The sequence below is a fragment of the Nonomuraea bangladeshensis genome, from assembly GCF_039529455.1.
Taxonomy (GTDB): domain Bacteria; phylum Actinomycetota; class Actinomycetes; order Streptosporangiales; family Streptosporangiaceae; genus Nonomuraea; species Nonomuraea bangladeshensis.
The window spans coordinates 165,129-389,490 of sequence record NZ_BAAAMV010000009.1; the positions used below are offsets into that span (position 1 = coordinate 165,129).

The 224,362-nt window shown below is 72.5% G+C and carries 214 protein-coding genes and 1 pseudogene (2 of these 215 only partly in view); 94 read left to right on the plus strand and 121 right to left on the minus strand.

Features of this window, described 5'->3' with window-relative positions; genetic code table 11:
* Together ABD292_RS30055 and ABD292_RS30060 are read right to left on the minus strand one after the other, a co-directional pair.
* Positions 1-883, minus strand: the 5' portion of a protein-coding gene (locus ABD292_RS30055; protein ID WP_344213152.1) for a hypothetical protein. 17 nt of this gene lie to the left of the window's left edge; only the first 883 of its 900 coding nucleotides appear in the window; the start codon lies at positions 881-883; the stop codon falls past the left edge of the window.
* The gene (locus ABD292_RS30060; protein WP_344213154.1) at positions 874-1,197 is read right to left on the minus strand and encodes a hypothetical protein; all 324 of its coding nucleotides are present in this window, start codon (positions 1,195-1,197) and stop codon (positions 874-876) included. Before ABD292_RS30060 ends, ABD292_RS30055 begins: the two co-directional genes overlap by 10 nt.
* Before the next feature lie 107 nt (positions 1,198-1,304).
* Here ABD292_RS30060 and ABD292_RS30065 point away from each other — a divergent pair, with 107 nt between their 5' ends.
* On the plus strand, positions 1,305-1,712 hold the full coding sequence (locus ABD292_RS30065; RefSeq protein WP_344213156.1) for a YbaB/EbfC family nucleoid-associated protein: 408 nt from the start codon (positions 1,305-1,307) through the stop codon (positions 1,710-1,712).
* A gap of 48 nt (positions 1,713-1,760) precedes the next feature.
* On the plus strand, positions 1,761-2,162 hold the full coding sequence (locus ABD292_RS30070; protein WP_344213158.1) for a YbaB/EbfC family nucleoid-associated protein: 402 nt from the start codon (positions 1,761-1,763) through the stop codon (positions 2,160-2,162).
* A gap of 27 nt (positions 2,163-2,189) precedes the next feature.
* Here the strand turns inward: ABD292_RS30070 and ABD292_RS30075 are convergent, their stop codons facing one another.
* Positions 2,190-2,888: a trimeric intracellular cation channel family protein gene (locus ABD292_RS30075; protein ID WP_344213160.1), complete on the minus strand. Its 699-nt coding sequence runs from the start codon at positions 2,886-2,888 to the stop codon at positions 2,190-2,192.
* Between the two features lie 135 nt (positions 2,889-3,023).
* Between ABD292_RS30075 and ABD292_RS30080 the strand changes: the two genes are divergently transcribed.
* Positions 3,024-4,271: an amidohydrolase gene (locus ABD292_RS30080; RefSeq protein ID WP_344213162.1), complete on the plus strand. Its 1,248-nt coding sequence runs from the start codon at positions 3,024-3,026 to the stop codon at positions 4,269-4,271.
* A 6-nt stretch (positions 4,272-4,277) separates the two neighbouring features.
* Here ABD292_RS30080 and ABD292_RS30085 read toward each other — a convergent pair whose 3' ends face one another.
* Positions 4,278-4,685: an SHOCT domain-containing protein gene (locus ABD292_RS30085; protein ID WP_344213164.1), complete on the minus strand. Its 408-nt coding sequence runs from the start codon at positions 4,683-4,685 to the stop codon at positions 4,278-4,280.
* Between the two features lie 154 nt (positions 4,686-4,839).
* On the opposite strand from ABD292_RS30085, the gene ABD292_RS30090 reads away from it, so the two are divergent.
* Complete coding sequence (locus ABD292_RS30090) at positions 4,840-5,964, plus strand: AI-2E family transporter (RefSeq protein ID WP_344213166.1); 1,125 nt, start codon at positions 4,840-4,842, stop codon at positions 5,962-5,964.
* A 27-nt stretch (positions 5,965-5,991) separates the two neighbouring features.
* Here the strand turns inward: ABD292_RS30090 and ABD292_RS30095 are convergent, their stop codons facing one another.
* A complete protein-coding gene (locus ABD292_RS30095) occupies positions 5,992-6,516 on the minus strand; it encodes a DUF7144 family membrane protein (RefSeq protein ID WP_344213168.1) in 525 nt (174 codons plus the stop codon).
* Positions 6,517-6,722: 206 nt separating this feature from the next.
* On the opposite strand from ABD292_RS30095, the gene ABD292_RS30100 reads away from it, so the two are divergent.
* Entirely contained in the window at positions 6,723-8,138 is a 1,416-nt protein-coding gene (locus tag ABD292_RS30100; RefSeq protein WP_344213170.1) for an MFS transporter, read from the plus strand.
* Here the strand turns inward: ABD292_RS30100 and ABD292_RS30105 are convergent.
* The 5 genes and pseudogenes from ABD292_RS30105 to ABD292_RS30125 all read right to left on the minus strand — a co-directional run bounded on the left by ABD292_RS30105 (position 8,077) and on the right by ABD292_RS30125 (position 14,373).
* Positions 8,077-9,915, minus strand: coding sequence for a glycoside hydrolase family 15 protein (locus ABD292_RS30105; protein ID WP_344213172.1), 1,839 nt, complete (start codon positions 9,913-9,915; stop codon positions 8,077-8,079). The two genes, ABD292_RS30100 and ABD292_RS30105, sit on opposite strands and share 62 nt — an antisense overlap.
* 130 nt (positions 9,916-10,045) lie before the next feature.
* Positions 10,046-11,053 (minus strand): annotated as a pseudogene (locus ABD292_RS30110) (PP2C family protein-serine/threonine phosphatase); the annotation flags it as partial.
* Between the two features lie 172 nt (positions 11,054-11,225).
* A complete protein-coding gene (locus tag ABD292_RS30115) occupies positions 11,226-11,585 on the minus strand; it encodes a hypothetical protein (protein ID WP_344213174.1) in 360 nt (119 codons plus the stop codon).
* 94 nt (positions 11,586-11,679) lie between these two features.
* Complete coding sequence (locus ABD292_RS30120; protein WP_344213176.1) at positions 11,680-13,785, minus strand: NACHT domain-containing protein; 2,106 nt, start codon at positions 13,783-13,785, stop codon at positions 11,680-11,682.
* Between the two features lie 39 nt (positions 13,786-13,824).
* Positions 13,825-14,373: a hypothetical protein gene (locus tag ABD292_RS30125; RefSeq protein ID WP_344213178.1), complete on the minus strand. Its 549-nt coding sequence runs from the start codon at positions 14,371-14,373 to the stop codon at positions 13,825-13,827.
* Positions 14,374-14,482: 109 nt separating this feature from the next.
* On the opposite strand from ABD292_RS30125, the gene ABD292_RS30130 reads away from it, so the two are divergent.
* A complete protein-coding gene (locus ABD292_RS30130) occupies positions 14,483-15,058 on the plus strand; it encodes a TetR/AcrR family transcriptional regulator (RefSeq protein ID WP_344213180.1) in 576 nt (191 codons plus the stop codon).
* Here ABD292_RS30130 and ABD292_RS30135 read toward each other — a convergent pair.
* From ABD292_RS30135 to ABD292_RS30160, 6 genes are read right to left on the minus strand one after another with little or no spacing between them, the layout of a single operon-like run.
* Positions 15,046-15,714 carry a response regulator gene (locus tag ABD292_RS30135; RefSeq protein ID WP_344213183.1) on the minus strand — a complete coding sequence of 223 codons (669 nt, stop codon included), beginning with the start codon at positions 15,712-15,714 and terminating at the stop codon, positions 15,046-15,048. The genes ABD292_RS30130 and ABD292_RS30135 overlap by 13 nt on opposite strands.
* On the minus strand, positions 15,711-18,245 hold the full coding sequence (locus ABD292_RS30140; RefSeq protein WP_344213186.1) for a sensor histidine kinase: 2,535 nt from the start codon (positions 18,243-18,245) through the stop codon (positions 15,711-15,713). The genes ABD292_RS30135 and ABD292_RS30140 overlap by 4 nt, the downstream gene beginning before the upstream one ends.
* Position 18,246: 1 nt before the next feature.
* On the minus strand, positions 18,247-19,053 hold the full coding sequence (locus ABD292_RS30145; protein ID WP_344213188.1) for a potassium-transporting ATPase subunit C: 807 nt from the start codon (positions 19,051-19,053) through the stop codon (positions 18,247-18,249).
* On the minus strand, positions 19,054-21,120 hold the full coding sequence (kdpB, locus tag ABD292_RS30150) for a potassium-transporting ATPase subunit KdpB (protein WP_344213190.1): 2,067 nt from the start codon (positions 21,118-21,120) through the stop codon (positions 19,054-19,056).
* 1 nt (position 21,121) lies between these two features.
* Entirely contained in the window at positions 21,122-22,783 is a 1,662-nt protein-coding gene (kdpA, locus tag ABD292_RS30155) for a potassium-transporting ATPase subunit KdpA (RefSeq protein ID WP_344213192.1), read from the minus strand.
* The gene (locus ABD292_RS30160) at positions 22,783-22,872 is read right to left on the minus strand and encodes a potassium-transporting ATPase subunit F (protein WP_344213194.1); all 90 of its coding nucleotides are present in this window, start codon (positions 22,870-22,872) and stop codon (positions 22,783-22,785) included. The genes kdpA and ABD292_RS30160 overlap by 1 nt, the downstream gene beginning before the upstream one ends.
* Before the next feature lie 272 nt (positions 22,873-23,144).
* Between ABD292_RS30160 and ABD292_RS30165 the strand changes: the two genes are divergently transcribed.
* Positions 23,145-23,792 carry a response regulator gene (locus ABD292_RS30165; RefSeq protein ID WP_344213196.1) on the plus strand — a complete coding sequence of 216 codons (648 nt, stop codon included), beginning with the start codon at positions 23,145-23,147 and terminating at the stop codon, positions 23,790-23,792.
* A gap of 3 nt (positions 23,793-23,795) precedes the next feature.
* Here ABD292_RS30165 and ABD292_RS30170 read toward each other — a convergent pair whose 3' ends face one another.
* The 3 genes from ABD292_RS30170 to lgt all read right to left on the minus strand — a co-directional run bounded on the left by ABD292_RS30170 (position 23,796) and on the right by lgt (position 26,871).
* Complete coding sequence (locus ABD292_RS30170) at positions 23,796-25,055, minus strand: sensor histidine kinase (RefSeq protein ID WP_344213198.1); 1,260 nt, start codon at positions 25,053-25,055, stop codon at positions 23,796-23,798.
* Positions 25,056-25,084: 29 nt separating this feature from the next.
* The gene (locus tag ABD292_RS30175; RefSeq protein ID WP_344213200.1) at positions 25,085-25,978 is read right to left on the minus strand and encodes a CPBP family glutamic-type intramembrane protease; all 894 of its coding nucleotides are present in this window, start codon (positions 25,976-25,978) and stop codon (positions 25,085-25,087) included.
* 77 nt (positions 25,979-26,055) lie between these two features.
* Positions 26,056-26,871: a prolipoprotein diacylglyceryl transferase gene (gene lgt, locus ABD292_RS30180; protein ID WP_344213202.1), complete on the minus strand. Its 816-nt coding sequence runs from the start codon at positions 26,869-26,871 to the stop codon at positions 26,056-26,058.
* 112 nt (positions 26,872-26,983) lie between these two features.
* Between lgt and ABD292_RS30185 the strand changes: the two genes are divergently transcribed.
* From ABD292_RS30185 to ABD292_RS30205, 5 genes are all read left to right on the plus strand, one after another.
* Positions 26,984-28,111 (plus strand): sensor histidine kinase, encoded by a 1,128-nt coding sequence (locus ABD292_RS30185; protein WP_344213204.1) that lies wholly within the window; start codon positions 26,984-26,986, stop codon positions 28,109-28,111.
* Positions 28,108-28,743 carry a response regulator gene (locus tag ABD292_RS30190; RefSeq protein ID WP_344213206.1) on the plus strand — a complete coding sequence of 212 codons (636 nt, stop codon included), beginning with the start codon at positions 28,108-28,110 and terminating at the stop codon, positions 28,741-28,743. Before ABD292_RS30185 ends, ABD292_RS30190 begins: the two co-directional genes overlap by 4 nt.
* A 159-nt stretch (positions 28,744-28,902) precedes the next feature.
* Entirely contained in the window at positions 28,903-29,760 is an 858-nt protein-coding gene (locus ABD292_RS30195) for a peptidoglycan-binding domain-containing protein (RefSeq protein WP_344213208.1), read from the plus strand.
* Positions 29,761-29,807: 47 nt separating this feature from the next.
* Positions 29,808-30,701 (plus strand): peptidase inhibitor family I36 protein, encoded by an 894-nt coding sequence (locus ABD292_RS30200; RefSeq protein ID WP_344213210.1) that lies wholly within the window; start codon positions 29,808-29,810, stop codon positions 30,699-30,701.
* Between the two features lie 34 nt (positions 30,702-30,735).
* Positions 30,736-31,686 (plus strand): SpoIID/LytB domain-containing protein, encoded by a 951-nt coding sequence (locus tag ABD292_RS30205; RefSeq protein ID WP_344213212.1) that lies wholly within the window; start codon positions 30,736-30,738, stop codon positions 31,684-31,686.
* Positions 31,687-31,731: 45 nt separating this feature from the next.
* Here ABD292_RS30205 and ABD292_RS30210 read toward each other — a convergent pair whose 3' ends face one another.
* Entirely contained in the window at positions 31,732-32,979 is a 1,248-nt protein-coding gene (locus ABD292_RS30210) for an NBR1-Ig-like domain-containing protein (protein WP_344213214.1), read from the minus strand.
* 118 nt (positions 32,980-33,097) lie between these two features.
* Positions 33,098-33,709: a hypothetical protein gene (locus ABD292_RS30215; RefSeq protein WP_344213216.1), complete on the minus strand. Its 612-nt coding sequence runs from the start codon at positions 33,707-33,709 to the stop codon at positions 33,098-33,100.
* A gap of 205 nt (positions 33,710-33,914) precedes the next feature.
* Between ABD292_RS30215 and ABD292_RS30220 the strand changes: the two genes are divergently transcribed.
* From ABD292_RS30220 to ABD292_RS30230, 3 genes are all read left to right on the plus strand, one after another.
* The gene (locus ABD292_RS30220) at positions 33,915-34,778 is read left to right on the plus strand and encodes a dioxygenase family protein (RefSeq protein WP_344213218.1); all 864 of its coding nucleotides are present in this window, start codon (positions 33,915-33,917) and stop codon (positions 34,776-34,778) included.
* A gap of 15 nt (positions 34,779-34,793) precedes the next feature.
* The gene (locus tag ABD292_RS30225) at positions 34,794-35,213 is read left to right on the plus strand and encodes a WapI family immunity protein (RefSeq protein ID WP_425565208.1); all 420 of its coding nucleotides are present in this window, start codon (positions 34,794-34,796) and stop codon (positions 35,211-35,213) included.
* A 73-nt stretch (positions 35,214-35,286) separates the two neighbouring features.
* Positions 35,287-35,901, plus strand: coding sequence for a helix-turn-helix domain-containing protein (locus tag ABD292_RS30230; protein WP_344213223.1), 615 nt, complete (start codon positions 35,287-35,289; stop codon positions 35,899-35,901).
* On the opposite strand, the gene kynU is transcribed toward ABD292_RS30230, so the two are convergent.
* Positions 35,898-37,151 carry a kynureninase gene (gene kynU, locus ABD292_RS30235; RefSeq protein WP_344213225.1) on the minus strand — a complete coding sequence of 418 codons (1,254 nt, stop codon included), beginning with the start codon at positions 37,149-37,151 and terminating at the stop codon, positions 35,898-35,900. The genes ABD292_RS30230 and kynU overlap by 4 nt on opposite strands.
* Positions 37,152-37,184: 33 nt before the next feature.
* The gene (locus ABD292_RS30240) at positions 37,185-37,997 is read right to left on the minus strand and encodes a tryptophan 2,3-dioxygenase (RefSeq protein WP_344213227.1); all 813 of its coding nucleotides are present in this window, start codon (positions 37,995-37,997) and stop codon (positions 37,185-37,187) included.
* A 144-nt stretch (positions 37,998-38,141) separates the two neighbouring features.
* Between ABD292_RS30240 and ABD292_RS30245 the strand changes: the two genes are divergently transcribed.
* The gene (locus ABD292_RS30245; RefSeq protein WP_344213229.1) at positions 38,142-38,579 is read left to right on the plus strand and encodes an Lrp/AsnC family transcriptional regulator; all 438 of its coding nucleotides are present in this window, start codon (positions 38,142-38,144) and stop codon (positions 38,577-38,579) included.
* On the opposite strand, the gene ABD292_RS30250 is transcribed toward ABD292_RS30245, so the two are convergent.
* The 13 genes from ABD292_RS30250 to ABD292_RS30310 all read right to left on the minus strand — a co-directional run bounded on the left by ABD292_RS30250 (position 38,563) and on the right by ABD292_RS30310 (position 55,060).
* Positions 38,563-39,753, minus strand: coding sequence for an alpha/beta hydrolase (locus ABD292_RS30250; protein WP_344213231.1), 1,191 nt, complete (start codon positions 39,751-39,753; stop codon positions 38,563-38,565). The two genes, ABD292_RS30245 and ABD292_RS30250, sit on opposite strands and share 17 nt — an antisense overlap.
* A complete protein-coding gene (locus ABD292_RS30255; protein WP_344213233.1) occupies positions 39,750-40,769 on the minus strand; it encodes an LLM class flavin-dependent oxidoreductase in 1,020 nt (339 codons plus the stop codon). Before ABD292_RS30255 ends, ABD292_RS30250 begins: the two co-directional genes overlap by 4 nt.
* Positions 40,766-41,098, minus strand: coding sequence for a TIGR04076 family protein (locus tag ABD292_RS30260; protein ID WP_344213235.1), 333 nt, complete (start codon positions 41,096-41,098; stop codon positions 40,766-40,768). The genes ABD292_RS30255 and ABD292_RS30260 overlap by 4 nt, the downstream gene beginning before the upstream one ends.
* The gene (locus ABD292_RS30265) at positions 41,095-41,493 is read right to left on the minus strand and encodes a nuclear transport factor 2 family protein (RefSeq protein ID WP_344213237.1); all 399 of its coding nucleotides are present in this window, start codon (positions 41,491-41,493) and stop codon (positions 41,095-41,097) included. The genes ABD292_RS30260 and ABD292_RS30265 overlap by 4 nt, the downstream gene beginning before the upstream one ends.
* Positions 41,490-42,725, minus strand: coding sequence for an amidohydrolase family protein (locus tag ABD292_RS30270; RefSeq protein WP_344213239.1), 1,236 nt, complete (start codon positions 42,723-42,725; stop codon positions 41,490-41,492). Before ABD292_RS30270 ends, ABD292_RS30265 begins: the two co-directional genes overlap by 4 nt.
* Positions 42,722-44,389, minus strand: a complete 1,668-nt coding sequence (locus ABD292_RS30275; protein WP_344213241.1) for a hydantoinase B/oxoprolinase family protein — start codon at positions 44,387-44,389, stop codon at positions 42,722-42,724. Before ABD292_RS30275 ends, ABD292_RS30270 begins: the two co-directional genes overlap by 4 nt.
* Complete coding sequence (locus ABD292_RS30280) at positions 44,382-46,079, minus strand: hydantoinase B/oxoprolinase family protein (protein ID WP_344213243.1); 1,698 nt, start codon at positions 46,077-46,079, stop codon at positions 44,382-44,384. The genes ABD292_RS30275 and ABD292_RS30280 overlap by 8 nt, the downstream gene beginning before the upstream one ends.
* Positions 46,076-48,139, minus strand: coding sequence for a hydantoinase/oxoprolinase family protein (locus ABD292_RS30285; RefSeq protein WP_344213245.1), 2,064 nt, complete (start codon positions 48,137-48,139; stop codon positions 46,076-46,078). The genes ABD292_RS30280 and ABD292_RS30285 overlap by 4 nt, the downstream gene beginning before the upstream one ends.
* Positions 48,136-49,914: a dipeptide ABC transporter ATP-binding protein gene (locus ABD292_RS30290; protein ID WP_344213247.1), complete on the minus strand. Its 1,779-nt coding sequence runs from the start codon at positions 49,912-49,914 to the stop codon at positions 48,136-48,138. Before ABD292_RS30290 ends, ABD292_RS30285 begins: the two co-directional genes overlap by 4 nt.
* Positions 49,911-50,774, minus strand: a complete 864-nt coding sequence (locus ABD292_RS30295) for an ABC transporter permease (protein ID WP_344213249.1) — start codon at positions 50,772-50,774, stop codon at positions 49,911-49,913. The genes ABD292_RS30290 and ABD292_RS30295 overlap by 4 nt, the downstream gene beginning before the upstream one ends.
* Positions 50,774-51,784, minus strand: coding sequence for an ABC transporter permease (locus ABD292_RS30300; protein WP_329588794.1), 1,011 nt, complete (start codon positions 51,782-51,784; stop codon positions 50,774-50,776). The genes ABD292_RS30295 and ABD292_RS30300 overlap by 1 nt, the downstream gene beginning before the upstream one ends.
* A 3-nt stretch (positions 51,785-51,787) precedes the next feature.
* Complete coding sequence (locus ABD292_RS30305; RefSeq protein ID WP_344213253.1) at positions 51,788-53,452, minus strand: ABC transporter substrate-binding protein; 1,665 nt, start codon at positions 53,450-53,452, stop codon at positions 51,788-51,790.
* A 180-nt stretch (positions 53,453-53,632) separates the two neighbouring features.
* Positions 53,633-55,060, minus strand: coding sequence for a PI-PLC domain-containing protein (locus ABD292_RS30310; protein ID WP_344213255.1), 1,428 nt, complete (start codon positions 55,058-55,060; stop codon positions 53,633-53,635).
* A gap of 184 nt (positions 55,061-55,244) precedes the next feature.
* On the opposite strand from ABD292_RS30310, the gene ABD292_RS30315 reads away from it, so the two are divergent.
* The gene (locus ABD292_RS30315) at positions 55,245-57,113 is read left to right on the plus strand and encodes an adenylyl cyclase (protein WP_344213257.1); all 1,869 of its coding nucleotides are present in this window, start codon (positions 55,245-55,247) and stop codon (positions 57,111-57,113) included.
* A 269-nt stretch (positions 57,114-57,382) separates the two neighbouring features.
* Positions 57,383-58,513, plus strand: coding sequence for a hypothetical protein (locus tag ABD292_RS30320; protein ID WP_344213259.1), 1,131 nt, complete (start codon positions 57,383-57,385; stop codon positions 58,511-58,513).
* 8 nt (positions 58,514-58,521) lie between these two features.
* On the opposite strand, the gene ABD292_RS30325 is transcribed toward ABD292_RS30320, so the two are convergent.
* From ABD292_RS30325 to ABD292_RS30335, 3 genes are all read right to left on the minus strand, one after another.
* Positions 58,522-59,061: a DinB family protein gene (locus tag ABD292_RS30325; RefSeq protein WP_344213261.1), complete on the minus strand. Its 540-nt coding sequence runs from the start codon at positions 59,059-59,061 to the stop codon at positions 58,522-58,524.
* A gap of 10 nt (positions 59,062-59,071) precedes the next feature.
* On the minus strand, positions 59,072-60,316 hold the full coding sequence (locus ABD292_RS30330; protein WP_344213263.1) for an alpha/beta hydrolase: 1,245 nt from the start codon (positions 60,314-60,316) through the stop codon (positions 59,072-59,074).
* A gap of 137 nt (positions 60,317-60,453) precedes the next feature.
* Positions 60,454-61,251, minus strand: a complete 798-nt coding sequence (locus tag ABD292_RS30335; protein ID WP_344213265.1) for a lytic polysaccharide monooxygenase auxiliary activity family 9 protein — start codon at positions 61,249-61,251, stop codon at positions 60,454-60,456.
* 130 nt (positions 61,252-61,381) lie between these two features.
* On the opposite strand from ABD292_RS30335, the gene ABD292_RS30340 reads away from it, so the two are divergent.
* Positions 61,382-62,557, plus strand: a complete 1,176-nt coding sequence (locus tag ABD292_RS30340) for a sensor histidine kinase (RefSeq protein ID WP_344213267.1) — start codon at positions 61,382-61,384, stop codon at positions 62,555-62,557.
* A gap of 146 nt (positions 62,558-62,703) precedes the next feature.
* Complete coding sequence (locus tag ABD292_RS30345) at positions 62,704-63,174, plus strand: hypothetical protein (protein ID WP_344213269.1); 471 nt, start codon at positions 62,704-62,706, stop codon at positions 63,172-63,174.
* Positions 63,175-63,180: 6 nt separating this feature from the next.
* On the opposite strand, the gene ABD292_RS30350 is transcribed toward ABD292_RS30345, so the two are convergent.
* The 4 genes from ABD292_RS30350 to ABD292_RS30365 are packed head-to-tail and all read right to left on the minus strand — an operon-like array spanning position 63,181 to position 66,013.
* A complete protein-coding gene (locus ABD292_RS30350; RefSeq protein WP_344213271.1) occupies positions 63,181-64,407 on the minus strand; it encodes a site-2 protease family protein in 1,227 nt (408 codons plus the stop codon).
* Positions 64,408-64,464: 57 nt separating this feature from the next.
* Positions 64,465-64,974, minus strand: a complete 510-nt coding sequence (locus tag ABD292_RS30355) for a GNAT family N-acetyltransferase (protein WP_344213273.1) — start codon at positions 64,972-64,974, stop codon at positions 64,465-64,467.
* Positions 64,971-65,444 (minus strand): protein-tyrosine phosphatase family protein, encoded by a 474-nt coding sequence (locus ABD292_RS30360; protein WP_344213275.1) that lies wholly within the window; start codon positions 65,442-65,444, stop codon positions 64,971-64,973. Before ABD292_RS30360 ends, ABD292_RS30355 begins: the two co-directional genes overlap by 4 nt.
* The gene (locus tag ABD292_RS30365; RefSeq protein ID WP_344213277.1) at positions 65,444-66,013 is read right to left on the minus strand and encodes a CGNR zinc finger domain-containing protein; all 570 of its coding nucleotides are present in this window, start codon (positions 66,011-66,013) and stop codon (positions 65,444-65,446) included. The genes ABD292_RS30360 and ABD292_RS30365 overlap by 1 nt, the downstream gene beginning before the upstream one ends.
* A gap of 200 nt (positions 66,014-66,213) precedes the next feature.
* Between ABD292_RS30365 and ABD292_RS30370 the strand changes: the two genes are divergently transcribed.
* From ABD292_RS30370 to ABD292_RS30380, 3 genes are all read left to right on the plus strand, one after another.
* Positions 66,214-66,597: an STAS domain-containing protein gene (locus ABD292_RS30370; RefSeq protein WP_344213279.1), complete on the plus strand. Its 384-nt coding sequence runs from the start codon at positions 66,214-66,216 to the stop codon at positions 66,595-66,597.
* Between the two features lie 33 nt (positions 66,598-66,630).
* On the plus strand, positions 66,631-67,356 hold the full coding sequence (locus ABD292_RS30375) for a class I SAM-dependent methyltransferase (RefSeq protein WP_344213281.1): 726 nt from the start codon (positions 66,631-66,633) through the stop codon (positions 67,354-67,356).
* Between the two features lie 166 nt (positions 67,357-67,522).
* The gene (locus tag ABD292_RS30380) at positions 67,523-68,746 is read left to right on the plus strand and encodes a S1C family serine protease (RefSeq protein WP_344213283.1); all 1,224 of its coding nucleotides are present in this window, start codon (positions 67,523-67,525) and stop codon (positions 68,744-68,746) included.
* A 47-nt stretch (positions 68,747-68,793) separates the two neighbouring features.
* Here ABD292_RS30380 and ABD292_RS30385 read toward each other — a convergent pair whose 3' ends face one another.
* From ABD292_RS30385 to ABD292_RS30425, 9 genes are all read right to left on the minus strand, one after another.
* Entirely contained in the window at positions 68,794-69,681 is an 888-nt protein-coding gene (locus ABD292_RS30385; RefSeq protein ID WP_344213285.1) for a geranyl diphosphate 2-C-methyltransferase, read from the minus strand.
* Complete coding sequence (locus ABD292_RS30390) at positions 69,678-70,820, minus strand: family 2 encapsulin nanocompartment cargo protein terpene cyclase (RefSeq protein ID WP_344213287.1); 1,143 nt, start codon at positions 70,818-70,820, stop codon at positions 69,678-69,680. The genes ABD292_RS30385 and ABD292_RS30390 overlap by 4 nt, the downstream gene beginning before the upstream one ends.
* Before the next feature lie 40 nt (positions 70,821-70,860).
* Positions 70,861-72,228: a family 2B encapsulin nanocompartment shell protein gene (locus ABD292_RS30395; RefSeq protein WP_344213289.1), complete on the minus strand. Its 1,368-nt coding sequence runs from the start codon at positions 72,226-72,228 to the stop codon at positions 70,861-70,863.
* 180 nt (positions 72,229-72,408) lie between these two features.
* Complete coding sequence (locus ABD292_RS30400; protein WP_344213291.1) at positions 72,409-72,711, minus strand: EthD family reductase; 303 nt, start codon at positions 72,709-72,711, stop codon at positions 72,409-72,411.
* A 62-nt stretch (positions 72,712-72,773) separates the two neighbouring features.
* Positions 72,774-73,052, minus strand: a complete 279-nt coding sequence (locus tag ABD292_RS30405; protein WP_344213293.1) for a hypothetical protein — start codon at positions 73,050-73,052, stop codon at positions 72,774-72,776.
* Positions 73,053-73,115: 63 nt separating this feature from the next.
* Positions 73,116-73,478: a hypothetical protein gene (locus tag ABD292_RS30410; RefSeq protein WP_344213295.1), complete on the minus strand. Its 363-nt coding sequence runs from the start codon at positions 73,476-73,478 to the stop codon at positions 73,116-73,118.
* A gap of 6 nt (positions 73,479-73,484) precedes the next feature.
* A complete protein-coding gene (locus ABD292_RS30415) occupies positions 73,485-73,754 on the minus strand; it encodes a hypothetical protein (protein WP_344213297.1) in 270 nt (89 codons plus the stop codon).
* A complete protein-coding gene (locus ABD292_RS30420) occupies positions 73,661-74,050 on the minus strand; it encodes a hypothetical protein (RefSeq protein ID WP_344213299.1) in 390 nt (129 codons plus the stop codon). Before ABD292_RS30420 ends, ABD292_RS30415 begins: the two co-directional genes overlap by 94 nt.
* A 15-nt stretch (positions 74,051-74,065) precedes the next feature.
* On the minus strand, positions 74,066-74,527 hold the full coding sequence (locus ABD292_RS30425; RefSeq protein ID WP_344213301.1) for an Hsp20/alpha crystallin family protein: 462 nt from the start codon (positions 74,525-74,527) through the stop codon (positions 74,066-74,068).
* Positions 74,528-74,731: 204 nt separating this feature from the next.
* Between ABD292_RS30425 and ABD292_RS30430 the strand changes: the two genes are divergently transcribed.
* Complete coding sequence (locus ABD292_RS30430) at positions 74,732-76,066, plus strand: hypothetical protein (protein WP_344213303.1); 1,335 nt, start codon at positions 74,732-74,734, stop codon at positions 76,064-76,066.
* 41 nt (positions 76,067-76,107) lie between these two features.
* Here ABD292_RS30430 and ABD292_RS30435 read toward each other — a convergent pair whose 3' ends face one another.
* Positions 76,108-77,508: a PLL family lectin gene (locus ABD292_RS30435; RefSeq protein ID WP_344213305.1), complete on the minus strand. Its 1,401-nt coding sequence runs from the start codon at positions 77,506-77,508 to the stop codon at positions 76,108-76,110.
* Positions 77,509-77,958: 450 nt separating this feature from the next.
* Here ABD292_RS30435 and ABD292_RS30440 point away from each other — a divergent pair, with 450 nt between their 5' ends.
* Entirely contained in the window at positions 77,959-78,438 is a 480-nt protein-coding gene (locus tag ABD292_RS30440; protein WP_344213307.1) for a hypothetical protein, read from the plus strand.
* Positions 78,439-78,468: 30 nt separating this feature from the next.
* Here ABD292_RS30440 and ABD292_RS30445 read toward each other — a convergent pair whose 3' ends face one another.
* Together ABD292_RS30445 and ABD292_RS30450 are read right to left on the minus strand one after the other, a co-directional pair.
* On the minus strand, positions 78,469-78,924 hold the full coding sequence (locus ABD292_RS30445) for a Clp protease N-terminal domain-containing protein (protein ID WP_344213309.1): 456 nt from the start codon (positions 78,922-78,924) through the stop codon (positions 78,469-78,471).
* A 10-nt stretch (positions 78,925-78,934) separates the two neighbouring features.
* On the minus strand, positions 78,935-79,138 hold the full coding sequence (locus ABD292_RS30450) for a helix-turn-helix domain-containing protein (protein ID WP_170223733.1): 204 nt from the start codon (positions 79,136-79,138) through the stop codon (positions 78,935-78,937).
* A 52-nt stretch (positions 79,139-79,190) separates the two neighbouring features.
* Here ABD292_RS30450 and ABD292_RS30455 point away from each other — a divergent pair, with 52 nt between their 5' ends.
* Positions 79,191-80,624 (plus strand): FAD-dependent monooxygenase, encoded by a 1,434-nt coding sequence (locus ABD292_RS30455; RefSeq protein WP_344213311.1) that lies wholly within the window; start codon positions 79,191-79,193, stop codon positions 80,622-80,624.
* A gap of 3 nt (positions 80,625-80,627) precedes the next feature.
* Here ABD292_RS30455 and ABD292_RS30460 read toward each other — a convergent pair whose 3' ends face one another.
* A complete protein-coding gene (locus ABD292_RS30460; RefSeq protein WP_344214068.1) occupies positions 80,628-82,142 on the minus strand; it encodes an FAD-dependent monooxygenase in 1,515 nt (504 codons plus the stop codon).
* 206 nt (positions 82,143-82,348) lie between these two features.
* On the opposite strand from ABD292_RS30460, the gene ABD292_RS30465 reads away from it, so the two are divergent.
* Together ABD292_RS30465 and ABD292_RS30470 are read left to right on the plus strand one after the other, a co-directional pair.
* A complete protein-coding gene (locus ABD292_RS30465; RefSeq protein WP_344213313.1) occupies positions 82,349-83,548 on the plus strand; it encodes a cytochrome P450 in 1,200 nt (399 codons plus the stop codon).
* Positions 83,549-83,571: 23 nt separating this feature from the next.
* The gene (locus ABD292_RS30470; RefSeq protein ID WP_344213315.1) at positions 83,572-84,525 is read left to right on the plus strand and encodes an NAD-dependent epimerase/dehydratase family protein; all 954 of its coding nucleotides are present in this window, start codon (positions 83,572-83,574) and stop codon (positions 84,523-84,525) included.
* Positions 84,526-84,529: 4 nt separating this feature from the next.
* Here ABD292_RS30470 and ABD292_RS30475 read toward each other — a convergent pair whose 3' ends face one another.
* The 5 genes from ABD292_RS30475 to ABD292_RS30495 are packed head-to-tail and all read right to left on the minus strand — an operon-like array spanning position 84,530 to position 89,160.
* Positions 84,530-85,798: an ABC transporter substrate-binding protein gene (locus ABD292_RS30475; RefSeq protein ID WP_344213317.1), complete on the minus strand. Its 1,269-nt coding sequence runs from the start codon at positions 85,796-85,798 to the stop codon at positions 84,530-84,532.
* A 5-nt stretch (positions 85,799-85,803) separates the two neighbouring features.
* Positions 85,804-86,808, minus strand: coding sequence for a branched-chain amino acid ABC transporter permease (locus ABD292_RS30480; protein WP_344213319.1), 1,005 nt, complete (start codon positions 86,806-86,808; stop codon positions 85,804-85,806).
* Positions 86,805-87,686 carry a branched-chain amino acid ABC transporter permease gene (locus tag ABD292_RS30485; protein WP_344213321.1) on the minus strand — a complete coding sequence of 294 codons (882 nt, stop codon included), beginning with the start codon at positions 87,684-87,686 and terminating at the stop codon, positions 86,805-86,807. Before ABD292_RS30485 ends, ABD292_RS30480 begins: the two co-directional genes overlap by 4 nt.
* Before the next feature lie 2 nt (positions 87,687-87,688).
* Positions 87,689-88,405 carry an ABC transporter ATP-binding protein gene (locus tag ABD292_RS30490; protein ID WP_344213323.1) on the minus strand — a complete coding sequence of 239 codons (717 nt, stop codon included), beginning with the start codon at positions 88,403-88,405 and terminating at the stop codon, positions 87,689-87,691.
* On the minus strand, positions 88,402-89,160 hold the full coding sequence (locus tag ABD292_RS30495; RefSeq protein WP_344213325.1) for an ABC transporter ATP-binding protein: 759 nt from the start codon (positions 89,158-89,160) through the stop codon (positions 88,402-88,404). The genes ABD292_RS30490 and ABD292_RS30495 overlap by 4 nt, the downstream gene beginning before the upstream one ends.
* A 179-nt stretch (positions 89,161-89,339) precedes the next feature.
* Between ABD292_RS30495 and ABD292_RS30500 the strand changes: the two genes are divergently transcribed.
* From ABD292_RS30500 to ABD292_RS30515, 4 genes are all read left to right on the plus strand, one after another.
* Entirely contained in the window at positions 89,340-90,716 is a 1,377-nt protein-coding gene (locus ABD292_RS30500; RefSeq protein ID WP_344213327.1) for a PucR family transcriptional regulator, read from the plus strand.
* Positions 90,703-92,205, plus strand: coding sequence for a long-chain-fatty-acid--CoA ligase (locus tag ABD292_RS30505; protein WP_344213329.1), 1,503 nt, complete (start codon positions 90,703-90,705; stop codon positions 92,203-92,205). The genes ABD292_RS30500 and ABD292_RS30505 overlap by 14 nt, the downstream gene beginning before the upstream one ends.
* Positions 92,206-92,246: 41 nt before the next feature.
* Positions 92,247-92,888 carry a response regulator gene (locus ABD292_RS30510; RefSeq protein ID WP_344213331.1) on the plus strand — a complete coding sequence of 214 codons (642 nt, stop codon included), beginning with the start codon at positions 92,247-92,249 and terminating at the stop codon, positions 92,886-92,888.
* Positions 92,889-93,062: 174 nt separating this feature from the next.
* Complete coding sequence (locus tag ABD292_RS30515; protein WP_344213333.1) at positions 93,063-93,482, plus strand: pyridoxamine 5'-phosphate oxidase family protein; 420 nt, start codon at positions 93,063-93,065, stop codon at positions 93,480-93,482.
* On the opposite strand, the gene ABD292_RS30520 is transcribed toward ABD292_RS30515, so the two are convergent.
* Positions 93,460-95,148, minus strand: a complete 1,689-nt coding sequence (locus tag ABD292_RS30520; protein WP_344213335.1) for a GAF domain-containing sensor histidine kinase — start codon at positions 95,146-95,148, stop codon at positions 93,460-93,462. The two genes, ABD292_RS30515 and ABD292_RS30520, sit on opposite strands and share 23 nt — an antisense overlap.
* 201 nt (positions 95,149-95,349) lie before the next feature.
* On the opposite strand from ABD292_RS30520, the gene ABD292_RS30525 reads away from it, so the two are divergent.
* Complete coding sequence (locus ABD292_RS30525; protein ID WP_344213337.1) at positions 95,350-96,915, plus strand: cellulase family glycosylhydrolase; 1,566 nt, start codon at positions 95,350-95,352, stop codon at positions 96,913-96,915.
* Positions 96,916-96,919: 4 nt separating this feature from the next.
* Here the strand turns inward: ABD292_RS30525 and ABD292_RS30530 are convergent, their stop codons facing one another.
* Complete coding sequence (locus ABD292_RS30530; protein WP_344213339.1) at positions 96,920-99,397, minus strand: M28 family peptidase; 2,478 nt, start codon at positions 99,395-99,397, stop codon at positions 96,920-96,922.
* Positions 99,398-99,567: 170 nt separating this feature from the next.
* Here ABD292_RS30530 and ABD292_RS30535 point away from each other — a divergent pair, with 170 nt between their 5' ends.
* The 5 genes from ABD292_RS30535 to ABD292_RS30555 all read left to right on the plus strand — a co-directional run bounded on the left by ABD292_RS30535 (position 99,568) and on the right by ABD292_RS30555 (position 107,248).
* On the plus strand, positions 99,568-101,049 hold the full coding sequence (locus ABD292_RS30535; protein ID WP_344213341.1) for an AAA family ATPase: 1,482 nt from the start codon (positions 99,568-99,570) through the stop codon (positions 101,047-101,049).
* Positions 101,043-102,236 carry a tetratricopeptide repeat protein gene (locus tag ABD292_RS30540; RefSeq protein WP_344213343.1) on the plus strand — a complete coding sequence of 398 codons (1,194 nt, stop codon included), beginning with the start codon at positions 101,043-101,045 and terminating at the stop codon, positions 102,234-102,236. Before ABD292_RS30535 ends, ABD292_RS30540 begins: the two co-directional genes overlap by 7 nt.
* 7 nt (positions 102,237-102,243) lie before the next feature.
* A complete protein-coding gene (locus ABD292_RS30545) occupies positions 102,244-105,429 on the plus strand; it encodes an AfsR/SARP family transcriptional regulator (RefSeq protein WP_344213345.1) in 3,186 nt (1,061 codons plus the stop codon).
* A 67-nt stretch (positions 105,430-105,496) separates the two neighbouring features.
* Positions 105,497-106,639 (plus strand): FAD-dependent monooxygenase, encoded by a 1,143-nt coding sequence (locus ABD292_RS30550; RefSeq protein ID WP_344213347.1) that lies wholly within the window; start codon positions 105,497-105,499, stop codon positions 106,637-106,639.
* A gap of 33 nt (positions 106,640-106,672) precedes the next feature.
* A complete protein-coding gene (locus ABD292_RS30555; protein ID WP_344213349.1) occupies positions 106,673-107,248 on the plus strand; it encodes a hypothetical protein in 576 nt (191 codons plus the stop codon).
* Here ABD292_RS30555 and ABD292_RS30560 read toward each other — a convergent pair.
* Positions 107,238-108,056, minus strand: coding sequence for an SAM-dependent methyltransferase (locus ABD292_RS30560; RefSeq protein ID WP_344213351.1), 819 nt, complete (start codon positions 108,054-108,056; stop codon positions 107,238-107,240). The two genes, ABD292_RS30555 and ABD292_RS30560, sit on opposite strands and share 11 nt — an antisense overlap.
* Positions 108,057-108,260: 204 nt before the next feature.
* Here ABD292_RS30560 and ABD292_RS30565 point away from each other — a divergent pair, with 204 nt between their 5' ends.
* A complete protein-coding gene (locus ABD292_RS30565; protein WP_344213353.1) occupies positions 108,261-108,440 on the plus strand; it encodes a hypothetical protein in 180 nt (59 codons plus the stop codon).
* Positions 108,441-108,448: 8 nt separating this feature from the next.
* On the opposite strand, the gene ABD292_RS30570 is transcribed toward ABD292_RS30565, so the two are convergent.
* Entirely contained in the window at positions 108,449-109,234 is a 786-nt protein-coding gene (locus tag ABD292_RS30570) for an N-acetylmuramoyl-L-alanine amidase (protein WP_344213355.1), read from the minus strand.
* A gap of 89 nt (positions 109,235-109,323) precedes the next feature.
* Here ABD292_RS30570 and ABD292_RS30575 point away from each other — a divergent pair, with 89 nt between their 5' ends.
* Positions 109,324-110,682 (plus strand): N,N-dimethylformamidase beta subunit family domain-containing protein, encoded by a 1,359-nt coding sequence (locus ABD292_RS30575; protein WP_344213357.1) that lies wholly within the window; start codon positions 109,324-109,326, stop codon positions 110,680-110,682.
* On the opposite strand, the gene ABD292_RS30580 is transcribed toward ABD292_RS30575, so the two are convergent.
* Entirely contained in the window at positions 110,683-112,341 is a 1,659-nt protein-coding gene (locus ABD292_RS30580; RefSeq protein WP_344213359.1) for a carbamoyltransferase family protein, read from the minus strand.
* Positions 112,342-112,509: 168 nt separating this feature from the next.
* On the opposite strand from ABD292_RS30580, the gene ABD292_RS30585 reads away from it, so the two are divergent.
* The 12 genes from ABD292_RS30585 (at position 112,510) to ABD292_RS30640 (ending at position 126,282) form a co-directional block, all read left to right on the plus strand.
* Positions 112,510-113,655, plus strand: coding sequence for an alkaline phosphatase PhoX (locus ABD292_RS30585; RefSeq protein ID WP_344213361.1), 1,146 nt, complete (start codon positions 112,510-112,512; stop codon positions 113,653-113,655).
* 122 nt (positions 113,656-113,777) lie between these two features.
* The gene (locus ABD292_RS30590) at positions 113,778-116,306 is read left to right on the plus strand and encodes a glycoside hydrolase family 9 protein (protein WP_344213362.1); all 2,529 of its coding nucleotides are present in this window, start codon (positions 113,778-113,780) and stop codon (positions 116,304-116,306) included.
* A gap of 60 nt (positions 116,307-116,366) precedes the next feature.
* On the plus strand, positions 116,367-116,690 hold the full coding sequence (locus tag ABD292_RS30595; protein WP_091081493.1) for a PadR family transcriptional regulator: 324 nt from the start codon (positions 116,367-116,369) through the stop codon (positions 116,688-116,690).
* Positions 116,687-117,643 carry a hypothetical protein gene (locus tag ABD292_RS30600; RefSeq protein ID WP_344213364.1) on the plus strand — a complete coding sequence of 319 codons (957 nt, stop codon included), beginning with the start codon at positions 116,687-116,689 and terminating at the stop codon, positions 117,641-117,643. The genes ABD292_RS30595 and ABD292_RS30600 overlap by 4 nt, the downstream gene beginning before the upstream one ends.
* 34 nt (positions 117,644-117,677) lie before the next feature.
* Complete coding sequence (locus tag ABD292_RS30605) at positions 117,678-118,583, plus strand: hypothetical protein (RefSeq protein WP_344213366.1); 906 nt, start codon at positions 117,678-117,680, stop codon at positions 118,581-118,583.
* A gap of 9 nt (positions 118,584-118,592) precedes the next feature.
* The gene (locus ABD292_RS30610) at positions 118,593-120,467 is read left to right on the plus strand and encodes a peptidoglycan-binding protein (RefSeq protein WP_344213368.1); all 1,875 of its coding nucleotides are present in this window, start codon (positions 118,593-118,595) and stop codon (positions 120,465-120,467) included.
* The gene (locus ABD292_RS30615) at positions 120,460-121,149 is read left to right on the plus strand and encodes an ABC transporter ATP-binding protein (RefSeq protein WP_344213370.1); all 690 of its coding nucleotides are present in this window, start codon (positions 120,460-120,462) and stop codon (positions 121,147-121,149) included. Before ABD292_RS30610 ends, ABD292_RS30615 begins: the two co-directional genes overlap by 8 nt.
* Positions 121,149-122,330, plus strand: coding sequence for an ABC transporter permease (locus ABD292_RS30620; protein ID WP_344213372.1), 1,182 nt, complete (start codon positions 121,149-121,151; stop codon positions 122,328-122,330). The genes ABD292_RS30615 and ABD292_RS30620 overlap by 1 nt, the downstream gene beginning before the upstream one ends.
* Before the next feature lie 43 nt (positions 122,331-122,373).
* Positions 122,374-122,793 (plus strand): hypothetical protein, encoded by a 420-nt coding sequence (locus tag ABD292_RS30625; protein WP_344213374.1) that lies wholly within the window; start codon positions 122,374-122,376, stop codon positions 122,791-122,793.
* A 56-nt stretch (positions 122,794-122,849) separates the two neighbouring features.
* Entirely contained in the window at positions 122,850-123,479 is a 630-nt protein-coding gene (locus ABD292_RS30630) for a TetR/AcrR family transcriptional regulator (RefSeq protein ID WP_344213376.1), read from the plus strand.
* Entirely contained in the window at positions 123,476-124,861 is a 1,386-nt protein-coding gene (locus ABD292_RS30635; RefSeq protein WP_344213378.1) for an MFS transporter, read from the plus strand. Before ABD292_RS30630 ends, ABD292_RS30635 begins: the two co-directional genes overlap by 4 nt.
* Positions 124,858-126,282 (plus strand): pyridoxal phosphate-dependent decarboxylase family protein, encoded by a 1,425-nt coding sequence (locus ABD292_RS30640; RefSeq protein WP_344213380.1) that lies wholly within the window; start codon positions 124,858-124,860, stop codon positions 126,280-126,282. The genes ABD292_RS30635 and ABD292_RS30640 overlap by 4 nt, the downstream gene beginning before the upstream one ends.
* Positions 126,283-126,286: 4 nt before the next feature.
* Here ABD292_RS30640 and ABD292_RS30645 read toward each other — a convergent pair whose 3' ends face one another.
* The 3 genes from ABD292_RS30645 to ABD292_RS30655 are packed head-to-tail and all read right to left on the minus strand — an operon-like array spanning position 126,287 to position 128,211.
* Positions 126,287-126,955, minus strand: a complete 669-nt coding sequence (locus ABD292_RS30645) for a hypothetical protein (protein WP_344213382.1) — start codon at positions 126,953-126,955, stop codon at positions 126,287-126,289.
* 3 nt (positions 126,956-126,958) lie between these two features.
* Complete coding sequence (locus ABD292_RS30650) at positions 126,959-127,900, minus strand: hypothetical protein (protein WP_344213384.1); 942 nt, start codon at positions 127,898-127,900, stop codon at positions 126,959-126,961.
* Positions 127,891-128,211, minus strand: a complete 321-nt coding sequence (locus ABD292_RS30655; protein WP_344213386.1) for a hypothetical protein — start codon at positions 128,209-128,211, stop codon at positions 127,891-127,893. The genes ABD292_RS30650 and ABD292_RS30655 overlap by 10 nt, the downstream gene beginning before the upstream one ends.
* Before the next feature lie 143 nt (positions 128,212-128,354).
* Between ABD292_RS30655 and ABD292_RS30660 the strand changes: the two genes are divergently transcribed.
* Together ABD292_RS30660 and ABD292_RS30665 are read left to right on the plus strand one after the other, a co-directional pair.
* Complete coding sequence (locus ABD292_RS30660; RefSeq protein ID WP_344213388.1) at positions 128,355-128,741, plus strand: YbaB/EbfC family nucleoid-associated protein; 387 nt, start codon at positions 128,355-128,357, stop codon at positions 128,739-128,741.
* A gap of 11 nt (positions 128,742-128,752) precedes the next feature.
* The gene (locus tag ABD292_RS30665; protein WP_344213390.1) at positions 128,753-129,130 is read left to right on the plus strand and encodes a YbaB/EbfC family nucleoid-associated protein; all 378 of its coding nucleotides are present in this window, start codon (positions 128,753-128,755) and stop codon (positions 129,128-129,130) included.
* Positions 129,131-129,145: 15 nt separating this feature from the next.
* Here the strand turns inward: ABD292_RS30665 and ABD292_RS30670 are convergent, their stop codons facing one another.
* Both ABD292_RS30670 and ABD292_RS30675 read right to left on the minus strand, forming a co-directional pair.
* Positions 129,146-130,234, minus strand: a complete 1,089-nt coding sequence (locus ABD292_RS30670) for a sensor histidine kinase (RefSeq protein ID WP_344213392.1) — start codon at positions 130,232-130,234, stop codon at positions 129,146-129,148.
* Positions 130,235-130,276: 42 nt separating this feature from the next.
* A complete protein-coding gene (locus ABD292_RS30675) occupies positions 130,277-132,223 on the minus strand; it encodes a family 10 glycosylhydrolase (protein WP_344213394.1) in 1,947 nt (648 codons plus the stop codon).
* A gap of 189 nt (positions 132,224-132,412) precedes the next feature.
* On the opposite strand from ABD292_RS30675, the gene ABD292_RS30680 reads away from it, so the two are divergent.
* Entirely contained in the window at positions 132,413-133,939 is a 1,527-nt protein-coding gene (locus ABD292_RS30680; RefSeq protein WP_344213396.1) for a golvesin C-terminal-like domain-containing protein, read from the plus strand.
* A 56-nt stretch (positions 133,940-133,995) separates the two neighbouring features.
* Here the strand turns inward: ABD292_RS30680 and ABD292_RS30685 are convergent, their stop codons facing one another.
* Genes ABD292_RS30685 through ABD292_RS30695 form a run of 3 tightly spaced genes read right to left on the minus strand, consistent with a single transcriptional unit; the run spans position 133,996 to position 135,265 of the window.
* Entirely contained in the window at positions 133,996-134,208 is a 213-nt protein-coding gene (locus ABD292_RS30685) for a DUF397 domain-containing protein (RefSeq protein ID WP_344213398.1), read from the minus strand.
* 51 nt (positions 134,209-134,259) lie between these two features.
* A complete protein-coding gene (locus tag ABD292_RS30690; protein ID WP_329588666.1) occupies positions 134,260-134,484 on the minus strand; it encodes a DUF397 domain-containing protein in 225 nt (74 codons plus the stop codon).
* The gene (locus ABD292_RS30695) at positions 134,471-135,265 is read right to left on the minus strand and encodes a helix-turn-helix domain-containing protein (protein WP_344213401.1); all 795 of its coding nucleotides are present in this window, start codon (positions 135,263-135,265) and stop codon (positions 134,471-134,473) included. Before ABD292_RS30695 ends, ABD292_RS30690 begins: the two co-directional genes overlap by 14 nt.
* 138 nt (positions 135,266-135,403) lie before the next feature.
* Here ABD292_RS30695 and ABD292_RS30700 point away from each other — a divergent pair, with 138 nt between their 5' ends.
* Both ABD292_RS30700 and ABD292_RS30705 read left to right on the plus strand, forming a co-directional pair.
* Entirely contained in the window at positions 135,404-135,820 is a 417-nt protein-coding gene (locus ABD292_RS30700; protein ID WP_344213403.1) for an ATP-binding protein, read from the plus strand.
* Positions 135,817-136,041 carry a hypothetical protein gene (locus ABD292_RS30705; protein ID WP_344213405.1) on the plus strand — a complete coding sequence of 75 codons (225 nt, stop codon included), beginning with the start codon at positions 135,817-135,819 and terminating at the stop codon, positions 136,039-136,041. Before ABD292_RS30700 ends, ABD292_RS30705 begins: the two co-directional genes overlap by 4 nt.
* On the opposite strand, the gene ABD292_RS30710 is transcribed toward ABD292_RS30705, so the two are convergent.
* From ABD292_RS30710 to ABD292_RS30735, 6 genes are read right to left on the minus strand one after another with little or no spacing between them, the layout of a single operon-like run.
* Entirely contained in the window at positions 135,993-136,754 is a 762-nt protein-coding gene (locus ABD292_RS30710) for an SDR family NAD(P)-dependent oxidoreductase (protein ID WP_344213407.1), read from the minus strand. The two genes, ABD292_RS30705 and ABD292_RS30710, sit on opposite strands and share 49 nt — an antisense overlap.
* A 19-nt stretch (positions 136,755-136,773) precedes the next feature.
* Positions 136,774-137,352, minus strand: coding sequence for a TetR/AcrR family transcriptional regulator (locus ABD292_RS30715; protein ID WP_344213409.1), 579 nt, complete (start codon positions 137,350-137,352; stop codon positions 136,774-136,776).
* Between the two features lie 40 nt (positions 137,353-137,392).
* Complete coding sequence (locus tag ABD292_RS30720) at positions 137,393-138,604, minus strand: hypothetical protein (RefSeq protein WP_344213411.1); 1,212 nt, start codon at positions 138,602-138,604, stop codon at positions 137,393-137,395.
* Positions 138,601-139,137: a SigE family RNA polymerase sigma factor gene (locus ABD292_RS30725; RefSeq protein ID WP_344213413.1), complete on the minus strand. Its 537-nt coding sequence runs from the start codon at positions 139,135-139,137 to the stop codon at positions 138,601-138,603. The genes ABD292_RS30720 and ABD292_RS30725 overlap by 4 nt, the downstream gene beginning before the upstream one ends.
* 4 nt (positions 139,138-139,141) lie before the next feature.
* Complete coding sequence (locus ABD292_RS30730) at positions 139,142-140,230, minus strand: glycosyltransferase family 9 protein (protein ID WP_344213415.1); 1,089 nt, start codon at positions 140,228-140,230, stop codon at positions 139,142-139,144.
* Positions 140,230-141,018 (minus strand): glycosyltransferase, encoded by a 789-nt coding sequence (locus ABD292_RS30735; protein ID WP_344213417.1) that lies wholly within the window; start codon positions 141,016-141,018, stop codon positions 140,230-140,232. Before ABD292_RS30735 ends, ABD292_RS30730 begins: the two co-directional genes overlap by 1 nt.
* Before the next feature lie 151 nt (positions 141,019-141,169).
* Between ABD292_RS30735 and rfaE2 the strand changes: the two genes are divergently transcribed.
* On the plus strand, positions 141,170-142,600 hold the full coding sequence (rfaE2, locus tag ABD292_RS30740; RefSeq protein ID WP_344213419.1) for a D-glycero-beta-D-manno-heptose 1-phosphate adenylyltransferase: 1,431 nt from the start codon (positions 141,170-141,172) through the stop codon (positions 142,598-142,600).
* A gap of 5 nt (positions 142,601-142,605) precedes the next feature.
* Here the strand turns inward: rfaE2 and ABD292_RS30745 are convergent, their stop codons facing one another.
* Together ABD292_RS30745 and ABD292_RS30750 are read right to left on the minus strand one after the other, a co-directional pair.
* Positions 142,606-143,436 carry an alpha/beta fold hydrolase gene (locus tag ABD292_RS30745; protein WP_344213421.1) on the minus strand — a complete coding sequence of 277 codons (831 nt, stop codon included), beginning with the start codon at positions 143,434-143,436 and terminating at the stop codon, positions 142,606-142,608.
* A gap of 53 nt (positions 143,437-143,489) precedes the next feature.
* Positions 143,490-145,061, minus strand: coding sequence for an IucA/IucC family protein (locus tag ABD292_RS30750; RefSeq protein ID WP_344213423.1), 1,572 nt, complete (start codon positions 145,059-145,061; stop codon positions 143,490-143,492).
* A 79-nt stretch (positions 145,062-145,140) separates the two neighbouring features.
* Between ABD292_RS30750 and ABD292_RS30755 the strand changes: the two genes are divergently transcribed.
* From ABD292_RS30755 to ABD292_RS30775, 5 genes are all read left to right on the plus strand, one after another.
* Positions 145,141-146,856, plus strand: a complete 1,716-nt coding sequence (locus ABD292_RS30755; RefSeq protein WP_344213425.1) for an IucA/IucC family protein — start codon at positions 145,141-145,143, stop codon at positions 146,854-146,856.
* 102 nt (positions 146,857-146,958) lie between these two features.
* Positions 146,959-147,702 (plus strand): STAS domain-containing protein, encoded by a 744-nt coding sequence (locus ABD292_RS30760; protein ID WP_344214070.1) that lies wholly within the window; start codon positions 146,959-146,961, stop codon positions 147,700-147,702.
* Between the two features lie 53 nt (positions 147,703-147,755).
* The gene (locus tag ABD292_RS30765; RefSeq protein WP_344213427.1) at positions 147,756-147,968 is read left to right on the plus strand and encodes a hypothetical protein; all 213 of its coding nucleotides are present in this window, start codon (positions 147,756-147,758) and stop codon (positions 147,966-147,968) included.
* A gap of 28 nt (positions 147,969-147,996) precedes the next feature.
* Positions 147,997-149,832, plus strand: coding sequence for a CheR family methyltransferase (locus tag ABD292_RS30770; RefSeq protein ID WP_344213429.1), 1,836 nt, complete (start codon positions 147,997-147,999; stop codon positions 149,830-149,832).
* 87 nt (positions 149,833-149,919) lie between these two features.
* Positions 149,920-151,326, plus strand: a complete 1,407-nt coding sequence (locus ABD292_RS30775; protein ID WP_344213431.1) for a dihydrolipoyl dehydrogenase family protein — start codon at positions 149,920-149,922, stop codon at positions 151,324-151,326.
* Here the strand turns inward: ABD292_RS30775 and ABD292_RS30780 are convergent.
* Genes ABD292_RS30780 through ABD292_RS30790 form a run of 3 tightly spaced genes read right to left on the minus strand, consistent with a single transcriptional unit; the run spans position 151,283 to position 153,874 of the window.
* Positions 151,283-151,684 carry an STAS domain-containing protein gene (locus ABD292_RS30780; protein WP_344213433.1) on the minus strand — a complete coding sequence of 134 codons (402 nt, stop codon included), beginning with the start codon at positions 151,682-151,684 and terminating at the stop codon, positions 151,283-151,285. The genes ABD292_RS30775 and ABD292_RS30780 overlap by 44 nt on opposite strands.
* A 55-nt stretch (positions 151,685-151,739) precedes the next feature.
* Positions 151,740-152,762 (minus strand): hypothetical protein, encoded by a 1,023-nt coding sequence (locus tag ABD292_RS30785; RefSeq protein ID WP_344213435.1) that lies wholly within the window; start codon positions 152,760-152,762, stop codon positions 151,740-151,742.
* Positions 152,759-153,874, minus strand: a complete 1,116-nt coding sequence (locus ABD292_RS30790) for a hypothetical protein (protein ID WP_344213437.1) — start codon at positions 153,872-153,874, stop codon at positions 152,759-152,761. Before ABD292_RS30790 ends, ABD292_RS30785 begins: the two co-directional genes overlap by 4 nt.
* Before the next feature lie 363 nt (positions 153,875-154,237).
* Between ABD292_RS30790 and ABD292_RS30795 the strand changes: the two genes are divergently transcribed.
* From ABD292_RS30795 to ABD292_RS30805, 3 genes are all read left to right on the plus strand, one after another.
* Entirely contained in the window at positions 154,238-156,370 is a 2,133-nt protein-coding gene (locus ABD292_RS30795) for a transglycosylase domain-containing protein (RefSeq protein ID WP_344213439.1), read from the plus strand.
* Positions 156,371-156,596: 226 nt separating this feature from the next.
* Positions 156,597-157,568 carry a LacI family DNA-binding transcriptional regulator gene (locus ABD292_RS30800; protein WP_344213441.1) on the plus strand — a complete coding sequence of 324 codons (972 nt, stop codon included), beginning with the start codon at positions 156,597-156,599 and terminating at the stop codon, positions 157,566-157,568.
* The gene (locus ABD292_RS30805) at positions 157,555-158,844 is read left to right on the plus strand and encodes a serine/threonine-protein kinase (RefSeq protein WP_344213443.1); all 1,290 of its coding nucleotides are present in this window, start codon (positions 157,555-157,557) and stop codon (positions 158,842-158,844) included. The genes ABD292_RS30800 and ABD292_RS30805 overlap by 14 nt, the downstream gene beginning before the upstream one ends.
* A 114-nt stretch (positions 158,845-158,958) precedes the next feature.
* Here the strand turns inward: ABD292_RS30805 and ABD292_RS30810 are convergent, their stop codons facing one another.
* Positions 158,959-160,038 (minus strand): glycoside hydrolase family 12 protein, encoded by a 1,080-nt coding sequence (locus ABD292_RS30810; RefSeq protein ID WP_344213445.1) that lies wholly within the window; start codon positions 160,036-160,038, stop codon positions 158,959-158,961.
* A gap of 265 nt (positions 160,039-160,303) precedes the next feature.
* On the opposite strand from ABD292_RS30810, the gene ABD292_RS30815 reads away from it, so the two are divergent.
* A complete protein-coding gene (locus tag ABD292_RS30815) occupies positions 160,304-161,365 on the plus strand; it encodes a lytic polysaccharide monooxygenase (RefSeq protein WP_344213447.1) in 1,062 nt (353 codons plus the stop codon).
* Entirely contained in the window at positions 161,362-161,895 is a 534-nt protein-coding gene (locus ABD292_RS30820; RefSeq protein WP_344213449.1) for a hypothetical protein, read from the plus strand. Before ABD292_RS30815 ends, ABD292_RS30820 begins: the two co-directional genes overlap by 4 nt.
* A 133-nt stretch (positions 161,896-162,028) precedes the next feature.
* On the opposite strand, the gene ABD292_RS30825 is transcribed toward ABD292_RS30820, so the two are convergent.
* A complete protein-coding gene (locus ABD292_RS30825; protein ID WP_425565209.1) occupies positions 162,029-164,611 on the minus strand; it encodes a glycoside hydrolase family 9 protein in 2,583 nt (860 codons plus the stop codon).
* On the minus strand, positions 164,554-167,454 hold the full coding sequence (locus ABD292_RS30830; protein ID WP_344213451.1) for a glycoside hydrolase family 48 protein: 2,901 nt from the start codon (positions 167,452-167,454) through the stop codon (positions 164,554-164,556). The genes ABD292_RS30825 and ABD292_RS30830 overlap by 58 nt, the downstream gene beginning before the upstream one ends.
* Before the next feature lie 317 nt (positions 167,455-167,771).
* Here ABD292_RS30830 and ABD292_RS30835 point away from each other — a divergent pair, with 317 nt between their 5' ends.
* On the plus strand, positions 167,772-170,123 hold the full coding sequence (locus ABD292_RS30835) for a glycoside hydrolase family 6 protein (protein ID WP_344213453.1): 2,352 nt from the start codon (positions 167,772-167,774) through the stop codon (positions 170,121-170,123).
* A 136-nt stretch (positions 170,124-170,259) separates the two neighbouring features.
* Here the strand turns inward: ABD292_RS30835 and ABD292_RS30840 are convergent, their stop codons facing one another.
* The 5 genes from ABD292_RS30840 to ABD292_RS30860 form a co-directional block, all read right to left on the minus strand.
* Complete coding sequence (locus tag ABD292_RS30840; RefSeq protein WP_344213455.1) at positions 170,260-170,661, minus strand: DnaJ family domain-containing protein; 402 nt, start codon at positions 170,659-170,661, stop codon at positions 170,260-170,262.
* A gap of 10 nt (positions 170,662-170,671) precedes the next feature.
* A complete protein-coding gene (gene folP / locus ABD292_RS30845) occupies positions 170,672-171,571 on the minus strand; it encodes a dihydropteroate synthase (RefSeq protein ID WP_344213457.1) in 900 nt (299 codons plus the stop codon).
* A 100-nt stretch (positions 171,572-171,671) separates the two neighbouring features.
* The gene (locus tag ABD292_RS30850) at positions 171,672-172,142 is read right to left on the minus strand and encodes an ATP-binding protein (protein ID WP_344213459.1); all 471 of its coding nucleotides are present in this window, start codon (positions 172,140-172,142) and stop codon (positions 171,672-171,674) included.
* A gap of 243 nt (positions 172,143-172,385) precedes the next feature.
* Entirely contained in the window at positions 172,386-173,435 is a 1,050-nt protein-coding gene (locus tag ABD292_RS30855; protein WP_344213461.1) for an NAD-dependent epimerase/dehydratase family protein, read from the minus strand.
* Positions 173,436-173,475: 40 nt separating this feature from the next.
* On the minus strand, positions 173,476-174,657 hold the full coding sequence (locus ABD292_RS30860; protein WP_344213463.1) for a zinc-dependent alcohol dehydrogenase: 1,182 nt from the start codon (positions 174,655-174,657) through the stop codon (positions 173,476-173,478).
* 154 nt (positions 174,658-174,811) lie between these two features.
* Here ABD292_RS30860 and ABD292_RS30865 point away from each other — a divergent pair, with 154 nt between their 5' ends.
* The 5 genes from ABD292_RS30865 to ABD292_RS30885 are packed head-to-tail and all read left to right on the plus strand — an operon-like array spanning position 174,812 to position 181,866.
* Complete coding sequence (locus tag ABD292_RS30865) at positions 174,812-175,861, plus strand: polyprenyl synthetase family protein (RefSeq protein ID WP_344213465.1); 1,050 nt, start codon at positions 174,812-174,814, stop codon at positions 175,859-175,861.
* A 14-nt stretch (positions 175,862-175,875) separates the two neighbouring features.
* Entirely contained in the window at positions 175,876-176,817 is a 942-nt protein-coding gene (locus ABD292_RS30870; RefSeq protein ID WP_344213467.1) for a 4-hydroxy-3-methylbut-2-enyl diphosphate reductase, read from the plus strand.
* Positions 176,818-176,843: 26 nt separating this feature from the next.
* Complete coding sequence (locus ABD292_RS30875) at positions 176,844-178,253, plus strand: family 2B encapsulin nanocompartment shell protein (protein WP_344213469.1); 1,410 nt, start codon at positions 176,844-176,846, stop codon at positions 178,251-178,253.
* 39 nt (positions 178,254-178,292) lie between these two features.
* Entirely contained in the window at positions 178,293-179,660 is a 1,368-nt protein-coding gene (locus ABD292_RS30880; RefSeq protein ID WP_344213471.1) for a family 2B encapsulin nanocompartment shell protein, read from the plus strand.
* Positions 179,661-179,679: 19 nt separating this feature from the next.
* Positions 179,680-181,866, plus strand: coding sequence for a terpene synthase family protein (locus tag ABD292_RS30885; protein WP_344213473.1), 2,187 nt, complete (start codon positions 179,680-179,682; stop codon positions 181,864-181,866).
* A 9-nt stretch (positions 181,867-181,875) separates the two neighbouring features.
* Here the strand turns inward: ABD292_RS30885 and ABD292_RS30890 are convergent, their stop codons facing one another.
* Positions 181,876-182,220, minus strand: coding sequence for an STAS domain-containing protein (locus ABD292_RS30890; RefSeq protein ID WP_344213476.1), 345 nt, complete (start codon positions 182,218-182,220; stop codon positions 181,876-181,878).
* Between the two features lie 369 nt (positions 182,221-182,589).
* Here ABD292_RS30890 and ABD292_RS30895 point away from each other — a divergent pair, with 369 nt between their 5' ends.
* Positions 182,590-183,120 (plus strand): C40 family peptidase, encoded by a 531-nt coding sequence (locus ABD292_RS30895; protein ID WP_344213478.1) that lies wholly within the window; start codon positions 182,590-182,592, stop codon positions 183,118-183,120.
* A 217-nt stretch (positions 183,121-183,337) separates the two neighbouring features.
* On the opposite strand, the gene ABD292_RS30900 is transcribed toward ABD292_RS30895, so the two are convergent.
* Positions 183,338-183,640 carry a hypothetical protein gene (locus tag ABD292_RS30900; RefSeq protein ID WP_344213480.1) on the minus strand — a complete coding sequence of 101 codons (303 nt, stop codon included), beginning with the start codon at positions 183,638-183,640 and terminating at the stop codon, positions 183,338-183,340.
* Between the two features lie 333 nt (positions 183,641-183,973).
* Here ABD292_RS30900 and ABD292_RS30905 point away from each other — a divergent pair, with 333 nt between their 5' ends.
* Together ABD292_RS30905 and ABD292_RS30910 are read left to right on the plus strand one after the other, a co-directional pair.
* The gene (locus ABD292_RS30905) at positions 183,974-184,552 is read left to right on the plus strand and encodes an O-methyltransferase (RefSeq protein WP_344213482.1); all 579 of its coding nucleotides are present in this window, start codon (positions 183,974-183,976) and stop codon (positions 184,550-184,552) included.
* A gap of 157 nt (positions 184,553-184,709) precedes the next feature.
* Positions 184,710-185,588 carry a helix-turn-helix domain-containing protein gene (locus ABD292_RS30910; RefSeq protein WP_344213484.1) on the plus strand — a complete coding sequence of 293 codons (879 nt, stop codon included), beginning with the start codon at positions 184,710-184,712 and terminating at the stop codon, positions 185,586-185,588.
* 11 nt (positions 185,589-185,599) lie between these two features.
* On the opposite strand, the gene ABD292_RS30915 is transcribed toward ABD292_RS30910, so the two are convergent.
* From ABD292_RS30915 to ABD292_RS30925, 3 genes are all read right to left on the minus strand, one after another.
* Positions 185,600-186,421 carry an SAM-dependent methyltransferase gene (locus ABD292_RS30915; RefSeq protein WP_344213486.1) on the minus strand — a complete coding sequence of 274 codons (822 nt, stop codon included), beginning with the start codon at positions 186,419-186,421 and terminating at the stop codon, positions 185,600-185,602.
* 81 nt (positions 186,422-186,502) lie between these two features.
* Entirely contained in the window at positions 186,503-186,952 is a 450-nt protein-coding gene (locus tag ABD292_RS30920; RefSeq protein WP_344213488.1) for a MarR family winged helix-turn-helix transcriptional regulator, read from the minus strand.
* Positions 186,949-187,566, minus strand: coding sequence for a DJ-1/PfpI family protein (locus ABD292_RS30925; protein WP_344213490.1), 618 nt, complete (start codon positions 187,564-187,566; stop codon positions 186,949-186,951). Before ABD292_RS30925 ends, ABD292_RS30920 begins: the two co-directional genes overlap by 4 nt.
* A gap of 60 nt (positions 187,567-187,626) precedes the next feature.
* Here ABD292_RS30925 and mads6 point away from each other — a divergent pair, with 60 nt between their 5' ends.
* On the plus strand, positions 187,627-188,976 hold the full coding sequence (mads6, locus tag ABD292_RS30930) for a methylation-associated defense system protein kinase MAD6 (RefSeq protein WP_344213492.1): 1,350 nt from the start codon (positions 187,627-187,629) through the stop codon (positions 188,974-188,976).
* 3 nt (positions 188,977-188,979) lie between these two features.
* Here the strand turns inward: mads6 and ABD292_RS30935 are convergent, their stop codons facing one another.
* Positions 188,980-189,819 carry an FKBP-type peptidyl-prolyl cis-trans isomerase gene (locus ABD292_RS30935; RefSeq protein ID WP_344213494.1) on the minus strand — a complete coding sequence of 280 codons (840 nt, stop codon included), beginning with the start codon at positions 189,817-189,819 and terminating at the stop codon, positions 188,980-188,982.
* Between the two features lie 90 nt (positions 189,820-189,909).
* Between ABD292_RS30935 and ABD292_RS30940 the strand changes: the two genes are divergently transcribed.
* Complete coding sequence (locus ABD292_RS30940) at positions 189,910-190,956, plus strand: DUF2293 domain-containing protein (RefSeq protein WP_344213496.1); 1,047 nt, start codon at positions 189,910-189,912, stop codon at positions 190,954-190,956.
* On the opposite strand, the gene ABD292_RS30945 is transcribed toward ABD292_RS30940, so the two are convergent.
* Both ABD292_RS30945 and ABD292_RS30950 read right to left on the minus strand, forming a co-directional pair.
* Entirely contained in the window at positions 190,953-192,575 is a 1,623-nt protein-coding gene (locus tag ABD292_RS30945; protein WP_344213498.1) for an amidohydrolase, read from the minus strand. The two genes, ABD292_RS30940 and ABD292_RS30945, sit on opposite strands and share 4 nt — an antisense overlap.
* 49 nt (positions 192,576-192,624) lie before the next feature.
* A complete protein-coding gene (locus ABD292_RS30950; protein ID WP_344213500.1) occupies positions 192,625-193,890 on the minus strand; it encodes an MFS transporter in 1,266 nt (421 codons plus the stop codon).
* 124 nt (positions 193,891-194,014) lie between these two features.
* Between ABD292_RS30950 and ABD292_RS30955 the strand changes: the two genes are divergently transcribed.
* Both ABD292_RS30955 and ABD292_RS30960 read left to right on the plus strand, forming a co-directional pair.
* On the plus strand, positions 194,015-195,688 hold the full coding sequence (locus ABD292_RS30955) for a PucR family transcriptional regulator (protein ID WP_344213502.1): 1,674 nt from the start codon (positions 194,015-194,017) through the stop codon (positions 195,686-195,688).
* 23 nt (positions 195,689-195,711) lie between these two features.
* A complete protein-coding gene (locus tag ABD292_RS30960) occupies positions 195,712-195,897 on the plus strand; it encodes a hypothetical protein (protein WP_344213504.1) in 186 nt (61 codons plus the stop codon).
* Between the two features lie 4 nt (positions 195,898-195,901).
* Here the strand turns inward: ABD292_RS30960 and ABD292_RS30965 are convergent, their stop codons facing one another.
* From ABD292_RS30965 to ABD292_RS30985, 5 genes are read right to left on the minus strand one after another with little or no spacing between them, the layout of a single operon-like run.
* Positions 195,902-196,873: an amidohydrolase family protein gene (locus ABD292_RS30965; protein WP_344213506.1), complete on the minus strand. Its 972-nt coding sequence runs from the start codon at positions 196,871-196,873 to the stop codon at positions 195,902-195,904.
* A gap of 1 nt (position 196,874) precedes the next feature.
* Positions 196,875-197,390 carry a 3-hydroxyanthranilate 3,4-dioxygenase gene (locus ABD292_RS30970; RefSeq protein WP_344213508.1) on the minus strand — a complete coding sequence of 172 codons (516 nt, stop codon included), beginning with the start codon at positions 197,388-197,390 and terminating at the stop codon, positions 196,875-196,877.
* Entirely contained in the window at positions 197,387-197,809 is a 423-nt protein-coding gene (locus ABD292_RS30975; protein ID WP_020540786.1) for a RidA family protein, read from the minus strand. The genes ABD292_RS30970 and ABD292_RS30975 overlap by 4 nt, the downstream gene beginning before the upstream one ends.
* A 13-nt stretch (positions 197,810-197,822) precedes the next feature.
* Entirely contained in the window at positions 197,823-198,620 is a 798-nt protein-coding gene (locus tag ABD292_RS30980; protein WP_344213510.1) for a 2-keto-4-pentenoate hydratase, read from the minus strand.
* Positions 198,613-200,022, minus strand: coding sequence for an aldehyde dehydrogenase family protein (locus ABD292_RS30985; protein ID WP_344213512.1), 1,410 nt, complete (start codon positions 200,020-200,022; stop codon positions 198,613-198,615). Before ABD292_RS30985 ends, ABD292_RS30980 begins: the two co-directional genes overlap by 8 nt.
* 164 nt (positions 200,023-200,186) lie before the next feature.
* Here ABD292_RS30985 and ABD292_RS30990 point away from each other — a divergent pair, with 164 nt between their 5' ends.
* The 3 genes from ABD292_RS30990 to ABD292_RS31000 all read left to right on the plus strand — a co-directional run bounded on the left by ABD292_RS30990 (position 200,187) and on the right by ABD292_RS31000 (position 202,155).
* On the plus strand, positions 200,187-200,729 hold the full coding sequence (locus ABD292_RS30990) for a VanZ family protein (RefSeq protein ID WP_344213514.1): 543 nt from the start codon (positions 200,187-200,189) through the stop codon (positions 200,727-200,729).
* Positions 200,730-200,881: 152 nt separating this feature from the next.
* Entirely contained in the window at positions 200,882-201,634 is a 753-nt protein-coding gene (locus ABD292_RS30995) for a GntR family transcriptional regulator (RefSeq protein WP_329588567.1), read from the plus strand.
* Positions 201,635-201,747: 113 nt separating this feature from the next.
* On the plus strand, positions 201,748-202,155 hold the full coding sequence (locus tag ABD292_RS31000; RefSeq protein WP_344213517.1) for a hypothetical protein: 408 nt from the start codon (positions 201,748-201,750) through the stop codon (positions 202,153-202,155).
* Between the two features lie 24 nt (positions 202,156-202,179).
* On the opposite strand, the gene ABD292_RS31005 is transcribed toward ABD292_RS31000, so the two are convergent.
* Positions 202,180-203,250, minus strand: coding sequence for a hypothetical protein (locus tag ABD292_RS31005; protein ID WP_344213519.1), 1,071 nt, complete (start codon positions 203,248-203,250; stop codon positions 202,180-202,182).
* Positions 203,251-203,399: 149 nt separating this feature from the next.
* On the opposite strand from ABD292_RS31005, the gene ABD292_RS31010 reads away from it, so the two are divergent.
* On the plus strand, positions 203,400-203,921 hold the full coding sequence (locus tag ABD292_RS31010; RefSeq protein WP_344213521.1) for a gamma carbonic anhydrase family protein: 522 nt from the start codon (positions 203,400-203,402) through the stop codon (positions 203,919-203,921).
* Here ABD292_RS31010 and ABD292_RS31015 read toward each other — a convergent pair.
* On the minus strand, positions 203,893-204,795 hold the full coding sequence (locus ABD292_RS31015; RefSeq protein ID WP_344213523.1) for a DUF1349 domain-containing protein: 903 nt from the start codon (positions 204,793-204,795) through the stop codon (positions 203,893-203,895). The genes ABD292_RS31010 and ABD292_RS31015 overlap by 29 nt on opposite strands.
* Before the next feature lie 53 nt (positions 204,796-204,848).
* On the opposite strand from ABD292_RS31015, the gene ABD292_RS31020 reads away from it, so the two are divergent.
* Together ABD292_RS31020 and ABD292_RS31025 are read left to right on the plus strand one after the other, a co-directional pair.
* Positions 204,849-206,189 carry a hypothetical protein gene (locus ABD292_RS31020; protein WP_344213525.1) on the plus strand — a complete coding sequence of 447 codons (1,341 nt, stop codon included), beginning with the start codon at positions 204,849-204,851 and terminating at the stop codon, positions 206,187-206,189.
* Between the two features lie 215 nt (positions 206,190-206,404).
* Positions 206,405-206,566, plus strand: coding sequence for a hypothetical protein (locus tag ABD292_RS31025; RefSeq protein WP_020540796.1), 162 nt, complete (start codon positions 206,405-206,407; stop codon positions 206,564-206,566).
* Positions 206,567-206,682: 116 nt separating this feature from the next.
* Here the strand turns inward: ABD292_RS31025 and ABD292_RS31030 are convergent, their stop codons facing one another.
* The 7 genes from ABD292_RS31030 to ABD292_RS31060 all read right to left on the minus strand — a co-directional run bounded on the left by ABD292_RS31030 (position 206,683) and on the right by ABD292_RS31060 (position 213,537).
* Positions 206,683-206,964 carry a metal-sensitive transcriptional regulator gene (locus ABD292_RS31030; RefSeq protein WP_026213852.1) on the minus strand — a complete coding sequence of 94 codons (282 nt, stop codon included), beginning with the start codon at positions 206,962-206,964 and terminating at the stop codon, positions 206,683-206,685.
* Between the two features lie 37 nt (positions 206,965-207,001).
* On the minus strand, positions 207,002-208,078 hold the full coding sequence (locus tag ABD292_RS31035) for a glycosyltransferase (protein ID WP_344213528.1): 1,077 nt from the start codon (positions 208,076-208,078) through the stop codon (positions 207,002-207,004).
* Positions 208,075-208,869: a hypothetical protein gene (locus ABD292_RS31040; protein ID WP_344213530.1), complete on the minus strand. Its 795-nt coding sequence runs from the start codon at positions 208,867-208,869 to the stop codon at positions 208,075-208,077. The genes ABD292_RS31035 and ABD292_RS31040 overlap by 4 nt, the downstream gene beginning before the upstream one ends.
* Positions 208,870-209,017: 148 nt before the next feature.
* Entirely contained in the window at positions 209,018-211,123 is a 2,106-nt protein-coding gene (locus ABD292_RS31045; protein WP_344213532.1) for a (Fe-S)-binding protein, read from the minus strand.
* A 149-nt stretch (positions 211,124-211,272) separates the two neighbouring features.
* Positions 211,273-211,851 (minus strand): TetR/AcrR family transcriptional regulator, encoded by a 579-nt coding sequence (locus tag ABD292_RS31050; RefSeq protein ID WP_344213534.1) that lies wholly within the window; start codon positions 211,849-211,851, stop codon positions 211,273-211,275.
* A gap of 109 nt (positions 211,852-211,960) precedes the next feature.
* Positions 211,961-212,731 carry a class I SAM-dependent methyltransferase gene (locus ABD292_RS31055; protein ID WP_344213536.1) on the minus strand — a complete coding sequence of 257 codons (771 nt, stop codon included), beginning with the start codon at positions 212,729-212,731 and terminating at the stop codon, positions 211,961-211,963.
* Positions 212,728-213,537 (minus strand): sugar phosphate isomerase/epimerase family protein, encoded by an 810-nt coding sequence (locus ABD292_RS31060; protein ID WP_344213538.1) that lies wholly within the window; start codon positions 213,535-213,537, stop codon positions 212,728-212,730. The genes ABD292_RS31055 and ABD292_RS31060 overlap by 4 nt, the downstream gene beginning before the upstream one ends.
* Before the next feature lie 57 nt (positions 213,538-213,594).
* Here ABD292_RS31060 and ABD292_RS31065 point away from each other — a divergent pair, with 57 nt between their 5' ends.
* Positions 213,595-214,293: a class I SAM-dependent methyltransferase gene (locus ABD292_RS31065; RefSeq protein WP_344213540.1), complete on the plus strand. Its 699-nt coding sequence runs from the start codon at positions 213,595-213,597 to the stop codon at positions 214,291-214,293.
* 60 nt (positions 214,294-214,353) lie between these two features.
* Here the strand turns inward: ABD292_RS31065 and ABD292_RS31070 are convergent, their stop codons facing one another.
* A complete protein-coding gene (locus ABD292_RS31070; RefSeq protein WP_344213542.1) occupies positions 214,354-215,136 on the minus strand; it encodes a hypothetical protein in 783 nt (260 codons plus the stop codon).
* A gap of 343 nt (positions 215,137-215,479) precedes the next feature.
* Here ABD292_RS31070 and ABD292_RS31075 point away from each other — a divergent pair, with 343 nt between their 5' ends.
* The 4 genes from ABD292_RS31075 (at position 215,480) to disA (ending at position 218,762) form a co-directional block, all read left to right on the plus strand.
* Positions 215,480-215,848, plus strand: coding sequence for a MerR family transcriptional regulator (locus tag ABD292_RS31075; RefSeq protein ID WP_344213544.1), 369 nt, complete (start codon positions 215,480-215,482; stop codon positions 215,846-215,848).
* 4 nt (positions 215,849-215,852) lie between these two features.
* Positions 215,853-216,158: a thioredoxin gene (trxA, locus tag ABD292_RS31080; protein WP_344213546.1), complete on the plus strand. Its 306-nt coding sequence runs from the start codon at positions 215,853-215,855 to the stop codon at positions 216,156-216,158.
* 80 nt (positions 216,159-216,238) lie between these two features.
* The gene (gene radA / locus ABD292_RS31085) at positions 216,239-217,648 is read left to right on the plus strand and encodes a DNA repair protein RadA (RefSeq protein ID WP_344213548.1); all 1,410 of its coding nucleotides are present in this window, start codon (positions 216,239-216,241) and stop codon (positions 217,646-217,648) included.
* 40 nt (positions 217,649-217,688) lie between these two features.
* The gene (gene disA, locus ABD292_RS31090; protein ID WP_344213550.1) at positions 217,689-218,762 is read left to right on the plus strand and encodes a DNA integrity scanning diadenylate cyclase DisA; all 1,074 of its coding nucleotides are present in this window, start codon (positions 217,689-217,691) and stop codon (positions 218,760-218,762) included.
* Between the two features lie 13 nt (positions 218,763-218,775).
* On the opposite strand, the gene ABD292_RS31095 is transcribed toward disA, so the two are convergent.
* Positions 218,776-219,459, minus strand: coding sequence for a hypothetical protein (locus tag ABD292_RS31095; RefSeq protein WP_344213552.1), 684 nt, complete (start codon positions 219,457-219,459; stop codon positions 218,776-218,778).
* 196 nt (positions 219,460-219,655) lie between these two features.
* Between ABD292_RS31095 and ABD292_RS31100 the strand changes: the two genes are divergently transcribed.
* Positions 219,656-220,414, plus strand: coding sequence for an HhH-GPD family protein (locus tag ABD292_RS31100; RefSeq protein WP_371248995.1), 759 nt, complete (start codon positions 219,656-219,658; stop codon positions 220,412-220,414).
* A gap of 9 nt (positions 220,415-220,423) precedes the next feature.
* Here the strand turns inward: ABD292_RS31100 and ABD292_RS31105 are convergent, their stop codons facing one another.
* Together ABD292_RS31105 and ABD292_RS31110 are read right to left on the minus strand one after the other, a co-directional pair.
* Complete coding sequence (locus tag ABD292_RS31105; RefSeq protein ID WP_344213556.1) at positions 220,424-220,840, minus strand: cupin domain-containing protein; 417 nt, start codon at positions 220,838-220,840, stop codon at positions 220,424-220,426.
* A gap of 14 nt (positions 220,841-220,854) precedes the next feature.
* A complete protein-coding gene (locus ABD292_RS31110; RefSeq protein ID WP_344213558.1) occupies positions 220,855-221,232 on the minus strand; it encodes a cupin domain-containing protein in 378 nt (125 codons plus the stop codon).
* Positions 221,233-221,296: 64 nt separating this feature from the next.
* Here ABD292_RS31110 and ABD292_RS31115 point away from each other — a divergent pair, with 64 nt between their 5' ends.
* Positions 221,297-221,767 (plus strand): MarR family winged helix-turn-helix transcriptional regulator, encoded by a 471-nt coding sequence (locus ABD292_RS31115; protein WP_344213560.1) that lies wholly within the window; start codon positions 221,297-221,299, stop codon positions 221,765-221,767.
* 6 nt (positions 221,768-221,773) lie between these two features.
* Here ABD292_RS31115 and ABD292_RS31120 read toward each other — a convergent pair whose 3' ends face one another.
* Both ABD292_RS31120 and ABD292_RS31125 read right to left on the minus strand, forming a co-directional pair.
* On the minus strand, positions 221,774-222,712 hold the full coding sequence (locus ABD292_RS31120; RefSeq protein ID WP_344213562.1) for a sugar phosphate isomerase/epimerase family protein: 939 nt from the start codon (positions 222,710-222,712) through the stop codon (positions 221,774-221,776).
* Positions 222,713-223,187: 475 nt separating this feature from the next.
* A protein-coding gene (locus ABD292_RS31125) for an ATP-dependent Clp protease ATP-binding subunit (RefSeq protein WP_329588530.1) crosses the window boundary here: on the minus strand, positions 223,188-224,362 show its end. The gene runs 1,327 nt beyond the window's last position; 1,175 of the gene's 2,502 nt are visible here — the last part of the coding sequence; the start codon falls outside the window, past its right edge; it ends in the stop codon at positions 223,188-223,190.

Here is a 224,362-nt window from a genome sequence, read left to right on the forward strand (position 1 = left end):
AGTGCCTGGTGTGCATGATCTCACCCTTGTTGTTCAGGTAGTCCACGTGAAAGTGGCCACCTTTGCTGCATTCGGGCCGGAAATGCGCCCTGGGGCCGCCGTCGGCGGCCGCCTGTCGCGCGGCCGCCTCCGCGTCGGTCCTCGGCGGTTTCTTGGACACGCCCCGATGCGTACCCGAGTTCGTCTTGTTGGGCGAGTTCGGCCTTCGCCACTTGGACATCGGGGCGATGGCGGGGCCCTTGGGGCCGTCCACACCGGAGGGTCTTCGGGGAAGGCGGGCAGGCAGGCGGGGGCCGCCGGCCAGGGCGAGCGGAGGGCCGCCTCCCCACGGTCCGCGGGCGTTCCTGAGGATGCCGGCCAGTGGCTCGGTGACTCGCCGGGCGAGGCCGGGTGCCAGCACGCGTGCGCCGCCCTCGCCGGCCTCCTTGAGGATTCTTCCCATGGCGTACCGGGTGCCGAGGACCGTGGCCGTGGCTGTGCCGAGGGCGAGCGGCCCGCCCGCGAGCATGGTGGCCGAGAGCTTGACCGCGCACGACGCCGCGTACGAGATGACCCCTACCTTGGTGGCGGTGATGACGCCGGCCGCCCCGTCGAGGATCAGCGGCGCGTACCTCGCCGCCGTCGCGGCCGCGTCGAGGTGCCCGTCACCGCCTGTCTTCTGCCAGTAACCGGTGAGGGCCGTCGCGGAGTCGCCCTGGTACGCGGCCGGGCTCGTGGTCCGGGCGACGGTGGTGTCCGCGCGGGCGCCGGCCGTCGAGGTGCCGGCGAGCACGGTGCGCCACGCGTCCGCGTCCAGCCGCAGCTCGTCCTCGTCGATGTTCGGGAAGGGGATTCCCACCAGGGCCAGGACACCGTCGGCCCAGGGCGGCAGGGTCACGCCCATGACGTGTCAGGCAGCCCGTCGAGGTTCTGAACGGTGACCTCGTTGACATCCGACACCCGCCGGCTCGACAGCGCAAGCGCGTCTCCCGTGGCCCCTATCAGGTCGCCCATGTGGGTGTAGGCGGCCAGGGCGATCGCGGTGCACTCGCTGTAGGCGGTGACCAGTGGGCGCAGCAGGCCGTCATCGCCCCAGGAAGCGGCGTCGCCGCGCTGCTGTAATCGTCGCAGCGCCGCCGCGTAGTCCGTGCCGTCACCTCTCAGGTGCGCCGAAGCCGTCTCCAGCGACCCGTGGACCAGCCGAAGCTCCGAACTCATGAAGCGTAGGTTAACGATGATCGAAGCCGGTGTGGATCAGAGACCGATTTTCGAGCTGGTATCTTGCCGGGCGTGCCGTCTCCGGCGTCTGGTGAAGGAGTCTTTCGATGCCGTCCTCGGGCCCCTGGAACGACGACCTCGACCACCTGGAACGAGTCCTTCGTGAGACCGAGGAGATCATGCGTGACCTCGGAGCCGCCCGTGCCGAGATCGCCCAGATCACCAGCGTGGGCGAGGCGGGCGGCGGCATGGTGCGCGTCGTGGCGGGGGGCGGCGGGCGGCTCAGGGCGATCAAGCTCGACCCCCGGGTCATGCGGCAACCGGCCGATGAGCTGGCGAGGCAGGTCATGGCGGCGACGCGGGCCGCGCAGGAGGCGGCCGGGCGCCGGTCGCACGAGATCGTCGAGCGGGCCCGGGCACGCGCGGAGAGCCTGCCCGAGCCGCTGGACGAGACCTTCGTACGCCGCCGGATCGAGCAGGTCGCCGACGAGATCGACCGGCCTCCGAGAGGGTGACCGACCGCGGCGTCCACGCCGGGCGAACCTCGTAGGTGAGGAGAAGGAATGCACAAATTCGACGCGGACCCCGCCAACTGGCGCGAGGAGGATCTGGAGCGGGAGGCGGAGAAGGCCGCGAAGATCCTCGCGTGGATGGACGACGGGCAGCGCGAACTGGATGAGATCACCGGCACGGGCGAGGCCGCGAACGGTCAGGTGAAGGCCGTCGCGGCCGTGGACGGCACCGTACGGGACATCGTCATCACGCCGCGCGCCATGCGGTTGGACAGCCGGACGCTGGCCGAGCAGCTGACACTGGCCGTCGGCCGGGCCCAGGATGATGCCGAGCGGCAGAGCCGTCAGCTGATGGCCGACGCGCTGGGCGACCTGCTCCCGGACGGCCGGCTGGATCTGCGCGCCTTCGAGGAGCAGCTCGGCCGGTTGCTGCGCTCCTTCGAACGCCCCTGACGAGGACGAACCACGAAAGGCGCCGGATCAGTCGTCGCCGTCCCTGCGGCGGTCGCGGCGGCGGAGGGGTGGGGGGTGGATGGCCTTGCCGAGGACGTCGCGGGCCTCCCATTCGACGCCGCCGGGCAGCTCCCACCCCCGCCGGTAGGCGACCAGCCGCAGTACGGTGCCCGCGACGACCGCCAGGGGGGTGGCCACCGCGACGGGCACGCCGAGCTCCGAGCAGATCACCTCCAGGGCCGCGACCAGGGCGGCGACCGACGCGTACAGGCCGTTGCCGCCGAAGACGGCCGGGACGCGCTGCACCAGCAGGTCGCGGGTGGCGCCGCCGCCGACCGCGGTGATGGTGCCCAGCAGGATCGCCGGGAGCCAGGCGAGCCCGGCGGCCAGCGTCCGCTGTGCCCCCGCGACCGCCCACACGCTCAGCGCGACCGCGTCGAGGACGTAGAAGAGCCGGGTCCATTCCCGTTCGGTGAACTTCAGCAGGAACGCCACCCCCGCGCCGGCCAGCGCGACCGGGATGTAGAGGGGGTTGGTCAGGGCGAGCGGCGGCCCGTGCCCGAGCAGCACGTCGCGGATCAGCCCGCCGCCCAGGCCGGACACGACGCCGATCACGACGTATCCGAACAGGTCGAGCTCCCTGCGGCGGGCCACCGAGCCGCCGAGCAGGCTGTTGATGAACACCCCGACCAGGTCCAGCACCGTCGTGATCGTCTCGACCCGCACAGGCAGGAGCCTAGGGACGCCTCCGCGGGAACCGGCGGCGGTCCGCCCCCGGATGGCGGAACGTTTGCGCCCGTCTGGACTACTCCAGACCGATATCAGGAAAGCATCCGCGGGTGAGGCTGAGGGGAGCGATCGATGTCCGCCGACACCGTGCTGGCCGGGCTTGACGCCATCAGGCCCGACCTGGAGGCGTACTACCGCGACCTGCACGCCCATCCCGAGCTCGGCCACCAGGAGAGACGCACCTCGGCGCGGGTGGCCGAGCGGCTGCGCGCGTACGGGTACGACGTGACCGACGGCGTCGGCGGCACGGGGGTCGTCGGCGTGCTGGCCAACGGCGACGGGCCGTGCGTGTTGTTCCGTGCGGACATGGACGCCCTGCCGATCGAGGAGCGGACCGGGCTGCCGTACGCGAGCACGGCCGTCGGCGGCGACGGCCAGCCCGTCATGCACGCCTGCGGGCACGACACGCACGTCACCGCCCTGCTGGGCGCGGCCCGGCTGATGGTGCAGGCCAGGGACGCGTGGAAGGGCACGTACGTGGCGCTGTTCCAGCCGGCGGAGGAGCCCGGCGACGGCGCCCGCGGCATGATCGACGACGGGCTGACCGGCCGGATCCCGAAGCCCGACGTGTGCCTGGCGCAGCACGTGCTGCCCTATCCGGCGGGCCAGGTGCTCACCCGGCCGGGGCCGGCGCTGTCGGCCGCCGACAACTACCGGATCACCGTGTACGGCCGCTCGGCCCACGGCTCGGCCCCCGACCGGGGCATCGACCCGGTGGTGATGGCCTCGATGCTCGTGGTGCGCCTGCAGACGATCGTCTCCCGCGAGGTCGGCCCGCTCACCCCGGTCGTGCTCACGGTGGGCAGCATCCACTCCGGGGCCAACCCCAACAACATCCCGGAGACCGCCGAGATCCAGCTCAACGTGCGTACCTACGAGGAGGACGTGCGGCAGCGCGTCAGGGACGCGATCGTCAGGATCGCCCGCGCCGAGTGCGCCGCCTCGGGCGCTCCCCGCGAGCCCGACGTCGAGCATTTCGGCGCCTTCCCCGCCACGGTCAACGACGCGGACACGACGCGCAGGGTCGCCGCGGCCTTCTCCGCCTTCTTCGGCGACCGGGCGAAAGAGCTCGATCTCCAGACGGCCAGCGAGGACTTCAGCGAGATCCCGAAGGCGTTCGGCGCGCCGTTCACGTACTGGGGGTTCGGCGGCACGGACCCCGAGCTGTACGCGCGGGCGGCCGGGAAGGGCACGATCGACACCGACGTCCCCGGCAACCACAACGCCGCCTTCGCCCCGGTCATCCAGCCCACCCTGGACACCGGCGTGCGGGCGGCCGTGGTCTCGGCGCTGGCCTACCTGGGCGTCGACGGCGGCTGACGGGCCTCACACCCCGGCGAGGACCTTGGTCTTGGCGCGCTCGTACTCGTCGTCGGTGAGGTCGCCCCGGCGCTTCAGGTCGGCGAGCCTGGCCAGCTCGTCGCCGGTTCCCGAGCCGGTGCCGCCCGCGCCCGCGGCGCTCTCGCGCACGTACGCGCGGAACGCCTCCTCGTTCGCCTGCAGCCGCGCCATCTCGCGCCGGCCCATGCCCTTGCCGCGGACGATCAGGTAGAGCAGGACGCCCACGAAGGGCAGGACCACCAGCACGACGGTCCAGCCGGTCTTGCCCCATCCGCTGACGTCGTCGTCGCGGAACAGGTCGCCGATGACCCGGAAGAGCAGCATGAACCAGAGGACCCACATGAAGAACACGAGCATGGTCCAGAAGAGGTTGAGAAGAGGATAGTCGCCCATCGCGGCGCTCCTTTCGGCACTAGACCGTTTTGCGCCTTTCACCCTTCATGCCGCTTTCTCGGCCCTGCTAGTCCCAACGTTCGGCCAATCTTCCGCACCCGGCCAGGCGGTGAAGGCCCAGTTCAAGCGGCCCCGGCTTGTACGTTGATGACCGATGGAACCGAGACCCACCGTGCAGGTGCTGCTCGCGCCCGCGAACATCTGGCGGGCCGGGCTCGTCCTGGCGGCCGTCGTCGCCGCGGCGTTCTTCGTCCGCTTCGTGCTCGTCGACGCGGGATCGCTGATCGCCATGCTGGTGATGGCGTGGTTCCTGTCGCTCGCCATGGAGCCCGCCGTACGCCGCCTGTCCAGGCGGGTGCGCCGCGGCACGGCCACGCTGCTGGTGATGACGCTGTTCATCGTCGCGGTAGTGGTCTTCTTCGTGCTGTTCGGCAGCCTGCTCGTCCGGCAGGTCGCGGTGCTGCTGAAGGCCCTGCCCGACGTCATCACCGGCGTCGTCGACCGGGTGAACGCCCGCTTCGGCACCCGCTACGAGATCTCCGCCATCCTCGACTCGCTCAACCTGACCCCGCAGCAGGCGGCCTCGTACGCGCAGGGCGCGCTCAACGGCGTCCTCGGCCTGGTGGGGACGGTGGCGGGGACGGTGTTCAACCTGTTCACCCTGCTGCTGCTGACGTTCTACCTCTCGGCCGACGGACCGGCGCTGCGCCGGTGGATCGCGCAGTTGCTGCCCGGCCGTGTCCAGCAGGTCTTCATCAACGTCTGGGACGTCTCCACGGTCAAGACCGGCGGGTACGTCTCCTCCCGGCTCGTCCTCGCCACGATCAACGGCGTCGCCTCGGCCCTCGTGTTCCTGGCGCTCGGCATGCCGTCCTGGCTCGCGCTCGGGGCGTGGACCGGCCTGGTCGCCCAGCTCGTGCCCACCATCGGCACCTACATCTCCATCGCCCTGCCGGTGGTCGTGGGGCTGGTGTCGCCCCGTCCCTGGATCGGCCTGGCGGCGCTGGGCTGGGGCGTGCTCTACCAGCAGGTGGAGAACCTGACGCTGGAGCCGAAGATCAGCTCGCGGGCCGTGGACATCCATCCAGGGGTGTCCTTCGCGGCCGTGATCCTGGGGGCGTCGCTGTTCGGCGCGATGGGCGCGCTGCTGGCCATCCCCGTGGTGGCCATGCTGCACTCGCTGGTCGACACGTTCGTCACCCGTCAGGAGCTGCAGGAGTCCGTGGCCACCCGGGTGCCCCCGCCGACCGGCGGGAAGAAGCCGCCGCCACCGAAGTGACGCCGGCCTCCTCCGCAGGAATGCCGTCTACGGCATGCCGGCCCTGCTGAACGCCTTCATCTCCTTCCCGTGCACGGCCAGCGCGTAGATGACCAGGACGTCGAAGGCGATGATGATGGCCGACCAGATCGGGTAGGCGGGCAGCCAGGCGAAGTTCACGAACGCCTGGATGGCGGCGAGGGTGATCCCGACCACCCGTCCCCAGGTCTTGCCCGACATGATGGCGAGTCCGGCGAGAAAGACGATCACCCCGATGGCTATGTGGAACCATCCCCAGGCCGTGAAGTTGACCGGGACCGCCAGGTTGTTGGGCGTGATGATGTAGAAGCCCCTGTGAAGGAGCCCCACCAGGCCCATCAGCGCCTGGAAGCAGCCCAGGATGATCATCCCGATGCCGGCGAACATGACCCAGCCGAGCCAGCCGCTGGGCCGGGGCTCCCTCGTCGCGGGGGCCGTCTCCGCCCGCTCCGCCTGACGTTGCTGGGGCACCGCCTCCGAGACGTGCTCCCGGGAGACCTGCTGCTGGGTGCGTCCGTACCGTGGTTCTTCCATGCTCGGCTCCCTCCGCGCGGCGGAGTTTCCGTTCAGCGGTCCGAGCAGCTTCCACGCGCGTGCTCGCGGCCACTCCTTACCCTGCTTCTCTACCCAGGACATCCTCCCCCTTCTTCGCAAATAGCTACAAAAGTGGGCAAATTCCCGTGGAGTCTTTTTGCCTGTTCGCGGCGCTCCCCGGGCAGGGAAGAGGGGATCACGGGAACATGACCCCCGCCGCCCAGGCCCTGGCCGCCGCGCCGCGCCGGCCGCTGGCGCCGCTCGCCCTCGCCCAGTTCATCTGCAGCTTCGCGGGCTCGAACATGAACGTGATGATCAATGACATCGGCGCGGACCTGAACACGACGGTCCGCGGCGTGCAGGGCACGATCACGCTGTTCCTGCTGGTCATGGCGGTGCTCATGATCCCCGCCAGCAAGCTGACCGACCGGTGGGGCCGCAAGCGGTGCTTCCTGGCCGGCCTCGCCCTGTACGGGGCAGGCGCCCTCATCAGCGCCTTCTCCCCCGGGCTCGGCGTGCTGATCCTCGGCAACTCGCTGCTGGAGGGCGTGGGGACGGCGCTGCTGATCCCGCCGGTCTACATCCTCGCGACGATGGCGTACGAGGACCTCCCCTCACGCGCCCGGGCCTTCGGCCTGATCAGCGGGATGGCCAGCGTCGGAGCGGCGGCGGGCCCGCTGATCGGCGGGTTCATCGCCACGGCGATCGACTGGCGGGCCGCGTTCCTCTTCCAGGCGGCCGTCGTCGCGGTGATCGTCCTCCTCAGCCGCCGGCTCGTCGATCCCCTGCCCCCGGACCCGGAGCGCCCCTTCGACTTCGCCGGAGCGGTCCTGTCCGCGACCGGCATGTTCTTCGTGGTGTTCGGGATCCTCCAGGCCGGCGCCGACACCACGCTGCTGGTGGTGTTCCTCGCCGTGGGGGCCGTCCTGCTGACCTGGTTCTTCCTGCACATCCGCGCCCGTGAGCGCGCGGGGCGGGAGCCGCTGCTGTCGACCGGGCTGTTCCGCGACCGTACGTCCGACCTCGGCCTGGTCACCCAGAACATGCAGTGGCTGATCCTCATGGGGACGTCGTTCACCGTCTCCGTCTTCCTCCAGACCGTCCGTGGCTACAACGCGATCCAGACCGGCGTCATCTTCACCGCGGCGACCGTGGGCGCTCTCGTCTCCTCGCTGGCGGCGGAGCGGCTGGCCAGGAGGCACTCGCAGAAGGCGCTGATCGTGGCGGGTTTCGCCATGACCGTGGCCGGGATCGTGGTGCTGCTCGTCCTGGTCGGGGCGGCGTCGAGGGTCATCGCCTTCACGCCTGGGCTGCTGCTGATCGGCCTGGGCGTGGGCGTCATGCTGACCCCGTCGGTCAACGTCGTGCAGTCCAGCTTCCCCGAGGGGCTGCAGGGCGAGATCTCCGGGCTGTCGCGCAGCGTCTCGAACCTCGGCTCGTCGTTCGGGACGGCGATCGTCGGAACGGTGCTCATCGCGAGGGCGGCCGAGGGGAACCGGGCCTACGCGCTCGCCATGGTCGTTCTGGCGATCTTCGCCCTGATCGGCCTCGCCGCCGCCGTCAGCCTCCCCTCCTCTCGGCGAGATCAAGGTGCTCGTCCAGGGCCATCGCCGCGGCGATGAGCGCCAGGTGGGTGAACGCCTGCGGGAAGTTGCCGAGCTGCTCGCCCGACGGGCCGATCTCCTCGGCGAACAGGCCGACGTGGTTGGCGTAGGTGAGCATCTTGTCGAAGGCGTAGCGGGCCTGCTGCAGCCGCCCGGCCCGGGCCAGGGCCTCGACATAGAGGAAGCTGCACAGGTTGAAGGTCCCCTCGCTGCCGCGCAGCCCGTCCGGCGAGGCGTCGGGATCGTAGCGGTAGACGAGGCTGTCGCTGACCAGCTCCCGTCCCATGGCGTCGAGGGTGCTCAGCCAGGCCGGGTCACGGGGGGAGATGAAGCCGGCGCGCGGCATGAGCAGGAGCGAGGCGTCCAGCACGTCGGTGGCGTAGTGCTGGACGAACGCCTGCCGCCGCGGGTTCCAGCCGCGCTCGACGATCTGGCCGAAGACGGCGTCGCGGGCGCCCGTCCAGCGGGCGAGGTCGGCCGGACGCGAGTAGGCGGTGGCCATGCGGATGCCGCGGTCGAAGGCGACCCAGGTCATCAGGCGGCTGTAGGTGAAGTCCTGGCGTCCGCCGCGGGTCTCCCAGATGCCCTCGTCGGGACGGTCCCAGGCGTCGGCCAGCCAGTCCAGCACCCCGGAGAAGGCCCGCCAGCCGTGGATGCCGCCGACCTCCTGGGCCTGCGCCAGCGCGTCGGCGACCTCGCCGTAGATGTCGAGCTGGAGCTGGCCGGCGGCCGCGTTGCCGGCTCTGACCGGCCAGGATTTCTGGTATCCCTCCAGGTGGCCGAGGACCTCCTCGGTCAGGTGGGGGTCCCCGTCGACCCGGTACATGATCTGCAGCGGCTCGCCCGATGTGGTGTCCCCGGCGTCGAGCCGCTCGCGCAGCCAGGCGCGGAAGGACTGGGCCTCCTCGACGAAGCCGAGGTCGATCAGGGCCCGGACGGACAGCGAGGCGTCGCGGACCCAGGTGTAGCGGTAGTCCCAGTTGCGCTCCCCGCCGATCTGCTCGGGCAGGCCCATCGTGGCCGCGGCGATCGGCGCGCCGGTGGGCGCGTACGTGAGCAGCTTGAGGGTGATCGCCGACCGGTTGACCATGTCCTGCCAGCGCCCCCGGTAGCGGGACGCGCGCAGCCAGTCGTGCCAGAAGGCGCGGCAGGATTCGAGGCTGCCGCGTACCTCGTCGGCGGTCATGAGGGGCGGGGGCCGCTCGGCGGCGCTGCTCGTGGCGGTCAGGGCGACGAAGGCCGTCTCCCCGGCCCGGAGGGTGAGGTCGGCGGTGAGGTCGTCGCCGTCAGGGCGCAGCGTGACGGACGAACTGGCCTGCAGCCGCAGGTCCGTGCCGGGCCCGCGGAAGAGGGCCGAGCCGTCGTCGAGGAGGGTGAGGGCGTGCGGCGCCCGCCCGTAGTCGAAGCGGGGGCGGCAGACGAGGGTGAAGGGCAGCGCGCCGCGGACCACCCGGACGGCCCGGATCAGCCGGTGCCGGCCGGAGGGGGCGCCTGAGGGGTCCGGCTCCATGAAGTCGGCGACCTCCCCCACGCCGTCGGGAGCCATGAAGCGGGTGACGAGGACCGCGGTGTCCGACAGGTAGAGCTGCCGGACCGTGACCCCCGCGACGCGTCCGGAATCGACGGAGAGCCGGCAGTGTCCGCCGCGTTCGCCGTCGAGGAGGGAGGCGAAGAGACTCGGGGAGTCGAACCGGGGCGCGCACCACCAGTCGATGGTGCCGGTCTCGGAGACGAGCGCGACGGTCTGCAGGTCCCCCACCATGCCGTGGTCCGCGATCTGCGGGTACGTGTCCATCAGTGCCTCCAACGTTCGCCATGGACGCCGGTCGGACGAAACGGTTCACCGCGCTCACCGCCTCCAGGTCGGTGGCGCTCGACGCGTCGCGCGGTTCGGGGGCGGCGGGCAGGGGCAGGCGGCGGATCGCGATCATGGCGGCGTCGTCGCCGAGCCGGCCGCCGGTATAGGTGATGAGATCGGCGCAGATGCGCTTGAGCAGCCCTTCGGGGAACTCCCGCGTCCAGGCGGCGATCCGGTCGGCCAGCGGGTAGAACACGCCTGCGGTGTCGCGCGCCTCGGTGACGCCGTCGGTGTAGAGCAGCAGCAGGTCGCCCTCCTCGAAGCGGAACGAGCAGACGCTGTATCCCTCGCCGCCGAGGTTCCCCAGGCCCAGCGGCGGCGAGGGACGCTCGCACTCCAGCGGCGTGACCTTGCCTTCGTGCACCAGCAGCGGCGGCGGGTGGCCGCAGTTCACCATGGTGAGCACCGGCTCGTCGTCCGCTATGTCCAGGGCGACCGCGGTCACGAAGCTCTCGTCGTCCACCGGCCACGCCTTGGCGGACTCGTACGGGTTGAACCCCGCGCTGTCCTCCAGGTCGGCGGCGAGCTCCGGCAGGGACAGGCCCCGGCGCGCGGCCTCGCGGAAGGCGCCGACGAGCGCGGCGGCGTCGGAGATGGCGGGCAGTCCCTTGCCCCGGGCGTCGCCGATGATCAGGCGGGTGGCGCCCTGGGTGCGTACGGCCGCGTACAGGTCGCCGCCGATCCTGGCCTCGGCCGCGGCGGCCAGGTAGACGGAGGCCAGCCGGAGCGTGCCGAGCGACTCGGGCAGCGGGCGCAGCAGCGCGCGCTGCGCGGCCTCGGCCACCGAGCGCACCTGCACCAGGACCCGCCGCTCGCGGTCCCTGACGAGGCAGAACAGCACCACGAACGCCGAGACCAGGATCATGGCGATGAGCTCCGCCCGCTCGTTCCCGCTGCCCATCAGATGGTGGTGGAAGCCGATGATCACCTCGGCCACGACGGCGAGCAGCCCGATCAGGCCCGTGAACCACGCGCCGGCGAAGGAGGCCGTGATCGCGGGGGCCGCCACCAGCAGCGTGCCGAAGCGCACGGTGCTGGGGGTCAACAGGTCGGCAGCCGTGATTACCACGATCATGGCCAGCGGAATCACCGCCAGTGCGTGGTCGCGCAGTGATGGTTGCCCCCACGGATGCGGGTTTCCCCGAAATCCCACGCTTTCTGTCTACCTGTTGCGATCCGGAGGTCGAAAGCAGCATGGTCAGCTCTTGGGAAAGGCTTTCCTCTGCCCTCGGACCGTCAGAAGACGGTCACCACTTCTCCCACTCGCTGGTCTTGAAGCACCTGTTCGCCCAGTACGCGAGCTTCGCCGGGCCGGTCCACCCCACGTAGGGTCCGTGCCCCTGGAGGCACCGCATCTTCTTGATCGTCGTCGGCTCCCACTTGCCGTGGGAGCAGGCCGGGATGAGCTTCCTGACGACCCGCTTGCCGCAGAGCCACCGGACGCTGGGGCGGGGTGCGGCGGCGACCGCCGCGACGGCGGGGGTGGCCGCGGTCATGGCGGTCGTCGTGGTGGGGGCGGCCATGGCCGCGTTCGGCGACATGCCCGCCAGGGTCAGCGATGCGGCGCTCGCCGCGACCACGGTTCCCAGCTTCACTGCCAGCTTCATCGTGCTGTCCTCTCTCGTCGTGCCTGTCGGTGTGAGAGAAAGGTAGGGCGGCCGCTGTTGACCCCCTGTTGAGCGCGTGTTGAGCGGGGGTCCCTCACCTGTCGTCGCGGAGCGCGGGGTGCGCGGCCAGGTGGTCCTGGAGCTCACGGTGGCGGAACTGGTAGGCGATCCCGGAGATCCGCAGCAGCCCCGCGTCGTAACACCGGTGCAGGAAGCGGCCCAGCCGCCACGGCAGCCGGCCCCGCGTCGCCAGGAGGAGCCCCAGGTAGCGGCGCGACAGCACCGGGGACCAGGACGCCACGAGGGACATCCCGAACACCGCGCCCGCCGCGACCGCCGTCGCGACCGGGAGCCCGTCCAGCAGTCCCGCGAACCAGACGCCGAGGAGGAACCCGAACCCCGGGCCGAAGGTGAGGGCGGCCACGAGGGTCAGGACGGCGTCGTTCCTGACGATCATCCGCGCCTCGACGCCCCTGCGCGGACCTGCGGGGCCGTCCCCCCCGCTCCTTCCGCTCGCCATCCCTGCTCCGAGCAGGAGGCCGAACACGATCGACACCCACAGCGGAACCTCGACGCCGAGCTTCATGCCGACCGCCACTCCCGCCAGCGAGCCGCCCGCCGCGGCGAGCACGCCCTCCACCACGGCGCTCCTGCGGTCGCGTACGCCGCGGACCCCGCGGAAGCCGATCTCGTCCGCCGGGGACCACACCTCCCGCCAGGCGTCGAAAGGCTCCTTCAGCAGGCGCAGAGCCACGGTGCCCGGCGCAAGGAGCAGCCCCAGCGCCATCACCGTCCGGCCCGACACCTTGCCGTCCACGACGTCGAACTGCGAGAGCACCAGGACGAAGCCGGCGACGACGACGGCGACCCCGGGAAGACCGGTGGCCAGGGCCACCAGCGCGCCGATGGCCCGCGGACGGTCTCCCGCCAGCGGCCACAGCTCGTGCAGGACGAGATCGGTGCTGGACAGCACGCGTCCGTGGAACGGCGGCCGGCTCTTGTTGCGGTGCAGATGACCGGCGAGGACGGCCAGCCAGGCGTGGGTCTGCTCGGCGGTCGGCCCCTTTCCCGCCGGATCCGCCGCGGCCAGGCGGGCGGGGATGAACAGGTCGAGAAGATGCTCCTGTACGGACGGCTCGTCGGTGAACTCCGTGAGGTCCCGCGGGGAGCGCACGTAGCGCCCGGTGAGGGGGTCGCGTTCCTCGTAGACGGTGACCGCCAGGGTCAGCCGCCACGGGGTGCCGAGCGCGTCGGCCAGGACGTCACCGGGGCGGGTGAGCGCGTCCAGGACCGGCCGCCAGCGGTCCGGGTCCTCCTGGTCGGTGAACTTCTGGATGAACTGCCACGCCTTGTCGCCGGCCACCTCCTTCACGGTGACGCGGACGGCGCCCCGGGGGGTGGCCCGGTCGGCGACCAGGGCGTCGTACTGGCCCGTGCGGCAGGTCACCACCAGGCTGCAGCGCTCCGGTCCGTGCTCGTAGTCCTCCAGTGCGCGCAGCGCGCGGGCGGCCCGCGAGCCGTAGCCCGGCTTGTCGGTCTCGTCCATCTCGTCCAGCCCGTCGATGACGGGCAGGATCTTCCCGGCCTTCACGAGCGCGCGCGCGGTCACCGGCTTCAGGTCGAACGTCGTGGTCAGGTGCCGGGCCAGCAGGTCTTCCACCGGCAGGTCGGGATCCAGGCTCGTCGCCGAGATCCGTACCGGGACGGGGTCGTCGGGCTGCCTGCCGCCGAGCAGTTCCAGGATCAGCTCGATCGCGAGGACGGTCTTGCCCGACCCCGCCACCCCGGAGATCACGAGCCGCCGTGGCGCCGGCAGGCCGCGGAAGTAGTCGGCCACGTGTCCCAGGTCGCCCTCCGGCGGGGCGGAGACGGCGCCACCGGTGGGGTGGAAGCAGAAGTCGACGTCGATGAGCACGTCCTTGCCCTTGGGGCCGAGCAACTGCGCCCGCTGCGCCCGCTCCTCGGCCAGCACGCGCCCGGCCAGCAGCGACATCGCGTTCGACACGTCGGTGTCGGCCAGCCGCTGCGCCCGCCACCACGAGATCGCGCTGACAGCCGTTCCCACCAGCGCGAACACGGCGCTGACCGGGTCCACGTCGCCGGGATGCAGCAGCCACAGTCGCACCGCGGCGGCGACCAGCAGGGCCGCCCCGGCCGCCACGCCCGCCCATAACCACCAGGTCTTCGTACGCGGGTTCACGGCCGACAGCCTGCCAGAAGGACGCCTTCCCGCGCCCGCTCAGCGGGTGACCCGGCCGAGGCGCAGCGCCGAGGCCAGGAAGAACAGGCCGCCGAGCGTGGCGTAGCCGGCGAGGCTGACCAGCGACGCGCCGTCCTGGGCGGCCTGCAGGACGAACGAGGTCCCCGCGGCCGTCGAGATGGCGCCGCTGACGATCATCGGCCAGTGGCCGCCGCCGAGGTGCCGGCGGATCACGCCTACGGCGAGCTGGAGCAGGCCGGACACGACGGCCCAGGCGCCCCACACGCGCAGCACGGCCGGGATGCCGACCCCGGCGGCGAAGGCCAGGCCGACGGCGGTGGCCCAGCTGATCACGATGTTCGCGTACAGGCTCAGCGCCGGGCCCGTCGCCTTCGACGAGCGGGCGTCGACGATGGCCGCGACCCCGTCGAACAGGGGATAGAGCACCAGCAGGGCGACGCTGACCGGCCCGAGCCCCGACGCGGTCGCGGCCAGCAGGCCGGCCCAGACGAGCGCGAAGCCGAAACGGACGAAGTACAGCCGCCGCAGGGAGGCGGCGGCGGAGGTGGAGGCGGTGACGGTGCTCACGGGGATCCCTTCGCGGGAGAGATAGAACGTTCGGTCTTGTCGTCGATAAGGGTGGCAGCGGGCTTCGTGGCTGTCAAGACCGAACGTTCTATCTGCTACGCTCCCTGCAATGGTGCAGAACACGTCAGAAGCCCGAGCACGGCTGCTCGGGACCGCCACCCGGCTCTTCTACGCGGAAGGGCTGCACGCCGTCGGGATCGACCGGATCGTCGCGGAGGCGAAGGTGACCCGCGCGACGCTGTACCGGCACTTCCCCAGCAAGGACGAGCTCGTCGTCGCCTACCTGCGCGGCGCCGACCAGGCCATCCGCGACCGGGTCGGCGAAGCCCTCGGCAGCGGCCGGCCGGCGGCCGACGTCCTGCGGGCGGTCGCCAGGTCGATCGCCGAGGACATCCGGTCGCCCGGGTTCCGCGGCTGCGCCTTCCTCAACGCCGTGGCCGAATATCCGGACCCCGGACATCCCGTGCACCGGGCCGTGCTCGCGCACCGCGAGTGGTTCCTGAGCACCGTCACCGACCTGCTCGCGCGGGCCGGGGAGACGCCGCCCGAGCCCGCGGGCCGGCACGTCGTCATGCTGCGCGACGGCGCGATGGCGGCGGGCTGCCTGACCGACCCGGTGGCGGTCGGCGAGACGTTCCTGCACGGCGTCGAGCTGGTCCTCCAGCGGACCGCTCAGGGCACGTAGCGGTAGCCCATGCCCGGTTCGGTGATCAGGTGCCGGGGGTGTGCGGGGTCGCGTTCGAGCTTCCTGCGGAGCTGGGCCATGTACTGGCGCAGGTAGTGGGTCTCCTTGACGTGCTTGCTGCCCCACACCTGGGTGAGCAGGTAGCGCTGGGGGATGAGCTTGCCGGGGTTGCGCAGCAGGATCTCCAGGATGTGCCACTCGGTGGGGGTGAGCCTGATCCCGCCAGAGACGGTCTTGCCGACCAGGTCCACGGTGCGGTCGCCGAGGCGGACGGCGGCCGGCTCGGCCTCCTGGACGCTGGTGCGGCGGGAGACGGCGCGGATGCGGGCCAGGAGCTCGTCGATCCCGAAGGGTTTCGTCACGTAGTCGTCGGCGCCGGCGTCCAGGGCGCCGACCTTGTCCTCGTTCCCGGCCCGGCCGGACAGGACGACGATGGGGACGCGGGTCCAGCCGCGCAGCCCGTGGATGACGTCCACCCCGTCGATGTCGGGCAGGCCGAGGTCGAGGACGATGAGATCGGGACGCCATTCTGCGGCCTGGCGCAGCGCGGAGGAGCCGTCGGCGGCGACCGCGACCTCGTAGTGCCGGGCGGCCAGGTTGATGCGGAGCGCGCGCAGGATCTGCGGCTCGTCGTCCACGACCAGGATCCTGGTCATGGCGCCGCCCCGCTGTGGACCGGCAGGTTGACGATCATCGTGAGACCTCCTCCTGGCGTCTCCTCGGGGATGAGGGTCCCGCCCATGGCCTCGGTGAGCCCGCGCGAGAGCGCGAGGCCGAGACCGACGCCGGTGCCGTTGTCGCGGTCGCCGAGCCGCTGGAACGGCAGGAACACCCGCTCGTGGTCCTGCGGCGGGATGCCGGGGCCGCGGTCGGCGACCCTGATCTCGACCTGGTCGCCGTGCCGGCCGGCGGTGACCAGCACCTTGTGGCCGGGCGGGCTGTAGCGGACGGCGTTGGCGATGAGGTTGGCGAGCACGCGTTCCAGCAGCGCCGGGTCGGCGACGACGTCGGGCAGCTCGACGGGCACGTCGTCCTCCACGTGGTCGCACAGCGGCCCGAGATCGTCCACGGCCCGGGGCACGACCTCCTCCAGCGCCACGGGCTGGAGCGCCAGGCCGAGGACGCCGGCCTGGAGGCGGCTCATGTCGAGCAGGTTGTCCACGAGCCGGCCGAGCCTGGTCAGGGACTCGTCGGCGGTGGCGAGCAGCTCCTCGCGGTCCTCGTCCGTCCATTCCACCTCGCTGCCGCGCAGGCTCTCGACGGCCGCCTTGGCGGCCGAGAGCGGGGTGCGCAGGTCGTGGCTGACGGCGGCGAGCAGCGCGGTGCGCATCTTGTCGGCCTCGGCGAGCGGCCTGGCCAGCTCGGCCTCCTCCTCCAGGCGTTCCTGACGCAGCGCGACGGCCGCCTCGGCGGCGAACGCCTCCAGCACCCGCCGGTCGCCGGCGTTGAGCAGCCGGCCGCGGGCCGCGAGCACCAGCTCGTCGCCGATCACGACGTCGGTGTCGGCGTCGGCGGGCGCGGTGCAGGGGGCGCCTCCCGAGGTGGCGATGATGCGCCAGGCGCGGGGATCGCCCCGGTCCTCGGGAGTGGGGTCGCCGACGCGTTCGAGCAGGGTGACCGAGTCGAGCCCGAACGTCTCGCGCAGCCGTCCCAGCAGGGACGGCAGCGCGGCCTCGCCGCGCAGCACGTGCCCGGCCAGCGTGGACAGCACCTCGGCCTCCGCGGCGGCGCGGGCGGCCTGCCGGGTACGCCGGGCGGCCACGTCCACGATCGTGCTGACCGCGGCCGCGACCAGCACGAACACGATCAGCGCGAACAGGTTCTCCGGATCGGCGATGGTGACGCGTCCGACGGGCGGGGTGAAGAACCAGTTGAGCAGCAGCGACGCGCCGACGGCCGCGGCGATGGCCGGCCACATGCCGCCCACGAGGGCGACGCCGACGACCAGGAGCAGGAACAGCAGGATCTCGTTCGGCAGCCGCAGCACGTCGCGGAAGGGGACGAGCGCGGCGGTCAGCGCGGGCAGCCCGGCCACCGCGACGGCCCAGCCGGTCAGCCGCCGTTCGGGGGTCAGGGCGGCGCGGGCGCGCTCCGGCCGCCTGCGGCCCTTCTTGGCCTCCTCGTGGGTGACGAGGTGGACGTCGATCGAGCCGGACAGGCTGATGGTCTCCACGCCGACGCCGCGCGCGAGGATCTGCGCGAACCGGCCCCGGCGGGAGGCGCCGAGCACGAGCTGCGTGGCGTTGACGCCGCGGGCGAAGTCGAGCAGCGCCCGCGGCACGTCGCCGCCGACGACCTGGTGGTAGGAGCCGCCCATGCTCTCCACGAGGGTGCGCTGGCGGGCCAGGCTGGCCGGGTCCGCGCCGGCCAGCCCGTCGGCGCTGACCACGTGCACGGCCAGCAGGTCGGCGCCCTTGGTGCGGGCCGCGATGCGCGCCGCCCTGCGGACCAGGGTGTCGCCCTCCGGGCCGCCGGTCAGGGCGACCACGACCCGCTCCCTGGTCTCCCACGTGTCGGCGATGCCGTGGTCGGCGCGGTAGCGGTCGAGCTGGTCGTCGACCTTGCCGGCGGCCCAGAGCAGGGCCAGCTCGCGCAGCGCGGTGAGGTTGCCGACCCGGAAGTAGTTCGACATGGCCGCGCTGACCTTCTCCGGGGCGTACACGTTGCCGTGCGCCATGCGCCTGCGCAGCGCCTCCGGGGACATGTCGACCAGCTCGATCTGGTCGGCCCTGCGCACCACCTCGTCGGGCACGGTCTCGCGCTGCGGGACCCCCGTGATCTCCTGGACGACGTCGTTGAGCGACTCCAGATGCTGGATGTTGACCGTGGAGATGACGTCGATGCCGGCGTCCAGGATCTCGTCGATGTCCTGCCAGCGCTTGACGTTCCCCGAGCCCGGCGCGTTGGTGTGGGCCAGCTCGTCGATCAGCGCGACCTTCGGCCGGCGTTCGATGACCGCCCGCACGTCCAGCTCGGTGAAGGCGGCCCCGCGGTAGCGGACGGTTTTGCGCGGGACGATCTCCATGCCCTCCAGCAGGGCGGCCGTACGGGGCCGGCCGTGCGTCTCGACCAGGCCCACGACCACGTCACGGCCGCGTTCGAGCGCGCGGCGGCCCTCGCTGAGCATCGCGTACGTCTTGCCCACCCCGGGGGCCGCCCCGAGGTAGACCCGTAGCCTTCCTCGCACGTCAGCCCTCGTCGAGGGCGAGGTTGAGTTCGAGCACGTTGACGGCGGGTTCGCCCATGAAGCCCAGTATGCGCCCCGTGGTGTGCTCCTCGATCAGCGCCCTGACCCGGTCCAGGGGCAGGCCGCGCTCCCTCGCCACGCGCGGGGCCTGGAGCGCGGCGTAGGCCGGCGAGATGTGCGGGTCCAGTCCGGAGCCGCTCGCCGTGACCGCGTCGGCGGGGACGGCGGGGGACGCGGGGGCGTTCCCGCGCACGGGCACGGTACGGCCGGCCGCGTAGTCCTCCCCCGGCCTGGCGCACTCGACCCGTACGCCCTGATAGGTGGCGGCGAAGGGAACGGCGGGGCAGGGCTGGTTGACGCTGACGGCGCGGCCGGGGAAGACCTTGAGCACCGCGCCGACGCCGTCGGGCGTGCAGTACGGGCGGGCGCCGCTGACGCCCTCCAGCTCGCCGGCCGCCCTGGACCGGGCGCACACCTGCGTGAGCAGCGACCGCCTGCCCTTTGCGCCGTCGATGACGTCCTCGGGGCCGAGGTTGCTCGCCGAGGTGGACATCGGGTCGTAGCCGGCGGCCGACGGCCGGGACTGGAAGTACTTCCTGACCGGACGGCCGGCGGCGTCGGTGAAGGACTGGCCGATGAGCGAGCTGCCCGCGTCCCTGATGACGGAGCCGTTCGCCTGGTCGTGGAAGAGCACCTGGGCGAGGCCGGTGACGACCAGCGGATAGATCAGGCCGAGCAGGACGGTGAGCACGGCGAGCGTGCGGAGCGCGGCGAGGTGCCGGCGCAGCGGGTTCGGCAGGTGTTTCATCTAGGACATCCCCGGGAGGAGCTGGAGCAGCAGGTCGATGACCTTGATGCCGGCGAAGGGCGCGACGACGCCGCCGAGGCCGTAGACGTACAGGTTGCGGGACAGCAGTTTGGAGGCGCTGGACGGCCGGTAGCGCACGCCGCGCAGGGCGAGCGGGATCAGCGCGATGATGACCAGCGCGTTGAACACGACCGCGGCCAGGATGGCGGACTGGGGGCTGGCCAGGCGCATGACGTTCAGCGCGTCCAGGCCCGGATAGACGGCCGCGAACACGGCCGGGATGATCGCGAAGTACTTCGCGACGTCGTTGGCGATGGAGAACGTGGTCAGCGCGCCGCGCGTGATGAGGAGCTGTTTGCCGATCTCGACGATCTCGATGAGCTTGGTCGGGTTGGAGTCGAGGTCGACCATGTTGCCGGCCTCCTTGGCGGCGGAGGTGCCGGTGTTCATGGCCACGCCGACGTCCGATTGGGCAAGGGCCGGGGCGTCGTTGGTGCCGTCGCCGGTCATCGCCACCAGCCGGCCGCCCTCCTGCTCCCGCCTGATCAGGGCGAGCTTGTCCTCGGGGGTGGCCTCGGCCAGGAAGTCGTCCACGCCGGCCTCGTCGGCGATGGCCCTGGCGGTCAGCGGGTTGTCGCCGGTGATCATGACGGTTCTGATGCCCATCCTGCGCATCTCGTCGAACCGCTCGCGCATGCCCTCCTTGACCACGTCCTTCAGGTGGATGACGCCCAGGACGCGGCCTCGCTCCGCGACCACCAACGGCGTGCCGCCGGAGGCGGAGATGCCGTCCACCACGTGGCCGGCCTCCTCGACGGGATGGCCGCCGGCGTCGCGCACCCACTTCATGACCGCCGTGGCCGCGCCCTTGCGGACCTCGCGCCCGTCCACGTTCACCCCGGACATCCGGGTCTGCGCCGTGAACGGCACCCACTCGGCGTGCGCCAGCTCCCCCGGCCCGCGCTCGCGCAGGCCGAAGCGCTGCTTGGCGAACACGACGATGGAGCGGCCCTCGGGGGTGTCGTCGGCCAGGCTGGACAACTGCGCGGCCTCGGCCAGCTCGGCCGCGCTGACGCCGCGGACCGGGACGAACGCGGCGGCCTGCCGGTTGCCCAGGGTGATCGTGCCGGTCTTGTCCAGCAGCAGCGTCGAGACGTCGCCCGCGGCCTCCACCGCCCGGCCCGACATGGCGAGCACGTTGCGCTGGACCAGGCGGTCCATGCCGGCGATGCCGATGGCCGACAGCAGCGCGCCGATCGTGGTCGGGATGAGGCAGACCAGCAGCGAGACCAGCACCACGCCGGTGACGCCGTTCGCGTCGAGGGCGGGTGAGTCGGCGACGCCGGGGTTGACGAGCTTGGAGTAGATCGCGAGCGGCTGCATGGTCACGGTGGCGACCAGGAAGATGACCGTCAGCGCGGCCAGCAGGATGTTGAGCGCGATCTCGTTCGGCGTCTTCTGCCGGTTCGCGCCCTCGACCAGGGCGATCATCCGGTCCACGAAGCTCTCGCCGGGCTTCTGGGTGATTCTGACGATGATCCGGTCGGACAGCACCTTCGTGCCGCCCGTGACCCCGGAGCGGTCGCCGCCGGACTCGCGGATGACGGGGGCGGACTCGCCGGTGATGGCCGACTCGTCCACGCTGGCGATGCCGTCCACGACGTCGCCGTCCCCGGGGATGGTCTCCCCCGCCTCGACGATCACGTGGTCGCCCTGCCGCAGCTCGGGCGCGCGGATGACGTCCCAGCGCGTGGGGTCGGCCGGGTCCGCCAGCCGGCGGGCCTGGGTGTCCGTCTTGGCCCTGCGCAGCGTGGCCGCCTGGGCCTTGCCGCGGCCCTCGGCCATCGCCTCGGCCAGGTTGGCGAAGACGACGGTCAGCCACAGCCAGGCCACGATCGCCCAGGCGAAGACCGACGGGTCGAGCACGGCGAGGACGGTGGTGAAGACCGCGCCGACCTCCACCACGAACATCACCGGGTTGCGCCACAGGGTGAACGGGTCGAGCTTCTTCAGCGCGCCCGGCAGTGAACGGATCAGCTGCTCCGGGTCGAGCATGGGGGCCGGCATGTCAGGACAGTCCTTCCGCGATCGGTCCGAGCGCCAGGGCGGGGAGGAAGGTGAGGGCGACCAGGATGAGCGTCACGCCGATGACCATGCCGACGAACTGCGGCCGGTACGTCGGCAGCGTGCCGGCGCCCTCGGGGACGGGAGACTGCGCGGCCAGCGAGCCGGCCAGGGCCAGCACCAGGATGATCGGTACGAACCGGCCGAAGGCCATGCACAGGCCGAGCGCCACGTCGTACCAGGGGGTGTTGACGGTGAGGCCGGCGAAGGCGGAGCCGTTGTTGCCGGCGGCGCTGGTGAAGGCGTACAGGACCTCGGACAGGCCGTGCGGGCCGGTGTTCAGCATGCTCGCGCGCCGCTCGGCCGAGCCCATCGCGGACGCCGTGCCGACCAGCACCAGGACCGGGGTGACCAGGAAGTAGAGCGAGGCGAGCTTGATCTCGCGGGCGCGGATCTTCTTGCCCAGGTACTCGGGGGTGCGGCCGACCATCAGCCCGGCCACGAACACCGTGATGACGGCGAGGACGAGCATGCCGTACAGGCCGGAGCCGACGCCGCCGGGGGCGACCTCGCCCAGCATCATGTCGAACATCGTCATCATGCCGCCGAACGGGGTGTAGGAGTCGTGGAAGGAGTTCACCGCTCCCGTGCTCGTGAGCGTCGTCGCCGCGCCGAACGTGGCGGAGTTCGAGACACCGAAGCGGACCTCCTTGCCCTCCATCGCCGCGCCTGCCGCCTGCGGCACCGTGGCGTGGCCGGACAGCTCGAAGACGTTGGTGAGCAGGACCCCGGCCAGCGCCAGCACGCCCATCACGGCGAGGATCGCGTAGCCCTGGCGGAGCTGGCCGACCAGCCGGCCGAAGGTGCGGGTGAGCGAGAACGGGATCACCAGGATGAGGAAGATCTCCAGCCAGTTGGTCCAGGCTGCGGCGTTCTCGAAGGGGTGGGCGGAGTTGACGTTGTAGAAGCCGCCGCCGTTCGTGCCCAGCTCCTTGATCGCCTCCTGGGACGCGACCGGGCCGCCCGTGATCGCCTGGGTGGCGCCGGTCAGCGTGGTCACCTCGTGCGGGGCGGAGAGGTTCTGGACCAGCCCGCCGGCGACCAGGACCAGCGCGCCGACGAACGCGATCGGCAGCAGGACGCGCAGGACGCCGCGCACCAGGTCCACCCAGAAGTTGCCGATCGTGCCCGACCGGGCGCGGGCGAACCCGCGCACCAGGGCGACCGCCACCGCCATGCCGGCCGCCGCCGACACGAAGTTCTGCACCGCCAGGGCGGCCATCTGGGTCAGGTGGCCCATGGTGGACTCGCCGGCGTACGACTGCCAGTTTGTGTTGGTGACGAAGCTGATCGCGGTGTTCCAGGCGATGTGGTCGGTGACCGGTTCCATGCCGAGGCTCAGCGGCAGCCGGTCCTGGAGGCGCTGGAGGGCGTACACGGCCAGGACCGAGACCGCCGAGAACGCCAGCAGGGCGCGCGCGTACCCGCCCCAGCTCTGCTCGGCCTCGGGCTGGACGCCGAGCAGCCGGTAGATCATCCGTTCCGGCCGGCTGTGCCCGGTGGCCGAGTAGACGCGGGCCATGTAGTCGCCGAGCGGCCGGTACGCCAGCGCCAGCGCGATGACCAGGGACGCGACGAAGAGCATCCCGGCGACGGTCGTGCTCATCAGAACCGCTCGGGGAACAGCAGGGCGGCGACCATGAGGATCACCAGGGCCACGGCGATCACGAGACCGGCGGCGTTGACGGCGCTCACAGCCGCTCCACCGCCTTCACGACGAGCCCGAGGACCGCGAAGACCGCGATCGTCAGGGCCACGAAGATGACGTCTGCCATCCCACTCCTCAACTCGATGAGGTCCGGAAGGACCTGTCACCAGCAAACGATGCGGATTGGGAGGTTTGGTGGTTCTTGACGCATTTCATACGGCCACAGCCCAAATATTGACGGCCTTCCTACCCCCTGGGGCCCGCTGGCCTAGGGTCTGAGGGCGAGGACTGTGACAGCGGGCCTGGAGGTGAAGCCGCCTTGCGGATCGTGATCGCCGAGGACGACCCCCTGCTGCGCGAGGGCCTGGCGCTGCTGCTGCGCGCCGAGGACCTGGACGTGGTGGCGACCGCCCCTGACGCGGCCGGCTTCCTCGACGCCGTGGCCGCGTACGAGCCGGACGTCGCCATCGTGGACGTGCGCATGCCGCCCACCCACACCGACGAGGGCATCAGGGCGGCCGTCGAGGCCAGGCGGCGCCGGCCCGGCCTCGCCGTGCTCGTCCTGTCGGCGTACGTCGAGCAGGCGTTCGCCACCGACCTGCTCGCCCACGGCAGCGCCCGCCTCGGCTACCTGCTCAAGGAGCGGGTCGGGCGGGTCCAGGAGTTCCTGACCGCGCTGCACCGGGTGGCGGACGGCGGCACCGCCATCGACCCCGAGGTGGTCGCGCAGCTCCTGACCCGCAACCGGCCAGGCAACCCGCTCGACCGGCTGAGCCCGCGCGAGCGCGACGTGCTCGCCCTCATGGCCGAAGGGCTCGGCAACTCCGCCATCGCCGAGCGGCTCGTCGTCACCGGCGGGGCCGTGCACAAGCACATCAGGAGCATCTTCGCCAAGCTCGACCTGCAGCCCGCCGACGGCACCGACCGCCGGGTGGCCGCCGTGCTGCGCTACCTGGAGAGCACCTGACCCTCACGTCCCTGCGGGCAGGGTCACGTCGAGGGTCGTCGGCCCGCCGGCCGGGCTGCTCAGCGTGAACGTCCCGTCGTGCGCCTCGACCCGGCCGCGGATGCCGGCAAGCCCGGAGCCGCGCTCGTCCGCGCCGCCGCGTCCGTCGTCGGTGACCTGGAGGAGCAGCCGGTCGCCGAGACGGCGTACGCGGACGACGGCCCGCCCGGCCTCGCTGTGCTTGGCGATGTTGGTGAGCGCCTCGGCCACCACGAAGTAGGCGGTGGCCTCGACGGAGGCGGCGGCCCTGATGGCCGGATCGGCGTCGATCCGGCAGGGCACCGGGCAGGCCGCGGCCAGACCGGCGAGCGCGTCGGCGAGGCTCTTGTGGGTCAGGACGGGCGGCAGGATGGTGCGCACCACGCCGCGCAGCTCACCGAGCGCCTGCTCCGCGGCGCTCTGCGCCCGTTCGAGCGACTCCCTGGCGGTGGCCGGGTCTCGTTCCAGCGCCCGGAGCGCCGCGCCGAGCAGCACGTTGACGGCGACGAGCCGGTTCTGCGTGCCGTCGTGCAGCGAGCGTTCGATCCTGCGCAGCTCGGCGGCGTGCGCGTCGAGCACGGCGGCGCGGGTCGCGGTGAGCTCCGCCACCCGCAGGTGCAGGTCCACGTCGGCGCCTGGCCGCAGCAGGCGGCGCCCTGACCAGGCCTGCAGCCGGGCCATCCAGGGTGCGACGAGCACGGTCAGCGCGATCTCGACCGGGGCCAGCGCGGCGACGGCGAGCGCGCCCGCCGCGTCCCTGACCTCCCACATCCCGTACGCCGCCGTCGCGGCCTCCTCGGGAGGCAGCAGCCACCACCACAACGCGAAGGTCACGTCCTGCACCGCGTGCAGCGGGAGGGTGAGGGCGACCAAGCCCAGGAACAGCCCGGCGGAGCCGTGCGCGACCGTCCAGGCCAGCTCCCGCCGCACCGTCCTGTCGGCGAGCGCCGCGCGCAGCCCGGCCGGGGGCGGGGACGCGGCGACCAGCTCCTCCGGGCCCCAGCGCGAGAGCCTGGCCCGCTCCCTGTCGGCCACCGCGCGCAACCCGCGCAGCGTGGCCGGCACCAGCGGCACCCCCACGCCGACCAGGCAGGCCAGGCCGGTGACCACCGCCGACATGAGCGCCACCAGCGCCAGGACCGCCGTGCCCATCCCGGCGACGAGGTGTTCGAGCGCGTCCAGTGCGGCACGGCCCCGGGCGACCAGGTCCACGCGCCGAGGGGCCCGGTTCTCGCCGTTCGTCATGAGCACGCACCTCCCAGGCCCGCCACAGGCTATCGCCGGCTCATCACGGTTTCCGTTCCCGCGGCCGCAACGGGCTCCGTGGATGGACGGTAACCCAGGCGGCCACGGGTGGCGATGAGCACCACGACGGCCCCGGTGGTGCCCGCGAGAAGGGTGACCCGGGACGCGAGCTCGGGCGTGGCGAGCGTCGGGAACACCTCCGCGAAGGCCACCGACATGAAGTTGTTGACGCTGACGTGCAGCAGCATGATCAGCGGCAGGCTCTGCCCGGTCCGGTTGAAGACCCAGGTGACGACCACGTTGAAGGTGCAGCAGAACGCCACGAACTCGAGAATCCGCTGCGGGCTGACGTCCGGGTACCCGCCCCACTCCGACAGGAACAGCGGCAGGTGCCAGAGACCCCACAGCGGGCCGAGGATGATCGTGGAGCCCAGCGCGCCGAACCTGCGCTGCATGCGCGCCAGCGCGAAGTCCCGCCAGCCCGGCTCCTCCGCCAGCCCCGTGGTGACCATCTGGAGCAGCAGGCTCGGGATGTAGGCCGCCAGCACGGCGGCGGGAGGAGCGGTGAACTGCCCGTCGGTCATGGCGAGGCAGGTGACGATGATGGCGGCGGGGACGCCGATGGCGGTCACCAGATACCAGACCCAGCTCACCCGCCACTTGGTCATCCGCCCCACCCACCGGCGGACGCCTTCCTTGCCCTCCGCGATCCTGGTCACGAGGTAGGCGGAGAAGATCGGGCCGAGGTAGGCGCCGGGCAGCATGCCGAGCAGCTGCGAGGTGCCGAGCAGGGCGGGGAACTCGAAGTCCAGGACCCCGGTGCCGTTCCGCGACAGGATGTACGGCAACCAGGCGACCCAGCTCAACAGGTTGGCCAGGATGAAGAAACTGAGCAGCGGGCGACGGCGGACGAAGACTGCCATGTCGGTACTTCCCTTGGGGGAGCGCTTGATGGACAGTCACCAGCACACCAGCGACGCCCCCTCCCGGTCGTTCCCCCTCACGCCCCAACGGAGGTACAGCCAGGGGTACCGGGCCTGCGCGTGACGGTCAGGTACGTGAGGGCCGCGCCGAGGGTCAGCAGGGCGGTCCAGACGTTGAGGCGCAGGCCGAGGACGAGAGGGGCGGGGTCCACGCGCAGCCACTCGATCCAGGCGCGTCCGGTGGTGTAGGCCGCGCCGTACAACGCGAAGGTCCGGCCGCGGTCCAGGTGGAAGCGGCGTTCGGCCCAGAGGACGAGCCCGGCCACCCCCAGGTCCCACAGCGACTCGTAGAGGAAGGCCGGATGGTACGTCGCCGTGGACTCCATGCCGGCCGGCCGGTGGGCGGCGTCGATCTCCAGGGCCCAGGGCAGGTCGGTCGGCCTGCCGTACAGCTCCTGGTTGAACCAGTTGCCCCAGCGGGCGATCGCCTGCCCGAGCGCGATCCCGGGCGCGACGGCGTCGGCGAAGTCGCGCAGCGGGATGCCGCGCCGGCGGCAGGCCAGCCACGCGCCGAGCGCGCCCCCGGCGACGGCGCCCCAGATGCTGATCCCGCCCTCCCAGATCGCGAAGGCCCGGAGGGGCTCGCCGCCGGGGGCGAAGTACTGCCGCCAGTCGGTGGCCACGTGGTAGAGACGCGCCCCGACCAGGCCGAACGGCACGGCCCAGGTCGCGATGTCCACGACCGCGTCGGGATCGCCGCCGCGGGCGGCCCAGCGGCGGCGGGTGACCCAGGCGCCGACGACGATGGCGAGCACCATGAGCAGCGAGTACGCCCGAACGGGCAGCGGGCCCAGATGCCAGACGCCCTGGGACGGGCTGGGGATGGCTGTCACACCGCCGAGTCTCGCCCCGCGGCGGCCGGGCGCGCATCGAGCGGGACGCCGATTCCCGGGTCAGTCGACTGGTTGATGCCGGACCGCCGGACGGCTGGTTATCGTCGATCCCGTGGAGTCCTGGGAGCGGTCCCGGCGCCGGTGGCAGCACGCCTTCTTCGGGTCGTGGCTGGTGCTGACCTCGGCCGGCCCGCTGACGGAGGTGGGCCAGGCCCTGCCGGTGGCGCTCGTGGCCGGGCTGGCCACCTGGTACGCGGTGTGGTTCGTGCTGCGCACGCCGCCGGCCGGCGAGGTGCCCCTGCCGTACGTGGCCGGCGGCGGGCTGCTCTGGCTGGGGCTGTTCGCGATCGACCGGTCGTTCCTGGTGGTCTGCCTGTGCGTGCTGGTGCCGTACTGCATGGACGCCGTGCGGATCGGGCTGGTCGCGGTGCTGTCGTGCGCCGGGGGCTGGTTGTGGCACAGCTACCACCACGGCGGGTCGATCAGCTGGACCGAGCTCGCCATCACCGTGCTGATCGCGGTCAGCGCGGCCACCTCGGTGGGCTACTTCTCCTCCGTGGCCCGGCAGAGCGCCGAGCGCAAGGAGCTGATCGACCAGTTGCAGGCCGCCCAGGAGGCGCGGGCGGCGGCCGAACGGCAGGCGGGCGTGGCCGCCGAGCGGCAGCGGCTGGCGCGCGACATCCACGACAGCCTGACCCAGGGGTTCGCCAGCGTGGTGATGCTGCTGGAGGCGGCGCAGGAGCGCTCGCCCGATGACCGGCACTTGGCGCAGGCGTTGCGTACGGCGAGGGAGAACCTCACGGAGAGCCGCCGCGTGGTGCGGGCGCTGCGGCCGGGCGAGCTCGACGACGGCGGACTGCCGGAGGCGCTGCGGCGGCTGTCGGGCCGGCTGTCCGACGAGACCGGCATCGACGCGCACGCCGTGATCACCGGCGCGCTGCGGCCCCTGGACGCGCAGGTCCAGGTCGAGCTGCTGCGGGTGGCGCAGGAAGCGGTCGCCAACGCCCGGCGCCACGCGCGCGCCGAGCGGGTCACGCTGACCCTGTCGTACATGGACGACCTGGTCGTGCTGGACGTGCACGACGACGGCGACGGCTTCGACCCGGGGCGGGCCGCCGCCGGCCACGGCCTGCTGATCATGTCGGAACGGATGGCGCAGCTCGGCGGCACGCTGCTCGTGGAGAGCGCGTCCGGGGAGGGCACCACGGTCGTGGCGAGCCTGCCCGTGGGGGTGCGATGAGCACGATCCGGGTGCTGATCGCCGACGACCATCCGGTGGTCCGTGACGGCATCCGGGCGATGCTCGGGACGCAGGACGACCTGGAGGTGGTCGGCGAGGCGGTCTCCGGCGCGGACGCGGTGCGCCTGGCGCGCGACCTGCGGCCGGACGTCACGCTGATGGACCTGCAGATGCCCGAGCTCGACGGCGCGGCGGCGATCAGCCGGATCCGCGCGGCCGACCCCGGCGCGCGGGTGATCGTGCTGACGACGTACGACACCGACGGCGACATCTCCCGCGCCATCGACGCCGGGGCGATCGGCTACCTGCTCAAGGACAGCCACCGCGAGCAGCTGTTCGCCGCGATCAGGGCGGCGGCCCGGGGGGAGAGCGCGCTGTCGCCGTCGATCGCGACCCGGGTGTTGTCGTGGGCGCGCGCCGACGCGCCCGGCGCGCTCAGCGGGCGGGAGATCGAGGTCCTGAGCGCGGTCGCCCGGGGGCTGAGCAACAAGGCCATCGCCGCGCAGCTGTGCATCAGCGAGGCCACCGTCAAGACCCACCTGCTGCACGTCTTCGCCAAGCTCGGCGTGGACGACCGCACCGCCGCCGTGACCGTGGCGGCCACCCGGGGGATCATCCGCCTCGGCGGCTGACGCCACCCGGCCGCCTGTCAGACGGCGTGTAATTCCGCAGGCAGGAGCACGTCGAACAGGCTGACAACACGGATCTCCTACCGGACACGCGGGCGAGCCGCCACCTTGGACTCCGCCACCCCGGAATCGCCGCCCGGCCCCGTGAACCAGGAGTACCCGATGAAGCTGTCCTCATGCGCCGCCCTGCTCGCGGCGGCCGTCCTGATCGCCCCACTGAGTGGGGTGACCGGGGCGGCGGCGGCACAGAAGGCCGACGCTGAGGCCCTTCCGACCGTGAACCCTGCCGTCAACATGGAAGCGGCCGTCAAGGCGGCCCAGATCGACCCCCGGCGGCCCGACAACACGCTGACCCCGGGCGCCAAGGCCGGCGTGCTCCTCGTCGAGCAGGCGCTGCGTGACCTCCGCCTGCTCGACGCGAAGTGGGTGGACGGTTACTTCGGCACCACGACGGTCACCGCCTACGCGAACTATCAGAAGTCGCTCGGCCTCAGCGGCCTCGACGCCAACGGCCTGCCGGGCAGGACGTCGCTCACCAAGCTCGGCGCCGGCCGGTTCACGGTCACCCAGGCCATCACCCCGGGCGCTCGGGTGTCCGTCGGCGGTTCCGTGCTCAACACCCGTACACGGGACATGCTCGCGGAGGCCAAGCGGCTGCTCGGCCGGGACCTCGCGCTGGACCAGGGGTCGTACAACCCCGGCGGCGACCCCACGTCCGTCGGCACCCATGACGGCGGCGGCGTCGTCGACATCTCGGTGGACGGGATGAGCGCCGCCACCCGCACCGCCGTCGTCCGCGCGCTGCGTCTCGTCGGCTTCGCCGCCTGGCTGCGCAGCCCTCAGCAGGGCGACTGGCCCTGGCACATCCACGCCGTCGCGATCAGCGACACGGATCTGTCCAGCCAGGCCCAGCACCAGGTCGGCGACTACTACCTCGGTCTGAACGGGCTAGCCAACCGCGGCCCGGACGACGGCCCGCGGACGACCATCCGCACCTGGGAGGAGTACCGGCGGCGCTGACCCCGTACTCCGATCTCGATCTCGAACAGCACAGACAGGAGAACAGCATGAGCAAGCTCACCAGGATCCTCACCGCCACGACCGCCGCGATGGCGCTCGGCGGAGCGGTGCTCGGCACCGCGGCCCCCGCCTCGGCCGCGAGCCGCGACGGTGTCTGCGACACCGGGGAGTTCTGCTACTACTTCAACAGCAATCAGCAGGGGTCGGTCTCCGACTTCACCGGGTCGATCCCTGACTACAGCACCACCCAGCCGACCTGCTACGACTTCAAGGGGGCCGGAGCAGGCAAGGGCACCTGCATCAAGAACTCCGCCGCCTCCGTCTGGAACCGCAGCGGCAAGACCGTCCGCGTCTACTTCAACACCGGCTACGCCGGCAGCTACCAGGACTTCGCCGCCGGCGCGAAGGGCAACCTGAACGCCACGCTGAAGAACCAGAACGCCTCGCACCAGTTCGGCCCGTCGTCGTCGGGGAGCGGCGGCGCCATGTCGTACTCGCTGTACTCGGCCACCGGCCGGATCACCTGCGGCTTCGACGGCTACACCTCCACCTCCGGCCGGCACGAGGGCATCGACATCGCCCGCGGCATCGGCTCCAACGTGCACGCCCTCGTGGCGGGCCAGGTCATCAACGTCGTGCGCGGCGCCACCGGCAGGGCGAACCTGTCCACGATCGCCATCTACAACTCCTCGCTGAACAAGACGGTCATCTACCTGCACTCCGCCCCGGTGTCCTCCCTGGCCGTGGGCCAGCAGGTCCGTCGCGGCCAGGTGATCGCCACCGAGTCGTGGCGCGGCGTGTCGAGCAGCTCGTCCGCGCACACCCACGTCGAGATGCGCCTCGGGCGGCAGACGCGCGCCGCCAAGAGCGTCGGCGACCCGCACCTCGACAACCCGAACCCCACCTCGTTCTGGAACTCCCAGGGCTACAGCATCCGATAACGCTCCCCGGCCGCGACCAGAAGAGGAAGACAACGTGTCCGTACGAACGGTCCGCCTGCTCTCACGGCTCGCCGCGGCCACCGCCGCGATGGCGGTCGGCGGGGCGGTCCTCATCACCGCCGCCTCCCCCGCCGCCGCCGCGAGCCGCGACGGGGTCTGCGACACCGGCGAGTTCTGCTACTACTTCAACAGCAACCACCAGGGGTCGGTCTCCGACTTCACCGGGTCGATCCCTGACTACAGCACCACCCAGCCCACCTGCTACGACTTCAAGGGGGCCGGAGCAGGCAAGGGCACCTGCATCAAGAACTCCGCCGCCTCCGCCTGGAACCGCAGCGGCAAGACCGTCCGCGTCTACTTCAACACCGGCTACGCCGGCAGCTACCAGGACTTCGCCCCCGGCGCGAAGGCCAACCTCAACGCCACGCTGAAGAACCAGAACGCCTCGCACCAGTTCCTCAGCTCCACGTCGCCGGCCGGGTGCAAGACCGACGGCACGGACACCAAGCTGCCCACGACGATCCTCGTGTACCGCACGTCCCTGGACCGCGTGGAACGGGTGGACTTCAAGACCTACGTCAAGAACGTCCTGCCCAACGAGTGGGTGTCGAGCTGGCCTGCCGAGTCGCTCAAGGCGGGGGCACTCGCCGTGAAGAACTTCGGCTGGTACTGGGCGCTGCACTCCAACCGCAGGACGCCGAGCGGTGAGTGCTTCGACGTCTACGACCACACCTCCAGCCAGGTGTACCAGCCCGGCTCGGCGAAGGCGACGACGAGCGCCGCCGTGGACGCCACCTGGGGCACCCGGCTGACCCGGAGCGGGAAGATCTTCCGGGCGCAGTACTGCTCCACGACAACGGCGTGCGGCAACTGGGTCGACGGCGACTGGATGTCGCAGTACGGCTCCCGCGACAAGGCCAACGCGGGCTGGAGCTACTCCAGGATCCTCCAGCACTACTACACGGGGATCACGCTCGGCTCCTGAGCCGCCGTCCCTCAGGTTCCCCGTCGCGTACGGCGCGGCGGGGAACTAGCGTGCGTCGACGATGATCTGGAAGTTGATCGGCCGGCTCCCCGGGAACAGGATCGCTCCCGAGGCGTCCACCATCTTGAACCGCACGTAGCACAGGCCCGGCTTCCTGGGCGTGGTGACGACGGTCTCGACGTCGACGGTGCCGCCGGGCGGGGTGTCCTTGATCGGCACGTCCGAGATGGTCTGGCACTGGTCGGCCTGCTGCGCGAAGTCGAGGCGGCGCAGCGAGTATCCCGTCCACGGCACGGTGCCGGCGTTCTTGAGCCGCCACACCTTGGTCACGGTCTTGCCGGCGTCGACGCGCGCGCAGTCGGGAAGCGTGACGTCCTCGATGAACTCGGCCTTGTCGCCTGGGTGCAGGGGCGGGGCCCAGGGCGGGTTGGTCGAGCGCACCGGGCACTCGGCCGGGGACAGCGCGGCGGCCGACGATCCCGGCCCGCTCGGGGCCGGGCCGGGGTCGTCGGTCGCGGCGCCGTTGTTGAGCACGGTCACGACGACGGCCACCGCCCCGGCGACGACGACCACCGCCGCCGCCAGGGCGGCCACGCGGGCCGGCCGGGATCGCCCCTTTCCGGCCGGCGGCGCGGCCGACGACACGAGAGGGGGCGCGGGAAGGGGCGCGGAAGGGGGCGGCGGGACGCCGTCCGGGGACGGTGGCGCGTCGTTCGGGGACGGGGGCGCATCGTTTGGGGGAGGCGGTGGGGCGTCGTCCGCGGATGGGGGCGCCTGCGACGCGAGGGCGAGCCGTGCAGCGCCGGGCCCGGCCGCGAGTCCGTCGGACGGACGCGCCGCCCCACCGGACAAGCGGTCCCCCGCACCATCCGACGGATGCGCCGCCCCACCGGACAAGCGGTCCACCGCACCATCCGACGGACGCTCCGCCGCATCGGGCAGGAGCTCCGCTCCGCCGGACGGACGAGCCGCCGCGTCGGACGGCTGCTCCGCCGACGTGGCGGCGCGGGGCGTGGACTCACCGGCGCTCGCCGATCTGACCACCCGGTTGGCCTGTTCCCAGCGCTCGCGGTAGTCGACCGGATCGGCGTCGCACGCTTTGACGAACTCGACGGTGGTCTCCCAGCTCGGGAGCCGGTTGCCTTTCGTGGCCTCGTGGAGTGTCGTGTGGGAAATCGCCCCTGACCGGCCGGACATCTCCCGGTAAGGCGGGTTGCCGACCGCGTTGCGCAATTCTCGCAAGGTCGCCGCGAAGCTCTCGATCGCCTCCGCCCGTGCACGCCTGTCGTCCACCGTGCGAAGGTAACAGCACCCACGGTCCGCCCTCAACCCGAACCGGTATCAGCACGAACGCCGGCCGGCGCTATTCGCGAACCGTGGATGCCCGTCGGCTTTGTTACGAAATCCCGCCTCACTTGTCGCGGAACTTCGCCATTTTCTGTTTGAAGGCTTCGACCCGGTCCCCTTTCAACACCCCGACGCTCCCGCCTTTCAGCGGGCCGCCCTCGGGGGTGAGGAAGCCCATCTTGTTGAAGCTTTCCGCGGACTGGTCGGTCGCGGCGGTCAGGTCCACCACCCCGCTGTACGTGAGCGCGACATCCACTATCTGCCAGCCGACCCCGAGGAAGGGGTTCGGCGCGGCGGCCTCGCTGACCGCGGGGCGGACGATGTTCCACGGCGCGACGGACGCCTGGTCGATTTTGAGCGAGCTTCCGAGTTTGCTCACCACGGCGATGCCCTGGACTTTGCCGTCATGCTTCGTGACCAGGGAAAGGAGCGTCCCCGCGCGCACGAGATACGACGTCGTCAGCATGTCCTTGATCGCTTCCAGCTCGGCCTTGCAGTTCTGGTAGACGGGATTGTCGTCGCTGGGGTGAGACTTGTGATACTGCAGCATCTCGGTGACGGCCGTGGCCAGCTCTTTCCGGATGGCCGGAGAATCACCGACGAATTCGGTGCAGCCCGCCGGGATGCTTTTGAACGGTTTTAAACCGCTCGGCCCGCCCTCTGGTTGTGTGCTCATGAATCCCCCTCCATTGGCACGAAGGCATTCATCGTACGACTCAGCCCGAATTTGTCCATGGCCGGCGGCCCTCGCCCGCCGCTCCTGGCAACCGGTAAGATCCGCGCGGCTGCCCTGCCGCAGAGGAGCGACACCCCTGTCCGGAGCCCTCCTGGTCGCCGCCGACGGGCCGCTGACGACATACGACGTCGATCGGAGGACCACGATGACCACGACCCCTGACCCCGCGGTCGAGCGGGCGGCGGACGAGCTCACCCGGAGCGTGCTGGCGAGCTTCGACGGCGCGCCGGAGCGGCTGCGTACGCTCGCCCGGGGCCTCGTCTCCCACCTGCACGCCTTCGTGCGCGAGCACGACGTCACCGACGAGGAGTGGCGGCACGCGATCGGCTTCCTCACCCGGGCCGGGCACCTCACCAGCGACGTCCGCCAGGAGTTCGTCCTGCTCTCGGACGTGCTCGGCGTGAGCAGCCTGGTCGACATCCTCGGCAACGCCCGCGCCGCCGGGGCCACGCCGTCGGCCGTGCTCGGCCCCTTCTACGTCGAGGGGCCGCCGGAGCTGCCGCAGGGCGCCGACATCTCCGGCGGGCTCGACGGCGAGCGGGTCCTGGCGGACATCACGGTCACCGACACCACCGGGGTCCCCGTCGCCGACGCCGTGGTGGACGTGTGGCAGGCGAACAAGGACGGCTACTACGACGTCCAGCTCCCGGACCAGGACGGGCCGGTGCTGCGGGGGCGGCTGCGCACCGACGCGGACGGGCGGCTGACGTTCTGGACGATCCTGCCGGCGCCGTACCCGATCCCCGACGACGGGCCGGTGGGCGAGCTGCTCGCCGCCGCCGGACGCCACCCGATGCGCGCCCCGCACCTGCACTTCCTGATCGCGGCCCCGGGGCGGCGCACGCTGGTCACCCAGCTCTTCGTGGAGGGCGGCGACCATCTCGGCTCCGACGCCGTGTTCGGCGTGAAGGAGCCCATCATCGTGCCCTTCGCCGAGCAGCACGGGCCCGCGCCCGACGGGCGGCCGGGGCCGTGGCGGCGGGTGCAGTTCACCTTCCGGCTGGCCTGACGGCCCGTGGAGATCATGATCGGCCGTGGCCGCGAGTCCGACCACCTGCTGATCCCGGTCCTCGGCCGCTCGTTCCCCGGCAGCGCCGACCCCTGGGACGCGAGCTGGCTGCGCACCCCCGTCCACGTACGCGCCGGCGGCTTCACCGCCGACCTCGACGCCCGGCTCCGCCTGCCCGAGCTGCGCGCATTCCGTACGGAGCTGGAGCGCGTGCACGAGCGGGTCGAAGGGACGGCCGTCCTCTCCTCCCTTGAGCACTGGATCGAGCTCTCCGTCGAGTGCCGTCCGACGGGGGCCTTGGCGGTGTCCGGGACGGTGCGCGACGATCCCGCGTCCGGGAACATCCTCAGCTTCGAGATCCAGGGCCTGGACCAGACGGACCTGCCGCCGCTCGTGGCGGCGCTGCTCGCCGTGGAGGAACGGTTCCCCCTGTGAGTTGGCCGGGGGGCGTTGCGTGAAATATGTTCATGCTGCTGAACAAACCCCCCCGACTGACATGGAGGTCCCGGTGGCGGCGTTGGAGGACCGGCGCGCGGACGAGCCCCGGCAGGAGCTCGTGGGCGCGCGGATGCGCGAGTTCCGCAAGGAGCGGGGGATGACGCTCCGCGACCTGGCGGCCAGGTCGGGACTGTCGATCGGGTTCCTCTCCCAGGTGGAGCGCGGGATCTCGACGATCGGGCTGGTGGCGCTGAACAGCGTCGCGGCGGCGCTCGAACGGGGGGTGTCGGAGTTCTTCGACGACTCCCCCGGCCGCCAGCCGGGGCGCGACGCCGACCGGCTGCCGACCCATTTCACGCTCACCCGGGCGGAGACGGCGGCCACCGAGTACGTGTCCGGCGCGCAGACGTACCGGATGTTGTCCGCGCGCGGCCCCAGCCTGGTGCTGGAGCCGCTGCTGGTGCACATCGCGCCGGGCGGGCGGCGGGAGCCCGCGTACGGGCACGCCGGCGAGGAGTTCGCGTACGTGCTGAGCGGCGAGCTGCTGTACGAGGTGGACGGCGTGGAGCACCGGCTCTACCCCGGCGACAGCGTGCACCTGCGCTCGACGGTGCCGCACAGCATGTACAACGACACCGACCAGGTGACCACCGTGGTGTCGGTGGTCACCCCCCGGTTGTTCTAGACCAGCTCGGCGGCGAGGGCCTGGGCGGCCCGCCAGCAGTCGTGGTACGTCGAGTACAGCGGCACCGGCGCGAAGCGGATCACGTCCGGGTTGCGCACGTCGGCGAGCACCCCGTGCCGGGCGTGCAGCCGCCCGGCCAGCCCGCCCGCGTCGCCGGCGGCCACCCGCACCGAGAGCTGGGCGCCGCGCCGCGCCGGGTCGGACGGCGTGATCAGCTCGATCGGGCCGCCGTTCAGCGGGGCGAGCAACGATTCCAGGTAGCCGGTGAGCCGGCGGCTGCGGGCGGCGAGCTCGGCCATCCCGGTCTCGGCGTGCACGGCGAGCGCGGCCCGCAGCGCGGCCAGGCCGAGGATGGGCGGCGTGGAGACCTGCCAGGCGTCGGCGGCGGGCACGTGGTCGCGGTCGGGGCGCATCTCGAAGCGGACCCGCTCGTCGGTGCCCCACCAGCCGGTCAGGCGCGGCAGCGCGGGGTCCGCGCCGCCGGTCAGGTGGCGGGCGTGCACGAAGCAGGCGCCGGGCGCTCCCGGACCGCCGTTGAGGTACTTGTAGGTGCACCAGACCGCGAAGTCGGCGTCCCAGTCGTGCAGGGAGAGCGGGACGTTCCCTGCGGCGTGCGCGAGGTCCCAGCCGGCCACGGCGCCCGCCTCGTGCGCGGCCGCGGTGATGCCGGGGATGTCCAGCAGCTCGCCCGTGAGGTAGTTGATCCCGCCGAGCAGCACCAGGGCGACCTTGCCGCCCTCGGCCGCCAGGTACGCGGGGACGTCGGCGGCGGGCAGCCGGACGACCGTGCGGGCCGGGTCCAGCCCGTGCCAGGCGGCCTGCCCCGCGACCGCGTAGGAGTCGGACGGGAAGGCGGTGTCCTCGATGACGATCCGGACGCGCTCTCCCCGCGGGCGGTAGAACGTGGCCATCAGCAGGTGCAGGTTGACCGTGAGGGCGTTCATGACCACGGTCTCCTCGGGACGCGCGCCCACCAGGGCGGCCATGTCCTCGCGGAGCAGCGCCGGGTAGGTCACCCACGGCCGTTCGGCGGCGAACCACGCCTCGACGGCCTGGCCGGACCACTCGGCCAGCTCGGCCTGGACGGCCGCGGCGGCGCCCTTCGGCTGCAGGCCCAGGGAGTTGCCGGCGAAGTAGGCGGTCTCCGGGTAGGGGGAGCCGGCCGGGGCCGGCGGGATCAGGAACTCCGCGCGGCGGCCGGGGTCGGCGGCGTCGGCGGCCAGGGCGTCCTGCTCGGGGTGGGTGTTCACGCGTTCTCCATCAGGGCCAGGGGGGTCGGCACGTCAGACCAGGGTGCGGGCCGACCAGAGCTCGGGGAAGATCTCGCGGCGCAGCGACCGCTCCAGCCAGCTCGCGCCGCTCGACCCGCCGGTGCCCATCTTCGCGCCCATCGCGCGCCGGACCACCACCAGGTGGCGGGTCCGCCATGCCATGAAGTTCTCGGCGAGGTCGGTCAGCGCCTCGCCCAGCTCCCAGAGCTCGTCGCCGGGGCCCTCCTCGGCGTACACGCGGGACCACGCCTTCTCCACCCGGGGATCGGGCTCGTACGGCTGCGCCGGGTCGCGCGTGAGCACGGCCTCGGGGACGTCGTGCCCGCGGCGGGCCAGGGCGGACAGGGCGGCGTCGTACAGGCTGGGCGCGCGCAGGGCCGCCAGCAGCTCGCCGTGGACCTCGGGGTTGCCGCGGTGGACCTGGACGAGGGACGGGCTCTTGTCCCCCAGCAGGAACTCCACCTCGCGGTAGAGCGCCGACTGGAATCCCGAGCCCTCGCCGAGCGCCGGCCTGAAGGCGTTGAACTGGCGCGGCGTGAGCCGGTTCAGCGGCCGCCAGGCCGCGTTCACCACGTCCAGGTACGCGGCCGCGCGCGCGATCACGGCGGTCGCCGGGGCCGGCGCGGGCCCGCCGAGCAGCTCGATCGCCAGGCGCAGCTCGGTGCGCACCAGGCCGAAGTACAGCTCCATGACCTGCGTGGTGACCAGGAACGCGGGCTCCTCGGGCTCGGCGGTGCGCGGGCCCGGCAGCTCGCGCAGGACGGCGGTGCCGACGTACGCGTCGTAAGGGGTGGCGTTCGCGAAGCGCAGTCTCGGGGCTTCCATCACTCCTCCTCGTTCACCTCAATGTTCACTCACGACGAACTATGCTGAAATAGGCGAACGAAGGTGATAGGGCAGGATGGGTTTACGTTCGGAAGGCGATCTCCCGTTTGCCTTTCGCCGCTGCCGAGAGTGACGGATGGTGCCATGGACGCGATGGACTGGGCGATCCTCGGCGAGCTGCAGGCCGACGCCCGGCTCTCCTACAGCGAGCTGTCGCGGCGGGTGCACCTGTCCGCCCCGGCCGTGGCCGAGCGCGTACGGCGGCTGGAGGAGACCGGGGTGATCTCCGGCTACCACGCCCACGTGGACCTCGGCCGGGCCGGTCGTGAGGTGCGGGCGCTGATCCGGATGGACTGCTACGGCGCCCGCTGCGTGCTGCGCCACGAGGAGGTGCTGACCCAGCCCGAGATCGTCCAGGTGTACCGGGTGACCGGGGACACCTGCTGCCTGCTCGTCGTGGCGCTCGACTCGATGGCGCACTTCGAGCGGCTGATCGACGGGCTGTCCCACTACGGGCGGCCGTCGAGCACGATGGTGCTGTCCAGCCCCGTGGCGTGGCGGCCGGTCACCCCGCTGGCCTGAGCGCCTCCTCGACGTGGGCGGCGGTCGCGGCCCAGATGGGGGCGGCCGGGTCGATCACCGAGAAGTGGTCGCCCGGGGCCTCCAGGTAGGTGACCGGGTCGCCGGTCGCGGCGCGGGCGTAGCGGCGGTTGAAGTCCACGAGGTCCGGGTCGTCGCCGGCACCCTGGACGACGAGCTGCGGGCCGCCCAGCGGGAGCCGGGCGAGCGGGCTGGAGGCCGCGTACACCTCGGGGATCTCGGCGGAGCCGCCGCCGAGCGCCAGGGCCGTCGCGCCGCCGCTCAGGTCGCGGCGGTCGCACTCCACCAGGTCCACGAGGCCGGCCAGGGAGACGGCGAGCGCCGGGCCCCGCCCGGCCGCCCACAGGTCGGCGGCCAGGCGCAGCGCGAGCTGACCGCCCGCCGAATGGCCGATCACCGCGACACGGTCCTGAGCGACGTCCGCGCCGAGGGTCTGAAGGGCGTGGTACGCGGCGGCGACGTCCGACACGGTGGCGTCCCAGCCGTGGCGGTCCGGGCGGCGGTACTCCACGTTCCAGGCGGCGAACCCGCGGGCCGTCAGGTCGGCGGCGAGCGCGTCCATGAGGTCGGCGGCCCAGCGGTTCCGGTAGAAGCCGCCGTGCAGCAGCATCGCGACGGGCGCGGGCCGCGCGTCCGGCAGGAGCAGCTCGGCGTACTGGTCGGGGTGGGGGCCGTAGGTGAGGCGGCGGGGGCGGTGCCTCACCCGGTGCGCCGCGGCCCGTACGGCCCAGGTGAGGCCGTTGACGCCGCGCCCGTACAGGTGGAGCGCGCCGCCCGCCTGGTGCGGGCCGGTCCTCGCGAGATCCAGCCAGACCAGCCGCTCACGGTACGGCCGCGCCGGCTCCATCAGGGCGCGCGCCTCGGGATCGGCTCCGGGCAGGGCGACGACGGCGTGCTCCGGCTCGGCCCCGGCGGCGTCCAGCGCGGCCGCGAACGACGCGGCATCCGGGAGCTCGACCAGCCGCCCGGCGACCCCGAGCGCGGCGAACTCGCGCTCAGCCAACTCCGCCAGCAATTCGCGATCCGCCGCGAGCCCGGCCGCGGCCAGCACGCTCACAGCGGCAGGTGCGATCGCGGCGGTTCCAGCGGCCCCGGTCGCCCCGGCAGCCCCGGCCGTCCCGGTGGCCGACGGGCGATCGGGCATGGGATCGGTCATGGTGTCGCCTTTCTCAGCATCGGCGCCACCTCCGTGGCGATGAGCAGGACCCCCTCATCGTCGGTGAGCCCGTGCGGGGTGCCGAACTCGACCCGCCGCACCCCCGCCTCGATCAGCCGCCACGCCTGCGCGGCCACCTGCTCGGGAGTGCCGGAGAACGCGAACAGGTCCAGCAGGTCGTCCGGGATCAGCCGGCCCGCCGCGTCGTCCCGTCCGGCCGCGACCTCGGCCTTGACCCGCGCCAGCAGGTCGGCGGGCACCTCGGCCGTGGGGTCCAGCTCGGCCACGACCGCCAGGTACATGGCGACCTCCCGACGGGCCTTGGCGCGGGCGGCCGTGCCGTCGACGGCGACGACGGTGACCGCGCCGAGCACGATCCCGATGTCGTCCACGGATCGCCCCGCCTCCTCGGCCCCGGGGCGCAGCCGCTCGCGCACGACCGGAACCATCGCCGGGTTGGCGCTCCCGCCGACCTTGATCTCGTCGGCGACCCGCCCGGCGAGCGCCGCGCCGCGCGGCCCCCAGGCGCCGATGAGCAGCGGCGGCCGGGCCCGCCGCACGGGGTAGCGCAGGGCGGTGCCGGGCGCGAGGCTGAACAGCTCGCCCGCGAAGCCCGACGTGTCGCCCGCGAGCAGCCGCCGCACGACCTCGGCGCACTCGGCCAGCGCGGTGAGCGGGCGCGGCTGCGCGATCCCGACCTCGCCCAGCCAGGTCCCCCGGGCCAGCCCCAGGTACGCCCGCCCGCCGGAGGCGAGGTCGAGCGCGGCGAGCTGGCCGGCGATCTCGTACGGCGCCATCGAGTACGGGTTGAGGCAGGCCGGCCCGAGCCGCACCCGCGAGGTGGCGGCGGCGATCTCCAGCAGCGGGAAGATCGGCGGCTGGTACATCAGGTCGCCGAACACCGACACCACGTCGATGCCGTTCTCCTCGGCGAGCCGCCCGAGCCTGGCGTAGTCCCCGGCCTGTTTGTCGCTCTGCAGGCCGATGCCGATCTCGAAGTCCACGGGTCCGCTCACGTCAGGTCCGCCGAGTTCATCGGACGCCGCCGCACCCGCTCGACCCGCATCGTCAGCCGCTCCTCCGGGTCCGGGCAGCAGAACAGGGTGTCCCGCTCCAGCCAGTCGCCCGCCCCCAGGTCGCGCTGCTTGGCCGCGAGGAACGGCAGGACGCTGGCGAGCGCCCACACGCAGAAGTGCCGGCCCTCCGGCAGCCGCAGGTGGGCGCTGTTCTCCAGCTCGAAGTAGTCGCCGACGGCCATGCCGCAGACCGAGCGGCCCTCGATGGCGTCGACGGTGACCCGCAGGTCGTACAGCTCCATGTCCGGCTCGGGACCCGCCCCGGTCACGGCTCGCTCACCAGCTCGGCGTGGTGGTGGGCGATCAGCCAGCGGCCCCGCGTGTGCCGGAGCACGTCGGTCACCCTCGTGTGCTGGGCGGGCGCGCCGTGCGGCTCGGCGACCAGGACGTACCTGGCCACGCCGACCTCGCCCCAGACGTCGATGCGCTTGTCGCGGGCGGTGAGCGTGTCCATGACCGGGCGGCGGCCGGAGCCGTCGCGGGCGTCGCGATAGGCGTCCAGCTCGGCGCGGGTGCGCAGCGGGCCCGGGAGGTGGGTCTCCCAGGTGGTCACGTCGGGGTGCAGGTGGGAGTCGAAGCGGGCGCGGTCGCCGGAGACGAACGCGGCGTACATGTCGTCGATCGCGGCGGCGATGGCCGCCGCGGCGCCCTGGACCAGGGTCATGCTGCCTTCCTTTCCGAGCGGACGACCTGGCCGCCCTTCATCACCCAGCGGACGCCCCGGTACGCCGACGCCGACGCCAGCGGGTCCTCGTCCATCGCGACGAGGTCGGCGTAGCGGCCGGGCTCGACGGTGCCGATGTCCGCCTCGGCGCGCAGCCAGCGGGCGGGGCCGAGGGTGGCGGCGTAGAGCGCGCGGGCGGGGCCGATGACCTCGGCCATGTGCTCCAGCTCCCGTACGGTCGCGTTGGTGCCCTCGAACCCCCAGAACGGCGGCATGTCGCTGCCGAGCAGCACCTCCACCCCGGCGGCGACGGCGGTGGCGAAGCTCCCCAGGTGCTCGGGCCCGGCGTTGAGCGAGCGGCACTGCATCCATTCCGGCACGCCGAGCTCGTCGAAGAACTCCTTGCAGCGGGTGACGAGCAGGGTGGGCACCAGCGCGGTGCCGCGCTCGGCCATCTGGGCGGCGACCTCGGGGGTGAGCTGGTAGCCGTGCTCCACGCAGTCGAGGCCGAGCGCCACGGCCTGGGCGATCACGGCGGCCGGCCCGGCGTGGGCGGTGACCTTGCGCCCCCAGGCGTGCGCGGTCTCGATCACCGCGGCCATCTCGTCGGCGAACAGCTGCGGCGTGTCGATCGACTCGTGCCGCCCGGCGATGCCGCCCGAGATCATGACCTTGATGAGGTCGGCCCCGGCCTTGATCTGGGAGCGGACGCCGCGCCGCAGGCCGTCGGCGCCGTCGCACTCCAGGGTGTCGCTGCCCTCGTGGCCGTGCCCGCCGGTGCAGACGAGCGCCCGCCCGGCGGTGAAGATGCGAGGGCCGGGCACCCGGCCGGCCTCGATGGCGCGGCGCAGCGCGAAGTCGGCGTGGTCCTTCTCGGCCACGCAGCGCACGGTGGTGACGCCGCAGTCGAGGGTGCGGCGGGCGCCGTCGGCCATGTAAAGGGCCAGCTCGTGCGGGTTCATGTCCTTGACCTGGTCGCCGGCGGTGCCGGGGAGGGACAGGGACAGGTGGGTGTGCATGTTGACCAGGCCGGGGGTGACGTACGCGCCGCCGAGGTCGAGGTGGGCGACCTCGCCGGGCACGGCGTCGGCGGCGGCGAGGACGTCCTCGCGGCGGCCCACGTCCACGATGCGCTCGCCCCGGACGAGGATGCCGGCGTCGGGGACGGGGTCCGCTCCCGTGGCCGCCCGGCCGTCGGCCACGGTGCAGCCGGTGATGACGACCGTGTTCATGGTGCTCCTTCCAGCAAGCCGTAGATGTCGCGGGCGGCCTCGGGCGAGACGTAGCCTTCGGCGACGTCGCGGCGCACCGCCTCGGGGTCGCGCCCGCGCGGGTCGCCGTGCCCGCCGCCCCCCGCCGTCAGCAGCGTCACCCGGTCGCCGGGCTCGACCTTCACCCGTTTCGTGCTGACCCGCGCCTCCCGGTCGGTGCCGGGGAAGACGATCACCTGGTTCGGGTCCGGCTCCAGGCCGCCGTCCAGCGCCCAGGGCCGCGACCGGGTCTTCTTGATCACCGACAGGAACTCGCCCGGCGTCGTGAACCGGATGTCCCGCCGCAGACCGACCCCGCCCCGGTGACGGCCCGCGCCGCCCGAGTCCGTACGCAGCTCCAGCCGCTCGAAGAACATCCCCGTCCGCGCCTCCAGCACCTCGACGGGCGTGTTGCGGGCCTGCGTCTGGGCCGGGTGGTTGGCCGGTCCGATGCCGTCGTGGGCGGGCGTGCCGCCCCAGCCCACGGCGTCGTTGTTGCTGACGGCGAAGAGCCGCCCGGTGTCCGGGTGCGTGCCGACCATCATGAAGCCGGGCACGTCGCCGCCGGAGGAGGCGGGCAGCCGGTCCGGCATGCCCTGCGCCAGCGCCTTGTAGATCAGCTCCAGCGCGACCGTCCCCGTCCACTGCGTGAACGTGGCCGCGGGGTAGACGGCGTGGAACAGCGTGCCGGGCTCGGCGCGCACCTCCAGCGGCGCGAAGTGGCCCGCGTTGGTCTGCTCCCAGGGGGTGGTGATCGCCTTGAACGCGATGCGGCAGGTGGCGATGGTGGCGCCTAGCGGGAGGTTGACCGGTCCGCGCGTCATCCCGGAGGAGCCGGCGAAGTCGACGGTGAACCGCCCGTCGGCGACCGTCACGGTGACCCGCATCTTCACCGGCTCGTCGGTGACGCCGTCGTCGTCCAGCCAGTCCTCGGCGGTCCAGGTGCCCTGGGGCAGCGCAGCGACGGCGTCGGCGGCCGAGCGGGCGGCGGCCTCGACGGCCCGGTCCACGGCGGCCTCGACGAGCGGGGTGCCGTAGCGGGCATGCAGTTCGGCGAGGCGGCGCTCGCCGGTGCGCAGGGCGGCGACCTGGGCGTGCAGGTCGCCGATGACCAGGTCCGGCATGCGGGAGTTGAACCGGATCAGCTCGTGGATGTCCCGGACGGGCTCCCCACGGGAGAACACCTTCGTCCCGGGGAAGATCAACCCTTCCTGGTGCATGTCCGTCGAGTCGAGGACGTAGCCGGGATCCTTGGCACCCAGGTCCATCCAGTGGGCCCGGACGCACACGAAGCCCAGCAGCCCGGCTTCCCCGTGCACGGGCGCGAACAGGGTGGCGTCGTAGGAGTGGGCCGCGTTCCAGTACGGGTAGTTCAGCAGCACCACGTCGCCGGGGTGCAGGTTGTCGCGGCCCACGTACTCCACGCCCTTGCGGATGGAGTGGTCGTTGGCGCCGAGGAACCGGCTGAGCCCGGTGGCCTCGGCGATCAGCCGCAGGTCGGTGTCGTAGACCGAGATGCCGTAGTCGCGCACCTCGTAGATGACGGGGTTGAAGGCGGTGCGTTCCAGCGTGGCCCGCATCTCCTCGGCGACCGCGACCAGGTGGCAGCGCACGACCTCGGCGGTCGCGCCGTCCAGGTCAGGCATCGTCCACGCCGTAGACCTCGCGGGCGGCCTCCGGTGAGACGTAGCCCTCGGCTACGTCGCGGCGCACCGCCTCGGGGTCGCGTCCGCGCGGGTCGCCGTGCCCGCCGCCGCCCGCCGTCAGCAGGGTCACGCGGTCGCCGGGCTCGACCTTCACCCGCTTGGTGCTGACCCGCGCCTCCCGGTCGGTGCCGGGGAAGACGATCACCTGGTTCGGGTCCGGCTCCAGGCCGCCGTCCAGCGCCCAGGGCCGCGACCGGGTCTTCTTGATGACCGACAGGAACTCGCCCGGCGTGGTGAACCGGATGTCCCGCCGCAGACCGACCCCGCCCCGGTGGCGGCCCGCGCCGCCCGAGTCCGTACGCAGCTCCAGCCGCTCGAAGAACATCCCCGTCCGCGCCTCCAGCACCTCGATCGGGGTGCTCCGCCCGGCGCTGCCGGAGACGTGGGTGGCCGCGTTCATGCCGTCGTGCTCCGGCGTGGCGCCCCAGCCGACCAGGTCGTTGTTGCTGACCGCGAAGAGCTGGCCGGTGTCCGGGTGCGTGCCGACCATCATGAAGCCGGGCACGTCGCCGCCGGAGGAGGCGGGCAGCCGGTCCGGCATGCCCTGCGCCAGCGCCTTCATGATGAGCTCCACCGCCACGATGCCGGTCCACAGCGTGAACGTGGGCTGGGGGTAGACGGCGTGGAACAGCGTGCCGGGCTCGGCCAGCACCTCCAGCGGGACCGTCGTGCCGTGGTTGGACGGCTCGTCGGGCGAGGTCAGCGACTTGAGTATGACCTTGCAGAGGGCGACGGTGGCGCCGAAGGGCATGTTGATCGGGCCCGGTGTGGCCTGCGCGGAGCCGGCGAAGTCGACGGTGAAGCGGTCGTCCGCGACCGTGACGGTGACCCGCATCTTCACCGGGTCCTCGGTGATGCCGTCGTCGTCCACCCAGTCCTCGGCGGTCCAGGTGCCGTGCGGCAGCGCGGCGAGCGCGGCGCGGGTGCGGGCCTCGCCGTTCTCGATCATGCGCTGCACGGCGGCGTCCACGGTGGGCCGGCCGAACTTGTCGATGATCTCCAGCAGCCGGCGCTCGCCGGTGCGCAGGGCCGCGACCTGGGCGTGCAAGTCGCCGATGACCAGGTCCGGCATGCGGGAGTTGAACCGGATCAGCTCGTGGATGTCCCGGACGGGCTCGCCACGGGAGAACACCTTCGTGCCCGGAAAAATTAACCCTTCCTGGTGCATGTCCGTCGAGTCCAGCACGTAGCCGGGGTCCTTGGCCCCCAGGTCCATCCAGTGGGCCCGGACGCACAGGAAGCCGACCAGCGTCCCGTCGGCCGCCTCGTCCGCCGGGTCCGGCTGGAACACCGGCGCGAACAGCGTCGCGTCATAGGCGTGGGCCGCGTTCCAGTACGGGTAGTTCAGCAGCACCACGTCGCCGCGGTGCAGGTTCTCCCTGCCCACGTACTCGACGCCCTTGGCGAGGGAGAAGTCGTTCGCGCCGAGGAAGAACGTCAGGCCGGTGGCCTCGGCGATCAGCCGCAGATCGGCGTCGTACATCGACAGGCCGAAGTCGTGCACCTCGTAGATGACCGGGTTGAACGAGGTGCGGATCAGGGTCGCGCGCATCTCCTCGGCCGCCGCCAGCAGGTAGCTGCGCACCACCTCGGCCGTCGCGCCGTCCAGCCGCACGTTCGCCTCGCTCATGAGCGCACCTCCGGGGTGAGGGTGACCAGCAGGTGGCCGAAGGGGTTCACCTGGACCCGCTGCCCGGAGTGCACGACCGTGGTGGAGGTGCCCTCGTCGATCAGGGCGGGGCCGTCCAGGACGTCGCCGGGCTCCAGCTTGGCCCGGTCGTACACGGCGAAGGACGTCACCTCGCGGCCGCCGAAGTCGAAGGCGTCGCGCGAGCCGATGCGGGCCCGCGCCGGGTCGCCGTCGCCCGGCTCGTACGCGGGCAGCTCCGGCTTGTCGATCCGGCCGATGCCGCGCACCCGCAGGTTGAGAATCTGCAGCCGGTTGTCCATGACGTGCCCGTACCGGGCGTGGTGCAGCTCCTCGAACGCGGCCCGCACCGCGTCCGGCCGCAGGTCACGGCCGACGGGGACGGTCAGCGAGTGCTCCTGCCCGAGGTAGCGCACCTCCATGGCGCGTTCGAGCACGGCCTGCCCGGCGGGGATCGCCTGCGCGGCCAGCGAGGCCGCCGCGGCCGACTCCGCCTCGGCGAACACCGCCTCCAGCGCGTCGAGGTCGGCGTCGTCCAGCGTCGTCATGACCGTACGCGACACGTCGTCCACGATGTCGGCCGTCAGCATCCCCCACGCGGAGAACCCCGACGGCGCGAACGGGACGATCACCTCGGGGATGCCCATCTCGCGGGCGAGCAGCGGAGCCAGCAGCGGCCCAGCGCCGCCGAAGGCCAGCAGCGAGAACACCCGGGGGTCGTGGCCCCGCTCGACCGTGATCTGCCGCACCGCGCCGACCGTCTTGGCCAGCAGCACGTCGAAGACGCCCGCCGCGGCCGCCTCAACGGCGAGGCCGAGCGGCTCGGCGATCTGCTCGCGCAGCGCGTCCCTGGCCGCCTCGTCGTGCAGGCGCATGTCGCCGCCGAGGAACCGGTCGGGGTCCACGTAGCCGAGGGCGACGGCGGCGTCGGTGACCGTCGGCCGGTCGCCGCCGCGCCCGTAGCAGACCGGTCCTGGGACGGCGCCCGCGCTCTGCGGGCCGACCTTGAGCAGGCCCCGGTCCAGGTAGGCGATCGAGCCGCCGCCCGCGCCGATGGTGCGGATGTCGTAGGCGGGGATGAGCAGCGGGAACTGCTCCAGCTTGGCCTCGTAGGCCGCCACGGCCTGGCCCCGCTCGATCACGCAGGTGTCGAGCGAGGTGCCGCCGATGTCGAAGGTCAGCAGGTTGTCCCGGCCGAGCGCGGCGGCCACGTACGAGGCCCCGGCGATCCCCCCGGCCGGGCCGGACAGCACGGTGTGCATGGGCGAGGTCTTCGCCACGGCCGAGGTCATCGACCCGCCGCCGGAGCGCATGATGAGGAACCGGCCGGCGAAGCCGTCCTCGGCGAGGCCGGACTCCAGGCGGTCCACGTAGCGCTCGAAGATGGGGCGGATGTAGGCGTCGAGCACGGTGGTGCTGGTGCGCTCGTACTCGCGGTACTCGCGCACGATGTCCGTGGACACCGACACGGTGACCTCCGGGTACGCCTCCCGCACCAGCTCGGCCGCGCGCAGCTCGTGCTCGGGGTTGAGGTAGGAGTGCAGGAAGCACACGGCGATCGTGCGCACCCCCTGCTCCTCGACCAGGATCCTGGCCGCCTCCCGCACGTCGCCCGGGTCCAGCTCCTCCACCACGCGGCCCTTGTAGTCGAGCCGCCCGCGCACGCCGATCGTGGCGGCGCGGCGGACCAGGCTCTCGGGGCGCTGGTACTGGAAGTCGTACATGTGGTCGGCGGGCACGTTGCCGCGCCCCAGCAGGAAGATGTCGCGGAAGCCCGCGTTGGCGATGATGCCGGTGGGCTCGCCGCGCCGCTCCAGCACCGCGTTCAGCCCGAGCGTGGTGCCGTGGATGAACAGCTCCACCTCCGCCGGGTCGGTGCCGAGCAGGCCGACGGCGGCGAGCACCCCCTCCCAGGGGCGGGCGGGCGTCGTCGGGGACTTGCGGAAGCGGACCGCGTGGGTGCGCGTGTCCAGCTCCATGGCGTCGACGAACGTGCCGCCGATGTCGACGGCCAGCCTGATCGCGGGCATGGGATGCGTCACCTCTCTGGTCCTTCTCGATCCGGCGGGTCCGGGAGCTCGTGGGCGCGGCGGCAGGCGACGCTGACCGGGCCGAGGATCCGCAGCTCCTGCTCCTCGGCCCGGCAGACGTCCTCCGAGTACGGGCAGCGCGGCGCGAGCGCACAGCCCGCGCCGGGAACGGCCTCCTCGGGGTCCTTGGTCAGGCTCACGCCCGCGCCGTCCGCCCGCCCGGCGAGGGTGGGGGCGGCGGCGAGCAACGCCTTCGTGTACGGATGCCGGGGCCGCGCGAAGACCTCCTCGACCGGCCCTTCCTCGACGATCCGCCCCAGGTAGAGCACCACCACCCGGTCGCAGACCCCGCGCACGGTGGCGAGGTCGTGCGAGATGAACACCGAGCCGCGGCCCCGCTCGGCCGTCACCTCGCCGATCACCTTGAGGATCTGCGCCTGCACGGTCACGTCGAGGGCGGAGGTGGGCTCGTCGAAGACGACGAGGTCGGGCTCGCCGGCCAGCGCCCGTGCGATGCCGACGCGCTGCGCCTGGCCGCCGGACAGCTCGTGCGGGCGCCGGGTGGCGTACGTGCCGTCGAGGCCCATGCGCTCCAGCGCCGCCGTGACCAGGCGGGCCCGTTCGGGGGCCTTGACCCCGGCGGCGCGCAGCGGCTCGGCCACGGCGTCGGCGACGGTGCGGCGCGGGCTGAGCGAGCCGATCGGGTCCTGGAAGACGAGCTGGGCCCGCCGCCGCAGGTCGCGCAGCTCCCGGCCGCGCAGTTTCGACGGCTCGCGCCCGGCCAGGGTGACCGTGCCGCGCGACGGGGCGATCAGGCCGAGCATGAGGCGGGCCAGGGTGCTCTTGCCGCTGCCGCTCTCGCCGACGACGCCGACCGTCTCGCCCGCGCGCACGCTCAGGCTGACGCCGCGCAGCGCGTGGTGGCCGCCGGAGCCGAAGCGGCTGCCGTACACGACGTGGGCGTCCTCGATCCGCACGACCTCGTCCCCGGGGGTGGCGGCAGTGCGGGCCACCGGTCTGGTGACGTCGGGGACGGCCGCCAGCAGCGCGCGGGTGTAGGGGTCGGCGGGGGCGGCCAGGACGTCGGCGGCCGGGCCGTGCTCGACGACCGCGCCCGCGTTCAGCACCACCAGCCGGTCGCAGACGCGGGCGATGGAGGCGAGGTCGTGGGAGATCAGCAGCACGCCCCTGCCCTCCTCGTCGGCCGCCTCGCGGAAGCGCCGCAGGATCTCGCGGGTGAGGGTGACGTCCAGGCCGGTCGTGGGCTCGTCGGCGATGAGCAGGCCGGGGGCGCAGCCGGTGGCGAGGGAGATCATCACGCGCTGGGCCTGGCCGCCGGACAGCTCGTGCGGGTAGTGGTCGAAGCGCCGGGCCGCCGACCTGATGCCGACGCTCTCGAACAGGGCGACCGCCGCCGTACGCGCCTCGGCGGCGGCCACGCCCTGGTGCGTGGTCAGGCGGTCGGTGAGCTGACGGCCGATGGAGCGGGTCGGGCTGAGCGCGCCGCGCGGGTTCTGGAAGCAGATCGCCGCGCCGCCGCCCCGGTGCGCCGCGAGCGCGGCGGCGTCCATCGTCAGCACGTCCGCGCCGTCGAACAGGACCTCGCCGGTGGCGCGGGCCGCGCCCGGCAGGAGGCCGACGATCGAGCGGGCGATCATGCTCTTGCCGCCGCCGCTCTCCCCCACGAGGCCGACGACCTCGCCGCGGCCGACCGTCAGGTCCACGCCCTTCAGCGCCTGGACCTCGCCGATGGTGACCCGCAGGTCCCTGATGTCGAGCAGGCTCACCGTACGACCCCCGCCCGCTCCTGCAGCCCCTCGCCGAGCAGGCTGAACCCGAGCACGCTGACCAGCAGGAACAGGCCCGGCGGCACCGAGGTCCACCAGCGCCCCGCGACCACGTCCGACGTGCCGAGGCTGATCATGGCTCCCCACTCGGCGGCCGGCACGGTGACGCCGAGGCCGAGGAAGGACAGCCCGGCGAGGGTCAGCATGGCCCAGCCGCAGTTCAGCGGCGCGATGACGCGGACCGGGGTGAGGCTGTTGGGCAGCACGTGCCGCCACAGGGTGCCGAGCCCGGACGCGCCCGCGGTCCGCGACGCCTCCACGAACGGCAGCTCGCGCACCGTGCGCACCTCGGCCCGTACGAGCCGGGCGTAGGCGGGGGCGTTGACCAGGGCGACCACCAGGATCAGGTTGCCCGCGCCGCCGCCGAGCAGGGCCGCGACCGCGAGCGCCAGGATGAACGCGGGGAACGCCTGGAAGACGTCGAGGACCCGCATGAGCACGTCGTCCACCCGGCCGCCGCGGTAGCCGGCGAGCAGCCCGAGCGCGGTGCCGAGCACCACGGCGAGGGCCACGGAGGCGATCGCCACGCCCAGGTCGAGGCGGCCCGCGTACAGCACCCGGCTGAGGATGTCCATGCCGTTGACGTCCGTGCCGAGCGGGTGCGCCCCGCCGGGCGGCGCCAGCGAGGCCGTCGGGTCGATCTCCTCGGGGCCCCAGCGGACCAGCAGCGGGCCGATCAGCACGGCGAGCGCGACCAGGCCGAGGAGCGCCGATCCCGCCCTGATCAGCGTGGTCGCGAAGCGCCGGTCCGCGGCGACGCGCGGCGGGCCGGAGTCGGCCGCGGTGGTCAGGTCGGCCATCAGATCCTCACTCTCGGATCGAGCACGGCGTGCACCACGTCGGCGATCAGGAAGATCAGCGTGTAGCAGAGCGCGATCACCACGACGGACGCCTGCACCACCGGGTAGTCCCGGTACAGCAGGCCGCGCAGCGCCCACTGCCCGAAGCCCTGCCAGGAGAAGACGTACTCGACCAGCACCGTCGAGCCGATCGCGAAGCCGAACACGAGCGCCGCGAGCGCGGGCAGCCGCACCAGCGCGGCCCGGGTGAGGTAGCCGCGCAGCAGCGTCCGCGCGGACAGGCCGTGCGCGGCCGCCGCCTGGTACGCCTCCGACCCCAGCACCTCCAGCGCCGAGGCCCGCACGCTGCGCAGCAGCGGCGCGACGATGACGACGACCATGGTCAGCACCGGCAGCACGAGGTGCCCGGCGGCCGAGGCGAACGCCGGGCCGTTGCCGGTGAGCGCCGCGTCCAGCAGGTCCGCCCCGGTGATGAGCGTCAGGTCGGTGTCCGGATCGACCCGGCCGCTCGGCGCGGGCACCCAGCCGAGGACGCTGTAGGCGAGCAGGATCAGCACCAGGCCGAGCCAGAACTCCGGCAGCGAGTTGCCCACCAGGGCGAGCACCCGCAGCGTGTGGTCGCCGGCCCGGCCGGCCCGCCGCGCCGACCAGATGCCGAGCGCGGTGGCGAGCAGCGTGGCGATCACCACGGCGAGCACGACGAGCTCCATCGTCGGCCCGACCCGGACCGCCATCTCGCCCGCCACGGACGCGCCGCTCTGGATGGAGGTGCCGAGGTCGCCGCTGAACAGGCCGCCCACGTAGTCGAGGAACTGCCGCCACAGCGGCTGGTCCAGCCCGTAGCGGGCACGGGCCGCCGCCGCGTCGGCCTCGGTCGCGTTGGGGCCGAGAATGGTGCGGATCGGATCGCCCGGCAGCACGCGGACCAGCACGAACGTCACCACGATGACGCCGAGCAGCACGGGCACCGCCTGGAGCAGGCGCCGGGCGGTGAACCGGGCGATCCGCACGGGTCAGACCCCGCTCAGGTAGCGCAGGCGGGCCAGGCCGTCCATGGGCTGCACCCAGCCGGCGACCTTCTCGCGCACGGGGAGGGTGAAGTTCGGCTGGCAGATGATCGCCCAGGGCACGTCCTCGGCGAGGATCTCCTGCACCCGGGCCCACAGCTTGAGCCGGTCGGCGTCCTCGACCGTGGTGTGTGACTTGTCGAAGATCTCCTCGATCTCGTCGTTGACGTAGTTGGAGTAGTTGAGGCTGGCGCCCTTGGTGAAGCTGGTGCCCAGCATGTACTCGACGTCGTTGACCCAGAGCTGCCCGGCCGTGAGCTGCAGCGGGATGTTCTTCTTGCCCCGGCGCTCGCCGAGCGTGGCCGGGTCCAGCGGGACGAGCTTGAGCTCGATGCCGGCCTTCCTCGCCTCGCTCTGCACGAGCACGGCGATCTGCTGCTGCTCGCCGTTGTCGGCCTCGAAGACCAGCTCGGAGCTGATCGCCGACTTGCCGGCCTCGGCCAGCAGGGACTTGGCCTTGTCCAGGTCGTAGGCGTAGGGGTAGCCGGTCTCGGCGTAGCCCGGCATGTCCAGCGGCACCAGGCTCTTCGCAGGGCGGGCGTCGCCGCCGTAGACGTTGGCGATGATCTGCTCGTACGGCACCGCGCAGGCCAGCGCCCGGCGGACCTTGACGTCGTCGAAGGGCGCGGAGGTGACCGACATCTGGATGGCGACCTGGTTGTTGCTCGGCGCCGAGATGACCTTGATGCCCTCGGCGTTCTTGAGGTCGGCGATGTCGCGCCGGCTCATGCCGAGGGCGAGGTCCACGTCGCCGGCCTGGAGCTGCAGGCGCTGGTTGGCGGCGGCGGGGACCACGGTGAGCCGGATCGTGCTCAGCTTGGCCGGGTCGGGGCCGGGGTAGCCGGTGTTCGCGGCGAGCTCGATCTCCTGGCCCTGGACGGCCTTGGCGACGTTGAAGTAGCCGCCCGTCGGCGGGTTCTTGGCGAACCACTCCTTGGCCCAGGGGTCGGCGTCGGTGGCGTGCTTCTTGGCCTCGGCGGAGTCGAAGACGTAGAGGGAGATGGCCTGGATCTGGCGGGTGAGCGCGCTCGGGAACGCCTGGTGGAACTCCACGGTGTAGTCGTCCACGACCTTGACCTGGTCGGCCTTGGTGAGCCCGATCAGCCGGTAGACGCCGGCCACGTTGGCCTGGGCGGCGAACGCGCGGTCCTTCGACCACTTGACGTCGGCGGCGGTCATCTCGTTGCCGCTGGCGAACTTCACGCCCTTGCGCAGCTTGAGCGTCCAGACCTTGTTGTCGGCGTCGGGCTCGAAGGACTCGGCGAAGGTGGGGGCGATGTTCTCGCTGTCGAGGATCTGCGAGCCGCCGACGTCCTTGACGCCGTAGTCGATCAGGTACGGGAAGACGTTCTTGTAGAGCATCAACGCGGTGAGGTCGAAGCCCACGAAGTCCTGGTCCCAGCTGCTGATGTAGCTGCTCACGGCGATGCGGAGCGTTCCACCGGACGCGCCGGTCCCGCCGGACGCCGACGGCTGGGGCTCGCCGCCCGCCTTGGTCCCGGCGGCGCAGCCGGCCGCGAACAGCAGCGCCACGCTGCCCCCGAGGCGCAGCGCCGACCTGCGCGACAGCGGCGAAGACGTGGCGGCGTCCGGGCGCGGGAATCCGGCCATGTGTCCTCCTGGGGGACGGAAGGGACGGCATGTTCAGCCAGGCGTTCCGTTCATGAACGCATCACGAAGCCGGTTCACCGGCAAAAGCCCTGCTGGTTGCCTGCTGTTCTACCGGTAAGCGGGCATACAGGACAAGGCTGTTCAGATAATTTCACCCAGGTGAAACATGCCGAACCCTGTTCAGCGAACGGCCCCCGCCTGCGTGAGCAGGGTGCGGTACCACGTGTCGTACGGGCGGTTCGTCGCCGGGTAGTTGGCGAGCGGGTCGGTCGCCCGGGACGCCGAGTCGAAGTCCCAGCCACGGGCCAGCCGCCCCGCCTGCCGGGCGGAGACGATGAACGACGACTGCGAGGCGGGGGCGGCGTAGTAGAGCGCGTCCTGCTGGAGCTCGGCGCTGTCGCCCTGCTGGAACTCGGTGAAGGCGACCTGCGGGTAGCGGACGCGCTCGCCGGCGCGCCGGTCGGTGTCCACGCGCAGGGTCGTGGCAGGGGTCGGGCCGTCGGCGCCGGTCCAGACGCGCACCCGGGACGTGCCGCTGACCGCGGTGGTCTTGTCGGGGCGGGCGTCGGCGGTCTTCGCGTTGCCGGTCCAGGCGACCGTCCGCGCGGCGGCGTCGAGGGCGCCGGTCCAGGTCCAGTTCTGGCTGTTGCTCTGGCTGCGGTGGATCTCCTGCAGCCGGGTGCCCGCCGCGTCGGTGAAGCGGACGGTGGGCAGGACGCCGTTGTCGTACTGGTGGCTCGCCGACCAGGTGATCTCGCCGTCGGCGGCGAGGCGGCCGACGCGGTACCACAGCGTGGTCGCGCTCTGGGACTGGTGGACCTCGACCAGGTCGCCGGCGTCGTTGAGCGCCACGGCCGGGGTCACGCCGCTGTCGTAGCGGCCGTGGCGCAGCCAGGTCACCGTGCCGTCGGGGCCGTACGTGCCGCTCCAGTACCACAGGTCGCCCGACCCCGAGTCGTGCACCTCGACGACCTGGCCGCGGGCGTTCATGGCGACGGCGGGGCTCGTGCCGGCGTCGCGCTTGTAGAGCGTGCGCGTCCGCCCGTTGCCGGACAGCAGCACGAGCACCCGGCCGCGTAAGGCGTCCACCGTCGGCGTGGCGGCCGGGTAGTCCGACGCGCGCAGCAGCCGGTCGCCGAAGACGGCGGTGAGCTCCTGGTTGAGCGCGGCCAGGTTGCCCGCGGCGTAGGAGGTGTTGTCGGTCAGGTCGTCCTTGATGTCGAGCGCGACGGTGATGGGCGCGGCGGCAGGGTGGGCCGCCGACCAGGCGTTGATCGCGGTGAGCCAGTCGCGCAGGAGGTTCGAGGCGGGGTTGCCCGTGTGGTCCACGGCGTCGCCGGGCGAGTCGTGGCCGATCGCGTAGTCGCGGGCGCTCGCGTAGCCGTTGTCGTGGATGTCCAGCTCGATGAAGCGCACGCCCTCGTCGAGCTGGCGGACGATCGAGCCCCTGGCGCCGTCGAGGTCGCCCGAGTAGCTGTTGTGCGTGGCGCCGAAGACCGCCGAGGTCAGAGACTGATCCGCCGATGCGCCGGCCGGAGCGGCGGTCACCAGGGCGGACACGAGCACGGCCGCGGCGAGCGCGGGCAGGGCGGCTCTCGGCTGGGGCATCGGCTGATCCTCGCGATCTCGGGGTGCCTCCAGACAACACGATCTTGAGGTCGCCGCCAACCCCTGTTTTCCGCGCCCTCACGGCCCCTACCCGCCCTTGTGAACGGGACGGGCGGCACGGTACAAACAACCCGAGAGAGCGCTCTCTCGCAGCGGCAGGCCGCCCGTCGAAAGGACTCCACGTATGACGATCCAGCAACCTGACGGGCGCCGGCGTGCCGGCCGGGCGATCGCCTTAGGCGTCGTGCTGGCCACCGCCGTCATGACGGCCGGGGCCACCGGCCTGCCCGCGAGCGCGGCACCGCACGGCGGCGGCGCGCCCGACCTCGGCCCCAACGTCACCGTCTTCGACCCGGGCATGCCGGTCGCCGACATCCAGGCCACCCTCGACGCGGCGCACGCCGCCCAGGTCGACGCCGAGATGGGCACCGCCAGGCACGCCTACCTGTTCAAGCCGGGCACGTACGGCACCGCCGAGCACCCCCTCCAGATCAAGGTGGGCTACTACACCGAGATCGCCGGCCTCGGCGCCTCCCCCACGGACGTCGTCATCAACGGCAAGGTCGAGGTCTACAACCGCTGCCTCGCCGACGGCGGCACCGCCAACTGCCTCGCCCTCGTCAACTTCTGGCGCACCCTCTCCAACCTGTCCATCAACATCAACGCGGCCGGCCAGGACGGCTGCCGGTCCTCGGCGAACTTCTGGGCCGTCTCCCAGGCGGTCTCCCTGCGCCGGCTCGACGTCACCGGCGGCACCCTGTCGCTCATGGACTACTGCACGGCCGGCCCCCAGTACGCGAGCGGCGGCTTCATCGCCGACTCCCGGCTGCCCGCCGTCACGAACGGCTCCCAGCAGCAGTGGCTGACCCGTGACAGCGAGGTCGCCGGCTGGTCCAACGCGGTCTGGAACCAGGTCTTCTCCGGCGTCGTCGGCGCGCCCGCGGAGTCGGCGTTCCCCGACCCGCCGTACACGACGCTCGACACCACCCCGGTCAGCAGGGAGAAGCCGTTCCTCTACACGGACGCGCGCGGCCGCTACCAGGTGCGCGTCCCGGCCGCCCGCAGGAACACCCGCGGCATCTCCTGGGCCGGCGGCCTGACGCCCGGCCGGACGATCCCGATCGGCGACTTCTTCGTGGCCCGGCCGTCGGACCCGGTGCAGGTCATCAACAGCCAGCTCGCCCGCGGCAAGCACCTGCTGCTCACGCCCGGCGTGTACGACATCCCGCGCTCCATCGAGGTCAAGCGCCCCGACACCGTCGTGCTGGGCCTCGGGCACGCCACGCTCACCGCGGCGGGCGGCTCGACCCCCATCGACGTCGCCGACGTCCCCGGCGTGATCGTGGCCGGCGTGACCATCGACGCGGGCGAGCGGAAGTCGCCCGTCCTGCTGCGGGTCGGCAAGCGGAACGGCCGGGGCCACAGCTCGCCCGGCAACCCGACGACGCTGTCCGACGTGTACTTCCGGGTCGGCGGCCCGCACGTCGGCAGCACGGACGTCGCCCTGGAGGTCAACAGCGACGACGTGCTGATCGACCACACGTGGGTGTGGCGCGCCGACCACGGCGTGGAGGGCCTGACCGACACCCAGCGCTGGAACACGAACCTCGGCCGCACCGGCGCCGTCGTCAACGGCGACCGGGTGACCGCGACGGGCCTGTTCGTCGAGCACTTCCAGCAGTACAACACGGTCTGGAACGGCGAGGCGGGCACCACGATCCTCTACCAGAACGAGCTGCCGTACGACCCGCCCACCCAGGCCGACTGGATGAACGGGAAGGTCAAGGGCTGGGCCGGCTACAAGGTGGGCGACCGGGTGCGGACGCACCGCCTGTACGGGGCCGGCGTCTACGTCTTCAACCAGAACAACCCCGACATCCACACCGAGAACGGCTTCGAGGTGCCGCGCACCCCCGGCGTCCGGCTGCACCACATCATGACCGTCAACCTCAGCGCCGGGACGATCGACCACGTCGTCAACGGCGTGGGCGAGGCGGCCGACGCCACGAGGACGGGATCGCCGGTCTACGTCACGGACTATCCGGCTCCCTGAGCCCCGGTGAATCCCTCGCGAAACGCGGACGCCGCCCGGCCGTTCAGCCGCCGGGCGGCATTCGTGGTAGCAAAATATCCACCCCGCCGAGCACCGCAAATGCCATTTTATCGGTTATTAAGCCGCCGCCAGGAATGCGCGCCGTAGGAAAAAATCCTCCGCGCCGACCGGGGTCCTCATTAGCATTCTGCACGTGGCCGCCCACCACCGCGCCCACGCTCACTGAGCACGGCCCTCGCCCGCTCAGACCCCCCGTCGAAGGAGTCTCTGTGACTCGGTACGCCATCGACCGCGCCCGCGGCGCGCTCATCGCTCAATGGAGCACCGGCATCGGCGAGACCGCCACCACCGTGGCCGACCTACCTTCCCTCCTCCCCCACCACGAGCTGCTGCGGCTGTCCGCGGGGCTCACCCAGCTCTCGCAGGCCTGCTGGCGCTGCTACACCCATCCCGCCAGCGTCGCCGACCACTACGGGCCCGGCAGCCTCGGCCGGCAGCGGCAGCAGGAGCGCGACGCCTTCGGAACGGTCCACGACTTCATCGTCTCCGCCGACCGGACCGCCTGGGCGGAGATCGGCACCAGGGTCCAGGAGGCCGCCCACACCGTCGGCCGCACCCTGGCCTTCCTCGGCCGGCCCGACCTGACCACCCAGGTCGCCGACGAGGTCACCGCCGAGCTCGACGCGGTCCAGCGGGCCGAGCTGGGCGACCTGTCGCAGCGGGCCGGGCAGGCCGTCGCCCTCAGCCGCGAGGACGCCTCGCCGCTACAGGTGGTCCAGGCCGACCGGCTGCTGCGCCGGCACCCGTTCGGCTGCGACGCGCTGTTCACCCGGCTCGACCCCACCGCGGCGGCCATCGCCGCCGCCCACTGGCTGCACGCCGCGGTCGCCGCCGCCTCCCGGCTCACGCACGCCCATCCCGCGCAGATCGTGGCCGCCGCCGACCAGCGGTTCAAGCCGCTCGCGTTCGAGAGCCTGACCGAGGTCGTCAGCGGGCTCGGGGCGGGCGTGCGCCCGCGTCAGGTCGTCATGACCCTGGTACGCAACGCCCTGCACGTCGGCGAGGGGCACCTGCTCGGCATCATCGAGGCCCGCCACCGCATCAACGCGGCCGAACGCCTCATCGGCGAGGTCCACGCCGAGCATCCCGAGCTCGCCGTCGGCGCCGACACCGTGCACCTGCCCCTGACCCCGCTCGACCCCGGCCGTCCCGCCCCCGACCTGCTGGAGAACCTGCTGCACGGCATCCAGAGCTGCTGGCGCTTCTACGAGCGGCACGTACGCTCCCACCAGCCGGGCGGCGGCCTGAGCCTGCAGGGCCCGCGCCGGCAGAAGCTGCGCCGCGCCTTCATCGTCGCGGTCCGCCAGGAGGCCGACGCCCGGCACGACCAGTTGCTCTGACCCTCCCGTCACTCGCCGGTGAGGCCGTCCACGGACTCGCGGATGAGGTCGGCGTGGCCGTTGTGCCGGGCGTACTCCTCGATCATGTGGCAGATGATCCAGCGGAGCGACGGGGTCGTGCCGTCGGACCAGCCCCGCTTGGCCAGGCGGTCCATGCCGCCGTCGGCCAGGGCTTTTTCGGTCAGCTCGCGGGAGCGGGCCACGAAGCCCTGCCACAGCGCGTGCAGCTGCTCCGGGGAGTCGGCGGCGGCCGAGTTCCAGTCCCAGTCGCGGTCGGCCGCCCAGTCCACGGTGTCCCACGGCGGGTGCGGCTCGTTGCCGTGCAGCGAGCGGTTGAACCAGTGGTCCTCCACGTACGACATGTGCTTGAGCAGCCCGCCGATGGTCATCGACGAGACGCCGACGGTGGCCCGCAGGCCGGCCTCGTCCAGGCCCGAGCACTTCCAGTTGAAGGTGGCGCGCTGGTAGTCGAGGTAGCCGAGGAGGGTGGCGGTCTCGCCGGCGGCGATGGGTGGCTCAGGACGGCCCTGTTCGTCGATCACGGTCATTCCAGGGAGTCTAGAAGGACCTCCAGCGGGCCGTGAGATGGCGCAGCCCGTCGCGGAGCGCCAGCCGCCAGCACGGCGTGTCGTGGCCGGCGGGGAACTCCCGCACCGTGAGCTCGTCCACGTGCGGCCGGGCCGCGCGGGCGAAGCGCTCGACGGCGCCGAGCAGGGTCAGCCGGCGGTCGCCGACGTCGGCCTCCAGGGTGCCGTAGCTCATCCACAGGCGGATCGGCCAGCGGTGGCGGCGCTCGCGGGCCAGGCGGGCCAGCAGGTCGAGCCCGGCCGGACGGCCGGCGCGCCCGCGCGGCTCCCACCAGAGCGAGCCGGACATCACCAGCGCCGCGCCGAACAGGTCGGGACGCTGGTGCGCCAGGCGGGCGGCGGCCAGCCCGCCGAGCCCGGCCCCCGCCACGATCACCCGGGCCGGGTCGGCCGCGGCGTGGTGCCGGGCCCGCAGCCAGGGCACGATCTCCGACACGAGCGCCGCGACGAAGCCGGGGTCGCCGGACAGCTCCTCGACCCGCCGCCGCCTGGACAGGTTGTGGACGTAGGCGACGAGGAAGGCGGGCATCCGGCCCCGCGCGATGGCCTCGTCCAGCTCGCCGGCCAGCCAGGCGAACGCCTCGCCGTCGAAGACCACCACCAGCGGCAGGTCACGGACCTCGCCGCGGCACGGCGGGCGGTAGACGGTGACCGGGCGGGCCAGCGGGCCGGCCCCCGGGCGCTCGGTCACCAGGCGGCCGAGGCGCACCGGGCGGTGCCGCCAGTCCTGGCCGGGCGCGCCGGGCAGGGCCAGCGGCGTGACCCAGTCGCTGACCGTCGCGGGGATCGGCGCCTTCTGCCCGCCGAGCAGGCCGAGCACGTTCGGCACCCGGCGCGGGGCGGCCGGGTCGGGGAAGGAGCGCGACAGCAGGGTCTCGATCAGCTCGTCGCGGGCGCCGGCCGAGGCGGCCAGCCGGGCCCGGCGGACCGGGCCGAGCCTGGCGAGCGGGTCGCGCTCGACGTAGCAGTAGGTGAGCGTGCTGTCGGACGGGAAACGGGCGCCGTAGGCCCACACCTGGCGGCCCCGGCCGTCGGCGCCGAGGCGGCGCATCCGCTGCGGGAGCGCCTGGCGGACGCCCTGGATCCAGAGCGACAGCGGGGCCCGGCCCCCGGTGGTCACGAACGTCACCTCGGTCTGGCCGTCCGACTCCGTCAGCACCGGCCCGCCCGCCGCCAGGAGCGCGTCCAGGTCGGCGGGCGCGGGGCGGGCGGGCAACGCGGCGAGGGCGGAGGTGGTGGCCGGGCCGTAGAGGGCGTGCTGCGCGCGGCTGATGGTCGCCTCCCAACGTCGTACGACTAAGGCAAGCCTAAGTTAATACAACGTGTGGCGAGCGCAATCCTGGTAGCCCCCGGTCACCTGCGGCGGCCCGCCCGGAGACCCACGAAGGCGGCCGTTCCCACTCCTGCGGTCAGCAGGACGCCCACGCCGAGCTGCCACGGGACGCCGACCGGCGCGGCCGGGCCCTGGGCCGGCGGCTGGAGCGCGGGAGCGTTGCCCTTGCGGGCGGCGGCGGTGAAGACGACGTCGGAGCAGGAGTAGTAGGTATCCGGTGTGTCGGAGTTCTGCCAGATCGTGTAGATCAGGTGGCGTCCGGTCCTGCCGGTGGGAAGCCGGCCCTTGAAGGCGTACGAACCGTCGGCGAGCTTCGGGTCCTTGACCGTGAGGAACGGCTCGCGTTCCAGGGACGACCAGCGCAGCGGCTCGGCCGGATCGTAGCCGGGCTTCGTGACGTACAGGCGGAAGGTGCCCTTGTGCGGAATCGTGCCCCGGTAGCGGAAGGTGAAGCCGGCGCCGGGCCGCAGCTTGGTGGCCGGCCAGTCCTTGCGGGCCAGGTCCAGCCCGCGGAAGCCCGGCAGGCCGCCGCTGCACAGCTTGCCGTCCGGGATGACCCGGCGGTCCCTGCCCGCGACGTTCGCCACCCTGAGGTTGTCCCATGCGCCGGGCAGGGCTGAGCCCGCGACCTTGGCGGCGGCCCGGCAGGCCGCGTACGTGTCCGTCCCGCCGCAGGCCGCGGCCCTGCTGAGCGGGCTCTCCAGCGCGCCGTGCGCGTCCGCGGGGCCGGCGATCATGGCCATCGACAGCAGCAGCCCGCCGGCCGCGCTCGTGATCCGGTGCCGCAACGTCCCGACCTCCCCGCTCGGCGTTCTCACCCCGAGGTACGGAAGCCGGGCGGCGGCGGTTCAGCGGGCCCGCGACCGCCGGGAATCACCCCGGAGGTGGACCCCGCGTGCGGCGCTGGGCTGATGACCGCCCCTCCTTCCGCTCCCTAGGCTCCGCTTCATGGCCGACGCTTCCCGTGATCCCCGCACGACGACGTGGCCGGAGCCGATCGACTGGCTGCCGGCCGCGCTGATCGGCCTGCTCGCGCTCGCCGAGGAGCTGCGGGCCGCCGGCGGGGCGGTCCCCGGGCTCTGGGCGGTGGCGGCGGTGCCGGCCGCGGCCCTGGTGCTGGTGCGGAGGCGCCGGCCGGTCACGGTGATGGGCGTGTTCACGGGGATCAGTCTGGCGGCGTACCTGCTGGCCGGTCGGCCCCCGGGGGCCTGGCAGTGGCACGCCGCGCTGCTGCTGCTGTTCACCGTGCTCAGCCAGGCCCCGGCGACCGGCGCGCGGGGACTGGCCGGGATCGGGATGAGCGCGCTGTTCCTGTCGGCGCAGGTGCTCGCCGAGCCGGCGGCGGTCGGTGAGCACCTGGTCGCGGGCGCGCTGGGCCTCGTCGCCGGGATCGCGGGCGTCACGGTCCGCCGCCGGCGCTCCCCCGGCGAGCCGCCGGCCGCTCCCGAGCCCCCCGACGTGGTGGCGGTGGCGCGGGAGCGCGCCAGGATCGCCCGCGAGCTGTACGACCTCGTCGCCCACAACGTCAGCGTCATGGTGCTCCAGGCCGGCGGCGTACGGCTGCTCCTGCCCAGGGAGCTGCGGCAGGAGCGCGAGGCGCTGGCCCTGATCGAGGAGACCGGGCGCGGCGCGGTGGAGGAGCTGCACCGCACGCTGGACCTGCTGCGCACGGACCCCGACACCGGCGAGACGGCCCCCCAGCCCACCCTCGACCGGCTCGCCGAGCTGGTCGCGCACCTGCGCTCGGCGGGCCTGGACGTGGCGCTGCGGATCGACGGCACGCCCCGGCCCCTGCCCGCGGGCCTGGACCTGTCCGCCTACCGCATCGCCCAGGACGCGCTCGCGAACGTGCTCAAGCACCCCGGCCCCACGCAGGCCCTGGTCCGGATCACGCACGGCGAGGCCGAGCTGCGCCTGGAGATCACCGGCGAGTGGCCGCGTGACGCCCGGCCCGGCCCGCTGCCGCCGCCGGGTGGTGACGGGCTGACCGGGATCAGGGAGCGAGTGGCGCTCTTCCGCGGCGCCATGGACGCGGGGCTCCACGAGGACGGCGGCTACCGGATCCACGCGGTGCTGCCGCTCCCGTCCTCCGCCGTGGCGGCACTCGGCGCGCGACGGCCCTGACCGGCGGCGTCCGCCGGAGGGGCAGGACGGCCGGCGGTAAGGCTGTCCCCACCTCAGCTCGGGTGCGCGCGGGCATGAACCGGACCCTCATGGCGGCGGAGACTGCTTCTCGTACCGCTCGTCACCCGCCCCTCTGGGAGAACCTCATGACCACGCAGCCGCTCGCCGCCCCCGCCTCGGTCACGACCGCCTCGGCACTCTGGTTCGTCGCCGTCGGGGCCGGCGTGTTCGAGGCGGCCCTGGCCGTGTCGGGCATGATCGCCGCGGGGACGGCCTCGTTCGCCTCGCTGGCCGGTGGCCTCGGACTGCGCCTGACGATCTTCGCTGCCGCGATCTTCCTGGCCGTACGGCTGCGCCAGGGCCACAACTGGGCGCGGGTGTCGCTCGCGCTGTCCCTGGGGGTCTTCGGCACGTTGTCGCTGGTGATCGAGCCGATCCAGTGGTTGCTGGCGGGGAACTCGGTCGTGGAGTTCTTCGGCGACGCCGACCTCATGACCCTGTTGTTCACTTTCAGCCGGGTCATCCACCTGGCGGCGGTGCTCGGCGCGATGAGCATGATGTTCGGCCCGGCGGCCAACCCGTTCTTCCGCCGCCTCCGGCCTGCCGCCGCGCGGTAGCCCCTCTCAGACCTCGGTGCGGCGGTGCTCGCGTTCCCCGGGCTTGGGCTCGGGCTCGGGCCGGCGCTGGGGCGGGACGGCGAGGTCGGCGCCGCGCGGGTGCGGGTAGGGGTCGTGGTGGTGCAGGCCGGCGGTCTGGATCGCCCGGCTGATGTCGCTCGGCGTGAGCAGGCCGACGAGCTGCCCGGAGGGGCCGAGCACCACGGCGCGGCCGTCGGCGCCGCCGTTCATCCGCGGCAGCAGGCCGAGCAGCGGCTCGTCGGGGACCGCCTTCGGCACCTGGTCGGGCGGGCAGGCGATGTCGGCGAGCCGGGTGGTCTCCCGCGCCTCCGGCCGCACCTGGCGCAGCCGGTTGAGCGTCACCAGCCCGAGGAAGCTCCCGTCGGCCGCCACCAGCGGGTACGTCGACAGCCGCCGGCTCAGCACCAGCCGGTCGATGAGCCCGGCGACGGTCTCGTCCGGCGAGGCGGTGACGGGCCGGGCCGACATGACCTCGCCGACCGTCACCCCGTGCAGCGTCGCGCCGAGCTGGGCCTGCTGCTCCTCGGCGCTCGCCGCGTTCACCAGGAACAGGCCGATGAGGACGAGCCACAGCCCCTGGAAGCCCAGCCCCGAGACGACCTGGAGGAAGCCGAGCGCGATGAGCACGTAGCCGAAGACGCGGCCGGCGCGGGCGGCGGCCACGGCGGCGCGTACCCGGTCGCCCCAGCGGGACCAGAGCGCGGCCCGCAGCACCCGCCCGCCGTCCAGCGGCGCGGCCGGGACCAGGTTGAAGACGGCGAGCAGCACGTTGACCGCGGCCAGGTAGCCGAACATGCCGGCCACCAGCGGCACGGCGCCGCTCACCAGCGCCAGCGCCGCGAACACCACCGCGCACACGAAGCTGGTCACCGGCCCCACGACCGCGATCCGCAGGTCGGCGCCCGGGGTGCGGGGCTCGCTCCGCAGCTCGGCCACCCCGCCGAGCAGCCACAGCGTGATCCGCGGCACCTCGATGCCGTTGCGCTGGGCGACCAGGGCGTGCGCCAGCTCGTGGGCGAGCAGCGAGGCCAGGAAGAGGACGGCGGTGCCCACGCCGACCAGCACGTACGCCACCACGGGGTAGCCGGGGAAGGCGAGCGGGAACTGCCCGAACGACAGCCCGGCCACCAGGATGACCACGATCACCAGCACGCTGATGTTGAGCCCGACCACGACCCCGCCGACGCGGCCCAACCGGAACGACGAACGCATCTGTCTGCTCCATCCGCTCGGATGGGGTCCGGCTACCCGCCAGTCACCGAAGAAACCTCAGGTCAGCGGGCGTTCCATCAGCGTCGTGTCCACCCAGCGGCCGAGTTTGAAGCCGACCTCGGTCAGCCGGCCCGCCTCGGTGAAGCCGTGCCTGCGGTGCAGGGCGATCGAGCGGTCGTCGCCCGCGTCGGCGATGACGGCGATCATCCGGCGCAGCCCGGCCGCCGACGCGCCGTCGATCACCGCGGCCAGCAGCGCGCCGCCGAGGCCGCGGCCGACGTGGCCGGGAGCCAGGTAGATGCTGTCCTCCACGGTGTGCCGGTAGGCGGGCTTGGGCCGCCAGGGTCCCGCGTAGGCGTAGCCGGCGACCTCGCCGCCGACGTCGGCGACGAGGAAGGGGAAGCCGCGGGCGGTCAGGTCGGCCAGCCTCGCCTGCCAGTCCGCCACCGTGGGAGGGGTCTCCTCGAAGGTGATGACGGTGTTGGCGACGTAGTGGGCGTTGATCGCGGTCACGGCCGCCAGGTCGGCGGGGACGGCCGCGCGGATGACGGCGTCGGAGTGCGTCACGGGCGGTCGCCCTTCATGAGGTCGCCTTTCGTACGATCACTTGGGAAGCGGGCGATCCACCGGCGCTGCCAGGGGGTCTCGACCGCGCGGGGGTGGTGGTGCTCGCGGGTCCAGGCGAGCGCGGCGGCCGGGTCGAGGCCGGACAGCACCGCCAGGCAGGCGAGCACGGTGCCGGTGCGCCCGACGCCGCCTCCGCAGGCCACCTCGACCGCCTGGCCCGCCCGCGCCCGCTCGCGCAACTCCCCGATGCGGCGTACGGCGAGGTCCCGGTCGCGCGGCAGCAGGAAGTCGGGCCAGTCGAGCCACTCGTGCGGCCAGGTCAGCGCGGCGTCGTGGCGGCGGCGGAGCCGGTCGGAGCCGAGGTAGAGCCCGAAGTCGGGCCGCGGGCCCGGCGGGAGCGGGTGGCGCAGGCCGCGGCCGCGTACGTGGAGGCCGTCCGGCAGCCGGATCGCCCCTTCCAGCGCCGCCATCAGCTCGCGCTGCGCAGACGGGCGCGGTGGCCGGCGACGTTGACCCGGTTGCCGCACCGGTCCGGCATGCAGTACGCCCGCCGCCCTCCCCTGCTGACGTCCACGAACACGCCACGGCAGCCGGGCGCGGCGCACGGGCGGAAGCGGGAGTGGCCGAGCGTGCGCACCGCGCCGAGCAGGCCGATGCCGATCACGGCGGCCAGCTCGGCGGCCAGGGGCGCGCCCGGCGCGGTGGGCACGTGCCACTGCCAGGCTCCGGCGTCGTCGCGCCGCAGGACCGGGGAGCGTCCCGCGCGCCCGGCCAGCACCATGGCCCCGGCCACGGCCTGCTCCTCGGTCTCGGTCTCGATGACGCCGCGGACCTCGCGGCGCAGCAGGTGCACCTCGTGGAGCGCGGCGTCGTCGGGCGGCGGGGCGTCGAGGACGAGGCCGTGCCTGGCCAGGAGGCCCGCCAGCGCGGCCGGGCGGGGCAGCGCGTCCGCGGCCGCGCCCCGCACCGTCGGCGAGGTGCTGACCAGGTCGTTCGCCACCGCCACTCCGGTGGCGTAACCGGCGATCGGGATGTCCATGGGCGCCCTCCTCGGTAACCGTTGTAGGAGGATTATAACCCTTACGCCAGCGCACGCCGCGCCCCCTCCGGCAGGGTAAGAATTCGACAGCCGCATCTTCTAAGAAGGGCGGCGCCCGGCTATCGTGCGGTAAAGGCGAACCAACGCCTTGTCCATGTTCTCTGAGAATTCGCACTCGAATTCCGATCGGTGGGCATTGCATGCTGGATCTCACGTTCGCCGTGCAGAAACTGCCGGGCGTGTGCGTGATCTCCGTCGCGGGCGAGATCGACTCCGCCACGGCTCGCGCGTTCGACCTCTACATCCAGCGCCACCGGCGCGCTCCCGGCGAACACGTGGTCGTCGATCTCAGTGAGGTCACCTTCCTCGCCAGCGCGGGGCTGCGGGTGCTGCTCAACACCCACGCCTTCGCCCGTCAGCACGGCGGCGTGCTGCATCTGGCCGCGCCGCATCCCAAGATCGCCGGGTTCATGGAGCTGACCCAGGCGAACACCGTGCTGCACGTGCACGAAACGGTGGAACAGGCCGTGATCGCCGCTCTCCAGCAGGCCAACGCCCAGGAGAAAACCCTTACGGAAGCCTGAGCGGCTTCGTGACCGATGGGTCAGAATGGCCGGATGTCTGCTGAGACTTCCTACGACTACGACCCGATCGCCGAGGGGTACGCGGCCGAGAACGAGAAGAGCCTCGTGAACGCGTACTACGAGCGGCCCGCGATGCTGGAGCTCGCCGGGGACGTGGCCGGGCGGCGCATCCTCGACGCCGGCTGCGGCGCGGGCCCCCTGTTCGCCGCGCTGCGCGAGCGGGGCGCCGTCGTGACCGGCGTCGACGCGAGCGCCGGGATGCTGGAGCTGGCCCGGCGGCGGCTCGGCACCGACGCGGACCTGCGGGTCGTCGACCTGGCCGGCCCGCTGCCCTTCCCCGACGACACGTTCGACGACGTCATCGCGTCCCTGGTGCTGCACTACCTGGAGGACTGGGCGCCGACGCTGGCCGAGATCAGACGCGTGCTGAAGCCCGGCGGCCGGCTGCTCGTCTCGGTCGACCATCCTTTCGTCATCACGCTCATGCAGCAGGCGGCCGGGGAGAAGCCCAAGTACTTCGAGACCCGTAACCGGACCGAAGAATGGGTCATGGGCGGGCAGACCACCACGCTGAGCTTCTGGGACCGGCCGCTGCACGCGATGACCGAGGCCTTCACGGCGGCGGGCTTCCGCATCAGCGTCATCAGCGAACCGCCGTTCGTGCCGGAAGCCCGCGACCTGTTTCCCGAGGAGTTCCGCGAGATGGAGCCCACCCGCACGAGGTTCCTGAGCTTCCTGTTCTTCGTGCTCGAAGCCTGACAGGCCCATCGGCCGGAAATTTCTACAATTTTCCGGCCCATCCCCCTACGCCCGGCCAGCGGCGATAAGGCCGGCGTCAGGGCGCGACAAGTGACCCGATCTTTCCCTTAACCAGCTCTTACCGGGCATTGATCAGTCTTGTGTCATCGGGACGCTAGGAGATGACATGGACGCGAACGACCCCCGCGAGCAGGCCGCCGGTGGCTGGACCCAGTTCGGTGACACGCCGCCCACGGTGGGCGGGTTCCCCAGGAAGGAGCCGGTGGGCCCGGCGCTGCCGCCGCCGCCTCCGCCGTCGTCGCGGAGGACGATGTTCGCGCTGAGCCGTAAGGCCGTCGCGGGGCTCGCACTGGCGGCCGTGACCGCACTCGGGGCGTCGGCGCTCGGCGGCGGGGCGGTGGGGGCGTACCTGGCCGGGGCCGACCGCCCGGCCGCCGTCGCCACGGCGAGCGCGGCGAGCCCGGTCTTCCGTACCGTGGCCGACCAGCTCACGGTGGCCGAGGTGGCGGCGAAGGTGCAGCCGTCGGTGGTGATGATCCAGGGCCAGTCGGCCGAGGGCTCCGGCGTGGTGCTGTCGGAGGACGGGCTGATCCTCACCAACAACCACGTCGTGGACGGGCAGGGCACCGCGCTGACCGTCAAGTTCAACGACGGCAGGACGGCCAAGGCCAAGGTGGTCGGCACCGACCCGGCGACGGACCTCGCGGTGATCCGGGCCGAGGGCGTGTCGGGCCTGGCCAAGGCCACGCTCGGGGACAGCGACCAGCTCAAGGTGGGCGACGACGTGCTGGCCCTCGGCAGCCCGCTCGGCCTGGACGGCACGGTGACCGCCGGCATCGTCAGCGCGCTCGACCGTACGGTCACCGCCGGCGACGGCGGCGGCGGCCAGCAGTTCCCCTGGGGGCAGCAGCAGCAGAGCAAGACGACCACGCTCGGCGGCATGATCCAGACCGACGCCGCGATCAACCCGGGCAACTCCGGCGGCGCCCTGGTCAACGCGGCCGGCGAGCTGATCGGCATCAACAGCGCGGTCTCCGCGCAAGGTGTCAACCTCGGCTTCGCCATCCCGGTGAACACCGCCAAGAAGGTGTCGGAGCAGCTCATCAGCAAGGGCAAGGTGAGCCACGCCTTCCTCGGCGTGAGTGTCACCGACGCGACGGGCGACGTGCCCGGCGCGCTGATCCGCCAGGTGACCGAGGGCAGCCCGGCGGCCAAGGCCGGGCTCAAGCAGGGCGACCTCATCACGAAGATCGGTGACACGCCGGTGGACGGCGGCGACACGGTCGTGGGGCAGGTCCGCGGGTTCACGGTGGGGCAGCAGGTGCGGATCACGTACCTGCGTGACGGCAAGGAGAACGTCGTCACCGCCACGATGCAGGAGCAGAAGTAAGGGGGGCCGGGCCGCCCCGGAGGGCGGCCCGGCCGGTGGGGGAAGGCTCAGACGCGGTCGGCGGCGATCAGCAGGTACTGGAAGCTGCCGTTCTGGTAGGCGTCCAGGAACGCCTGCTCGATGCCGGTCGCCAGGTGGCTCTGGGCCCGCAGCTCCCAGTAGGGGATGGTGGCCGCCGTCATGTCGATGACGCTGCACGGCACGAGCCGGTTGGCCACCAGCTCCTTGAAGTAGGTGCTGCGGGAGTGGATGTCGCAGATGTAGTGGGCGTTGATCTGGCTGATGGCCCGGGACGGCAGGCCGTAGGCGTCGTTGTAGCAGCCGGTGATGCAGACGTAGCGGCCGCCGCGGCGCAGCAGCCGGGCGTGCTCGGCGAACAGCAGCGAGAGCTCGACGTACATGGTGCTCTCGTTGTTCCAGATCGCGGAGTAGGCGCCGGTCTCGAAGCCGGTGTCGAGCATGTTGCGGAAGTGGAAGCGCACCTGGTCGGCGACGCCGCGCTGCCGGGCCTGCTCGTTGGCGAAGGCCACCTGCTCCTCGGAGATCGACACGCCGTCGACCTGGCAGCCGTGGCGCAGGTTGGCGAGGAAGCTGGAGCCGCCCCGGCCCGAGCCCGCGTCCATGACGCGGTCGCCGGGGCCCAGCGCGCCGAGGTGGCCGACCAGGGTCTCGGCCTGCTGGGTCTCCAGCCGGTGCAGCTCGGCCACGAGGCGCTGCTCGCGGGTCTCCTCGGGACCCTCCAGCACCGACCAGTCGACGTGGCCGATGCCGTAGTGGTGGTGATAGAGGCCGTCGACCTCGCCCAGCCGGAGATTGACGGGGTTGCGCTCGGCGTTCCAGTAGTCGGCGACGGATCGCTGGTACTGGCTGCCGAGCACGGAGTTGTGCGCGTTCGTGGTGGTCACGCGGGCGAAGTCCTTTCTGATGACGGTCATGACTGGTAGCGGGCGCTGCTGCCGTGCCATTCGAGGCATCCGGCCATCCACGCCTGCGCGCCGCGCAGGAACCGCTTGAGCTCCGGCGACGGCACGCCGGCCAGCGCCTGCCGGCCGGCCTCGAATCCTCGGACGAAGTCGTTGTGCAGGTGTACGGCCCGCTCGGTCGCCTCCTCGACCGAGCAGCCCTCCTCGGCGGCGATGAGCAGGATCACGTTGCTGTCGGGCAGCTCGTCGGCCGCCTCCCTGGCCACCGAGTGCAGGTCGTTGACCAGCACGCTGGCGGTGCCCGCCTGCATGAGCGCGGTGTGGAAGCGGCGGTCGTAGAACAGGTCGGCGGGCAGGTGGTAGCCCCCGACGACGTCGATGAGCGTCATCGAGGTGTAGAAGCTGTCGTGCTGGCGGGCGGCGAGGTAGCGCCAGACCGGCGGCGGCGTCTTCAGGTAGCGCCAGGCGGCGTAGGCGCACCAGCTCACGTACATCTGGAACGTGATGCCGCACGCCCGCATGACCTGCGAGGGCAGGGCGTGCCTGCTCAGGTGGGAGGTGGCCGAGCGGAGCGCGACCAGCACGGGGTCGGCCGTGATCGTCTCCTCCAGCTGCCGGGTGTAGTCACCGGCCGGCGGCGGCGGGTCCATGGCGGACATCACCAGCGCCAGGCGGGGCGGCAGCTCCGTCGGGGTGGCGCCGAGGTCGCTCTCGTCGGCGTAGTAGTCGTCGGCCGCCCACCAGGCGGTGTTCAGCTGGGCGGCGACCAGCAGCAGGTCGGGGTCGTCGGTGTCGGGGTGGGTCAGCATGGCGAGCCGGCCGAAGCCGGTGCGGCCGAACTCCTCCAGCCGCCCCTCGTGCAGGCCCAGCCGCTCCGCCCAGGCGAGCAGCCGCCGGTCGACCTCCGCGCCGAGGTCGTCGTCGACGCGGACGGTCTCGGGGACCAGCAGCGGCGGATAGGAGCCGTCACCCCAGGGCTGCTCGCGGTAGGGCAGCGGGGCCAGGCTGACGTGCGCGGACGGCCGCGCGGGGCCGGACTCGTGCCCGTCGCCCTCCTCCCGCAGGGGGGCGGGGACGGGAGCGGCGGCGCGCAGGCTGAGCGCGGACGTTCCGAGGCCGGTGGGCAGGACCGGGAGCCGGTCGGCGGGCATGACGCTCCTCGCGGACGACGAAACAGGGGGAAGAGGCGGGTCAGGAGCGCGGCGCGGCGACGTCGGCGTTCTCCAGGATCCCGATCGCGTCGGGCACCAGGATCGCGGCCGAGTAGTAGGCGCTGACGAGATAGGACATGATCGCTTTCTCGTCGATGCCCATGAAGCGCACGTTGAGGCCGGGCTCGTGCTCCTCCGGCAGGCCGGTCTGGTGGAGGCCCACCACGCCCTGGTCGTCCTCGCCCACCCGCATGGCGATGATCGAGGTGGTCTGCTGCGCGCTGACGGGGATCTTGCCGCAGGGGAAGATCGGGATGCCCCGCCAGGCCGGGATCTCGTGCCCGTTGACCTCGGCGCTGCCCGGCACCAGGCCCCGCTTGTTGCACTCGCGGAAGAACGCGGCGATCGCCCTGGGGTGGGCCAGCAGCAGGCGGGTCTTGCGGCGCATGCTGATGAGGTCGTCCAGGTCGTCGGGGGTGGGCGGGCCTGACCAGGTGGACAGGCGCTGGTCGTAGCCGGCGTTGTGGAGCAGGCCGAAGTCGGGGTTGTTGAGCAGCTCCCACTCCTGGCGTTCGCGGATCTCGTGGACCGTGAGCCTGAGCTGCTCCTCAAGCTGGTTCATCGGGTGGTTGTAGAGGTCGGCCACGCGGGTGTGGACGCGGAGGACGGTCTGGGACACGCTCAGTTCGTACTCGCGGGGGTGGAGTTCGTAGTCGACGAAGGTGCCGCCGATGACCGGCTCGCCGACGTGGCCGGCGGCGATCTCGACCGCGGCCTCGCCGCGCCTGTTGACGGGCCTGCGGGTGCTGTCGAGGTGGCGGTCGAGGTGGGCGCGCAGGCCGGGGGCGCGGGCGAGGACGCGCTGGAAGGCGGCCCACGGCGAGACCAGGATCGTGCCGGCGGTGGCCGCCCTGACCGTGCACGACCAGCGGGGGTCGTCCTGGCCGAGTGCCTCGTCGCCGAACTGGTCGCCGTCGGTGACGACGCCTAGGGACTCGGTGGTGCCGTATCTGCCGATGGCCTGCTTCTCCAGGCGGCCGTGGGCGACGATGTAGGTCTCGGTGACGGGCGTGCCGGCCGCCACGATCACCTCGCCGGGTGCGACCTCGCGCGGCGTGAACGTGGCGGCGAGGGCGGCCAGCACGTCGAGGTCGTCGTAGCCGCGCAGCGCCCGCAGCTCGGCCAGCGTCTCGGGGATGACGCGGACGTCGCCCGCGCCCTCCCGCACCACGCTCACCCGCCCGCGCCCCACCCGGTGGGTGAGGCGGCGGTTGACCCGGTAGGTGCCGCCGCGCACGTCGACCCAGGGCAGCATGCGCAGCAGCCACCGGGAGGTGATCGCCTGCATCTGGGGGCGGGTCTTGGTGGTCGTGGCCAGGGTGCGTGCGGCCCTGGTGTCCAGGCTCATCCGCTGTTCGGTGGGGTCCGTGGGCATCATCCCTCGCAATCGCCGACTCCTCGTCACCGAACGTATTCACATGAACACGCTGGGCAGAGTAGCTCGGCGGACAGGTGATGCTTACCCCGGCTCTTTTTCTCCCGAGGCGTCAGGGCGGCCGCGCGGGGCCGCCGCCCTGACCCGCACTGCTCAGACGATCGTCCCCGCGGGCCCCATCAGCATCTCGACGCCGGCGCCGGCGAAGTTCGCCAGGTCGGCGGCCGTCGCCTGGCCCTCCTCGCCGGCCATCGCCGCGCCGAACGCGGCCTCGTCGTCGAAGGTCAGGACCGCGACGAGATGGTAGGGCGGCCGGTCCCCGGCGGGCCGCAGCGTCGTGTAGGACCGCAGCCCCGGCAGCCGCGCGGCCAGCGGGGCGTGCGTGCCGTCGTAGTGCTTGTCGAAGTCCTCGACGCTCTCGGGGTGGTTGTAGAGCACGATGAGCTGGAACGCCATGATCCGCCTCCCTGGTCGTGGGTGCTTCGATCAAACCCCGGCCGGGGTCGCGGCACCAGACGTCAGGCGCCCAGATCGCGGACGATGTTGTCCAGCCGGTGCGCCAGGTTGTCGAGCATCTGGTCGGTCAGCTCCTTGCCGGGCATCCTGGCCATCAGCTCGTCACGGCGGGCGATCACCAGCCCCCGGTGCGCCTCGTCCACCTCGGCGTCGGGCAGCACCACGCACTCGCCGCGCACGTAGACCAGCGTGGCGTCGTCGCGGTCGGACTCCAGCAGCGCGCGCACGCACTCCCGGTCGATGAGCTGGGTGCCGGCGGCGCCCCTGCGCTCGTTCTTCATGGTCAGGTCTCCTTCTCGCTCCGGCAGGGCCCGATCGCCCTGCCCGTACTCACCCGCCCATGCTCACCCGAACGTGGGCGGCCCGCCGTCCGAGCGCGCCCTGCGCACGCCGAACGCCACCAGGTACGCCGCCGCCGCCAGCGCCACCACGGCCGGCACGATCGCCAGCGCCGGGTTGCCCGCCAGCAGCGCCCACACGGCCAGCACCACCCCGGCCAGCAGGACCAGGGCGACGGCGAGCAGCCGGAAGCCGAGCGCGCTCCTCGGCGGCGGCTGCTCCTCCGGGTCGCCGTGGCCGCCGCCGGAGACGCCGGGCACACCGGTGTCGCTCACCTTCCCGGTCGCCGACTCGGCCTCGGGGGGCGGCGGCTCGCGCAGCACGGGCGCGAAGAACTCGTCGTCGGGGTCGCCTGCGGGTCTGTTCATGGGGGTTCACCTCGGGTTCCGTTCCAGGGCGTGCAGGAAGGGCGCGACGACCGCGTTCAGCTCGGACACCAGCGCCTCCAGCGACGCCTGTGCGTCGTCCAGATTGGGCAGGCCCGCAGCGCGGGCGTGGGTGGGGGTGGGCAGCCGGTCGGGCGAGAGCGGGGTGCGCAGCTCCAGCGTGGTCAGCGCGGTCGGCCGCTCGTACGGCGGCGCCGCGTACCCGTCCCCGCCGCCCTCCGGGCGGTGCCAGGTGTGCCAGCCGTCGGGCAGCGGCACCGGCGGGGCACGGCGAGCTCGACCACGGCCAGCGGGCCGCGCGTCTCCTCGGGGCGGTGGCAGGCCGCGTCGAGCACGCGCGGATGGCAGCGTACGTAGGGCAGGTCCGTGACCGGGCGCATGGCGGCCTCCCACGCGCCCAGCGCGAAGCGCAGCGGGTCCAGGGTGACGCCGGCCGCTCCCGGCTCCCCCTCGACCGCCGCGAACAGCTGCCGCCACCTGCGCAGCTGCTCCCCGTAGCGGGTCTGCGCGCCCTCGTGGGCCGCGTCGATCCAGAACGCCTGGGTCCCGGCCATGGCCGCCTCGCCCGGTCAGCCCTTGATGGAGATGCGGCGCGAGCGGCCCTGCTCGGTCTTCGGCACGCGTACGGTCAGCACGCCGTCGCCGAGCTCGCAGCCGATCTTGTCGAGGTCGGCGTCGGACGGCAGGATCGTCCGGTAGACGAACGCGCCGGTGCGCCGCCTCAGCCTGGGCCCCCGTTCCTCCTCGGCGACCTCGCCCGAGACGCACAGCTCGTTGCCCTCGACCTCGACGTTGATCTCGTCCCGCCGCAGCCCGGGGAGCTCCGCGCGCACCAGGTACGCCTCCGCCGTCTCCTCGGTCTCGGCGACCGGCCGCCAGGCGGCGGTGTCGGCCTCGGCGCCCTGCTCGAACAGCCGGCCCATCTGGTCCCAGAGCTGCTGGAACTCGGTGAAGGGGTCCCACGAGCGGGCCGGCGGGCTCGCGCTCGCCCACGGCGCCGGTGCTCTGTGCCGCCTGGCGGGCAGTGCCATCGCTTTCACCTCCGTAACGGCAGGAACATGATCGTCCCTGCTCATGTGGTTCATCGCGTCCCTACCCGGCGTTCATCGGCAAACTCGGCGAAGCGCCGTTTCCTGACACTCCGGTGAACTGCGCTTGGGCGGGCGCACGCGCGCCGCCACCACCCCCTCACCTGCTTCAATTACTGTGAGTGATCACGTGAGGAGGGGATCACCATGGCACAGGAACCGAGGATCGACGTCGAGAGCAAGACCAGGACCGTCGAGAGCAGCCTGGCCCCGGAGCAGATCGAGCGCATCGCGAGCGCGCTCGGCGACCCGGGGGTCTGGTTCGCCACCCCGCCGGTGCGCGAGGGCGAGGCGGCCGAGCCCGACCTGGTGTGGGAGCTCGTGGCGGACAAACCGCACCGGGGCCACGTGGCGACCGGCCGGGCCCACGTCCACCTGGCGGAGGGGCGCACGGCGCCGGTCCGGCCGCTGATCTTCGCCGACGGCTTCAACTACGGCCCGAGCGACCTGGCGAGCATGTGGCGGCACTTCAACGCGCCGTACGAGCCGGGCGTCCCCGGGCTGCTCGACCAGCTCCTGGAGATGGGGCTCGACGTCGTCCTGCTGGGCTTCGACCAGCGGCAGGCGTACGTGCAGGCGAACGCGGCCGTCGCGGTGACCTGCCTGCTGCGCGTGCTGGAGACGCGGCGCGGCGACTCGCCGCTGATCGTGGGCGGCGTCGGCGCCGGCGGCATGATCACCAGGTACGCCCTGGCCCGCATGGAGAGCGAGGGCGTGGACCACCAGACCGACAAGTACTTCTCCTACGACACCCCGCACCTCGGGGCGTGGATCCCGCTGGTGCTGCAGCAGCTCGCCTACCTGCACGAGACGATCCAGCCGCGCCCCGACGGGGCCGGGCAGGCCGAGCTGATCCGCAGCCCGGCGGCGCAGCAGCTCCTGTGGGGCTGGCTGCCGGGCACGGGCTACTCGGGCCGGGTCACCGACTCCAGCCCGCTGCGCAAGGAGCTGCTGGAGGACATGCGCCGGATCGGCTGGTTCCCGATGCGGCCGTACAAGCTGGGCCTGGTCAACGGCTCCGGCGACGGGCGCGGGCCGGACCTGCGTCCCGGCACGCCGGTGCTGGACCTGGGCGAGGGGCCGCTGCGGCTGGTGGCGAGGATCCAGCCGGACCAGGGCGAGCTGCGCAACGTCGGCGCGATCGGCTTCGGCGAGCCGGTGTGGACGAGCGCGACCTCGTACGTGGCGGCGTTCGACGGGGCGCCCGGCGGCACCCTGGACGCCTTCGGCCGGGTCGCGGACGCGATGGGGCTGCCGATCGAGGACCGCTTCCGCGGCACCTGCTTCGTGCCGTCGGTGAGCGCGGTCGCGCTGGCGCGGGACCCGCTGACGTGGCCGTCGGAGCTCTACACCGACCTGCGGCTGCTGCAGAAGGACGAGACGTTCCTCGACGCGTACTGCTGCGACAGCCGCAACTCCCCGCACGGCGCGGTGTCGGGGACGCTGGTGGAGTGGTTCGTGGACCAGCTCGCGGGCTGGTAGAGAAGGGACGAGGGGCGCCGGCGCGGCGCCCCTCCTGCGCGTCAGCGGCTGCCGCGGTGCAGCACCACGAGCTGGTCGCGGGTGGCGTTCTTGTCGCGGAAGGCGAGGGCGGCCGGGGCCTCGGCGCTGAAGTGGCCGGGCAGCCGCTCGTCGGCGCTCCAGCTCGCGCCGTCGAAGGAGGCCCACCAGAGGCTCTGGTCGGCCGCGCCGCGGTGCACGACGTAGAGGCGGTCCTTGTAGACGGTGAGGGCCGGGCCCTCGGCCGAGAAGTGGTCGGGCAGCCGCTCGTCGCGGCTCCAGGAGGAGCCGTCCCAGCGGGTCCACCAGAGCGCCGTGTCCTCGCCGGCGCCGCGGTGCACGCAGTGGAGGTGGCCGCGGAAGACGGCGAGGGCCGGGCCGGACCGGCTGGCGTGGTCGGGGAAGCGGTTGTCCTGGCTCCACCTGCTGCCGTCCCAGACGGTCCACCAGAGGCTGTCGTCGTGCGCGCCGCGGTGCACGCACCACAGCTTGCCGTCGTAGGCGGCGAGGGCCGGGCTGCTCACGGTGAAGTGGTCGGGCAGCGGGGTGTCCTGGCTCCACCTGGAGCCGTCCCAGCGGGCCCACCACAGGGCGGTGTCCTGGCCGGCGCCGCGGTGCACGCAGTAGAGCTGGTCGTCGTACACGGCGAGCGCCGGGGCCTTCGCGCTGAAGTGCTTGGGGAAGCGCTGGTCCTCGCTCCAGCCCTGCTCGGCGTCGTAGACGGCCCACCACAGGGCGGCGTCGCCGTCGCTGCCGCGGTGGGCGACGTAGAGGCGGTCGCGGTACTCGGCGAGGGCCGCGCCCGTGGCGGTGAAGTGGTCGACGAAGCGCTGGTCCTCGCTCCAGCCCTCGCCGGGCTCGTGGACCGCCCACCACAGGCGGGCGTCACCGGCCGGCACGGCGCCCACGCGGGCCGGGACGAGCGAGGCGGGCGCGGTCCACGGCGAGACCAGGCGGGCACCGTACGGGCGGGCGACCGAGCCGATCCAGCGGGCCTTGTTCCTGGCCGACCACTCGACGAGCGGCGTCAGCCAGCCGCCGAGCACCGCGCCCGCGGTCTCCCCGATCAGGGACGCCAGCTCGGCGGCGCGGGCGGCGGCCACCTCGTTGAGCTGGATCTCGAAGCCCCACCAGTGGGCCACGGGCCACACCTCGGCGCCGGTGGCGCGCAGCTCGCCCTGGAGGTGGCGGACGCGGTCCTGGTCCCGGGGGTCCAGCTCGGCGATGCGGCGCTCGCTCTCGTGCCTCGCCGCCAGCCACGCGACCTCGGCGGTGGCGCGGTCGGCGAGGTCGTCGTCCCGCAGCAGCTCGGTCTCGACCGCGAGGTCCACCGCGGCGGCGGCGAACGGGTCGTCCTGCGCCTGGAACAGCGTCGCCTCGTCGTCGAAGTCGAGCTGTGAGGTGTCAGCCCTGTTCTCGTCCATATCCAGCCCCCTGGGATGTGTGATGCGTACACGTACGAATCTGACACATAGTAACTGTGTGCGTTCACCCCGTTACGGAAGGGTTGAGGAAAGGAATTACCGCGCCGGTTTCCTGGCCACCCCGCGCGCGCAGCGGAAGGGCCCGGTGGGGACGCGTGCGCCGTGTCCCCACCGGGCCCTTCCTATCCCTTTAAAGCGCTGTCGATGCCACAGGAGCCACCCAGTGCTCCGCCTCCCCTTCCCCCGGAACGGCTTTCCAGACCAGCCGTTCGCGGCCGAGAGTTGGACGCGCCCCACGCGGAGCCCGCTTCACCTGCTCTTATGCCATCCACAGGACGATGACAGGCTCTTCTCATCTTCGGTCAGCAGCATGTCGGGCGAGGGATGACCTCGAGGGCCGAGTTCATCAAGGATCGGCCAGGTCAGTCCCAGGATTGGATACTTCGAGCAATGCGTTTCTCCAAGCCCATCACCGTGACCCTCGCCGGCGCCGCCTTCCTCGCCCTTCCGCTCTCCGGAGCCGCGCTCGCCGCGCCCGCGCCGCAGCCGGCCCACGCGGCCCCGGCCGCCCCGGCGCCCGCCGAGAAGCAGGACGCCCGCGACAGGAAGGACGCCGGGCCCCGGCAGGTCTCGCTCTCGGTGGCGGTCGATCCGTCCCGGGTGCGGGCCGGGCAGACGTACGGCGTGACGATCCTCGTCAAGGGCCAGACCTCCGGCACCGCCACGGTGACCGGCCCCGAGGGCAAGAGCTACCGCGTCAGCCTGTCCGGCGGCCGGGCCGTCAAGGAGCTGACCGTCCCGTCCCGCGCCAAGGCCGGCACCCGGAAGGTGACCGTCAAGGTCGGCGGCAGGACGGCCACCGCCTCCTTCACCGTCGTCGCCCCGCAGCCGCGCGAGGACGACGACCGCCGCCACCGCGCGGTCAAGTAGCCGCCGCGACGGCGGGCGGCCGGGCTCCGGTCAGGCGAGCCGGGCGCGGGCGGCTGCCCGGTCGATGCCGAGCCTGTCGATGAGCTGCGCGACCGGGTCCGGCCGCTCGCGGTCGAGCAGGGCGAGCGCCATGATCCTCGGCGCCTCGCTCCTGCTGCGCATCGTCGTGCCCTTGACCGCCCGGTCGACCACGGCGCGCGCGTTGGAGGTGAGCGAGCCGCCCCCGAGCGGCGGGTGCCTGCGCGGCCTCGACGGCAGGTCCTCGGCGACGTCCACGCCGAGCAGCCGCAGCGCCTCGCGGTCGAGGTCGCCGAGGGCCGCGCGGGCCCTGGCCACGTCCGCGCCCAGCGCCCGCGCGACGGGCTCGTGATGGAGCAGGCCGAGCAGCAGGTGCTCGGTGCCCATGCGCCGGTCGCCGCGCTCCCTCGCCTCCTGGACCGCCGCCTTCACGATCACCCCGAAGGCGCTCTTCTCCCAGCCGAACATCCCGGGTGCCTCACTTTCCGTATTTGGCGTGCACCGACTGTCGTGACATGCCGAGCGCGTCGCCGATCTGCTCCCAGGTCCAGCCCTGCTCCCTGGCCAGCGCCACCGACACGGCCTCGACCTGCTCGGCCAGCCGGTGCAGCGCGCCGACCGCCCGCAGGCCCATGGCCGGGTCGTTCGACCTGATGCGCTCGGACAACTCTGTGACGTCCACGTTTGTCAGGCTAGATTGACAGCCGCGATTTTGTCAATCTAGCCTGACAGGCATGGAGAACGTGCTGATCGTGGGAGCGGGACCCGTGGGGCTCATGCTCGCGTGCGAGCTGAGCCTGGCCGGCGTCCGCCCGATCGTGCTGGACAAGCGTCCGGAGATCGGCGACCTGCCCAAGGCCAACGGCCTGGTCGGGCAGATCGTCGAGACCCTGGACCACCGCGGCCTGCTGGAGCGCTTCAGCGCCGGCAGCCCCTACGCGGGCCCCGCGCCCGGCTTCCCGTTCGCGGGCGTGCCGCTGCGCTTCGCGGCGGTGCCGGGCATCCCCCTGCGCGTCCTGGCCATCCAGCAGCCACGCCTCGAACGGCTGCTCGACGAACGGGCGCGGGAGCTCGGAGCCGACGTCAGGCGCGGATGCGAGGTGCTCGCGCTCGCGCAGGACGCGGAAGGGGTGACCCTGACCACCGGCCGGGGCGAGCTGCGCGCCCGGTACGCCGTCGGCTGCGACGGCGGCCACAGCCTCGTACGCGAGGCCGCCGGCATCGGCTTCCCCGGCGACACCGACAAGGAGAGGCTGATCGTCGGCCACTTCAGGACCGACGCCCACCCGCTGGAGGCCGGCATGGAGCCCGGCTGGAACCGCAGCCCCCACGGCCGGGTCCTGCTGAACTCGCTCCAGCCAGGGGTGCTCATCGCCGGCGTCCGCGAGCGCGGCGCGCCGCCCCGAGGTCCCGTGACCCTGGAGATGTTCCGGGCGGCCCTGCGCCGGCACCTCGGCCGCGACCTGCCGCTCGGCGAGCCGATCTGGCTGTCGTCCACCGTCGCGCAGGCCCGGCTGGCGGAGCGCTACCGGGCGGGCCGGGTGTTCCTGGCGGGCGACGCCGCGCACCTGTTCCCCGCGGGCGGCGCCGCGTTGAACGTGGGCATGACGGACGCGGTCAACCTGGGCTGGAAGCTGGCCGCCGTGCTGCGCGGGCGAGTGCCCGGGGAGCTGCTGGACACGTACGAGGCCGAACGGCGTCCGGCCGGGGCGCGTACGCTCGCGCAGACCCGCGCCCAGGCGGCCGTGGACCGGGTGGACGGCGAGGACGGCGCCGCGCTGCGCGCGCTGCTCGGCGAGGTGTTCGCCTTCGAGGAGCCGGTCCGCCACCTGGCCGGGCTGCTGTACGACTCCGGGGTGCGCTACGACCCCGGAGCCGCGGACGCGCACCCGGCCGTCGGCAGGCCGGCGCCTGACCTGGAGCTGGCGGACGGGCGGCGGGTGGCCGAGCTGCTGCGGAGCGGCCGTCCGGTGCTGCTCGACCTCGGCGGCGGCACGGACGGCCTGGCGGAGGACGACTGGATCGAGGTCGTCCACGCCGCCGCCGGGCGGCCGCCCGCCGACGCGCTGCTGATCAGGCCCGACGGCTACGTGGCGTGGGCGGGCGCCGCAGGGCTGGCCGAGGCGGCCGGGAGGTGGTTCGGGGCGGTCGCCGCGAGTCGCGCCTGACGGTCAGCTCATGGCCAGCGCGCGGCGGAGCACGCCGTCCGGGGTGTCGCCGCGCCAGGCCACGTGCTGGTCGGGGCGGACCAGGGTCAGGGGCTCGTCAGGGAGCGGCACGAGCTCCAGGGGGACGCCGAGGTCGCGGGCCTCCGCCTCCAGGGTCTTGGCGCCGGGCGCGTCCGGGTCGCCGAGAAGGCTGAAACCCCGCCCGAGGCGGTCGTAGAGGGAGACGCCGGGGGCGAGCCAGCGGTGCGGGAGGCGTTCGCCGGCGCCGTCGGCGACGATCGGCGAGCCCGTGTAAACGTAGCCGAGCACCAGGTCCAGGCTGTGGAACTCGCTGTGCTTGGTGCGCAGCACGGCCTCGGCCACCGCCGGGCGCACCTTCTCGAACTCGGCCTCGTCGCCCATCAGCGCCGGGTCGGCCAGCTCGGGGGCGAGGGTGGCCATGTTCGCGGCGGCGGCCTCGATGGTGTCGGCGGCGATCGGGCGGCGCTCGGCCTCGTACGTGCCCAGCAACGCGGCCGGCGCCCACCCGTTCAGCACGGCGGCGAGCTTCCAGCCGATGTTGACCGCGTCGCCGATGCCGGTGTTGAAGCCGTGGCCGCCGTAGGGCGGGTTCTGGTGCGCGGCGTCGCCGGCCAGGAACACGCGGTCGCTCGCGTAGCGGTCGGCCAGCAGCATGCGGGCGGTCCACGGGTCGGTCGCGAGGATCTCGACCTCCAGGTCGTCGTCCCCGGCCAGGTTGCGGACGAGCCGCACCGGGTCGGCGTCCTCGGCCCGTACGCCCTGGGCGATGCACCACCAGGTGTCCTTCAGGTCGAGGCGGCCGGTCAGGCCGGGCTGGGCGGGGTTGAGCACCCAGTAGTGGACGGCGGGGCCGTGCGGGACGCGCTCGGCGAGGCCGGGGGCGCGGAAGACGATGTTGAAGTTGGGCCGGGCGTCCTGGCGGCCCTCGTAGCGGGCGCCGATGGCGGCCCTGGTGACGCTGCGCGGGCCGTCGCAGCCGACCACGTACGCGGCCCTGACCTCGCGCTCCTCGCCCTCGCCCGACACGATCCGCACGGTGACCCCGTCGCCGTCCTCGGTCAGCCCGGCCACCTGCCAGCCGGTGAGCAGCGCGTCCCCGGCCGCCTCGCGCAGGATCTCCTCGACCAGCGGCTGGGGCGCCTGCTGCCCCGGCTCGGCGGCGAGGTCGGAGCCGACCAGGTCGAGGCCGAAGCAGCCGCCGATCCTGGCGATCTCGCGGCCGAGCAGGCTGTTGACGAACACCGCCTGGTCCGACCACGACACCGCGAGCGGGGCGCGGGCGCGTAACGTCTCGGCGAGGCCCCAGCGGCGCAGCAGCTCCATCGTCCTGGCGGAGGTGGTCTTGGCGCGGGGGCGCAGCCACGACACCGTCTCCCGCGGCTCGACCACCAGGCTCCGCACGCCGTGGTGCGCCAGCTCCACGGCGGTCGCCAGGCCGACGGGCCCGCCTCCGGCGACCAGCACGGGCACCTGCTCGGGCACGCCCGCCTTGTCCATCTCCACCGTCCCCAATCGTCCTCGGAAGTTACGGGCATGCTCCTGGCGTCCCGTCGCCACCGTCAAGGCGCCCGCGGGGGCCCAGGATCGCGGAAAGGTGATCAGGCGCGGTACGAACCCATAACTGATTGAAGATCACACTAGAGGCACCCCTCCCGCATTGTTACGGTTTACGCCACACCAACGACGATCATTCAGGGGTACGCATGTCCGAGTCCTCGGTGATGCCGCTGCACATGCGGCGCGCGCAGTTCGACCCCGCGCCGGACCTCGCCGCCGCGCGCGAGGAGTCGGGCGTCACCCGGATCACGACCGCGTTCGGCGCCGACGCCTGGCTGGTGAGCCGGCACGCCTACGTCCGCGAGGTCCTGGGCGACGCCGAGCGGTTCCCGATCGCCAAGCAGACCATCGCGCGGCTGCCCGGAGCGCCCGAGATGACCCCGGAGCAGCTCGCCAAGATCAACGCGGGCAACCTGCTCGGCCAGGACCCGCCGGAGCACACCCGGCTGCGGCGCATGCTGACCCCCGAGTTCACGCTCCGGCGCATGCGGCGCCTGGAGCCCCGGGTCAAGGCCATCATCGACGAGCACCTGGACGCCATGGAGGCCGCCGGTCCGCCCGCCGACCTGGTGCCGTCGTTCGCGCTGCCGATCCCGTCGCTGGTGATCTGCGAGCTGCTCGGCGTGCCGTACGAGGACCGCGCCGGGTTCCAGGAGCGCACCAGCCGGATGCTCGACGTCACGGTGCCCGCCGAGGAGCGGGTGGCGCTGCAGTTCCAGTCGCGGGCGTACATGGAGGACCTGGTCGGCCGCATCCAGGCCGATCCCGGCGAGGACCTGCTGGGCATGCTGGTCCGCGAGCACGGCGACGACCTCACCAAGGACGAGCTGATCGGCATCGGCAGCCTGCTGCTGTTCGCCGGGCACGAGACGACCTCCAACATGCTCTCGCTCGGCACGCTGGCGCTGCTCCGCCACCCGGACCAGCTCGACCTGCTGCGCAAGGAGCCCGAGCGCATCGAGGCGGCGGTGGAGGAGCTGCTGCGCTGGCTCAGCATCGTGCACTCCGGCACCACCAAGGTCGCCGCCACGGAGACCCGGCTCGGCGACACCGTCATCGCGGCCGGCGACCTGGTGATCTGCTCCCTGCCCACGGCCAACAGGGACTCCGGGCTGGTGCCGGACGCCGACCGGTTCGACCTGACGCGCGGCGATCACGGCCACCTGGCGTTCGGGCACGGCATCCACCACTGCCTGGGGGCGCCGCTCGCCAGGATGGAGCTGAAGACGGCCTTCCCCGCGCTGTTCCAGCGCTTCCCCGGGCTGCGGGTGGCCGACGGCGCCGAGCCGGTGTTCCGCTCGTTCAGCGTCGTGTACGGGCTGTCCTCCCTCCCGGTCGCCTGGTAACGGCTGCGGGTTACGCTGCGTCCATGCGAGTAGTCGTGATCGGCGCGAGTGGCCACATCGGCACCTATCTCATCCCCAGGCTGGTGGACGCCGGCCACGACGTCGTGGCGGTGAGCAGGGGCAAGCGGGAGCCCTACACCCCGCACGGCGCCTGGCGGCGGGTCACCGCCGTCTCGGCGGACCGGGAGGCGGAGGACGCGGCCGGCACGTTCGGGCGGCGGATCGCCGACCTGGAGGGCGACGCGGTCATCGACCTCATCTGCTTCGAGGAGGCGAGCGCCCGCCACCTGGCCGAGGCGCTGACCGGGCGGGTCCGGCACTTCCTGCACTGCGGCACGATCTGGACGCACGGCCCGAGCGCACGGGTGCCGACGACCGAGGACCGGCCGAAGCGGCCGCTCGGCGAGTACGGCAAGCGCAAGGCCGCGATCGAGGCGTACCTGCTGGAGCGGGCGCACCGCGACGGGTTCCCCGCGACGGTCATCCACCCGGGCCACATCACCGGGCCCGGATGGGTGCCGGTCAACCCGGCGGGCAACGTCAACCCGGCCGTCTTCCAGACCCTCGCCGACGGGGAGGAGCTGGCGCTGCCGAACTTCGGCATGGAGACCGTGCAGCACGTGCACGCCGACGACGTGGCCAGGCTGTTCATTGACGCGCTGGCCACGCCGTCGGCGTCGGTCGGCGAGAGCTTCCACTCGGTGGCGGCGGGCGCGCTCACGCTGCGCGGCTACGCCGAGGCGGTGGCCGGGTGGTTCGGGCGGGAGGCGCGGCTGACCTACCTGCCGTGGGAGCGGTGGCGGGCCACGGTGTCCGAGGAGGACGCGGCCGTCACCTACGACCACATCATGTACAGCCCGCACTGCAGCATGGCCAAGGCGGAGCGGCTGCTCGGCCACCGGCCCCGCTACGAGGCGCTGGAGGCGATCGAGGAGGCCGTCGGCCGGCTGGTGGAGACGGGCGCCGTCACCGTCTGAGTCGTCAGCCGGTCAGCGGCCCGAACTCCTTGCGCGTGTCGATGACCTGCCCGAACAGCTCCCACCGCTGCCCCTTGAAGGTCATCAGCTGCATCGACTCGATCGGGAACGCGTCCCCCTGCCCGGTGCTGAGCGTCACGCCGGGCAGCAGCATGTCGATCTTGACGTCCCGCAGGTTGCGCACCGAGTCGCGCAGCCCTTCCCTGGTCGGGCACGTGGCCGCGTCCATCGCCTTGTGGAAGCTGCTGGCGACGGCCCAGCCGAAGGTCAGGTACGGGATGTTCGGGTCGGCTCCGGGGGCGTACTGCTTGACCTTCTGCTTGTAGAGCGTCATCTCCGCGTCGGTCGCCCAGGTCGGGTCGTTCGGGTCCTTGTAGTACGAGCTGGACACGACGCCCTGCACGTTGTCGAAGCCGACCGGCTTGAGCACGGTGATCGAGGCGGCGACGTTGTTGATGATGTGCAGCGGGTTCCAGCCGGTGTTCCTGACGTCGGCGGCCAGCGCCTGCGAGCCGAACTTCGGCGTGGTGACGTCGAGGAAGACGTCGGCCTTCGAGCCGGCCAGGTTGCGCATCTGGGGGTCGATGCTGGGATCGGTGACCTCGTAGCTCTGCTCGGCGACGATCGTGAGCTGAGTGCCCTCGATGGCCTTCTTGAAGCCGCCGAGCAGGTCCTTGCCGAAGTCGTCGTTCTGGTAGAGCACGGCGATCTTGGCCGACGCCTTCTCGGCCTTCAGGTACTGCGCGTAGACGCGGGCCTCGGAGACGTAGTTCGGCTGCCAGCCGATGGTCCACGGGTGCGCGGCGTCGGTGCCCCACTTGGACGCGCCGGTCGCCACGAAGACCTGCGGCACCTTGCGCTGGTTGGTGTAGTCCCAGGTGGCGGTGGTGGACGGGGTGCCGAGCGTCTGGAACAGGGCGAAGACCTGGTCCTGCTCCACCAGCCTGCGGGCCTCCTCGACGGCCTTCGGCGGCTGGTAGCCGTCGTCGCGGACGATGAACTCCACCTTCCGCCCGCCGATGCCGCCCTTCTCGGCGTTGACGTAGTCGAAGTACGCCTTGATGCCCTTGGGGATGTCCCCGTAGGCGGAGGCCGGGCCGGACAGCGGGTAGATGCCGCCCAGCTTGATGCTCTTGTCGGTGATGCCGGTCGTCTGCTGGCCCTGGCACCGGCCGGACGCGGCCGTCCCGGCGTCGCCGCCGCTCTCGCGCCCCCCGCAGGCGCCGACGGCGACCAGGAGCAGCGCCGCGCAGCCGATCGCAGATACACGCATCCCTCTTACTCCTTCCGGGGGATTTTCCTGATCAGGCGGCCGGCCAGCCCGGCGAGGCCCGTGGGAGCCACGTACATCACCGCGATGATCAGCAGGCCGAAGATGACGCCCGGCGCGGCCTCGTTGAGGTCCTGCGCGATGCTGGGGACGAACATCACGAACAGCGCGCCGAGCACCGGCCCGGCCGTCGAGCCGAGCCCGCCGACGACCAGGCCGGCGAGCAGGGTGATCGACAGGTTGACGGTGAACGAGTCGGGCGAGACGAACCCGATCACCCACGTGTAGACGCAGCCGGCCACGCCGGCGAACATCGCGCTCCACGCGAAGGCCAGCGTCTTGTACGCCGACAGCCGCACCCCCATGACCTCGGCCGCGCCCTCGTCGTCGCGCAGCGCGTGCAGCGCCCGCCCCACCCGCGACCGCAGCAGGCTGCCCACCAGCGCGAACGAGGCCACGGCGACCGCGAGGGCGAGGAAGTACAGCCACTGGTCCTCGGCGAGGCCGCTCCAGGCCGGCGGGCCCGGCTTGGGCAGCGTCAGCCCCATCGAGCCGCCGGTGACGTGCTCGAACCGCTTGAGCAGCGGCACCAGGAAGATCGCGATGGCCAGCGTGACGAGCGCCAGGTAGAGCCCGCGCAGCCGGACCGCGGGCACCCCGAACGCCAGCCCCAGCAGGAACGCCACGACCGCCGCGGCCGGCAGCGTCAGCGGGTACGGCAGGCCGGGCCCGTGCGTCAGGACCGCCGCCGTGTACGCGCCCACGGCGAAGAACGCCCCGTGCCCGAGCGAGATCTGCCCGGCGTGCCCGACGAGCAGGTTCAGCCCGAGCAGCGCGACCGCGTACACCAGGACCATCGTGAGCTGGAAGACGTGGAAGGGGACGAGCTGGAACGGCGCGTAGAGCGCGGCGGCCAGCAGCGCGACTGCCGCCGCCCGGCGCCGCACGGCGGGGGTCCATCGGGGGCGGCGCGCGGGGCGGGTGTCCACGCCGGCGTCCTCGACCTGGGTCATGCGCGTTCCACCACCGCTCGGCCGAACAGCCCGCGTGGCCGCACCAGGAGGACGCCGAGGATGATCGTCAGGGGCACCCCGATCTTGAGGTCGGAGCCGATGGCGGGCACGTACGCGCCGGCCAGCGTCTCCGCCACTCCGACGATCACGCCGCCGGCCACCGCGCCGGCCGGGCTGTCGAACCCGCCGAGCGTGGCCGCCGCGAAGGCGTAGATGAGGACGCCGCCCATCATGTTGGGCTCCAGGAACAGCAGCGGCGCGACCAGCACGCCGGACACCGCGCCGACCGTGGCGGCGAGCCCCCAGCCGAGCGCGAGCGTACGGCCCACGCGGATGCCGACCAGGCGGGCCGAGTCGGGGTTCGCGGCCACGGCCCGCATGCCGAGCCCGATCTTGGTGTGCTGGAAGAGCAGGTACAGCAGGCCCATGACCAGCGCCACGACGCCGAGCACGCCCAGCGTCGAGAAGCCGACGCTCACCCCGCCGACCTCCAGCGCGCCGCGCGGGAACGGGTTCGGGAAGTCCTTGATGAGGAACGTCCAGATCCAGCCGGCGGCGGCGTTGACGAAGATGAACAGCCCGACGGTGACGATCACCAGGGTCAGCTCGGGCGCGCCCTCGACCGGCCTGATCACGATCCGCTCGATGAGCATCCCGCCCGCGAACGACACCGCCAGCGTGAGCGCCAGCGCCGCCCAGAACGGCAGCCCCGCCGCCATGGCCTGCCAGGCGACGTAGGCGGAGAACATGGCCAGCTCGCCCTGGGCGAAGTTGACGATCCCGGTGAACTGGTAGATCAGCACCAGGGCGAGCGCCAGGCTGGCGTAGACCGCGCCCGCCCCGAGCCCTTCCACGACCTGCTGCAGGAACCCGGCCACGGCTACACCCGGTATCCGAGGTAGGACTGGGCGACCTGCTCGTCCGCCCTGATCCGCTCGGCCGTGCCGGACAGCACGATGCGCCCGGTCTCCAGGACGTGCGCCTGCCGCGCGACGCCGAGCGCGAGGTGGGCGTTCTGCTCCACGACGACCACGGTGGTCCGCTCCTCTTGGTTGATGGCCTGGACGATGCGGAACAGCTCCCGGGTGACCAGCGGCGCGAGGCCCAGCGACGGCTCGTCGAGCAGGAGCACCTTGGGCCGCAGCATGAGCGCCCTGCCGAGCGCGAGCATCTGCTGCTCGCCGCCGCTGAGGCTGCCCGCGACCTGCCCGAGCCGGTCGCGCAGCGGCGGAAAGTAGGAGCAGACACGGTCGAGGTCCTCCTCGACGCCGCGCCCGCCGCGCCGGACGAACGCGCCGAGCCGCAGGTTCTCCTCGACCGTCAGCGGCATGAACGTGCCACGCCCCTCGGGCACGTGCGCCACGCCCAGCCGGGCCACCGCGTCGGGCGGGCGGCCGGTCAGCGAGGTCCCGCCGAGCCTGACCACGCCCCGCGCCCTGACCATGCCGGACAGGGCGCGCAGCAGCGTGGTCTTGCCCGCGCCGTTCGGGCCGAGGATCGCGCAGATCTCGCCCTCGGCCACGCTGAGGTCCACGCCGTGCAGCACGCGCGCCTCGCCGTAGCCGGCGACCAGTCCCTCCACCACCAGGAAGCTCATACGGCCGTCCCCAGGTACGCCTCGATGACGCCGGGATCGCGCTGCACCTCGGCCGGCGACCCCTCGGCGATCTTGCGGCCGAAGTCCAGGCAGACGATCCGGCGACAGACGCTCATCACGAAGCCCATGTGGTGCTCGACCACGACCACGGTGAGGTCGTAGGCGTCCTTGAGCTCGCGGAGGGTGCCGGCGAACTCGGCCACCTCGGCCGCGTTCAGCCCGTTGACCGGCTCGTCGAGGAGCAGCAGCCGGGGGCGGGCGACCAGCGCGCGGGCCAGCTCGACCCGCTTGAGCGTGCCGAACGGCAGGCCGCTCGCCGGATGCCCGGCCACCCCGGTCAGGCCGAGCCGGTCGAGGACGGCGTCGGCGTCGCGGCGCAGCTCGCGCTCCTCGCGCCGCACGCCGGGCAGCCGGATCCCGGCCGTCAGGAAACCGGCGCGGCCCCGGTGGTGCGCGCCGGCCAGCACGTTGTCGCGGACGGACATGCGCGGGAACAGGCCGAGGTTCTGGAAGGTCCTGGCGATGCCGAGCCGTACGATCGCGTGCGGGGCCACGGCCCGCAGGTCCGTCCCCTCGTAGGCGATGACGCCGGAGTCGGCCTCGTAGCGGCGGGTCAGGCAGTTGAACAGCGTGGTCTTGCCGGCGCCGTTGGGCCCGATGAGCCCCACCATCTCGCCGCGCGCCACCGCGAAGCTCACGCCGTGCAGCGCGGTGATGCCGCCGAAGCGGACGGTGAGATCGCGCACCTCCAGCATCCGGCCTCCTGGAGAACATTGTTCTGACGCGTGGGCTCAGCGTAGGATCCGCTCGTCAGGGGCCGCATTGGGCACGGTGACCCAAGATGTCCGCGGCATGTTGTCCGCGGAGCACAGCGACGGTCTCATCCCGGTCACGACCCGTTGACCGCCCGGCCACGGGCATGGATCATCCCGGCATGTCCGGTCGTTTCAGCACGGAAACGCTCACTGGCACCGAGGCCGTCCGCGCGCAGCGCGCGCGGATCCTCACCGAGCTGCTGGACAACGTCCACGACCTGGCCGACGCCGGAGGGGCGGCGATCAGGGCCGAGGTGCCCACGTACGCGGCGCAGGGCGGCGACTTCCACGCCGACGTACGCGACCAGGTCCTGCGGCACTACCGCGCCAAGCTCGCGGTGCTGCTGGAGGAGCGGCCCGTGACGGCGGCCGACATCGCCTTCGTCCGGCGGGCCGCGATGCGCCGCGCCCGCGCCGGGGTGCCGCTCGCCGATTACATCAACGCCTACCGGATCGGCCAGCGCGTCTTCTGGGAGTCGCTGGTCGAGCGGGCCGGCCCGACGCCCGCAGGGCGGGAGGCCGCGCTGTCGCTGGCGGTCGCCCAGATGCGCTACTGCGACTTCGCGAGCACGCAGGCCGCGTACGCCTACATGGAGTTCCAGCAGTACGCCGCCGCCGAGTCCGTACGGGAGAGCCGCGGCCTGCTGGAGACGCTGCTGGCCGGCGGCACGCCCACGCGCGGCAGGGAGCTGGCCGCCGCGCAGGCGCACGGCCTCGCGCCGGACGCCCGCACGCCGCTGCTGGTCGTGGTCGCCATGCTGGTCGAGGCCCCCGCCACGGAGGCCGCCGGGCTCAACAGGGACGCCGAGGCCAGGCACGCGGCGTGCGCCGCCCTGGCGAGGACCGGCGGCAACGGGGCCCGCACGCTGTCGGTCGTGCGCCAGTCGGAGATCGTGGCGGTGCCCGTGCTCGGGCCCGGCGCGGAGGCCGGGGAGCTGTGCGACCGGCTGCAGGCGGTGGTCGGGAGCCTCGCCGGCGAGGGCATCAGGCTCGCCCTGGGGATCAGCACGCCGGTGGCCGGGCCTGCGCAGATCCCGCAGGCGTACCAGGAGGCGCGGGCGGTGCTGGACTTCGTGCCCGAGGAGGGCGGGGTCGCGGCGCTGCCCAGGATCACCCCGTTCCAGTATTTGGCGCTGCGGGCCGACGACACCGCCCGCCACCTGGTTGACCCGCGCATCACGGCGCTGCTGGAGGAGGACCGGGCGCGCGGCGGCGTGCTGACCGCGACGATCCGGGCGTTCGCGGCGGCCGACCTCAACCTGCGCACCGCCGCCGAACGCCTCCAGATCCACCCCAACACCGCGCAGTACCGGATGCGCCGCATCCAGGAGCGGACCGGGCGCAGCCTGCGCTCCATCAACGACCTCGTCGAGCTGCTCGTCGCGATCGCGCTGCAGGACGCGGTCCCCACCAACGACGGCCGGGAAAGACTGGCCGCCGTGACCGATGAGGGGCGGCGGCGCGCCGGCGTACGGTCCTCCCATGAACCTCGCTGACCGGCTCCACCACGCCGCCGCGCGGCTCGGCGGCCGAGCGGTTCTCACGCTGGACGGGGCGGCGCTGACCTACGGCGCGCTGGACGAACTGAGCGCCCGCCTGGCCGGGCTGCTGCGCCGCCGCGGGATCGAGCGCGGCGACCGGGTCGCCGTCATGCTGCCGAACGTGCCCGAGTTCGGCGTCGTCTACTACGGGGTGCTGCGGGCCGGGGCCGTGGCGGTCCCGCTGGACCCGCTGCTGAAGCGCCGCGAGATCGCCGCCTACCTGGGCGACTGCGGGGCGCGGCTGCTGCTCGCCTGGCACGCCTTCGCCGAGACCGCCGAGGCGGGGACGGCGGGCACCGCCGCCGACTGCTTCTTCGTGGTGCCCGGCGAGCTGCCCCGGCTGCTGCGGGCCGTGCCCCCCGAACGCGAGCCGGCCCGCACCCGCGCCGACGACACCGCCGTGCTCCACTACACCTCCGGCACCACCGGCCGGCCCAAGGGGGTCGAGCTCACCCACGCCAACCTGGCCGGCAACGCCGAGGCCGTGGCCCGCATGCACGCGCTCGGCGTGGACGACGTGGTGCTCGGCGCGCTGCCGCTCTACCACACCTACGGCCAGACCTGCTCGCTCAACGCCACCGTGCACGCGGGCGCGCGGCTGACGCTGCTGCCCCGCTTCGAGGCGGGCCGGGCGCTGGAGGTCATCAGGCGCGACGGGGTGACGGTGTTCCAGGGCGTGCCGACCATGTTCATCGCGCTGCTCGACCATCCCGGCGTGTCCGACCTGTCGATGCTGCGGGTGTGCACCTCCGGCGGGGCGGCGCTGCCGCTCGACGTGCTGCGGGCGTACGAGGCCCGCGTCGGCTGCCGCATCGTCGAGGGCTACGGGCTGAGCGAGACCTCGCCCGTCGCCGCCGCGAACCGGGGCGGGCCCGGCCGCCGCCCCGGCTCGATCGGCCGCCCGATCAGGGACGTGGAGATGAAGGTCCTCGGCGAGGACGGCCGCGAGCTGCCCCGCGGCGAGATCGGCGAGATCGTGGTACGCGGCCCCAACGTCATGAAGGGCTACTGGAACGACCCGGCCGCCACCGCCGAGGCGCTGCGCGACGGCTGGTTCCACACCGGCGATCTCGGCCGGGTGGACGACGACGGTTTCTTCTTCCTGGTGGGCCGCCGCCGCGACATCATCATCCGCGGCGGCTACACCGTCTACCCGCGCGAGGTCGAGGAGGTGCTGTACGAGCACCCGGCGGTGCGGCAGGCGGCCGTGCTCGGCGTGCCGCACCCGGAGCTGGGCGAGGAGGTCGCGGCCGTGGTCGCGGTGCGGGCGCCGGTGAGCGGGGAGGAGCTGCGCGGGTTCGTCCGCGAGCGGGTGGCGGCGTACAAGTATCCCCGGCACGTCACGTTCGTGGCCGAGCTGCCGACCAGCCCCACCGGCAAGATACTCAAGCGGGAGCTGGGCCAGCTCACGGCGGTGACCCCCGGCTCCCGATCCGGGACCTAGGTCCCTACCTGACAGGGCCGGTCGGCGGCTAGCGTGGAGTCATGATTCACGTGTTCCTTGTCGACGATCACGAAGTCGTGCGCAGAGGTGTGGCGGCCCTGCTCGACTCCGAGGACGACATCGAGGTCATCGGCGAGGCCGGCACCGCCGAGTCCGCGATCGCGCGCATCCCCGCGCTCAAGCCGGACGTCGCGGTGCTCGACGTCCGGCTGCCCGACGGCAACGGCGTCGACGTGTGCCGCGAGGTGCGCTCGCGGGTGCCGGGGCTCGCGTGCCTGATGCTGACGTCGTTCGCCGACGACGACGCGCTGTTCGACGCCGTGATGGCCGGCGCCTCCGGCTACGTGCTCAAGCAGATCCACGGCTCCGACCTGGTCGGCGCGGTGCGCACGGTCGCCTCCGGGCAGTCGCTGCTCGACCCGCAGACCACGGCGGCCATGCTGCAGCGGCTGCGCGAGCAGGCGGCCAGGAAGGACCCGCTCGCGGCGCTGTCGGAGCAGGAGCGGCACATCCTCGACCTCATCGGCGAGGGGCTGACCAACCGGCAGATCGGCGAGCGGCTGTTCCTGGCCGAGAAGACGGTCAAGAACTACGTCTCCAACCTGCTGTCCAAGCTCAACATGCAACGCCGCACCCAGGCCGCCGCCCTGTCCGCCCGATTGCGCACCGAACGCCGCCCGTAACGGCCCCGGCCCGGCCGCAAGCCCCAGACCCAAGCCGGCCCAGGCCCCAGCCCCAGACCGGCCCCCACCCCCCACCGAGCCCCAGCCCCCGCGTCCGGGTCCTGGCGGAACGGCGGGTATGAAGGGACTTTCGTCCCTAAGCGTCCGCCCCGTCCGGCGGCGATGCTGGCAGGCATGCGACTCGATTCGTCCGGACTCCAGGTGCTCACCGACGAGGAGTGCCTGCGCCTGCTCGCCTCGACGCCCATCGGGCGGATCGTCTTCACCGACCGGGCGCTGCCCGCGGTGCAGCCGGTCGCGTTCTGCCTCGACGGCGACGGCATCGTCATCCGCACCGGCGTCGGCTCCAAGCTGGCGGCGGCCACCCGGCGGGCGGTGGTCGCGTTCGAGGTGGACGACTACGACCCCGTGCTGCGTACGGGCTGGTCGGTGAGCGTCGTCGGGCACGCCAACGCGATCACCGACCCCGCCGAGACCGCCCGGCTGGCCGCGCTGCCGCTCGACCCGTGGGTGCCGGGCAGGCTCGACCACTACATCCGGGTCAGCCTGGAGCAAATTAGCGGACGCCGGATCACAGGGGGACACTCCACCTGATCGCGGTGCCGCCCTGCTCTCCCGGTCCGGCCGTGAACGATCCCCCGAGCCGCGTCGCCCGTTCCTCCAGATTGCGCAGGCCGCTGCGCCGGCCGCCGGACGGCAAGCCGACGCCGTTGTCGCGGACCGTCAGCGCGAGCAGGTCGCCCGTCACCTCTACCGCCACGTCGGCCCTGGTCGCCTTCGCGTGCCGGACCACGTTGGACAGCGCCTCGCGCAGGACGGCGAGCAGCTGCTCGGCGAGGTCGTCGGAGATCCTGGCGTCGAGCTGGCCCTCCATGCGCAGCCCTGGCATGAAGCCGAGGTGACCCCGCGCGCCCTCCACCAGCTCCACGATCTGGCCGCGCAGGCTCGGGGCCGCGCTCTCCCTGACGTTCTGGAGGGCGAAGATGGTCGAGCGGATCTGCCGGATGGTCTCGTCCAGCTCGTCGATCGCGTGCTGGAGGCGGCCGGACGCCTCGGGGTGCTCGACCAGCCGGACCGTGCTCATCAGCGTCATGGCCGTGGCGAACAGCCGCTGGATGACCACGTCGTGCAGGTCCTTCGCGATGCGGTCGCGGTCTTCGAGCAGGCTCAGCCGTTCGGCGTCGCGGCGGGTGTCGGCCAGCTCCAGCGCGATCGCCGCCTGCCCGCCGAACGCCTCCAGCGCCCGCACGTCGCCCGCGCTGAACGGCATGCGGCCGACGCACTTGGCGAGGGCCAGCACGCCGCGTACGGAGTCGCCCGCGCCGAGCGGCAGCAGCAGCTCGGGGCCGTAGCCGAGCTCGCGCAGCCGGGAGTCGGCGTCGAGCGGGTCGGGCGAGTGGAGCGGCCGCCCCTCGCGGAAGACCTCGCCGGCGGCCGTCCCGTCGAGCGCGTAGGACATCTCGGTCAGCTCGTCCTCGGCCGTGCCCTCGGCGAACTCGACCAGCAGCCGCTCGCCCGCCGGGTCGGGCAGCAGGATCCTGGCCAGGTCGGCGTCGGTCATCTGCCGGGCCCGCGCCGCCACCATGGTCAGCACCTCGCGGGTGCCGCCGCCGGACAGCAGCCGGGTGGTCACCTCGGTGGACGCCTCCAGCCACGCCTCGCGGCGGCGCGACTCCTCGTAGAGCCGGGCGTTCTCGACGGCGACGCCGGCGGCCGTGGCCAGCGCGATCACGATGGCCTCGTCCTCCTCGTCGAACTCGCCGCCGCCGCGCTTCTCCGTCAGGTAGAGGTTGCCGAACACCTCGTCCCGGACCCGGATGGGCACGCCGAGGAAGGTGCCCATCGGCGGGTGGCCGGGCGGGAAGCCGTAGGACTCGGGGTGGTCGGAGATCCGGCCCAGCCGCAGCGGCCGGGCGTCCTTGATCAGCAGGCCGAGCAGGCCCAGCCCGTGGGGCCAGTGCTCGATGGCCGCGATCTCCTCGTCGCTCAGCCCCACCGGGATGAACTGCACGAGGGTCTGTTCCTGCCCGACCACGCCGAGCGCGCCGAAGCTGGCGTCCACCAGCTTGGTCGCGGTCTCCACGATGGTGCGCAGCACGGTCTCCAGATCGAGGTCGCTGCCCACGGACACGACCGCCTCCAGCAGGGCGTGCACGCGGTCGCGGGTGGCGAGCACGGCGTTGAGCCGTACTTGGAGCTCCGACAGCAGCTCGTCCAGCCGCATGTTCGGCATCAGGGGGCGATGCTCGTCATCCACCATGCGTTCAGTCTCGCACCCTGCGGGGCCGGTCGACCTCGCAGGTAGGGATGATCACGCCGGCCGGTGACGCCGTCGCCGCCGAGGTGAAAGTTTCACGCTTCCGCGCAGGTCAGGGCGGGTGTCGCGGGCATGCGCATTGACGGTCGGCGAGGACGGTGGCGAGCATGACGGCCGCGTTCCCCTCCTCGAAAGGGCACCCCCATGCACTTGTCCAAGGTGGCGACGTCCGCCCTGGCCGCGCTCGTGGCGGGCGCGGCGGTGACGGTCGCGCTGACCACGGCCGCTCCCGCCGGAGCGGCCGCCGGCACCGGCACCGGCTACCTCCGCACCAGCGGCAACAAGATCGTCGACAGTACGGGCGCGACCGTGCGCCTGACCGGCATCAACTGGTTCGGGATGGAGACCGACAACAAGACCTTCCACGGCCTGTGGTCGAGCAATCCGTGGAAGAGCCAGATCGACCTGATGGCCCGGCTCGGCTACAACACGCTGCGGGTGCCGTACTCGAACGACGCGCTGAAGCCCGGGGCCGCGGCCACCGGCGTCAACGACTACGTCAACCCCGACCTGGTCGGCCTGTCGCCGATGCAGATCCTGGACAAGGTCGTCGACTACGCGGGCACCAAGGGCATGCGGATCATCCTCGACCGCCACCGCCCGACCTCGGCCGGCCAGTCGCCCCTCTGGTACGTCCCCGCCACCCCGGAGACCACCTGGATCAACGACTGGAAGGCCCTCGCCCAGCACTACGCGGGCAACCCCACGGTCATCGGCGCCGACCTGCACAACGAGCCGCACGCGCAGGGCACCAACCCGAACGCCACCGGCGCCTGCTGGGGCTGCGGCGACCAGTCCCGCGACTGGCGGCTCGCCGCCGAGCGGGCGGGGAACGCCGTCCTGTCCGTCAACCCCAACTGGCTGATCTTCGTCGAGGGCGTCAGCTGCCCGAGCGGCGGCGAGCCCAACATCTGGGACGGCGACCCGAGCAACGACGAGGACTGCGGCTGGTGGGGCGGCAACCTGTCCAAGGCCGGCCAGTTCCCGGTGCGGCTGAACGTGGCCAACCGCCTGGTCTACTCCCCCCACGAGTACGCCACCTCGGTCTACCACCAGAGCTGGTTCGACGACCCCGCCTACCCGGCGAACATGCCCGCCATCTGGGACAAGTACTGGGGCTACCTCTACAAGCAGAACATCGCACCGATCATGCTGGGCGAGTTCGGCACCACGCTGGCCTCGAACGTCGACAAGATCTGGCTCCAGGAGCTCATGAAGTACATGGGCACCGGGGTCAACGGGATGTCGTTCACGTACTGGTCGTGGAACCCGAACTCCGGTGACACCGGTGGCATCGTCAACGACGACTGGACCACCATCAACCAGGCCAAGCAGGACATCCTGCAGCCGTACCTGATCCCGCCGGTCGGCGGCCCCACGAGCTCGCCGTCGGGCACGCCGACCGAGGTGCCGCCCGGCGAGTGCACCGTCGCCTACCGGCAGGTGAACTCCTGGCAGGGCGGCTTCCAGGGCGAGGTCACCGTCAAGAACACCGGCTCCTCGCCCATCAACGGCTGGAGCGCCACCTGGACGTACCCGTCGGGCGTCACGCTGGTCAACGGATGGAACGCGGTCGTCACCCAGTCCGGCACGACGTGGACGGCGAAGGGGCCCGACTACGCCCGTACGCTCGCGCCCGGCGCGTCCGTGGTGGTCGGCTTCACCGCCAACGGGCCGGCGGGCGCCCCGCAGAACGCCGCCTGCTCCTGACCGGTCAGACAGTGTAGGTACGGGTGATCGCGATCAGCTCGCCGTCCTCCCGGGTGGCCGCCACCAGCTCCGGTGGCCTGGGCACGAAGCCGGGCACGGCGGCCAGGCCGTCCGTCTCGGCGATCGCGGTGATCCGTACCTTGTCGGCGCCCTGGACGCGCAGGGTGATCCGGGCCCCCGCGTCCGGCAGGCCGCGGAAGCGGACCTCGCCCGGCCAGGTGTTGGCCCGCGTCCCGGCGACGCGTACGGTCACCGGGGCCGTCCCGGCGGTGACCGCCGTCGCCTCGGTGATCGGGCGCTCGATCCTGAGCGTGAGCGAACGGGCGGCCCGGCCCGCGCCCACGCGCAGCTCGACGCGGTCGCCGTCGCGGCGCAGCACGGTCAGGCGGGGCCCTGCGGCCCGGTCCAGGGTGGGGGCGGGGCCGGTCCACAGCGTGGTGCCGCGCGCGTAGCCGGGGGGCAGCGGCGTGCGGTCGCGGCCGGTGACGTACCTCCTGGTCCAGGCCGGCGGCTCCGGGTCGGCGCTGACCCAGCGCGCGGCGCCGGTGCCGGCGTCCATGACGTACGCCAGGTGGGTGCGGGCGGGGTGGCGGGCGTCTAACCGGTCACCGGCCAGACCGGCGGCGACCAGCACGGGAACGAGCAAGGCGACGAGCGCGAGACCGAGAGCGCCCACCGGCGCCCCGGCCGGTCCCCCGGCACGCCCGCCCGCCTCGGGCCGGCCCAGCCCTCGGGCACGCGCATCAGCCTCGGGCCGACCCAGCCCGTGGGCACGAGCATCAGCCTCGGGGAGGCCCAGCCCCCGGGCGCGGGCATCACCCTCGGGCAGGCCCAGCCCCCGAGCCCGTGCGCGGGCGCTCGGTCCGGGCAGGCACAGCTCGGCGACGGGCAGGAGCAGGAGTCCGAGCAGCGCCGTCACCAGCGCCGCCGCGCCGCCGAGCGCCAGCCCCATCCCGTCGAAGACGTTCTTGGCCAGCCCGGACAGCAGCATCGCGGCCGGCACCGCGCCGAGCGTCAGCGCCGCCGCCGCGACGAGCGGCCGACCCACCGAAAGCGCCACGAGACCGCCGACGGCGCAGCACAGCGCGGGCAGCGCGAACACGAACGACGCCCCAGGCGCGACGGCGGCGCACAGCACGCCGAACGCCGCCGCCCAGGCGAGTCCGCCGACCGCGAGCGCGGCCGGGCCCAGCCGCCGTCGCAGGAGCAGGTACCAGCCGAGCACCACGAGCGCGGTCTGCGCCACCACGGCCGCGCGGAAGGCGTCCGGCCGGTGCAGCAGCCCGCCCATCCCGTCGTACGCGGGCCGCCAGGCCACCAGCAGCTCCCACAACCCTTGGGCCAGCAGCGCGGACACCACGAGCGGCACGAGCCCCGACACCGCCGCCACGACCAGCCGCGGCACGCTGAGCAGCCGCCTGCGCCGGGCCACGACCGCGAGCCCCGCGACGGCCGCGGCGGCGAGCCCCGCGAGCGGCCACACCAGCGCGTCCGGATAGGTGATCAGGACGCCGAAGAGACGGAAGTAGGTGGCGTCGTGGTCGGTGCGCAACGCGGGCAGGTCGGCCGCGCCGAGCGCGCGGGTCAGCGCCAGCATGGTGGAGCCGTGGTGCTGCAGGCTGCCCTGGTCCAGGTTGGCGAGGGAGTCGCCGGCCGTGTGGTAGTGCGAGGAGCGCTGGATGTAGGCGAAGTTCAGCCCCGCGAAGCCGGCCGCCGTGAGCGGGGTGAAGTCGGTGTTGTTGGGCAGCAACCGGTACACCGCCGCCATCGTGGAGTCGCCGCGCGGGCGTGGCGCGGCGGCGGCGTACGCCTCCACCAGCCCGGCGCTGCCCCGCGAGGTCTCGAACATCAGCGACGGTCCTGAGACGCCTCTCGCCTCCCAGTTCAGCAGCACGCCTCCGGCCCGGCCGAGCGGGTGCTCCCTGACGAACGCCTCGGCGCCGAGCACGCCGTCCTCCTCGCCGTCGGTCATGAGCAGCACGAGGTCGTTGCGGAGCGGCGCGTCGCCGAGCGCCCGTACGGTCTCCAGCATGGCGGCCACGGCGGCGGCGTCGTCGGAGACCCCGGGGCCCATCGCCGCCGAGTCGTAGTGGGCGGCGACCACGACCGTGCCCGTCGGGTCGTGGCCACGCCGGGTGGCGACGATGTTGTGCACCAGCCCGAACGAGGCGAGCCCGGTGGAGGCGTTCGCGCCCACGGCCCGCTGCACCTCGACATCAAGCCCGGCCGCGCGCAACTGGGCCACCAGGTAGGTCCTGGCCCGTTCGGCCGCCGCGCCGCCGATGGGGCGCGGCTCGGTGGCGAAGCGCTCCAGATGGGTACGGGCCCGCGCGGCGCTGAACTCGCCGGACGCGGCGGAGGCGGGCAGTGGCTGCATCGTGCTGTCGGTCATCGCGGCCAGCAGGACGGCGCACGCCAGCACCAGTGCCGCGCCGAGGCCCGCCACGGCCCGGCGTGGGACGTCGATCAACTTTCCGATCATGTCCGGGGACGCTACGGACTGGGCCCCTGCCGCCGGAATGATGCGGATGCCCGGATCTACCTGTGGTTTTCCTCAGGCTCGCGGGAAGCGGACACGCCGCTCCGATCGACTTCGATAGCCTGCCTAGTCCCGTACAGAAGTGATGTTCTGCGACAGAAGGGACCGGGACTGTGCTCGAAGACGCCGGCCTCCAGGCGCTCCGGGAGGCGGCGCGCCTGTCCCCGGACAACCTCCCGCTCCGGCGGCACCTCGGCGAGCAACTGCTGGCCAAGGGGCACCTCGCCGATGCCGAGACGGAGCTCCGGGCCGCGCTCATGCTCGCTCCCCGGGACCCGGACGTGACGGCTTCGCTGGCGGAGACGTTCGTACGGCGGGGCTCGTACGGCGAGGCGCTGGCGGCGCTGGAGCCGTTCCTCGCGACGCCCGGCTACCCGCCGCGCCTCGGCGTCGTCGCGGCCCGCGCCCTGCTCGGCGAGGGCGACTTCGGCCGCGCCGCCTACCGCTACTACGACGCCGTCACCCGTGACCCGTCCTCCGCCGACCCGGAGGTCGCCACCGCCCTCGCCCTCCCCGCCGCACCCACCCCGGCCCCGGCCCCTGCACCCCCGCCCGCACCCACCCCGGCCCCGGCCCCTGCACCCCCGCCCGCCCCCACCCCGTCTCCGGCCCCTGCGCCCCCGCCCGCCCCCTCCCCCGCAGGACCGCCCGCCTCCTCCCTTGGGGCGGGGGCGGGCGGCGGGTACCCGGCGACAGCCGCAGGGCCGGGGGACGGGCCGGCGGAGGTGGAGCGGGCGCGGACGACGTTCGCCGACGTGGCCGGGATGGATGCCGTCAAGGAGTCCCTGCGCGTCAAGCTCCTCCTCCCCCTCCAGCAGCCCGAGCTCTTCGCCGCCTACGGAAAGCGCGCCGGCGGCGGCGTCCTGCTGTACGGCCCGCCGGGCGCGGGCAAGACCCACCTGGCCAGGGCGGCGGCCGGCGAGCTGGGGGCGGCGTTCATCAGCGTCGGCCTGGCCGACATCCTGGACATGTACATCGGCTCCAGCGAGCGCAACCTGCGCGCCACGTTCGACCTGGCCCGCCGCAACCGCCCGTGCGTGCTGTTCTTCGACGAGGTGGACGCCCTCGCCGCCCGCCGCTCCGACGCCCGCAACACCCACAATCGGCAGATCGTCAACCAGTTCCTCGCCGAGCTGGACGGCGTGGACCAGAACGCCAACGACGGCGTGCTCGTCCTCGCCGCCACGAACGCCCCCTGGTACATCGACGTGGCCTTCCGCCGCCCCGGCCGCTTCGACCAGCTCGTGTTCGTGCCGCCGCCGGACGCGGGCGCCCGCGCCGCCATCCTGCGCATCCTCTGCCGCGACAAGCCGGTGGCGGACCTGGACTTCGACGCGGTGGCGCGGGCCACCGAGCACATGGTGGGCGCGGATCTGAAGGGCGTGGTGGACCGGGCGGTGGAGGTGAAGCTGCACGAGTCGATGCGGGCCGGCCACCCGATCCCGATGACCACCATGGACCTGCTGGCCGCCGCCAAGGCCGCCCGCCCCACCGCCGTACGGGAGTGGATGGCGACGGCCCGCAACTACGTCCTGCACTCCAACGAGTCCGGCGCCTGGGACGACCTGCTGCCCTGGGTCAAGGGCAAATGGTGAAAGTCGGCGAGTCCCTGGAGCGGGCGCGGACGCTGCTGAGGCTGAGCCGCCCCGCCGACGCCGAGCGGGAGCTGCGCGGCGTCCTCGCCGCCGAGCCCGAGCAGGAGACCGCCCACTGCCTGCTGGCCCTCGCCCTCATCGGCCAGGGCAAGGCCGGGGAGGCCGCCGAGGAGGCGCGCGAGGGCGTCAGGCTGGCTCCCGGCCACTGGTTCCCGCACTACGTCGCCGGCCAGGTCCACTACCGCTCGGGCCGGCCCGACGACGCGGTGCGGGCCGGGGAGACGGCGCTCGCGCACGCCCCCGAGCAGGCGGCGGTGTGGGAGCTGCTGGCCCGCGCCCACTCGGCCGCGGGCCGGTGGCGGCAGATGGCGGACGCGGCCCGCGGCGGGCTGGCCGTCGATCCCGAGGACGCGGATCTGGCCTCGCTGCTGTCGATCGCGCACACCTGTCTCGGCGAGGCCGAGCCGGCCCGCACGACGGCCGCGTACGCGCTCCGGATCGACCCCGAGAGCACCACCGCTCACCTGGCGGCCGGCCGGGCGGCGCTCGCCTTCGGCGATCCGAGGGCCGCGGCCGGGCACTTCCGCGAGGTGCTCCACCTCGATCCCGGTTTCGGCCCGGCCAGGGACCTGCTGGCCGAGGCGCTGAAGCAGCGCAACCCGCTGCAGCGCAAGCTGTCGGAGCTGCGGCGGCGGCACCGGGGCGGCCTGCGGCTGCTGCTCCTGCTGCCGGCGGTCCCGCCGCTGATCGCGGTGTTCGTGCTCATCGCCCTGATGCACTGGGTGGCCTGGGTCTTCGAGGCGGTGACGGTGCTGCGGCTGGCTCGCGCGCGGGCGACCCGGCTGCTGTTCGAGGGGGCGGAGGGCCGGGTCGCGGGTCTCTGCTGCGCGCTGCTGGCCGCCGGCGTCGCGACGCTCGCGCTCGGCGTCGCCCTGGGCGCGGAGGCGGTGGGCATGGCGGGCGCGGCGGTCATGGCCCTGGTCACGCCGGTGCAGGAGGCGGCGCACACGGGCGCGCCGAACGGCCGCGCCACCCTGTACGTCTGGACGTTCCTGCTGGCGGCAGCCGCCGTCGTCGCGGCGGCGGCCGGCGTGCCGACGCTCGCGCTGCTCACCGTGTACGCGGCCCTCGGCACGATCTGGCCGGCCGCCTGGGTGCGCCGCGCCACGGCGGCCCCGCCAGCCTGACCCTCGCATGCGCGACAATCGGGACGTGCAGTTCGGCATCCTGGGCCCGCTCACGGTCCGCGCGGCAGACGGCCGGGAGGTCGCCGTCGGCGGCCTGCGCCCGCGTGCCCTGCTCGCCCTGCTGCTCCTCGACGCCGGCCGCACGGTGAGCGTCGAACGCCTCATCGACGGCCAGTACGGCGACGACCCGCCCGCCGGCGCCGCCAACGCCGTCCAGGCCCAGGTCTCCCGCCTGCGGCGGGCCCTGCCCGACCGGCTGATCGAGTTCCACGGCGCCGGCTACCGGCTGGCCGTCGAGCGGGAGGACGTCGACGCCCACCGCTTCGAACGCCTCGCCCGCGAGGGGCGGCGGCTGCTCGCCGCCGGGCTGTCCGCGCAGGCGGCGGCCGTCCTCGGGGACGCCCTGGAGCTGTGGCGGGGCCCGGCGCTTGCCGACGTCCTCGACGCGCCGCTCGCCGCCGCGCAGGCGCGGCGGCTGGAGGAGCTGCGCCTGTCGGCGCGGGAGGACCTGCTGGCCGCCGAGCTGGCGCTGCCCGAGGCCAGCCCGGTGGGGGCGCTGCGGGAGCTGGTGGCCGCCCACCCGCTGCGCGAACGGGCGCGCGGGCTGCTCATGCGCGCCCTGCACGCCGCCGGACGGCAGGCCGAGGCCCTGGCCGTGTACGACGAGACGCGGCGGCTGCTCGCCGACGAGCTCGGCGCGGACCCGTCGGCCGAGCTGGCCGCCCTGCACCTGGAGATCCTGCGCGGCTCCGCCGCCGGTCCTGCCGCGGTGGCGCGGACCCGGCCGCCGACGCCGTTCACCAGCTTCGTGGGGCGCGAGGACGAGCTGGCCAGGATCCGCTCCCTGGCGGAGGCCCGGCTGGTGACGATCGTCGGCCCCGGCGGCACCGGCAAGACCCGCCTCGCCGTCGAGGCCACCACGGACGGGCGGCGGGAGGTCTGCTTCGTGGACCTTTCTCTCGTGGACGGCGACTCCGGCGGGCAGGTGGCGGCGGCCGTGCTCGGGGCGCTCGGCCTGCGCGAGCCCGCGCTGCGCGCCCCCGAGGCCGGAGGGGCGGGCGACGCCGCCGGGCGCGTGGTGGCCGCGCTGTCGGAGCAGGAGCTGACCCTCGTCCTCGACAACTGCGAGCACGTCGTCGCCGGGGCCGCCGCGCTGGCCCGCCGGCTGCTCACTTCCTGCCCCCGCCTGACCGTCCTCGCCACCAGCAGGGAGCCGCTGAACATCACCGGCGAGCACCTCGTCCCGCTCGCCCCGCTGCCCGATCCGCTCGCCGTCCGGCTGTTCGCCGACCGGGCCTCGGCCGTCCGCCAGGGGTTCGCGCTCGGCCCTGACAACCTCGACGCGGTACGCGGGATCTGCGCCGCGCTCGACGGCCTGCCGCTGGCGATCGAGCTGGCGGCGGCCCGGACGCGTACGTTCGGCGTCGCCGAGATCGCCGCCCGCCTGGCCGAGCACGGCCGCTTCGCGCTCCTGTCGCGCGGCGACCGCACCGCCGCGGCCCGCCACCGTACGCTGCACGGGGTCGTCGAGTGGAGCTGGAGCCTGCTCGCCGAGGAGGAGCAGGAGCTGGCCAGGCGGTTCGCGGTGTTCGCGGGCGGCGCGCGGCTGGAGGCGGTCGAGGCCGTCTGCGGGGCGGACGCCGCCGAGCCGCTGGCCGGCCTGGTGGACAAGTCGTTCGTGGAGACCGACGGCGAGCGCTACCAGATGCTGGAGACGATCCGGCTGTTCTGCGCCGGCCGGCTGGCCGAGGCGGGCGAGGAGGAACGGCTGCGCCGCGCCCACGCCGCCTGGTTCCTGGAGCTGGCCCGGCGCGCCGACGACCACCTCTACCGGGCCGAACAGCTCGACTGGCTGGCCCGGCTGTCGGCCGACGACGCGAACCTGCGGGCGGCGCTGCGCTGGAGCGTGGAGCACGACCCGGCGACGGCGGCGCGGCTGGTGGCGGCGCTGGCCATGTACTGGTGGCTGAGCGGGCGGCGCGGGCAGGCCATCGCGCCCGCGACCCGCCTGCTCGACACGCTGGGGGCCGAGCCGCCCGCCGAGCTGGCCGAGGAGTACGTGCTCACCGTGCTGCACGCCGTGCCCGACGCCGGATCGCCGCACTGGGAACGCGCGCGGGCCGCCGCCGGGTCGCTCGGGCGGCCGATGCGCTGCCGGTTGGGGCCCGCGCTGTGGGGCATGGTCGCCGGGCCGCCGGACGACGACGGCGGCGAGCACTGGCCGCCGCTCCTCTCCGCCGACCCGTGGAGCCGGGCGCTGGGCCGGCTGAGCGAGGCGCTCATCCTGGTGCTGCGGGGCAGGATCGGGGCCGCCGAGCGGGAGCTGGAGAGCGTGCTGACCGACTTCGGCGCGGTGGGCGAGCGCTGGGGGAAGGCGCAGGCGCTCGACTGGCTGGCGCTGATCACGAGCTGGCGCGGCGACCGGGCGCGGGCCATGCACCTCTGGCAGGACGCGGTGGGGCTGCTGGAGGAACTCGGCGCGGCGGAGGAGCTGGTGGACGTCCTCTGCCGGCGCGCCGAGGCCCGCTGCCGCGCGGACGACCCGGGGGGCGCGCGCGCCGACTGCGAACGCGCGGCGGAGCTGACCCGCCGTACGGGCCGGCCCGCCCTGATGGCCACGATCCACCTGGTCGTCGCCGAGATCACCCGCATCGAGCACACCCACCTCCCGCCGAAGGAGGACGGGGTGGCGTGGGTCGGCGAGGTGGCCGAACGGCTGGACGCCGCGCTGGAGATCGTGCAGGGGAGCTGGGCCTTCACCGCGTCCGGGATCAGGTCGCAGGTGCTGACGGCGCTCGCGCGGCTCGCGGAGGCGCGGGGGGACGCGGCGGAGGCGGCGCGCAGGCACGGCGAGGCGCTGGCCGCCGCGCTCGGCTCCCCGATGACCGCCGACCTCGCCGCCGTCGCCGAGGGCCTGGCCGGCCACGCCCTGCTCCCCGCCCAGGAAAACACGGCCCAGGAAACCACGGCCCAGCAAACCACGGCCGAGGACGCCGCGCGGGCGGGGCTGCTGCTCGGGGTGGGGGCGGCGCTCCGGGGGATCGCCGTCGCGGGCGACCCCGACGTGGCCGCCACCGCCGCCCGCGCCAGCGCCGTCCTCGGGCCGGACGGCTTCGCGGCCGCGTACGCCAAGGGCGCCGCCATGGGACGAGCCGAAGCCCGGGAAGCCCTGACCGCGCAGCACCCGGGCTGACAGGCAGGCGCGGGGCTGTCAGCCGGTGGTCGCCGGGTTGTCAGCGCAGGTCGCGAGGCTGCTGGACATGAAGAACCTCACCATTCTCATCTCCGGCGCCAGCATCGCCGGCCCCGCGCTCGCCCACTGGCTGATCAGGTACGGCTGCTCCGTCACGGTCGTCGAGAAGGCCCCGGCGCTGCGCCCCGGCGGCCAGGCGGTCGACTTCAAGGGCGAGACCCACCGCACGGTCCTGTCCCGGATGGGCATCCTGGACGACGTGCGCAAGCTCCAGACCGGCGGCACCGACCAGCTCCTCGTCGACGCCGAGGGCCGCACGCTCGCGGTCATGCCCGGCGAGTTCACCGGCGGCGAGCTGGAGATCAAGCGCGGCGACCTGGCCAGGCTGCTCCACGAGCGCACCGCCCCCGCCTGCGAGTACGTCTTCGGCGACTCGATCACCTCGCTGACCGAGACCCCGGACGGCGTGCACGTGACCTTCGAGCGCACCGCGCCCCGCACGTTCGACCTGGTGGTGGGCGCGGACGGCATCCACTCCAACGTCCGCCGCCTCGCCTTCGGCCCGGAGTCCGACTTCGTGCGCTTCCTCGGCCACTACTACGCGCTGGTCGACCTGGACCAGGACTTCGGCCCGGTCGGGCGGATGTACAACGAGCCGGGCAGGATGGCGGCCGTCGGCGGGCCGAAGGCGCCGGCGTTCTTCGTCTTCGCCTCCGAGCCGCTCGACTACGACCGCTACGACGCCGGGCAGCAGAAGGACCTCCTGGCGCGGGCGTACGCGGGCATGGGCTGGCGGGTGCCGGAGGTGCTGGCGGCGGTGCGGCGCTCGCCGAGTGTGTACCTGGACTCGATCAGCCAGGTCCGGATCGACCGGTACAGCCGGGGCCGGGTGGTGCTGCTGGGCGACGCGGCGTACGGCGACACGCTGGGCGGTTTCGGCACCGGCCTGGCCGTCGTGGGCGCGTACGTGCTGGCGGGCGAGCTGGCGGCGGCGGGCGGCGACCATCGGGCGGCGTTCGACGCGTACGAGCGCGTCTTCCGCCCGTACGCCAAGATCTCCGAGAACGGCAACGCCGGCCCCTTCCTCGCACCCGGGAGCCCGTCGCGGATCCGGATGCGGAACTGGATGTTCAAGTACCGCTTCCTCCTCGCTTGGATGATGAAGATGACCGACAAGTTCGCGACCGACATCGAGCTCAAGACGTACTGAACTTTTGTGATCAGCAGGACATCCAACCCGGGCATGAACAGAAACCGGCACCTCGCGGCCCTGTCCGCCGCCGTGCTCGCCGCGACCGTGATCGCCGCCCCCGCCGCCGGGGCGGCCACCCGTCCCTCCTGCCCGACGCCGTCGAAGGCGGAGGTCAAGCGCGCGAACAGCTCGGACGTCGACCGGCCCGCCAGGAGGTCCAACGCGATCAAGGGCGTCCGCGTCGAGGTCCTGCCGCGCGGCTTCACGCACGGGCAGGTCGAGGTGAGCCGCCACGACGGCCTCACCGAGTACGGCTACCAGTGGTCCGACAACCGCGACGACGTGGACCTCAAGCACCGCTGGCTGTGGGTGCGCGTGGTCTGCAAGCCCGGCCTGCGCGGGCTGAACGCGCTGAAGAAGGCCCCGCTCCGGCTCGGCACGTTCTCGGGGGACGTGCGGACCGCAAAGATCGGCGACCGTAAGGTGCTCACCATGAAGGGCGACGGCGCGCTCGGCCACGGCCGTTACGTCGGCTGGGTGGAGCGCGACGGCGTCGCCGTCACCGTCATGGCCTCCGAGCCGCTCGTCCCCGACCTCAGCAGGATCGTCGCGGGGATCAGGCTTTGACCCGGCCCACCCCGGCCGCGAAGAGCAGGCGGGGCACCCCGTCGATGAGCGGGACCTCCTGATCGTCCGGGCCGAGGCGCCACTCGTGGACCGGCACCAGCCCCGGCCCGATGAGCTCGAACCCCTCGAAGAGTGACAGCACCTCCTCATGGGTGCGGAACCCGGCCTGGGCCGAGGTGCCGTCGGTGGACGCGCGCAGCCGGCCGACGGCCTGCGCGTCGCTCTCCGCCAGCGCGTGGGAGAGCACCAGGTGGCTGCCCGGCGCCATGCGGTCCCTGAAGGCGGCCACGATGCCCGCCGGGTCCTCGTCGTCCATGACGTAGTGCAGCACGCCCACCATCAGCACGCACACCGGCCGGTCGAAGTCGATCAGCTCGGTGACCTCGGGGCTGTCGAGGATGTCGGCGGGCCTGCGCAGGTCGGCTTGGAGGGCGGCGAGGCCGGGCGCGTCGGCCAGCAGCACCTGGGCGTGCAGGCCCACCACGGGGTCGTTGTCGACGTAGACCACCCGGCAGCCGGGATGCACCTGGCGCACGGTCTCGTGGATGCTGGGCGAGGTGGGGATGCCGGTGCCCAGGTCGAGGAACTGCCGGACGCCCTGCTCGGCGAGGTGGCGGACGGCCTCGATCTGGAAGTGGCGGCTGGCCCGGGCGACGAGCCGGGTGTCGGGGGCGACCGCGAGCAGTTTCTCGGCGACCTCGCGATCGACGGCGAGGTTGTCCTTGCCGCCCAGGAGATAGTCGTACACGCGGGCCGAACTCGGCACCGTCGGGTCGACACCGGGCGGAAGGCGTTCTAAGTCGGTCACGGGAAGGCCGTCTCCTTAGCCACGCGGCAACGTGAGCGCCATCCTACTCAACGGACCCGACTTTCTTCCGTCCGAAGCCCGAGTCAGGAAGTCCGGTGAGAAATTGGTCCGGATGGCCGATGCGGTGACGGGGTTCGCCTGTGCATCCTGGGGGGAGAAGGGTCCGGCGGGGGCCGGTCCCTCTCGGAGAGGAGTCACGAGGGCATGGACTACGCGGCAGGCCGCCCCACCGTGATCTTGGACAACGGAGTCGTCGGCCGGGTCATGCTGGCCCACCCCTCGCGGCGCGACCTCGTGCTCGTGCTCGGCATGAACGGAACCCTGCTCAGCGTGCAGCTCGACGACATCGCGTGCGTGGTGGGCGGCGAACCGCTCTGTCACTGACGCGGTGATCACGTCAGGAAGTCGCGCAGGCCGGTGGCGAGTGAGGTCGCCATGCGCTGCCGGAAGGCTGGGCTGGACATCTTGCGGGCGTCGCCCGGGTTGCGCATGTTGCCGCACTCGATGAAGACCGCCGGCCGGGTCGACAGGTTGAGGCCGCCGAGGTCCGTACGGGTCTGGAGGCCGTCCTTGGCGGTGTAGTTCGCGTAGGGGATGCCGGTGCCGGCGCGGTAGGCGTCGCGTACGGCGTGGCCGAGCCGCCGCGACGGCTCGATCACCTCATCGTTGTGGCCCGGCAGCAGGCCCGGCATGATCACGTGGAAGCCGTGCCCCCGGGGCGCGGCCCCGTCGCCGTGGATGGACAGCACCGCGTCCGCCCGCGCCTCGTTGCCGATGGCCGCCCGCTCGGTGACGCACGGGCCGACGCCCTTGTCGTTCGGCCGGGTGAGGACGACCTTGGCGCCCATGCGTTCGAGCATCGGCTTGAGCCGGCCGGCGAGGTCCCAGGTGAAGGCGTGCTCGGGGTAGCCGGCGTCGGTCTCGGTGCCGGTCGTGTTGCACGGCTTGGTGCCGTTGATCACGTCGACCAGACGGTTGATCTGCTCCGGGTGGGAGGCGTTGCCGCCGTTGTGCCCGGGGTCGAGGACGACCGTCTTGCCCCGCAGCGGGGCCGCCGGGGATGTGGGGGCCGGCGAGGCGGGCGAGGCCGCCTCGGGCGCGGCGGCGGGCGCGGCCGGGCCGCCGCACGCGGTGGAGAGCGCGGCCGAGAGCGTGAGTGTCACCAGGTACGCGCGCATGCGGCCGACGCTACCGGCCTCGGCGCGGCAAACCCAATACATACGCTGACCTGCTATTTCGTGTCGTACGACCGGGTAGTCCCAGCGATGTGATCAGGGGTTACGTGGAGCAGCCGAGCCCTCGCGCGGGCGGGACGCTGACCTTGCGGGCGGCGACGGACGCGCCGCGTTTCCGCGTGGAGCTCCACCGGTGCGGCGACGGGCTGACGCTGTCGGCGAAGTCGCCGTGGCTGCCCGGCGCGGACGCGCCGCCGCACCTGCCCGCGCACGACTGGGGCCGCGACGGGACCGGCCCCCGTGGCGAGCCGCTGCCGGCTTGGCCCGGCCACGAGCTGCCCGCGCCGGCCGAGCCAGGGGTGTACGTGGCGGTGCTGGTCGAGGGCGACGACGACGGCGACCGCACGGACCCGGACCGTACGACGCCCGACGGGCGGGAGGCGAGGGCGCTCTTCGTGGTGCGCCCGGCGGTCCCGTCCGCCCGGATCCTCTACAAGCTGCCGCTGTTCACCTACCACGCCTACAACGTCTCCGGCGGCTGGTGCCTCTACGACCATGCGGACGTCCCGGGCGATCCGGCGCCGGGGGTGTCGCTGCACCGGCCGGGCGGCGGCACCGGCGCCACCCCCTACGACGTGACGAACTTCGACCCGTACGACCCGACGCCGCGCCAGACGTTCGTCCACTGGGACGGCCGCTTCGTGGCCTGGCTGGCCGGCCGCGGCTACCGGGTGGACTACTGCACGGACCTCGACCTGCACCGGGACGGCGAGGAGCTGCTGGGGCCGTACCGGCTGCTGGTGAGCGCGGGGCACGACGAGTACTGGAGCGACGCCATGCGCGCCGCCGTGTCCCGGCACGTGGCGGCCGGGCGGAACGTGGCCTTCTTCGGCGGCAACACCTGCTGGTGGCGGATCGCCTTTCGCGACGCGGTCACCTTCGAGCGGACCGGGTTCTGGCACGAGCACGGCCAGCCGGAGAACGAGCTGACCGGCGTCAGCTTCCGCAACGGCGGCGAGCGCGACCGCGACGAGCATCCCGAGCCGGTCGGCTTCCGCGTCCAGCACGCCGATCACTGGGTGTACGCGGGCACGGGGCTGCGTGACGGCGACGTGTTCGGGCGGGAGGAGTGCCTGGTGGGCTACGAGTGCGACGGGGCCGCGTTCGACCGGGCCGCCGGGCCGCCCTACGTGCCCACCGGGGCGGACGGCACCCCGGCCGGGTTCACCATCCTGGCGGTGGGCGACTGCGCGGCGGCCGGCTGGGGGTTCGGCAACGGTGCCGCCACGATGGGCCTGCACGCCACGCACGGCACCGTGTTCACCGGCGCGACCACTGACTGGCCGCGCGGGCTGGAGAGCTCGGCGGCGGTCGCGCGCATCACCGCGAACGTGCTCGACCGCCTCGGCGAGCCGCCGCCCAGCCGTCTTCCTGATCAGTCGTCTTCCTGATCAGTCCGTCTTCCTGATCAGGTACGGCGGCATCACCAGCGCGTGCATGCCGGTCGTGCGCAGCGTGTCGATCGAGTGCTCGGGCGTCTCGGTGAGTGGCCGGCCTGGACCGTTCAGCGAGGTGTTGATCAGCACGGGCATGCCGGTCCGCGCGTACCAGCGGGTGAGCAGCGCGTGCAGGAACGGCGTGCGCTCGGGCTCCACCGTCTGCAGCCGGGCGGTGCCGTCCACGTGCGTGACCCCGGGCAGCAGCTCGCGGAACTCGGGGCGGACGTCGGCGGCGTACTGCATGAAAGGGGCGGGCCGGTCCACGTCGAAGAAGCGCTGGGCGTGCTCGGCGAGCACCAGCGGGGCCAGTGGCCGGAACCACTCGCGGCCCTTGACCTCGTAGTTGATGTAGTCCTGGATGTCGGGCCTGCGCGGGTCGCCGATGATGCTGCGGTTGCCGAGCGCGCGCGGCCCCGACTCGCTGCGGCCCTGGTGCAGGCCCACGACCCGGCCGTCCTCCAGCAGCGCCACCATCGCGGCGATCAGGTCCTCCGGCTGCTCGGCCACCAGGCCGTCGGGCAGGCTGCCGACGGCCGCGGCGATCTCGCTCTCGTCGGGGTCGGGGCCGAGGAAGTCGTCGCGCCAGCGCCACCGGCCGCGTACGCCGAGCACGGCCTCCAGCCCGTAGAGGGCACAGCCGATCGCGGTGCCGCCGTCGTGCGGGCTCGGCGGGACGAAGACCTCGCGGAACGGCCCCCGCCTGATGAGCAGGCCGTTGGCCGAGCAGTTGAGCGCCGTGCCGCCGGCGAAGGCCAGGTTGTCCAGGCCGGTCCTCGCGTGCAGCCACTCCGCGAGGGCGGCCAGGGCGTTCTCGAAGGCGCGCTGGCCGGCGGCGGCCAGGTTCGCCGAGCGGCGGAACGGCTCGCCGCCCGGCTCGTAGATGAACTCCTCGCGCCGGGCGAACAGCTCGGTCCACGCGGACGGGATCAGCACCTCGTGCCCGCGCACGTCGAGGCCGGGCAGGCCGAGCGCGTCCGGGTCCCCGTACGGGGCCAGGCCCATGACCTTGCCCTCGTTGCCCTCGCCCTCGGGCCAGAGCGCCTTGGTGAGGAGGGCGTAGAAGCAGCCGAGCCCGGCCGGATCGGCCCAGTCGCCGTGCCAGAGCTGCTTGGCCAGGCATTCGACGCCGTCGCGGGTGCACCGGTAGAAGGAAGCGACCTCCAGCAGGTCGCCGGAGGCGCCGGGCGGCGGCGTGTACGGCTCGGTGAAGCGCCGGACCGGGCTCCCCTGGTTGTCCACCACCAGCCCGGCCGCCTGCTCGAACGGCGACGGGTGGAAGGCGCTGTAGAGGTGGCTCAGGTGGTGCGAGACCTGGACGATCCTGGCGTCCTCCTTGAGGCTCAGGCTCTCGCGCAGCTCCTCGTGGTAGTCCTCCAGGTTCTCGATCTCGGCGTCGGAGGAGTACCCCTCGACCACGAGGTCCACCGGCTCCTTGAGCAGCGGCATCGCCGGCAGGTAGCGGTCGGGCAGGTCGCCGAGCCGGCCCCAGTGGTGCTTGCGCCGGGTGATGCGCTCCTTCTGCAGGCTGTACATGCCCGTGTCGCCGACCGCGACGGCGATGGACCCGTCCTGGGTGCGGTTGATCCCGACGACGATAGGGAAATCGGCCATCTCCGGTGCCTCCTGGGTGTGATCACGGCACCCGTACCCGAGGCCAGGACAAGTGGATCTCTCAAGGGCGTAAGAGACCCGTCAGCGTCAGAACTGGGTCTACGCAGGGGACGGACCGGCGTCTACTGTCGGGTGCGGTACGGAGCCCCCCGAGTGGATGGAGCGAGGATGCAACGCCGCACCTTCTTACGTGCCCTCTCGACCGGCCTCGGCGCCGTGGCCTTCTCCGGCGCGGTGTGGCACGACGCCGCCGCCTCGGTGGCCGCCGTCTCGGCGGGCCCGAGCCCGTACGGGCCGCTCGGCGCGCCCGACGCGAACGGCATGGCGCTGCCCGCCGGGTTCACCGGCCGGATCGTGGCGAGGACCGGCCGCGTCGTCGGCGGGACGCTCTGGCACCCGGCGCCCGACGGCGGCGCCTGCTTCCCCGACGGCACCGGCTGGATCTACGTCTCCAACTCCGAGGTGCCGCTGGTCGGCGGGGCCTCGGCCATCAAGTTCCGGGCCGACGGCTCGATCGACCGGGCCTACCGCATCCTCAGCGGCACCACGCTCAACTGCGCGGGCGGCGCGACCCCCTGGAACACCTGGCTGTCGTGCGAGGAGGTCTTCCGCGGCCGGGTGTACGAGACCGACCCGTACGGCGTCCGCTCCGCCCAGCCGCGCCCCGCCATGGGCCGCTTCAAGCACGAGGCCGCCGCCTGCGACCCCGACCACCGGGTGGTCTATCTCACCGAGGACGAGTCCGACGGCTGCTTCTACCGTTTCACCCCCACCACCTGGGGCGACCTGTCCAGCGGCCGGCTCGACGTGCTCTGCGGCGCGGGCGGCGACGCCGTCGAGTGGCGTCCGGTGCCCGACCCCGGGCCCGCCGTGCTGGAGACCCAGACCAGGCACCAGGTCTCCGCCGCCCGCCACTTCAGCGGCGGCGAGGGCTGCCACTACGCGGGCGGGATCTGCTACTTCACCGCCAAGGGCGACAGGAAGGTGTGGGCGTACGACGTGGCCCGCTCGACCGTCACGGCCGTCTACGACGGCGGCGGGACGCTCGACGGCGTGGACAACATCACCGGGCGGCCCTCCGGCGACCTCTACGTGGCCGAGGACGGCGGCAACATGGAGATCAACATCATCACCCCGGACGGGGTCGTGGCGCCGATCATGCGGCTCGACGGGCAGGCCAAGTCGGAGATCACCGGGCCCGCGTTCTCGCCCGACGGCACCCGGCTCTACTTCTCCTCCCAGCGCGGCACCAGCGGCGAGACGGCGGGGACGGGCGGCATTACCTACGAGGTGACAGGCCCCTTCCGGCGCTGACGGCGGACGCCGGGTGATGAAAGTTTCACCGTTCTGAATCATGGGTGGTGCGGGGCCGTTGACGCGGCCCCACCGGCCCTTCAGGATTGGGAGCGCTCCCAACTCCCCCCTAAAGGACCTCCATGCCCCGATGCCGGGCCGCCTTACTGGCCCTCCTCACCATGGTCGCCCTGTCCCCCGCGACGTCCGCTCACGCCGCCGACGAGGGACCCGAGCAGATCGTGAACGGCACCTTCGACACCGGCACCGCCCCCTGGTGGAGCACCGGCAACGTGACGCCCGTCGTCCAGGACGGCCGCCTGTGCGCCGACATCCCCGGCGGCACGGCCAACCCCTGGGACGTCATCATCGGCCAGAACGACCTCCCGCTGGTCGAGGGCGAGACGTACGCCTTCGGGTTCTTCGCCACCGCCACCCCGGCCAAGGTCGGCCGCGCCCTGATCCAGCTCCCCGTGGACCCGTGGACGCAGTATCTGTCGGCCGCCCCTGAGATGAGCGTCTCGGGCAACGACTACTCCTACACCTTCACCGCCCCCGTGTCGCTGCCGAACGCGCAGGTGGCGTTCCAGCTGGGCGGCAGCGCCGAGCCCTGGAGGTTCTGCATGGACGACGTGTCGCTGAAGGGCGGCGCGGAACCCGAGGTCTACGAGCCGGACACCGGGCCCCGCGTCCGCGTGAACATGCTCGGCTACCTGCCCTCGGGCCCCAAGAGGGCCACCGTGGTCACCGCCGCCACGGCCGCGCTGGACTGGGAGCTCAAGAACGCCGCCAACGAGACCGTCGCCAAGGGCAGGACCACCCCCAGGGGTGTGGACGCCAGCTCCGGCCAGAACGTCCACACGCTCGACTTCGGCTCCTACCGCAAGGCCGGTGAGGGCTACACGATCACCGCCGACGGCGAGACGAGCCGCCCGTTCGACATCGCCGCCGACCTCTACGATCAGCTCCCGACCGACGCGCTGAAGTTCTACTACACCCAGCGCAGCGGCATCGAGATCCTGGGCAGCCTGCGCCCCGGCTACGCCCGCCCGGCCGGCCACCTCGGCGTCGCGCCCAACCAGGGCGACGTGAGCGTCCCCTGCCAGCCCGGCGTCTGCGACTACTCGCTCGACGTCAGAGGCGGCTGGTACGACGCCGGCGACCACGGCAAGTACGTCGTCAACGGCGGCATCTCCGTCCACCAGCTCATGTCCGCCTACGAGCGCGACCGGGCGGCCTTCAAGGATGGCCAGCTCGCGATCCCGGAGAGCGGCAACGGCCGCCCCGACATCCTGGACGAAGCCCGCTGGGAGCAGGAGTTCCTGCTGAGCATGCAGGTGCCGGACGGCAAGCCGCTGGCCGGCATGGCCCACCACAAGATCCACGACCGGGCCTGGACCGGGCTGCCGCTGCTGCCGCACCTCGATCCGCAGCCGCGCGAGCTGCACCCGCCGTCCACGGCCGCGACGCTGAACCTGGCCGCGACGGCGGCGCAGGCGGCCCGGCTGTTCGCGCCGTACGACGCCGCCTTCGCGGCCCGTAACCTGACGGCGGCCCGCAAGGCGTGGGCGGCGGCCAAGGCCGAGCCCGCCAGGTACGCCGACCCGGCCGACGGCACCGGCGGCGGCGCCTACAACGACGCCGACGTCAGCGACGAGTTCTACTGGGCGGCGGCGGAGCTCTACATCACGACCGGCGAGAAGGAGTTCAGGGACTTCGTCCTGGCCTCGCCGCACCACACCGCCGACATCTGGCGCGATCGCGGCTTCGACTGGGGCAACACGGCCCAGCTCGGCCGCCTCGACCTGGCGACGGTGCCCAACGCGCTGCCCGACCGGGCGCAGGTGCGGAAGTCGGTGGTCCTGGGGGCCGAGAAGTATCTGGCGATCCAGCGGGCGCACCCGTACGGGCTGCCTTACAACCCGCCGGACTACGACTGGGGCTCCAACAACCTGGTGCTGAACAACCTGGTCGTCCTGGCCACCGCCTACGACCTGACCGGTGAGGAGAAGTACCGCGGCGCCGTCCGCGAGGGCATGGACTACATCCTGGGCCGCAACGCGCTCAACCAGTCGTACGTGACCGGCTACGGCGAGGTCGCCTCGAAGAACCAGCACAGCCGCTGGTACGCCCACCAGCTCGACCCCGCGCTGCCCAACCCGCCGCGCGGCACCCTGGCCGGCGGCCCGAACTCCGCCATCCAGGACCCCGTCGCGCAGCGCCTGCTCCAGGGCTGCAAGCCGCAGTTCTGCTACATCGACCACATCGAGTCGTGGGCGACGAACGAGCTGACCATCAACTGGAACTCCCCGCTGGCCTGGGTCTCGGCGTTCCTGGCCGACAGGGGCGAGCGCGTGGACTGCCGGGTCGTCTACACGGCGCACGGCTCGTGGCCGAGCGGGTTCACCACGCAGGTCGTGATCGAGAACACCGGCAGGCAGGCGGTGGACGGCTGGACCCTGCGCTGGTCGTTCCCGGCCGGCCAGCAGGCAGGGAACGTCTGGGGCGCGACGTTGTCGCAGTCGGGCGCGGTGGTGACGGCCAAGGCGCTGGACTGGAACAGCAAGATCGCGCCCGGACAGCGGGTGACGTTCGGGTTCAACGGCACGAACCCCTCCGGCCCGAACCAGGCGCCCGAGGTGTTCCACCTCAACGGGGCACGCTGCCGATAGATCGTGAGAGATCCCCTGGGCGCGTTGCGGACGCTCCGTTGAACGGAATAATGTCGCCCCATGCCCAGGGGAACCTCTGAAGTCAGCGAGCCGATGTACTTCGTGCTCACGGCCCTCCGCGCGGGCCCGCTGCACGGACACGCGATCAGCAAGTCGATCAAGGAGCTGTCGCGCGGGCGGGTCCAGCCGTCCGTCGGCACGCTCTACGGCATCCTGGAGCGGCTCAACGAGCGGGGCGTGATCGCCGTGGACCGTGAGGAGACGGTCAACGGCCGCAACCGGCGCTACTTCAGGATCACCGACGAGGGCCAGGCGCTGGTGGAGGCCGAGGCCAGGCGGATGCAGGAGGCGGCCGCCCTGGTCCTGCGCCCGTCCGGCGCATGACGGCGCCGACCGGCCCCGCCCTGGACGACCCCGCCCTGGACGACCCCGCCTTGGACGACCCTGCCGCCCCGAGCCCGCTCGAACGGCGTTACCGCAGGCTGCTGCTGGCCTACCCGCGCCCGTACCGGCGGGCGCACGGCGACGAGCTGCTGGACGTGCTGCTGGAGGACGCGGCGCCCGGCAGGCGGATGCCCGTGCTCAGGGAGGCGTGGGGCCTGCTGACGGGCGGCGTGCGCAGCCGCATCACGCACCAGGCGACCGGCAGCGCCTGGGAGGACGGCCTGCACCTGGGCGTCACGGCCGTCGCGGTGGTGAACCTGGCCGCGTTGCTCCCGTACGCGGGCGAGCTGCCGTCATGGACGCTGCTGTCGGCGGCGGCGCTGCTGGCGCTCCTGCGCGGACGGCTGCGTACGGCCTTCGCGCTCACGCTGCTCACCGGCGCGAAAGCGGTCGCGCTCGCCTCGGGCCGGCAGTGGTTCGACGTGACCGTGCTGCCCGTCCACCCGGACGCGCTCTCCGATCGGGCCCTGTTCCAGGACAGCGATCCGTTCCTGGTGGCCGCCGGTTACGCGATCGTGCTGATCGGACTGGTGGTGCTGGTGGCGCTGCGGCGGCCGGTACGGGCCAGGTCGTGGTGGTGGTGGGCGGCGGTCGTACCGGCCGCGTGGGCGGGGCCCGCGTGGATGGCGGAGGGGACGGAGCACCCGATCAGCCTGAGCAGGATGGCCGTCGAGGCGGTGGCGCTCGGGCTCGCGGTGACGGGCGGCTACCTGGCGCGCGACCACCGGTGGGCGATGGCGTCGGCGATCTACCTGCTCGTGGCCCTCGGCGAGCTGGCCTTCCACGCCCAGGACCTCGGCAGGCAGCACCTGGCCTACGCGGGCATCCTCGTCCTGCTGACGGTGGCGGCCGTGTTCGTGCCGCTGCGGCAGCGAAGGCACTGTCTGGATTGACCATACTTCGTTTAACGGAGTATGGTCTCGTCCCATGCTCAAGAGATCCCGTCTGGTCCTTGCCATGTCCGTCGCGGCGACCGTCCTCTGCGGCTGCGGGGGCGCCGCCGAGAGCCCGGCCGCCGCCCCGGGCACGACCGCCCCGAGCACGACGGTCCAGGACAAGAAGCGCCAGTTCGAAGCGGCCAAGGCCGATTGCATGAAGCAGAAGGGCTTCACGTACGTGCCGTACGTGAAGCCGGAGAAGCAGGAGAGCGACCAGGAGCGCAAGCTCGCCTCCGGCGACTACGAGGCGTTGCGGACCTACCGCGAGAAGTACGGGTTCGGGGTCTTCGCCCAGCACGTCTACCCCAAGGAGCTGAACGCCCCAGAGCACATGGGCGGAGAGCCCGTCCAGGACCCCAACATCAAGATCATGACCGCCCTCTCGCCCTCCCAGGGGGAGGCCTACCAGCAGGCGAGAGACGCCTGCGTCGCCGTGGCGGGCAAGCAGGCCCTGGGCCTGACCCTGAAGTCGAGCGTCGACTACTACGGCCAGATCGCCAAGGCCCACAAGCGGGCCAAGGCGGCCGAGCTCGACGGCGACCAGGACCTGGTGAGCCTGGCCGGCTCCATGGCCACCTGCCTCAAGGGCAAGGGCTACACCGTCAGCGACACCAAGCCGACCGCCGTGGCCAGGCGCGGCGAGCTCACATTCCTGGACCAGCAGAGCGAGCTGGGCCGCAAGCAGCAGGGCGACCAGCCCGGCCCGCCGAAGATGACGAAGGACACCAAGCAGATCCAGATGCCGACGCTCTCCCCCCAGGAGGCGAAGCCGTACCTCACCAAGGAGATCAAGGCGGCCCTCGACGACCTGGAGTGCGGCAAGGACTTCTACGCGGCCTACCTGCCCAAGGAGACCGCACTCCAGCGGCAGGTCAACGAGCAGTTCGCCTTCTGACCGGCGCTCATGAGATCCCCACGCAGGCTCCTCGCCGGCGTCGTGGCCGGCGTGGTCGTCGTCGCGGGCGCCGGCTGGGCGGTCGGCGCCCGGCTGCGCTCCCCCGCCGATGAGGCGGCCCGCCGCGCCGCGCCCGCCGCCTCGCTCGTCACCGCCGCCGTGGAGCGCCGCAAGCTGGTCAGCACGGTCGTGCTCAGCGGCATGCTGGAGTACGGCTCCCCGCTGCCGGTCACCCTGGCCGGCGTGGTCGGCGGCGGCGCCGAGCTGCAGCGGGCCACCCGCGCGCCGCGCAAGGGGCGGCTCAGGGAGGGCGCCGTGCTGATGGAGGTCAACGGCCGCCCGGTGTTCGCCCTGCGCGGCGCGGTGCCGATGCACCGCACGATCGCCCCCGGCGGCAAGGGGGACGACGTCCGGCAACTGCAGCGGGCCCTGCGCAGGCTCGGGCACCGCGCGCCCGCGTCGGGCGTGTTCGACCGGGCCACGATCGCGGCCGTGACCCGCATGTACGCCAAGAAGGGGTACGAGGCCCAGCAGCCGACGCTGACCGAGCGGCAGACGTACGAGTCGCTGCGCAAGGCCGTGCGGACCGCCAGGGAGAGCCTGGCGACCGAGCGGCAGGCCCTGGACCGGGGGCGTGACGTGCTGCCGCTGAAGGTCCGGCTGGACAACGCGGAGAAGGACCTGAAGGCGGCGCGCGCCGCGCTGGCCGAGGCCGAGGCCGGCGGGCTCACCCCCGCCGACGAGGCCGACCTGGCGGCGGCGGACGCGGCCGTCCGCACGGCCCGCGAACGCCTCCTCGAAGCCGAACAGGCCCTCCGCCAGGCCATCTCCCAACCGACCTCGGACCCGGCGACCCGGCAGGCGGTCGAGCAGGCCGCCGGCCAGACCACCCGGCAGGCCGCCGGGCAGGCCGCCGGCCAGACGACCCGGCAGGCCGCCGGGCAGGCGGCCCAGCCGACGGCCGGAGGCACGGCCGCCCCCCAGCCGACCTCCTCCCAGCCGCCCCCCTCCCAACCCGCCACCCCCCGCCCGACCGCCACCGTCGACACGAGCCTCCTGGAGCTGAAGGTGGCCAACGCCAGGGCGGACCTGGAAGCCGCCCAGCAAGCCCGCGACCTGGCGCTGCGCAAGGCCGAGGAGGCCGGCAAGGCCAGGCTCGCGGAGCTGCGCAAAGCGGTCAGGACCGCGAAGGAGGCGGTGGTGACCGCCGAGCAGGCGCTGCGCCAGGCCAGGCAGCTCTCCCCTGCCCGGATGAAGGTGGCCGGCGCCAGGGCGGACGTGGCCGCCGCCGAGGAGATGCTGGCCGAGTACGCCCGCACCTACGGCGTGTCGATCCCGCCGGGCGAGGTGGTGTTCCTGCCGAAGCTGCCCGCCCGCGTCCAGAAGGTCGCGGCGAAGCCGGGCCGCCCCGTCGAGGGCGAGGTGGCGACGGTGACCAGCTCGGCGTTCGCGGTGACCGGTTCGGTCGAGGCCGCGGAGGCGGAGCTGCTCCGGCCCGGCATGAAGGCCACCGTCGAGCTGGACTCGGGCCGGACGTACCAGGCCAGGCTGAGCGCGGTCGGCGAGAAGGCTGGGCGGCCCGGCGGGGAGGAGCCGCCCGAGGGCTCCCGGGCCGTCCTGCTCACGCCGAGCGGGCGCGCGGGCCTGCGGGCGGGCGTCGCGGTGACCGTACGGGTGACGGTGGGCGCGACCGAGGAACCGGTGCTGGTCGTCCCGGTGGCCGCGGTGATCACCTCGGCGGACGGCAGGGCCAGGGTGCGGGTCGAGTACGCCACGGACCGGACCAGGGACGTCGAGGTGCGCACGGGCCTGACCGCCGACGGGAACGTCGAGGTCAGCGGCGCGCTCAAGGAGGGCGAGCGGGTGGTGGTGAGCGGTGGCTGAGCGAGAGTCACCGCCGCCCGTCGTCGAGCTGGTGGAGGTCTCCAGGGAGTATCCCGCCGCGCCGCCGGTCCGCGCGCTGCGCGAGGTGTCGCTGCGCGTGGAGCGGGGCGAGCACCTGGCGATCGTCGGCCCGTCGGGCTCCGGCAAGTCCACGCTGCTGAACGTGGTCGGGCTGCTGGACCGCCCGACGTCCGGCGGCTACCGCCTGGACGGCGTGGAGACCACGACGCTCAGGGACGGGGCCAGGACCCGGCTGCGCGGCGACCGGATCGGCTTCGTCTTCCAGTCCTTCCACCTGCTCCCGCACCGCAGCGTGCTGGAGAACGTGATGCTCGCCGAGGTCTACGGCACCCAGCCGCGCAAAGGCAGGCGGGAGCGGGCACTCGCGGCGCTGGACCGGGTGGGCCTCGGCCACCGGACGGGGTTCGCGCCGGACCGGCTGTCCGGCGGCGAGCGCCAGCGCGCGGCCATCGCCCGGGCCCTCCTCGGCGGCCCGTCGCTGCTGCTGTGCGACGAGCCCACCGGCAACCTGGACAGCCGCAACACCGAGGCGGTGCTCGACCTGTTCGGCGAGCTGCGGGAGCAGGGCCTGACGATCGTGGTCATCACGCACGAGCCGGAGGTCAGCGAGCGGGCCGGGCGCCGGGTGCGGATCACCGACGGCGTGCTGGTGGAGGAGTGATGCACGTACGCGACCTGGCCGGCGAGGCCGTCGCCGGACTGCTGGCCAGGCCGGTGCGCACGGCGCTGACCACGCTCGGCACCGTGCTCGGCATCACCACGCTGGTCGTCACGCTGGGCGTGGCCGCCACGGCGGGCAACCAGATCGTCGGCCGCTTCGACGAGCTGGCCGCCACGGCCATCACGGTGGAGGTGCCGGAGTCCACGACGGGGAAGCCGGTGGTGGCCTGGGACGCCGTGGACCGGCTGACCCGGCTGCGCGGCGTGGAGTCGGCGGCCGCCGTGGCCGACGCGGAGGAGGGCGCGAACGTGTCCGTACGCTCCAACGCCCTCGTGGACCCCGCCCGGGTCACCACGCACGCCCTGACCGTGCTGGCCGCCACGACCGGGCTGCCCGGGGCCGCGCGCGGCCGGATGACGCAGGGCCGCTTCTACGACGAGGGGCATGTCCGGCGCGGCGACCGGGTGGCCGTGATCGGCGAGGAGGCGGCCAGGATGCTCGGCATCACCCGGCTCGACCGGGCGCCGGCGATCTTCGTGGGCGGGCACGCGTACACGGTGCTCGGGGTCCTCGGCGACCTGCGGCGGGAGCGGAACCTGAGCGCGGCCGTGATCCTGCCGCCGACCGCGGGGCGGCGGTTCGGGCTGCGCGAGGTCACCAGGGTGCTGGTCAACACGAGCCTGGGCGCGACGGACCTGATCGCGCGCCAGGCCCCGGTGGCGCTCAGCCCCGGCGCCGGCGACCTGCTGCAGGTGATCGCCCCGCCCAGCCCGGCCAGGGCCAGGGACGCGGCGCGGGACGACGCCGACGCGCTCTTCCTGATCCTCGGCCTGGTCTCGCTCGTCGTGGGCGCGCTCGGCATCGCGAACGTCACGCTCGTCACCGTGATGGAGCGCGTCCATGAGATCGGCCTGCGCCGGGCGCTCGGCGCGGCCAGGCGGCACGTCGCCGCCCAGTTCCTGCTGGAGTCCACGCTGATCGGGCTGGCCGGCGGCGTGATCGGCGCGAGCCTCGGCGTGGTCGCGATCGTCGCGGTCTCGGCCGTCCAGCGGTGGACGCCGCTGCTGGACGTGCGGCTGGCGATCGCCGCGCCGGTCGCGGGGGCGCTGGTGGGGCTGCTGGCCGGGCTGCATCCGGCGTGGCGCGCGGCCAGGATGGAGCCCGTGGACGCGTTGCGGTGAACCCGACGTGAACCCGATCGGCCCGCCGGCACGTCATAGGGGCATGAGGATCTGGCGCATCGCGTTCACGCCGTTGCTGGTGCCGGCTCTGGTCGCCGTACCGGCCGTTCCTGTGGCCGCCGCCGTCCAGCGGAAGGTGCTGGTGGACTACCGGAGGCAGGGCGGGTTCGCGGGTTTCGACGACCATGTGATCGTCTACCGCGACGGCTGTGTGCGGCTGAGCCGCCGTACCGGGCCGACCGTGGACAAGTGCCTCACGGGCAAGGAGGAGCGCAGGCTCCGTACGGCGCTGAAGAGCCTGCGCGTCGGCCGTTCGGAGCCGGCCCCGCGGGGCGCGGACTTCCTCAAGTACACCCTCGCCCACAAGGGGCACCGCGCGACCCGCTACACGCTCCCGAAGAGCTGGCAGCCGGTGGTGAAGCAGCTCGACGCGGCCATGACGAAGTACTGGGCGCCGGACTGAGCCCGGCCTCCATCAAGTGATTGACCGGCGGGGCGTGGTGGAACTATGTTCGGCGCATGACACCAGCGGACGGCGGTCAGGTCGCCCTGATCGTCAAGGTCGCCACGCAGCTCTTCGCGGCCCTCGGCTACGACGGCACCTCCACCCGCCAGATCGCCGAGGCCGCCGGACTCAACATCGCCACCGTCAACTACCACGTCGGCGGCAAGCGCGAGCTCTACCTCGCGGTCATGGAACGCGCCCACCTGGCCGAGCGGACCGCCCTCGACCAGGCGCTGGCCCGGCTCACCGGCACCGACCCCGTCGTCGCGATCCACCGGCTCATGGACGACTACCTCGACTTCTGCGTCGACAACCCCGAGATCCCGGCGCTGTGGATGCACCGCTGGCTCTCCGACGCCAGCGACATCACCGAGCTGGAACGCGAGTACGTCCAGCCGCTGATCGCGAACGTCGGCGCGGCGCTGCTCCCGGCCCGCGAGGCGGGCGTCATCGCGGCCGGCGTGGACCTCGAGTACACGATCTGGTCCGCGATCTGGTCCATCCACGGCTTCGCCAAGGGCGGCGTGCTGGACGCCGAGGGCCGCCGGCGCGGCGCGGGCGACCGGGCGGCGCTGCGGCGCTTCCGGGCCCACCTGCACCAGAGCCTGCACCGCACGCTCGGCCTCCCCGGCGACGCCCCATGACCGAACCCGCGATCGGCCCCACGACCGGCCCCGCGACCGGAGGCGTCGTCGAACGCCCGCTCGGCCGCGGCCGGCTGCTCGGCTACGGCGTCGGCTCGATCGGCACCGGCGTCTTCTCCGCCGTCCCCGGCCTGCTGCTGCTCTACTACCTGACCGACATGCTGGGCGTCCCCGCCGCGGTGGCGGGCGTCGTGCTCGTCGCGCCCAAGATCTGGGACGTGCTGCTCAACCCGCTCGTCGGCGCGGCCAGCGACCGCGAGGCCGTACGCACGGGCCGCCGCACCCGGCTGCTCGCGATCGGCGCGGCGGCGCTGCCGGTGACGTTCGCGCTCATGTTCGCCGTGCCAGGAGGTGTGCCCGGCGGCGTCCCGGGGGCCCTCTGGTCGGGGGTCGCGTTCCTGCTGGCGGCGACCGCGTTCGCCTGCTTCCAGGTGCCGTACGTGGCCCTGCCCGCCGAGATGGCGGGCACCCGGAGCGCGCGGACCCGCATCATGTCCTGGCGGGTGGTGTGCCTGACCGTCGGCATCCTCGTCGCGGGCGGACTGGCCCCGGCCGTGGTGGACCTGGCGGGCGGCGGCCGGGGCGGCTACGCGGTCATGGGCGTCGTCATCGGCGCGCTCATGGCGGCGGCCCTGGTCGCCGCGACGCTCGGCACCCGCTGGGTGCCGTCGCGGCCGGGGCCGCGCCCGCTCGGGCCGGTGGCCGCCTTCCGGCTGGCGCGCGGCAACCGGCCGTTCTTCGTGCTGCTGGTCGCGTTCGTGACGCAGGCGCTGGCGGTGGCGGTGATGCTGGCCGGGGCGCCGTACGTGGCGTCGTACCGGCTGGGCGACTACGGACTGACGTCGGTGATGTTCGTCTGCCTGGTCGGGCCCAGCATGCTCGCGGTGCCCGGATGGGCGTGGCTGGCCCGGCGGCACGGCGCGGTGCGCTGCTACCTCGCCGCCTCGGCCGGGTTCTGCGCGGTCGCGGTCGCGCTGATCCCGGCCATCGCGGTCGGTTCAGCCGGAGGTGGGCTGGTGGTCACGCTGGCGCTGACCGCGCTGGCCGGCGTCTGCTACGCGGCCCTGCAACTGCTGCCGCTGTCGCTGCTGCCGGACACCGTGCACGCCGACGCCGCCCGCACCGGGCAGGCCCAGTCGGGCGCGTTCACCGGCCTGTGGACGGCGGGCGAGACCGCCGGGCTGGCGCTCGGCCCGGGGCTGTTCGCGCTGGTGCTGACGCTCTCGGGGTTCGTCTCGGCGCCCACCGGATCGCCGGTCGCGCAGGAGCCCGTGGCCCTGACCGGCCTGCTGCTCGGGTTCACCGCGCTGCCCGCCCTGCTCATGTTGATCAGTCTGCCGTTCGTGGCCCGCTACGGCCGCCTCGCGAAGGAGCCCGCGTGAACCTCCCCCCGACCGGACGCGCCACCGCCGACCTGCTGGCCGAGCTCGCCCGGCTCAAGGCGGACGACCTGCCGGTGCGCGGCGGCCAGGTGACCGCCTACGTGTACGACACCGGCCGCGCCGAGGTCAACGACGCGGCGGAACGGGCCTACTTCGAGATGCTGGAGGTCAACTGCCTGGACCCGACCGCCTTCCCCAGCATCGTCGAGATGGAGCGCCAGGTCGTCGGCGCGGTCGCGGACGAGCTGGGCGGCGGCCACGGCGTCTTCACCAGCGGCGGCACCGAGTCGATCATGCTGGCGGTGAAGGCGGCCCGCGACCACGCCGGGCGGGAGCGGCCCAACCTGGTGGTGCCCGTCACCGCCCACCCCGCCTTCCACAAGGCCGCCCACTACCTCGGCGTCGAGGTGATCGCCGTGCCCGTGGACCTGGAGACCTACCGGGTGCGGCCGGCGGACGTCGCCGCCGCCATGACCGAGGACACGGTCCTCGTCGTCGTCTCCGCGCCGTCCTACCCGCAGGGCGTCATCGACCCGGTCGAGGAGGTGGCCGCCGTCGCCGCGGCGGCCGGGGTGCCGTGCCACGTGGACGCGTGCGTCGGCGGCTGGCTGCTGCCGTGGCTGCGCGCGGCCGGGGCCGAGATCCCGCCGTTCGACCTGTCGGTGCCGGGCGTCACCTCGCTCTCCTGCGACCTGCACAAGTTCGGCTACGCCCCCAAGGGCGCCTCGGTCGTGCTGTTCGCCGACCCCGCGATGCGGCGAAAGGCGTACTTCGCCTCGGCGGCCTGGCCCGGCTACACGATCATCAACGCGACCGTCCAGAGCTCCCGGTCGGCCGGGCCGCTCGGCGGCGCGTGGGCCACCCTCCAGGCGCTCGGCCGCGAGGGGTACGTCGAGCTGGGCCGCGCCACCCTGGAGGCGGCCAGGCGGCTGCGCGAGGGCATCGCGCAGATCCCCGGGCTGCGTCCGCTGGGCGAGCCCGAGTCGTCTCTCGTGGCCTTCGCCGGCGACGGGGTGGACGTGTTCGTGCTGGCCGACGAGGCCCGTGCACGGGGCTGGTTCCTGCAGCCGCAGCTCTCGTACGCGGGCATCCCGGCCAACCTGCACATCACCGTCACCGGCGTGACGCTGGCCGGGGTGGACGCCATGCTCAAGGTGATCGCCGAGTCGGCCGCGGCCGCCCGCGAGCGCGGCCCCGTCGAGCTGCCGGACGGCCTGGTCGAGCTGGTGGCCGGGCTGGACCTCGACGCGCTCGACGACGCCTCCTTCGCCGAGCTGGCCGCCTCGGTCGGCGCGGACCTGCGGCCGGGCGCCGGCCGGCCCGAGATGGCCGTGGTCAACACCGTGCTGGACGCCCTGCCCGCGAGCAGCCGCGAGGCCGTGCTGGTGCGCTTCCTGTCGGTCCTCTACGGCACGGGCTGACGGGTCACTGGAGGTCGTCGAGCTGCTCCAGGGCGAACGAGCGGATCTCCTCGTCCTCGGCGGTGGCCGCGTGCGCGAGGAGGTTGGTGTCCTCCTCGTCGGACAGCCGGGCGGCCGCCGCCGCGGCGAACATCCGGGCCGTGCGGTCGCCGCCCTCCAGCCGGGCGACGACCTCGCGCGGGTCGATCTCCTCGGTGTCGAGGCGTACCAGCCACTCGGTCAGCTCCTTGAGCTCGGCGTCCTCCAGGGCCTCCGCCCCGGCCGCGAGCTGCTCGGTCCCGGCCTCGGCCAGGAAGGAGAGGACCTTCCAGCGCACGGCGTCGTCACCGTCGCGGACCAGGGCGAGCGCCCGGGCGGCGAGCGGGCCGTCGGCGTCCCCCGCGTTCAGCACGGTCTCGACCGCCAAGAAGCGCACCTGGCGGAGCGGGCTGGCGAGCAGGGCGGGCAGCTCGTCGGCCAGCGGCGCGGCGAGCTCGCCCAGCTCCGACAGCAGCCAGGCGCCCGTGCGCACGACCTTCTCCTCGTCGCTGCGCAGCAGCCGGCGCAGGTTGTCCACCGGGTAGCCGGCGAACACCTCCTCCAGCAGGTCGTTGGCCGCAGCGCCGAGGACGTCGTCGTCGGCGGCGTGGGCGAGGACGCGTGCGATCAGGTCGTCACCTGTCTGGGTGTGCATGCGCTACTTGTTCCTTCCGAAGAGCCGTCGCAGAGCCCCTTCTTCCCGTCGAATCCGCTCCGCGTGGCCGGCTTCGTAGCCCAGTCGCTGCTCCTCCGCCTTCCGTTTCGCGATGCTCTTCTTCAGGTCGTCCTCCAGCTTCTTCTTCTCGGCCTCGCTCATGCCCCTGGTGCTCTGCGGGATCGCACCATGGAACTTACCGGTCTCGTCCCTGCGGCCCCGTCCGCCGCCTCCGCCCCGGCCGCCGCCGCTGTTGCCCCGGTTGTTCCTGCGGCCCATCTGCGCGATGCCGTCCCGTACGGACCGGGGCCCGGACGGGTTGCGCAGGCCCGCAGGACGCATGGGGACGACCCCGCGCGGGCCACCGGCGAGTGCCGGCGAGCCCATGGGCCCGCGCGGGAGCTTCATGGTGTCGAGGACGCGGCGCATCGGCTCGGTGACCTTGCGCCGCATCAGCGGGGCGAGGACCTTGCCGGTGCCCTCGGCGCCCTGGCGCAGGATCCCGCCGACCGCCCTGCGCCCGGCGAGCACGCGGGCCGTCGCGTACGTCGCGCCGACCGCTCCGCCGAAGGCCAGCAGCTTGGCCACGTCCACGGCGGCGAACACGGCCTGCGTGCCCGCCGCGACCTTCACCGCCGACACCACGGACGCGCCGCCGTCGATCACCCGGGGCATCGACCGCAGGGCGGCGTCGGCCTGGGCGAGGTGGCCGCCCTGCCCGCCGTGCTGGTCCCAGAAGGACTGCAGGTGGGTGGCGGACTCGCCCTTGTGGACCTGCCCCACGCCCTGCACGCCCGCGTCGACCTGGGCCGCCGCGGGCAGGGCGGTGGTGTGGGCGGTGCGCACGGCCGCGCTCTCCCGCCCCATGTCGTCCTCGTCGATGTTGGGCCAGGGGCCGAGCATCGCCATCATCGAGGCCGCCGCCGGCGGCAGGATCACGCCCACGTGGTCTCCACGTCACCGACGACCGCGGTGTTGGCCGATTCGGCGTCGCGGCTGTTCCTGGCGGTGTCGTGCAGGCCGTCGCCGGTCCTGACGAGCATCGCGTGCAGGCCGCCCAGCGCGGCCATCGAGGTCTCGCGGCACTCGGCGTAGAAGCTGGTGAACACGGAGAACAGACCGTCGTCCCCCCAGGACGACACGCCGTCGCCTCGCGCGTGCATCGGGGTCAGCACGGCGCCGTAGTCCTCGCCGTGGGCCCTGACACGCGCGGCCTCCCGTTCCACCGCGCCGAAGGCGATCTCAACTTCCGTCATGGCGAATGACGATATAAGCCCTTCTGTCACTTCGGACGACACTTTCCAGTCATGATCTTGTGATCTGTCGGACATCGAAGGGATCGTGGCCGTCTAGACTGTGCCTTCGTCCGTTCAGCTGCCGTCATGCCGGAGGAGGTCACATGCGGTCCCCCGCTCCCGAGGACGACGCCCGCTACCTGGCCGACTACTACGAGCAGGCCCGGCGGGTCATGCGCGACCTCCAGGCCGCCCGTGCCGCGATCGGGCAGGTCGAGGGCCGCGCCCGGAGCAAGGACGGGCTGGTGGAGGCCGTCGCCACCGGCCACGGCGAGCTCACCGGCCTGCGCCTCGACCCCCGAGCGCTGCGCCTCGGTGAGGCGGCGCTCGGCCGGGAGGTGACGGCGGTGCTGCGCGCGGCCCAGGACGACGCCGAGCGCAGGGCCAAGGAGATCGCCGACAAGGTCGCCGGGGCCGCGACCCTGCCCGAGCCGCTGGACGAGAGCTTCGTCCGCGACCGGGTGGAGCAGGTGGCCCGCGACCTGCTCTGAGGAGGCCACTCGTGTTCGAGCACCGGTACGACCCCGCCGACATCAAGGAGCGCGACCTCGACGAGGCCGGCCGCGCGGGCGAGCGGATGCTGGCCTGGCTGGAGAGCGCCCAGGAGGACCTCGAACGGGTCGTCGGCGCGGGCAGGTCGCGCTCGGGGCAGGTCGAGGCGCGGGTCGACGCGAACGGCCGGGTGCTCAAGGTCTCCTACGGCCCCCGCGCCACCAAGCTGCCGAGCCGCGACCTGGCGGAGGAGACGCTGGCCGCCGTGCGCGAGGCGTGCGCCGACGCCCAGCGCCAGACCCACGACCTCATGCGCGAGGCGCTGCCCGGCTACGACCCCGCCGAGGCCGAGGCCCGTCTGGAGGCCATGCTCGGCGAGTGGCGCTGAGATCTGGCAGCCCGGTCAGTTCGTCGGGAGGATGGCGGTGACCAGGAAGCCGCCGTCCTCCACCGGCCCGGCCTTGAGCGTGCCGCCCGTCAGCTCCACCCACTGGCTCACCTCGCTCAGCCCCTCGCCGCCGAGTCCGGGCGGCGCGAACGCCTCCTCCGGCCGGGTGTTGCGCACGCTGACCCGCACCACGCCCGGCAGGTAGCGCACCTCCACGCGGGCGTCCGTGCCGGGCGCGTGCTCGCGCACGTTGGCCAGCGCCTCCTGCACCACCCGGTACGCCGTCCGCCCCACCTCCCCCGGCACCGGCACCGGCACGCCGCTCACCACCAGCTCCACGGGAACGCCGCGAAAGGCCGACTCCGACACCAGCGACCGCAGGTCGGGCAGCGGCAGCCCCAGGTCGAAGCCCTCCCCGGTGCCGCGCCGCAGCAGCAGGCTCATGTGCCGCAGCTCGTCCAGCGCCGCGCGGCCGGTCGCCCGCAGCTCCTCGGCGGCGGTCCTGGCGCGCTCGTCGGCCGCCTGCTCGGCCAGGGCGCCGGCCCGCAGGACCATGCGGCTGACCCGGTGGGTGACGACGTCGTGCATCTCGCCGGCCAGCCGCTCGCGCTCCACGCGCTCGGCCCGCTCCTCCAGCGCGCGCCGCAGCCGGGCGCCCGCCTCGGCGTACAGGCCGTACAGGACGGCGAAGGCGAGCACGATCTCGGTGCGCAGGACGAGGAAGGCCGCGCCCGGCCACTCGGCGGGCAGCAGCACGGCGAGGGCGAGGGCGAGCACGGGCAGCCATCGCCGGGTGGCGTGGTGCCGCTCGGCGGCGAAGGCCATGGCCGCGTACACCGCGAACGGGCCGGCCGGCGGCCACACCGGCAGGTGGGCCAGCGGCGGCACCGCGGCCGGGGCCAGCGCGCAGAGCACCGGCAGCGCGGCCGCGGTGGCCGCGTTGATCCAGGCGACGGTCAGCGGGGCGCGCCGCATCCACAGCAGCGGCACCGTGACGGCGAGGAGGAGCGGCAGGAACGGCCCCCTCGGGTAGGCCGCCAGCGTCAAGCCCGCCGCGGCGAGGACCGCGACCGCATCGGCGAGCCGCGGGCGGGCACCGTCCACCGGCTCATCGTACGATCACGGACGGCACCTGCCCAGCGTCACTCACACCTTGGTGATGCGGACCGCGTCGGCGATCACGTAGCCGGTGGCCGAGGTCCAGCGGCTCACGCCGACCACGTTGTACGTGCCCGCGTTCAGCGTGTACGTCCCCAGCACCCGCCAGGCCCCGCCGCCCGACCGCTGGTCGACGCTGACCGTCTGGTTGCCTCCGGAGGCGGCCACGATGAACGGCGTGGCGCTGTTGTAGCCGGCGTTCGCCGGATACCACACCTCGACGCGGTAGCTGCCCGCGCTGGGGATGGTCGCCGCGTACCAGGCGGGGTCGCTGGCCGCGACCGGGTCGGCGAAGCGGTAGTCGGCGCCGTAGAGCTGGGTGGAGTAGGCGGAGGTGCCCCAGTTGCCGCTCGCCGTGAAGCCGGCGGCGGCGTTGTCCAGGATCACGCTGAACGCGCCGCCCGGGGAGCCGGCGGTCCGGCCCGCGCTGGGCGCGCTCTCCTGGTGCGTACGGGTGAGCGCGGTCACGTAGTAGGTGTTCGTGCCGCTCGCCGTGGTGTCGGTGAACGTCTTGGCCCTGGTCGTGCCGACGAGGTTGCGGGCGTCGGCGAAGAAGCACGGGTCGGCGGCCGACGGGGTGTCGGCGACGCGGTAGACCGCGTACGCGGTGCCGGAGCCGGTCCAGGTGAGCTGCACGCCTCCGCTGCCCTGGGTGGCCGCCGTGATGACCGGCGCGGCCGGAGCGGCGGCGGCGCCCCGGGCGGGCAGCAGGGCGGGCCTGGTGTAGTGGGCGTTGACCAGGCGGGTGATCGCGCCGATCCGGTCGGCCTTGACGTCCTTGGCGCTGAAGTAGACGTCGCCGACGATCTCGGGGTGCTGCCTGTTGTCGTGGAGATGGTCGCTCAGCTCCGCCGGGTCCTGCCAGGCGGCGTCCTGGCCGGAGGCGCCGGCGCGGTAGGCGGCCTGGCCGATGACGAGCTGCACGCCGGTGCCCTTGACGACGTCGGACCACCAGGCGGTCAGCACCTCGTAGGCGGCCGTGGAGAAGCCGAGGTGCCAGTAGATCTGCGGGGAGATGTAGTCCACCCAGCCCTGCTTGACCCAGGTGCGGCTGTCGGCGTAGATCGCGTCGTAGGACTGGAGGCCCGAGGTGCGCGAGCCGAGCGGGTCGGTGCCGGAGTTGCGCCAGATCCCGAACGGGCTGATGCCGAAGGAGACGTGCGGCTTGGCGGCGTGGATGCGCTGGTCGAGCTCACGGATCAGGAGGTTGACGTTCTCCCGCCGCCAGTCGGCGACGTTGCCGAACGAACCGCCGTACTGGGCGTAGGTGGCCGAGTCGGGGATCGACTCGCCGCTCACCGGATAGGGGTAGAAGTAGTCGTCGAGGTGCACGCCGTCCACGTCGTACTTGGAGACCGCGTCCATGATGGCGTCCTCGATGAAGGCGCGGACCGCCGGGATGCCCGGGTTGTAGTAGAGCTTGCCGCCGTAGGCGAACCGCCAGGAGGGGTTCTTGCGCGCGGGGTGCGTGGAGACCAGCTTGGCCGGGTCGTCGTGGTTGGCGATCCGGTACGGGTTGAACCAGGCGTGGAACTCCAGGTTCCGGGCGTGGGCCTCGCTGACCATGAACGCCAGCGGGTCGTAGCCGGGGTTGCCGCCCTGGGTGCCGGTCAGCCATTGCGACCACGGCTCGTACGACGAGGGCCAGAACGCGTCGGCGGTCGGCCTGATCTGCACGACGACGGCGTTCATGCGCTTGGCCACGGCGAGGTCCAGCCAGGCGCGGAACTCGGCCTGCTGGGCGGAGGCGGTGAGCCCGGTGCGGCTGGGCCAGTCGATGTTCGCGACGGACGAGATCCACATGGCCCTGAGCTGGCGCTTCGGGGTGGCCGGATCGGTCTGGCAGGCGGCCGCGACGGCGGCGGGGACGGGCACGACGAGGGTGACGAGTGCGGCGGTGAGCGCCGCCATGAGGGTACGCAGGAGCGCGGTCACGAAGGGAAGTTTCAGTGCATCATCCGGAAAGCGCAATAGTTTTCACGCTTTTGCGGGGGCCCAACTTCGGACATCCAGTCAACGAAGGTGAAAAGTTTCACCGAACTGGCGAGTAATGTCAATTATCGACATCGGTCAGGTAGTTGCCGTAGCGTGCGAGCCGTCACCCTTGTGAACGAGGAGCCCCCCATGGAACTCGCCCGCACGCGATTAACAGCCCTCGCCACCTCCTTCCTCGCCGTCCTCGTCCTCGTCGCCACGGGCCGCCCCGCCCTGGCCGCGCCTGCGGACGGCACGCTCACCGCCGCCTTCGCCAAGGCGGCGGCCACGTACGACGTGCCCCGCGACCTGCTGGTCGCCCTCGGCTACGCCGAGACCCACCTGGACGGCCACGACGGCAAGCCCAGCGCCAGCGGCGGCTACGGCGTCATGCACCTGGTCTCCAACCCCACCAACCACTCGCTGGAGAAGGCCGCCGAGCTCACCGGCCGCTCCGCCGACGAGTTGCGCACCGACGACGCCGCCAACGTGCTCGGCGGCGCCGCCGTCCTCCGCGCCCACGCCGACGCCCTCGGCCTCGACGAAACGGCCAGGAAGGACGCCGGCCGCTGGTACCAGGCCGTCGCCAAGTACGGCAACGCCACCTCGCCCGAGCTCGCCCGCCTCTACGCCGACGCCGTCTACGAGAGCCTCGGACTCGGCATCGACATCCGCGGCGTGCAGGTCAAGCCGCAGGAGGTCACCGCCGACCGCGGCCCGCTGGCCAAGGCCCGCGACCTCAACGCCAAGGCCGACGCCGGCGTCCTCAGCACCGACTACGGCCCCGCCGCCTGGGTCGCCGCCAGCTCCAGCAACTACACCGCCTCCAGCCGCCCGTCGAGCTACGCCATCGACCGCGTGATCATCCACGTCACGCAGGGCTCGTACGCCGGCACCATCTCCTGGTTCCAGAACTCCTCCGCCCAGGTCTCGGCCCACTACGTGGTCAAGTCCTCCAACGGCGCCATCACCCAGATGGTGCGCGAGAAGGACATCGCCTGGCACGCCGGCAACTGGACCTACAACACCCGGTCGATCGGCATCGAGCACGAGGGCTACGTCAGCGACGCCTCGTGGTTCACCGACGCGATGTACCGGGCGTCCGCGGCCCTCACCAAGGCCATCTGCGACAAGTACGGCATCCCCAAGGACCGCAGCCACATCATCGGCCACAACCAGGTGCCCGGCGCCACCCACACCGACCCGGGCTCCAACTGGAACTGGACCACGTACATGAACTACGTGACCGGTGGCGGCGGCACCCCCTCGTGGACCACCACGATCGACAACACCACCTCCGGCCAGTTCACCGCCAGCGCCAACTGGGGCACCTCCACGTACTCCAGCCAGCGCTACGGCTCCGACTACCGCTTCGCCGACCCGGTCTCCGCCAGCGACCCTGCGTGGTACTCGGCCGCCATCCCCAGCGCGGGCACGTACCGCGTCGAGGTCTGGTATCCGGCCGACGCGGGCTACAACAGCTCGGCGCCGTACATCGTGGCGGCCTCAGGCGGCAACCAGACCGTCTACGTCGACCAACGCAGCGGCGGCGGCACCTGGAAGAGCATCGGCACGTTCTCGCTGAACGCGGGGACGTACAACGTGGTCGGAATCAGCCGGTGGACCGCCGGCACCGGCTACGTCATCGCCGACGCCGTCCGCATCAGCCGCGTCTGACCCCTCCAGAACCAAGGCCCGTGCCCACCACCGCAGCGGTGGGCACGGGCCTTCCGTCAGAAGTCGAACTCCCCAAGCTTCGCGCCCGAGACGAACGCCCGAAACACCTCACCCCGCAGAATCAATGGGGCGAGCTCAGGCTGTTCGGAGTCACGGACCGCGTAACGGTCACCGCTCAGCTTGGCGACGTAGAGACAGTCACCGCCATCCGGACCGGAGAGCGAAGACTTTGTCCACCGCACGCTTTCCAGCTCGTCGCCGATCCGCATACCTTGCCGTCCTCTTCTCCGAAAACCGACGAGGGAGACAGCAAGCCGCTGTCAGAAGTCGAACTCCCCGAGCTTCGCGCCACCCACGAACGCCCGAAACACTCCACCGCGAAGAATCAGCGGCGCGACCTCAGGCTGCTCGGAGTCACGAATCGCATAACGGTCGCCGCTCAGTCTGGCGGCGTAGAGACAGTCACCGCCGCTAGATCCGGAGAGTGTGGACTTGACCCACCGGGCTGCTTCCAGCTCGGCACGCAGATCATCACTGATCTTCATACTTCGCCACCGCCTCATGTATCAGTCGCTGGCTCATCGATATGGGAAGTGCCCATTTGTGAATCGCCTCATACCTGACGCTGACCCGCCGCACCATGTCCTCATGAGCGCTCACGGAGCCCGAGGCGGCGTCTTCAAGTGAGATGTGATCCGGCATGTCCTTGCCCTGAGCGACGGCGAAGCCTCCGAGCAGACCCGCTGTAGCGCCCATCTCCAGCGGCACGATCTGGATCGAGACGAAAGGCCGCGCGAACATCTTCAACAGATGCTCCAACTGCTCTCGCATCACTTCCTTCCCACCCACCGGGCGGAGGAGAGCGCATTCGTCAATCAGCGCCCAGTACAGGGGCGGATCCACGCGCTGGAAGACCGACTGCCGCCGGAGCCGTGTCTCCACGGCATCGTCCACCCACTGCTCAGTGACTCCCGGCTCCGTCATCAGGAGGGCTCGCGCGTAGCGGGCCGTCTGGAGGAGCCCGGGGATCACCAGCGGTTGCCAGGTGCGGATGGTGTGGGCCTTCTCCTCCGCCTTCGGCCACTCGCTGAACCACCTCGGCGTGGACATGACCGTCGTGTTGGGCAGGAGCCCGTACAGCTCGCCGTTCAACCCCAGCGCCGCCTCAGCCGCCAGGGTGAACCCCTTGCTCGGCCGCCGCTTACCGCGTTCGATCAGGCCAACCAGGCTCTCGCTGCACGAAAGCAACTCCCCCAGCGCCGCCTGCGACAGCCCTGCCGCCTCGCGCGCTTTTCTCAGGATCTCGCCATAGACCTGTGCCGGCATGTCACGCCCTCTCAGGGGGACCCGGACAAGCCTCAGTAGGTCTGTCCGGCAACGGACGGTGACGGGTCGATCACAAAATAGCAGCACGCCGCCACTCTGAGGAGTGTTCTCGGACACTCGCAAAGCCGGAGCCGCACTATGGGCAACTCAGAGGTCGTCCTGTGGCGCAGCACGACGCTGCGCCGCGACGCCAGAACGTCATGGCAGGCACGCCAGGCCACCGGACTGTGGCTCGCCGACCATGATCCGGCGGTCAGGTCCGACGCGCTCCAGATCGTCGCCGAGCTGGTGGCCAACGTCTTCCAGCACGTCCCGAACGGCCGGGGCCGCGACTGGATCGGCCTCCGCCTCGGCTTCGGCGACGGCTTCGTCCGCCTGGAGGTGACCGACCCGGGCACCCCGTCCCCCATGCCCTGCTTCGTTCCCTGCCAGCTCGATCCCTTGGCGGAGTCGGGTCGCGGCCTCGGCATCGTGGCCTGCCTCAGCCTCCGCCAGGGAACGCGCCTCCTCACGAGCGGACGCCGCGTCGTCTGGGCCGACGTAGCGGCAGGATGACGACGCCCCGGACCTTTCCCGGCTGGCAGATCATCGACGGCGCAGGAGGCGGCTACATCGCCATCCGCCTTGTCCTGGTGCCGTCCACGAGCGGACTCTCCAATGTGCGGTGCGGCGCGACCCTGGCCGAGCTGCACCGGCACCTGGAGGAGGAGACGCGTCGGCGCGCCCGTCAGGCGGTGGCGCCGCCGTCCACGACGTGGTCCTGGCCGACGACGTAGCTCGACTCGGGTGAGGTCAGCCAGAGCACCGCCGCCGCGATCTCCTCGGGCGCGGCGACCCGGCCGATGGGGAGGGAGGCGCGCATGCGCTCGTCCCGCTGTTCGACGGTCTCGCCCGGACGGGTCGACATCGGGGAGTCGATCGGGCCCGGGCTGATCGCGTTGATGCGGACGCCGTCGGCGATGTGGTCGCGGGCGGCGGTGCGGGTCAGGTGGCTGACGGCGGCCTTCGAGGCGGCGTACGCGCCCGCCCCCGCCAGCCGCCAGTGCGCGCCCAGGTTGGAGGCGACGTTGACGATCGTCCCGCCGCCGTGGGAGCGCATGCGGGCCACCTCGTGCTTCATCGACAGGAACACGCCCTTGAGGTTGACCGCCAGCACCTGGTCGAAGACGTCCTCGTCGTAGTCGGCCACGGGCGCGAGCGTGCCGAAGATCCCGGCCGCGTTGCAGGCCACGTCGAGCCCGCCGAGGCGGGAGACAGCGGCGGCGACCATGGCGGCGGCCTCGGCCGAGCGGGAGACGTCGGCGGCGAACGCACTCGCCCGGCCGCCGGCCGCCTCGATCTCCTTGACCAGGCCGGACAGGCGTCCGGCGTCGCGGCCGACCACCAGTACGGCGGCGCCCTCCCGCGCGTACGCCCGCGCCACCGCCCCGCCCACGACACCCGTCGCGCCGGTGACGAGGGCGACCTTCCCCGCGAAACGCTCACTCATGATTCTTGACCAATCGTTCTCAAATTTGGACGGCTGTCATGGCCTCTTCGACGGCGGCGCGGAGGCGGCGGGGATCGGGGTCGGCGCGGCCGAGCACCCGTACGCCCTGGAGCAGCACGAGCAGGAACCTGGCCAGCGCGTACGGATCCTTGTGCCCGGGGATCTCCCCCTGGGCCCGCGCCCGCACCAGCGCCGCCGCGATGGCCGTCTCCAGCCCCGCCCAGCTCTCCACCACCCGCCGCGACACGACCGGGTCGCGCGAGCCGAACTCGACCGCCGTGTTGACCACCATGCACCCCCGCCGCAGCTCGTCGGCCAGGCACTCGGCCACGTAGCCGTCGAGGAAGGCGCGCAGCGCCGGCAGCACGGGCCCCGGCTGCGACAGCGGCCCCACCACGTCGTTGCGCGCGAGATAGAGCTCCAGCGCCTTCAGATAGAGCTCGCGCTTGCCGCCGAAGGTGCCGTAGATGCTGGCCCGCGCGACGCCGAGCCGTTCCACGAGGTCGGCCATCGAGGTGCCCTCGTAGCCGCGCTCCCAGAACAGCTCCAGCGCCTTCTCCAGCGCGACCTCGGGATCGAACTCCTTGCTCCGTGCCACGCGAGCCACGTTAACACTATCTAGAACGATCGGTCAAAAATCACCGCGGCGTCAGGACCCAGCGCCAGGCGTCCTGCTTGTTGGAGTTCCGGTAGGCGGCGAGCTGGGTCATCCGCGCGCCGTCCACGCTCACCAGCACCAGACCGTTGTCGAACTCGTCCCCGCAGGAGCCCGCGCAGCCCAGGGCGAGCACGTTGTCGTCGTCCGCCCAGGCGTGCAGCTGCAGGACGTTCTGGCGGCCGACGATCTCACCGGTCGCGCTGTCGGTGATCTCGGTGGGCAGGCCGTCGGGCCCGAGCACGCGGCGGCCGTCGGGCGAGAGCGCCGACTCCGTTGAGTAGCGGACGTAGCGCTGGCCCTGCGGGGCGTCGCGCGGCTCGCCGTCGAGGGTGTACCAGACACGATCGGGCTCGGTGTCCGTGGGCGCCCAGATCGCCGTGCCGTCCAGGCTCCAGCCGAGGTCCTGGCGGCCGTTCATGTTGGCAGGGACGTCATTGCCCGTCCGGGCGGGCAGCGCGTGGTAGACGGCCTCGCCGGACCCGACGTCGAGGATGAAGTAGCCGGTGCGCGGGCTGTCACGGAGGATCAGGCTGTCGGGCTCGGGCCCGCGCTCCACCGCGTCGGGATAACTGGAGTACGCGGTGGCGAGCACCTTCGTGCCGTCGGGCGACCAGGTGACCGAGGCCACCGGATGCTCCAGGTCGAACCACTTGAGAATCTGCCGGGTGTTCAGGTCCAGGATGCCCAGCCGCCGCGCGGGCAGCTCGCGCTCCAGCACGGCGGCGACCTGGAGCCCCGGAGCCACGTCCACCCAGCCCCAGGAGGTCCGCTCGTAGCCGTCGCTGCGCGGGTCGTACAGGGACCAGGTGCGCACGACGTGCCGCAACCTCCCCTCGACCGGCTCCTCCTTGGTGGTGTAGTACGCCGACACCGCCAGCCGTCCCGCCGCGACCAGCCGGCTGGGCGGGCTGTGCTCGACGTCGGCGCGCACGTCGGTCGGGGCGGGCGAGGGCCGGGCCGGGAGCGTGATCCCGTCGGCCGGACGCACGCTGACCGCCGGCGCGGGACGGTCCCCCACCGTCCCCGCCACGAACGTGACGCCCGCGATCAGCGCCGCCACCAGCCCCGCCGCCAGGACGGCCACCCTCGCCGGCCGACGGACGCGCCTCCGTAGCGCCCGATCGGCCAGGTCGTGGGGAACGTGAACCTCCCCGGCCCACTCCTCCATCGTGTCGCGCAGCAACCGGGTCACCGGGCCACCTCCAGCTCTCGTGCCAGCTCCGGGGCGATCTCGCGCAGCCGCGCCAGCGACCGGTGCGCGGTGCTCCTGACCGTGCCGACCGAGCAGCCCAGCGTCCGGGCGACCTCCTGCTCGGGCAGGTCCTCGAAGTACCGCAGCACCACCACCGCACGCTGGCGGGGGGTGAGCCGGGCGAGCGCGGCCCGCAGCATCATGCGCAGCTCGCTCTGGTGGTTGAGGTCCCGCCCCGCGGTCTCCGGCGGGTCGGCCTGGATCACCTCGCCGCGCCGGGCGCTCGTCCGCCACCAGCTCACCTGCTGGCGGTACATGGTCTGCCGCACGTACGCCTCAGGGGCGGCCACCCGCCGCCATTTGGCGGCCAGCTTGGCCAGCGCGCTCTGCACCAGGTCCTCGGCCGCGTGCTGATCGCCGCCGGCGAGCAGGTACCCCAGCCTCATGAGCGCGGGGGAACGCGCGGCGACGAACTCGCGGAAACGCTGCTCGTCCGCGGCGTCCACGATCACCTCCGGAAGGTTCGACGTCACCCTCTCAGACGCCGCGTGGCCCCTCCGCTATGCGTGTTTCCGCGAGAAGATCCCCGGCCTGCTCCAGTACGTCGTCCACCGGCACGTCACGCACCCACGACACGTCGTGCGGGCAGCGCTCGCCCCGCGGGTCCACGCCGTCCGCGCCGCACACCGGGCAGCCGGTGGTCCACGAGATCAGCGGCCGGTGCCGGGTGCGGGTGAGCGGGCCGTAGCTGACGAGGTTAACGCACCAGTAGACGGCGACCGTGGGCGTGCCGACCGCGGCGGCCAGGTGGCGGGGGCCGGTGTCGTTGCCGATCACGAGGTCGCAGCGCTCGTACAGCGCGGCCAGCGCGCCGAGGCCGAGCGTGCCCGCGACGGCGGCGGCGGGCCGGCGCATCGCGGCGACGACTCCCTCCACCAGGTCCCGCTCGGCGGCCGAACCGGTGACCACGACCGGCCGGCCGAGCCGGTCGGCGACCGCGGCGAAACGCTCCACGGGCCAGCGCCGGCGCGGGTCGCGCGCGCCCGGGTGCAGCGCGACCAGGCCGGGCGGCGGCGCGCCGAACGCGGCGGCCAGCTCCTCCCGGTCACGGCCGGTGACCGCCACCCGCGGCTCCAGACCGCCCGCCCGGTCGCCCGCCCTGCCGCCGACCAGCGCGGCCACCTCCAGGAAGCGCAGGCTCTCGTGGTGGTGGTCGACGTACGGCACCCAGCGGTCCAGCTCGTCGGCGTCCGGCGTCCGCAGCCCCGCCGTCACCCGCGCGCCGAGCCGCCGGACGAACGGGTTGGAGTACCGGCCGCCGCCGTGGATCTGTACGGCCAGGTCGAAGGCCCGCTCGCGCAGCCCCTCGCACAGCCCGCCGGGGACCGGATGCCCGCCCTCGCTCGTGGACACGCCGGTGATCGGCGGCAGCGCGACCACCTCGTCCACCGGCCCCGGCCGCCCCTCCAGGAACCCGGCGTGCCACGGCAGGCCGAGCAACGTCAGCTTCGCGTCCGGGTAGGCCGACCTGAGCGCGTCCAGGGCGGGCACGGACAGCAGGAAGTCGCCGATGGCGTTGGCCCGCAGCACGGCGATCCGCTCGACCCCGGGGACCAGCCCGCCCATCAGGTCTCCAGCACGTGGTCGTAGCACTCGGCCCGCCGGTCCACCACGGTGGTCGGCAGCTCCAGGTGGTAGGCGCGGCTGGGCAGCAGCCCGGCCCCGCCGTAGCGTTCCATTACGCGGAGCTGGGCGACGACGTCCTCGCCGGCGTGCGCGGGCGGCACCGCACGCCAGAAGCCGAACCCGCCGCACTCCACCAGCCGCTCCCGGTCGTAGAGCACGCAGCCTCCGATCCAGGCCACCTTGTACGCCCGCCACCCCCGCTCCGCGCCCACCTTGGCGGCCAGGTGCAGCGGGTTGGCCGCGTTGTGCAGGGTGTGCCGCCGCCAGGCGGGCTGGTCCCTCCGCACCCGCTCGGGTCGCACGGGACCGGCCCACTCCTCGTACGAAGTCAGCTCGTGCGGCCGCACGTCCTCCCGGTACGACAGCCCGTGCAGCGCGTACCCGACGAACCCGCACCGCAGCTCGGCCAGCGCGCCGGTCAGCGTGGCGAGGGCGTCCGGCTCCAGCCACACGTCGTCGTCGAGGTAGAGCGCGAACCTGCGCCGGGCCCGGTCCAGCAGGAACTGCCGCTGCTCGGCCAGGCCCTTCGGCGGCACGTTCCGCAGCGGCTCGACCGGCGAGCCCCGATGCTCCAGGATGCGTACGGCCGCCGCCACCAGCGGGTCCTCGGCCACGGGCCGCGCCGACTGGTCGGAGACGACCACGCGGAAGCCGCCCGCGGTCTGGGCGGCGAGCCCGGCGAGCGTGACCGCCAGCGCGCCCGGACGGTCCTTCGTCGGGACGAGCACATCGAGTTCCGAGCCAACGTCGAGTTGGGAGCCCACATCGAGTTCTGAGCCGTGCACAGGAGCCCGGCTACCCCGGCGAAACCCCTCGATAACCTGCGGCGACACCCGGCACCCGGGGTTTGGAGAGCCCTTCTGCTGGTACTCGCCTGTCATGGGCACCACCAACGAGAAGATCATCAACGCAGTGGTCGTCGGTGACGTCATGCTCGACTCCTGGCTGCACGGCTCGGCCAAGCGGCTCGCGCAGGAAGCTCCGGTGCCCGTGATGAGCCTGGAGAGCACCGAGAACGCCCCGGGCGGCGCCGCCAACACCGCCGCCAACCTGGTCGCGCTCGGCGCACGCGTACGCCTGATCGGCGTGGCCGGCCACGACGAGCCCGGCGAGGAGCTGCGGCAGGCGCTGCGGCTGCTCGGCGTCGAGACGGACCTGCTGACCGTGCCTGGGCGGCGTACCTCGCACAAGCGGCGGCTGGTCACCGAGGGCCAGCTCATCGCCCGCTTCGACGACGAGGACCAGGACCCGCTCCCCGAGGAGGCCGAACGCGAGCTGCTGCGCCGCGTCGCGGCCGTCGCGCCGGCCGCCGACGTGGTCGTGGCCTGCGACTACGGGGGCGGCGTGTTCACCCCGGCGGTACGCAGGTCGCTCGCGGGCCTGCCCCTGCTCGTCGTGGACGCGCACGCGGTGGCGCCCTGGCGGGAGTGCCGGCCGAACGCCGTGCTGCCCAACTACGCCGAGGTCGTCCGGCTGCTCGCCGAGGAGGACGGCGAGCCGGACCGGCTGGGCTTCCTGATGGCGCGCAGCGACCGGGTGCTGGAGCTGACCGGCGCGGACATGGTGGTGACCACGCTCGACGGCGAGGGCACGCTGCTGCACCGGGCGGGCGTGCCGCCGTACCGGACGTACGCGCACCCGGCGCCGCAGCACATGGCGACCGGCGCGGGCGACACCTACACGGCGGCCTTCGCGCTCTGGCTGGCCGGCGGGGCCACTCCGGAGGAGGCCGCGCAGGCGGGCCAGGCGGCGGCCGCCGTCGTCGTACGCCGCCCCGGCACCGCCGTGTGCACCCGCCACGACCTGCTGCGCGCGCTGCGCCGCCGCGAGGGCGCGGTGCAGACCCCGGAGCGCCTGGCCGAGCTGCTGGACGAGCACCGGCGCGCGGGAGAGAAGGTCGTGTTCACGAACGGCTGCTTCGACGTGCTGCACCGCGGCCACGTCACCTACCTGGAGCAGGCGGCGCAGCTCGGCGACGTGCTGGTGGTGGCGGTCAACAGCGACGCCGGCGTGGCCCGGCTGAAGGGCGCGGGCCGGCCGGTCAACTCGTGCGAGGACCGCATGTCGGTGCTGGCCGCGCTGCACGGCGTGGACTACGTGGTCGAGTTCGACGAGGACACGCCTGAGCGGCTGATCAGGATGATCCGCCCTGAGCTGTACGTGAAGGGCGGCGACTACACGCCGGAGATGCTGCCGGAGACGCCGCTCGTCCGCGCCCTGGGCGGCGAGGTGCGGGTGCTCGACTACCTGCCCGACCGCTCCACCACGGCGATCATCGGCCGCATGCGGTCACTGCCGGAGAACGCCTGAGGACGCTAGAGCAGGACCCGCTCCAGCCACGGCCGCAGGACGGGCAGCACGCTCTCGGCCCGCATCGCGCCCATGTGGTCGAGCCCGTCCAGCACGGCGACCTCCCAGCCGCGCGCCTCCAGCTCGCCCCGGTGCCGGGTCAGCGGCCCGGCGAGGTCCACCCGGGTCCCGCCCCACTCCTCGGCGTAGTCGATGGCGTCGGCCGAGCCGGCGAAGCACAGGCGCGGGCAGGTCAGCCGGACGGCCTTGTCGTCGAAGTCCTGGAGCGCCTCGTACAGCGTGACGAACTGCCGGGCCTGCGGCTCGCTCGGCACGTTCTGGACCGACCCCCAGTCGCCCGGCTCCACCGGCTCCGTGGCGGGCGGCGGCGGGTCGATCGCCTTCTCGTACGTGGCCGTGGTGACCTTCAGCATCTCGGCGTACGGGCCCTCGTAGGGCGGGTAGCCACCCATCGCCAGCGCGGCCAGCCGGTCGGTACGGAGGGCGAGCTGCAGCCCGGAGAGCGCCAGCCACGAGTAGCCGTAGTACGCGAAACTCCCGGCCCCCACCGCGTCGGCCACGGCGAGCAGGTCGGCCGACACGTTGTCCGGGGTGAGGGTGTCCGGCTTGGGGACGGCCATGAGGTGGCCGGTGTAGTCGAAGGCCGCGACGCGGAAGGCGTCGCTCAGCCCGTCGATGAGCGAGCGGCCGAGCGCCGGGTCCGCGCCCCATTTGCGCATCTCCTCGGCCTGCTCGCCCTCGATCGGGCGCGGGTCCACGGGAAGCAGCACGACCGGCCCTGAGCCGTGCACCTCCACCTCGATGCCGCTGCCGTCGTGCAGTACCGCCTCGGGCATGTCGCTCCCCCTCATCTCATTACGCCGTAAGGCATTGCCTTCCGAACAATAGCTTAGGGCGTAAAGAGTCTCAACGGATTAGGGATGGGGACGCAGCGCATGGCCTCGCCCTCGGCGTCCGTCCAGCGCAGCAGCAGGTTCGCCTTCGCCGGGACGTACGGGTCCGACAGCAGCGCCCGCAGCTCCTCCGGATCGCCGTGCTCCCGCCCCGCGTCCTTGAACACCGACCGCGCCCGCGCCCACAGCTCGTCCCGCAGCGCGGGATGGCGCTCGGTCACCGCGCCGGCGATCTCCATCAGATTGTTGGTCACCAGGCAGTAGACCAGCCGCTCCCAGCCGTAGGCCCGGCTCACCGAGGCCGCGCCCGGCAGGTCGGGCCGCCGCTCGGCGAGGATCCGCACGCCCTCGTGGTCGCGGAAGAGGGCCTGCGCGGGCAGGCCCCGCCCGTCCACGCCGACCAGCACGTTCTGCAGATGGCACTCGAAGACGACGCCGTGCCGCAGGCAGGCGTGCAGGACCGGCGGCACCACGTGCTCCAGGTAGCGCTCCCACCACAGCAGGGCCGTGTCCTCGTCGAGGCCGTCCAGCGGGTTGCCGGGGAAGCCCTCGCTGATCCCGGCCGCCTGCACGGCGGTCAGGCCGGGCCGCAGATGCGCGCCCAGCCCGTCCCGTACGATCACCGCCAGCGCCTCGCCGCCGTCCCCGCCGCCCAGGTCCGCGCTCCGGTAGCCGCGGTCGCGCAGCACGGCGGGCCTCGGCACGTGCCCGGCCAGCCCGTCGAAGGCCCCGTCCACCAGCTCGGCGACCTCCCGCAGCCGCCGCAGGTCGCGGGACCAGAGGCGGCGTACGTCGTTGGTGATCCGCACGTCGAGACTGAACTTGCAGAACAGATCCGTCTCCGGCAGGTACACCGTCCGGATCGAGGACGTGGCCACCGCCACTTCTGAGGTGACGCCCAGGTGACGCAGCGGCGCGCCCAGCAGCTCCACCTGCCAGGGGTGGGCGGGCAGCGGCACCAGGCCGTCCACGCCGGCGGCCGGGGCGAGCGCGTCCAGCGCGGCCGGGTCGCCGTCCTCGACGAGGAGCTCTGGGGGCACGCCGAGCAGCGGCAGCGCGAAGCTCGCGCGTACCTCGGGCGAGTACCGCAGCCACTCCTCCGGGCCCGCGCCGCCCCGGGCCTTGGGCGCCGGATGGTAGCGGTGGCCGGCGAGGAGCGCCTGCTCCGAACGCAGGTACAGGTCGGCGGGCGGCTCCGTGGCCCGCCGCGCGGCCAGGAGCGCGGCGGCGACGTCGCGACTGTGACGGATCTCGGCGGGCAGGACGTCGTTGGCGGTGCCCGTACGGGTGCGCAGCTCGGCGGCGGTGAGCTCGACGAGGTCGTCCAGCGGCAGCGGCCGCCACCCGTCCGCGGCGCGCAGCTCGGGGTCGGCGGGGAAACGCCCGCCGCTCACCCGCAGGACGTGGCCGGTCGCGGGCAGCACGTACGTGCCGGCGTCGGGACCCGGGTGGGCGACCTCCCGGACCAGGCAGTTGAGCAGCGCCGTCACCGCGAGTGCGGTGGCGTGCGTCCAGGCTTCTCGCTCCGGCCCGCCGCCGGGCGGGAGGAGGCCGTCTGTGGATGGCATGGCGACCTTCTCCTACCGTTTGTACCCATCAGCGCACACAGGCTAGCTAAACAGGATGTTCGTGGAAATCGGGGGGATTATGGGGCGAGACGAGAGTGATTTCGCTGCGGAGCTAGCCACCGTACGCCCAGCCCTGTCGGCCGCCTACGCCGCGGCCGTGCCCGGCGCCCGCGCCGCCGTCCTGGGCCGCCTGTGGCGCAGCCTCCTGCACGAACCACTCCCCGGCATCGTCACCTCCCCGGGCCACACCGCCCAACACGGCTGCCTCCCCCCGGAGGGGGGCGAGGTGGTGCTGGCCGATGGGCGGCGGCTGCGCGGGCCGGAGCGGCGGCCCCATGACCTCGGCGAGGTGCCCGTCCTATGGCTGGACGGGACGCCGTACCGGGAGCCCGCCGCGCTCCTCGCCGCGCTCGGGCTCCCCGGCAGCGCACGGCTCACCGCCGACCTGGCCAACAGCGTCGCCTCCCTGGCACTGTCGCGCGCCAACGCCCGCCCGAACGTCCACCCGGGCGCCCACGCAGGCGCCCACCCGACCGCCCGCGTGCAGGCCCGACCGGGACACCCCCGCGTCCCGGAGGACCACGAGCAGGACGTCGTGGACGGCCACCCCTACCACCCGTGCTGCCGCAACCGCCCCGGCGTGTCGGTCGTCGAGCAGCTCGCCTACATGCCCGAGCACCGGCCCGTCGTCGCCCTCGACCTGGTCGCCGTCCCCGCCGCCGACTGCCTGGTCTCCGGCCCGTGGCCGGACGCGCTGACCGACGGCGACCGGCTGCTGCTGCCCGTGCACCCCTGGCAGAGCGAGCACGTGCTGCCGGACCTCGGGGTGCGGCCGTACCGGAAGGGGGCGATCCCGGCCCGGCCGCTGATGTCCGTGCGCACGCTCGCCCCGCTGGACGGCGGCCCGCATCTGAAGACGGCGTTCACCACGCGGATGACCTCGGCCGTCCGCGACATCTCCCCCGGCTCGATCCGCGACTGCGTCCCGCTGTCGGACCTCCTCACGGAGCTGTCCCGCCGCGCCGCAGGCCCGCGCATGATCCGCTACCTGGCCGGAGCCGCCGCGACCGTGAAGGGCGAGTTCAGCGCGGACCTCGCGGTCATGCTGCGCGAGCCCACCCGGGCCTTCGCCGGGAGCGCCGACGTGCTGCCACTCGCCGCGGTGACCACAGACGCGGGGACCCGCGGCGCGGGGACCCCCGGCGCGGTGGCCCCCGGCGCGGTGGCCCCCAGCGCGGTGGCCTCTGGCGCGGTGGACGACCCGGCCGCCTGGCTGGCCGCGTTCGCCCGGCTCGCGCTGCCCGCCGCCCTGCGGCTGCTGGCCGCGGGCGCGGCGCTGGAGGCCCACGGCCAGAACCTCCTGGTCGTGCTGGACGGACGGGGCCGCCCCGCCCGCCTGGCCTACCGCGACCTCGCCGACGTCCGCCTGAGCCCGGCCCGGCTGGCCAGGCACGGCGTCGAGGTGCCGCCGGTCGCCGCGCGGCTGCTGCACGACGATCCCGGCGTCCTGCACGCCAAGCTGTACGGCTCGCTGATCGGCACGACGTTCGGCGGCCTGGTGGCCGGCTTCTCCGGCGGCGACCGCGACGTGGAGGCCGGACTGTGGAGGATCGTGCGCGACGCCGCGCGCGAGGCGTTCGACGGTCTGCCGTGCGATCCGGACGTACGGGCCGACCGGAAGGCCCTGTTCGCCCCGTACCTCATGGTGAAGGCCCACCTGCTGGCTCAGCTCGACGGCACACCACCAGGGGACAACTGGATCAAACTGCCTAATCCACTCTTCGTATCGCCATGACTGCGAATCGTCTGGCCCTCGGCGTCGGGAGGGAGCACTATGACGGAGGACCGTGATGTGTGCCGCCGCGTTCGCGAGGCGGGGGAGGAGGGCCGTCCGGTGATGCAGCTGTCTGTGCGGCTCGTGCCCGTCGGGGAGACGACCCTGGTGGTCGCCCTCACGGGAGAGCTGGATGCGACGACCAGGCCCGTCCTGGCCGCGTTCCTGGACCCGCTGCCGCGGTCCAAGGTCAAACACGTCGTGGTCGCCGCCTCCGACCTCTGGTTCTGCGACCTCGACGGCCTGCAGCAGCTCGCGCTGACGCACAGCGCCATGCGGCGCAAGGGCGGCGGCCTCCTCGTGGCGGAGGCCAGGCCGTCGCTGCTCCGGCTCATCTCGCTCATGGACGGGCAGGCGGAGCCCATCCCGGTCTATCCGAGCATGCCGGAGGCCCTGGCGCAGACCGACGTGGACGTCTACGAGGTGTCGGGGCCGCCCACGCCGATCCCCCGCCACATGCCGCTCCTCCGCAACCTGCGCACCACCTCGCCGGGCGAGGACGCCCGCGACCGCCCGCGACCACAGAAAGCCGCGTTGTCCCTGGTGATGAGCCGCTCGCGCGGCCTGCGCGAGCAGACGCTCCGCCAGCGCTCGACGCTGACCCGGCAGCTCCTGCGGACCGCGCAGTCCCGCACCCTGCTGCTGTCGGCCCGCGAGCGCTGCGTCGCCAGCCTGGAGGTGCTGCGTACGAGCCGCGTCAGCATCCAGTCCGCGATCGACGGCAGGGCCGCGCCGGGCACGCATGACGCCGTGCATGACCACGACGTTTCCGGACAGGAGAGGAGGCATGTGGACGACAGGAGGTGACCTCGTCGCCGCGGCGCCGGCGGAGCGGGACGCCCGTCGAAGGGGAGGACCACGTGCGCGACGACGACTTGGCCAAGGAGATCGACCAGCTCCTGCGGGACAGCCGGGCGGACGCGCGGCCGGACGCGGTGGAACGCGCCCTGTGGGTGGCCGTCCGGCGGCTGGAGGAGCGGGTGCGCACACTGGAGCGCATCACCGGCACGGCTGAGGAGCCCACGCTGCGATCCCGCATCGGCCGGGGCGACGAATCCGCGATGACCGACTGAGCGGAGCCGCCCGGCGTAGGCTGGCGCAGTGACCCCAGAGGATGAGCGCGAGCTCGACGATCTCCTCCTCCTGCTGAAGGAGACCCGCGGCTTCGACTTCACCGGCTACAAGCGCAACACCCTCGTCCGTCGCATCGCCCGCCGGCTTGAGGCGCTGAAGCTGGCCGCCTACGGCGAATACCGGGACTACCTGGAGCTGCACTCCGAGGAGTACACCCGGCTGTTCGACAGCCTCCTGATCAACGTCACGAGCTTCTTCAGGGACGCCGCCGCCTGGCAGCGGCTGCGCGAGAGCGTGCTCCCCGCCCTGATGGAGCACGATCAGCCCATCCGCGTGTGGAGCGCCGGCTGCGCCACCGGCGAGGAGGCGTACACCATCGCCATGGTGCTGGCCGAGGAGCTCGGCGTCGACGCCTTCCGCGAGCGCGTCAAGATCTACGGCACCGACCTCGACGAGAAGGCGCTGCACCTGGCCCGCACCGGGGTCTACGCCGAGCGGGCGCTCGGCGAGGTGCCGCTCGACCTGCGCGAGACCTACTTCGAGCCGGTCGAGAACGGGTTCACCTTCCGCCGCGACCTGCGCCGCCAGCTCATCTTCGGCCGCAACGACCTGACCCGCGACGCGCCGATCTCGCGCGTCGACCTGCTGCTCGTCCGCAACACGCTGATGTACTTCAACACGGAGATGCAGCTCAACATCGTCCGGCGCTTCCACTTCGCGCTGGCCGACACCGGCTACCTGTTCCTGGGCAAGGCCGAGATGCTGCTCAACCACAGCGACACGTTCGAGCCCGTGGACCTGCGGATGCGGCTGTTCAGGAAGCTGAGGCCCACCGGCCACAGCACCCGGGCGACCTGGTCTGCGGTCGGCAGCGCCTCCGACCTCGCCGCGCGGTTACCCGCCCTCGCGTCGGTCGCGCTCGCGTCGGGGCCGGTGGCGCAGCTCGTGCTCGACCTGCCGGGCGACCTGGCGCTGGCCAACTCCAGGGCCGAGGCGCTGTTCAACCTCGGCCCGCGCGACGTCGGGCGGCCGTTCCAGGACCTGGAGGTGTCCTACCGGCCGGTCGAGCTGCGCTCGGTCATCGAACAGGCCCGCCACGAGCTGCGTACGGTCGAGCTGCGCGAGGTGGGCTGGCGGCGGCCCGGCCAGCCGGAGGACAGCGTCTTCGACGTGTCCGTGGTGCCGCTCCTCGCCTCGGGAAACCTGGCGGGCATCAGCATCCACTTCAACGACGTCACCCGTTACCGCAGGCTGCGCGACGAGCTGGAGGAGGCCAACCGCCAGCTCGAACAGGCCTACGAGGAGCTCCAGTCGCTCAACGAGGAGCTGGAGACCACCAACGAGGAGCTCCAGTCCACGAACGAGGAATTGGAGACCACCAACGAGGAGCTCCAGTCCACCAACGAGGAGCTGGAGACGATGAACGAGGAGCTCCAGTCCACCAACGACGAGCTGCAGCAGATCAACGACGCCCTCGCCGCCCGCACCATCGAGCTGGACGAGGTCAACCGGTTCGTCTCGTCGGTGGTGCGCAGCCTCGGCGACGCGGTGGTGGTGCTGGACGACCAGCTCAGGGTGATCGTCTGGAGTCCCGGGGCGGAGGAGCTGTGGGGGGTGCGGACCGTCGAGGCCGTGGGCGCGACCCTCTCGGCGCTCGACATCGGCCTGCCGCTCGACACGCTCGCCCCCCGGCTGCGGGCGGCGCTCCGCGCGGACCCGCGTGAGGAGGGGCTGGTGCTCGACGCGGTCAACCGCAGGGGCCGGCCGGTGGCGCTCTCGGTGCAGGTGTCCCGCCTGCGGGCCGAGGACGACGACACGCGCGGGCTCATCCTGGTGATGCGCGTGCTGGGCGCGGGCGGCTGACGCCCGCTCGCGTGCGTGCCACGTCCACCTCTGCGCCCTTCACATGAAAGAGTGCGATGAAGGGACGAAACGCATGGGGAGGCTGGGGTGCCCGACGAGTTCGACGTCATCGTGATTGGCGCAGGTCCCGCCGGTGAGAACGTCGCGGACCGGGCGGTGCGCGGCGGCCTGACCGCCGCGATCGTGGAGGAGCGGCTGGCCGGCGGCGAGTGCTCCTACTGGGCCTGCGTGCCGAGCAAGGCACTGCTGCGGCCGGTGGACCTGGCCGGCGAGGTGAGCCGGGTGCCCGGCATGTCGCTCGGCGAGATCGACGTGTCCGCCGTGCTGGCCCGCCGCGACGAGGCCGTCTCGCGCTACGACGACGGCGGGCAGGTGCGGTGGATCGAGGGCGTGCCGGCCGAGTTCGTCCGCGGGCGGGGGCGGCTCGACGGGCCGAAGCGGGTCCGGGTGACGCTGTCCGACGGCGGCGAGCGGGTGCTGACCGCCCGCCAGGCCGTGGTGCTCGCCACCGGCAGCACGGCGGCGGTCCCGCCGGTGCCCGGCCTGGCCGAGGCCCGGCCGTGGACCAGCCACGAGGTGACGGCGGCCACCGCCGTCCCCGAGCGGCTGGCCGTGATCGGCGGCGGCGTCGTGGCCTGCGAGATGGCGCAGGCGATGCACGGGCTCGGCGCCCGCCAGACGACGGTGCTCGTCCGCGGCGGCGGGCTGCTCAACCGGATGGAGCCGTTCGCGGGCGAGATGGTGGCCGAGTCGTTCACCGCGGCCGGCATCGACGTGCGCACCCACACGGACGTCGTCCGGGTGGAGCGGCCCGAGCCCGGCGGGAAGATCACCGTGCACCTGTCCGACGGGCCGCCGCTGGAGGCCGACGAGCTGCTGGTCGCCACCGGCCGCGAGCCCGCCACCGGCGACCTCGGGCTCGCCTCGGTGGGCCTGGCCGACGGCGGGTACGTCGAGGTGGACGACAGCATGCGCGCCACCGGCGTGGCCGAGGGCTGGCTCTACGCCGTGGGCGACGTCAACGGCCGGGCGCTGCTCACCCACATGGGGAAATACCAGGCCCGGGTGTGCGGCGACGTGATCGCGGCGCGGGCCCGCGGCGACGAGCTGTGCGAGATGCGCGACCTCGCCGACCACTACGGCGCCCCGCAGGTGGTCTTCACCGACCCGCAGGTCTGCGCGGTCGGCCGTACGGAGGAGGCGGCGAGGAAGGCGGGCTTCCACGCGCGCGCCGTCGACTACGACCTCGGCTCGGTGACCGGGGCCTACCTGCTGGGCGACGGCTACCGCGGCAGGGCCAGGGCCGTCGTGGACGAGGACAGGAGGGTGCTGCTCGGGGTGACGTTCGTCGGCCCGGGGGTCGGCGAGCTGCTGCACGCGGCCACGATCGCGGTCACCGCCGAGGTGCCGATCGACCGGCTCTGGCACGCCGTGCCGTCGTTCCCGACGGTCAGCGAGGTGTGGTTGCGCCTGCTGGAGGCGTACGGGCTGTAGAAGAGAGCTCCGCGAGGATGTCCGCGACGCTGTCGCGGAGCTCGACGTGCGGGAGCAGGTCCGTCTGCCGCAGCACGTCCAGCAGGTGGCCGGACGGCCGGACCAGGATGATCCGGCCGTCGGCGTCCTCCTCCTCCATGCGCTGCATCGCCATCGCCAGCACGCCGATCACCGAGGAGTCGTAGAAGTCGAGCTCGGCGAGGTCGAAGACGAGGACCGGGCCGTCGGACCAGTCCCAGACGTCGTTGACGCGGGCGCTGAACCTGATCCGCCCGGCGTGGTCGAGCCGGCCGCCGGCGCGCAGGACCGTGCAGTGCGGATGGCGCGTCGTGTCGATGCGCAGGCCGTTGCTGGTCACCTGTTCCTCCTGCCCCAGGGGCGGCGTTTTCACAGGTGATCGCCGTTTTACCTGTTCATCCCCGCTCGGACAGCCGCGTCCCGCTGACGGTGGCCTGCTCCAGCGTGGGGACCACGCCGGGGACGGGCGTGAGGACCACCAGCAGCGGTGAGCCGGCCGGGCACGGCAACTCCAGCTCGGTGAGGTTGCCCTGGGGGCGCTGCTCGGGCACGCCGAGGTCGCCGTCCCTGATGCTGAGCACCTGTTCCACGTGCGGGGCGGCGGCCCGGACGAGCTTCCTGGTGGCGTGCCGCAGCCAGCGCAGCTCGCTGTTGATCCGCCGCCAGGTCGCGGGGATGACGGCGGCCGGCTCCGCCTTGGTGCCGAGCCGGAGGGTGAGGTAGCCGCTGGAGCCGAACGTGTGCCGCAGCGCGGGGTTGACCAGGAACAGGTTGGAGCGGAGCTGCCGGGTGCCCTGCCGGTTGAGGTTGACCAGCCCGCCGGCGCTGATCAGCGAGCCCACCTCGCACCGGCAGCCGTCGAGCTGGTCGGTGTCGAAGTCGGCCGCCGGCGGCTCCTCGAACACGATCTTGTCGAGGCGCAGCCCGGCCACGCCGTCGGTCAGGATCCGGCCGCCGAGCAGCTCGCGCACCTCGGGACTGACGCCGTCGCCCTCCATGATGTCGAGCGCCTCGACGCAGATCAGCCCGTCGTCGGGGATCTCGTCGGCGGACAGGTCGAAGGCGACCTGGGCGTGCGAGCGGCGGCCGCGCAGCAGCACGCACTGGCGCAGCCGGCCCTGCGAGCGGATCTGGACCAGCCGGGGCAGCGCGGCGGCCGCCTCGGTGACGCCGTTGTGCCAGCCGCTCACCGAGTGCTCGTCCACCGACAGGGACATGCGCACCCGCAGCGGGCGGCCCTGCGCGGCGATCTTGAAGCCGGCCAGTCCCGAGGTCTCGAACCGGCCGATGATCTGCGAGCCGCGATGCAGCCGGTCGGTCACCTGGAGGGCGGCGATCTGGCCGCTGCGCAGGTGCGCGGGCGGGATCGCGGGCAGGATCACCTGGTCGAGGTCGGTGCCGGACCCAACGTTGTTCAACGGTTGCTCCTCGCGGGGGTGAGAGTGGCGGACAGCCCTGCCGGATGACGGAAGTCGAAGCGGGTGAGCAGGGGTTCACGCCGCTCCCACATGCGGTGCACCGCGCCGAAGAGGGGGTCGCCGTCGCGCTCGACGTAGCGAAGGTTGACCGCCAGCACGCGCGGGTAGTCCGCGCCGTGCGCCCAGTGCGGCAGGAGCTGGGTGGGCACGTCCGCGCCGCAGCGGCGCATCCACAGCCACAGCCGGGCGCGCTCGCGCTGCTCGGGGCCGAGGATGGTCTCGCCCTTGGCGTGCGTGGCGACCGCCTCCTCCAGCAGCCGCACCTGGTCCGACGCCGTACGCGCCAGATGGGTGGCGCCGCAGTGGGCGCCCGCCGAGAAGCCGGACTGGATGACGGGGATGCCGAAGGCGGGCAGGTCGCTGTCCTCGAAGCTGACGGCGACGTCGGTGAGGCTCCACAGGAGGTTCGTGGACAGCTCGCCGAGGCCGGAGCGCACGCGCCGGTGATCGGGCGCGATCGGGTCGACGAACAGCCAGTTGGCGGACTCCTCGGCGGCGGCGAAGCGCGCGGTGGTCTCGAACAGCTCGGTGTCCCTGCCGGGCGCGTGCGCGGCGACCGTGATCGTGGGCAGGCCGGGGTCGAGGCCGAGGCGGGCGCAGCCGTAGGCGCGGAGCTGGCGGCGCTCGGTGTCGGTGCGGACCTGGTAGCCGCTCTTGGCCTGCCAGGCCACCCGCTCGGCGCTGGGCCTGATCATCTCGCGGTTCGGCCAGACGTACTGCTCGAAGAAGGCCGCCACGCGGCCGGGCAGCTCGTCCTCGAACGACCTCGGCCCGTCGTCGGGGAACAGCGCGTACGCCTGGAGCGTGCCGGTGCCGTGCACGTGCACGACGGGGATGTCCCTGGGCAGGTCGCGGTCCACCCGCCCGGTCACCAGGGCGACCGGCGGCGTCTCGGGCTGGGGGTCGGCCGCCGCGCCGAACACCTCGGCGAGCTGCCGGGACTCCGGGTCGCCGTGGACGACCAGCCGCGCCGCGGCGGCGTCGCACACGGCCTTGGCGACCATGAGCGTCCGCACGACGACCCTGATGTCCTGGTCGAACACCTCCGCCACGACGCATCGCTCGCCACCGGGACTGTCTCCCCAGTAGGTACGGGCCGCGCGGAGCAACCGATCGAATTGCCCGCCATCTCCGACACGATGCATGAGACCTCCAACGGGGCAGGTAGATATGCCCTGGTAGAGGCTGCCAGAGGGCCCTACGTCCGCCCCTGCGCCGCGACGACGTTTTGCCGACGCCTGACGGGAACCAGAAGGAACCGTGTCGTCCCGCACGATGTGCCGGAAGTCACGAGGGCCGGGAGCGAACCAACCGGCCGTCGCCGGGGTCCAACGTTTTACATGGAGCACGCCATGCCCGGGTTTAGGATGCACCCTATTGCCACGAAGGGGAGGAATTTCCGCATGGGTTCCCGCATGTCAGGTATCGCGCGTCTCACCGCGGCGGCGGTGGCGGCCGGCGTGGTGGCCGCGGCCATCGCACTGCCCGCGGTAGGTGGCACGGGAGCCATGTTCGTCGGCGCCTCGGAGGATCTGGGCATCAAACCCGAGGAGCTCAAGGAGCCCCCGCTGGCCGAGCGCACCACCGTCCTCGACGCCAAGGGCAACGAGATCGCCTGGTTCTACGAGCAGTACCGCGAGAACGTCACGCTCGACCAGGTGGCCGACGTGATGAAGAAGGCCATCATCGCGATCGAGGACTACCGCTTCTACGAGCACGGCGCCATCGACATCGAGGGCACCATGCGCGCCCTGGCCAAGAACCTCGCCTCCGGCGGCATCGCCCAGGGCGGCTCGTCGATCACCCAGCAGTACGTCAAGCAGGTGCTGCTCAACTCGGCGACCACCGAGAAGGAGAAGAACGCCGCGCTGGAGGCCAGCTACGCCCGCAAGCTCAAGGAGCTGCGGTACGCGATGGCCGTCGAGAAGAAGTACACCAAGGACCAGATCCTGGAGAAGTACCTCAACATCGCCTACTTCGGCGCCGGCGCGTACGGCGTGGAGGCCGCGGCCCAGCGCTTCTTCGGCGTGAGCGCCGACAAGCTCACCCTGTCGCAGGCCGCCACCCTGGCCGGCGCGGTGCAGGACCCCAACGCCACCGACCCCAACCTGGGCAAGAAGCAGCGCGCGAAGCTGCTCAACCGGCGCAACGTGGTGCTCGCCCGGATGGCCGAGCTGAAGAAGATCACGCCGGAGGAGGCCGAGGAGGCCAAGTCCAAGAAGCTCGGCTGGAAGAACACCGCGATCCCCGGCGGGTGCGGCGCCAGCACGTATCCGTACTTCTGCATGTACGTGCGCAACGAGATCCTCAGCAACTCCGACTTCGGCAAGACGGCCAAGGCCCGCGAGCAGTTCCTCAACCGCGGCGGCCTGACCATCAAGACCACGATCGACCCGAAGATGCAGAAGGCGGCCGAGCGGGCCATCAAGAAGCACGTCTTCGCCAGCGACAACCCGGTGGCCTCCGAGGCGCTGGTCCAGCCGGGCACGGGCGCGATCAAGGCGATGGCGGCCAGCCGCGCGTACGGCACCAACAAGCGCAAGAAGGAAATGTCGTACAACGTGGTCGCCGACGCGGTGCACGGCGGCGGCGTCGGCTTCCAGGCCGGCTCGACGTTCAAGACCTTCACGCTGCTGACCGCGCTCGACCAGGGCATGAAGATCAACGACGGGTTCACGGTCGGCAGCGGCTACCGCGCCCCCTACTACTCGACGTTCAAGAACTGCAAGGGCGAGAACATCGCCGACCCGAGCCACACCGTCACCAACGACGAGGGCGGCGGCGGCTTCAAGTCGCTGGCCACCGGCACCTGGGGCTCGGTCAACACCTTCTTCATGATGCTGGAGCAGAAGGCGGGGCTCTGCAACGTCGTGAAGACCGCCAAGAGCCTCGGCATCAAGCGCTCCGACGGCCTGCCCCTGCAGGAATACTCCACGTTCACGCTCGGCATCAACGAGATGGACCCGGTGACCGTGGCCAACGCCTACGCGGCGATCGGCGCGCGCGGCAAGTACTGCGCGCCCATGGCGATCAGCTCGATCAAGGACCGCAACGGCAAGGTCACGACGTACAAGCCGAAGTGCAAGCAGGCGATCGACCCCGAGGTCACCGACGCGGCGGCGAACATCCTGTCGGGCGTGTTCACCAAGGGCACGATGCGCGGCGTCGGCGGCATCGGCCGCCCTGCGGCGGGCAAGACGGGCACCACCGACTCGCAGGCCACCGCCTGGTTCGCCGGGTTCACGCCGGACCTCGCGGGCGCGGTCAGCATCGGTGACCCGCGCGGCGCGGTCACCCACAAGCTCAACAACATCACGATCGGCGGCAAGTACTACGGCTCGGTCTTCGGGGCCTCCATCCCCGGCCCGATCTGGAAGGACACCATGATCGAGGCGCTGAAGGGCGTCCCGCCGACGGACTTCACCCCGGTCAACAGCTCCAGGTTCGGCGGGTGCGGGTCGAGCTGCGCGCCGCGTCAGCCGGTCGAGCCCGAGCCGGGCGACGACGGCGACGGCTTCGACGTTCGCTTCGGCGGCGAGGACGGCTGAGCGGCAAGGGTTCTTTTCCATAAGGTCGGATACGACAAATCGGACATGGAAATATGCCGGTGATCAACCCTCGGAACAAAAACTCCGAGGGTTACCACCGCCGCTAGCTCCGCAAATTCCGGATGCGTCCGCACAACCGGACGCACTCTCAGCAAAGGCCCTATTAACAACGGCGAAACGTTGGTAACGTTGGGAGCGCTCCCAGGATCTTTCCGCGAGGTGCTCCATGACCGAGCAGCCCACACTGGCACAGGTGGCGGCCGCTGCAGGGGTTTCCCCCGCGACCGCCTCAAGAGTCCTCACGGGCTCGGTGCGGGTCAGTACCTCGACCCGCCGCCAAGTCTACGACGCCGTCTCCCGGATGGGTTACGTCCGCCATCGGGCGCCCAGGGGCGCGGCAGCCAAAACCACCGCCGACGGCGTCACCGCCGTTATCTGTGACCATCTTCCCCGACTGTTCTCCGAGCCCTACTACGCCAGGCTCCTGTCCGCCGCCGGCGCGGTGATCGCCGAGCACGGCACCCACCTCATGGTGACCACCGTCACCCCGACCTCCTCGATCCTCCCCGCGCTGTCCGGCGCGGTGCTCATCATCGGGGCGCGGGAACGTCACCCGCTGGCCATCAAACTGTCCACCTCGGGCATTCCGGTCCGTAACATCGGCCGTCCGCCCCACGACCTCAAACTGCCGTACGCCGACGTCGACAACCTCGACGGCGGACGGCAGGCGGCCGAGCACTTCCTCCTCACCGGCCGCCGCAACGTCGCCGCGATCGGCGGCCCACCGTCGCTGCCGGCCGCCCGCGACCGGCTCGAAGGGCTCGTCCGCACCCTCCAGGCGGCCGGCGCCCCCGACGTGCCGGTGGCCTACGGCGACTTCACCGCCGCATCGGGCACGCATGCGATGCAGTGGTTGTTACGTCACGCTCCAGGGCTGGACGCCGTGTTCGTCGCCTCCGACCTCATGGCCGCGGGCGCGATCCAGGCGCTGCGCAGGGCCGGGCGCAAGGTGCCCGCCGACGTCGCGGTCATCGGGTTCGACGACGCGCCGGTGGCCAAGCACACCGTCCCCGCGCTGACCACCATCCGCCAGCCCGTCGAGGAACTGGCCACGGTGGCCACCCGGCTGCTCCTCACAGGGGCGGCGGGAGTGGACCCCGTCCTGCCCACGGAACTGGTCGTCCGTGAGACGGCTTGAGCCAGGGGACGTTCTGGCCCGGCGGTATCTGCTGCTGGATCCGCTGGCCAGAGGCGGCATGTCGATCATCTGGCGTGCCTTCGACCAGTCACTGCACCGGATGATCGCGGTCAAGGTGCTCACCGCCTCCCTGCACACCGACCAGGGTGAGCGGGTGAGCGTGCGCAGCGAGGCCCGTGCCGCCGCCAGGTTCCTCCACCCCGACACCATCGAGATCTACGACTACGGGGAGACCGTGACCCCGCACGGCTCCCTCGCGGCCTACGTCGTGATGCCGCTGCTCGACGGCACGCCGCTGGCCGACCGCATCGAGCAGGGACCGTTGCCGTGGGCCGAGGCGGCGGCCATCGCGCTCCGCCTGGCCCGCGTCCTCATGGCCGGGCACGCACGCGGCCTGGTCCACCGGGACGTCACCGCCGAGAACGTGCTGCTCACCGACGACGGGCCGAAGCTGCTCGACTTCGGCATCGCGGCGTGGACGGGCGACCCCGAGGACGACCGCGGCACCCCGCCGTACGTCGCCCCCGAACGCCTGCTCGGCGCGCCCACCCATCCCGCCGTGGACGTCTACGCCCTGGGCGTGCTGCTGCACACCATGCTCACGGGGCGCACGCCGTACCCGGAGACCACGTGGGAGGAGATCGAGGCGGCCCGCCGCACGTCTCCCCCGCCGCGGGTCCCCGGGGTGCCGCACGCCGTGGCCTCGCTCTGCCAGCGTTGCCTCGCGCACCGGCCGGAGGAGCGGCCCACGGCGGCGGAGATCGTCGCGGGGCTCAACTCCGCGCTGGGCGCGGCCTCCGTCGGCCGGCACGTACGCCGGGGCGTGACCGTGGTGGGATCTGCCGCGGTCGCGCTCTCGGCGCTGCTGTGGTTCCAGCAGACCGGGATCCAGCGAGCCGTCGTCCAGCAGCCGTCCGCCACGCCGCCGCCACAGCAGCAGCAGGAGCGGGTGGTCGCCGAGCCGTCGGCCGGCGTCACCGCCCGCTACATGGAGAGCAGCCCCGCCTCGGCCGTCACGGTCGAGCAGGCGGTCACCCGGTTCCAGAGCGTGCTGGAGGCCCGTACGCCGTGCGGCGCGACCGACGCCGACGTCGTCCTCGACCTCAAGCAGGTGCTCCAGACCACGGTGGTGCCGCGGGGCCCGTACGCGACCACCACGCAGAACCTGCGGCAGAAGCTCTCCGACCGGCTGCGGGAGGGCCGGCTCGCGCCGGCCTGCCTGAGCGAGCTGCAGGCCCGGCTCGACGACATCGAGCAGGCGATGGAACGGGACTGAGCATCTGACGGATGGAATTTGACGGATTGCATTTGACGGAGGGGTACGGCAGCACCAGCCGTACCCCTCCTCCGCGCGGCCCGTGCCCCTCGCTCAAGCACGCCCGCGCGGATCTCATGCGCAGGTGTAACCGCTCGGCACCTGCGAGTTGCCGCCCGGCCTGGTCGCCTGGAAGCCGAAGCTGGTCGAGGCGTTCGGCGCCAGGGTCCCGTTGCCGCCCGCGTTCCTGGCCGTGACCGTGGAGCCGCTGACGCTGAGGGTCGCGTTCCACGAGCCGGTGATGGTGTGGTCGGCGGGCAGCGTGAACGTCACCGTCCAGCCGTTCTTCGTGGCCGAGCCGGTGTTGGTCACCGTGACCGGCTGGATGACGTAGCCGCCCTGCCACTGGGACTGCGTGGTGGCGGCGGCCGTGCAGCCGCCTCCGCTGTTCGAGCCGCCCGAGCCGAAGGAGAAGGAGTTGACCGCCAGGCCGGCGCCGCCGACCCAGGGCTCGAAGCCGGCCTGGACGCTGGTGAGGTACCACGAGCGCTGGGCGTAGCCGCGGCCGATGGCGTCGCTCAGGAACGTGTCGATGGTGAAGTCCATCGAGGCGGTCGGCGAGGTGCGCACGTAGGAGATCACGTTCCAGCCGATGTTGCCGTACCAGACCTGCCAGGTGCCGCCGGCCAGGCTGACGGTGCCGATCTGGGAGCCGACCGGCTGGATCGAGCCCATGCGGTTGAGCCAGACCATGATCTCGGCGCCGGTGTTCTGGCCGTCGGTGCGCGGGGTGGGATCGAACCAGATGTCGTAGGCGGCGTCCCACACGCCGCCGCTCGGGTAGGTCATGCTCACGGAGGTGCGCAGCGAGCCGAACGACGGCGAGCTCGCCTGCATCGGCAGGTTGCTGCCGGTGCTGCAGGTGGCGTAGTGGCAGCCCGCGTAGACGGCCGGGTAGGAGGCCGGGGCGCCGTTCGTGGGCTTGTTGTGCGCGGCCTGGGTGACGGTGAAGCCGCCGTTCTGGTTGACGTCGATGCACTGGGCGGTGTCGGCGCCCCACACGTTGTTCATGACGACGTAGCGGCCGTTCTGGACGGTGGTGGAGGCGTACTTGTCGCACAGCACCGGGGCGGCCTGGGCGGGCGCGGCGACCAGGCAGCCGGCGAGCAGCGCCAGGATCGCCCCGATGAGCAGATGGGTGTGCGCGTTCCTCATGACATGTGGCTCCCGCTTCTCGGAGAACAGGATATGTGGGAGCGCTCCCATTCAGCGAGGCTCCCCGGCGTTCCCTGAAGCGGCAAGAGCGCGCATGTAATTACCACCTGCCGCTATGCGGCTACCAGGGGAAACCATGACCATGATCGGCTGAAAGTTTCACGGCGCGTTGTCGGAACGGCCCGGCGCGTGGTTCACTGGCGCTGGCCGGGCGGGCTGGGTCGTGGGGCAGTTTCCTCTGTCGTCAGCGCAAGGGAAAGCCCACATGAAAGCAGTGAAGCGGACGGCGATCGCCGCCGTCCTGGTTCTGATCACCACGATCCTCATCGCACCCAACCCCGCACAGGCGCACGGCGTCATGATGGTGCCGGGCGGCCGGACGTTCCTGTGCTGGCAGGACGGCCTGCGGGAGAACGGCCAGATCCTCCCCTACAACCCCGCCTGCGCGGCCGCCGTTGCCCAGAGCGGCAGCACGCCCCTCTACAACTGGTTCGCGGTGCTGCGCTCCGACGGCGCCGGACGCACCTCCGGGTTCATCCCCGACGGCCAGCTCTGCAGCGGCGGCACCGGTGGGCCGTACGACTTCTCGGCCTACAACGCGGTCCGCTCCGACTGGCCCGTGACCCATCTGACCTCGGGCGCGACCATCCAGATGCGGCACAGCAACTGGGCCAAGCACCCCGGCTCGTTCAACTACTACATCACCAAGAACGGCTGGAACCCGAACGGGCCGCTGAAGTGGTCGGACCTGGAGCCGTTCGGCAGCGTCACCAACCCGCCGGACACCGGTCCGGCCGGCGCGCTCAACTACTACTACTGGAACAGCCAGCTCCCGTCCGGCAAGACCGGCCGGCACATCATCTACACGCACTGGATCCGCTCGGACAGCAACGAGAACTTCTACAGCTGCTCCGACGTCGTCTTCGACGGCGGCAACGGCGAGGTCACCGGCGTCGGCCCGAACGGCAGCACGCCCGGCCCCTCCATCACGCCGACGCAGACGTCCACGCCGACGCCGGGCGCCTGCACGGCGACGTGGAAGGCCACCGACACCGGCTGGGCCGGCCACTTCCAGGGTGAGGTGACGGTGAAGAACACCAGCACCTCCAGCCTGAACGGCTGGACGGTCTCCTGGACCTACGGCGGCGGCCAAGGCTTCGACGGCTCGCCGTGGAACGGCGTGCTGAGCGGTCAGCCGCCGAACGTGAAGGTCAAGAACGCCACCTACAACGGCCAGCTCGCCCCCAACGCCACCACCACGTTCGGGTTCAACGCCACCGGCTCGGTCCCGAACCCCGCCCCGACCCTGACCTGCACCAGCCCGTGATCAAAACCCGTCGCGGGCTCATCGCGGCGATCATCACCCTGGCCGGGCTGAGCCTGGCCGGGGTGATGTTCTTCGCCGGCAGGCAGCCGTCGTCGCAGCTCGATCGAGAGCTCTCCGCGCAGGTCACCAAGATCCTTGAGGAGTCCTCGCCGGACGAGCACCACGCCCACGGCCACGGCACCCTCGACACGCGCGTCATCTGCGCGGTGGAGCCGTTCGGCGTCGAACCGCCGGACGCGAAGTCGCTGGTCGAGGTCACCTGGGTCTACGCCCGTCACCTGTGCGCGGTGACCGGCGAGGGCACGGACTGGGCGCAGTCCGTACGCGCCTCCGGCCCGATCGCCGTCAAGATCAGCATCCCGCCGCAGGTGCGGGTGCCCGCGCCGGGACCCGGCTACCGGGACCATGTGCTCCGGCTGATCCCCGAGCGCTACCACGCGCAGGCGCTGAAGGAGGAGTTCGCCGACGAGTCGTTCATCGACCTCGCCCGCGAGCGCTTCGCGCAGGAGGTCCACCGCCGCCAGAGCTGAACCCCCATGAAAAACGGACGCGGCCGACTGGAGGAATCGACCGCGTCCGTCCCATCCGGGCGGGGATGGTTCATCGGGCAGGGATATGAAGTTGTGGCCTCACCTCCTCATACGCAGCGGACGGCCTGAGTGTTCAGCCGGTGCCCGAGGCGCAGGTCACCGGGTCGGGGACGCTCGCCGCGCCGCTCGCGATGAAGCCGAACGTGGTGCTCGCGCCGGCGGCGAGGGCGCCGTTGTAGCTCTCGTTCCGCACCGTCACGGTGGAGCCGGACTGCGTGAGCTTCCCGCCCCAGACCTGGGTGATGGCGTTCTGGGAGGTCCAGGAGGCCGTCCAGCCGCTGATGGCCGCGGTGCCCGCGTTCTTCACGGTCACCTCGCCCTGGAAGCCGCCGCCCCACGAGTTCGTCACCTTGAACGTGGCCTGGCAGCCGCCCGGGGGCGGCGTCGTCGTGTCCGTGGTGGTGAACGTGGCCGCGTCCGAGGGCGGCGAGGTGTTGCCCGCCGCGTCCCTGGCCACCACGGTGACCGAGTAGGACGTGGAAGGGGTGAGCCCCGTCAGGTCGAAGGAGGCGGTCGGGGACGTGCCTGCCTTGGTGGACCCCAGGTAGACGTCGTAACCCGACACACCCACGTTGTCCGTGGAGGCCGTCCAGGTCAGCCTGGCGGTGGAGCCCGTGATCCCGGATGCCGCGGGCCTGCCCGGCTTGCTGGGCGGGGTGTCGTCCTCTTCCTCCGGACCCGGGGGCTCACCCCAGATCTTGGTGGCGCCGCTGTAGAGGGTGATGTTCGGGGTGCGGACCGGCGTCGCGCCGGGCGTGGTGGGGATGTTCCGGTACGACCAGTCGTTGGCCGGGTCCCACGTGCCCGCACTGCTGATCCTGAACTGCACCTCCCTGCGGTGCTGCGACTGCCCGGCCGGGGCGATGACCTGCCCGGAGCAGTCGATGTTGACGTAGTGCACGCCGCCGCCCAGCGAGCCGAGGGTGGGCGCCTTGCACTGCGTGTAGGCCGACGACACGCTGATCTGCGAGAGCGCCGTCGAGCCGTCGAGCGTGAAGTAGTAGCGGAACGAGCCGTCGGACAGGACCCGGGCGGGCCAGGCCGACTGGTTGCGGACGATGGCCTTGATCTCCGTGAAGTTCGTGCCGGAGGCGTTCACGCCCGCCTCGACGAAGATCTCGGGACCGTCCGGCGTCTCCGCGGGCGGGAAGTTCGCCGCGGGGGTGCCCCCGTACTCCTTGTGGAGGCGGGCCAGCGCGCCGGTGAAGGCGGCGTTGTAGTCGGTGGCGACCTCGTTCATGACGTAGTCGTCGCGTTTGTCGGTGTAGGCGTCGTTCGGGTCGGGCGGGCCGCCGACGAGCGCGCCGTACAGGGTGTGGCGGGTCTGCTCGGGGTTCGTGATCTGGTCGGTCCACGAGCCGTGCGCCGTGCGGTGGTGCGGGTTCTTCGGCGGGTTGGCGCCGAACCCGATCATGTACGACGAGTTGCGCGGGTTGTCGCCGAGCGCGTAGTTGATCTGCCGGACCGCGAAGTCGTGGTAGCGGGCCTTACGCGTGGCGTCGCTGATCGAGTCGCTGTGCACCAGCGCCGCGAACGCGGTGTTGGCCGCGTACCGCAGCGAGCCCCAGCGGTCGAGCACGGCCTGCCCGCCCGGCGAGTACGCCACCTTCGACCCGTTGACCCCGACCGTCCACCAGTCGAGCCAGCGGTTGGCGTCGTCGAGGTAGCGCTGCTTGCCGGTGAGCTTGCTGAGCAGCACGTACGCCCCGTACGACTTGTCGTCCCAGGCCAGCGTCCACCTGTACGACTTCGTGGTGCTCTGCGGCTCGTTGGACAGATTGTCGTAGCCGGCCTCGGCCTTGGCCAGGTAGGAGGCGTCGTTCGTGGCCCGGTAGAGCCAGATCGCGCCCCACACCAGCTCGTCGTTGTAGCCGCTCCAGGAGTTGTAGTAGCCCTGGGCGTCGGTGATGCAGTCGCTGTACTTCCTCCGCACGGTGTCGGCGAAGGAGTAGAGCTGCTTGGCGTGCGTCAGCAGCGTGTCGGCGTAGGCCGCGTTCGTCGGCCTGAAGACCATCGAGGAGGCCGCCATCGCCGCCGCCGTCTCACCGGCCAGGTCGGAGCCGCCGCACGAGGCGTCGATCTTGTACGCCGGCCGCGCCATCTGCATCGCCTCGGCCGGACCCCACCAGGCGTGGTCCGTGCCGCCGTTGCCGACCTGCCCGTACAGCACGTTGGCCGACGGGTGGGCCTTGATGAAGTAGTCGTTGACGAACTTGAGGTTGTTCAGCAGGTGGGTGAGCTGGCCGGAGGAGCTGTAGGCGTCGCGGTACTCGACCGCGCCCCAGGCCAGCATGGTGGCGCTGTACGCCATCGGGAGCCCGAACTTCACGTGATCGCCCGCGTCGTACCAGCCGCCCGTCAGGTCCAGGCCGGCGTCCTTGCCGTCGTTGAGACCCGAGTCGCCGCGCCAGGAGACGCGGTTCCAGGAGGGCAGGTCGCCCGACTGCTGGGCCTCGTAGAACCACAGGGACTTCTGCAGCGCCTCGCCGTAGTTGTAGGCGGGCGCCGCGTGGGCGGCGGGGGCCGCCGGCCCTACCCCTGTGACCAGGGGCAGGACCAGCGACACCGCAGCGATCAGCGCTGCTTTCCTTGCGGATCTCACGGGAAGAGCCGCCCGTACTCGGCCAGGGCGACGGCCACGTCCACCTGCGCCCAGAACCGGTGGTAGTTGAACACCGGCGCGGGGCCGGTGCCCTTGAGGAAGGCGTCCACCTTCGGCCAGTCCGGGTCGTTCTTGTAGAACGAGCGGATGGAGATGAAGGTCGAGCTGGAGTTGATGGTGTCGCCGTTCGGCATCTTGCCGCTCCAGCCGGCCGGGACGTACACCGGGTCGTCGATGCGGTTGTAGTCGGTCTTGGTCTCCGGCACCGACACGCCCTTGGCGTCGCGGTTCTTCCAGACGCCGTCGAGCAGGGCCTTGGCGGTGTTCTTCGCCTCGGTGTGGTTGGCCCGCGCCGCGTAGTACATCAGCACCTTGGCGTAGGCGCCGGCGACGCCCACGTCCGTCGTGTGGTCCACGACGGTCACGTGCAGGTTGGGGTTGGCCGGCGGGACGTCGGTCGGCGAGCTGAAGTCGCCGGCCGGCTGGCCGGTCCAGCGCAGCGTCGAGGGCATCTGGTAGGTGCCGTCGGCGTTGATCGTGGTGTTGGCCAGCGCCCAGGTCACCCACTTGTCGAGGATGGCCTTGGCGTTGGCGTTGCCGGTCTGGTTGTAAAGCTCGGCCACCCGCTCCATCGTCCACGCCTGGAAGCCGAACCACTGGTTCGACGGCGGGTCGTGGTAGACGGGCTGCCAGTCGTAGGTCATGCCGAAGAACTTCGGCAGGCCGCTCGGCGGGCTGGCGTAGTGGCCCTCCCAGCTGTTGGTCGCGCCGCCGGCGATCGCGCCCTCGTCGGACTGCAGCCACTTGTAGAACTGGAGCTGCCGGTTGAGGCTGGTGCTCCAGTCGGAGGCGCCGGTCGAGCTCTTGGGCTTGAGCTCGGCCACGTTGGCGAGCGCCCAGGCCGCGAACGGGTTCTGGTAGCCGGAGTGGTTGTGGCTGGAGCCGATGCGCCAGGCCCATCCGGCGTTGGAGTCGGTCGCGCCGCCCCACGCGTAGTACCACGACAGCAGGTACGCCGAGGCGTCCTTGCCGGTCCCGGCCGCGCAGCTCGTGCTCGTGCAGCCCGGCTTCTTGAAGTACTTGTCGTACATCGCGTAGCGCAGGTAGTCGCCCATCTTGGCGGCCTTGGCCACGCTGGCCGAGACGTCCGCGGACTTGCCCTGCGCCTTGGCCCAGGTCAGCGCCCAGTAGGCGGCCTGGACGGCGCGCGCGTCGGCGTCGGGGGCGTTGGTGTACTTCCACTGCTTGGCGTAGGAGGCGTCCTTGATGAACAGGTCCAGGTAGCCGTTGGTGCCGCCGTGCTTGAAGGTGTCGCAGGACGGCTGCGGGATCGTCTCGAAGACCGACTCCTCCGGGCCGCGCTGGTAGGTGTTGATGTAGGCGGGCTTGGTGGTGCCGTCGCCGCAGCGGCCGAAGCCGTAGGTGTTGTCGACGTCGAGCAGCCAGTGCATGCCGTAGATGTCGCGGGTGCCGTACGCGGTCTGCAGCTCACTGGCGATCGGGTCGGTGCCGACGGACACGCCGGAGTCGATCTGCGACGGGTAGTTGCTGATCGAGTTGTGCTCGGCCGCGTACGTCGCCGGCTTGGACGCGTTGTAGAAGGAGTTCGTCGGCTGGTCGGCGGTGGCCGGGATGATGTACTTCTCCATCGACGCCCAGGCGGCGTTGAACTTCGACCAGTCGCCGGTCACCTGGCCGTAGGTCGCCTCCAGCCACAGGTAGTAGCTGTAGGCCTCGGACGTGGTCTCGTGCCCGTGGTCCGGCGCCTCGACCATGAACGTCTCGACCGAGTGGTACGGCACGCCGTCCGGCGAGAAGTAGCCGTTGGCCGGGTCGTGGATCTCGTTGTAGAGCTCGACGAAGCGCTGCACGTAGGTGTTGTCGCCGCCCACGTCGTCGTCGGCCTCGCTGACGGTCACGTCGACCGGCGTGAGGCCGCTCGCGCTCACCCGGATCACGGCCGAGCCGCTGGTCGTGTCGGAGTCCTGCGCGGCCGCCAGGGTGACGTTCTGCGCGGTGTTCCAGTTCGACGGCGTGAAGGTGAGGCTCGCGCCGCCGGAGACCGTGATGTCGGCGTCGCCGCTGGCGCGGGCCACGCTGACGGCCACGTTGGAGGAGGGCGCCTGCGACAGCTTGACGCCGAAGGCGGCCGTGCCGCCCTCGGGCACCGACAGCGTGGTCGGGCTGACGACCAGCGCCGGGCCGGTGCTCGGCGGCGAGACGGTGATGCCGACCGGCGAGGAGGTCGTGGCCGCGCCGCTGTTGTCGGTGGCGCGGGCGGTGATCGAGTAGCTGCCGGCCGCCACGTTCGTCCAGTTGTAGCTGTACGGGGAGGTGGTGTCGGTGCCGAGCAGCGTGCTGCCCTGGTAGAAGTCGACCTTGGCGATCGTGCCGTCGGCGTCGGCGGCGTCGGCCGCGATCGGCACGGTGGCGGGGGCGGTGAAGGTCTGCCCGGCCGTGGGCGAGGTCAGCGAGACCGTGGGCGCGGTCGGGCCGGTGCCGCCGCAGGTGACGCCGTTCACGGTGAACGACGTCGGGCTGGGGTTGCTGCCGGTCCAGGTCCCGTTGAAGCCGATGTTGGTGGAGGCGCCGGTCGCGAGGCTGCCGTTCCACGGCATGTTCGTGCCGGTGACGCGGGTGCCGCTCTGGCTCCAGTTGGCGCCCCAGCCACTCGGTGTGTACTTCTGCCCGGTGGTCGGGTAGTCGAAGGCGAGCGTCCAGGAGGTGATGGGGTCACCGGTGTTCTTCAGCGTGATGTTGGCGGTGAAGCCGCCCTGGTTCGTGCCGCTCGTCCACTGGTTGGCCGCGTACGTCACGTCGCACGAGACCGCGGCCTGGGCGGGGGCGGCCGCCACGGCCGTGGTCGCGCCGGCCACGAGGACGAGGGTCGTGGCCACGGCGAGCCGCCTCGATAAGCGCGTCAGAAGGGGCGGAGGTCTGAATTTCACGGGGTCTCCAGGGAGTAGGGGTGTGGGAGCGCTCCCAATCGGGATTGTGGGTGTGCTCCGGCGTATGTCAACGAAATGGCCGCCCGGTAACCCCTCTGTTTCCTCTCACCTGCCTGCCCTAGATGAAAGTTTCATCATCGTTAGAGGGCATTCACGGAGCATGCGGGGCCCCCGGCGGCGGCGCGCGGACGTCCCTCTGTACAGCAACCCGACGGCGGCTCACGATGGGAGCGCTCCCAGCCACCTAGCACTGGAGATGATCGCTCGTGAGACTCCAACGCGGCCTCCGCAAATGGGCCGTGACCGTGACCGCCGCGAGTGTCGCGGCCCTAGGACTCGTCGCCGGCCAGGGCACGGCCGCCAACGCCGCGGTCGCCTGCGACGTGACCTACTCTGCCAACTCGTGGACGAGCAGCCCTGGTCAGGGCGGTTTCACCGCGAACATCACGTTGAAGAACACCGGTGACCCGATCTCGTCGTGGTCGCTGGCCTTCGACTACCCGACCACCGGGCAGAAGTACACGCCCAGTGGCTGGGGCGCCAACTGGAGCCAGAGCGGCACCCGCGTCACCGGCACGAACATGCCCTACAACGGCAGCCTCGCGACCGGCGCCTCGGTCTCCGTCGGCTTCAACGGCACCTGGACCGGCACCAACCCCAACCCCACGTCGTTCAGCGTCAACGGCGTGAGCTGCGGCGGCACCGGCCCGGTCACGCCGTCCGTGGTGCTGTCGGCCAGCTCGGTCGCGGTCAACGAGGGCTCGACGGCCACGTTCACCGCGCGGCTCTCCTCCGCGCCCAGCTCGAACGTCACCGTCACCACCGCCCGTACCAGCGGTGACACCGACCTGACCGTCAGCTCCGGCGCCTCGCTCACCTTCACCCCGAGCAACTGGAACACCCCGCAGACGGTCACCCTGGCCGCGGCCCAGGACGCCGACACCACCGCGGGCACCGCGAGCTTCAGCGTCGGCGGCAGCGGCGTCACCGGCGCCACGCTCACCGCGACCGAGGTGGACGACGACGCCACGGTGGAGCAGTCCATCATCGTGACGCCGACCTCGGTGACCGTCCCCGAGGGCTCGACCGGGACGTTCACCGTGCGCCTGGCCGCCCAGCCCTCCTCCGGCGTGACCGTCACCACGACGGCGGGCAGCGGCGACGCCGACCTCACCGTCAGCTCGGGCGCCTCGCTCTCCTTCACCACGTCGAACTGGAACACCCCGCAGACGGTCACCCTGGCCGCCGCGCAGGACTCCGACACGGCCAACGGCAGCCGCACGTTCACCGTCGCCTCCACCGGCCTGACCTCGCGTACGGTCACCGCCACCGAGGCCGACGACGACGGCGGCCCCACCCCCACCCACGTGGAGAACCCGTACGCCGGCGCCACCGGCTACGTGAACCCCAACTGGAGCGCCAAGGCCGCGGCCGAGCCCGGCGGCTCGGCGGTCGCGAACACCTCCACCGCCGTGTGGATGGACCGCATCGCCGCCATCGCCGGCTCCAGCAGCGCCATGGGCCTGCGCGCCCACCTGGACGAGGCCGTCCGGCAGGACGCCGCCAACGGCTCGACGCCGCTGACCATCCAGGTCGTCATCTACGACCTGCCCAACCGCGACTGCTCCGCCCTGGCCTCCAACGGCGAGCTGCGCATCTCCCAGGACGGCTTCAACCGCTACAAGACGGAGTACATCGACCCGATCGCGGCCATCCTCCGCGACTCCACCTACGCGAACCTGCGCATCGTCACCATCATCGAGCCCGACTCGCTGCCGAACCTCGTCACCAACCTCAACAACTTCGCCGACTGCCGCGAGGCCAACGGCCCCGGCGGCTACCGTGACGGCGTCCGGTACGCGCTCGACAAGCTCCACGCCATCCCCAACGTCTACACCTACATCGACGCCGCCCACCACGCGTGGCTCGGCTGGGACTCGAACTTCCAGCCCTCCGTCAACCTCTTCTACGAGACCGTCGCCGGCACCGCCGCCGGCGTGGACAGCGTGGACGGCTTCATCGTCAACACCGCCAACTACGGGGCCACGACCGAGCCGCACTTCACCGTCAACACCATGGTGGACAACGTCTCGGTCCGGCAGTCCAAGTGGGTGGACTGGAACTGGTACGTGGACGAGCAGTCCTTCGCCCTCGCCCTGCGCACCGCCCTGATCGCCAAGGGCTTCCGCTCCGGGCTCGGCATGCTGATCGACACCTCGCGCAACGGCTGGGGCGGCAGCGCCCGCCCGGCCAGGGCGAGCAGCTCGCTCAACGTGGACACGTTCGTGAACGAATCGCGCGTCGACCGCCGCATCCACGCCGGCAACTGGTGCAACCAGGCCGGCGCCGGCCTGGGCGCCCGCCCGACCGCCGCCCCCGTCGCCGGCCTCGACGCCTACGTCTGGATCAAGCCTCCGGGCGAGTCCGACGGCGCCAGCCGGGACATCCCGAACGACGAGGGCAAGAGGTTCGACCGGATGTGCGACCCCACGTACACCGGCAACAGCCTCAACGGCAACAACATGTCCGGCGCCAAGGGCGACGCGCCGCTCTCCGGCCAGTGGTTCTCGGCGCAGTTCCGTGAGCTGCTGGCGAACGCCTACCCGCCGGTCAACTGAGATCACCTGAACCCGGCCGGCCGGGGCCCCGCCTGACCCGGGGCTCCGGCCGGCCAGAGGGACCCGCCTGACCCGGGCCCCTCAGCAACCGGACCGGGGTCCGGGCCGTCGCGCCCGGGCCCCGTTCCCATGGGGGTCACCCCTGGGCGCGCCGCCACTCCGAGATCTCCTCGTCCACGTCGAACGGCATCAGGTTGAGCGGCGGCCCCGACAGCCCCGTCCTGATCGCCTCGCGGATCCGCTCGTTGACCGGCTCCAGCACGCGCCGCACCTCGGCCTCGGTGCGCGCCCCGCGCGCCTCCCGCAGCGCCTCCTCCGCGTCCCTGCGCAGCGCCAGCGTGGGCGGCAGCGGCATGGCGAGCCCTTCGCTCTCCACCTTCTGCTTGATCCACCACATGTCGTCCTGCGGCTTGTCCAGCCCTGGCAGCGGCTTGCCCGCGCCCGGCAGGTCGTCGAACTCCCCGCGTTCCTGCGCCTCGCGGATCTGCCGGTCGACCCAGCTCTCGAAGGGCATCCCGATCGGCTTGCGGTCGCTCACGTGCGCTCCTTCACGCCAGATTGTGGCTGGGCGCGAGGGGGGCACGCCAGCCGAGGACGGCTTCGGTCATGCGTACGGCGGCGACGGTCGCGGGCACGTCGTGCACCCGCAGGATCCGCGCCCCCTTGAGCACGGCGACGACGTTGGCGGCGATGGTGCCCTCGGTCCGCCGGCCCTGCGGCCGGTCGAGGGTCTCGCCGATGAAGTCCTTGTTGGACAGCGCGACCAGCGTCGGGTAGCCGATCGCGGTGATCTCCTCCAGGCGGCGGGTCAGCTCCAGCGAGTGGAAGGTGTTCTTGTTGAGGTCGTGGCCGGGGTCGATGATGATCTTGTCGGGCGCGATGCCGGCCTCCAGCGCGTACGCCACCCGCTCCCGCAGGAAGCCCGCCACCTCCGCCACCACGTCGTCGTAGCTGGGCCGGAAGACCCGCCGGCCGGGGCCGCCCAGGCTGTGGGTGACCACCACGCCGGCCCCGGTGGCGGCGGCCACCTCGGCGAGGCCGGGCTCGCGCAGCCCGTTGGTGTCGTTGATGACGTCGGCGCCGGCCTCGATCGCCGCCCGCGCGACCTCGGGGCGGTGGGTGTCGACCGAGATGACCGCGTCGGTGACGGCACGGACCTCGGCGATGACGGGGGCGACCCGGTCGATCTCCTCGGCGGCGCCGATCTCGGCCTGCGCGGCGCTGAAGGCGAAACCGCCGATGTCGACCCAGTCGGCCCCGTCGTCGACCGCCTGCCTGGCCGCCGCGACGGCGCTGTCCAGCGCGTAGGTGCGGCCCTGGTCGTGGAAGGAGTTGGGGGTGCGGTTGACGATCGCCATCACGGCGACCTGGCGCGCGAAGTCGAACTCCCGCCGGCCGATGCGCCGGACCGGGGCGATGATCGCGGGGGAAGGCTGCTCGCGGCTCACTCTTCCGACCCTACCTGCCGCTACGCGGGCACCACCGGGCGGCGGGCCCCTGAGGACGCCCCTGAGGACGCCGCTGAGGACGCCGCTGCGGGCGGCGGGCTCAGGCGGTGAAGCGTCCGGGCGGATGGGCCTGGCCCGCGACCCGGACGCGTCGCATGTGTCCTCGCGCGCCGTGCCCCGCGGCCTTCGGCAGCCGCATGGTGATGCGGACCGTCGTGCCGAGGGGGCCGGTGCTGAAGTCCACCATGTCGCACAGGCGGCGGATGAGGTAGATGCCGCGGCCGTCGTAGCTCATGTCGGACGGCCGGTGGTCGCCGGCGACGTACCCGTCGGGGATGCCCTCGCCCCGGTCGGTGGTCTCGGAGCGGATCACGCCGTCCACGGTCCACAGCTTGAAGTGCCCGTGCCCGCCCGCGTGCTCGACGGCGTTGACCACGGACTCGTGCACGGCGAGGACGAAGTCGTCCAGGCGGGGACCGCTCAGCCCGCAGTGCTCGGCCTTCTCGGCCACCGTACGGCGGAGCCTGGTCACGTCCTGGAGCGTGAAGGGCTGGGTCAGAAGGGTGCGCATGGCAGGCTCCTCCGACCTGGCCTGGACGCGCCGGCGCCCGGGCGGCGGGGACGTGCCGCCTCCGCCGCACTGGCTCAGATCGGGAAGATCGAGGCGAAGGACCTGGCGGAAACCGGTCCGGGGAAAAGGGTCCATGGCGTTCCTCCGTGTCGTGGTGACACCCGGGGGCCGCGCCTCTGGACCTCGTTTCCCCCCCTTCCCGTCAGGAGGGGGATTACACTCCGCGCTCGGGGCGGATCGGCGTCACGGGCGTGCGCCCATGCCGGAGGCGAGCTCCTTGACGCGGCCGGCCGGGCCGCCGTCGGGGGCGAGCGGCGCGGTGTCCATGCCGGCGCCGTCGTGCAGTCCTTCGAACAGCTCACGCATGGCGTCCAGCGACGAGTGCCGCGGCCGCCAGCCCAGCACCTCGCGCGCGCGGTCGGTGGTCATGACGGGCAGCCGCATGGCGAGGTCGAACAGCCCGGGCGAGGCGGGCACCAGCCTGAGCCGCCAGGCCGCCGAGACGGCCGCCTTGGCGAGGCCGCGCGGCACCGGCACCGTACGGGTGCCGAGCAGCTCGGCGAGGTCGCCGGGAGTGAGCACGGGTTCCGCGGCGATGTTGAACGCGCCCTTGACCTCGCGCACGACCGCGAGCCGGTAGGCCTCGGCCGCGTCCTCGGCGTGCAGCACCTGCAGCCGCAGCCCGGGGATGTCCGGCACGAACGGGATGCGCCCCGCGCCGATCAGCCGCCGCGGCACCAGCGGCCCGGCGAACAGCCTGCGCTGCTCCGAGGCCGCCGCCCGCTGGAAGATGAAGCCGGGCCGCATCCGCACCACGCGGATGCTCGGGTGGTCGTGCTCGAAGACGTCGAGCACCCGCTCGACGTAGGCCTTCTCCCGCCCGTACGCGGCTCCCGGCCACCCGTGCGTGGGCCAGCTCTCGTCCACCCGCCGGTCCTTGGGCCCCGGCGAGTACGCGCCCACGGACGAGGCGTGCACCAGCGCCTGCACCCCGGCCTCCGCCGCGGCGCGGAAGACCCGCATGCTGCCGAGCACGTTGGCCCGCCAGGTGGTCGCCGGGTCCCTGGTCGGCTGGAACAGCCACGCCAGATGGACCACGGCGTCCGCGCCGTCGAAGATCCGGGTCAGGTCGGCGGAGGCCACGTCGGCCTGCCGCCATTCCGTGCGGTCGACGCGCCAGCCGGGAAGCCGCCGGGCGACCCCGACGATCGAGGTCACCCGCTCGTCGGTGCTCAGCGCGCGCACCACGCTGGTGCCGACGTTCCCGGTTGCTCCCACCACGACGACTCTCATGAAGGCACCGCTGCCCGCTGTCCGTCCGGTGAAACGCCCATCAGGGCCGTAGGAGGACCTTGATGGCCCCGTCGGCCTTCTTCTGGAACATTTCGTACGCCTTTGCCGCGTCTTCCAGCGGCAGCTTGTGGGTGGCGAGATCCATGACGCCGAGCGGGTCGGCGTCGTCGGTCACGAGCGGCATCAGCGGGCCGATCCACCGGCGCACGTGCGCCTGCCCCATGCGCAGGGTGATGCCCTTGTCGAACATCCGGAGCATGGGCAGCGGGTCGGTCATGCCGCCGTACACGCCGATGACGGAGATGACGCCGCCCCTGCGCACGCCGTCGATGGCCTGGTTGAGCGCGGCCAGGCGGTCCACTCCGGCGTTGGTCATGAGCGGGGCCGCGAGGGCGTCGGGCAGCAGTCCTGTGAGGGTCTGCGCGATCTTGGCGGCGGGGGAGCCGTGGGCCTCCATGCCGACGGCGTCGATCACCGAGTCGGTGCCGCGGCCGGCCGTGCGGGCGCGGATCTCGTCGGGCACGGCGGTCACCTCGCTCGCGTCGATGACCTCGATCCCGTGGCGGGCGGCCAGCTCCAGCCTGTCGGCGACGCCGTCGACGCCGATCACCCGGTGGCCGAGGTGCCGCGCGATGCGGCAGCACATCTGGCCGATGGGCCCGAGCCCGAGCACGGTCACGCTGCCGCCCTCGGGGATCTCCGCGTACGCGACCGCCTGCCACGCCGTGGGCAGCACGTCCGACAGATAGACGAACCGCTCGTCCGGCGGGCCGTCCGGCACCCGGATCGGGCCGAACTGGGCCTCGGGCACCCGCAGATACTCCGCCTGGCCGCCGGGGACCTGGCCGTAGAGGCGGGTGTAGCCGAACAGGGCGGCGCCGGTGCCCTGCTCGCGCACCTGGGTGGTCTCGCACTGGGCGTACAGCTCCATGCCGCACATGTGGCAGTGGCCGCAGGCGATGTTGAACGGGATGACGACCCGGTCGCCCGGCTTGAGATGGGTGATCTCCGGGCCGACCTCCTCGACGACGCCCATGGCCTCGTGGCCCAGGATGTCGCCCTCGGCCATGAACGGGCCGAGCACCTCGTACAGGTGCAGGTCGGAGCCGCAGATGCCGGTGCTGGTCACCCTGATGACCGCGTCGTTCGGCTCCTTGATCACCGGGTCGGGAACGTCCTCGACCCGCACGTCCCGCTTGCCGTGCCATGTGACTGCTCTCATGCACAGCGCATACCCCTACAAAAGCCACTAAACGGACGGCCGGCTCCTGTGACCGGTGAGACGGATGAAGTCATGGGCAGCCCCAGACTCTTTACACGCTCAGTGTTGGGTGAGTAACTATTGGTGATATCCGATCGACCGAAGGAGCGCGCGCATGCCATTGGGCCTCACTGAGCCATGCCTCGGCTCGCGCATCGACCACCACCTGAGCGCGTTCCTGGAGACCTGGCGGGCGCCGCTGTCCGATCCCGACGTCGCGGTCGCGTACAACGTGCTGCGCGAGTTCGTGCTGGGCGGCGGCAAGCGCATCCGGCCGCAGCTGTGCTACTGGGGGTGGCGCGGGGCGGGCGGCGACGACTGCGACGAGATCATCATGGCCGCCGCCGCGCTGGAGCTGTGCCACGCCGGCCTGCTCATCCACGACGACATCATGGACGGCAGCGAGCTGCGCCGGGGCCGCGCCACCGTGCACAAGAGCCTGGAGCGACTGCACGCGGGGCCGGGCGCGGAGGTCTTCGGCCAGGCGGGCGGCATCCTGCTCGGCACGCTGAGCCTGGCCTGGTCCGACGCCATGCTGTCGTCCTGCGGGGTCCAGCCGCACCGGCTGCGCGCCGCGCACCACCTCTTCGACACCATGCGCACCGAGGTGATCAGCGGCCAGTACCTCGACATGCTCGCGCAACTGCGGGCCGGGGCGAGCGTCGACGAGGCGCTGACCGTCATCCGCTACAAGACGGCCAAATACACCGTGGAGCGGCCGCTGCAGATCGGCGGCGCGCTCGCCGGGGCCGACGCCGAGCTGCTGGCGTCCTACTCCCGGTTCGGGGTGCCGCTGGGCGAGGCGTTCCAGCTCCGCGACGACGTGCTCGGCACCTTCGGCTCGGCCGCCGAGACCGGCAAGTCGGCGCTCGACGACCTGCGCGAGGGCAAGCACACCGTGCTGATCGCGCAGGCCCTGCGCCGCGCCTCGGCCGCCCAGCGCGAGCACCTGCGGCGCTGGCACGGCGATCCCGGGCTGGACGAGGAGCGCGCCGCCGAGCTGCGCCAGATCCTGTGCGACACCGGAGCGGTCGCCGCGGTCGAGGACATGATCGCGAGCCGGGTGCGCGAGGCGGTCGCGGCGCTGGCCGAGGCCGAGATCAAGCCGGACGCGGCCGCCGCGCTCACCGTGCTCGCCGACCGGCTCGCACACCGCACCAGCTAGAAGGGTTTTTCCCGATGGGACGCGTACTTCTCGCGGCCCCGCGTGGCTACTGCGCGGGCGTCGATCGCGCGATCGTGACGGTGGAGCGGGCGCTGGAGCGCTTCGGCCCGCCCGTCCACGTCCGCAAACAGATCGTCCACAACACCTCCGTGGTCGGCGAGCTGACCCGGCGCGGCGCGGTCTTCGTCGACGAGCTCGACGAGGTCCCCGACGGCGCGCTGGTGATCTTCAGTGCCCACGGCGTGTCGCCGGAGGTGAAGGCCGAGGCCGAGCGGCGCGGGCTGCGCACCATCGACGCCACCTGCCCGCTGGTCACCAAGGTCCACAAGGAGGCGGTCAGGCTCGCCGCCGACGGCCACGAGATCGTGCTCATCGGCCACGCCGAGCACGAGGAGGTCGAGGGCACCGTCGGCGAGGCCCCCGGCCACATCCACGTCGTCGACCCGGCCCGCCCCGAGGAGGTGAGCGCCATCGGCGACGGCCCGGTGAGCTGGCTGTCGCAGACCACCCTGTCGGTGGACGAGACCATGCGCGCGGTCGGCGCGCTGCGCGAGCGCTTCCCGCAGCTCGCCGACCCGCCCAGCGACGACATCTGCTACGCCAGCCAGAACCGCCAGGAGGCGGTGACCAGGATCGCGCCCGAGTGCGAGCTGGTCCTCGTCGTCGGCTCCGCCAACTCCTCCAACTCCCAGCGCCTGGTCGAGGTCGCGCTGGAAGCGGGGGCGCGGGCGGCCCACCTGGTGGACCACGCCGGAGAGGCCGACGAGCGATGGCTGCGCGGCGTGCGGACGGTCGGCGTCACCTCCGGCGCCTCGGCGCCGGAGCGGCTGGTCAGCGGCCTGCTCGACTGGCTCGCGGCCCGTGGCTTCGCCGACGTCACTCAGGTGACCCTCACCGAGGAGACCCTGACCTTCTCTCTTCCCCCCGAACTACGACCGACCCGCAATCCCGGCTAATCCAGCACGGAACAGGCAGGTAAGAGATGACAGAAACCACCCAGTCCGCCGCCCCCGAGAACGGCAACGGCCAGCTCAGCCTGAGCACCGAAGCCGCGAGGCAGCTCTCCACCACCACCAAGACGCCGCCGCAGATGCAGGAGATCACCTCGCGGTGGCTGCTGCGGCTGCTGCCTTGGGTGCAGTGCTCGGGCGGCGTTTTCCGGGTGAACCGGCGGCTGACCTACACCCTCGGGGACGGCCGCATCACCTTCAGCACCACCGGCTCGGAGGTCCGCGTCATCCCGGCGGAGCTGACCGAGCTGCCCGTGCTGCGCGGCTTCGACGACATGGAGGTGCTGGAGGCGCTGGCCGGCCGCTTCACCCAGCGGGAGGTGGAGCCCGGCGAGCAGATCGTCGCCGAGGGCGCGGAGGGTGACCGGCTCGTCCTCATCGCGCACGGCCGGGTGGACAAGGTGGCCCGCGGCGCGTACGGCGACGACCAGGAGCTCGGCGTGCTGGCCGACGGCGACCACTTCGGCGAGCAGGCGCTCACCGACGGCGCCCCGTACGCCTTCAGCGCGCGGGCCAAGACCGCCACGACCCTGCTGACGCTGTCGCGGCAGGACTTCGAGCAGGTCGCCGAGCAGTCGCCCGCGCTGCGCGCCCACCTGGAGAGCCTGGCCAGCAGCGGCGCCCACGCCCAGAACGACTACGGCGAGGCCGCCATCGAGATGTCCTCGGGCCACACCGGCGAGGCCACGCTGCCCGGCACGTTCGTCGACTACGAGCTGAGCCCCCGCGAGTACGAACTGAGCGTCGCCCAGACCATCCTGCGCGTCCACAGCCGCGTCTCCGACCTGTACAACCAGCCGATGAGCCAGCTCGACCAGCAGCTCCGCCTCACGATCGAGGCGCTGCGCGAGCGCCAGGAGCACGAGCTGATCAACAACCGCGAGTTCGGCCTGCTCCACAACGCCGACTTCAGCCAGCGCATCCGCACCCGTTCCGGCCCGCCGACCCCCGACGACCTCGACGACCTGCTCGCCACCGTGTGGAAGGAGCCGGCGTTCTTCCTGGCCCATCCGCAGGCCATCGCCGCCTTCGGCAGGGAGTGCAGCAAGCGCGGCGTCTACCCGCAGGCCAGTGAGGTCAGCGGGCACCGGGTGCCGGCCTGGCGAGGTGTGCCGATCTTCCCCTGCAACAAGATCCCGGTCTCGGGCAGCCGTACGACGTCGTTCCTGCTCATGCGGACCGGCCAGGAGAACCAGGGCGTGGTGGGCCTGCACCAGACCGGCATCCCTGACGAGTACCAACCGAGCCTGTCGGTGCGCTTCATGAACATCAACGAGAAGGCCGTGGTGTCCTACCTGGTCAGCGCCTACTACTCGTGCGCGGTCCTGGTGCCCGACGCGCTCGGCGTCCTGGAGGACGTCGAGCTCGGCAGGAACGACTAGCCCGGACCTGATCCGCCGGGGATTGGTGGTGTTTCACACGTGACGGAGTCGGACCAGAGGCTCAGCCTCGACACCCAGGCGGCGCGCAGGCTCGCCACGACGACCAAGACGCCTCCGCAGGCGCGGGAGATCACCCCGCGCTGGCTGCTGCGGATGCTGCCGTGGGTCGACGTGGCGGCCGGCACCTACCGGGTGAACCGGCGGCTCACCTACCCGGTCGGGGGCGGCCGGGTGAGCTTCTACCGCACCGGGGCCCGGCTCCAGGTGATCCCACCGAGCCTGACGGAGCTGCCCCTGCTGCACGGGATGGCCGGCGGCGAGGAGCTGGAGCTGCTCGCCCGCTCGTTCCGGCAGCGGGAGTACGGCGCGGGCGACACGATCGCCCGCGCCGGCCGCCCGGCCGACGAGATCCTGCTGATCGCGCACGGCAAGGTCGCCCAGCTCCAGGCCGGCGGCCACGGCGACCGGCTGGTGCGCGGCGCCCTCGCCGACGGCGACCACGCGGGCGGCGGACTGCCGGGCGCGACGTGGGACTTCACGCTGGAGACCAGCACCCCCTGCACGGTGCTGGCCCTGCCGCGCGAGGAGCTGGACGCCCTGGCCGCGCGCTCGCCGGCGCTGCTCGCCCAGATCGAGCGGCACCGCGACCGGCTGGCCAGGCCGCAGAACAAACACGGCGAGGCGGCCGTCGCGCTCGCCGCCGGACACCGGGGCGAGCACCCGCTGCCCGGCACGTTCGTCGACTACGACCCGGGGCCGCGCGAATACCCCATGAGCCTGTCGCAGACCGTGCTGCGCGTCCACACCCGCGTCGCCGACCTCTACGGCGAGCCGATGGACCAGACCGAGCAGCAGCTCCGCCTCACGGTCGAGGCGCTGCGCGAGTCCCAGGAGCACGAGCTGCTCAACAACCGCGAGTTCGGGCTGCTGCACAACGTCGATCCCCGGCAGCGGCTCTACACCCGGTCGGGGCCGCCCGGTCCCGACGACCTCGACGAGCTGCTGTGCCGCAGGAAGAAGTCCCGTTTCTTCCTCGCCCACCCGCGGGCGATCGCCGCCTTCCACCGGCAGTGCAGCGCCCGCGGCGTCTACCCCGACAGCGTCGAGCTGCACGGGACGCGGCTGACCGCCTGGCGGGGCGTGCCCGTCCTGCCCTGCGACAAGATCCCGGTCACCCGGCGGGGCACCAGCACCATCCTCGTCCTGCGCACCGGCGAGGACGACCAGGGCGTGGTCGGGCTGCGGCCCGCCGCCGTCCCCGACCAGCGCGAGCCGGGGCTGAGCGTCCGCTTCACCGGCATCGACGCGCGGGGCATCGCCTCCTACCTGGTCAGCGCCTACTACTCGGGCGCGGTCCTGGTGCCGGACGCGCTCGGCGCGCTGGAGCACGTCGAGGTGGCCGGCTGAACCTTTTGAAGGAGCTTCGATGAGCCAACCGTTCGAACTGCCGGACTTCTACGTCCCGTACCCGGCCCGGCTCAACCCCCATCTGGAGGCGGCGAAGACGCACTCCAAGCAGTGGGCGCGCGACATGGGCATGCTGGAGGGCTCGGGGGTGTGGGAGGAGTCCGACCTCGACGCCCACGACTACCCGTTGATGTGCGCCTACACCCATCCCGACTGCGACGCCGACGAGCTGTGCCTGATCACCGACTGGTACGTGTGGGTGTTCTTCTTCGACGACCATTTCCTGGAGGTGTTCAAGCGTTCAGGCGACCTGGAGGGCAGCCGGGGCTACCTGGCCCGGCTGGCCGCGTTCATGCCGATGGGCGGCGACCTGTCCATGCCGGAGCCGGCCAACCCGGTGGAGGCGGGGCTGGCCGACCTGTGGGTGCGCACGGTGCCCGGCATGTCGCAGGACTGGCGGGAACGCTTCGCCGAGAGCACCCGCAACCTGCTGAACGAGTCGCTGTGGGAGCTGGCCAACATCAACAAGGGCCGGATCTCCAACCCGGTCGAGTACATCGAGATGCGCCGCAAGGTGGGCGGCGCCCCCTGGTCGGCGGGGCTGGTGGAGCACGCCGTGGGGGCCGAGGTGCCGGCCCGGCTGGCCGCGACCCGGCCGCTGCGGGTGCTCAAGGACACCTTCTCCGACGCCGTCCACCTGCGCAACGACCTGTTCTCGTACGAGCGGGAGGTCCGCGACGAGGGCGAGCTGAGCAACGGCGTGCTGGTGCTGGAGACCTTCCTCGGCTGCACCACCCAGGAGGCCGCGAACGCGGTCAACGACCTGCTGACCTCGCGGCTGCAGCAGTTCGAGCACACGGCGGTGACGGAGCTCGGGCCGCTGTTCGCCGAGCACGGCATCGACCCGGTGTCGGCGGCCGGGGTGCTGGCCTACGTCAAGGGGCTGCAGGACTGGCAGTCCGGCGGGCACGAGTGGCACCTGCGCTCCAGCCGCTACATGAACCAGCGGGCCGGGGCGAGCCGGCCGCTCGGCATGTCGTCGGTCGTCGACCTGCTGGGCGCCAAGCGGGTCAGGAACTTCACGCGGGTGCCGTACGAGCGGGTGGGGCCGAGCGTGATCCCCGACGATCTCTACGTGCCGTTCCCGCTGCGGCTCTCGCCGCATCTCGACGACGCCCGGCGGCACATCGTCGAGTGGTGCGCGGCGATGGGCATCCTGGAGGCCCAGCCGGGGGTGGCCGGCTCGGCGGTGTGGGACGAGCGGAAGCTGGTCGACTACGACCTCGCGCTGTGCGCCGCCGGGCTGCATCCCGACGCCACGCCCGAGGAGCTGGACCTCGCCTCGTTCTGGCTGGCCTGGGGGACGTACGGCGACGACTACTTCCCCGTGGTCTTCGGCCGCACCGGCAACCTGGCCGCCGCGAAGATCGCGGTCGACCGGTTCTCGGCGTGCATGCCGCTCGACGGCTCGCCGGCGCCGCCGCCCGCGAACGCGCTGGAGCGCGGCCTCGCCGACGTCTGGGCCCGTACGGCCGGTCCCATGCCGGCCGGGCATCGCCGCAGGCTGCGCGAGGCGGTGGAGAAGATGTGCCAGGGGTGGCTGTGGGAGCTGGCGGGCGAGCTCGCGCATCGGGTGCCCGACCCGGTCGACTATCTGGAGATGCGCCGGCTGACCTTCGGCTCCGACCTGACCATGAACCTCTGCCGGCTGCGCCACGCCCAGGGCGTGCCGGACGAGGTCTACGCCAGCGGCCCGATGCGGGCGCTGGAGAACGCCATGATGGACGCGGGCTGCCTGGTCAACGACATCTTCTCCTACCAGAAGGAGATCGAGTTCGAGGGCGAGGTGCACAACTGCGTGCTCGTCGTCCAGAGCTTCTTCGACTGCGGCTATCCGGCCGCGCTGCGCATCGTCACCGACCTGCTGGCCTCACGGGTCCGGCAGTTCGAGCACATCGTGGCGAACGAGCTGCCGATCGTCTGCGCCGACTTCGGCCTCGACGCCGAGGCGCGCGCCGAACTCGACGGCTTCCTGGCCGGGCTGCGCGACTGGCTCGCCGCCATCCTCAACTGGCACCGGGGCTGCTTCCGCTACGACGAGGAGAGCCTGCGCCGGCACCACCGGCCGCCGCGTTTCACGCTCGGCGGCCCCACCGGGCTCGGCACCTCGGCGGCGGTCGCCTTCGCCGCGCTGTCCGGCAGGTGAGAACGCTCCTCAGATGGGCAGTCGATGGGCTCGGGACTCGTGGTGCCAGCCCATCAGCCGCAACAGCCGGAGCTGGTACGACGTCAGGTTGCGCAGCCTGATCCAGCGCTGCTCCGGCGGCAACCCGGGCAGGGCCAGCACGCGCAGCCCCGAGACGTCGATGAAGGTCAGCCCGCCGGTGTCGACGACGACGTGCCGGCCCTGGCTGCAGCCCGTCAGGGCGATGGCCAGGGCGCAGCTGTTGGAGGCGTCGACCTGGCCGAACAGCGTGACGACGGGCCCCTCGGCCGCCGCGCGCACCGTGACCTTGAGCTGCTCGTCCTGGTAGAGCAGCCGCTCTTCGAGACGGTTCACGCTCCTCACACCCCCCTACACGCACGCTCCCCGGGGGTTTGTGGCCGTGCGTCATGTCGGCGCGTCAGCCAGAACCAAGGCTACACGAAGTATGTTTCACTATGTAATCTTCGCGAGATTATGACCGAATTCGCGCGGAATCCTGAAGAGGTGCCCCCGGTGGCCTTTTCGTAGGTGATCCGGTCCTCCGGCAGGGCCGTGTAGGCCGGAGCTAGATGCCCCTTCTGCCCGTTTTGCCGTGGATCTTCCCGGCCCCGAAATTTTGCGACTCGTCCGTTTATGTCGGAAGACTTGTCGCGATTTTCGGCGGTACAAAGCCACACAGCAGACAACGCTCACAAACGGGCCTTGCGGGGATGGTGAAGACACGTGACCGGGAAAGGAACGGCGGCGCGGGTGCTCGCGTGCGGGCTGGCGTGCGTGCTGGCGTCCGCTCTTCAGGCGGACGCGGCGCTGGCCGCGCGGAAGACGCGCGCGGCCGCCGCAGGAGGCATCGCGCTGCGCGCGGCGCTGGAGATGATCGGCGTCCCCTACTCGTGGGGCGGCGGCGGGGTGAACGGGCCCGGCTACGGCATCGGGAAAGGCGCCGGCACGAAGGGCTTCGACTGCTCGGGGCTCACCGAGTACGCCTACGCGCGGGCGGGGACGGCCATCGGCACCACCTCCCAGGAGCAGTGGCGCTCGGGGCCGCGGGTGCCGAAGGAGCTGATCGAGCCCGGCGACCTGGTGTTCTTCGACAACGACCCCGACAGTCCCGGGCCGGAGCACGTGGGGATCGCGGTGGACGCGACGACGATGGTGCACGCGCCGTACACGGGGGCGTTCGTGCGGACGGACCCGCTCGACCGGGCCGACTTCCTGGGAGCGGTACGGCCGGGGGCCGGCGGTGCGGAGGTGTGATCGGGGAAAAAGCAGTGCGGCCCCCGGCCGGCCCCTCGCGAAAGGGCCGGCCCGGGACCGCACAGCACGCCCGTAAGGATGCGGCGGCCGACCGGGCTCTTCGTGGTCTCGCGAATCACCACGCCGAGCCCCGGTCGCTCACCTGGGCATCAGGAAGGCGACTGGCCAGGCGGCTCCGCGCACGGGAGCCGCGATCGACCTTCCTGCTCGCGCCGTCCTAGCTGACGTAGGTGCCGGCGTTGCTGAGGTTGACGCCCTTGTTGCCGTCGCCGACCTCGGGCTGGTTGTTGTTCAGCAGGTCGAGGTCGATCTCGTCCGCGAGCTGGATGATGTTGACGTCGAGGTTGTTGAGCGAGTGGTTGGCCACGTCGTTCAGGACGTCGTCGATGATCTGCCACTGGCTCAGGACGTTCTGGCCGCTGTTGTAGGGGCGGGGGTCGGCGTTGGCGGTGGCAGCAGAGGCCGAGAAGCCGAAAGCGACGGCCGCGATCGCTGCACCGGCGAGGATACGACGGATCATGATTGTTTCCTCCATGGATCGGCGCGGAATTCCCGACGCCATAGTCGTTTGTGCAGGGCTGTGAGGTGCCGGGAATAACAATCGCGGCAGGTCGCGGGTTCCGCAACTCGGATTGCCATTCCTATGGTCAAGCGGACGCCTCGGTTTCTTGGCATGAGGTTTTGACGCGCATCGGCGAGGTACTACATATATTTCGCTCGCCCGAGCCGCCGAAAGGCAGGCGTTTTAGCCGGGGGCGAGAAATGCTCGATCGGCTTTAACCTCGGGATGAGGAACGATCACCCCAAACTTGGGGTGCCGTTCGCGCGCGCCTCGGTGGGATAGTAATCAGTCATGAATCCTGAAACGCCAGAACTCGTCCGGGCGGCGGCGGAGCGGGCGCGTGCCGCCGGGTTCGCCTACTCCTGCGACCCGGACGTCGGCCGCCTGCTCGCCGTGCTGGCGGCGGCGGTGCCGGACCGCGGGCGGGTGCTGGAGCTCGGCACGGGCACGGGTGTGGGCACCGCCTGGCTGGTGAGCGGGCTGCGGCCGCGGCAGGACGCGACGGTGACGAGCGTGGAGCTGGATCAGGTGCGGTCCGCGCTGGCCGCGTCCGGCGACTGGCCCGGCTTCGTGGACTTCCGTACGGGCGACGCGCTGAAGTTGCTCCCCAGGCTCGGCGCCTTCGACCTGATCTTCGCCGACACCGTGGCCGGCAAGCAGGTGGGGCTGGAGCTGACCATCGCCGCGCTCGCCCCGCACGGGGTGCTGGTGGTGGACGACATGACGCCGGCACCCGGCTCGACCTGGGACGCCGAGTTCGCGGCCAGGCAGGAGGCGGTGCGGCGCACTCTGCTCGGCCATGCCCGGCTGGCGGCCGTCGAGCTGGGCGGTCACGGCTCGGGCGTCATCCTCGCCACGGCCAGAAATTAGGCAAATCCGCAGTAAATGCACAAATAGCCGACGCTTTTCGTTCAGCGGGAAATACAGTACACGGGGCGGAAGCCGTGGCAGGATTGGCACGGGCCGGAGCCGTGGCGAGATGCCGATTTGAGGAGCATAGATGCGGGGTGCTCACAATATGGGCGACATGACCGAAATACCCGATAGTGATTCCCTGCAATCCGGGCCGAGCGCGCTGCGCCTGCTCATCGGCGCTCACCTGCGCCGCCTCCGCGAGGCGGCCGACGTCACCCGCGAGGCCGCCGCCTACGCCATCCGCGGCTCACAGTCGAAGATCAGCCGCCTGGAGGCCGGCCGCACCAGCTTCAAGCCGCGCGACGTGGCCGACCTGCTCGCCCTCTACGGCGTACGCGACCGGGCCGAGCGCGACAGCCTGCTCGCCCTGGTCGCGCAGGCCAACGCGCCGAGCTGGTGGCACGAATACCGCGACGTCGTCCCCGACTGGTTCGAGCCCTACCTCGGGCTGGAGCAGGACGCCGCGCTCATCCGCACCTACGGCGTCCAGCACGTCCCCGCCCTGCTGCAGACCGAGGACTACGCCCGCGAGGTCATCACCCGCAACCACGAGGGCGAACCCGCTGAGCGGATCGCGCGCCTGCTCACGGTGCGCCTGCTCCGCCGCCGCGCCCTCGACGCGCCCGCCCCGCGCAAGCTCTGGGCGGTGCTGGACGAAGGCGCGCTGCGCCGCGTGGTGGGCGACACGGACGTCATGCGGGCCCAGCTCGAACACCTCGCCCGCATGGCCGAGCTGCCCAATGTCACGCTCCAGGTGTTCCCGTTCGCCAACGGCTCCGCGCTCGGCGGGGTCGGCCCGGTCACCCTCCTGCGTTTCGCCCAGGAGGAGCTGCCCGACGTGGTCTACCTCGAACACCTCACCGGCGCCCAATACCTCAACAAGGAGAGCGAGGTGCGCCACTACCGCCACCTGCTCAACGAGCTGGGCGTGCACGCCCCGCCCCCGGCCGAGACGCCGGCGATCCTGCACGGGATGATCCAGCGTCTCTGACGCGAGCCTGGTCAGGGCTTGCGCGCGACCCCGCACAGCGCGTCCACCTCGGTGAGCGAGGCCATGGGGTCGGGGTCGGGCCGCCAGCGCGTGATCGACACCACGCCCGGCTCGACCAGCTCCAGCCCGTCGAAGAAGCGGGCGAACTCCGCGCGGCTCCGCAGATGGTACGGCGCCCCCGGCCCCTCGTTGTGCTCCTCCTGGGCCCGGTCGAGAGCCTCGCCGGTGACCACGTTGACGCCGTCCCACATGGCGAGGTAGCTGCCGGACGGCAGGGCCTCCATCAGCCGCCCGACGATCGAGTAGGCCCCGTCCTCCTCGCTCACGTAGCCCGCGATGCCCATGAGCATGAGCGCGACCGGCTGCGTGAGGTCGAGGGTGCCCGCCGCGGCGGCGATGATCTTCTCGGGCTCGCGCAGGTCGGCGTCCACGTAGTCGGTCGCACCCTCGGGGGTGCCGACCAGGAGGGCGCGGGCGTGGGCGAGCACCAGGGGGTCGTTGTCGACGTAGACCACCCGGCAGGCCGGGTCGGCGCGCTGGGCGACCTCGTGCGTGTTGTCCACGGTCGGCAGGCCGGTGCCGACGTCGAGGAACTGCCGCACCCCCGCCTCCTCGACCAGGTGCCGCACGATGCGGGCGAGCAGGTGCCGGGACAGGCGCGCGATCTCGACGATGTCGGGGAAGGCGGCGCTGAACTGGTCGCCGGCCTCCCGGTCCACGTCGTAGTGATCCTTGCCGCCGAGCCAGTAGTTCCACATGCGGGCGGCGTGCGGGACGCCGGTGTCGATGCGGGGCGAGACGGCCTCTCCGGCGGCGTACGGTTCTCCGGTCATGGAGCTGCTCCAGTGATGTCGGATCCGCGGGATCTTCAACCTAGCGTCCGGACTGTCCGTCTTCCAGGCCCGGGAGCGGTTTCATCGATCTTGGTCGCCGATCCGGTCGAGGGCGGCGGACAGGAGGCGTACGGCCTCCAGGCACCGCTCGGCCTCCTCCGCGCCCAGCTCCGCGACGAGCCGGTCGGAGAACTCCCCGTGCCCCGGGTTGATCTTGGCGATGGCCTCCCGCCCGGCCGCCGTCGGTTGGAGCAGCTTGGCCCTGCGGTGCGCGGGGTTCGGCCGGTATTCGGCGAGGCCCCGCTCCACCAGCAGGTCGGCGATGCGCTGCACGCCCTGCCTGGTCATCCCCATCTCGCGGGCGATCCCGGAGACCGGCAGCGGCTCGCGCAGCACCGCGCCGAGCACCTGCCACCAGGCCGCCGTGATGCCCGCGGGCCGGGCCAGCCCCTCCGCGACGTGGAGGAACTGGCCGTTGAGGCGGAAGACGCCGAGCGCCAGCCCGGACACCAGCCGCGCGTTCTCGCTCATGCCGTCATCAGCACCTCGTACGCGCTCGGGTCGCTCCGCGAGAACAGCCGGAACCAGGCGTCCAGGACCTCGGGACGGTAGGCGTCGAGCCTGCGGAAGATCTCCCTGGCGAAGGCGACCGGCTCCGTGGGCCCGGCGGTGATGAGGTCGCCGTCGAGCACGGCGTCGTGGTCGAGGTAGCGCTTCGCGCCCGCGTAACCCTGCTGGGCCTCCAGGTACTGGACGGCGCCGCTGGTGTGCTCGCGCTCGTCGAGCAGGCCCTCCCTGGCGAGCCCGGCCGTGGCGCCGCAGATGGCCGCGACCGGCACGCCGGCCGCCAGGAACTCCCCTGCTTTGCGGGCGAAGGGGGCGAGCAGGTCGCCCGCGTCCCAGAGCGCGGCGCCCGGCAGGATCAGCAGCGCGCTGTCCTCCGGGGAGAGCCGGTCGAGCGTGAGGTCGGGGACGATCCTGGCGCCGCCCATGGTGACGACGGGATCGGTGGTGAGCCCGACGGTGACGATCTCGTAGCCGCCGGGTTCGCGCTGGTAGACGCCGCTGCGCAGGTGCGCGGTGGCGTGACCGGTCTCCCAGTCGGCGAGCGTGTCGTAGACGGCGTGGTGCACGGTGGGCTTCATGACAACATTCTGTCATTTGGACATCATGTTGTCAATCGCCAGCCGTGCGAGGATAGGCCCATGGCAGAGATCGTCGGCGGTGGACGTCCGGTCAACGACGCCGAACGGCGCGTCATCGCATATCTGCGCGACCACGCGCCCGCCGACTGGCTGCTGCTGCACAACATCGAGGTCCCGCGCGGCAACGACGTCTTCGAGGTCGACCTGCTCGTGCTGACCGGCCACTCGCTCGTGGTCGTCGACGTCAAGGGCACGCGGGGACGCATCGAGGTGTCCGGCACGCGCTGGTTCCCGCCCCGGCGGGAGGCGTTCGGCTCGCCGGTGGCCAAGCTGCGGGGCACCGCCAAGGCGCTGAAGGGCCTGCTGGTGTCCAGGTCCACCCAGCTCGAACGCGTCTACGTCGACAGCCTGGTCGTGCTCAGCTCCCCCGACGCCGAGCTGATCGACCCGGCCGGGCGCGACGCCGTCAACGTCACCACCGTGCCCGAGCTGGTGGCCACGCTGAGCGACGTCTCGCGGGTGCGGCGCGGGTGCAGCCCGCACGTACGCCCCTACATGACGGCCGTGCTCGACGCGCTCAACCAGACCGTACGCCGCAGCACCGCCCCGCCCCGCTTCGGCAACTGGGAGGTCGAGGAGCAGCTCGGCGGCGACGCCAAGGTCACCGAATACCGCGCCTTCAACGCCACGCTGCCGGGCAGCGAGACCGTGCTGCTGCGGGTCTACCAGGCCGACCCGCTCGCCGACCACGAGTCGCGGGCGGCCGAGCGGCAGCGCATCGCCAACGCCTACCAGAGCCTGGCCCGCATCCCGCCGCACCCGTGCGTGGTGCGCTCGCGCGACTTCTTCGCCATCGACGACGAGAGCCGGTTCGTGCTGGTGCTCGACGACGTGCACGGTCAGTCGCTGCACCTGTCGCCGCCCCGGGGCGCGCGCATGAGCGTGCTTCAAGACCTGCTGAGCGGGCTCGCGCACGCCCACGCCAACGGCGTCGTGCACCGCGCGCTCACCCCGGCCAGCGTGCTGGTCACCGACGACGGCCACGCCGTGCTCACCGGCTTCGACTACGCCAAGCTCGGCCCGCGCAACTACACCGTCGCCCACGAGCTGGGCAACGTGCTCGACGCCCACTACGTCGCCCCCGAGTGCCACGAGCGGCCCGACCGGATGACCACGGCCTCCGACGTCTACTCCGCCGGGGTGATCGCCCACCAGCTCCTCACCGGCGAGCTGCCCACCAGCGCCGACGCCGACGGCCCCGACGTGCCGGAGGTGGTGCGCCGGATGCTCGACCACTCCCCCGCCAAGCGGCCGTCGGCGGCCGAGGCGCTGCAGGCCCTGACCGCGCCGCCGCCGCCCCGGCGCTCCCGCTTCGGTGGCCTGGTCCGCCGCCTGGTCTCCCGCCCCTGACGGTCAGCTCGGCGCCGTGATGGTGTCGAGGACGTCGATGACGTAGATCCTGGGCTCGTCCCCCGGCGACGGGACCGCGAGGCGGCAGCCGACGTGGCGGCCGGGCAGCGCGTCCAGCCAGGCCGGGGGCGCCGCGCCCGGCTTCAGGGTGAAGGCGCTCGGCCCGCCCCGCCGGTACGACGAGTCCACGAGCGCCCGCGACGGCCAGGCGGCGGCGACGTACTGGACGATGACCTTCGACCCCGCCAGGATCTCCTCGCCGGAGCCGTCGATGAGGAGGCGGGGCGGGCCGGCGGGCGTCAGGTCGGCCGGCACGACCGGCAGGGTCCGCCCCACCAGCCGGGCGTCCGGCGGGTAGCCGCCCAGGATGTCGAAGACGACGACGAGCGTGTCCGAGGGCGACACCCCGGCCCACGGCAGGCCGGGCCCGAGCGCGTCGGCGGCCGGTCCGACCAGCATGACCCGGCTGCCCGCCGGACGGCCGATGAGCGAGCGCCGCCAGACCTCCGGCACCTGCCGGCCGTCGAAGACGACGGTGGCGGGCTGGTTGCCGTCGAAGGTGCTGAGGTACGGCCGGTTGCCGGCCCAGCGGCGGATGTCGACGTCGGCGAGCACCACGTCCCCCGGCAGGGTGCGCCGCCCGCTGCCCGCCGACAGCACGGTGATCCGGGGCATGCGGCCGGGCTTGCCCGCGGGGATGGACACGACCGGCCTGCTGCCGAAGCCGCCGCTGACGACGGGCTGCGCGCCCTCCTCGGCCCCCGTGTGCGAGGCGGAGCCGCACGAGGTGGCGAGCATCAGCATGGCGGGCCAGAACAGGCGCACGGTCTTCCTCCAGGGCACGAAAGATCCGAGAGGTTCTTCGCCGTGGAGCGCACAAGCAAAGCCCGGGCTTCGTCCATCTCCCGACAAAGGCGCGGGAGACTGGGATCCGTGAGCAAGCCCAGCCTGGCGCGGAGGGTCGCGGACGCGGCCGAGATCGCGCTGACCACCCGCAAGTACGTGACGTTCATCGACGTGGTCACCGGGCTCCGCTGGCTGCACTCGCGGCACGTGGACCAATGGCGGCAGGGCCGGGCGCCCACGCTGGCCGGCCTGGCGGCCGTGGACGAGGACCGCCTGGTGGCGACGGCCGCGCTGCTGAAGGACTGGGCGCTGGCCAAGGGGCTCAAGCCGGTCGACACCCCTTACGTCGCCGGCACCCGCGACCGCCGCGAGCTGCGGTTCACCGCCGGCCATCCGCAGGAGCCGTTCCGCGTCCACTGGATTTCGCCCGAGCTGAGCGAGGCGCGGGTGCGCCGGCTCACCGAGCGGCAGAGCAAGGCGCCCGACCTGGTGGCGGTGGCGCCGCTGGAGCCCTGGACGTGCGCGGCCTGCGGCGACACCGGCCCCTACCTGATCATGGAGGACGACCGTCCCCACTGCCTGACCTGCGCCGACCTCGATCACCTGGTGTTCCTGCCGTCGGGGAACGCGGCGCTGAGCCGCCGGGCCAAGCAGGAGAGCCGTCTCGCCGCCCTGGTCGTGCGCTACAACCGGCGGCGCAAGGTCTACCAGCGCGTCGGCCTGCTGGTCGAGCAGGCCGCGTTGGAGGCGGCCGAGGAGCGGTGCCTGGCCGACGAGGAGGCCCGCGAGCGCCGCCGCGAACGCGACCGGGTCCGCCGGGCCGAGCAGGACGTGGAGTTCCAGGCCAGGATGGCGGCCGAGATCGCCCGGCTGTTCCCCGGCTGCCCCGAGCAACGGGCGCGGGACATCGCCGAGCACGCCGGCCAGCGCGGCAGCGGCCGGGTCGGCCGGACGGCGGCGGCCAGGGCGCTCGACGAGAACGCGATCACCCTGGCCGTGATCGCGTCCATCCGCCATCTGGACACCGACTACGACGAGCTGCTGATGTCCGGGGTGCCGCGGATGACCGCCCGCGAGCGGATCAAGGACCGCATCGAGGGCAAGCTCGCCGAGTTCCGCGGCCGCACGCCCTAACGGGAGGCGGCCGGGCTGCGGTGGACGACGCGGCCGTCCAGCATGGTCAGCCACGCGTCCACGCCGGACAGCTGGTCGGCGGCGAGCGCGGTCACGTCCGCGTCCAGCACCACCACGTCGGCCAGCTTGCCGGGCGTGAGCGAGCCGATCCGGTCCTCCATGCGCAGCGCGTACGCCGCGTCGATGGTGTGGGCGCGCAGCGCCTCCTCCAGCGTGATGGCCTGCTCGGCCCCGATCGGCCCGTCCTCGCGGGTGCGCCGGCGCACCGCGTTCGAGACCGTCTCCATGGGCCGCAGCGAGGAGACGAACGAGTCGCTGGACAGCACCGGCCGCAGCCCGGCGTCGATCTCCTCGCGCATCGGCTGGAGCCGGTGCGCCCGCCGCTCGCCGAGGCGGCGCACGAAGTCGGTGCCGCTGTCGTACAGGAAGTTCGGCTGGTTGACCGGGATCACCCCGAGCGAGGCGAACTCCCGCACCTGGGCGGGCGTCGGATGGCCGCAGTGCTCGATGCGCGGGCGGGCGTCGTCGCCCGAGACCGCCACCGCCGCCTTGATCGCCTCCAGGGAGTAGCCCATCGCGCGGTCGCCCTGGGTGTGGATGCCGACCTGCCAGCCCGCGACGGCGGCCCGGCGCACCAGGTCCGTGAGCTCGTCGGGGTGGTGGTAGAGCGAGCCGGTGAAGTTGTCGCCGTACGGCTCGTCGAACATGGCGGTGCCGCCCAGCAGCGTGCCGTCGCAGTAGAACTTCATGGCGCCGAAGCGCAGCCGGTCGTCGCCGAACGGCCCCGCGAGGCCCACCTCCGTCAGCTCGTCCAGGAGGTGGGAGAGGGGCATGACGACCGTACGCACCGGCAGCGTGCCCGCCGCGTGCGCGGCCCGGTAGACCTTGAGCTCGCGCCGCGAGACCTGGGGGTCGCAGACCGTCGTCACCCCGGCCCGCAGGTACGTCTCCCGCGCCCCCTCCAGCCAGCCGAGAAGCTGCTCGCCCGGCAGGTCCACATGGAAGTTCGGGCCGTGGCAGCCGATGTCGACGGCCACCGGCAGCAGCAGCTCCATGGCGGAGTCCAGCACCATGCCGGTGAGCCGGCCGCCCTCGTCGCGCAGGAACGACCCGCCCGCCGGGTCGGCCACGTCGTCGCCGATGCCGCGCCAGGCGAGCGCCGCCGAGTTGACCACGGCCTGGTGCCCCGACACGTGGTAGACGATCACCGGGTGCTCGGTGGTGGCCTCGTCGAGCTGCGCGCGGGTGGGCCGGCCGCCGGGGTACTTGGCGTCGTCCATGCCGTACGCGCGGATCCACTGCCCGGCGGGCGTGCGGGCCGCCTCGGCGGCGACGGCCGCGACCAGGTCGGCCGCGCTCCCCACCGCCGGGTAGCGCGCGTCCACCGCCACCAGGGTCTCGGCCGTGGACAGCAGGTGGTTGTGCGGGTCGATGAAGCCCGGCAGCACGCTGCGCCCGCCCGCCCGCACGACCTCGGCGCCCGGCCCGGCGGCGGCCAGCACGTCGGCCTCGCGGCCCACGGCCAGGATCCGCCCGTCGCGGACGGCGACGGCCTCGGCGGAGGGGTTCGCGGGGTCCATGGTGAGGACCTTCGCGCCGGTGATGACGGTGGTGGACACTAGGTCTCCTTGTCGGTGAGGACTTGCTTGTACGGGCGGGCGGGCGCGGTCAGACGGTCGTGGGCACGGGGTCGCGGTGGCGGGGCGCCACGGCGAGGCAGACGACGCTGAGCGCGCACATGCCGACGAGCAGCGCCACGGCCGGCCACGCGGCGCCGCCGGCCCCGGCCACCAGCGCCGTGGCGACCAGCGGCGACAGGCCGCCGAAGATCGCGCCGGCGCCCTGGTAGGCGAGCGAGATGCCCGTGTAGCGCACCTGCGGCGGGAACATCTCGGACAGGATGGCCGCCATGGGCCCGTAGGTGCCCGAGGTGGCCAGCCGCATGAGGCCGAGCATCCCGAAGATCAGGAACGTGCTGTGCGAGCCGAGCACCGCGAACTGCGGCACGGCGAGCACGGCGGTGGCGACCAGGAACCAGATGGCGACCTTGCGCGAGCCGAACTTGTCGCCCAGGTAGGCGATGCCGAGCGTGGCCACCAGCTCGACGAACGCGGCGAAGCTCAGGCCGTTGAGAATGAGCTGCTCGGACTCGCCGACCGAGGACCCGGTGGCGTACGCCAGCAGGAACGTCGTGAGGATGTAGTAGCCGCCGATCGCGACCGGCAGCGTGCCGATGCCGAGCAGCACCGAGCGCCAGGACGTACGGAAGACGGCCTTGATCGGCATCGCGCTCTTCTCGGTCCGCGCGAAGACCGGCGACTCCTCCACGCGGAGCCTGATCAGGAGGCCGACCAGCACCAGCACGGCCGAGACGATGAACGGCACCCGCCAGCCCCACGACATCAGCGCGTCGTCGCCGAACAGCGTGATCAGGCTGAAGGCGCCGGTCGCGAGCAGCGCTCCGGCGGGGTTGCCGAGCTGGGCGAACCCGCCGTAGAAGGTCTTGCGGCCCTCGGGGGCGTGCTCGACCGCCATCAGCACCGCACCGCCCCACTCGCCGCCGACCGCGAGACCCTGGATGAAGCGCAGCAGCACCAGCAGCGCGGGGGCGAGCGCGCCGATCGAGGCGTACGTCGGCAGCACGCCGACCGCGAACGTCGCCGCACCCATCATGAGCAGCGTGACCACCAGCGCCGACTTGCGCCCCACCCGGTCACCGAAGTGGCCGAACACGATGCCGCCGAGCGGCCGGGCGAAGAAGCCGACCGCGTAGGTCGCGAAGGACGCCATGAGCGCGACGGCCGGACTGCTCGCGTTGGGGAAGAACAGATCGTCGAAGATCAGTGCGGCGGCCGTCGCGTAGACGTAGAAGTCGTACCACTCAATGGTGGTCCCGATGAAAGCGGCTCCGGCCGCCCGGGTGGCACGGTTCAAGGGATCCTCCGGGGTGTCTGGGGGCTGCGATGACGATAAGCGCAGGTCAGCCGGATGGGGTCGAGCCAAAACGCACTCCGGGGGGTGCGTTAGAGTGCGGTATGCACCACACGGAGAGGCGCTCATGTCGCTGACGGTCGCCCGTACGATGGCGCTTCCCGGGATGCGCATGCGGCTGCTGGCCGGGCGCACCGGCACCTGGCGGGCCGTGCGCTGGGCGCACGTGTCGGAGCTGGCCGACCCCGTGCCGTGGCTGTCCGGCGGCGAGTTCGTCATGACCATCGGGCTGGGGCTGCCCGCCGAGCCCGAGGGCCGCAGGGCCTACGTCGAACGGCTCGCCGCGGCCGGCTGCGCCGCGCTCGCCTTCGCCCTGCACGAGCATGTGGACGAGGTGCCGCGCGACCTGCTCGACGCCGCCGACGCCTGCGGACTGCCCGTCCTGGAGGTGCTGACCTCGTTCATCTCGGTGACCGAGGCGGTCGCGCGCTGGCACGCCGACGAGCGCGTACGCGGCGAGCGCCGGGTCGTCGCGGCGCAGGAGGCCATGGCGCGGGCGGCGCTCGCCCACGGGACCGCCGGCATCCTGCGCGCACTGGCCGAGCACGCCGGAGGCGAGGCCCTGCTGCTCGGGCCGCACGGCGAGCACAAGCACGCGGTGCCGGCGCGGGAGCGGCCCTGGCACGCCCGCGCCGCCGAGGCCGCGGCGGCGAGCGGCGGCGGGCGCAGCGCCGGGGTGCTGGACGACGGGATCGAGGCCGTCCAGGTGCACAGCCTCGGCTTCTCCGGCCCGGCCACCGGCTGGCTCGCGGTGCGCACCGCGTCACCGCTCGACTGGCACGTGCGGATGCTCACCAGCCACGCCGCCTGCCTGCTCGCCATCGAGCTGCTCGGGCTGCGGGTGGGGCGGTCCAGGATGCACGCCCAGCGGGGGGCGCTGCTGGCCGCCGTGCTCGACGGGCGGCTGCCCGCGGCGCGGCTCGGCGAGCTGTGCTCGGTGGCGGCGGCGCCGTACGAGGTGGTGGTGGTCCGGCCGGGCGTGAGCCTGGAGGCGGCGGTCGAGGCGCTGGAGGAGGTGGCCGAGGCCGGCGACGAGGAGACGGCCCTGGTGTGCGAACGGCCGGAGGGCACGGTGTTCGTCCTGCCGGAGAGCAGTGACGTGCCCGGGGAGCAGGCGGGCGGACGGCTCGGCGAGCAGGCGGGCGGAGGGCTCGACGAGCAGATGGGCGGGCGGCCCGGCGAGCGGACGGATGGGCGACTCTTCGGACGGGCGGAGGGGCGGCTCGGTGTCCGGCTGTGTGCGCGGCTCGGGGTGGCCGGGGGTGGCTGCCGGGCGGGTGGGCTGGAGGAGGTGCCGGCCGCCGTGCGGCACGCGGCCGCGCTGGTCGCGCGCGGCGGCGACGGCTACGCGCACGTGGACGACCTGGAGCCGCAGGCGCTGCTGCGGGACGCCTTCGTGCCCGAGGCGGCCCGCCGCTTCTCCACCGCCGTGCTGCGCCCGCTGCGCGAGCACGAGGCCAGGCACGGCGGCGACCTCGTGGGCACGCTCCGCGCGTACCTGGAGGCGGGCGACAACGCGGAGACCGCCGCGCGCCGCCTCGGCGTGCACCGCAACACGTTGCGACGCCGGCTGGCCGCCGCCGAGCGGGTCTCCGGCGGCCCGCTCACCGACCCCGGCCACCGGCTGCGCCTGTGGCTGGCCCTGTCGCTGCCGGACCTCGTGCCGCCCGGCTCGTCCCGCGCCGCGCTGGGTCTGGACAGAGCCGCCCGTGACGCCGATGCTGAAGGTCGGCACCCCTGATTCGCTCGGTTGGGAGCGTACCCATGACCATCCGCACCTGGACCCGCTGCGCCGCCGCCTGCGCGGCGGCGCTCGCGCTGAGCACCGTCCCCGCCGCGCCCGCAGGGGCGGACGACGGCTGCGCGGGCACCGCCGCCACCATCGTCCGCACCCCGCAGGTGGGCCTGGTGCTCGCCGACGGCGACACGGGCTACAAGCGCCCGGTGTGACCGGTCAGGCGCCCAGGAACGCCTGGGCGTTGCCGCCGAGCAGCTTGGCCCGCGCGGTCCCGGACAGGAACCCGGCCCGCCGGATCAGCCCGCCCGCCGGCGACTCGCCGAGCGGGTAGGGGAAGTCGCTGCCGAGCAGCACGTGGTCCTCGCCGAAGGTGTCGACGAGCAGGCGCAGCGCCCGCTCGTCGAAGACCGCGGAGTCGACGCCGAACCTGCCGAGGTAGTGCGACGGCGGATGCTCCGAGACGCCGACCACGCCGGGGCGGCGATGCCAGGCGTTCTCGAAGCGGCCGAGCCAGAAGGCGAAGGAGCCGCCGCCGTGCGCGAAGCAGATCCGCAGGCTCTCGGGCACCTGGTCGAACACGCCCCCGAGGATCATGGCGAGGATCGACAGGTGGGTCTCGGCGGGCATCCCGACGAGCCACTGGGCCATCCAGCGCTCGACGCGCGGCCCGGCCGGCAGGTCCCACGGGTGCACGAAGACGGGCGCGCCGCGCTCGGCGCAGTGCCGCAGGAACGCGACCACGCCGGGGTCGTCGAGATCGCGGTCGCCGACGTGGTTGCCGATCTCGACGCCGCGGTGGCCGTTCGCCAGGCAGCGGTCGAGCTCGGCGCAGGCCAGCTCGGGATCCTGCAACGGCACCTGGCAGAACGGGATCAACCGCTCGTGCGCGCAGATCTCCAGCGCCAGGTCGTTGAAGATCTTCGCGATCCGCACGCCCTCCTCGGCCGGCAGGTCGTAGCCGAAGAAGACCGGGGTGGGCGAGACCACCTGCCGGTCCACGCCGTCGGCGTCCATCCTGGCCAGCCGGACCTCAGGGTCCCAGCAGTCGTCCTGGATCCGGCGGAACTCGCGCTCCCCCACGAGGATGGTCGCCTCGCGCTCGGAGTCGACGCGCAGCCGGGGCGCCCCGGGCCGGCCCAGGTCGGGCCAGCCCTTGGGCACGTGGTGCGTGTGGACGTCAACGATCACTTCAGCCCTTGCCAGGGTGCAGGGCGCCGCAGCGGCCGCAGGTGCGGGCCTTCTCGTCGGCGTAGAACGCCTCGAAGACCGGGGGCAGGTCCTTGACGATGTCGCGTACCTGCAGCTCGACGTCGTGCACCAGGCCGCCGCACTCCGCGCAGTACCACTGGAAGCGCTCCAGCGTGCCCTCCGGCCTGATCCGCTCGATCACCAGCCCGACCGAGCCCTCCTCCGGCCGCTGCGGCGAGTGCGGCATCCCGCCGGGCAGCAGCCACATCTGGCCCTCGCGGACGTGCACGGTCTCGGGGCCGTTCTCGGTGACCACGTTGACGTGCATGTTGCCGCGCACCTGGTAGAACAGCTCCTCGTACGGATCCACGTGGAAGTCGGTGCGCGCGTTGGGCCCGCCCACCACCATCACGATGAAGTCCTCGGCCTCCTCGAAGACCAGCTTGTTGCCCACCGGTGGCTTGAGCAGGTGGGCGTGCTCGTCGATCCACTTGGTGAAGTCAATGGGGGGAATCACGATCGCTCCTGGGGGTGGTAGGCGACGGCTTGCATCTCGATGAGCAGGTGCGGGTGCGGAAGCTGGTGCACCGCCACCGTGGTCCGCGTCGGGCCCTCCTCGTCGAAGAACTCGGCGTAGACCTCGTTGTATCCCTTGAAGTCGTTCATGTTCACCAGATAGGTGGTGATCTGGACGAGGTCGGCGAGCGAGCCGCCGGCGGCCTTGAGTATGTCGCCGATGTTCTCGATGACCGCCCTGGTCTGGGCGCGGATGTCCAGGTTCGTCGCCCCGTACTTGTCCACCTCCACGCCCACGAACGTGTCGTCGTGGCGGCGGCAGCTCGTGCCAGAGACGTACAGGAAGTCGCCGGCCCGCTTGACGTGCGGGAACCGGCCGCGCGGCGTGGCCTTGCCGGGCACGCGGATGCCCTTGGCCATCACGGGGTCGTCCTCACTGCGTGAACACCGCCCGCACCGATCCGAGCCCGTCGACGTGGGCCTCCAGCTCGTCGCCGGGGCGTACCGGCACGACCGGGCCGAGCGTGCCGGTCAGCACGACCTCGCCCGCCCGTAGCGGCCGATCGGTGCGGCCGAGCCGGTTGGCCAGCCAGACGGCGGCGTTGACCGGATGGCCGAGGCAGGCGGCGCCCGTCCCCGCGGAGACCTGCTCGCCGGCCCTGGTCATCGTCATGGCGGCGGCGCGCAGGTCGAGCCCGTGCAGCGGGACCGGGGTGTTGCCGAGCACGTACACGCCAGAGGAGGCGTTGTCGGCCACGGTGTCGAACAGGCCGATGTCCCAGCCGGCCACGCGGGAGTCGGCGATCTCGATGGCGACCAGCGCGAAGTCCACCGCCCTCAGCACCTCGGCGGCCGTGAACGGGCCGCCCGCGAGGTCCGCGCCGAGCACCAGCGCGATCTCGGCCTCGGCGCGCGGCTGCAGCAGCCGCTCGTACGGGATGGGCAGCCCGTCGAGGTAGGCCGCGTCGGCGAAGAGCGGGGCGCAGGTCGGATGGTCGATGCCGAGCTGCCGCTGGACGTCGGGGTTGGTGACGCCGACCTTGCGGCCGACCGGCCGCCGCCCCTCGGCCAGCGCCGTCTCGGTGGCGAGGTCCTGGACGGCGTAGGCGTCGGCGAGCGTGCCGATCAGGTCACGGACCGGCGCGCACGGTTTGCCGGTGCGCGCCGCCTCGGCCAGCCGGTCGGCGGCCTGCGCACGCGCGTCCACCGCCTGCGACCATTCGTCATGCATCGGGTTGCTCCATCTTGATGGTGATCGTGGTGGGTTCGGAGTAGAAGTCCAGCGACTGGGTGCCGCCCTCCCTGCCGATGCCCGACAGGCGCAGCCCGCCGAAGGGCGTGCGCAGGTCGCGCAGATACCAGGTGTTGACCCAGACCAGCCCGGCCTCCAGACGCTGCGCCACCCTGTGGGCGCGGTCGAGGCCGCCGGTCCAGATCGCCGCGGCCAGGCCGTACTCGCTGTTGTTGGCCAGGTCGATCGCCTCGGACTCGGTGTCGAAGTGGGCCACGTGACACACCGGGCCGAAGATCTCCTCCCTGTTGAAGCGGGACCACTCGGACAAGCCTGTCACCACGGTGGGATCCACGAAATAGCCCGCGTCGCGCTTGTCCCCGAAGGACGGCGTGCCGCCTCCCGCGAGCACCTTGGCTCCCTCCGAGCGGGCCAAGGCGTAGTAGGACAGGACCTTCTCGCGGTGCTCGGCCGAGATCATCGGCTGCGGCACGACCTCCTGGGCGCGGGCGGCCAGCCGGGTGCAGAACTCCTCGAAGATCGGGCGCTGGACGTAGAGGCGCTCGGTGCACAGGCAGACCTGGCCGCCGTTGGTGAAGACGGACCTGACGCAGCCCTCGACCGCGCGGTCCAGGTCGCAGTCCTCGAAGACCAGGGCGGCGTTCTTGCCGCCCAGCTCGAACGAGACCGGCTTGACCCGGTCGGCCACCGCCTTCATGATCACCGATCCGGTCCTGGTCGAGCCGGTGAACGTCACGGCGTCCACCCAGGGGTGCTCGACCAGGAGCTGCCCGGCGGAGCCGTGGCCGTAGATGATGTTGACCACGCCCGGCGGCAGCCCGGCGGCGGCGCAGATCTCGGCGAACACCGCGGCCGAGCCCGGCGTGTGCTCCGACGGCTTGACCACCACGGTGTTGCCGGCCACCAGGGCGGGGGCCAGCTTCCACGTCATGAGCAGGAACGGCAGGTTCCACGGGACGATCACCGCGACCACGCCGAGCGGCCGGCGCACGGTGTAGGAGAGCACGCCCGACAGGTGGAAGGCCTCGTCGGGGCGGTGGGCGGCGATCTCGGCGAAGGCGCGGAAGTTCGCGATGCCGCGCGGGATGTCGAGGGTGCGGGTCTGGTCGAGCGGTTTGCCGGTGTCGGCGATCTCGGCGGCCACGAGGTCGTCGAAGCGCTCCTCGATGCCCTCGGCGAGGCGCCGCAGCCACCCCGCCCGCTCGGCCACCGGCAGCGCGGCCCAGTCGCGGGCGGCCTCCCGCGCGGCGCGCACCGCCCGGTCCACCACCTCCGGGTCGGCCTCGCCGACCTGTCTGATCACCGCGCCGGTCATCGGATCGTGAACCGGGAAGGCCGTGCCCGCGGCCACCGGCTCGCCGCCGATGAAGTGGGTCAGCACTGCGGTCTCCTCCTTCCGGGGACGACATCCGGGGGATGACATCCGGGGGACGACGGGCCCCTCGATCGCCATCGTCTCCCCCGACCAGGCAGGAGAGGACGCGGAGAAGACCTGTCCGAATGGACATCTTCCGGTACCCCTTGATCGCTGTCCATCATGATCGGATGGCGCAGACGTGGGAATTGTGGGGATCCGTCATTATTGCTGGTACGTTTGCGCTGTTCCTGACCCCGCTCGCGGTCGTGCTGCTCTTCCGCCGCCGCGCCCGCGCCGGCCGCCCCGCGCCGCTGCGCACCGCGATCGCCGATGTGGGCATCGTGGTCGGCACGGCGCCGTGGATCTGGATGATCCTGACCCCCGCGAGCGGTCCCGGCGGCGTCGGGCTGATCCCGTTCGCGGACCTGGCCGATCTCGCCTCGGCCCCGTGGCAGACGGTGTTCGTGCAGGTCGGGGGCAATCTGCTGGTGTTCGCCGCGCTGGGCGCGCTGCTGCCGGTACGCACCGCGGCGATGGCTTCGACGGCCCGGGTTGCGGCGGTCGCGGCGGCCTTTTCGGTCCTCGTCGAGGTGCTGCAACTCGTGCTGCAACTCGGACGTTTCTCGTCCGTCGACGACGTCCTGCTCAACACGGCGGGCGCGGTGATCTCCGCGTCGGTTACTCGCCGCTGGTGGGCCGGGCGAATAGCGGCCGGGACAGTTGCCCGGTAACGGTCCGCTCAAACCCGCCGTAGTTCACCACACGGGCACGATCAGCTCAAAAACAGCTCGCGACCAACCTCTGTATCTGTGCGATCGTGGACAAGACGGGGCAAGTTCTCTGGAGACGCCACAACCTGGTTGGTGACAGAGGGTGATCAAAGTTGTCTGAATCCCCGGTACCCCACGAGCCCCCTATCTATCGCCGCATCGCCGACGGTCTCCGCGCCCGGATCCTGGCCGGCGAGCTGCGTGACGGGGACCGACTGCCGGGCGAGAACGCACTCATGGCCGACTACGCGATCGCGCGAGCCACCGCCAGACAGGCGCTCGCCGTACTGATCAACGAAGGGCTGGCGGTGCCCAGACGAGGTTCGGGGGTTTACGTGCGGCTGTTCAAACCCATCCGGCGGCACGGCTCACGCCGGCTGTCACGCGAGCAGTGGGGCCAGGGCCGGGCCATCTGGGACGCGGACACCCGTGGCCGGCCGTTCACCGTCGATCACCTGGAGGTGGCTCTGGAGCGCGCGGCCGAGCACGTGGCGGGCATCCTCGACAGCGCCGAGGTGTGGGTACGCCGCCGCCGCTACTCGGTCGACGCCAGGCCCGTGCAGCTCGCGGCCTCCTACTTCCCCGCGCACCTGGTCCAGGACAGCGCGATCACCCTCACCGACACCGGCCCCGGCGGCGTCTACGCCCGGCTGGGCGACCTCGGCGCGGCCCCCGCCCACTTCACCGAGGAGGTACGCGCCCGCATGCCGCGACCGCGCGAGAGCGCGCTGCTCGACCTGCCGGGCGGCACCCCCGTCATCGTCATCGCGCGCACGGCGTACACGTCGGGCGGGCTTCCCGTGGAGGTCAACGAGATGGTGCTGGACTCGGCGGCATACGTACTCCAGTACGACTTCGACGCCTAGTTCAACCCGATCTGTCAAGCGTTAGGTTGACCTGCCCTTGAATTCTCTAGAGAAGTCATTCATCGTCTAAGGAGATGGAAACCTCACCTGGGGCCCCCGGAAGGCGGGCAGCGATGTCCTTTGACCGGCATCTCGCCGAGATCGCCCGGGAGTATCCCCAGTGGACCATCTGGCGGAGCGACGCGGGCCGCTGGTGGGCCACGAGACACCATCCGCTGAGCGCCGAACAGCGCGACGCCGGATGCGCGATGACCATCGACGCGGACGACCCGGAGGGCCTGCGGGACCACCTCCGGGACCAGGAACGACGGGCCGGCGAGCCGCAGGACTGGGGAGCCGGCCCCGCACCACCCCGACGTCCACCCAGGCGTCCGCAGCGGGAACGACCCGCCGCGGGCGCACACGAGCAGCCCGGTGCCGGGTCCAGCGTCTCGGCGGCCCCGGCACCGGGCCACCAGAACGGCGGGGCCACGAGCGCGGAAGCCTCCGACCCGATCGGGGGCGGAGGCTTCCGCTCCTGACGCCGCCGGCTCAGGAGGCCGGCGTCACTTCGGGGGCACGCGGACGACGGTGACCTCAGTGTCGTCGGAGACCGGCCGCTCCTCCGCGCCGGCCTCCCGCGGCCGCTCCTCCTCGTCGTCGTCCTCGACGATCACCCGCACGTCGTCCTGCGGGTGGGGCTGCTGCCGCTCCTGGGACTGGGACTGGGACTGGGACTGGGGCTCGGACTCGGACTCGGGCTCGGGCTCGGACGGGGCCGCGATCTGGGGCTGCTGCCGCGGGGGCGCGATGGCCTCCGGCACCAGCGGCCCGGCGCCCGCCTCGGTGCGCATGAGGTCGCCGAGCACCGAGCCGATCTCGTTGAGCCGCCGCACCACCTCGGTGTGCGTGTTGGTGAGGTAGTCCACCCGCCGGCCGGCCTGCTCGTCCAGCGCCGCCGTACGCCGGCGCGCGGTCTCCAGCATCGCCTCGCCCTCGGCCCGCGCGCTCATGAGGATCTGCTCCGCCTGGGCGGCGGCGTCCTTCATGAGCTGCTCGGACTCGGCCTGGGCCGTGGTCAGCAGGCGCTCCGCCTCGCTCCGCGCCCCGCGCACGGTCTCCTCCGCCTCGGCGCGGGCCGAGGTGAGCTGCTCGTCGGCGTCGGCGCTCGCCTGGGACAGCATGCGCTCGGCGGCCTGCGTGGCCTCGTTCACCCGGCGCTCCGCCTCCGCCTGCGCGGAGGTGAGGATGTTGTCGGCGGTCTCGCGGGAGGTGGTCAGCAGCCGCTGGGCCTCGGCGGTCGACGTCTCACGCAGGTGGGCGGCCTCGGCCTCGGCCTCCGCCCTCTTGGCCGCGGCCTCCTCCTCGCCGAGCTGGAGTATCTGGGCGAGCCGCGGGCTCAGGTCCTCGTAGCTCTGCGGCGTCTCGACCATGCGCCGCCGGGCCTCCGCCAGCTCGATGCGGCCCTGCTCGGCCTGGTCGATGGCCCGCGCCAGCCGCTCCTCCAGATCGCGGATCTGGTTGCGGGTGCGGAGCATGTAGTCGTGGACCTGGCGGCGGTTGTAGCCGCGCATGACGACCTCGAAGGTGTCCTCTTGCATCAGGTCGGGGAAGCTGCTGTCGTGCTGGTTCATCATGGAGGTTACCTAAGGGTGGATTGCGTGAGGCGGGGAACAACTGCGGGTTGTGAGGGTCTGACAGCGAGACTCAGGAATCGACTTTCCTGCCATCTGCCCACGTCCGCAACCGGAACGCCATACCCGGACCGGCAATTACGATGTGTCGAATGTACATAGCAGCGCTGGATGCCGGGGCCTCCCCCGACATCCATCCCGAGGCGTTCATCGCCCCCGGCGCGACCGTGGTCGGCCGGGTCAGCGTCGGCCGGGCGTCGAGCATCTGGTACGGCTCCGTTCTGCGGGGCGACGACGAGCGGATCGAGATCGGCGAGGAGTGCAACGTACAGGACCTGTGCTGCCTCCACTCCGACCCCGGTGAGCCCGCCGTCCTGGAGGATCGGGTGAGTCTCGGCCACAAGGCCATGGTCCACGGCGCCCACGTCGAGTCCGGCGCGCTGATCGGCATCGGCGCGATCGTGCTCGGCGGCGCCCGCGTCGGCGCGGGCACGCTGGTGGCCGCGGGAGCGCTGGTGGGCCCCGGCAAGAAGATCCCGTCGGGCGTGCTGGTCGCCGGGGTGCCCGGCCGGATCGTACGCGAGCTCGCCGACGACGACCGGGCCTCCTTCGCCCGCACCCCGGACAACTACATCGCCAAGGCACTCAGGCACCGGCAGGCGTCAAGGCTTTGACGAGCACGTCGTCCGGCACCGACTTGTCGTTGAGCGGGTCGGCGTACTCCGGCAGCTCGGGCCGGAGGAACCGGACGAAGTCGACGGTCAGTTTTAAGTCGGGCAGGCCCTTGACCAGCTGGGCGTTGGCCTTCGCCGGGTCCTGCTTGACGGCGCCGTAGCTGTCCCAGTCGGTGTAGGCGGTGACGCCCCACTGGAGGGCGTCGGGGAGGGTGGAGGCCCAGCGCTGCCCCACCTTCCAGGTGCCGCCCTCCTCCTTGTAGAGCGCCGCGAAGGCGCGCCCGGCACGGGCGAGGACGAGGTCGACCCAGCCGGCCTTGACCGGGATCTCCTTCGGCTTGGAGCTGCCGTTCTCGGTCCACTTGACCTCGATCTGGCCGCTCTTCTCGCCGGTGCCGGTGGTGATGGAGACCCAGTTGGGGGTGGCGTACGAGCCCGGCTGGCGGGCCATGAGCCCGCCGAGCGAGAACTTGCGCTTGGGCCGGCCGCCGTTCTTCCCCTCGACCTTGACCCGCGCGTGCATGACGATGTCGCCGGCGAGGTCCTGGTAGAGGAAGGGGCCGCGGAAGCCGTCGAACCAGGCCGAGGTCCTGGGCTCCAGGTAGAGCGCGCCCTTCGCGGTCTTGTTCACGTCCAGCTTGGCGATCCGGTCGACGTCCTTCTCGGTGTCGCTCAGCTTCGTCCACATGGCGAGGTCGGTCGCCTTCGCGAACTCCGTGGAGGCCTCGCCCACCTCGCCGCCGGGCGCGGGAGGGGTGGCCCGCTCAAGCGTCAGCATGCCGGGGCCGGTGACCGTGGGGTCGGCCGAGGTCGTCGTGCCGCATCCGGCGAGCACGCTCGCGACCGCCAACGTCCCTGCTACCTTCGCCCTCATAGGGCACATTCTGCCGTGTCTGGCCGTCGGATGATCCACGACCGGCAAGTACGATGACGCCCGTGCCACCCTGGGATGCGTTCACCGCCACCGAGGCGGCGGTCCGCGCGATGGTCGCCGACCCGCGCTGGCCTGAGCTCCCGGTGCCCGATCGTGCCCACGTCCTGGCCGCCAGGGTCCTCGTCACCCGCGACGGCGACCGGTGGTTGTTCGGCGCGCACGCCCGCTGGCACCTGTACGACCCTGCCTCCGGCCGCTGGCACCTCGCGCCCCCGCCGCGGGGCGAGCGGGCCCGCGAGGTCCGGCACGCCGCCGCCGACCTGCCGGAGGACGTGGTGCCGTCGGGACCCGACTTCCACGCCGAGCCCGGCTCCACGATGGCCTTCATCGGCCCCGACGTCTCCGCCGACCTCACCGAGCGGCTGCGCGTGCTCGTACGGGCCTGCGGGCGCAAGTCCGAGCTCGACTACCCGCTGACCGCCTTCGACGACATCTTCGCCAGGGACGTGCCGAGCACGGTCGCGGCCGTGTGGGGCACGATCATGTGGTGCTCGTACGCGCCGGCCTTCGACGGCAACGAGCGGCTGCTCACCGTCTTCGGCGAATACCTGCGCCGGCCGCTCCCCGGCGACGAGTGGGTGCGCTGGCTGCCCGCGCCGCCGCTGCTGGACCTCGTCACGATGGTCGTGGAGCGGGCGGAGGCCGGGCGGGTCAGGGAGTCGCGCCGGCTGGCCGCCGTGATGGCCGACACCGCGCAGGTCCTGATGTCCGACACCCGGTTCAGGCCGCGGGCGCTCGCGCTGCTCACCATGGTCGAGCCCGCGCTGCGCGACCCCGGTCTCGACGACGGCCTGGCGGGCGCGGAGGAGGTGCGCCGGGCGTGGCTGGAGCGCACTCCGGCGCGGCTGGGCCGGGCGCTGCTGCCGGAGACCGACGTCGCGGCGCACTTCCGGCACGCGGTCTACGACCTGGCCGAGGCGCTGGCGTTCACGCCCGATCCCGCGCGGGCCACGGCGGGGTTCCTGGCCGACCTGTCCGACTCTCGGCGGCGGCTGCCCGCGCTGCTCGACCATCGGCTGCGGGCGGCGTACGAGGAGCTGGAGCGGGCGGGGATGACCGAGACCTCGGTCGCCGAGACGACCGCGCCCGAGGGGTTCCCCGCCGGCCCGCGGGGCGGGGTGTCGACCGTGCCCGCGCCGGTGCTGGAGGTGGCGCCGCCCGACCGGACGAGCGCGGCGGGGGTGCTGGGGGCGGCGTACGCGACGGGACGGGCCTGGGAGCGCCTGACGGGCGCCAAGGTGCCGGGGCGGGGTCTCGCGGGGCAGTCGGCGCTCGTGAGCAAGCTGGTGCACGAACGCGATGATCATCACGTGAGCGACACCGGTCACATCTAAACCACTAATCCCGCTATTTCCCTCTTACCTCGCCTGTATCGTTCTAACACCCGAAGGATCAGTAATTTCGCTGAATTGTGATCTCCACTTCGGGAAATGACCCCACTGGGGCCCCGGGGCGCCGAAAGGAATGACTCCGATGGGCCATGTCGCCCGAAGGGGGTCCCCCCGTAACCTCGGAGAGGGTGTGGGCTGCGGAAGGAAAGGACGACGCGGTGGGGCACGACGACCTGGACTCTCGGGTCCACGACCGTGTCGCGTTGGACGAGATTGCGCTCTACGCCGAGGTGCTCACGGCCGTGGCTGTCAGCGAGCGGCGGCTGACCTTGGACGAACTCGACGACGCGCTCGGATTGCGGACTTCGGCGAGCCGCTGAAGAAGCATCACGACGATTACCGAGCCCCGGGGACCTAGTTCCCGGGGTTTCGCATAACTAGTCACTTGCGCGGGCCGCCTCCTACGAAAGGAGGATGCCCGCCAGTCACAAGATCCTTAAGACCGGACGAGGCGCGCGATGGCCGCCGAGGCCTCCTTCACCTTCGCCTCGGCCTCCGGGCCGCCGGTGTTGATCGCGTCGGCCACGCAGTGGGAGATGTGCTCCTCCAGCAGGCCCAGCGCCACCGCCTGGAGTGCGCGCGTGGCGGCGGAGACCTGGGTGAGGATGTCGATGCAGTAGGCGTCGTCCTCGACCATGCGCTGCAGGCCCCTGACCTGGCCCTCGATTCGCCGGAGGCGCGTCAGATATGCCTGCTTGTCTCCGCTGTACCCATGCATGGTTCTACGGTACCCGTAACCCGTATGGGGAGCGGGGTCAGCGGAGATCCGCGATCAGCTTCTCCCACTGACCGGCGACCTCGGCCGCCGCGTGCCGGGTCGCGGTGTCGAGGGCGCCGGCCGCGAGCGAGCGCCGCCTGCGCTCGTCGTCGATCAGTGCCAGCAGCGCCGCCGCGAACATCTCCTCGTCGGCGCCGGAGTCCGGCACCAGCACCCCGTTGTAGCCCGTGGCCACGAACTCGGCCGGGGCCCGCGCCCCCTCGTACGCCACCACCGGCACCCCGCAGCTCATGGCCTCCAGCACGGTCATGGCCTGGTCGTCGCCGCGCGAGGGGTTGGCCACGATAGACGCCTTGGCGAACTCGCCGGCGAGGTCGGGCGTGGTGCCCATGAAGTAGACGTGGTTGTGCAGGTCGAGCTCCTGCGCCAGGGCGCGCAGCCGGCGCTCCTCCGGGCCGCCGCCGTACAGGCGGAGCTGCCAGTCGGGGCGCTTGTCGGCCACGACGGCGAACGCCCGGATCAGCCGGTCGTAGCCCTTGACCGCCACCCAGCGGCCTCCGGCCGCGACGATCCTGTTGTCCATGCGCGAGCGCGGCCAGGGGCCGGCCGGCAGGGCGTCCTGCACGAAGCGCACGGCGGGCCCGGTGAGCCCCTCGCCGAGCAGCCTGCCCCATTCCTCCTGACCGGCCTCCGTGGCCGCCACGACGGCGTTGAGGCGCGGGTAGAACCGTCTGACGGGCGCCGGCACGGCGGGTCTGGTCCACTCCCTGGCGAGCTTCAGCACCTCGCGCGGCGCGTGCCTGGCGGCCTGGACGCCGAGCCCCGGCCTGGTCGTGACGAGCACGTCGCACCTGAGCCCGCGCAGCACCCGCCAGAGCGCGACCTCGGTGCGCACCTGGCCGCGCGGCAGCAGGTGCCGCACCCCCGGCCGGGCGTCCACGACGCTGCGCATGACGACGTTCGGGCCGACGGGGAAGAACGGCTTCTCCTTCTGCCGTCGTACGCTGATCACCTCGACCTCGTGCCGCTCGGCGAGGGCGTTGGCCAGGTTGAGCGTCGCGCGTACATCACCCCGCATGCCGTAGGCGGACGGCAGGAGCAGGGCGATCCTCATGCGCCCACCTCGATGCGCAGCTCGTCGTCGGCGGTGTAGCAGGGCCGTACGGGCACGCCGTCCACCTCGGCCGCCGGATAGTGAAGCCGGCGGCGCTTGCCGTCGACGTCGTCGAGGCGCGAGGCGAGCCGCAGCGGCGCGGGCACCCCCGCGACCTGGAGCGCGGGCTCCCACGTGCCCGCGCCGTCGGGGTCGGCGGCCAGCACGTCCACGAGCGAGACGGCCGCGTGGAAGCGCACGCCCTGGACGTACGCCGTGGCCGACACCCGGGCGCCGGCCTGCCGCCGGTCGAGGGTGAGCGTGGCCTCGTGGCGGGAGTCGTCGTCCTCCAGCCCGGTGTAGGTGAGCAGCCCCATGACCTCGAAGCGGCCCTCCCTGAACCACACCCTGCGCACCTCGGCCCCCGGCTCGGCGTCGGTGATCTTCAGGGCCAGGTAGCCGTTGCGGGTCCGGTAGGAGCGGTAGGCGAGGGTGCGCCTGCACAGGGCGTACGCGTCGAGATGGTCGAGCGAGAAGCCGGGGTCGACGCTCAGCAGCCGGCTGCGCCGGCCGTCGTGGCGCAGGTAGGCGTCCCAGCGGCCGGCCGTGAGGCCGAGCGGCGCCAGCGAGACCGCCAGCGTGGCCTCGCGCGCCCGCGCCCCCGGCGTGCCGAGGCGCACCTCACGCTCCACCCCCGTGGTGCGGTGCCGCAGGACGAGCTCGGTGCCTTCGCGGAGTGGTTCGTCGATGGCCAGTCGCAGGGAGAGCACGTCCGCCAGGGTCACCTCGGCGTCGGTGACGACGACGCCCATCGCGAGCCCCCTCCCCGTCGAATAGACCCATGCGACGTTGAGGTTACCGTGATTTTCCCGTTATGTGGATGGCAGATTTCTTGTCGTCGCCCTTGTCGACACGCGAAACTCCTCCACACGGGGTGTGGAGGAGCTGCGTTTCGCGTCCTCAGGAAGCGCCCTTGACCGATTTGATCAGGAGCTGGGCGACGTCCACGACTTCCAGCGACTCCTTGGCCTCGCCGCTGTTCTTCTTCTCGTTGATCGCGTCACCGAGCATCACCATGCAGAACGGGCACGCGGTGGAGACGGTGTCGGGGTTGGTGGTCAGCGCCTCGTCCACGCGCTCGGTGTTGATGCGCTTGCCGATGCGCTCCTCCATCCACATGCGCGCGCCGCCCGCGCCGCAGCAGAAGCCGCGGTCCTTGTGCCGGTGCATCTCCTGCGCCTGGACGCCGGGCACCTTGGCCATGATGTCGCGGGGCTGGGAGTAGACCTTGTTGTGCCGGCCGAGGAAGCACGGGTCGTGGTAGGTGATCTTCTCCTCGATCGGCGTGACCGGGGTGAGCAGGCCCTCGTCCACCAGCTTGGCGAGGAGCTGGGTGTGGTGCACCACCTCGTACGTGCCGCCGAGCTGCGGGTACTCGTTGGCGAGGGTGTTGAAGCAGTGCGGGCAGGTCGCGACGATCTTCTTGACGCCCGCCTCGTTCAGCGTCTCGATGTTCTGCTGGGCGAGCATGTTGAACAGGTATTCCATGCCGAGCCGGCGGGCCGGGTCGCCGGAGCAGGCCTCCATCGGGCCGAGCACCGCGAACTTCACGCCGGCGATGTGCAGCAGCTCGGCGACCGCCTTGGTGGTGCGCTTGGCGCGGTCCTCCAGCGCGCCCGCGCAGCCGACCCAGAACAGGTATTCGGTGCCCTCGGGCATCTTGTCCTCGACGATCTCGACCTCGAAGTCGAGCTCCTCGATCCAGTCGGCCCGCTTCATCTCGGACATCCCCCACGGGTTGCCCTTGTTCTCCAGGTTCTTGACCATCACGCCCGCCTCGGACGGGAACGACGACTCCACCATCACCTGGTAGCGGCGCATGTCGAGGATGTGGTCGATGTGCTCGATGTCCACCGGGCACTGCTCGACGCAGGCGCCGCAGTTGGTGCACGACCAGAGCACGTCGGGGTGGATCACGCCGTCCTCGCCGACCAGCGGCTTGTCCAGCAGCGCCAGCACGTCGGTGTCCTTGTGCTCGACGCCGTTCGCGGCGGCCAGCAGGTAGGGGGCCACCTGGAAGGCGTGGTCGCGCTGGTCGAGGATGAGCATCTTGGGCGACAGCGGCTTGTCGGTGTTCCAGGCCGGGCACTGCGACTGGCAGCGGCCGCACTCGGTGCAGGAGTAGAAGTCGAGGAAGCCCTTCCACGTGGTGTCGGCGATCTTGCCGCGGCCGAGCCGCTCGGGGTCGAGGTCCTCGTCCTCGAAGTCGACCGGCTTGCCGTCCACCCGCATCTCCGGCGCGGCGCCGAGCCCGTCGGGACGGCGCGAGAACAGCACGTTGAGCGGCGCGGTGAAGATGTGCAGGTGCTTGGAGTTCACCACGATGACCAGGAACACCAGCATGAAGCCGATGTGCAGGAGCAGCGCGATCTCCTCCAGCAGCCCGCTCGCCGGGAGCACCTCGCCGAGCGCCAGCGACGCGAACGCGCCGGAGGAGTAGGGGAGGTTGCCGTTGGCGGCGGCGGCGCCACGGGCCAGGAACAGCGTCCAGATGATGTTGAAGATCATGAACAGGACGAGCCAGGCGCCGCCCAGGTGCGAGCCGGAGAAGCGGGACTTGCGGCCCAGCGTCTTCGGCGAGTTCTTGAGCCGGATGATCGCGAAGGCGACCAGGCCGAGGAGACAGGCGACCGCGATGAAGTCCTGGAGGAACCCGAGGACCGGCCACTGCCCGACGATCGGGATGTGGAAGTTCGCGCGGCCGGTGATCGCGCCCTGGATGATCGCGCCGTACGCCTCGATGTAGACGGTCAGCAGGATGAAGAACGCCCACATGACGAAGAAATGCGCCACGCCGGAGGGCGTCCACTTCAGCAGCTTCTTCTGACCGAAGACCTCGACCAGCTGCGCCTTCAGCTCCTCGCCCGCGTTCGCCTTGGCGTACTCGACGCGTTCGGGCGCGGGCGGCCCCACAGTGGCGAGCTTGTACAGGAACTGAACCCGGCGGCCGGCGACGGCCACCGCCAGGACGGTCATGACGAGCCCGATGATGGCTACCCAGAGCACGGGGTCCTCCCACAGACGACGTTGGCTGTCGCTGGCTGTCAAGCGTACGTGCAGCCTTTATACAGACCTCACCCCGGATCCTACCGGCCGGTAACTTATCCGGGGTACGCGACATACCCTAAGGTGGCAGGCCCCTCCAGAACAATGCTCTAGCCTGTGAAGTACCTCTGGAGCGTCGGGGCGAGCAGCGCCACCAGCTCCTCCGGGTCCGCGCTCGCCATCGGCTCCAGCTTGAGGACGTAGCGGGCCATCACCACGCCGAACATCTGCGCGAAGGCGGCCTCGATCCGCAGGTGCGGCACCCCGAGCCCGTTGGCCACCTTGAACAGCAGCGCGTTCGTGATGAACTCGCGGAACATCGCCTGCGCCTGCTCGTTCGTCATCGCCGAGCGCAGCAACGCCACCATCGGCTCCCGGGTCTCCGGCGCGGCCGTCACCCGGAGGAGCAGGCGCACCAGCCGCTCCCCCACCTCCTCGCGCGGCCCCTCCAGCAGCTCGGGCAGGATCGTCTCCGGGTTCAGCGGCAGGCGCATGGCCGCCGCGAAAATGCCCTCTTTCGTGGCGAAATAGTGATGGACGAGCGCCGGGTCGACGTTCGCCTCCCTGGCGATGCCGCGCACGGTGGCCTTGTCGAACCCCTTCTCCGCGAACACCCGCCGGGCCGCCGTCAGAATCTCCCCACGCGTGTCCGCCGACCCAGGCCGCCGCCCGGGCCCCCGCCTGTTCATGGCCTCGCTCCGCGAGGCACGCTCGGTCGCCATACGCCGCCGTCTTCCCCCGCTCTGGTCGCTCCGCTCCCGCCGCTCCTCCAGACGACGGCACTCCCTCGCGGGCCCGTCACCGGCCCACGGCCAGGTAGACGCGCATCGGCACCGAGAGCATGCCCTCGGGGAACTCGCGGCGCAGCTCCGTACGCTGCCGTTCCACCAGCGCGTCGGCCGTCTCCGCCGGCAGCGCCGCCATGTACGAGTGGGAGCGCAGGGCGAGCAGGAAGTCCTCGATGCCGACCAGGCGGGTCCACGGCAGCCACCGCTCGGCGATCACCTCGAAGGCCGCGGCGATCGGCGGCACCGCCCACTCCTCCACCGCCGGCCCCCAGTAGGCGGGCACCTCCTCGGCCAGCCGGGCCTCGTACGCCGCCAGCCAGTCGGCCTGCGCCGCGTGGTGCAGATTCCAGCAGCCCACGATGGCCCCGTGGGGCCGCAGCACCCGCCGGGCCTCGGCGATGGAGGCCGCGGGGTCGAGCCAGTGCCACGACTGCCCGTACGTCACGAGGTCGGCCACCCCGTCGGCCACCGGCAGCGCGTTGCCGTCGCCCTGCACGGCGGCGACCAGCGGCGGCTCGCCGTCGGCGCGCGACCGCAGCCGGCCCAGCATCACCGCGGCCGGGTCCACGGCGACCACGCGGGACCCGCGCGCCCGCAACGCCCGCGTGAGGATGCCGGTGCCCGCCCCGACGTCGACCGTCGTCGCGCCGTCGAGGTCCACGCCCGTCAGCTCGCACACCGCCCGGAACATCTCGTCGGGATAGCTGGGCCGCCCGGCCTCGTAGGCGTCGGCCACGCGGTCGAAGACCCCGCCCAGCTCCCGCATCGGACCGATGTTCATGTGGTGGCCGCCAGATGGAGCCGGGCGAAGGCCAGCCCCTCCGCCAGGTCGTCGATGCGCTCGGTGCGGCTGGCCGCCTTGCGGGTGTTGACCTCCAGCACGACCAGCCCGGAGTAGCCGGTGTTGGCCAGGCGCTCCAGGACCTGGGCGCACGGCTGGTTGCCCCGTCCCGGCACCAGGTGCTCGTCCTTGTTGGTCACGCCGATGCCGTCGGCGAGGTGCAGGTGGGCGAGCCGGTCGCCGAGCTTGGTCGCCATCTCCATGGCGTCGGAGCCCGACACGGCCGTGTGCGACAGGTCGAGCGTGACCTGCGGGAAGTCGTAGTCGATCGGGTTCCAGTCGGGCGCGTACGGCACCACGTCACTCCCCCTGGCCCGCAGCGGGAACATGTTCTCGACCGCGAACGTGACATTCGTCTCGTCGCGCATTCTCGCGAGCCCGACCTCGAACTCGCGGGCGTAGTCGCGCTGCCAGCGGAACGGAGGATGGACCACGACCGCCGAGGCTCCGAGCCGCTCGGCCGCCTTCTGGGCCTTGAGCAGCTTGGCCCACGGGTCGCGCCCCCACACCCGCTGCGTGACCAGCAGGCAGGGGGCGTGGATCGCCAGCACGGGGACCTGATAGTGGTCGGAGAGCCGCTCGATCACGTCGATGTCCTGGCTCACGGGGTCTGCTCCGACCATGATCTCAACGCCGTCGTAGCCCAGGCGCGCGGCCAGCTCGAACGCGTCAGGAGTGCGTTCCGGATATACCGAGGCGGTGGACAATGCGATCTTCGCATTGGGCACGCGGATGACATCAGCCACGTTGCCAGCCTAAGCCGGAGAAGCCGATAAGGCGCGCGACGCCCTAGCGTTGGGGGCATGCCACGCATTGCGAGGGGGGCGATTCCCAGCCCGAACATCTGGAACACTCCGCAGGTCTACGAGGTGGAGAACCGCGCCGTCGATCCCGAGCGGGCCGCCGACGCGGCGATGCGCGCGGTGCGCTCCTGGGAGGGCGCCACCGTTCTGGACATTGGTTGCGGCACCGGCTACCACCTGCCGGGCCTCGCCGCGGCCGCCGCCCGCGTGATCGGCGTGGAGCCGCACGGCGACCTCGCCGCGCTGGCCCGCCGCCGCTGCGCCGCGCTCGCCAACGTGGACGTGCACGCCGCTGTGGCCCAGGACCTGCCGCTGCCGGACGCGAGCGTGGACGTGGCCATGGCGCGGTGGGCGTACTTCTTCGGGCCGGGCTGCGAGCCGGGGCTGCGTGAGCTGTCCCGGGTGCTGCGGCGCGGCGGCACCGCGTTCGTCATCGACCTGGACGCCACGCGCGGCGCGTTCGGCCGGTGGTTCTCGCGGACGGTGCCGGCGTACTCGGCCCGCGAGGTCGAGGCGTTCTGGGACCGCCACGGCTGGCAGCGCCGCCCGCTCGACCTGCGCATGGCCTTCGAGCGCCGGGCCGACCTGGAGGCGGTGCTGCGCATCGAGTTCGCGCCCCAGGTGGCCGAGCAGGCCATCGCCGAGACCCCGGGCCTGGAGCTCGACTACCCGAACGTGCTCCGCTGGCGCCACTACTGAGCCGCGTGGAGCCTCCGGCGGGACGAGCCGTCCCCACGGAGGCTCCACGCGGGGACGGGCCTAGTTCCGGCACCCGGTGACGGGAGACACGGCCGGCGCGGGAACGGGTGAGCAGTTGGTCGGGGTGTTGCCCTGCACGATCGCGGCCGACCGCACCACGGCGCCGACGCCGTTCTCGTTGTCGATGCCGCCGGGGGCGGTGGTCGCCTTGTTGCTGTTGACCAGGCTGCGGGTGACGGTCACGGTGCCGGGAACGAAATTCGCGATGCCTCCTCCGACGGTGCCGGCCTCATTGCGGGTGATGAGGCTCTGGACCACCGCGAGGGTTCCGTCGTTCGCTATTCCGCCGCCTTTCTCCCCGGCGCGGTTGCCGTTGATGACGCTGTTGGCGACCGTCATTCTTCCGTTGTTTCCGGTGCCGCCGCCGTTCCTGGTCGCGGAATTTCCTTGAATGATGCTGTTCGTCACGTTGACGATGGTTCCGCTGACGGCGCCGATGCCGCCGGAGAAGGTGGCGGTGTTCTTCTGGATGAGCACCGCGTCGAGGTTCGTGGTCCCGCTGTTGACCGCGATGGCTCCGCCGAGCCCGCCCGGAGAGGTCGTCGCGTCGCCCTCCCTGAGCCTGACGCGGTCGAGGGTGAAGTTGGCGTTGACGGTGAACAGGCGGAACTTCGCGGTCGCGCTCCGCTGGATCGTGCTGTTGCGCCCGTGGATGGTGAGGGGTCTGTTGATCGACAGGCCGGTCGTGTTGATCGGGTTGAAGGTGCTGTTGGTCAGCACGTAGGTGCAGCCGGGCGTGAGGTTGAGCGTGGCGCCCGACGCGGCGTTTCTGATCGCGTTCACCAGGGCGCTCCCGGAGCACGGCACGGTCGCCAGCGCGTTTGCCGCCGGCATTCCGGCCATGAGCGCCGCGGCCGCGAGAATGGCGCCCCCGGCAGCCCGGTGGATCCTGTTTGCACGCATTTAATTGTTCCCCCGAATCGTACTGATCGCGAAATGCGCAGTAGTGAGCGTGAACGGTCATCCCCGGGGACGATCACCCTTACACGCATGACTTATCGGGCATGAAAGCAAAAGCGGGTCATATATGACAAGGAGCTATTCAAGCCTTTACGAAATCAGGAACGAGTACGGCCGCCGCGGGCCTGCTTCCCTTGACGCCGGTGTCAACGTTTACCGTGGGGGCATGCGCATCGGAGAGCTGGCGGAACGCACCGGGGCGAGCACCCGCTCGCTCCGGTACTACGAGCAGCACGGTCTGCTCCAGGCCCGGCGCGGCCCCAACGGCTACCGGCAGTACACCGAGGAGGACGTGCGGCTCGTCACCGAGATCCGCGCCCTGCTCGCGGTCGGGTTCTCCCTGGAGGACACCCGGCCGTTCGTCGACTGCCTGCGCAGAGGGCACAGCACGGGAGGCTCGTGCGCCGAGTCCGTCGAGGTCTACCAGCGCAAGCTCGACGAGATCGACGCCGAGATCCGGGTCCTGCTCGGCCGCCGCGCCGAGGTCGCCGCCCAGCTCTCCCAGTCGTGCCCAGGATGTTTCGTGAGGGGATGAGGACATGATCACGTTGACCACCGAGAACTTCGAGGAGCAGGTGCTCAAGAGCGACCGGCCGGTGCTGGTCGACTTCTGGGCCGAATGGTGCGGACCGTGCCGCATGGTGGCGCCCGTGCTGGAGCAGATCGAGGCCGAGCGCGGCCTCACCATCGGCAAGCTCAACACCGACGAGAACCCCGAGATCATGGCCAAGTACGGCGTCATGGGCATCCCGACGCTGCTGCTGTTCGAGAACGGCAAGCCGGTCAAGCGGGTCGTCGGCGCCAAGCCCAAGCGCCTCCTGGAGTCCGACCTGGGCCTGATCTAGCCCGGCCTGCCCGACCTGGCGCGCCTGTCGGGGCGGATCGTCGGAGCCGTTTGTCGGTGCGCGGCGCTAGCCTGCTCGGCATGGCGAAGACGTCTGCCCCGAAGCCCGGTTACCGCTGCGCCGAGTGCGGTTGGCGCACCACCAAGTGGGTCGGCCGGTGCGGCGAGTGCCAGGCGTGGGGCACGGTCGACGCGGAGGGCGGCCGGGCCGGCGTCACCATCGTCCAGGGTGGCGCCACCACCGCGCCCGCCCTGCCGATCGGCCAGGTCAAGGCCGAGGTCGCCACGGCCCGCACCACCGGCGTGAGCGAGCTCGACCGGGTGCTCGGCGGCGGCCTGGTCCCCGGCGCGGTCGTGCTGCTGGCCGGCGAGCCCGGCATCGGCAAGTCCACGCTGCTGCTGGAGGCCGCCGCCCGCATCGCCGAGCGCGAGACCGTCCTCTACGTCACCGGCGAGGAGTCCTCCGCCCAGGTGCGGCTGCGCGCCGACCGCATCGACGCCATCCGGCCCCAGCTCTACCTCGCCGCCGAGACCGAGCTGTCGGCGCTGGTCACCCACGTCGAGAAGGTCCAGCCCACGCTGCTCGTCGTCGACTCGGTGCAGACGATCGGCTCCGCGCAGGCCACCGGCGTGCCCGGCGGCGTCACCCAGGTCCGCGAGGTCGCGGCCAACCTCGTGCGCCTGGCCAAGGAGCGCAACATGGCCACCGTCCTCGTCGGCCACGTCACCAAGGAAGGCTCCATCGCCGGTCCGCGCACCCTGGAGCACCTGGTCGACGTCGTGCTCAACTTCGAGGGCGACCGCTACTCCCGGCTCCGCATGGTCCGCGCCATCAAGAACAGGTTCGGCCCCACCGACGAGGTCGGCTGCTTCGACCTGCACGAGCGCGGCATCGAGGGCATCACCGATCCCAGCGGCCTGTTCGTCTCCCGGCGCAGCGAGCCGGTGCCGGGCACCTGCGTCACCGTCACCGTCGAGGGCACCCGGCCGCTGCCCGCCGAGGTGCAGGCCCTGGTGGCGCGCACCGAGGCGCAGCAGCCCCGGCGCACCTCCTCCGGCCTCGACACCTTCCGCGTCCAGATGATCCTCGCCGTCCTGGAGCGGCGGCTCAACGCCCGCCTCGGCGGCTGCGACGTCTTCACCGCCACCGTCGGCGGCATCAAGCTGGCCGACCCCGCGGTCGACCTGTCGGTCATGCTCGCGGTGGCGAGCGCCGCCGGCGACAAGCCGCTGCCCCCCGGGCTGGTGGCGCTCGGCGAGGTCGGCCTGGCCGGCGAGCTGCGGCCGGTCAAGGACGTCCGCAGGCGGCTCAACGAGGCCGCCCGGCTCGGCTTCAAGCGGGCGCTCGTCCCCGCGGGGTCGCTGGAGGACGGCACCCGCAGGCACAACGGCCAGCGCGCGCTCGTGCCCGTCGGGCCCGTCGCGTTCGCCCCCGGGTTCGAGGTCGTCCAGGCGGAGAACGTCTGGGACGCACTCACACACGTCACATAGCGCCGCTAAGCTGGGCGTGACCGATCGACACGGGGGTCAGGTGGATAGGAGTCTGGACGACCGCCGGCGCGAAGCTCTGGCGGCGGTGGCGCCGGGCACGCCCCTGCGCGACGGCCTGGAGCGCATCCTGCGCGGGTCCACCGGCGGGCTGATCGTTCTCGGCTACAACGACGACGTCGAAGCGGTCTGCAGCGGCGGGTTCACCCTCGACGTCGACTTCTCGGCGACCCGGCTGCGCGAGCTCGCCAAGATGGACGGCGCCATCGTGATCAGCGGCGACGACAAGATCGTACGCGCCGCCGTGCACCTCGTGCCCGACCCGGCCATCCCCACCGACGAGTCCGGCACCCGCCACCGCACGGCCCAGCGCGTGGCCCGGCAGACCGGCCTGCCCATCATCGCGATCAGCAAGTCGATGCGCATCATCGCCCTCTACCTCGACGGCATCCGCTACGTCCTGGAGGAGTCGGCGGCCATCCTGTCCAAGGCCAACCAGGCCCTCGCCACGCTCGAACGCTACAAGCACCGCCTCGACGAGGTCTCCGGCACGCTGTCGGCCCTGGAGATCGAGGACCTCGTCACCGTCCGCGACGTCGCCGCCGTCGCTCAGCGGCTGGAGATGGTGCGGCGCATCTCCGACGAGATCAAGGGCTACGTCGTCGAGCTCGGCACCGACGGGCGGCTGCTGTCCCTGCAGCTCGACGAGCTGGTGGCCGGGGTCGACTCCGAGCGGGAGCTGGTCGTGCGCGACTACCTCCCCGCGCCCTCGGGCCGGCGCCACAAGCGGCTGCCCGAGGCCATGCACGACCTCGACCAGCTCTCCGGCGCCGACCTGCTCGACCTGTCCGCGGTCGCCCACGTCCTGGGGCACGGGGCCGACAAGCTCGACAGCCCGGTCAGCCCGCGCGGCTTCCGGCTGCTCGCCAAGGTCCCCCGCCTGCCCGCCACCGTCGTCGACCGGCTGGTCAACCACTTCGGCGGGCTGCAGAAGCTGCTCGCGGCCAGCATCGACGACCTGCAGGCCGTGGGCGGGGTCGGCGAGTCCCGCGCGCGCAGCGTCCGCGAGGGCCTCTCCCGCCTCGCCGAGTCCTCGATACTCGAACGTTACGTCTGACCGGCGACGGGCGTCACCGGAGGTGGAAGACGCCCTTGGGGCTGCGGAGCTTGCCGAAGCGGGCCATGGCGACGTACGTGCCGGGCAGCGCGGGCGGCGGCGTGGCGCGGCAGTCGGCGCTGGAGCGCTTCCTGTCCCAGTTCAGCGTCCGCACGTACGGCACCCCGCGCTGCAGCTCGGCGACGTCCTCGCCGGCCCCGCTCACGCAGTCGGCCGTCGACCAGATGCGGTCCTGGCCGGACATGATGCGGATCTCCATGGCCCGCGGCCCGACGTCGGCCCTGCACATCACGGGCCCCGTGTTGACGAGCGTGACGATGAAGGACGGCCGGGAGCCGCCCGCGTAGATCTGGTCCTTGCCCCCCTGCAGGCTCAGCACGAGGTCCTCCTCGGCGCAGGGCGCGCCCGCCCGCCTGACGCGGCTGGGCGACGGGCTCGGCCGTCGCGCGCTGGGCGTGGGCGAGGGGGTGGCGGTGCCCATGGCGAGCGTACGCAGCCCGGCCAGCAGCGGGTCGACCGCCGGCGAGACGCTGGGCGAGACCTTGGCCTCAGAGGAGCTCTGCTCCGGCCCGCCCTTGCCCCCGCTGGAGCACGCCCAGGCCACCACGGCCACCACGACGAGCACCGCCACCAGCACGCTCATCCGGCGCCGCCAGTAAACGTCACCGCCGTCGCCACGCATCGTCTCCGGATCCATGAGACCCAGCATGGTAACCAGAAGGTCACTCAGGGTGACGACACGCCGAGGTCATTCCCATCGGCATACCCTTGTCGGCGTGGTTGAGCCTCATCTTCTGCACAACGCTGTCCTCAGTTGGTACGAAGACAACGCGAGAGACCTCCCCTGGCGGGCCGCCGACGCCACGCCCTGGGGGGTGCTGGTCAGCGAGATCATGCTGCAGCAGACCCCGGTCGTCCGCGTCCTGCCCGTCTGGCACGAGTGGATGGAACGCTGGCCGGCCCCCAAGGATCTCGCGGCCGAGCAGCCGGGCGAGGCGGTCCGGCACTGGGGAAGGCTCGGCTACCCGCGGCGGGCGCTGCGCCTGCACGCCTGCGCCCGGGCGATCACCGACGAGCACGGCGGCGAGGTGCCCGCCGATCACGCGACGCTGCTGGCCCTGCCGGGCATCGGCGAGTACACCGCGGCCGCGGTCGCCAGCTTCGCCTACGGCGGACGGCACGCGGTGCTGGACACCAACGTCCGGAGGGTGTTCGCCAGGGCCGTACGCGCCGAGGAATACCCTCCTACGGCCACCTCGGCGGCCGAACGGCGGCTCGCCGAGTCCCTGCTGCCCGAGCTGGGCGCGGCCCGCTGGGGTGTGGCGGTGATGGAGCTGGGCGCCCTGGTGTGCTCGGCCCGCGCGCCGCGCTGCGCCGACTGCCCCATCGCCGACGTGTGCGCCTGGCGACTGGCGGGCAAGCCGCCGCACGCCGGCCCCGCGCGCAAGGGCCAGACCTACGCCGGCACCGACCGCCAGTGCCGGGGGCGGCTGCTGGCGGTGCTGCGCGAGGCCCACGGCCCGGTGCCGAAGGCGGCACTCGACGTGGTGTGGGACGACGCGGTCCAGCGCGAACGCGCCCTGGACGGCCTCATCGCCGACGGCCTGGCCGAAGCCCTCGACGACGACACCTACCGCCTCCCCCACGCCTGACCTTCAGGGTCAGCTGACCCAGGGCGGCACCAGGCGTTCGGAGCCCTTCGGGGCCAGGTCGCAGGCGTTCGGGGCGGAGGTGCCGTCCGGGTTGTAGACCTTCGTCCCGGCCGGGGCGGTCACGATCGACACGAACCCTCGCACCGGATCGGCGAACATCCGCCGGCTCACGTCCGCGGGCAGCACCATCGTGTCCCCCGCCGCGACCTCGTGGCGCTCCTCGCCCAGCTCCACCACCGCGGCCCCGTCGAGCCACGTCCACAGCACCTCGGCGTCGAAGGCGTGCACCGGCCCCTCCATGCCGGGGCGGGCGTCCACCCGCCACACGGCCTGCTCCGCCTGCCCCTGCGTCGGGGAGGCGAGCGTGGTCATCACGCCGTTGGGCGTCTCGGTACGCCGGCATTGGGCGTTCGGCACGACAGACACGGGCATCCTCCCTTTCACGCGATCCACGGCGGGGTGCCGAGGTCGGCCCCGTCGGCGGACATGGCACGGGCGCCGGCCCGGGCGGTGACGACGGCGGTGTAGCCGGCGTCCGGGCCGGCGGTGACGCGGCGCGGCGTGCGTGCCGGCATGACGACGGTGTCGCCCGCCGCCACGGCGAAGCTCTCCTCGCCGAGCTCGACGGTCGCCGCCCCGTCGAGCCAGCTCCACACCTGCTCGACGTCGAAGTCGTGGAGCGGCCCCGCCACGCCGGGCTTGGCCTCCACGCGCCAGAGCGACCGCCCGGCCGCTCCCTGGGTGGGCGAGGCGAAGGTCGTCATGACGCCGCCGGGTGTCTCGGTACGCCGCGCGTCGGCGGCACGAATGACGGTCATGCGGGAAACCCCTTAGGATAGGCAACCACGTTGTCCATCAACATAGTCAATCAGGTTGTCTATTGTGTCAAGCGACGCCCCTGGGTTCGAGTTGCCGCTGCGCCTGCTGCTGGCGTTCCGGGCGCTCATCGACGAGCTGCACGCCGAGCTGTCCCGGCAGGGACACCCCCACATCAGACCCATGCACGGATTCGTCATGCAGGCCATCGGCCCCGCCGGCACGACGGCCGTCGAGCTGGGCCGCGCGCTGGGCGTCTCCAAGCAGGCGGCCGGCAAGACCGTCGAGTCGCTGGAGCGCGTCGGCTACGTGGAGCGCGCCACCGATCCGCACGACAGCCGGCGCAAGATCGTACGGCTGACGCCGTACGGGATGGACGCGCTCCACCGCTCGGCCCGCATCTTCGACGAGCTCCGCGCCCGCTGGGCCGCCGAGCTGGGCGTGGAGCGGCTGCGGGCGCTGGAGGCCGACCTGCGCAAGGTCACGCCGGCCAATCCGTGGCGGCTGGACACGCCCGCCTGGTTCACCTCACTCTGAGCGAGGTCAGGCGGCCAGCTGGAGGCCCAGACCGGTCAGATTGCTGCGGGCCCAGTCCAGCTCCTCGGCCAGCAGCGACACCAGCGCCCCCGGCCCCTTGGCGCGTCCCGGCACGGCCAGGTTGTGCGTCTCGACCTCGATGTGGGCACTGCCGCTGACCGCGCCCGACAGCATGGCCGTCAGCGTGTCGTGCAGCACCTCGCCGGTGCTGGACGTGCGGCCGGTGTGGTTGTGCACGTGGCCGAGCTTGACGACCGGCGCCCCGGCCGCGGCCAGGTTCTTGAGCGCCGCGCCCGGCTCCTCGTCGCCGGAGGCGAGGTGGCAGGCGTCCAGGCACACGCCGAGATGCTCGGAGTCGATGCCGCCGACCCGCTCCAGCGCCTGCTCGGTGGTCTCCAGCACGCAGCCGGGCCACGGCTCGAAGCCGACGCGGATCGTCTTGCCGGTGACGCTGTGGATGCCGCGCAGCTCACGGGCCAGCCGCTCCAGGCGGCGGGTGGCGATGCTGTGCAGGTCGGCCGGCCAGTCACGCCGCCAGCCGATCGGTATGGTCGAGATGCTGCCGAAGCGTACGTCCTCGGGCAGCAGGAACGCGAGGATGCGGGCCAGCGCCATGGTGTAGCGGTAGCGCTCGGGCTTGGCCCAGTCGGGGCCGGGGACCTCCTGGTTGCGGCCGCCGGTGCCGTTGAGGCTCACGACCTCCAGGCCGCGCTCCTCCAGGGAGCGGCGCAGCCGGACGAGCTCGATGCGGTCGGCGGTGAGGTGGTCGGCGACGCTCGGCGACAGCCACAGGCCGATGCCCATCCGCTCGACGCCGAGCCGCTTGCGCACCGGCACGGCGTAGCGAGTGAGATGGGCGATCAGGTTCTCCAGGTCTTCAGCGGGATGGACGCCTGCGTTGTAGGCGAGGTGAACGAGCGTTCCGTCATCGTGACGCAGGCGCATCGGTTTCCTCCACGGCTTGCTTATGTGTGTCCGTCGCCCGCCTCGGACGTGCCGGACCTCGTCGAGCATGCCTGCTCGCGGGTCCCGCCGGCGTCCGCCCAGAGTTGATTCCTGACTACTCCCCGGGGAGCAGGCCCCCACGTTAGGGACGCGCTCTTGCGGCTCACTTGGATGAGACTTGGCTCTACTCTACGCAGTGTAGTACTACCACCGGTGGCGGGATACCCGGTCATCCAACAATTACGCAACGACGTGGTGACGGCGGGCGAGCCGACGCCCGGAAAGGGGCGCTGGCCGCCCCCAGGAGCCACGGAGAGCGCTCCCCGACCTGGGTGGCGACGAACTCCTCACGTCCGTGACCTGTGACGCCACACGATGCCACAGAGCGACGCGCCCCGGAGACGCGAAAAGCTCCCGTGTGACGAAGCACACGGGAGCTCTCCGGTGTCACGCCGGCGCCGGAGCGCCGGACGGGTCAGTGCTGGATCGGAGCCGCGATGGCCGCCGCCGAGTCGGGCACCTTCGAGGACGTCTCGCCCCGGAAGATGAACTTGGCCTCGTCGCCCTCGCCCTCGATCGTCACCTTCACGACCTGCCCCGGACGGAGCTCGCCGTAGAGGATCTTCTCGGAGAGGGAGTCCTCCAGCTCGCGCTGGATGGTCCGGCGCAGCGGCCGGGCGCCCATCACCGGGTCGTAGCCGCGGTCGGCCAGCAGCTGCTTGGCCTCCTGCGAGACCTCGAGCCCCATGTCGCGGTCCTTCAGCCTCGCGTCGACCTGGGCGAGCATCAGATCCACGATCTGGATGATCTCGACCGGCGTGAGCTGGTGGAAGACCACGATGTCGTCGACACGGTTGAGGAACTCGGGCCGGAAGTGCTGCTTGAGCTCCTCCTGGACCTTCGCCTTCATCCGCTCGTAGTTGGACTCGGTGTCGTTGGACTTCGCGAACCCGACCCCGATGCCCTTGGAGATGTCACGGGTGCCGAGGTTGGTGGTCATGATGATGACCGTGTTCTTGAAGTCGACCACGCGACCCTGGGCGTCGGTCAGGCGACCGTCCTCCAGGATCTGCAGCAGCGAGTTGAAGATGTCGGGGTGGGCCTTCTCGATCTCGTCGAACAGGACCACGGAGAACGGCTTGCGCCGCACCTTCTCGGTGAGCTGGCCGCCCTCCTCGTAGCCGACGTAGCCGGGAGGCGAGCCGAACAGCCGGGAGACGGTGTGCTTCTCCATGAACTCCGACATGTCCAGGCTGATCAGCGCGTCCTCGTCACCGAAGAGGAACTCCGCCAGAGCCTTGGAAAGCTCGGTCTTGCCGACGCCCGAGGGGCCGGCGAAGATGAACGAGCCGCCGGGACGGCGCGGGTCCTTCAGCCCGGCGCGGGTGCGCCGGATGGACCGCGACAGGCCCTTGATGGCGTCGTCCTGGCCGATGATCCGCTTGTGGAGCTCGTCCTCCATGCGGAGCAGGCGCTGCGACTCCTCCTCGGTCAGCTTGAAGACCGGGATGCCGGTGGCGGTCGCCAGGACCTCGGCGATGAGCTCCTGGGTGACCTCGGCCACGACGTCCATGTCGCCGGCCTTCCACTCCTTCTCCCGGCGCTCGCGCTTGAGCTGGAGCTGCTTCTCCTGGTCGCGGAGAGCGGCCG

What these genes read in the sequence shown, in the direction of transcription:
- ABD292_RS30060 (WP_344213154.1), bottom strand. Translation starts at nt 1,197, where the DNA reads ATGAGTTCGGAGCTTCGGCTGGTCCACGGGTCGCTGGAGACGGCTTCG.
- ABD292_RS30065 (WP_344213156.1), top strand. Translation starts at nt 1,305, where the DNA reads ATGCCGTCCTCGGGCCCCTGGAACGACGACCTCGACCACCTGGAACGA.
- ABD292_RS30070 (WP_344213158.1), top strand. Translation starts at nt 1,761, where the DNA reads ATGCACAAATTCGACGCGGACCCCGCCAACTGGCGCGAGGAGGATCTG.
- ABD292_RS30080 (WP_344213162.1), top strand. Translation starts at nt 3,024, where the DNA reads ATGTCCGCCGACACCGTGCTGGCCGGGCTTGACGCCATCAGGCCCGAC.
- ABD292_RS30085 (WP_344213164.1), bottom strand. Translation starts at nt 4,685, where the DNA reads ATGGGCGACTATCCTCTTCTCAACCTCTTCTGGACCATGCTCGTGTTC.
- ABD292_RS30090 (WP_344213166.1), top strand. Translation starts at nt 4,840, where the DNA reads ATGGAACCGAGACCCACCGTGCAGGTGCTGCTCGCGCCCGCGAACATC.
- ABD292_RS30095 (WP_344213168.1), bottom strand. Translation starts at nt 6,516, where the DNA reads ATGGAAGAACCACGGTACGGACGCACCCAGCAGCAGGTCTCCCGGGAG.
- ABD292_RS30100 (WP_344213170.1), top strand. Translation starts at nt 6,723, where the DNA reads ATGACCCCCGCCGCCCAGGCCCTGGCCGCCGCGCCGCGCCGGCCGCTG.
- ABD292_RS30105 (WP_344213172.1), bottom strand. Translation starts at nt 9,915, where the DNA reads ATGGACACGTACCCGCAGATCGCGGACCACGGCATGGTGGGGGACCTG.
- ABD292_RS30115 (WP_344213174.1), bottom strand. Translation starts at nt 11,585, where the DNA reads ATGAAGCTGGCAGTGAAGCTGGGAACCGTGGTCGCGGCGAGCGCCGCA.
- ABD292_RS30130 (WP_344213180.1), top strand. Translation starts at nt 14,483, where the DNA reads ATGGTGCAGAACACGTCAGAAGCCCGAGCACGGCTGCTCGGGACCGCC.
- ABD292_RS30135 (WP_344213183.1), bottom strand. Translation starts at nt 15,714, where the DNA reads ATGACCAGGATCCTGGTCGTGGACGACGAGCCGCAGATCCTGCGCGCG.
- ABD292_RS30145 (WP_344213188.1), bottom strand. Translation starts at nt 19,053, where the DNA reads ATGAAACACCTGCCGAACCCGCTGCGCCGGCACCTCGCCGCGCTCCGC.
- kdpB (WP_344213190.1), bottom strand. Translation starts at nt 21,120, where the DNA reads ATGCCGGCCCCCATGCTCGACCCGGAGCAGCTGATCCGTTCACTGCCG.
- kdpA (WP_344213192.1), bottom strand. Translation starts at nt 22,783, where the DNA reads ATGAGCACGACCGTCGCCGGGATGCTCTTCGTCGCGTCCCTGGTCATC.
- ABD292_RS30170 (WP_344213198.1), bottom strand. Translation starts at nt 25,055, where the DNA reads ATGACGAACGGCGAGAACCGGGCCCCTCGGCGCGTGGACCTGGTCGCC.
- ABD292_RS30175 (WP_344213200.1), bottom strand. Translation starts at nt 25,978, where the DNA reads ATGGCAGTCTTCGTCCGCCGTCGCCCGCTGCTCAGTTTCTTCATCCTG.
- ABD292_RS30190 (WP_344213206.1), top strand. Translation starts at nt 28,108, where the DNA reads ATGAGCACGATCCGGGTGCTGATCGCCGACGACCATCCGGTGGTCCGT.
- ABD292_RS30195 (WP_344213208.1), top strand. Translation starts at nt 28,903, where the DNA reads ATGAAGCTGTCCTCATGCGCCGCCCTGCTCGCGGCGGCCGTCCTGATC.
- ABD292_RS30200 (WP_344213210.1), top strand. Translation starts at nt 29,808, where the DNA reads ATGAGCAAGCTCACCAGGATCCTCACCGCCACGACCGCCGCGATGGCG.
- ABD292_RS30215 (WP_344213216.1), bottom strand. Translation starts at nt 33,709, where the DNA reads ATGAGCACACAACCAGAGGGCGGGCCGAGCGGTTTAAAACCGTTCAAA.
- ABD292_RS30220 (WP_344213218.1), top strand. Translation starts at nt 33,915, where the DNA reads ATGACCACGACCCCTGACCCCGCGGTCGAGCGGGCGGCGGACGAGCTC.
- ABD292_RS30225 (WP_425565208.1), top strand. Translation starts at nt 34,794, where the DNA reads ATGATCGGCCGTGGCCGCGAGTCCGACCACCTGCTGATCCCGGTCCTC.
- ABD292_RS30240 (WP_344213227.1), bottom strand. Translation starts at nt 37,997, where the DNA reads ATGGAAGCCCCGAGACTGCGCTTCGCGAACGCCACCCCTTACGACGCG.
- ABD292_RS30245 (WP_344213229.1), top strand. Translation starts at nt 38,142, where the DNA reads ATGGACGCGATGGACTGGGCGATCCTCGGCGAGCTGCAGGCCGACGCC.
- ABD292_RS30250 (WP_344213231.1), bottom strand. Translation starts at nt 39,753, where the DNA reads ATGACCGATCCCATGCCCGATCGCCCGTCGGCCACCGGGACGGCCGGG.
- ABD292_RS30265 (WP_344213237.1), bottom strand. Translation starts at nt 41,493, where the DNA reads ATGACCCTGGTCCAGGGCGCCGCGGCGGCCATCGCCGCCGCGATCGAC.
- ABD292_RS30270 (WP_344213239.1), bottom strand. Translation starts at nt 42,725, where the DNA reads ATGAACACGGTCGTCATCACCGGCTGCACCGTGGCCGACGGCCGGGCG.
- ABD292_RS30275 (WP_344213241.1), bottom strand. Translation starts at nt 44,389, where the DNA reads ATGCCTGACCTGGACGGCGCGACCGCCGAGGTCGTGCGCTGCCACCTG.
- ABD292_RS30280 (WP_344213243.1), bottom strand. Translation starts at nt 46,079, where the DNA reads ATGAGCGAGGCGAACGTGCGGCTGGACGGCGCGACGGCCGAGGTGGTG.
- ABD292_RS30295 (WP_344213249.1), bottom strand. Translation starts at nt 50,774, where the DNA reads ATGGCCGACCTGACCACCGCGGCCGACTCCGGCCCGCCGCGCGTCGCC.
- ABD292_RS30305 (WP_344213253.1), bottom strand. Translation starts at nt 53,452, where the DNA reads ATGGCCGGATTCCCGCGCCCGGACGCCGCCACGTCTTCGCCGCTGTCG.
- ABD292_RS30310 (WP_344213255.1), bottom strand. Translation starts at nt 55,060, where the DNA reads ATGCCCCAGCCGAGAGCCGCCCTGCCCGCGCTCGCCGCGGCCGTGCTC.
- ABD292_RS30315 (WP_344213257.1), top strand. Translation starts at nt 55,245, where the DNA reads ATGACGATCCAGCAACCTGACGGGCGCCGGCGTGCCGGCCGGGCGATC.
- ABD292_RS30325 (WP_344213261.1), bottom strand. Translation starts at nt 59,061, where the DNA reads ATGACCGTGATCGACGAACAGGGCCGTCCTGAGCCACCCATCGCCGCC.
- ABD292_RS30340 (WP_344213267.1), top strand. Translation starts at nt 61,382, where the DNA reads ATGGCCGACGCTTCCCGTGATCCCCGCACGACGACGTGGCCGGAGCCG.
- ABD292_RS30345 (WP_344213269.1), top strand. Translation starts at nt 62,704, where the DNA reads ATGACCACGCAGCCGCTCGCCGCCCCCGCCTCGGTCACGACCGCCTCG.
- ABD292_RS30350 (WP_344213271.1), bottom strand. Translation starts at nt 64,407, where the DNA reads ATGCGTTCGTCGTTCCGGTTGGGCCGCGTCGGCGGGGTCGTGGTCGGG.
- ABD292_RS30360 (WP_344213275.1), bottom strand. Translation starts at nt 65,444, where the DNA reads ATGGCGGCGCTGGAAGGGGCGATCCGGCTGCCGGACGGCCTCCACGTA.
- ABD292_RS30365 (WP_344213277.1), bottom strand. Translation starts at nt 66,013, where the DNA reads ATGGACATCCCGATCGCCGGTTACGCCACCGGAGTGGCGGTGGCGAAC.
- ABD292_RS30370 (WP_344213279.1), top strand. Translation starts at nt 66,214, where the DNA reads ATGCTGGATCTCACGTTCGCCGTGCAGAAACTGCCGGGCGTGTGCGTG.
- ABD292_RS30375 (WP_344213281.1), top strand. Translation starts at nt 66,631, where the DNA reads ATGTCTGCTGAGACTTCCTACGACTACGACCCGATCGCCGAGGGGTAC.
- ABD292_RS30380 (WP_344213283.1), top strand. Translation starts at nt 67,523, where the DNA reads ATGGACGCGAACGACCCCCGCGAGCAGGCCGCCGGTGGCTGGACCCAG.
- ABD292_RS30385 (WP_344213285.1), bottom strand. Translation starts at nt 69,681, where the DNA reads ATGACCGTCATCAGAAAGGACTTCGCCCGCGTGACCACCACGAACGCG.
- ABD292_RS30390 (WP_344213287.1), bottom strand. Translation starts at nt 70,820, where the DNA reads ATGCCCGCCGACCGGCTCCCGGTCCTGCCCACCGGCCTCGGAACGTCC.
- ABD292_RS30395 (WP_344213289.1), bottom strand. Translation starts at nt 72,228, where the DNA reads ATGAGCCTGGACACCAGGGCCGCACGCACCCTGGCCACGACCACCAAG.
- ABD292_RS30400 (WP_344213291.1), bottom strand. Translation starts at nt 72,711, where the DNA reads ATGGCGTTCCAGCTCATCGTGCTCTACAACCACCCCGAGAGCGTCGAG.
- ABD292_RS30405 (WP_344213293.1), bottom strand. Translation starts at nt 73,052, where the DNA reads ATGAAGAACGAGCGCAGGGGCGCCGCCGGCACCCAGCTCATCGACCGG.
- ABD292_RS30410 (WP_344213295.1), bottom strand. Translation starts at nt 73,478, where the DNA reads ATGAACAGACCCGCAGGCGACCCCGACGACGAGTTCTTCGCGCCCGTG.
- ABD292_RS30420 (WP_344213299.1), bottom strand. Translation starts at nt 74,050, where the DNA reads ATGGCCGGGACCCAGGCGTTCTGGATCGACGCGGCCCACGAGGGCGCG.
- ABD292_RS30425 (WP_344213301.1), bottom strand. Translation starts at nt 74,527, where the DNA reads ATGGCACTGCCCGCCAGGCGGCACAGAGCACCGGCGCCGTGGGCGAGC.
- ABD292_RS30430 (WP_344213303.1), top strand. Translation starts at nt 74,732, where the DNA reads ATGGCACAGGAACCGAGGATCGACGTCGAGAGCAAGACCAGGACCGTC.
- ABD292_RS30435 (WP_344213305.1), bottom strand. Translation starts at nt 77,508, where the DNA reads ATGGACGAGAACAGGGCTGACACCTCACAGCTCGACTTCGACGACGAG.
- ABD292_RS30440 (WP_344213307.1), top strand. Translation starts at nt 77,959, where the DNA reads ATGCGTTTCTCCAAGCCCATCACCGTGACCCTCGCCGGCGCCGCCTTC.
- ABD292_RS30445 (WP_344213309.1), bottom strand. Translation starts at nt 78,924, where the DNA reads ATGTTCGGCTGGGAGAAGAGCGCCTTCGGGGTGATCGTGAAGGCGGCG.
- ABD292_RS30455 (WP_344213311.1), top strand. Translation starts at nt 79,191, where the DNA reads ATGGAGAACGTGCTGATCGTGGGAGCGGGACCCGTGGGGCTCATGCTC.
- ABD292_RS30460 (WP_344214068.1), bottom strand. Translation starts at nt 82,142, where the DNA reads ATGGACAAGGCGGGCGTGCCCGAGCAGGTGCCCGTGCTGGTCGCCGGA.
- ABD292_RS30465 (WP_344213313.1), top strand. Translation starts at nt 82,349, where the DNA reads ATGTCCGAGTCCTCGGTGATGCCGCTGCACATGCGGCGCGCGCAGTTC.
- ABD292_RS30470 (WP_344213315.1), top strand. Translation starts at nt 83,572, where the DNA reads ATGCGAGTAGTCGTGATCGGCGCGAGTGGCCACATCGGCACCTATCTC.
- ABD292_RS30475 (WP_344213317.1), bottom strand. Translation starts at nt 85,798, where the DNA reads ATGCGTGTATCTGCGATCGGCTGCGCGGCGCTGCTCCTGGTCGCCGTC.
- ABD292_RS30480 (WP_344213319.1), bottom strand. Translation starts at nt 86,808, where the DNA reads ATGACCCAGGTCGAGGACGCCGGCGTGGACACCCGCCCCGCGCGCCGC.
- ABD292_RS30490 (WP_344213323.1), bottom strand. Translation starts at nt 88,405, where the DNA reads ATGAGCTTCCTGGTGGTGGAGGGACTGGTCGCCGGCTACGGCGAGGCG.
- ABD292_RS30495 (WP_344213325.1), bottom strand. Translation starts at nt 89,160, where the DNA reads ATGCTGGAGGTGCGCGATCTCACCGTCCGCTTCGGCGGCATCACCGCG.
- ABD292_RS30500 (WP_344213327.1), top strand. Translation starts at nt 89,340, where the DNA reads ATGTCCGGTCGTTTCAGCACGGAAACGCTCACTGGCACCGAGGCCGTC.
- ABD292_RS30505 (WP_344213329.1), top strand. Translation starts at nt 90,703, where the DNA reads ATGAACCTCGCTGACCGGCTCCACCACGCCGCCGCGCGGCTCGGCGGC.
- ABD292_RS30510 (WP_344213331.1), top strand. Translation starts at nt 92,247, where the DNA reads ATGATTCACGTGTTCCTTGTCGACGATCACGAAGTCGTGCGCAGAGGT.
- ABD292_RS30515 (WP_344213333.1), top strand. Translation starts at nt 93,063, where the DNA reads ATGCGACTCGATTCGTCCGGACTCCAGGTGCTCACCGACGAGGAGTGC.
- ABD292_RS30520 (WP_344213335.1), bottom strand. Translation starts at nt 95,148, where the DNA reads ATGGTGGATGACGAGCATCGCCCCCTGATGCCGAACATGCGGCTGGAC.
- ABD292_RS30525 (WP_344213337.1), top strand. Translation starts at nt 95,350, where the DNA reads ATGCACTTGTCCAAGGTGGCGACGTCCGCCCTGGCCGCGCTCGTGGCG.
- ABD292_RS30530 (WP_344213339.1), bottom strand. Translation starts at nt 99,397, where the DNA reads ATGATCGGAAAGTTGATCGACGTCCCACGCCGGGCCGTGGCGGGCCTC.
- ABD292_RS30540 (WP_344213343.1), top strand. Translation starts at nt 101,043, where the DNA reads ATGGTGAAAGTCGGCGAGTCCCTGGAGCGGGCGCGGACGCTGCTGAGG.
- ABD292_RS30545 (WP_344213345.1), top strand. Translation starts at nt 102,244, where the DNA reads ATGCGCGACAATCGGGACGTGCAGTTCGGCATCCTGGGCCCGCTCACG.
- ABD292_RS30550 (WP_344213347.1), top strand. Translation starts at nt 105,497, where the DNA reads ATGAAGAACCTCACCATTCTCATCTCCGGCGCCAGCATCGCCGGCCCC.
- ABD292_RS30555 (WP_344213349.1), top strand. Translation starts at nt 106,673, where the DNA reads ATGAACAGAAACCGGCACCTCGCGGCCCTGTCCGCCGCCGTGCTCGCC.
- ABD292_RS30565 (WP_344213353.1), top strand. Translation starts at nt 108,261, where the DNA reads ATGGACTACGCGGCAGGCCGCCCCACCGTGATCTTGGACAACGGAGTC.
- ABD292_RS30570 (WP_344213355.1), bottom strand. Translation starts at nt 109,234, where the DNA reads ATGCGCGCGTACCTGGTGACACTCACGCTCTCGGCCGCGCTCTCCACC.
- ABD292_RS30580 (WP_344213359.1), bottom strand. Translation starts at nt 112,341, where the DNA reads ATGGCCGATTTCCCTATCGTCGTCGGGATCAACCGCACCCAGGACGGG.
- ABD292_RS30585 (WP_344213361.1), top strand. Translation starts at nt 112,510, where the DNA reads ATGCAACGCCGCACCTTCTTACGTGCCCTCTCGACCGGCCTCGGCGCC.
- ABD292_RS30590 (WP_344213362.1), top strand. Translation starts at nt 113,778, where the DNA reads ATGCCCCGATGCCGGGCCGCCTTACTGGCCCTCCTCACCATGGTCGCC.
- ABD292_RS30595 (WP_091081493.1), top strand. Translation starts at nt 116,367, where the DNA reads ATGCCCAGGGGAACCTCTGAAGTCAGCGAGCCGATGTACTTCGTGCTC.
- ABD292_RS30600 (WP_344213364.1), top strand. Translation starts at nt 116,687, where the DNA reads ATGACGGCGCCGACCGGCCCCGCCCTGGACGACCCCGCCCTGGACGAC.
- ABD292_RS30605 (WP_344213366.1), top strand. Translation starts at nt 117,678, where the DNA reads ATGCTCAAGAGATCCCGTCTGGTCCTTGCCATGTCCGTCGCGGCGACC.
- ABD292_RS30610 (WP_344213368.1), top strand. Translation starts at nt 118,593, where the DNA reads ATGAGATCCCCACGCAGGCTCCTCGCCGGCGTCGTGGCCGGCGTGGTC.
- ABD292_RS30620 (WP_344213372.1), top strand. Translation starts at nt 121,149, where the DNA reads ATGCACGTACGCGACCTGGCCGGCGAGGCCGTCGCCGGACTGCTGGCC.
- ABD292_RS30625 (WP_344213374.1), top strand. Translation starts at nt 122,374, where the DNA reads ATGAGGATCTGGCGCATCGCGTTCACGCCGTTGCTGGTGCCGGCTCTG.
- ABD292_RS30630 (WP_344213376.1), top strand. Translation starts at nt 122,850, where the DNA reads ATGACACCAGCGGACGGCGGTCAGGTCGCCCTGATCGTCAAGGTCGCC.
- ABD292_RS30635 (WP_344213378.1), top strand. Translation starts at nt 123,476, where the DNA reads ATGACCGAACCCGCGATCGGCCCCACGACCGGCCCCGCGACCGGAGGC.
- ABD292_RS30645 (WP_344213382.1), bottom strand. Translation starts at nt 126,955, where the DNA reads ATGCACACCCAGACAGGTGACGACCTGATCGCACGCGTCCTCGCCCAC.
- ABD292_RS30655 (WP_344213386.1), bottom strand. Translation starts at nt 128,211, where the DNA reads ATGACGGAAGTTGAGATCGCCTTCGGCGCGGTGGAACGGGAGGCCGCG.
- ABD292_RS30660 (WP_344213388.1), top strand. Translation starts at nt 128,355, where the DNA reads ATGCGGTCCCCCGCTCCCGAGGACGACGCCCGCTACCTGGCCGACTAC.
- ABD292_RS30680 (WP_344213396.1), top strand. Translation starts at nt 132,413, where the DNA reads ATGGAACTCGCCCGCACGCGATTAACAGCCCTCGCCACCTCCTTCCTC.
- ABD292_RS30685 (WP_344213398.1), bottom strand. Translation starts at nt 134,208, where the DNA reads ATGCGGATCGGCGACGAGCTGGAAAGCGTGCGGTGGACAAAGTCTTCG.
- ABD292_RS30690 (WP_329588666.1), bottom strand. Translation starts at nt 134,484, where the DNA reads ATGAAGATCAGTGATGATCTGCGTGCCGAGCTGGAAGCAGCCCGGTGG.
- ABD292_RS30695 (WP_344213401.1), bottom strand. Translation starts at nt 135,265, where the DNA reads ATGCCGGCACAGGTCTATGGCGAGATCCTGAGAAAAGCGCGCGAGGCG.
- ABD292_RS30700 (WP_344213403.1), top strand. Translation starts at nt 135,404, where the DNA reads ATGGGCAACTCAGAGGTCGTCCTGTGGCGCAGCACGACGCTGCGCCGC.
- ABD292_RS30705 (WP_344213405.1), top strand. Translation starts at nt 135,817, where the DNA reads ATGACGACGCCCCGGACCTTTCCCGGCTGGCAGATCATCGACGGCGCA.
- ABD292_RS30710 (WP_344213407.1), bottom strand. Translation starts at nt 136,754, where the DNA reads ATGAGTGAGCGTTTCGCGGGGAAGGTCGCCCTCGTCACCGGCGCGACG.
- ABD292_RS30730 (WP_344213415.1), bottom strand. Translation starts at nt 140,230, where the DNA reads ATGGGCGGGCTGGTCCCCGGGGTCGAGCGGATCGCCGTGCTGCGGGCC.
- rfaE2 (WP_344213419.1), top strand. Translation starts at nt 141,170, where the DNA reads ATGGGCACCACCAACGAGAAGATCATCAACGCAGTGGTCGTCGGTGAC.
- ABD292_RS30745 (WP_344213421.1), bottom strand. Translation starts at nt 143,436, where the DNA reads ATGCCCGAGGCGGTACTGCACGACGGCAGCGGCATCGAGGTGGAGGTG.
- ABD292_RS30750 (WP_344213423.1), bottom strand. Translation starts at nt 145,061, where the DNA reads ATGCCATCCACAGACGGCCTCCTCCCGCCCGGCGGCGGGCCGGAGCGA.
- ABD292_RS30755 (WP_344213425.1), top strand. Translation starts at nt 145,141, where the DNA reads ATGGGGCGAGACGAGAGTGATTTCGCTGCGGAGCTAGCCACCGTACGC.
- ABD292_RS30760 (WP_344214070.1), top strand. Translation starts at nt 146,959, where the DNA reads ATGCAGCTGTCTGTGCGGCTCGTGCCCGTCGGGGAGACGACCCTGGTG.
- ABD292_RS30795 (WP_344213439.1), top strand. Translation starts at nt 154,238, where the DNA reads ATGTCAGGTATCGCGCGTCTCACCGCGGCGGCGGTGGCGGCCGGCGTG.
- ABD292_RS30800 (WP_344213441.1), top strand. Translation starts at nt 156,597, where the DNA reads ATGACCGAGCAGCCCACACTGGCACAGGTGGCGGCCGCTGCAGGGGTT.
- ABD292_RS30810 (WP_344213445.1), bottom strand. Translation starts at nt 160,038, where the DNA reads ATGAGGAACGCGCACACCCATCTGCTCATCGGGGCGATCCTGGCGCTG.
- ABD292_RS30815 (WP_344213447.1), top strand. Translation starts at nt 160,304, where the DNA reads ATGAAAGCAGTGAAGCGGACGGCGATCGCCGCCGTCCTGGTTCTGATC.
- ABD292_RS30850 (WP_344213459.1), bottom strand. Translation starts at nt 172,142, where the DNA reads ATGCGCACCCTTCTGACCCAGCCCTTCACGCTCCAGGACGTGACCAGG.
- ABD292_RS30855 (WP_344213461.1), bottom strand. Translation starts at nt 173,435, where the DNA reads ATGAGAGTCGTCGTGGTGGGAGCAACCGGGAACGTCGGCACCAGCGTG.
- ABD292_RS30860 (WP_344213463.1), bottom strand. Translation starts at nt 174,657, where the DNA reads ATGAGAGCAGTCACATGGCACGGCAAGCGGGACGTGCGGGTCGAGGAC.
- ABD292_RS30865 (WP_344213465.1), top strand. Translation starts at nt 174,812, where the DNA reads ATGCCATTGGGCCTCACTGAGCCATGCCTCGGCTCGCGCATCGACCAC.
- ABD292_RS30870 (WP_344213467.1), top strand. Translation starts at nt 175,876, where the DNA reads ATGGGACGCGTACTTCTCGCGGCCCCGCGTGGCTACTGCGCGGGCGTC.
- ABD292_RS30875 (WP_344213469.1), top strand. Translation starts at nt 176,844, where the DNA reads ATGACAGAAACCACCCAGTCCGCCGCCCCCGAGAACGGCAACGGCCAG.
- ABD292_RS30885 (WP_344213473.1), top strand. Translation starts at nt 179,680, where the DNA reads ATGAGCCAACCGTTCGAACTGCCGGACTTCTACGTCCCGTACCCGGCC.
- ABD292_RS30900 (WP_344213480.1), bottom strand. Translation starts at nt 183,640, where the DNA reads ATGATCCGTCGTATCCTCGCCGGTGCAGCGATCGCGGCCGTCGCTTTC.
- ABD292_RS30905 (WP_344213482.1), top strand. Translation starts at nt 183,974, where the DNA reads ATGAATCCTGAAACGCCAGAACTCGTCCGGGCGGCGGCGGAGCGGGCG.
- ABD292_RS30910 (WP_344213484.1), top strand. Translation starts at nt 184,710, where the DNA reads ATGACCGAAATACCCGATAGTGATTCCCTGCAATCCGGGCCGAGCGCG.
- ABD292_RS30915 (WP_344213486.1), bottom strand. Translation starts at nt 186,421, where the DNA reads ATGACCGGAGAACCGTACGCCGCCGGAGAGGCCGTCTCGCCCCGCATC.
- ABD292_RS30920 (WP_344213488.1), bottom strand. Translation starts at nt 186,952, where the DNA reads ATGAGCGAGAACGCGCGGCTGGTGTCCGGGCTGGCGCTCGGCGTCTTC.
- ABD292_RS30925 (WP_344213490.1), bottom strand. Translation starts at nt 187,566, where the DNA reads ATGAAGCCCACCGTGCACCACGCCGTCTACGACACGCTCGCCGACTGG.
- mads6 (WP_344213492.1), top strand. Translation starts at nt 187,627, where the DNA reads ATGGCAGAGATCGTCGGCGGTGGACGTCCGGTCAACGACGCCGAACGG.
- ABD292_RS30955 (WP_344213502.1), top strand. Translation starts at nt 194,015, where the DNA reads ATGTCGCTGACGGTCGCCCGTACGATGGCGCTTCCCGGGATGCGCATG.
- ABD292_RS30960 (WP_344213504.1), top strand. Translation starts at nt 195,712, where the DNA reads ATGACCATCCGCACCTGGACCCGCTGCGCCGCCGCCTGCGCGGCGGCG.
- ABD292_RS30975 (WP_020540786.1), bottom strand. Translation starts at nt 197,809, where the DNA reads ATGGCCAAGGGCATCCGCGTGCCCGGCAAGGCCACGCCGCGCGGCCGG.
- ABD292_RS30980 (WP_344213510.1), bottom strand. Translation starts at nt 198,620, where the DNA reads ATGCATGACGAATGGTCGCAGGCGGTGGACGCGCGTGCGCAGGCCGCC.
- ABD292_RS30990 (WP_344213514.1), top strand. Translation starts at nt 200,187, where the DNA reads ATGGCGCAGACGTGGGAATTGTGGGGATCCGTCATTATTGCTGGTACG.
- ABD292_RS31000 (WP_344213517.1), top strand. Translation starts at nt 201,748, where the DNA reads ATGTCCTTTGACCGGCATCTCGCCGAGATCGCCCGGGAGTATCCCCAG.
- ABD292_RS31005 (WP_344213519.1), bottom strand. Translation starts at nt 203,250, where the DNA reads ATGATGAACCAGCACGACAGCAGCTTCCCCGACCTGATGCAAGAGGAC.
- ABD292_RS31010 (WP_344213521.1), top strand. Translation starts at nt 203,400, where the DNA reads ATGTACATAGCAGCGCTGGATGCCGGGGCCTCCCCCGACATCCATCCC.
- ABD292_RS31015 (WP_344213523.1), bottom strand. Translation starts at nt 204,795, where the DNA reads ATGAGGGCGAAGGTAGCAGGGACGTTGGCGGTCGCGAGCGTGCTCGCC.
- ABD292_RS31020 (WP_344213525.1), top strand. Translation starts at nt 204,849, where the DNA reads ATGACGCCCGTGCCACCCTGGGATGCGTTCACCGCCACCGAGGCGGCG.
- ABD292_RS31030 (WP_026213852.1), bottom strand. Translation starts at nt 206,964, where the DNA reads ATGCATGGGTACAGCGGAGACAAGCAGGCATATCTGACGCGCCTCCGG.
- ABD292_RS31035 (WP_344213528.1), bottom strand. Translation starts at nt 208,078, where the DNA reads ATGAGGATCGCCCTGCTCCTGCCGTCCGCCTACGGCATGCGGGGTGAT.
- ABD292_RS31040 (WP_344213530.1), bottom strand. Translation starts at nt 208,869, where the DNA reads ATGGGCGTCGTCGTCACCGACGCCGAGGTGACCCTGGCGGACGTGCTC.
- ABD292_RS31050 (WP_344213534.1), bottom strand. Translation starts at nt 211,851, where the DNA reads ATGAACAGGCGGGGGCCCGGGCGGCGGCCTGGGTCGGCGGACACGCGT.
- ABD292_RS31055 (WP_344213536.1), bottom strand. Translation starts at nt 212,731, where the DNA reads ATGAACATCGGTCCGATGCGGGAGCTGGGCGGGGTCTTCGACCGCGTG.
- ABD292_RS31065 (WP_344213540.1), top strand. Translation starts at nt 213,595, where the DNA reads ATGCCACGCATTGCGAGGGGGGCGATTCCCAGCCCGAACATCTGGAAC.
- ABD292_RS31075 (WP_344213544.1), top strand. Translation starts at nt 215,480, where the DNA reads ATGCGCATCGGAGAGCTGGCGGAACGCACCGGGGCGAGCACCCGCTCG.
- trxA (WP_344213546.1), top strand. Translation starts at nt 215,853, where the DNA reads ATGATCACGTTGACCACCGAGAACTTCGAGGAGCAGGTGCTCAAGAGC.
- radA (WP_344213548.1), top strand. Translation starts at nt 216,239, where the DNA reads ATGGCGAAGACGTCTGCCCCGAAGCCCGGTTACCGCTGCGCCGAGTGC.
- ABD292_RS31095 (WP_344213552.1), bottom strand. Translation starts at nt 219,459, where the DNA reads ATGGATCCGGAGACGATGCGTGGCGACGGCGGTGACGTTTACTGGCGG.
- ABD292_RS31100 (WP_371248995.1), top strand. Translation starts at nt 219,656, where the DNA reads ATGCTGCAGCAGACCCCGGTCGTCCGCGTCCTGCCCGTCTGGCACGAG.
- ABD292_RS31110 (WP_344213558.1), bottom strand. Translation starts at nt 221,232, where the DNA reads ATGACCGTCATTCGTGCCGCCGACGCGCGGCGTACCGAGACACCCGGC.
- ABD292_RS31120 (WP_344213562.1), bottom strand. Translation starts at nt 222,712, where the DNA reads ATGCGCCTGCGTCACGATGACGGAACGCTCGTTCACCTCGCCTACAAC.